This window comes from Luteimonas abyssi (assembly GCF_001482195.1).
GTDB classification, from domain to species: Bacteria; Pseudomonadota; Gammaproteobacteria; order Xanthomonadales; family Xanthomonadaceae; genus Luteimonas; species Luteimonas abyssi.
On the sequence record NZ_KQ759763.1, the window covers coordinates 2982868 to 3213553 of the forward strand.

Annotated in this window: 200 protein-coding genes, 2 tRNA genes and 2 pseudogenes (1 of these 204 cut by a window edge); 84 read left to right on the forward strand and 120 right to left on the reverse strand. The window is 70.3% G+C overall.

The window, feature by feature from the left end:
* Positions 1-537: 537 nt before the first annotated feature.
* The 6 genes from RG19_RS12930 to RG19_RS12940 all read right to left on the reverse strand — a co-directional run bounded on the left by RG19_RS12930 (position 538) and on the right by RG19_RS12940 (position 5689).
* Entirely contained in the window at positions 538-1239 is a 702-nt protein-coding gene (locus tag RG19_RS12930; RefSeq protein ID WP_157515260.1) for a hypothetical protein, read from the reverse strand.
* 76 nt (positions 1240-1315) lie between these two features.
* The gene (locus RG19_RS17655) at positions 1316-1759 is read right to left on the reverse strand and encodes a hypothetical protein (RefSeq protein ID WP_157515261.1); all 444 of its coding nucleotides are present in this window, start codon (positions 1757-1759) and stop codon (positions 1316-1318) included.
* A 57-nt stretch (positions 1760-1816) separates the two neighbouring features.
* Positions 1817-2992 carry a Shedu immune nuclease family protein gene (locus RG19_RS17305; protein WP_238376640.1) on the reverse strand — a complete coding sequence of 392 codons (1176 nt, stop codon included), beginning with the start codon at positions 2990-2992 and terminating at the stop codon, positions 1817-1819.
* A 118-nt stretch (positions 2993-3110) separates the two neighbouring features.
* Positions 3111-3677 (reverse strand): hypothetical protein, encoded by a 567-nt coding sequence (locus tag RG19_RS17310; RefSeq protein WP_082672662.1) that lies wholly within the window; start codon positions 3675-3677, stop codon positions 3111-3113.
* 65 nt (positions 3678-3742) lie between these two features.
* On the reverse strand, positions 3743-4624 hold the full coding sequence (locus RG19_RS17660; protein WP_157515262.1) for an LAPAL motif-containing putative phage structural protein: 882 nt from the start codon (positions 4622-4624) through the stop codon (positions 3743-3745).
* Between the two features lie 444 nt (positions 4625-5068).
* Positions 5069-5689 carry a hypothetical protein gene (locus RG19_RS12940; protein WP_058835626.1) on the reverse strand — a complete coding sequence of 207 codons (621 nt, stop codon included), beginning with the start codon at positions 5687-5689 and terminating at the stop codon, positions 5069-5071.
* A gap of 577 nt (positions 5690-6266) precedes the next feature.
* Between RG19_RS12940 and RG19_RS12945 the strand changes: the two genes are divergently transcribed.
* The 7 genes and pseudogenes from RG19_RS12945 (at position 6267) to RG19_RS12975 (ending at position 12835) form a co-directional block, all read left to right on the forward strand.
* Positions 6267-7703, forward strand: coding sequence for a Do family serine endopeptidase (locus tag RG19_RS12945; RefSeq protein WP_058835628.1), 1437 nt, complete (start codon positions 6267-6269; stop codon positions 7701-7703).
* A 53-nt stretch (positions 7704-7756) separates the two neighbouring features.
* Positions 7757-8110, forward strand: coding sequence for an ElaB/YgaM/YqjD family protein (locus RG19_RS12950; RefSeq protein ID WP_058835629.1), 354 nt, complete (start codon positions 7757-7759; stop codon positions 8108-8110).
* A 34-nt stretch (positions 8111-8144) separates the two neighbouring features.
* Positions 8145-8612, forward strand: a pseudogene (locus RG19_RS12955) (phage holin family protein); the annotation flags it as partial.
* Positions 8613-8743: 131 nt separating this feature from the next.
* A complete protein-coding gene (locus tag RG19_RS12960; RefSeq protein ID WP_058835630.1) occupies positions 8744-9367 on the forward strand; it encodes a hypothetical protein in 624 nt (207 codons plus the stop codon).
* A gap of 9 nt (positions 9368-9376) precedes the next feature.
* Positions 9377-10477 (forward strand): AI-2E family transporter, encoded by a 1101-nt coding sequence (locus RG19_RS12965; RefSeq protein WP_058835631.1) that lies wholly within the window; start codon positions 9377-9379, stop codon positions 10475-10477.
* A gap of 59 nt (positions 10478-10536) precedes the next feature.
* Positions 10537-11271, forward strand: a complete 735-nt coding sequence (locus tag RG19_RS12970; protein WP_058836607.1) for an HAD family hydrolase — start codon at positions 10537-10539, stop codon at positions 11269-11271.
* 175 nt (positions 11272-11446) lie between these two features.
* Entirely contained in the window at positions 11447-12835 is a 1389-nt protein-coding gene (locus RG19_RS12975; protein ID WP_082672663.1) for a leucyl aminopeptidase family protein, read from the forward strand.
* 114 nt (positions 12836-12949) lie between these two features.
* On the opposite strand, the gene RG19_RS12980 is transcribed toward RG19_RS12975, so the two are convergent.
* The 5 genes from RG19_RS12980 to RG19_RS13000 form a co-directional block, all read right to left on the reverse strand.
* Positions 12950-13825, reverse strand: a complete 876-nt coding sequence (locus RG19_RS12980; RefSeq protein ID WP_157515263.1) for a hypothetical protein — start codon at positions 13823-13825, stop codon at positions 12950-12952.
* Between the two features lie 120 nt (positions 13826-13945).
* Positions 13946-15250, reverse strand: coding sequence for a serine hydrolase domain-containing protein (locus RG19_RS12985; RefSeq protein ID WP_157515264.1), 1305 nt, complete (start codon positions 15248-15250; stop codon positions 13946-13948).
* 297 nt (positions 15251-15547) lie between these two features.
* Positions 15548-16258 (reverse strand): pirin family protein, encoded by a 711-nt coding sequence (locus RG19_RS12990; protein WP_058835633.1) that lies wholly within the window; start codon positions 16256-16258, stop codon positions 15548-15550.
* A 68-nt stretch (positions 16259-16326) separates the two neighbouring features.
* A complete protein-coding gene (locus RG19_RS12995; protein ID WP_058835634.1) occupies positions 16327-16920 on the reverse strand; it encodes a YceI family protein in 594 nt (197 codons plus the stop codon).
* Positions 16921-16987: 67 nt separating this feature from the next.
* Positions 16988-17572 (reverse strand): malonic semialdehyde reductase, encoded by a 585-nt coding sequence (locus RG19_RS13000; protein ID WP_058835635.1) that lies wholly within the window; start codon positions 17570-17572, stop codon positions 16988-16990.
* A gap of 92 nt (positions 17573-17664) precedes the next feature.
* Here RG19_RS13000 and RG19_RS13005 point away from each other — a divergent pair, with 92 nt between their 5' ends.
* A complete protein-coding gene (locus RG19_RS13005) occupies positions 17665-18639 on the forward strand; it encodes a mitochondrial fission ELM1 family protein (RefSeq protein ID WP_058835636.1) in 975 nt (324 codons plus the stop codon).
* A gap of 78 nt (positions 18640-18717) precedes the next feature.
* Here the strand turns inward: RG19_RS13005 and RG19_RS13010 are convergent, their stop codons facing one another.
* The 8 genes from RG19_RS13010 to RG19_RS13045 all read right to left on the reverse strand — a co-directional run bounded on the left by RG19_RS13010 (position 18718) and on the right by RG19_RS13045 (position 32316).
* Positions 18718-20169, reverse strand: a complete 1452-nt coding sequence (locus RG19_RS13010; RefSeq protein ID WP_058835637.1) for an amidohydrolase family protein — start codon at positions 20167-20169, stop codon at positions 18718-18720.
* Between the two features lie 52 nt (positions 20170-20221).
* Positions 20222-23083 carry a bifunctional [glutamate--ammonia ligase]-adenylyl-L-tyrosine phosphorylase/[glutamate--ammonia-ligase] adenylyltransferase gene (glnE, locus tag RG19_RS13015; protein WP_157515265.1) on the reverse strand — a complete coding sequence of 954 codons (2862 nt, stop codon included), beginning with the start codon at positions 23081-23083 and terminating at the stop codon, positions 20222-20224.
* 633 nt (positions 23084-23716) lie between these two features.
* Complete coding sequence (locus tag RG19_RS13020) at positions 23717-25339, reverse strand: phytoene desaturase family protein (RefSeq protein ID WP_058835638.1); 1623 nt, start codon at positions 25337-25339, stop codon at positions 23717-23719.
* The gene (locus tag RG19_RS13025) at positions 25336-26463 is read right to left on the reverse strand and encodes a UDP-N-acetylglucosamine--N-acetylmuramyl-(pentapeptide) pyrophosphoryl-undecaprenol N-acetylglucosamine transferase (protein ID WP_058835639.1); all 1128 of its coding nucleotides are present in this window, start codon (positions 26461-26463) and stop codon (positions 25336-25338) included. The genes RG19_RS13020 and RG19_RS13025 overlap by 4 nt, the downstream gene beginning before the upstream one ends.
* A gap of 102 nt (positions 26464-26565) precedes the next feature.
* Positions 26566-29169 carry a hypothetical protein gene (locus tag RG19_RS13030; protein ID WP_058835640.1) on the reverse strand — a complete coding sequence of 868 codons (2604 nt, stop codon included), beginning with the start codon at positions 29167-29169 and terminating at the stop codon, positions 26566-26568.
* Positions 29170-29507: 338 nt separating this feature from the next.
* A complete protein-coding gene (gene groL, locus RG19_RS13035) occupies positions 29508-31148 on the reverse strand; it encodes a chaperonin GroEL (protein ID WP_058835641.1) in 1641 nt (546 codons plus the stop codon).
* Positions 31149-31309: 161 nt separating this feature from the next.
* Positions 31310-31600, reverse strand: a complete 291-nt coding sequence (gene groES / locus RG19_RS13040; protein ID WP_058835642.1) for a co-chaperone GroES — start codon at positions 31598-31600, stop codon at positions 31310-31312.
* 227 nt (positions 31601-31827) lie between these two features.
* Entirely contained in the window at positions 31828-32316 is a 489-nt protein-coding gene (locus RG19_RS13045) for an acyloxyacyl hydrolase (RefSeq protein WP_162267076.1), read from the reverse strand.
* 84 nt (positions 32317-32400) lie between these two features.
* Between RG19_RS13045 and cutA the strand changes: the two genes are divergently transcribed.
* The 6 genes from cutA to accC all read left to right on the forward strand — a co-directional run bounded on the left by cutA (position 32401) and on the right by accC (position 38462).
* Complete coding sequence (gene cutA, locus RG19_RS13050) at positions 32401-32784, forward strand: divalent-cation tolerance protein CutA (protein ID WP_058835644.1); 384 nt, start codon at positions 32401-32403, stop codon at positions 32782-32784.
* Entirely contained in the window at positions 32784-35150 is a 2367-nt protein-coding gene (locus tag RG19_RS13055) for a protein-disulfide reductase DsbD family protein (RefSeq protein ID WP_058835645.1), read from the forward strand. Before cutA ends, RG19_RS13055 begins: the two co-directional genes overlap by 1 nt.
* Positions 35151-35208: 58 nt before the next feature.
* Positions 35209-35802, forward strand: coding sequence for a TlpA family protein disulfide reductase (locus RG19_RS13060; protein WP_082672668.1), 594 nt, complete (start codon positions 35209-35211; stop codon positions 35800-35802).
* Positions 35803-36082: 280 nt separating this feature from the next.
* Positions 36083-36526: a type II 3-dehydroquinate dehydratase gene (gene aroQ / locus RG19_RS13065; protein WP_058835646.1), complete on the forward strand. Its 444-nt coding sequence runs from the start codon at positions 36083-36085 to the stop codon at positions 36524-36526.
* A gap of 65 nt (positions 36527-36591) precedes the next feature.
* On the forward strand, positions 36592-37086 hold the full coding sequence (accB, locus tag RG19_RS13070) for an acetyl-CoA carboxylase biotin carboxyl carrier protein (RefSeq protein ID WP_058835647.1): 495 nt from the start codon (positions 36592-36594) through the stop codon (positions 37084-37086).
* An 8-nt stretch (positions 37087-37094) separates the two neighbouring features.
* Positions 37095-38462: an acetyl-CoA carboxylase biotin carboxylase subunit gene (gene accC, locus RG19_RS13075; protein WP_058835648.1), complete on the forward strand. Its 1368-nt coding sequence runs from the start codon at positions 37095-37097 to the stop codon at positions 38460-38462.
* Positions 38463-38555: 93 nt separating this feature from the next.
* On the opposite strand, the gene RG19_RS13080 is transcribed toward accC, so the two are convergent.
* Both RG19_RS13080 and RG19_RS13085 read right to left on the reverse strand, forming a co-directional pair.
* Positions 38556-39044: a hypothetical protein gene (locus RG19_RS13080; protein WP_338037919.1), complete on the reverse strand. Its 489-nt coding sequence runs from the start codon at positions 39042-39044 to the stop codon at positions 38556-38558.
* Positions 39044-40027: a hypothetical protein gene (locus RG19_RS13085; protein WP_238376642.1), complete on the reverse strand. Its 984-nt coding sequence runs from the start codon at positions 40025-40027 to the stop codon at positions 39044-39046. The genes RG19_RS13080 and RG19_RS13085 overlap by 1 nt, the downstream gene beginning before the upstream one ends.
* 243 nt (positions 40028-40270) lie before the next feature.
* On the opposite strand from RG19_RS13085, the gene prmA reads away from it, so the two are divergent.
* From prmA to RG19_RS13110, 5 genes are all read left to right on the forward strand, one after another.
* Positions 40271-41194: a 50S ribosomal protein L11 methyltransferase gene (prmA, locus tag RG19_RS13090; RefSeq protein WP_058835649.1), complete on the forward strand. Its 924-nt coding sequence runs from the start codon at positions 40271-40273 to the stop codon at positions 41192-41194.
* A 521-nt stretch (positions 41195-41715) separates the two neighbouring features.
* Positions 41716-42354: a DUF3426 domain-containing protein gene (locus tag RG19_RS17905; RefSeq protein WP_162267077.1), complete on the forward strand. Its 639-nt coding sequence runs from the start codon at positions 41716-41718 to the stop codon at positions 42352-42354.
* 129 nt (positions 42355-42483) lie between these two features.
* Entirely contained in the window at positions 42484-42765 is a 282-nt protein-coding gene (gene fis, locus RG19_RS13100) for a DNA-binding transcriptional regulator Fis (RefSeq protein WP_058836613.1), read from the forward strand.
* Positions 42766-42933: 168 nt separating this feature from the next.
* On the forward strand, positions 42934-44517 hold the full coding sequence (purH, locus tag RG19_RS13105; RefSeq protein WP_058835650.1) for a bifunctional phosphoribosylaminoimidazolecarboxamide formyltransferase/IMP cyclohydrolase: 1584 nt from the start codon (positions 42934-42936) through the stop codon (positions 44515-44517).
* 110 nt (positions 44518-44627) lie between these two features.
* On the forward strand, positions 44628-45140 hold the full coding sequence (locus RG19_RS13110) for a GNAT family N-acetyltransferase (RefSeq protein WP_058835651.1): 513 nt from the start codon (positions 44628-44630) through the stop codon (positions 45138-45140).
* A gap of 88 nt (positions 45141-45228) precedes the next feature.
* Here RG19_RS13110 and RG19_RS13115 read toward each other — a convergent pair whose 3' ends face one another.
* Positions 45229-46731 carry an alanine/glycine:cation symporter family protein gene (locus RG19_RS13115; protein ID WP_058835652.1) on the reverse strand — a complete coding sequence of 501 codons (1503 nt, stop codon included), beginning with the start codon at positions 46729-46731 and terminating at the stop codon, positions 45229-45231.
* 250 nt (positions 46732-46981) lie between these two features.
* Between RG19_RS13115 and purD the strand changes: the two genes are divergently transcribed.
* The 3 genes from purD (at position 46982) to RG19_RS13130 (ending at position 50102) form a co-directional block, all read left to right on the forward strand.
* Positions 46982-48283: a phosphoribosylamine--glycine ligase gene (gene purD, locus RG19_RS13120; protein ID WP_058835653.1), complete on the forward strand. Its 1302-nt coding sequence runs from the start codon at positions 46982-46984 to the stop codon at positions 48281-48283.
* Between the two features lie 30 nt (positions 48284-48313).
* The gene (locus RG19_RS13125) at positions 48314-48808 is read left to right on the forward strand and encodes an acyl-CoA thioesterase (RefSeq protein ID WP_058835654.1); all 495 of its coding nucleotides are present in this window, start codon (positions 48314-48316) and stop codon (positions 48806-48808) included.
* Positions 48809-49100: 292 nt separating this feature from the next.
* Positions 49101-50102, forward strand: a complete 1002-nt coding sequence (locus RG19_RS13130; protein ID WP_082672833.1) for a Kelch repeat-containing protein — start codon at positions 49101-49103, stop codon at positions 50100-50102.
* 31 nt (positions 50103-50133) lie between these two features.
* Here the strand turns inward: RG19_RS13130 and RG19_RS13135 are convergent, their stop codons facing one another.
* Positions 50134-51300: a glycerophosphodiester phosphodiesterase family protein gene (locus tag RG19_RS13135; RefSeq protein WP_082672670.1), complete on the reverse strand. Its 1167-nt coding sequence runs from the start codon at positions 51298-51300 to the stop codon at positions 50134-50136.
* A 173-nt stretch (positions 51301-51473) separates the two neighbouring features.
* Between RG19_RS13135 and RG19_RS13140 the strand changes: the two genes are divergently transcribed.
* Entirely contained in the window at positions 51474-53360 is a 1887-nt protein-coding gene (locus tag RG19_RS13140) for an MFS transporter (RefSeq protein ID WP_058835655.1), read from the forward strand.
* Positions 53361-53498: 138 nt separating this feature from the next.
* Here RG19_RS13140 and nudC read toward each other — a convergent pair whose 3' ends face one another.
* From nudC to RG19_RS13155, 3 genes are all read right to left on the reverse strand, one after another.
* Positions 53499-54419, reverse strand: coding sequence for an NAD(+) diphosphatase (gene nudC, locus RG19_RS13145; protein ID WP_058835656.1), 921 nt, complete (start codon positions 54417-54419; stop codon positions 53499-53501).
* A 205-nt stretch (positions 54420-54624) separates the two neighbouring features.
* Positions 54625-54999: an iron-sulfur cluster insertion protein ErpA gene (gene erpA, locus RG19_RS13150; protein ID WP_058835657.1), complete on the reverse strand. Its 375-nt coding sequence runs from the start codon at positions 54997-54999 to the stop codon at positions 54625-54627.
* A gap of 31 nt (positions 55000-55030) precedes the next feature.
* The gene (locus RG19_RS13155; RefSeq protein WP_238376643.1) at positions 55031-55840 is read right to left on the reverse strand and encodes a DUF6776 family protein; all 810 of its coding nucleotides are present in this window, start codon (positions 55838-55840) and stop codon (positions 55031-55033) included.
* 175 nt (positions 55841-56015) lie between these two features.
* Here RG19_RS13155 and RG19_RS13160 point away from each other — a divergent pair, with 175 nt between their 5' ends.
* The 3 genes from RG19_RS13160 to RG19_RS18290 all read left to right on the forward strand — a co-directional run bounded on the left by RG19_RS13160 (position 56016) and on the right by RG19_RS18290 (position 61561).
* Positions 56016-56591, forward strand: a complete 576-nt coding sequence (locus RG19_RS13160) for a DUF4126 domain-containing protein (protein ID WP_058835659.1) — start codon at positions 56016-56018, stop codon at positions 56589-56591.
* A 132-nt stretch (positions 56592-56723) separates the two neighbouring features.
* On the forward strand, positions 56724-58538 hold the full coding sequence (locus RG19_RS13165; RefSeq protein ID WP_058835660.1) for an EAL domain-containing protein: 1815 nt from the start codon (positions 56724-56726) through the stop codon (positions 58536-58538).
* Positions 58539-58540: 2 nt separating this feature from the next.
* Positions 58541-61561, forward strand: a complete 3021-nt coding sequence (locus RG19_RS18290) for an ATP-binding protein (RefSeq protein WP_058835661.1) — start codon at positions 58541-58543, stop codon at positions 61559-61561.
* 78 nt (positions 61562-61639) lie between these two features.
* Here RG19_RS18290 and bfr read toward each other — a convergent pair whose 3' ends face one another.
* The 3 genes from bfr to RG19_RS13185 form a co-directional block, all read right to left on the reverse strand.
* Positions 61640-62113, reverse strand: a complete 474-nt coding sequence (gene bfr / locus RG19_RS13175) for a bacterioferritin (RefSeq protein ID WP_058835662.1) — start codon at positions 62111-62113, stop codon at positions 61640-61642.
* 168 nt (positions 62114-62281) lie between these two features.
* Positions 62282-62491 carry a (2Fe-2S)-binding protein gene (locus tag RG19_RS13180; protein WP_058835663.1) on the reverse strand — a complete coding sequence of 70 codons (210 nt, stop codon included), beginning with the start codon at positions 62489-62491 and terminating at the stop codon, positions 62282-62284.
* A 101-nt stretch (positions 62492-62592) separates the two neighbouring features.
* On the reverse strand, positions 62593-63204 hold the full coding sequence (locus RG19_RS13185) for an RNA pyrophosphohydrolase (RefSeq protein ID WP_058835664.1): 612 nt from the start codon (positions 63202-63204) through the stop codon (positions 62593-62595).
* Positions 63205-63348: 144 nt separating this feature from the next.
* Between RG19_RS13185 and RG19_RS13190 the strand changes: the two genes are divergently transcribed.
* Positions 63349-63425, forward strand: a tRNA-Met gene (locus RG19_RS13190).
* 59 nt (positions 63426-63484) lie between these two features.
* Here the strand turns inward: RG19_RS13190 and RG19_RS13195 are convergent.
* The 6 genes from RG19_RS13195 to hutC all read right to left on the reverse strand — a co-directional run bounded on the left by RG19_RS13195 (position 63485) and on the right by hutC (position 70728).
* Positions 63485-64051 (reverse strand): DUF411 domain-containing protein, encoded by a 567-nt coding sequence (locus tag RG19_RS13195; protein ID WP_202905339.1) that lies wholly within the window; start codon positions 64049-64051, stop codon positions 63485-63487.
* Positions 64052-64080: 29 nt separating this feature from the next.
* Positions 64081-65907, reverse strand: coding sequence for a 2Fe-2S iron-sulfur cluster-binding protein (locus RG19_RS13200; RefSeq protein ID WP_058835665.1), 1827 nt, complete (start codon positions 65905-65907; stop codon positions 64081-64083).
* Positions 65904-66593, reverse strand: a complete 690-nt coding sequence (locus tag RG19_RS13205; RefSeq protein WP_058835666.1) for a PepSY domain-containing protein — start codon at positions 66591-66593, stop codon at positions 65904-65906. Before RG19_RS13205 ends, RG19_RS13200 begins: the two co-directional genes overlap by 4 nt.
* A gap of 67 nt (positions 66594-66660) precedes the next feature.
* Positions 66661-69357 (reverse strand): TonB-dependent receptor, encoded by a 2697-nt coding sequence (locus RG19_RS13210; RefSeq protein WP_058835667.1) that lies wholly within the window; start codon positions 69355-69357, stop codon positions 66661-66663.
* Positions 69358-69457: 100 nt separating this feature from the next.
* Positions 69458-69853 carry a CopL family metal-binding regulatory protein gene (locus RG19_RS13215; protein WP_058835668.1) on the reverse strand — a complete coding sequence of 132 codons (396 nt, stop codon included), beginning with the start codon at positions 69851-69853 and terminating at the stop codon, positions 69458-69460.
* 149 nt (positions 69854-70002) lie between these two features.
* A complete protein-coding gene (gene hutC, locus RG19_RS13220; RefSeq protein ID WP_058835669.1) occupies positions 70003-70728 on the reverse strand; it encodes a histidine utilization transcriptional repressor HutC in 726 nt (241 codons plus the stop codon).
* Between the two features lie 112 nt (positions 70729-70840).
* Between hutC and hutH the strand changes: the two genes are divergently transcribed.
* The 13 genes from hutH to RG19_RS13285 all read left to right on the forward strand — a co-directional run bounded on the left by hutH (position 70841) and on the right by RG19_RS13285 (position 83686).
* Positions 70841-72376 (forward strand): histidine ammonia-lyase, encoded by a 1536-nt coding sequence (hutH, locus tag RG19_RS13225; protein WP_058835670.1) that lies wholly within the window; start codon positions 70841-70843, stop codon positions 72374-72376.
* 97 nt (positions 72377-72473) lie between these two features.
* Complete coding sequence (hutU, locus tag RG19_RS13230) at positions 72474-74135, forward strand: urocanate hydratase (RefSeq protein WP_058835671.1); 1662 nt, start codon at positions 72474-72476, stop codon at positions 74133-74135.
* 73 nt (positions 74136-74208) lie between these two features.
* Positions 74209-74703 (forward strand): GNAT family N-acetyltransferase, encoded by a 495-nt coding sequence (locus tag RG19_RS13235; protein ID WP_058835672.1) that lies wholly within the window; start codon positions 74209-74211, stop codon positions 74701-74703.
* A gap of 144 nt (positions 74704-74847) precedes the next feature.
* A complete protein-coding gene (locus RG19_RS13240) occupies positions 74848-75435 on the forward strand; it encodes a GNAT family N-acetyltransferase (protein ID WP_058835673.1) in 588 nt (195 codons plus the stop codon).
* Positions 75432-76352, forward strand: coding sequence for an ATP-grasp domain-containing protein (locus RG19_RS13245; RefSeq protein ID WP_058835674.1), 921 nt, complete (start codon positions 75432-75434; stop codon positions 76350-76352). Before RG19_RS13240 ends, RG19_RS13245 begins: the two co-directional genes overlap by 4 nt.
* A 238-nt stretch (positions 76353-76590) precedes the next feature.
* Positions 76591-77055 carry a peptide-methionine (R)-S-oxide reductase MsrB gene (gene msrB, locus RG19_RS13250; protein WP_058835675.1) on the forward strand — a complete coding sequence of 155 codons (465 nt, stop codon included), beginning with the start codon at positions 76591-76593 and terminating at the stop codon, positions 77053-77055.
* A 300-nt stretch (positions 77056-77355) separates the two neighbouring features.
* Positions 77356-78732 (forward strand): MFS transporter, encoded by a 1377-nt coding sequence (locus RG19_RS13255; protein WP_058835676.1) that lies wholly within the window; start codon positions 77356-77358, stop codon positions 78730-78732.
* Positions 78733-78897: 165 nt separating this feature from the next.
* Positions 78898-79107, forward strand: coding sequence for a hypothetical protein (locus tag RG19_RS13260; protein ID WP_058835677.1), 210 nt, complete (start codon positions 78898-78900; stop codon positions 79105-79107).
* A gap of 37 nt (positions 79108-79144) precedes the next feature.
* A complete protein-coding gene (locus RG19_RS13265; RefSeq protein ID WP_058835678.1) occupies positions 79145-79429 on the forward strand; it encodes a hypothetical protein in 285 nt (94 codons plus the stop codon).
* Between the two features lie 130 nt (positions 79430-79559).
* Complete coding sequence (locus tag RG19_RS13270; RefSeq protein WP_162267078.1) at positions 79560-79988, forward strand: CopL family metal-binding regulatory protein; 429 nt, start codon at positions 79560-79562, stop codon at positions 79986-79988.
* 124 nt (positions 79989-80112) lie between these two features.
* Positions 80113-82008, forward strand: a complete 1896-nt coding sequence (locus tag RG19_RS13275; protein WP_058835680.1) for a copper resistance system multicopper oxidase — start codon at positions 80113-80115, stop codon at positions 82006-82008.
* Between the two features lie 395 nt (positions 82009-82403).
* A complete protein-coding gene (locus RG19_RS18300; protein WP_425599730.1) occupies positions 82404-83345 on the forward strand; it encodes a copper resistance protein B in 942 nt (313 codons plus the stop codon).
* Positions 83346-83377: 32 nt separating this feature from the next.
* Positions 83378-83686, forward strand: a complete 309-nt coding sequence (locus tag RG19_RS13285) for an EH domain-containing protein (protein WP_162267079.1) — start codon at positions 83378-83380, stop codon at positions 83684-83686.
* A 190-nt stretch (positions 83687-83876) separates the two neighbouring features.
* On the opposite strand, the gene prpF is transcribed toward RG19_RS13285, so the two are convergent.
* The 3 genes from prpF to acnD form a co-directional block, all read right to left on the reverse strand.
* Entirely contained in the window at positions 83877-85064 is a 1188-nt protein-coding gene (prpF, locus tag RG19_RS13290) for a 2-methylaconitate cis-trans isomerase PrpF (RefSeq protein WP_058835683.1), read from the reverse strand.
* A 97-nt stretch (positions 85065-85161) separates the two neighbouring features.
* On the reverse strand, positions 85162-85662 hold the full coding sequence (locus RG19_RS13295; RefSeq protein WP_058835684.1) for an SRPBCC family protein: 501 nt from the start codon (positions 85660-85662) through the stop codon (positions 85162-85164).
* A 43-nt stretch (positions 85663-85705) separates the two neighbouring features.
* The gene (gene acnD, locus RG19_RS13300; protein ID WP_058835685.1) at positions 85706-88315 is read right to left on the reverse strand and encodes a Fe/S-dependent 2-methylisocitrate dehydratase AcnD; all 2610 of its coding nucleotides are present in this window, start codon (positions 88313-88315) and stop codon (positions 85706-85708) included.
* Between the two features lie 228 nt (positions 88316-88543).
* On the opposite strand from acnD, the gene queD reads away from it, so the two are divergent.
* Together queD and RG19_RS13310 are read left to right on the forward strand one after the other, a co-directional pair.
* Positions 88544-88900: a 6-carboxytetrahydropterin synthase QueD gene (gene queD, locus RG19_RS13305; protein WP_058835686.1), complete on the forward strand. Its 357-nt coding sequence runs from the start codon at positions 88544-88546 to the stop codon at positions 88898-88900.
* A gap of 257 nt (positions 88901-89157) precedes the next feature.
* Positions 89158-89559, forward strand: a complete 402-nt coding sequence (locus RG19_RS13310; RefSeq protein WP_058835687.1) for a phasin family protein — start codon at positions 89158-89160, stop codon at positions 89557-89559.
* Between the two features lie 85 nt (positions 89560-89644).
* On the opposite strand, the gene RG19_RS13315 is transcribed toward RG19_RS13310, so the two are convergent.
* The 4 genes from RG19_RS13315 to bioD all read right to left on the reverse strand — a co-directional run bounded on the left by RG19_RS13315 (position 89645) and on the right by bioD (position 96377).
* A complete protein-coding gene (locus RG19_RS13315; protein ID WP_082672671.1) occupies positions 89645-90535 on the reverse strand; it encodes a DUF2306 domain-containing protein in 891 nt (296 codons plus the stop codon).
* Between the two features lie 367 nt (positions 90536-90902).
* Positions 90903-94085, reverse strand: coding sequence for a multidrug efflux RND transporter permease subunit (locus RG19_RS13320; protein WP_058835688.1), 3183 nt, complete (start codon positions 94083-94085; stop codon positions 90903-90905).
* Between the two features lie 6 nt (positions 94086-94091).
* On the reverse strand, positions 94092-95327 hold the full coding sequence (locus RG19_RS13325; protein ID WP_058835689.1) for an efflux RND transporter periplasmic adaptor subunit: 1236 nt from the start codon (positions 95325-95327) through the stop codon (positions 94092-94094).
* A gap of 336 nt (positions 95328-95663) precedes the next feature.
* Positions 95664-96377 carry a dethiobiotin synthase gene (gene bioD, locus RG19_RS13330; RefSeq protein ID WP_058835690.1) on the reverse strand — a complete coding sequence of 238 codons (714 nt, stop codon included), beginning with the start codon at positions 96375-96377 and terminating at the stop codon, positions 95664-95666.
* 73 nt (positions 96378-96450) lie between these two features.
* Here bioD and RG19_RS13335 point away from each other — a divergent pair, with 73 nt between their 5' ends.
* The gene (locus RG19_RS13335; protein ID WP_058836617.1) at positions 96451-96933 is read left to right on the forward strand and encodes a GAF domain-containing protein; all 483 of its coding nucleotides are present in this window, start codon (positions 96451-96453) and stop codon (positions 96931-96933) included.
* Positions 96930-97301: a TfoX/Sxy family protein gene (locus RG19_RS13340; RefSeq protein ID WP_058835691.1), complete on the forward strand. Its 372-nt coding sequence runs from the start codon at positions 96930-96932 to the stop codon at positions 97299-97301. Before RG19_RS13335 ends, RG19_RS13340 begins: the two co-directional genes overlap by 4 nt.
* Before the next feature lie 196 nt (positions 97302-97497).
* Here the strand turns inward: RG19_RS13340 and RG19_RS13345 are convergent, their stop codons facing one another.
* From RG19_RS13345 to RG19_RS13355, 3 genes are all read right to left on the reverse strand, one after another.
* Positions 97498-98877 (reverse strand): O-antigen ligase family protein, encoded by a 1380-nt coding sequence (locus RG19_RS13345; RefSeq protein ID WP_058835692.1) that lies wholly within the window; start codon positions 98875-98877, stop codon positions 97498-97500.
* Positions 98874-99989, reverse strand: a complete 1116-nt coding sequence (locus tag RG19_RS13350; protein WP_058835693.1) for a glycosyltransferase — start codon at positions 99987-99989, stop codon at positions 98874-98876. The genes RG19_RS13345 and RG19_RS13350 overlap by 4 nt, the downstream gene beginning before the upstream one ends.
* A gap of 87 nt (positions 99990-100076) precedes the next feature.
* Positions 100077-100277 (reverse strand): zinc-finger domain-containing protein, encoded by a 201-nt coding sequence (locus RG19_RS13355; protein ID WP_058835694.1) that lies wholly within the window; start codon positions 100275-100277, stop codon positions 100077-100079.
* Between the two features lie 285 nt (positions 100278-100562).
* Between RG19_RS13355 and hglS the strand changes: the two genes are divergently transcribed.
* Positions 100563-101945: a 2-oxoadipate dioxygenase/decarboxylase HglS gene (hglS, locus tag RG19_RS13360; protein ID WP_058835695.1), complete on the forward strand. Its 1383-nt coding sequence runs from the start codon at positions 100563-100565 to the stop codon at positions 101943-101945.
* A gap of 16 nt (positions 101946-101961) precedes the next feature.
* On the opposite strand, the gene RG19_RS13365 is transcribed toward hglS, so the two are convergent.
* The 4 genes from RG19_RS13365 to RG19_RS13380 are packed head-to-tail and all read right to left on the reverse strand — an operon-like array spanning position 101962 to position 105495.
* Positions 101962-102591: a response regulator transcription factor gene (locus RG19_RS13365; RefSeq protein WP_058835696.1), complete on the reverse strand. Its 630-nt coding sequence runs from the start codon at positions 102589-102591 to the stop codon at positions 101962-101964.
* 45 nt (positions 102592-102636) lie between these two features.
* Positions 102637-103869: a sensor histidine kinase gene (locus RG19_RS13370; protein WP_058835697.1), complete on the reverse strand. Its 1233-nt coding sequence runs from the start codon at positions 103867-103869 to the stop codon at positions 102637-102639.
* Between the two features lie 46 nt (positions 103870-103915).
* Positions 103916-104668, reverse strand: coding sequence for an ABC transporter permease (locus RG19_RS13375; protein ID WP_058835698.1), 753 nt, complete (start codon positions 104666-104668; stop codon positions 103916-103918).
* A complete protein-coding gene (locus RG19_RS13380; protein ID WP_238376644.1) occupies positions 104665-105495 on the reverse strand; it encodes an ABC transporter ATP-binding protein in 831 nt (276 codons plus the stop codon). Before RG19_RS13380 ends, RG19_RS13375 begins: the two co-directional genes overlap by 4 nt.
* A gap of 367 nt (positions 105496-105862) precedes the next feature.
* On the opposite strand from RG19_RS13380, the gene RG19_RS13385 reads away from it, so the two are divergent.
* The 5 genes from RG19_RS13385 to RG19_RS13405 all read left to right on the forward strand — a co-directional run bounded on the left by RG19_RS13385 (position 105863) and on the right by RG19_RS13405 (position 110914).
* Positions 105863-107092: an efflux RND transporter periplasmic adaptor subunit gene (locus RG19_RS13385; protein WP_058835700.1), complete on the forward strand. Its 1230-nt coding sequence runs from the start codon at positions 105863-105865 to the stop codon at positions 107090-107092.
* 148 nt (positions 107093-107240) lie between these two features.
* A complete protein-coding gene (locus tag RG19_RS13390; RefSeq protein ID WP_058835701.1) occupies positions 107241-107933 on the forward strand; it encodes an ABC transporter ATP-binding protein in 693 nt (230 codons plus the stop codon).
* A gap of 15 nt (positions 107934-107948) precedes the next feature.
* Positions 107949-109115, forward strand: a complete 1167-nt coding sequence (locus RG19_RS13395; RefSeq protein ID WP_058835702.1) for an ABC transporter permease — start codon at positions 107949-107951, stop codon at positions 109113-109115.
* Positions 109116-109274: 159 nt separating this feature from the next.
* Positions 109275-110594, forward strand: a complete 1320-nt coding sequence (locus RG19_RS13400; protein ID WP_058835703.1) for an ABC transporter permease — start codon at positions 109275-109277, stop codon at positions 110592-110594.
* Positions 110591-110914 carry a hypothetical protein gene (locus RG19_RS13405; protein WP_058835704.1) on the forward strand — a complete coding sequence of 108 codons (324 nt, stop codon included), beginning with the start codon at positions 110591-110593 and terminating at the stop codon, positions 110912-110914. Before RG19_RS13400 ends, RG19_RS13405 begins: the two co-directional genes overlap by 4 nt.
* Positions 110915-111057: 143 nt before the next feature.
* Here RG19_RS13405 and RG19_RS13410 read toward each other — a convergent pair whose 3' ends face one another.
* Both RG19_RS13410 and RG19_RS13415 read right to left on the reverse strand, forming a co-directional pair.
* Complete coding sequence (locus RG19_RS13410; protein ID WP_058835705.1) at positions 111058-111672, reverse strand: nucleotidyltransferase family protein; 615 nt, start codon at positions 111670-111672, stop codon at positions 111058-111060.
* On the reverse strand, positions 111662-112672 hold the full coding sequence (locus tag RG19_RS13415; RefSeq protein ID WP_082672672.1) for an XdhC family protein: 1011 nt from the start codon (positions 112670-112672) through the stop codon (positions 111662-111664). The genes RG19_RS13410 and RG19_RS13415 overlap by 11 nt, the downstream gene beginning before the upstream one ends.
* A gap of 76 nt (positions 112673-112748) precedes the next feature.
* On the opposite strand from RG19_RS13415, the gene RG19_RS13420 reads away from it, so the two are divergent.
* The 4 genes from RG19_RS13420 (at position 112749) to RG19_RS13435 (ending at position 117368) form a co-directional block, all read left to right on the forward strand.
* Positions 112749-113204: a (2Fe-2S)-binding protein gene (locus RG19_RS13420; RefSeq protein WP_058835706.1), complete on the forward strand. Its 456-nt coding sequence runs from the start codon at positions 112749-112751 to the stop codon at positions 113202-113204.
* 176 nt (positions 113205-113380) lie between these two features.
* Positions 113381-115579, forward strand: coding sequence for a xanthine dehydrogenase family protein molybdopterin-binding subunit (locus RG19_RS13425; RefSeq protein ID WP_058835707.1), 2199 nt, complete (start codon positions 113381-113383; stop codon positions 115577-115579).
* A gap of 10 nt (positions 115580-115589) precedes the next feature.
* Positions 115590-116168: a hypothetical protein gene (locus RG19_RS13430; protein WP_058835708.1), complete on the forward strand. Its 579-nt coding sequence runs from the start codon at positions 115590-115592 to the stop codon at positions 116166-116168.
* A gap of 129 nt (positions 116169-116297) precedes the next feature.
* Positions 116298-117368, forward strand: coding sequence for an alpha/beta hydrolase (locus RG19_RS13435; protein WP_058835709.1), 1071 nt, complete (start codon positions 116298-116300; stop codon positions 117366-117368).
* Positions 117369-117472: 104 nt separating this feature from the next.
* Here the strand turns inward: RG19_RS13435 and RG19_RS13440 are convergent, their stop codons facing one another.
* From RG19_RS13440 to RG19_RS13560, 24 genes and pseudogenes are all read right to left on the reverse strand, one after another.
* On the reverse strand, positions 117473-118042 hold the full coding sequence (locus RG19_RS13440; RefSeq protein WP_157515271.1) for a hypothetical protein: 570 nt from the start codon (positions 118040-118042) through the stop codon (positions 117473-117475).
* A gap of 178 nt (positions 118043-118220) precedes the next feature.
* Positions 118221-119129, reverse strand: a complete 909-nt coding sequence (gene rarD, locus RG19_RS13445; RefSeq protein ID WP_058835711.1) for an EamA family transporter RarD — start codon at positions 119127-119129, stop codon at positions 118221-118223.
* Positions 119126-120031, reverse strand: coding sequence for a drug/metabolite exporter YedA (gene yedA / locus RG19_RS13450; protein ID WP_058835712.1), 906 nt, complete (start codon positions 120029-120031; stop codon positions 119126-119128). The genes rarD and yedA overlap by 4 nt, the downstream gene beginning before the upstream one ends.
* Positions 120032-120485: 454 nt before the next feature.
* Complete coding sequence (locus RG19_RS13455) at positions 120486-122672, reverse strand: carboxy terminal-processing peptidase (protein ID WP_058835713.1); 2187 nt, start codon at positions 122670-122672, stop codon at positions 120486-120488.
* 414 nt (positions 122673-123086) lie between these two features.
* Positions 123087-124094 (reverse strand): lipoyl synthase, encoded by a 1008-nt coding sequence (gene lipA, locus RG19_RS13460; RefSeq protein ID WP_058835714.1) that lies wholly within the window; start codon positions 124092-124094, stop codon positions 123087-123089.
* 42 nt (positions 124095-124136) lie between these two features.
* Positions 124137-124829, reverse strand: coding sequence for a lipoyl(octanoyl) transferase LipB (gene lipB / locus RG19_RS13465; protein WP_058835715.1), 693 nt, complete (start codon positions 124827-124829; stop codon positions 124137-124139).
* Between the two features lie 157 nt (positions 124830-124986).
* Positions 124987-125553 carry a hypothetical protein gene (locus tag RG19_RS13470; RefSeq protein WP_157515272.1) on the reverse strand — a complete coding sequence of 189 codons (567 nt, stop codon included), beginning with the start codon at positions 125551-125553 and terminating at the stop codon, positions 124987-124989.
* Positions 125554-125821: 268 nt separating this feature from the next.
* Positions 125822-126100: a DUF493 family protein gene (locus RG19_RS13475; RefSeq protein WP_058835717.1), complete on the reverse strand. Its 279-nt coding sequence runs from the start codon at positions 126098-126100 to the stop codon at positions 125822-125824.
* A gap of 125 nt (positions 126101-126225) precedes the next feature.
* A complete protein-coding gene (locus RG19_RS13480; protein ID WP_058835718.1) occupies positions 126226-127146 on the reverse strand; it encodes a T6SS immunity protein Tli4 family protein in 921 nt (306 codons plus the stop codon).
* Between the two features lie 198 nt (positions 127147-127344).
* A complete protein-coding gene (locus RG19_RS13485) occupies positions 127345-128334 on the reverse strand; it encodes a T6SS immunity protein Tli4 family protein (RefSeq protein WP_162267080.1) in 990 nt (329 codons plus the stop codon).
* Between the two features lie 118 nt (positions 128335-128452).
* Positions 128453-129394: a T6SS immunity protein Tli4 family protein gene (locus RG19_RS17680; RefSeq protein ID WP_157515274.1), complete on the reverse strand. Its 942-nt coding sequence runs from the start codon at positions 129392-129394 to the stop codon at positions 128453-128455.
* A 101-nt stretch (positions 129395-129495) separates the two neighbouring features.
* A pseudogene (locus RG19_RS13500) lies at positions 129496-129929 on the reverse strand (phage baseplate assembly protein V); the annotation flags it as partial.
* Positions 129922-131331, reverse strand: coding sequence for a T6SS phospholipase effector Tle1-like catalytic domain-containing protein (locus RG19_RS13505; protein ID WP_058835723.1), 1410 nt, complete (start codon positions 131329-131331; stop codon positions 129922-129924). The pseudogene RG19_RS13500 and the gene RG19_RS13505, both read right to left, overlap by 8 nt.
* Positions 131328-131861, reverse strand: coding sequence for a hypothetical protein (locus tag RG19_RS17685; protein WP_162267081.1), 534 nt, complete (start codon positions 131859-131861; stop codon positions 131328-131330). Before RG19_RS17685 ends, RG19_RS13505 begins: the two co-directional genes overlap by 4 nt.
* Positions 131862-131920: 59 nt before the next feature.
* Positions 131921-132853, reverse strand: coding sequence for a DUF4123 domain-containing protein (locus tag RG19_RS13515; RefSeq protein ID WP_082672674.1), 933 nt, complete (start codon positions 132851-132853; stop codon positions 131921-131923).
* A 1-nt stretch (position 132854) separates the two neighbouring features.
* Positions 132855-135764 (reverse strand): type VI secretion system Vgr family protein, encoded by a 2910-nt coding sequence (locus RG19_RS13520; protein ID WP_058835725.1) that lies wholly within the window; start codon positions 135762-135764, stop codon positions 132855-132857.
* 214 nt (positions 135765-135978) lie between these two features.
* Positions 135979-137208, reverse strand: a complete 1230-nt coding sequence (locus tag RG19_RS13525) for a D-alanyl-D-alanine carboxypeptidase family protein (RefSeq protein WP_058835726.1) — start codon at positions 137206-137208, stop codon at positions 135979-135981.
* Between the two features lie 72 nt (positions 137209-137280).
* Complete coding sequence (locus RG19_RS13530; protein ID WP_058835727.1) at positions 137281-138657, reverse strand: septal ring lytic transglycosylase RlpA family protein; 1377 nt, start codon at positions 138655-138657, stop codon at positions 137281-137283.
* A gap of 26 nt (positions 138658-138683) precedes the next feature.
* Positions 138684-139838 carry a lytic murein transglycosylase B gene (gene mltB / locus RG19_RS13535; protein ID WP_058835728.1) on the reverse strand — a complete coding sequence of 385 codons (1155 nt, stop codon included), beginning with the start codon at positions 139836-139838 and terminating at the stop codon, positions 138684-138686.
* Positions 139839-139901: 63 nt separating this feature from the next.
* Positions 139902-141023, reverse strand: a complete 1122-nt coding sequence (gene rodA, locus RG19_RS13540; RefSeq protein ID WP_058835729.1) for a rod shape-determining protein RodA — start codon at positions 141021-141023, stop codon at positions 139902-139904.
* A 10-nt stretch (positions 141024-141033) separates the two neighbouring features.
* Positions 141034-143136, reverse strand: coding sequence for a penicillin-binding protein 2 (gene mrdA, locus RG19_RS13545; RefSeq protein ID WP_058836620.1), 2103 nt, complete (start codon positions 143134-143136; stop codon positions 141034-141036).
* A 4-nt stretch (positions 143137-143140) separates the two neighbouring features.
* A complete protein-coding gene (gene mreD, locus RG19_RS13550) occupies positions 143141-143626 on the reverse strand; it encodes a rod shape-determining protein MreD (RefSeq protein WP_058835730.1) in 486 nt (161 codons plus the stop codon).
* Complete coding sequence (gene mreC / locus RG19_RS13555; RefSeq protein WP_238376646.1) at positions 143623-144582, reverse strand: rod shape-determining protein MreC; 960 nt, start codon at positions 144580-144582, stop codon at positions 143623-143625. The genes mreD and mreC overlap by 4 nt, the downstream gene beginning before the upstream one ends.
* Before the next feature lie 273 nt (positions 144583-144855).
* Positions 144856-145899 carry a rod shape-determining protein gene (locus RG19_RS13560; protein ID WP_058835732.1) on the reverse strand — a complete coding sequence of 348 codons (1044 nt, stop codon included), beginning with the start codon at positions 145897-145899 and terminating at the stop codon, positions 144856-144858.
* A gap of 250 nt (positions 145900-146149) precedes the next feature.
* On the opposite strand from RG19_RS13560, the gene RG19_RS13565 reads away from it, so the two are divergent.
* Positions 146150-147085 carry a carbohydrate kinase family protein gene (locus RG19_RS13565; RefSeq protein ID WP_058835733.1) on the forward strand — a complete coding sequence of 312 codons (936 nt, stop codon included), beginning with the start codon at positions 146150-146152 and terminating at the stop codon, positions 147083-147085.
* 88 nt (positions 147086-147173) lie between these two features.
* Here RG19_RS13565 and RG19_RS13570 read toward each other — a convergent pair whose 3' ends face one another.
* The 4 genes from RG19_RS13570 to ubiE form a co-directional block, all read right to left on the reverse strand.
* Positions 147174-148139, reverse strand: a complete 966-nt coding sequence (locus tag RG19_RS13570; protein ID WP_058835734.1) for a peptidoglycan-binding protein — start codon at positions 148137-148139, stop codon at positions 147174-147176.
* Between the two features lie 133 nt (positions 148140-148272).
* Positions 148273-148995 carry a hypothetical protein gene (locus tag RG19_RS13575; protein WP_058835735.1) on the reverse strand — a complete coding sequence of 241 codons (723 nt, stop codon included), beginning with the start codon at positions 148993-148995 and terminating at the stop codon, positions 148273-148275.
* Positions 148996-149280: 285 nt separating this feature from the next.
* Positions 149281-151242 (reverse strand): M1 family metallopeptidase, encoded by a 1962-nt coding sequence (locus RG19_RS13580; protein WP_058835736.1) that lies wholly within the window; start codon positions 151240-151242, stop codon positions 149281-149283.
* A gap of 212 nt (positions 151243-151454) precedes the next feature.
* A complete protein-coding gene (gene ubiE / locus RG19_RS13585) occupies positions 151455-152213 on the reverse strand; it encodes a bifunctional demethylmenaquinone methyltransferase/2-methoxy-6-polyprenyl-1,4-benzoquinol methylase UbiE (protein ID WP_058835737.1) in 759 nt (252 codons plus the stop codon).
* A gap of 196 nt (positions 152214-152409) precedes the next feature.
* On the opposite strand from ubiE, the gene RG19_RS13590 reads away from it, so the two are divergent.
* Positions 152410-152892, forward strand: a complete 483-nt coding sequence (locus tag RG19_RS13590) for a nucleoside deaminase (RefSeq protein WP_058835738.1) — start codon at positions 152410-152412, stop codon at positions 152890-152892.
* A 61-nt stretch (positions 152893-152953) separates the two neighbouring features.
* On the opposite strand, the gene RG19_RS13595 is transcribed toward RG19_RS13590, so the two are convergent.
* The 15 genes from RG19_RS13595 to RG19_RS13665 form a co-directional block, all read right to left on the reverse strand.
* A complete protein-coding gene (locus tag RG19_RS13595; protein ID WP_157515276.1) occupies positions 152954-154297 on the reverse strand; it encodes an acyltransferase family protein in 1344 nt (447 codons plus the stop codon).
* Between the two features lie 69 nt (positions 154298-154366).
* Positions 154367-154873 carry a GNAT family N-acetyltransferase gene (locus RG19_RS13600; RefSeq protein WP_238376647.1) on the reverse strand — a complete coding sequence of 169 codons (507 nt, stop codon included), beginning with the start codon at positions 154871-154873 and terminating at the stop codon, positions 154367-154369.
* Positions 154870-156183, reverse strand: coding sequence for a Xaa-Pro dipeptidase (locus RG19_RS13605; protein WP_058835740.1), 1314 nt, complete (start codon positions 156181-156183; stop codon positions 154870-154872). Before RG19_RS13605 ends, RG19_RS13600 begins: the two co-directional genes overlap by 4 nt.
* A gap of 62 nt (positions 156184-156245) precedes the next feature.
* Positions 156246-157646: an ATP-dependent protease ATPase subunit HslU gene (gene hslU / locus RG19_RS13610; RefSeq protein ID WP_058835741.1), complete on the reverse strand. Its 1401-nt coding sequence runs from the start codon at positions 157644-157646 to the stop codon at positions 156246-156248.
* Positions 157647-157798: 152 nt separating this feature from the next.
* Positions 157799-158350 (reverse strand): ATP-dependent protease subunit HslV, encoded by a 552-nt coding sequence (hslV, locus tag RG19_RS13615; protein WP_058835742.1) that lies wholly within the window; start codon positions 158348-158350, stop codon positions 157799-157801.
* A 102-nt stretch (positions 158351-158452) separates the two neighbouring features.
* The gene (gene xerC / locus RG19_RS13620; protein WP_082672836.1) at positions 158453-159346 is read right to left on the reverse strand and encodes a tyrosine recombinase XerC; all 894 of its coding nucleotides are present in this window, start codon (positions 159344-159346) and stop codon (positions 158453-158455) included.
* Between the two features lie 49 nt (positions 159347-159395).
* Positions 159396-160070 carry a DUF484 family protein gene (locus tag RG19_RS13625; RefSeq protein ID WP_058835744.1) on the reverse strand — a complete coding sequence of 225 codons (675 nt, stop codon included), beginning with the start codon at positions 160068-160070 and terminating at the stop codon, positions 159396-159398.
* On the reverse strand, positions 160067-160903 hold the full coding sequence (gene dapF, locus RG19_RS13630; protein ID WP_058835745.1) for a diaminopimelate epimerase: 837 nt from the start codon (positions 160901-160903) through the stop codon (positions 160067-160069). Before dapF ends, RG19_RS13625 begins: the two co-directional genes overlap by 4 nt.
* 16 nt (positions 160904-160919) lie before the next feature.
* Complete coding sequence (gene lptM, locus RG19_RS18035) at positions 160920-161246, reverse strand: LPS translocon maturation chaperone LptM (protein WP_058835746.1); 327 nt, start codon at positions 161244-161246, stop codon at positions 160920-160922.
* 79 nt (positions 161247-161325) lie between these two features.
* Entirely contained in the window at positions 161326-161796 is a 471-nt protein-coding gene (locus RG19_RS13640; protein WP_082672675.1) for a YbaN family protein, read from the reverse strand.
* 626 nt (positions 161797-162422) lie between these two features.
* On the reverse strand, positions 162423-164588 hold the full coding sequence (locus tag RG19_RS13645; RefSeq protein WP_058835747.1) for a S9 family peptidase: 2166 nt from the start codon (positions 164586-164588) through the stop codon (positions 162423-162425).
* Positions 164589-164658: 70 nt separating this feature from the next.
* Positions 164659-166758: a prolyl oligopeptidase family serine peptidase gene (locus RG19_RS13650; protein ID WP_058835748.1), complete on the reverse strand. Its 2100-nt coding sequence runs from the start codon at positions 166756-166758 to the stop codon at positions 164659-164661.
* 342 nt (positions 166759-167100) lie between these two features.
* Positions 167101-167439: a hypothetical protein gene (locus RG19_RS13655; protein ID WP_058835749.1), complete on the reverse strand. Its 339-nt coding sequence runs from the start codon at positions 167437-167439 to the stop codon at positions 167101-167103.
* A gap of 137 nt (positions 167440-167576) precedes the next feature.
* The gene (locus RG19_RS13660; protein ID WP_058835750.1) at positions 167577-168545 is read right to left on the reverse strand and encodes a helix-turn-helix transcriptional regulator; all 969 of its coding nucleotides are present in this window, start codon (positions 168543-168545) and stop codon (positions 167577-167579) included.
* Positions 168546-168770: 225 nt separating this feature from the next.
* Complete coding sequence (locus tag RG19_RS13665) at positions 168771-170183, reverse strand: FAD/NAD(P)-binding protein (protein ID WP_162267082.1); 1413 nt, start codon at positions 170181-170183, stop codon at positions 168771-168773.
* A 137-nt stretch (positions 170184-170320) separates the two neighbouring features.
* Here RG19_RS13665 and RG19_RS13670 point away from each other — a divergent pair, with 137 nt between their 5' ends.
* The 5 genes from RG19_RS13670 (at position 170321) to RG19_RS13690 (ending at position 175621) form a co-directional block, all read left to right on the forward strand.
* Complete coding sequence (locus RG19_RS13670; RefSeq protein WP_058835752.1) at positions 170321-172093, forward strand: SLC13 family permease; 1773 nt, start codon at positions 170321-170323, stop codon at positions 172091-172093.
* Between the two features lie 230 nt (positions 172094-172323).
* Positions 172324-173157: a hypothetical protein gene (locus tag RG19_RS13675; protein WP_157515277.1), complete on the forward strand. Its 834-nt coding sequence runs from the start codon at positions 172324-172326 to the stop codon at positions 173155-173157.
* Between the two features lie 39 nt (positions 173158-173196).
* On the forward strand, positions 173197-173817 hold the full coding sequence (locus tag RG19_RS13680; protein ID WP_058835754.1) for a hypothetical protein: 621 nt from the start codon (positions 173197-173199) through the stop codon (positions 173815-173817).
* A 244-nt stretch (positions 173818-174061) separates the two neighbouring features.
* Positions 174062-174754: a DUF481 domain-containing protein gene (locus RG19_RS13685; RefSeq protein ID WP_058835755.1), complete on the forward strand. Its 693-nt coding sequence runs from the start codon at positions 174062-174064 to the stop codon at positions 174752-174754.
* Positions 174755-174841: 87 nt separating this feature from the next.
* Complete coding sequence (locus RG19_RS13690; RefSeq protein ID WP_058835756.1) at positions 174842-175621, forward strand: DUF481 domain-containing protein; 780 nt, start codon at positions 174842-174844, stop codon at positions 175619-175621.
* Here the strand turns inward: RG19_RS13690 and hemC are convergent.
* The 8 genes from hemC to RG19_RS13730 all read right to left on the reverse strand — a co-directional run bounded on the left by hemC (position 175606) and on the right by RG19_RS13730 (position 185828).
* Positions 175606-176520, reverse strand: a complete 915-nt coding sequence (gene hemC / locus RG19_RS13695; protein ID WP_058835757.1) for a hydroxymethylbilane synthase — start codon at positions 176518-176520, stop codon at positions 175606-175608. The two genes, RG19_RS13690 and hemC, sit on opposite strands and share 16 nt — an antisense overlap.
* Positions 176521-176564: 44 nt before the next feature.
* Positions 176565-177290 carry a LytR/AlgR family response regulator transcription factor gene (locus RG19_RS13700; protein WP_058835758.1) on the reverse strand — a complete coding sequence of 242 codons (726 nt, stop codon included), beginning with the start codon at positions 177288-177290 and terminating at the stop codon, positions 176565-176567.
* Positions 177291-177292: 2 nt separating this feature from the next.
* Positions 177293-178351: a sensor histidine kinase gene (locus RG19_RS13705; RefSeq protein ID WP_058836623.1), complete on the reverse strand. Its 1059-nt coding sequence runs from the start codon at positions 178349-178351 to the stop codon at positions 177293-177295.
* Positions 178352-178373: 22 nt separating this feature from the next.
* Positions 178374-179042, reverse strand: a complete 669-nt coding sequence (locus RG19_RS13710) for an alpha/beta hydrolase (protein WP_058835759.1) — start codon at positions 179040-179042, stop codon at positions 178374-178376.
* A gap of 265 nt (positions 179043-179307) precedes the next feature.
* Positions 179308-181239 (reverse strand): glucans biosynthesis glucosyltransferase MdoH, encoded by a 1932-nt coding sequence (mdoH, locus tag RG19_RS13715; RefSeq protein ID WP_058835760.1) that lies wholly within the window; start codon positions 181237-181239, stop codon positions 179308-179310.
* Positions 181240-181437: 198 nt separating this feature from the next.
* Entirely contained in the window at positions 181438-182175 is a 738-nt protein-coding gene (locus tag RG19_RS13720; RefSeq protein WP_425599704.1) for an EAL domain-containing protein, read from the reverse strand.
* Between the two features lie 78 nt (positions 182176-182253).
* The gene (locus RG19_RS17325) at positions 182254-183165 is read right to left on the reverse strand and encodes a ribonuclease H-like domain-containing protein (protein ID WP_238376648.1); all 912 of its coding nucleotides are present in this window, start codon (positions 183163-183165) and stop codon (positions 182254-182256) included.
* 275 nt (positions 183166-183440) lie between these two features.
* A complete protein-coding gene (locus RG19_RS13730) occupies positions 183441-185828 on the reverse strand; it encodes a DEAD/DEAH box helicase (protein ID WP_058836625.1) in 2388 nt (795 codons plus the stop codon).
* Between the two features lie 190 nt (positions 185829-186018).
* Here RG19_RS13730 and RG19_RS13735 point away from each other — a divergent pair, with 190 nt between their 5' ends.
* From RG19_RS13735 to RG19_RS13780, 10 genes are all read left to right on the forward strand, one after another.
* Positions 186019-186711: a sigma-70 family RNA polymerase sigma factor gene (locus RG19_RS13735; RefSeq protein ID WP_238376649.1), complete on the forward strand. Its 693-nt coding sequence runs from the start codon at positions 186019-186021 to the stop codon at positions 186709-186711.
* Positions 186708-187511, forward strand: a complete 804-nt coding sequence (locus RG19_RS13740; RefSeq protein WP_058835762.1) for an anti-sigma factor — start codon at positions 186708-186710, stop codon at positions 187509-187511. The genes RG19_RS13735 and RG19_RS13740 overlap by 4 nt, the downstream gene beginning before the upstream one ends.
* 131 nt (positions 187512-187642) lie before the next feature.
* Positions 187643-188629 (forward strand): acyl-CoA desaturase, encoded by a 987-nt coding sequence (locus tag RG19_RS13745; RefSeq protein WP_082672678.1) that lies wholly within the window; start codon positions 187643-187645, stop codon positions 188627-188629.
* Positions 188626-189924: an NAD(P)/FAD-dependent oxidoreductase gene (locus tag RG19_RS13750; RefSeq protein WP_238376704.1), complete on the forward strand. Its 1299-nt coding sequence runs from the start codon at positions 188626-188628 to the stop codon at positions 189922-189924. Before RG19_RS13745 ends, RG19_RS13750 begins: the two co-directional genes overlap by 4 nt.
* The gene (locus tag RG19_RS13755) at positions 189921-190703 is read left to right on the forward strand and encodes a DUF1365 domain-containing protein (protein WP_238376650.1); all 783 of its coding nucleotides are present in this window, start codon (positions 189921-189923) and stop codon (positions 190701-190703) included. The genes RG19_RS13750 and RG19_RS13755 overlap by 4 nt, the downstream gene beginning before the upstream one ends.
* 24 nt (positions 190704-190727) lie before the next feature.
* Positions 190728-191993, forward strand: coding sequence for an SAM-dependent methyltransferase (locus RG19_RS13760; RefSeq protein ID WP_058835764.1), 1266 nt, complete (start codon positions 190728-190730; stop codon positions 191991-191993).
* Positions 191990-192778 carry a DUF1295 domain-containing protein gene (locus RG19_RS13765; protein ID WP_058835765.1) on the forward strand — a complete coding sequence of 263 codons (789 nt, stop codon included), beginning with the start codon at positions 191990-191992 and terminating at the stop codon, positions 192776-192778. The genes RG19_RS13760 and RG19_RS13765 overlap by 4 nt, the downstream gene beginning before the upstream one ends.
* Positions 192775-193857 (forward strand): SAM-dependent methyltransferase, encoded by a 1083-nt coding sequence (locus RG19_RS13770; protein ID WP_058835766.1) that lies wholly within the window; start codon positions 192775-192777, stop codon positions 193855-193857. The genes RG19_RS13765 and RG19_RS13770 overlap by 4 nt, the downstream gene beginning before the upstream one ends.
* 78 nt (positions 193858-193935) lie before the next feature.
* Positions 193936-194499 (forward strand): lipocalin family protein, encoded by a 564-nt coding sequence (locus tag RG19_RS13775; RefSeq protein ID WP_058835767.1) that lies wholly within the window; start codon positions 193936-193938, stop codon positions 194497-194499.
* 416 nt (positions 194500-194915) lie between these two features.
* The gene (locus RG19_RS13780) at positions 194916-196277 is read left to right on the forward strand and encodes a DUF2891 domain-containing protein (RefSeq protein WP_202905341.1); all 1362 of its coding nucleotides are present in this window, start codon (positions 194916-194918) and stop codon (positions 196275-196277) included.
* Between the two features lie 48 nt (positions 196278-196325).
* On the opposite strand, the gene RG19_RS13785 is transcribed toward RG19_RS13780, so the two are convergent.
* From RG19_RS13785 to RG19_RS13810, 6 genes are all read right to left on the reverse strand, one after another.
* Positions 196326-196739 carry a hypothetical protein gene (locus RG19_RS13785; protein ID WP_157515278.1) on the reverse strand — a complete coding sequence of 138 codons (414 nt, stop codon included), beginning with the start codon at positions 196737-196739 and terminating at the stop codon, positions 196326-196328.
* An 89-nt stretch (positions 196740-196828) separates the two neighbouring features.
* Positions 196829-197518, reverse strand: coding sequence for a glycosyltransferase family 2 protein (locus RG19_RS13790; RefSeq protein WP_058835769.1), 690 nt, complete (start codon positions 197516-197518; stop codon positions 196829-196831).
* Positions 197515-198129, reverse strand: coding sequence for an SAM-dependent methyltransferase (locus RG19_RS13795; RefSeq protein ID WP_058835770.1), 615 nt, complete (start codon positions 198127-198129; stop codon positions 197515-197517). Before RG19_RS13795 ends, RG19_RS13790 begins: the two co-directional genes overlap by 4 nt.
* On the reverse strand, positions 198126-198923 hold the full coding sequence (locus RG19_RS13800; protein WP_058835771.1) for a PIG-L deacetylase family protein: 798 nt from the start codon (positions 198921-198923) through the stop codon (positions 198126-198128). Before RG19_RS13800 ends, RG19_RS13795 begins: the two co-directional genes overlap by 4 nt.
* On the reverse strand, positions 198911-199909 hold the full coding sequence (locus RG19_RS13805; protein ID WP_425599705.1) for an acyl-CoA dehydrogenase: 999 nt from the start codon (positions 199907-199909) through the stop codon (positions 198911-198913). The genes RG19_RS13800 and RG19_RS13805 overlap by 13 nt, the downstream gene beginning before the upstream one ends.
* 398 nt (positions 199910-200307) lie before the next feature.
* The gene (locus tag RG19_RS13810; protein ID WP_058835772.1) at positions 200308-201228 is read right to left on the reverse strand and encodes an AraC family transcriptional regulator; all 921 of its coding nucleotides are present in this window, start codon (positions 201226-201228) and stop codon (positions 200308-200310) included.
* Between the two features lie 78 nt (positions 201229-201306).
* On the opposite strand from RG19_RS13810, the gene RG19_RS13815 reads away from it, so the two are divergent.
* Complete coding sequence (locus RG19_RS13815) at positions 201307-202041, forward strand: SDR family oxidoreductase (RefSeq protein ID WP_058835773.1); 735 nt, start codon at positions 201307-201309, stop codon at positions 202039-202041.
* A gap of 99 nt (positions 202042-202140) precedes the next feature.
* On the opposite strand, the gene RG19_RS13820 is transcribed toward RG19_RS13815, so the two are convergent.
* A complete protein-coding gene (locus RG19_RS13820; protein WP_058835774.1) occupies positions 202141-203034 on the reverse strand; it encodes a LysR family transcriptional regulator in 894 nt (297 codons plus the stop codon).
* A gap of 204 nt (positions 203035-203238) precedes the next feature.
* Here RG19_RS13820 and RG19_RS13825 point away from each other — a divergent pair, with 204 nt between their 5' ends.
* The 7 genes from RG19_RS13825 (at position 203239) to RG19_RS13855 (ending at position 209142) form a co-directional block, all read left to right on the forward strand.
* Positions 203239-203883: a hydrolase gene (locus RG19_RS13825; protein WP_058835775.1), complete on the forward strand. Its 645-nt coding sequence runs from the start codon at positions 203239-203241 to the stop codon at positions 203881-203883.
* Positions 203884-203990: 107 nt separating this feature from the next.
* Positions 203991-204719: a nuclear transport factor 2 family protein gene (locus RG19_RS18040; protein WP_202905342.1), complete on the forward strand. Its 729-nt coding sequence runs from the start codon at positions 203991-203993 to the stop codon at positions 204717-204719.
* 43 nt (positions 204720-204762) lie between these two features.
* Positions 204763-205656, forward strand: coding sequence for a pirin family protein (locus RG19_RS13835; RefSeq protein WP_058835776.1), 894 nt, complete (start codon positions 204763-204765; stop codon positions 205654-205656).
* Positions 205657-205664: 8 nt separating this feature from the next.
* Positions 205665-206108 (forward strand): OsmC family protein, encoded by a 444-nt coding sequence (locus tag RG19_RS13840; protein ID WP_082672679.1) that lies wholly within the window; start codon positions 205665-205667, stop codon positions 206106-206108.
* A gap of 664 nt (positions 206109-206772) precedes the next feature.
* Positions 206773-207138 (forward strand): hypothetical protein, encoded by a 366-nt coding sequence (locus RG19_RS17695; protein WP_157515279.1) that lies wholly within the window; start codon positions 206773-206775, stop codon positions 207136-207138.
* Between the two features lie 223 nt (positions 207139-207361).
* The gene (locus RG19_RS13850) at positions 207362-208597 is read left to right on the forward strand and encodes an ATP-binding protein (RefSeq protein WP_082672680.1); all 1236 of its coding nucleotides are present in this window, start codon (positions 207362-207364) and stop codon (positions 208595-208597) included.
* The gene (locus tag RG19_RS13855) at positions 208594-209142 is read left to right on the forward strand and encodes a response regulator transcription factor (protein WP_058835779.1); all 549 of its coding nucleotides are present in this window, start codon (positions 208594-208596) and stop codon (positions 209140-209142) included. Before RG19_RS13850 ends, RG19_RS13855 begins: the two co-directional genes overlap by 4 nt.
* A 6-nt stretch (positions 209143-209148) precedes the next feature.
* Here RG19_RS13855 and RG19_RS13860 read toward each other — a convergent pair whose 3' ends face one another.
* Both RG19_RS13860 and RG19_RS13865 read right to left on the reverse strand, forming a co-directional pair.
* Complete coding sequence (locus RG19_RS13860) at positions 209149-209691, reverse strand: copper chaperone PCu(A)C (protein WP_058835780.1); 543 nt, start codon at positions 209689-209691, stop codon at positions 209149-209151.
* 76 nt (positions 209692-209767) lie between these two features.
* Positions 209768-211942: a TonB-dependent receptor gene (locus RG19_RS13865; RefSeq protein ID WP_058835781.1), complete on the reverse strand. Its 2175-nt coding sequence runs from the start codon at positions 211940-211942 to the stop codon at positions 209768-209770.
* A gap of 249 nt (positions 211943-212191) precedes the next feature.
* On the opposite strand from RG19_RS13865, the gene RG19_RS13870 reads away from it, so the two are divergent.
* Positions 212192-213538: a PepSY-associated TM helix domain-containing protein gene (locus tag RG19_RS13870; RefSeq protein ID WP_058835782.1), complete on the forward strand. Its 1347-nt coding sequence runs from the start codon at positions 212192-212194 to the stop codon at positions 213536-213538.
* A gap of 53 nt (positions 213539-213591) precedes the next feature.
* On the forward strand, positions 213592-215691 hold the full coding sequence (locus RG19_RS13875; protein ID WP_058835783.1) for a TonB-dependent siderophore receptor: 2100 nt from the start codon (positions 213592-213594) through the stop codon (positions 215689-215691).
* Between the two features lie 149 nt (positions 215692-215840).
* Here RG19_RS13875 and RG19_RS13880 read toward each other — a convergent pair whose 3' ends face one another.
* The 3 genes from RG19_RS13880 to RG19_RS13890 all read right to left on the reverse strand — a co-directional run bounded on the left by RG19_RS13880 (position 215841) and on the right by RG19_RS13890 (position 220265).
* The gene (locus RG19_RS13880; RefSeq protein ID WP_058835784.1) at positions 215841-216551 is read right to left on the reverse strand and encodes a superoxide dismutase; all 711 of its coding nucleotides are present in this window, start codon (positions 216549-216551) and stop codon (positions 215841-215843) included.
* Positions 216552-216666: 115 nt separating this feature from the next.
* Entirely contained in the window at positions 216667-218106 is a 1440-nt protein-coding gene (locus RG19_RS13885; protein WP_082672682.1) for a PepSY-associated TM helix domain-containing protein, read from the reverse strand.
* 2 nt (positions 218107-218108) lie between these two features.
* Positions 218109-220265: a TonB-dependent receptor gene (locus tag RG19_RS13890; protein ID WP_238376651.1), complete on the reverse strand. Its 2157-nt coding sequence runs from the start codon at positions 220263-220265 to the stop codon at positions 218109-218111.
* 315 nt (positions 220266-220580) lie between these two features.
* Here RG19_RS13890 and RG19_RS13895 point away from each other — a divergent pair, with 315 nt between their 5' ends.
* Positions 220581-221366 carry a cytochrome c oxidase assembly protein gene (locus tag RG19_RS13895; protein ID WP_082672683.1) on the forward strand — a complete coding sequence of 262 codons (786 nt, stop codon included), beginning with the start codon at positions 220581-220583 and terminating at the stop codon, positions 221364-221366.
* Between the two features lie 67 nt (positions 221367-221433).
* Here the strand turns inward: RG19_RS13895 and RG19_RS13900 are convergent.
* Both RG19_RS13900 and RG19_RS13905 read right to left on the reverse strand, forming a co-directional pair.
* Positions 221434-221509 (reverse strand) — tRNA-Ile (locus tag RG19_RS13900).
* 100 nt (positions 221510-221609) lie between these two features.
* Positions 221610-223949, reverse strand: coding sequence for a GH92 family glycosyl hydrolase (locus tag RG19_RS13905; protein ID WP_058835787.1), 2340 nt, complete (start codon positions 223947-223949; stop codon positions 221610-221612).
* Between the two features lie 194 nt (positions 223950-224143).
* Between RG19_RS13905 and RG19_RS13910 the strand changes: the two genes are divergently transcribed.
* Entirely contained in the window at positions 224144-225442 is a 1299-nt protein-coding gene (locus RG19_RS13910; protein ID WP_058835788.1) for a sugar MFS transporter, read from the forward strand.
* 189 nt (positions 225443-225631) lie between these two features.
* On the forward strand, positions 225632-226936 hold the full coding sequence (locus RG19_RS13915; RefSeq protein ID WP_058835789.1) for an AGE family epimerase/isomerase: 1305 nt from the start codon (positions 225632-225634) through the stop codon (positions 226934-226936).
* A 105-nt stretch (positions 226937-227041) separates the two neighbouring features.
* On the opposite strand, the gene RG19_RS13920 is transcribed toward RG19_RS13915, so the two are convergent.
* The 4 genes from RG19_RS13920 to RG19_RS13935 form a co-directional block, all read right to left on the reverse strand.
* Positions 227042-227944, reverse strand: a complete 903-nt coding sequence (locus RG19_RS13920) for a hypothetical protein (protein WP_058835790.1) — start codon at positions 227942-227944, stop codon at positions 227042-227044.
* Positions 227945-228005: 61 nt separating this feature from the next.
* Positions 228006-228872 (reverse strand): alpha/beta hydrolase, encoded by an 867-nt coding sequence (locus RG19_RS13925; protein ID WP_082672685.1) that lies wholly within the window; start codon positions 228870-228872, stop codon positions 228006-228008.
* 159 nt (positions 228873-229031) lie between these two features.
* Complete coding sequence (locus RG19_RS13930; RefSeq protein WP_058836634.1) at positions 229032-230627, reverse strand: serine hydrolase; 1596 nt, start codon at positions 230625-230627, stop codon at positions 229032-229034.
* Positions 230624-230686, reverse strand: partial view of a YkvI family membrane protein gene (locus tag RG19_RS13935; protein ID WP_157515384.1) — the 3' portion only. 1077 nt of this gene lie beyond the right edge of the window; the window shows 63 of its 1140 coding nt (coding positions 1078-1140); its start codon lies off the right edge, out of view; it ends in the stop codon at positions 230624-230626. The genes RG19_RS13930 and RG19_RS13935 overlap by 4 nt, the downstream gene beginning before the upstream one ends.

The window sequence follows — 230686 nt, forward strand, 5'->3', positions numbered from 1 at the left end:
ATGCAGCTTGCGCAACCGGAACTGGCCGTCCTCCGGCAGGAAATAGCCCAACTCGCCGCAATTCTTCGTATCGGACTTCGACATCGTCGTCTCCCTCATTCCATGAAGTGCCCGTCCACGGGTGTGGACGGGAAGTCGGGAGGTTAGAAACCGCAGACAGACGGCGGGCGTATTTCCCCGAAGGGTTTTGTATTAGCCGCCCTCCCGACGCAGGCATCGCGTCGGCTCATGCCTGCAAGCGTGCAGGCACAAAAAACCCACCGGTTTGACGGAGGTGGGGACCGCTGTCTGAGGAGTTTCTACGCTCCTTGGGATCGAGTCTGCTACGGAGTGCGCGGGAGCGTCAAGCGTGGAAATGGCGCATTTCGGACGACGACGCGTAGGACTTTTCTGAGATGTGGGTCAGACAGAAGACGTCGCTTTTTGAATCACCCTCGAACGTACGGGCCGACGCAACGAGAGCCGCATGCTGTGCGCTGCCTCCGCACCAACACCGTTCAACATCGCCCGGTAATTCCACGCACTCTCACTGCGCTCTCAGATCGAAGACGCTTCAGGCGCTTCATCGCCGCACGCCAGCGCGTCCGTCAGCACCACGGCGTACAACTCATGCGTCAGCCGCATGCGCACCGCCATGACGCCGATCCACCAAGTGATGACGAGGAACGGCGCGAGCACGCCCTGCCAGAGCGGCACATCGGCGAGCGACTCGACACCGAGGCCATCCACCTCGCGCAACAGAAAGAACACGGCGACCAGCACCGGCAGGATGCCCACGCGCTCGATACCGCCCATCAGCAACACCAGCTTCGAGCCGAGGCGGTCGTGGGCCAGCCGCGCGAAGTTGCGGTGTTCTTCCAGCTCGGCGCGCGGAAACGTCTGCAACCACGACCGCAGCGCACGGAACTGCGCCAGGTCGTGATCGCTCTGCTCCACGAGTTTGATGCGCCAGTGCCAGAACTCGCGGGCCATGACGACCAACGCCCGAAGGATCCCGGGCGCGTACAGCACGCCCGCACTCCACACGCCCACCTGCGCCAGCCGCACCATCCACCATTGCGGCGTCAGGAACTGCACCAGTAGGAAGGGCAACAACCCGACGACGATCGCGACGGAGCCGAAGATGTTGAGCCAGTAGAGCGGGCGAGGCGTATTGAGTATCGCGGCGGGGCCGTCCGGCATGCTTTTGATGCGTGCTTCCAGCGTAGCGAAGCTCAGAGCAGATGACCGGTCATCCATGCGAAAAAGAACCTCGCTGTTGCGGTCGGGCTAAGTGAACCTGACCCCGTGTACCGTGGACGCCGTTGGCGCGGGCCTAGGACAACGAGCGGATGATGGCATTAACCCGATTTCTTGCAAAGTACTCAAACTCCTTCTCCTCCACAAAACCCTTTCCGTGAGTGTTGCACCTCGGCACTTCGCCAAATATATCCCTGAAGCTAAGTAAAAGAGCACGCTCAAGTTTTATCCACATCTTTACTCGTTGTCGCGCTTTGCAGGTGATTACGCGAGCTTCAAACTCAGTGACGCCGTGAAGATTTAGAATTGATGATTCACGCGTGGCGACGCTCGATGCTATTCGAGAACCACCCTTTTTTGTTGTACCGATATAAGCAATTCGGGATTTGCCTGACGGATAATGAAGTGGTTTTGATGCAACAAGAAGGTAAACAATCTTTTCGTTATCAAGGATGACCCGGCGAGCCGTCAGCGCCGGATTGGCCTTTAAGGAAATGCTGGATCTCCGAATCATTTTCACCCTCGCCTACGCCTGAGCTAAGACGCGCCTCGAAGCGGCGTCGGCTTGAATTAATTGTTAGCTTTCACTGACGCCCACAATATGGCGAGCACGCTCATAGAGCTCATCAAAAGTGATGACCTCAGGCTGGTGTAGGTTTCGACGATAAATCTCAAACGACCTTAGCTGAGTATCATTTACCCCATTTTTTCCGGAAAATTGCCCGAGCGTGCCGACAACAACGAAGGATCTTGGGGAGAAGTTGAAAGCTTCTTCTGCTGTGGGAAAGCCTTGCTTATCCGTAAGTTGAAGTTTCCCGAAAATGGTCTCTCCCGCATACGATACGGTGCCTTGCACCTGAGCCACTGCGCCAGATAGATGCTCTGACGGAGCCCAACAGCCGGCCCGATACGCTGTGGAGGTAAGCAGGGGTGTCTTGTGGGTCTTGATCTCCACAAAGCACAGAGTCGAGGCTAGCGCTCTAGTCTTTAGAAGCGCATCGACACGCTTCCCAGACTGATCCAATTGGTAGCCGCGGACCACTTGTTCAAGCTTTCTGTCCTCGAGCCCCGAAGAGTAGATATAACTCAGCCCGTAACCGAATATCCACGAATTTGCTTCGAAGAACTGTTGCCACAACGCTTCATCCTTACACTGCTTCCTCTTTTTTAGATCATTAAAGTAGCTTTCGCTCTCTAGAAGTTTTCCAAAGACCTCAAGTTGCCTCTTGCGGTAGCCGAGCGCTACTACATCGCTCTTAGTCACGGAGTGCCGCAGAACCTCCGCGACGAGTTCTTCATTATCCTCCAACAATTCTTTTGCCTGCTGTGACGTGAGTGCAATCTTGCGCAACTCAGCATCTGAAATGTTGACTGAGCTACCGCCTTCCAGGCTCACGGACTGAATATTGGCGAGAAACTCGCAGAAGCGACCGATCTCTTCGCCCACAAATGAAAATCCGGTGCCGTAAGGCATGCCGGTATCTGCAGAAAACTTCTGGATGGTGAGAACGAAAACACCCTTAGTGTCTTCGATAAACTTTGCCTTGATGTAGGTAGCCGCATTTGGCTTCTGTCGCACTACAACTTCATCGCGCTCTTTGACGTACTCATATCCATCGGCAGAGGGTAGGACTTTCGACGCTATACGGACTCGACGGGTCTTGTCCCCGAAGGCCGGAAGCGCTGGACTTATGTACGTTTTACCGGGCTTAGGATTGTGGTAGTTGTCCATGATCACCGGAAGATTGGGCATGAAAGCTAACGATTGAATCAAGCCGTGGGTCTGCTTAAGGAGATGTCCATGAAGTCCCCTGTGACTTCTAACGCCTGATTAAGCCGCGCCGCGAAGCGATGTCAGCTTGAATTAATTATTAGGCCTCAATTGCGGCCACATGGTCGATCACTCTTAGCGCCCCTTGCAGCAACTCATCCTCGCGCTCAAGCACTCGAACCCAGGCCGCATCGTCGGCTTCTGCAGCCGCATGAAGATGCACGAAGTTCCTGACGGCATGCATAGCCTTCACTTGAGGCCATACATCTGCAACTTCGGGCTGTGGGGCTCCAGCTATCTCCCATGCCCGAATGACGTTGCCAAAGGTACGGCGCCGCAGGTCTTGATTGAGCGTGTAACCCCGCGTCTCAGCAATTGCTCGCAGTGCCGCCTCTGTGATCGAGGCGGCAACGAGTACAGCAGCTTTCACTGCTCCTGCTCTGACTGAGAGTCCAAGCTCACGTCTATATGGCGGGTCTGCGAGTTGGCCGGCGCGAGTGTGCCGAAGGTTTTTCAGCATGTATAAATGGAACTGCAGGTACTGCTCCTCGGCAGCAATCGCGTACTGCACCTCCGGATTGCCTAAGCGCTGCCATTTAAAAATAGCAACCGTGGTCAGTGGCTGGATCTCGAAAGTAGGGTCTTGAAAGAAGAAGTCGGCAGCCATGTTCTTTTGAGGCCCAGCACCTGAGTTAAACCACGCCACGAAGTGGCGTCGGCTTGAGTGAATAGTTAAAGAGACGCCTGCCGCATCCTTGGAATGTGATCGATGATCTCGATGACCTCGTAGCTATGGTTCTTGTAAATACCGGAATCTTTGTCTTGCCGTTGAACAATGCGCACTGCCGCCTTCAGGACGTCTCCAGGAGCAATCGTGACTTCGTGTGCGAAGAATTTATCGTAGAACCGATCATCAAGAACGGGGGCAGAAATTTTCACACCTCGCCAGTAAAACTCCCACTTTCGCCTTCCGCGCGCGAGGATCGCGCGCGAAATCTCAAGATTGGCGTACTCGACTACCACCCTGTCGCCTTCGTCGTCGAGAATTCGCGTGTCGAAGCGACAAAACATTTCGCGAGGCACCTTCGGCCCCGGCTGCCTACGGTCTGGAGGATCAATCCGCAGCCCTGTCACCGTTGAGTCTGATTCGGCTCCTCGGAAAACTTGTCCAATCGCGTTTTCGAAGCGCTTAGATTTCTCTACCTGTTGCTGTGCCTCGTAGACATTACGGGGGACAATCACTTTTGTATCGCCATACTCGACGATGACTGAGCTGTCAGTTACGACTATTGTCGGATCTGAGGGCGCCACCATTTTTGTGACTATGTAGCCCGCGATAACGCCGTAGATTATCGCTTTCGACGCTTCATGCGAAAACACACTGTGTGTCTTCTCGAAAATTGTTTTTACGACTGCTTCGAAGCTTCCTTCCTCAAGCGCCAAGACAACAACTTCTACAGCGTAGCCGGGATTGACTATCGAACTTGCTTCGCGAACCGCTTCCGCGAGCCCAGCAAGCGAAGTCGCCAAAGCGAAAGCATTGATTTGGTGCCTGTTCGTCTCGAAGTGAAGGACGAACCGGTCAGCTTCGCTCTGAATTTCGATGATAGCCATAGTCCCTAGTCCCGCTAATTACTATTAGCCCCTGTTGCGCCGGAGTATGCGCCGCCACTCTTCGCTTCGCTATCAGAGAAATCCTACAGAGATCAGCCTGTTGCGCAGGCATGCCCAGCTGCCCCGGTGCCTAGCGCTCGTGTGTTATCAGGCGAATGGCCGGGCCGGCGTTATTCGACACTTTCGGAGTGGTAACGCCGCTCAGGCGAGGGTCGCCGGGGAGAACCGGGGTCAGGTTCACTTCCAAGCCACTGCCCCGTTGCTGGTTCCACGTTGTTACGCACTACCTCACCCGCACTGGCTGTACCCACAGTGCAAAAGAGGACGTCCGGGCGCTCGATGCGACCGTGATGGGGCTCTCTTGGGGTGACGGTGCGGTGGATCGAACGGCCCTCACCCCAACCCCTCTCCCGCAGGCGGGAGAGGGGCTCGACGGCTGACGCGTCAGCGGGTCGCCTTGCGGGCGGCCTTCTTCGCGGTCTTCTTCGCCGGGGCCTTGCGAGCCGGCGCCTTCTTGGCGGCGGCCTTCTTTGCCGGAGCCTTCTTCGCCGGTGCCTTGCGGGCGACGGCCTTCTTCACTGCGGTCTTCTTGGCGGTCGCCTTCTTGGCGATCTTCTTGGTCGCCTTCTTCACCGCGCCCTTCTTGGCGGCGGCCTTCTTGGCGACCTTCTTGGTGGTGCGGGTGGCGGACTTCTTCACCGCCGCCTTCTTGGCGGTGGCCTTCTTCGCGACCTTCTTGGCGGTCTTCTTCGCCGCGCCCTTCTTGGCGGCCGCCTTCTTGGTGGCCTTCTTCGTCGCGGTCTTGGTGGCGGCCTTCTTGCCGGCGCCCTTGCGCTTGAGCGCCGCGGCTTCGGAGGTGGCGCTGGCCTTGGCGGCCGCCAGCTTCTTCTTGGCCTTGGTCACGCGCTTGCTCACCGTCTTGCTCGCCTTCTTGGCGGCCTTGCGCACGCGCGTGACCGCCTCTTTGGCGGTGGCGACCACGCTGCTGCCGACTTCCTGCGCCTTCTCGGCGATGGAATCGGCGGCATCGGCGATCGTCGCCGTCACTCCGTTACCGTTGCTCATCGGGGTTTTCCTCGTCTTGGAATTACGGGCACCGTGCCCGTGAAGCGGAATGTACGAAGTTTTCGCGCGGCGCGGAACAAAAAAATAACGCGGCGATTCGGCGCGCGGCGGCGCCGAGCGCCCTTCGGGTATGCGACGGATCGGCGGCGACCGCGCGTCCACGCACCTGTTCGATCGTCGCTGCGGCCATGCATGCCGGCGCATGGGTGCGGTCGTTCGCTCTTTAGCGACGCGAATCCGGCTGCCGCCGCGATGACGAAAACACCTTGTTTGCAGGTGTCGGCACTCGCATGGCCGGCGATCGCACGCGCGATGCACCCCCGACGGAGATCCCGTCGCCATCGTCGGTGGGGAGACGCCCGCAAGCGTCCGCACGCGGGCGGCCGCTGCGGAAACCGGCGCGGGCGGGCATCATGAACAGGCGCCGACCGCAGGCCCTCGCACATGACCGCAGGCCATGGAGACCGCATGCGCGGCGCGCTAGCTTCGATCCGTGCGCACCCGCGCCGCCTCGTCCCGCGCAGCCACACGCCTTTCACGTTGCTGCCACCCACACCAACGAAACAATCGACGTCCCATGCGTGCATTGCCCACCCTGCTTGCCCTCACCGCCGCGGCCGCTTTCGGAGGCTTTGCGGCCACGGTGCTGGTCGATATGAACCGGCCGCTCGCGGCCCAGTCCGCGCCCGTGGCGCAGGTGCCTGCGACCGTGACCGGCACCGGCGCCCTGCCGTCGGCAGTCGCCGGCCAGCCGATGCCGTCGCTGGCGCCGATGCTCGAGCGCGTGATTCCCGCCGTGGTCGGCGTGAACAACACCCGGCGCGTGCAGGTGAGTCCGTTCGGCAACGATCCGTTCTTCCGTCGCATGTTCCCGGACCTGAGCCAGGAGCGCCTGGCGCAGTCGATGGGCTCGGGTGTCATCGTCGACGCCGAGCGCGGCCTGATCCTGACCAACCACCATGTCATCGAGAACGCCGACGAAGTCTCGGTGACGCTCGGCGACGGCCGCACGCTGGAAGCCGAGTTCCTGGGCTCCGACCCCGAGACCGACATCGCGCTGATGCGGGTGGCAGCGGAGAACCTCACCGCGATCCCGCTGGCCGACAGCAGCACGCTGCGGGTCGGCGATTTCGTGGTCGCGGTGGGCAATCCCTTCGGTTTCAGCCAGACGGTGACCTCCGGCATCGTGTCCGCGGTCGGGCGCAGCAACGTGCCCGGCATCGGATTCCAGAACTTCATCCAGACCGACGCCTCGATCAACCCGGGCAACTCCGGCGGTCCGCTGGTCAACCTCAACGGCGAACTGGTCGGGGTGAACACCGCCAGTTTCAACCTGCGCGGCAGCGAGGCCGGCAACATCGGTATCGGGTTCGCGATTCCGTCGAACCTGGCCGGCAGCGTGATGCGTCAGCTGGAGAACACCGGCACCGTGCGCCGCGGCACCCTGGGGCTGGACCTGCAGACCGTCGATGCGCGACTGGCGCAGGCGATGGGCTTGTCCGAGCCGCGCGGCGCGGCGGTCACCCGCGTGCACGAGGGCGCGGCCGGCGCCCGCGCCGGGCTGCGCACCGGCGATGTGATCGTGTCGGCCAACGGCCAGCGCGTGGACAACGCCGAGGCCCTGCGCAACATCCAGGGCCTGCAGCCGGTGGATACGCCGATGAGCCTGCAGGTGCTGCGCGACGGCCGCTCGCTGGAACTCAGCGCGCGCCTGACCGAGCTGCCGCGTGACGGCGCGTCCTACGACGCACGCCTGGCCGGCGCCACCCTGTCCGACCTGCCGGAGGCCTTGCGCCGGCAGACCAACCGCGCCAGCGGCGTGCTGGTGGAGCGCGTCGAGCCCGACAGCCGCGCCGCCCGCAACGGCCTGCGCCCGAACGACCTGATCCTCGCCGCCACCGGCGGTCAGTTCCACGATCTGGCCGGCTTCCGCGCCGCCCTGGCCGACCAGCCCGATCAACTGTCGCTGCTGATCATGCGCGGCGGTCGCCGTTTCCAGGTCGATCTGCAGTAAGCCACACGCCGATCGGCATTCCCCCCGCCACACCCACCCGCAGGAGATCCGCCATGAGCCCCACCTCCACCGAAAACCTCAAGCACAACCTCAACGACGCCGGCAGCGCCCTGAAGCAGGCCGCGCACGACGCGGGCGATGCGCTCAAGGGCGCCAGCACGGCGGCGGGCGAAGAGCTCCGCCTGGGCCGCGCCAACGTCAAGGCCGACCTGGCCGACGGCGCCACGGCCGGGCTGTCCGCGCTGGAAGATCTGGGCGACGCCTCGCGCGAGCAGGTCGACGAGCTGATGGACAAGGGCCGCGACTTGGTCGACAGCGCCGCCGATCTGATCCGCGAGCGCCCGCTGGCCTCGTTCGGCGTCGCGTTCGCCGCGGGCTGGTTGATCGCCAAGATCGGCCGCCGCTGATCGCACCGTTGTTGCGTAGCCAGGGGAGAAGCCATTGAGCGCGACCGCCGAAGAGGCCCGCGACGACGACGCCTGCGGCGTGGACGATCCGAATCCCGGTCGCCCGCCGCACCTGGACGAGAGCGTCCGCCGCATCGGCAAGGCCGGCCGCGAGACGGTGGATGCGGCGCTGGGCACCGGCAAGGCGCTGCGGCGCCTGTTCTCGGCCGACTTCGCGCTGGCCCGCAGCGCCATCGGCCGCGTACTGGCCTGGGGCGCGATGGCGATCGTGTTCGGCGCGTCGTCGTGGTTGCTGTTGATGGGCGCATTCGTCGCCCTGGTGCAGCGCATCCCCGGCGTGAGCTGGATGCTGGCGATGGCCTTGGCCGCATTGGTGAGCCTGCTGGTGACCGCACTGGCGGCCTGGCGCGCGTCGGCGTTCTTCGATCTGGCCGGTCTGCACGCCACGCGCCGGCAACTGCATCGCCTGGGACTGTTCAACGAGGCCAGCGAGGAAGACGAGGACGAGGACGACGGCATGCCGCCTCCGTCCGAGCCGCCGCCGCCCGCGCCGCCCGCCCCCATCGGCAATCCCCCGCCACCGCCCGGCCGGCCGGTGCAACCGCCCGTCGCGCGCACACCGGAGGCAGGGCCGTGAACTTCGAACAGCTCAAGCGCCGGGTCGATCGCGCCGAACAGGTGGTCGAGGGTCGCATCCTGCAGACCACGGCCGCCCGCAACAGCCTGCAGGCGCGCTGGCGCGAGGCATGGACGCCGACGCGGATCGTGGTCGTGGGACTGCTGACCGGCTTCGTCAGCGGCAAGGCGCAGCCGGAGCGTGCCCTGCGCCACGTCGGCAAGTTCGCCAATCCGCGCATGATGCAATTGATCACGTCGCTGTCGGGCCTGGTGGCGTCGCTGCAGACCGCCTACGCGGCGGCCACTGCGAAGGACGCCGCCGACACCGCGGATGCCGCCGCCGACGATGCGGCCGGCACCCCCCGGCAGGCCGCCGCGACGGCATCGGGTGACTCGTCGGGCGGGCCTGCCGGTACGGGTGCCGGCGGCGGCGCGACCGCCGCACAGACGGCCGCCCAGGCGACGCGGGCACGGGCCGCCGCCGCGGGCGCCGCATCGGCCGAGACGGTCTCTGCGGCCCATGCCGACGACACCGCCGTCGCGCCGCCGCGCCCGCGCAGCGACCGCAGCCGGGTGGAGTCGACGCCGGAGCGGCAACCGGCACCGGCCGAAGCCGCCACCGATCTGTCCGAGCGCTGAGCCTCGCCGATGACGGCGTCGGCCGACACCATCGCGGGCGCGGACGCGTCGCCGCCTCCTGCGCCGCGCCCGCGCCCGCGGGCGCCGGTTTCGGTCGTCGTCCTGGCCACCCTGGCTGTGCTGGCCACGGCCTGGGTGGCGCAGGCGCTGATCCTGCCGATCCTGCTGGCGATGTTCTTCGCGATGATCGGCAACCCGATCCTGCGCGTGCTGCGGCGCCTGTACGTGCCGCGGTTCCTCGCCGCACTGCTGGTGCTGCTGGCCGGCCTGGCCGCCACCGCGATGCTGGTGTGGCAATTGGCCGGACCGGTCCAGGGCTGGGTGGAACAGGCGCCGGCGCAGCTGCGCGCACTGGCGCCGCGGCTGCAGCAGATGACCAAGCCGATGCATTCCGCCAGCGAGGCCGCGGCGTCGTTCGCCCGCGCCACCGACGGCACGCCGCAACGGCGCGCGCAGTTGGTGCAGATCCAGCAGGACGACGCCTGGCAGCGATTGACCGCGACCCCGCGCATGGCCGCGTCGGTGCTGGCGGTGGTGCTGCTCACGTTCTTCTTCATGGTCTACGGCGAGCGCCTGCAGCGGCACGCGATCGCCCTGCTGCCCGACCGTCAGCGCAAGAAGCTGACGGTGGAGATCATGACGTCCATCGAGCGCGAGATCTCGCGCTACATCCTCACCATCAGCATCATCAACACCCTGCTCGGGCTGGCCTTCGCCGCCAGCCTGTACGCACTCGGGATCGCGCTGCCGGAAGCGGCGATGTGGGGCACGATCGTGGCGCTGCTCAACTTCGCGCCGTACGTCGGTCCGTTCATCGGCGCGATCCTGATGCTGATGCTGGGCTTCGTCACCTACGACACGCTGGGCATGTCGCTGCTGCCGCTGGCGATCTACATGGGCCTGCACACGGTGGAGGGCCAGCTGATCACGCCCATCGTGCTCGGCCGGCGGATGGCGCTGTCGCCGTTGATCCTGATCCTGGGGCTGATGGTGTTCGGGTTCCTGTTCGGCATCGTCGGCCTGCTGCTGGCGGTGCCGCTGCTGGTCTGCGTGAAGATGATCCTGGTCCGTGTGGACGGCATGGAGCGCTGGGCGCGCCTGCTGGAATGAGCGACGCCGGACACGCATCCGCCGGGGCCGGCTGGCCGCGGTCTTCTACAATGGTCCGCATGCGTTTTCCCGTGCGTGCCATCACCCTCGATCTCGACGACACCGTGTGGCCGTTCGCGCCGATCGGCGAACGCGTGGAACGCGTGCTCGACGACTGGCTGCGCACCCACAGCCCCGCCACCGCCGAGCGCTATCCGGTGGACGCGATGCGCGCGTTGCGCGAACGGGTGTGGCGGCACAACCCGCAGTTGGCCCACGACCTGTCGACCTTGCGGCGGATGACGCTGGAGATCGCGTTGAAGGACAGCGGCGCGGACATGGCGCTGCTGGAGCCGGCCTACGAGGCGTTCTACGCCGCGCGCAACGAGGTCGAGCATTACCCCGACAGCCTCGACGCGCTGGCGCGCATCAGCGCGCGCGTGCCGATCGCCGCGCTGTCCAACGGCAATGCCGATCTCGCCCGCGTGGGCATCGCCGAGCATTTCGTGTTCCAGCTGGGTGCGCGCGAACACGGCAAGGCGAAGCCGTCGGCCTGCATCTTCCACGCCGCCTGCGACCGCCTCGGCTGCGCGCACGGCGAGGTGCTGCACGTCGGCGACCACATCGAGGCGGACGTGGCCGGCGCGCACCGCGCCGGGCTGCGCACCTGCTGGATCAACCGCGAGGGCCGGCGCTGGACCAACCGGCAACTGCGCCCCGACCTCGAGTTCGACACCCTCACCGGTCTGGCCGACTGGCTGGACACCCACGACATCCGCGCGCCCCGTGCCGATACGCCCGCGACGCGCGCCTGAGCGGATGCCGCGATCGCGCGCCGGCAGCCGCAGGACGACTCCGGCACCATGACCGCCTCGACGTCGTGACCCGACCCGGCCCGCCCCCGCCCGATCCGGCCCGCGACGCGGGCGCCCGCACCTGCACGCGCCGGACCCGGCCACATCCCCTTCCGCCTCTGTCCCTGGAGCCCGCATGACCGACTCGACCGCCCCCGCCCTCCCCGCCGGCCTGGTCCGCGCCGCCGACGCCGGTGCCGCCGACACGATCCGCACCCTGCACGTGATCGAACGCGACGGCCTGGCGGCGTGGCGCGCACAGCAGGACGCGCGCACCTGCGCCTGGCTCGACGCGCACGGCTTCACCAGCGGCGGCTGGATCGCCCTGCCCGGCGACGACGGCCTGGCCGGCGCGCTGCTGGTGGTGACCGACATGCGCGATCCCTACGCCTGGGCGCCGATGCCCGTCGCGCTGCCGCCCGGCGACTGGCGCGTGCACGGCGCCGACGCGGTGGCCGACGCGTGCGTGCTGGGCTGGGGCCTGGGCGCCTACCGGTTCACCCGTTACCGCGGCGCCGGACGCGCGCCGGCACGGCTGGTGCTGGATGCCCCGCACACGGCCACCCTCGATGTGCTGGCCGCGTGCAACCGCGTCCGCGACCTGGTCAACACGCCGACCGAGGACATGGGCCCGGACGAGCTCGAAGCCGTCGCCCGCGACATCGCGACCGCGCACGGCGCGACGTTCGATGCGGTGACCGGGGACGCCCTGCTCGCCGGCAACCTCCCGGCGATCCACGCCGTCGGCCGCGCCTCGCATCGCGCGCCGCGCCTGCTGCAACTGGACTGGGGCGATACCGCGCACCCGAAGCTGGTGCTGGTGGGCAAGGGCGTGTGCTTCGACACCGGCGGCCTGGACATCAAGCCGGCCGACGGCATGCGCAACATGAAGAAGGACATGGGCGGCGCCGCGCACGCGCTCGCGCTGGCCGAGCTGGTCATGGCGCGCAAGCTGCCGGTGCGGCTGACCCTGCTGATCCCCGCGGTGGAGAACGCCATCGGCCCGAACGCGCTGCGCCCGGGCGAGGTCATCGCGACCCGCAAGGGCATCGCGGTGGAGATCGACAACACCGATGCCGAAGGCCGGCTGGTGCTGGGCGACGCGCTGACCCTGGCCGGCGAGCAATCGCCCGACCTGATCCTGGATTTCGCCACCCTCACCGGCGCCGCGCGCATCGCGCTCGGGCCGGACCTGCCGGCGCTGTACAGCAACGACGACGGCGTGGCCGAGCGCTGGCTGCAGTGCGGTCTCGAGCAGCAGGACCCGGTCTGGCGCATGCCGTTGTGGCGGCCGTACCTGCGCTATCTCACCAGCCGCGTCGCCGACATGGCCAATGCCGGCTCGCGCATGGCCGGCTCGGTGACCGCGGCGCTGTACCTGGAGCGCTTCGTTCCCGAAGGCCAGGCCTGGGCCCACCTGGACGTCTATTCGTGGAACGACGCCGACCGCCCCGGCAAACCGGCCGGCGGCGAAGCCCAGGGCCTGCGCGCGGTATGGGCGATGCTGGACGCGCGCTACCGCTGAGCCGCGCTACTGCTCGACGCGCTCCCGCTGAGCGCGCCCCGGTCCGCGTCCCTGCCGTTGTCCGCGCCGAGCGTCGCGGCCGGCGGGACGGGGCGGGACGCTATCTGCGGGGATTCAATCGCCCGGGACCGGACAGCGTTCCGGGCGCTGTTGCGGCGCTGCGCCGGTGCGATACCAGCGCGCGCCGTCCGCGGCGGTCGGCAGGTCCATGCAGGCGCTCGCCTGGCTGCCGTCGGGCGCGGTGCGCACCCACCACTGGCGCGCGAGGCAGGTGTGCGCCTCGCATCCGGCCACGACCAGGTGTCCGCCCGAGCGGGCGATCGGCGAGACCACGCCGCCCTGCACCATCGCGCGCAGCGCAGCATCGGCCTGGAGGCCGTCCAGCGCGCGCTCGAACGCCGGGTGCGCATACAGCGTGAGACCGCCGACGGCCTCGTGCGGGTACCAGCCCAGATAGGCGCCGAGATCGATGGGCGCGGGGGTGGCGGGCGCGGCGGGCAGATCCATCGCCTCGGCGAAGATGGGGTCGACCGCGATCACGTCGCAGCGCGCGCTCGCACCCGTGCGCGCGAACAGGCGGGCCTGGTCGCCCTCGATCCGCAGGTTCGCCCGCCGGGCGACCGGTGCCGGCGGCCCCCGGCCCGCCTCGCAGGCGGCAGGATCGAAGCGGACCCGCACATCCACCCGTGGCGCGGTCCGGCAGTCGGGACCGCAGCCGCCGATGCGTTCGACCTGCAGCGGGCAGGTGAACGCCCGCCCCGAGGCCCGTCCGCGCAGGGTGGCGCTGCCGGGACCGTAGAGATCGAAGCGGACATAGTCGCCATCGCCGGCCTGCTGCACGCAACTGGCCAGCGGCGGGTCGGCCTGGGCGGGCAGTGCCGCACCCAGCAGCAACGCCGCCAGCAGGAACACGCCCAGACGCAGGCTCCGGCACGTCCGGCGATGCCGAATGTCCGATTCCGGCCGGTCCGCCACATCCATCGCTGCCATCGCTCCCGCACTGCGTTTCGAGGCCGCCACACTAACCGATGCGCGCCCCGGTGCGCACCGCCCGGACGCCGTCGATCCGGGCGGATTTCGCGATATCGCATGCCGTCCGCGTGGACGGCGCTATCGCGCCGGCACGGCAGGGACGGCGTCGTCTCCGCCGAGCGCCTGCGCGAGCGCGATGACGTCGCGGCTGAAGTCGGCGTAGCCGCTGTCGGGCGGATGCGTACCGTCCATCTCGCGGCTGCGGATCTGCCGCACCGCGACCAGCCGTTGTCCGGGCACGACCACGATGAACTGGCCCAGGTAGCCGTTGGCCTCGTAGGCGACCACGGGACCGGAACGCTCGTCGAACACATCGCTGCGGGTCAGGCCACGTGCGTTGATCTCGCGGCCATAGCGCTCGGCGAAATCGTCGCCGAGCGCCTCGCGCAGGGCGCCCGTGACGTCGTCGAACCGCCGGCCGGCCAGCGGCTGCAGCGCCTCGATGAACCCGGCGGAGACGCCTGCCGCGGCCAGGTGCCCGGCGGCATCGGCGCGCAGGCTGAACACCTGCCACGCCGGCCGGCGCCACCACAGCAGCCCGACCGCATCGCTGCGCGCGCCGGGCGCGAACAGGGCCTCGACGAACCCCTCCGGCAGCAGCCGCGTACCGTCGGGCGCGACGCCGTCGTCGAGCAGCAGCTGGCCCAGTTTCGCCGCATCGCGTGCGGTCAGCGGAAGGCCGGCCATGCCATGGGGATTGCCGGCATCGTCGCGGTACCACATTCCCGGCGACATCCCCAACGGCACGAACAGGCGGTCGCGCAGATACGCATCCATCGGCCTGCCCGACGCGCGCGCGATGACGCCGGCCAACAGGTTGGTCGCCTTGTTGTTGTAGCGCATGCGCTCGCCGGGCGCGCTGTCGAGCTCGGCGGCGAGCGCGAGCTGCACGACATCGGGCGCCGGATAGATCTCGGCGCCGGCATTGGGAATGTCCTGCAGGCCCGAGGTGTGGTCGAGCAGCATGCGCACGGTGATCTGCGCCTTGCGGCCCTGCCGCCATTCGGGGAACCAGGTGGACACCGGTGCGTCCAGCGCGTCGAGATGACCATCGGCCAGCAACAGGCCGATCCCCAGTGCGACCACCGATTTCGTCGCCGACATCAGCTCGATCGTGCCGGGCGGCCCGTCGCCGTCGTCCTCCAGCAGGACCGTGCCGTCGTGCATCACCAGCAGGGCGTCGCTGTGCTGCTCGGCGCCCTTGCGGGCGATGGTCTGCAGCGCCTCGCGCGCGGACGCGGGCATCGACGCCGCGCCGGCCGCCGCAGGCCCGGGCGCGGTTCGCGGTGGCGTGGTCTGGGCGGCAGCGCCCCCCAGGGCGAGCGCCGCCAGGAGGGCGACGACGAAGGACGGGATCGGGCTCGGCATCAAACGCGCTTCCATGAGGGACAGGATCCTGGATGCACGAGCGTGCGATCGCGTCGCAGCCGTCCGTTCCTCGCCCGGCGTGGGCTCGGCATCCCGATGCACGATCCTGTCCAGGCGCGGGCGAAGACGCCTGTGCCGGAGGGGCCCGTGACACCCGGCCGCGGCGAAGGACCACCCGACGGACGACCGCGCCGGACGCGAACCGGGCCGCGGCGCACCGGTACCCGAACGGACCCCGATCGCTGCACGCTTCGTGGCGGCGGTCGCGTGTCTCGCGTGTCTGCGGCGCGACCGGCGGCGTCGCGTCGACGGTCAGGCCGAAGGCACTTCCACCAGCAACAGATCCGCAGGCGTTCCCACGGCGCGGAGTTCGCCTTCGACCGGGGGCGATGCCCATTCCAGCGCATCGCCCGCGGCCAAGGTGCGCTCCCCGCAGCGGACCGTGCCGTGCAACACCTGCAGCCAGGCCCGTGCGCCGGCCGCCGCCGCGAGGTCGAGCGGCGCCTCCGGCAGGATGCGCGCGACGCGCACGCGCGCGCCGCCGCGCAACGGGAGGGCACCGGCGCCGTCGTCCGGACCCGCCAGGGTCTGCCAGCGGCCCTGCCGGTCGGCATCGTCGAACCAGGCCTCGACCCGGCGCGGCACGGCGTTGACCGTCTCCGGCTGCAGCCACAGCCGCACCAGCTCGACGGGGTGCTCGGCCGAGGGATTGCGCTCGGCCTGCTCGCTGCCGTGACCGGCATCGAGCAGTTGCACGCAACCGCCATGCAGCTCGCCGGAGACGCCGGCGCCATCGGACCAGGCCAGCACGCCGCAACGGACCCAGGTGAGGATCTGCATGTTGGCGCGCCGTTGCGGCGGCAACGTCACGCCCGGCGCGACGGACACGTCCGCCAGCACGCGCAGCGCGCCGAACCCCATCCGGTCGCGATCGACGTAGTCGCCCGACGAGAAGCTGTGCACGCTGTCGACGCCGTCGTGCTGCAGACGGCCACGGGTGGCGGCGGGACGGAATACGGGCATGGGACGGTTCTCCGCAAACGACGACGCCCCCGTGACCGGGGGCGTCGTCATGGTACCGCGCCGGCCGATTACTCGGCCTTGGCGCTGGCCTCGGTGGTGATGCGCAGCTGCACCTCGTCGCTGACGTTGGGCGCGTACAGGCCCAGGCCGAAATCGGTGCGCTTGATGGTGGCCGTGGCATCGAAGCCGATCGTGGGCGCCTGCGTCATCGGATGCGGGCCGACCTTGTTGAGGGTCACGTCGAGCACCACCGGATGGGTGTTGTCCTTGATGGTGAGGTCGCCGGTGACCTTCAGGCGACCCTCGCCCGCGGCTTCGACCGAGGTCGACTTGAACGTCGCCTGCGGGTAGTTGGCGACATCGAAGAAGTCGTCGTTCTTCAGGTGTTCGTCGAACGCCTGCACGTGCGAGTTCAGGCCCGACATCGGCAGGACCACCTCGACGCTGGACGCGGCGACGTTGTCGGCGTCGTAGACGATGCGGCCGTCGACCTCGCCGAAGTGGGCGATCGGGTTGGAGAAGCCGAAGTGGCTCCACTGCGCGATCACGTCGGTGTGGGTCGGATCGAGTTCGTAGGTGACCGGCGCGGCGAACGCGGCGCCGGCGGCGACGGCCAGCACGCTGGCGAGCACGGAACGCTTGATGAGCTGAAGGGGACGCATGGCGGAACTCCTTGTGGATGCGGTGGAACGTGGGCGGGGACGGCCGCCGGGCACGGCCGGCCGGGGGTCAGACGATGCGACAGGCCTCGTCGAAGGCCAGTCGCGGCGAGCGGTCGAAGATGCTGGCCGGGTCGCCCTTGCCGAGATTGACGATCACGTTGGTGCGGATGCTGGTGCCGGCGAAGAACGCGGCATCGACCTGGTCGGCGTCGAAGCCGGTCATCGGGCCGGTGTCCAGGCCCAGCGCGCGCGCGGCCAGGATCAGATACGCCACCTGCAGCGAGCCGTTGCGGAAGGCGTGATCGCGCCGGCCGTCCTGCGATCCCTCGAACCAGCTCTTGGCGTCGGTGTGCGGGAACAGGTAGGGCAGCTTCTCGTGGAAGTCGAGATCGTGACCGACGATGACCGCCACCGGCGCGGACAGGGTCTTCTCGCGGTTGCCCTCGGCCAGCGCGGGCGCGAGCTTCTGCTTGGCCGCGTCCGAACGCACGAACACGAACCGCGCCGGACTCTGGTTGGCGCTGGTCGGCCCCCACTTCAGCAGGTCGTACAGCTGGTGCAGGGTGGCATCGTCGATCTCGCCGGAAAAGCGGTTGTAGGTCCGCGCGGTGCGGAACAACTGGTCCAGGGCGGCGGCGTCGAGCACTGTCATCGAATCGGTGTCCTTGCGGCTTGGCGTGTGCCGCAGTGTAGAGTCCCGCCGACACGGCCGCACAATCGGCGCCGGAACGTAGGGTCATATCGTTGGAACGAAGTGCCGCCCCCGCCGACGTCGTCTGGGTCCTCAGCGACGGCCATGCCGGCAACGTGCGCCAGGCCACGGCCCTGGCCGCGGCGCTCGGCGGCGCCACGCGCGAATGGACGCTCGCCGCCCGCGCGCCCTGGCGCTGGCTGGCGCCGCGGGCGCTGCCCGGCGCCGGCGCCGCGTTCGGCGACGCCTTCGAACAGGCGCTGGCGACCGCGCCGCCACGCTTGGCGATCGGCTGCGGGCGGCAGGCCGCGCTGGCGACGCGCCTGGCGCGCGCGGCCGGGGCGCAGGCGGTGCAGATCCTCGATCCACGTCTGCACAGCCGCCACTGGGATCTGGTGGTCGCGCCCGAACATGACCACCTCTCCGGCCGCAACGTGATCCCGCTCCTGGGCAGCCTGCACCCGGTCGACGACGGCTGGCTGCAGCGCGGCCGCGACGCGTTTCCGGCGCTCGGCACCCTGCCCGGCCCGCGCACCGCGCTGCTGCTCGGCGGACCCAGCCGGCACCTGGCGTTCGACGCGGCCGCCTTCGCCCGCCTGATGGCCTGGCTGCGGCCGACCATCGAACGCGAAGCCGGCAGCCTGCTGGCGACGGTGTCGCGGCGCACACCGCCCGCCGTGGTCGATGCGCTGCGGGCGCAGACCGCACACCTGCCCGGCCTGCGCTGGACCGGACCGCAGGACGGCCCGAATCCCTACGCCGGCCTGCTCGGCTGGGCCGACCGCATTGTCTGCAGCGCCGACTCGGTCAACATGCTGTCCGAGGCCTGCGCGACCTGCGCGCCGGTGTTCGTCCACGAGCCCGAGCGCCTGTCCGGCCGTCCGCGTCGCTTCGTCGACGCGCTGCGCGCACGCGGCCGGGTCCAGCCGCTCGACGCCTCGCTGGCGCCGTTCGCGTTCGAGCCGCTGCGCGAGACCGCGCGCGTCGCCGAGGCGGTGCGGATGCGCCTGGCCGGCCGGACCGAATAACCCCCGCGGCAGCCGACACCGTCCGCCGCCTCGCCGGCAGCGCGCCCGGCGGATGCCGGGCGCTGCGGTTCCCGCCGATCAGCCCTCGGCGGCGCGCCGCGCTGCGATGGCGTCCAGGCGTTCCTGGATCTCGTCTTCCGGCAACCAGCGTCCGGCGACCATGACGCCGGCGCGTTCGCGCACGTTGTCGAGGTCGGCCAGCGGATCGGCGGTGAGCAGGATCAGATCCGCGCGCGCGCCGGGCACCACGGCACCGAATTCGCCGGGCGTATCGAAGTACCGCGCCGGGGCGACGGTGCCGGTCTCCAGCACCTGCCAGGGGGTGAGGCCGGCGGCGGCCATCATCCGCATCTCGTGGTGGATGGAGAAGCCGGGCACGTTGAAGAACTGCGGCGCATCCGAGCCCAGCGCGATCGGCGCACCGGCGGCATGCAGCGCCACCAGCAACTGCTGGCGCAGTTCGACCAGACGTGCGGTGGCCTCGGGCTGGAAATCCTCGCGCGCGGCGTACTCGTGTTTGGAGCGCACCCAGCCGTCGCGCACCTCGACCGGCATGTAGCGCATTTCCGGCCAGGCGATCATCGCCTCCGCCGACTCGGGCGAGGCGAGATGCTCGACCAGGCTCAGCGTGGGCACGTTCCAGGTGCCGGCGTCGAGCGTGCGCTGCACGGCCTCGGGAATGCGCGCGGCGTCGGCCAGACCGACCACGCCGCTGCCGAAGAAGCCCGGCTCGGGCGCACCGGCGCGCGCCTCCGGCGGCACCAGGAACTCGGTGTAGCGGTCGAAGTGGTCGATCGAGGTCTGCCGCGCCCGCAACGCCTCTTCCAACGGCACGCTGCCGGGGATGTGCCCGCCGAACGGCAGGTCCGCCGCATGCGCGGCCTCGGCGAGCGCCGCGTAGACGTCGGGCTCCAGGCTGCCGAGCTTGATCAGGTCGAACCCGTCGGCCTGCGCCTGCGCCACGGTGCGCCGCGCGGCGTCCGCATCGGGCACCCGCTGCGGAGACACCCACGGCGTGGCCACGGCCAGACGCGGGCCCAGCACGTCGCCGGCGGCGATGCGGTCGCGCAGGTCGGGATGGGTCGCGTCGCCGGCCATGTTGCGCACCGTGGTCACGCCGTTGGAGACGTACAGGAACAGCACGTCGTCCAGGTATTGCGCGTCGTCGGGACCGGGGATGTGGCCGTGCATCTCGGCCAGGCCCGGCATCAGCCAGTGCCCGTCGGCCTCGATGCGCTGCGCGTCGTCGGGCACTTCGACCGAACCGTCCGGCCCGACCGCGACGATCCGGCCGTCGCGGACCAGCACGGTGTGCGCATCGAGCACACCTTCGCGATCCATCGGCACGACGCGCGCGCCGACGAAGGCGATCGCATCGGAGGCCGCTTCGACCCGCGGCGTCTGCGCGACGGGTGGGTCCTGCTGGGCGCAGGCCGTGCCCAGGCCGGCGCAGGCGAGTGCGAGCGTGGCGAGCCCGCGCGCGGAGAAGACGCGCGGCATCGACGTGCGCCGCTCGGCGGATGTGGTCATGAAGTCCCTCCCTTCACGGTAGCCAGAACGAACAGATGTACACGGCGCGCCGTCAACGCGGCGGGAGCGCCGCCTTCGACGGCGACGGCCCGGCCACCGACGGTGCGTCCGGCGTATCGACATCGGCAGCGGCAGCGGGGCGATCGAGCCGTGCCGTCCGGCAGGCCGTGCGGATCGCGTCGCGCGCGTGGCGCAGGGCGTCGCTGTCGGCCACCAGGCGCGGCCGGCGGTCGAGCGTCTGCGCGAGCCCCAGTGCCAGCAGCGTGGCGTGCGCATCGCGCAGCCGGGCGGCGGTGTCGGCATCCAGCACGCCGTCCGCCGCCAATGCGTCCAGCAATGCCGGCGTGGCGCGAGGCGACAGCAGGGCGCGATGGGCGTCGGATGCGCGCAGCACCAGGTATTGCAGCAGGAACTCCAGATCGACGAGACCGCCCTCGCCCTGCTTGAGGTCGAAGGCGTCCGCGCGGCTGCGGTCGAGTTCGCTGCGCATGCGCTGGCGCATCGAGGCGACGTCGTCGCGCAACGCGTCGGCATCGCGCGGCCGCGCGAGCGCCTGCTCGCGGACCTGCTCGAAGGCCTGCAACAGGTCGGCATCGCCGGCGACGCCGCGCGCGCGCACCAGCGCCTGGTGCTCCCAGGTCCAGGCGCGGTCGCGCTGGTACTCGGCATAGCTGTGCAGCGACGAGACCAGCAGGCCGCTGGCGCCGTCGGGCCGCAACCGGATGTCCACTTCGTACAGCCGCCCCGCGCCGCTCACGGTGCCCAGCAACGCGACGATCTTCTGCGCCAGGCGCGCGTGCCAGCGGGTGGCGTCGAGCGGACGCGCACCGTTGGACTGCGCGTCCACCGGCGCGTCGTACAGGAACACCAGATCGAGATCGGACCCGACGCCCAGTTCCTCGCCGCCGAGGCTGCCGTATCCCAGCACCGCGAAGCGCGCCCCCGGGATCGCGCCGTGCGCGGCCTGCAACCCGCGCCGGGCCAGCGCCAGCACGGCGTCGACGACGCCGTCGGCCAGCCACGCGAGCTGGCGCGTGCTGTCCTGCGGCGACTGGCGGCCGTCGAGCGTGGCCAGGGCGATGCGGAAACTCAGCGTCTGCCGCACCTCGTTGAGCGCGAACAATGCGGCCTCGGTGTCCTCGCGCAGCAACGGCGCGCGACAGGCGGCGAGCAGTTGCCTGCGTCCGGGCAGCGGGCCCTCGACGCGCACGTCCAGCAACTCGTCGAGCAGGACCGGATGCGCGGCGACGCGTTCGGCCAGGAACGCGCTGCGGGTGACCAGGTCGACCAGACGCGAGAGCGCGGCGGGGCGCTCGTCGAGCAACGCCAGATAGCTGGCCCGGCGCAGGATGTTCTGCACCACCGCGATCAGCCGGCGGACCGCCTGCAGCGGACGATCCGCGGGCGCGCTGGCCTGCAGCAGCACCGGCATCACCCGGTCCAGGCGCGCCCGGCTGACGCCGGAGAGGTCGCGCACGGCCGGGGCGCGGGCGAAGTCGCGCAAGGCGCCGTCCACCGCCTGCGCATCGCCGAACCCGGCCTGGGCCAGCGAGGCCGCATCGCCGGCATCGGGCAGCGCGCACCAGTAGCCGGCGAGATCGCAATCGTCGGCCTGCTGCACGGTGTCCCGGCGCAGCAGCGCCTCGAACACCGACGCCACCGCATCGCGATGCGCGGCCAGGGTCTCGACGAGCTCGGGCCAGGTCAGGCCGAGTCCGGAGGCGATGCGCGCACGATCGGACGCGTTCACCGGCAGGGCGTGCACCTGCGCGTCGCGCAGCATCTGCAGGCGGTTCTCCAGCCGACGCAGCCATCGGTAGGCGCCGAGCAGGCGCGCCGCCACGTCTTCAGGCACATGGCGTGCGATCACCAGCGCCTGCAGCGCGGGTTGCAGGCGCCGGCCGCGCACCATCGGCTCGCGGCCGCCATGGATGAGCTGCAGGGCCTGGACGAAGAACTCGATTTCGCGGATCCCGCCCGGACCGCGCTTGATGTCGTCGGCCATGTCCTTGCGCGCCACCTCGGCGCTGATGGCCGCCTTCATCGCGCGCAGGCCGTCGAGCGCGCCGTAGTCCAGATAGCGGCGGTAGACGAACGGGCGCAGGGTGGCGAGGAAGGCGTCGCCGGCTTCCAGGTCGCCGGCCACCGGCCGCGCCTTCTGCCAGGCGTAACGCTCCCAGTCGCGGCCCTCGCGCTGGAAGTACTGCTCCATCGCGTCGAAGCTCAGCGCCAGTCGCCCGGCGCTGCCGAACGGGCGCAGCCGCAGGTCGACGCGGTGACAGAAGCCGTCGACGGTGATCTCGTCGAGCAGTTTCGCCAGCGCCTGGCCCAGCCGTACGCACCAGCTTTCGGCATCGAGCGGACGCGGGCCGTCGCTGTCTGCGGACGCGGCGTAGCCGTAGACGATGTCGACATCGGAACTGAAGTTGAGCTCCCGGCCGCCCAGCTTGCCCAGCGCGAACACCACCAGGCGCACGGGCCGCCCGTCCGTGTCGCGCAACACCCCGTGCCGGGCCACGATCTGCGTTTCCAGGGCGTCGTGCGCGAGTTGCAGGCAGCGTTCGGCCAGGTGGGTGGTCGCGGCCAGGGTGGCGTCGACATCGTCGAACCCGAGGACGTCGCGCCAGACCAGGCGGGTGGATTCGGCCGTGCGCCAGCGACGCAGGTCGCGCGCCCAGGTGTCGCGATCGCCCGTCGACAGGTCGGGCTCGGGGCGCGCCGACGCGCCGTCGTCGGCGATCAGCGCGGCGAGCAGATCGGGCTGCCGCTGCAGGGTCTCGATGGCGAAGTCGCTGGCGACGGCCACGCGCGCCAGTTTCGCTCGGGTGGGGTCGTCGAACGGCTCCGGCGGATGAAGGCGCTCGAGCTGGCGGGCGACGTGCGCGTCGGGCGCCTGGGAGTCGACATCGGTCATGGCCGGATTGTGGCATCCGGCCATCGGGGTCGCTCGGGGATGCGCTGCTGATCCCGGTCCGTCATCGCGGCTCCGCGAGGAACACGAGGCCTGATGGCCGGCAACAACGCTGCGGGGAGGGCTTCGCCCCGTACCTCAGCGAGCTGACGGGCCCCGACGGAACCGGCGGCCTCCTCGCGCGAATGTCCCCCGAACGCCGCCGTGCGGCAGCGCCCTCCTCCTTGATTTCGCCGAGCAGGCCGCCGGTCCCGACGGGGCTTCGGCTTGCGGAACGTGCGAACGGCACCAGCGGGCGCCCGACAACCGGCGGCCAGCAAAAAGTAAAAAAAAAGCCCGCGACCGGAAACCGGTTGCGGGCTTTGCTCCCTCCCCCACGTCGGGTGCGGAGCCATCGTGAATTAACCGTTATGGACATTGCACGCTGCACTGCAAAACAGAACTTGCGGGTACAAAATCGAGAGGAAACAGTCACCTGCGTATGGTTGGCGTCCCGCCGCGGTTGTAATCGTTTCAGCTGCAACTTTCCCGGGATGTCGCGGCGACGGCCCGGGCAGGACAGCGCATGACCCGAGGGCTGTCCGGACCGACCGAATGCGCGAAATCCGGGGCGTCCGCGCCATTGCCGCCCACCTGTCAGCGTGGCCGGGGCCGCCGCCGCAGGTCGCGCAGCAGCTCGCGCGCCGCGTTGCGCCCCGGCAGGCCGGTCACGCCACCGCCGGGATGGGTGCCGGCGCCGCACAGGTACAGGCCGGGGATCGCCCCCCGGTAATCCGCCTGCCCCAGCAACGGGCGTGCCGAGAACAGCTGATCCAGACCGAGCGCGCCATGGAAGATGTCGCCACCGACCAGGCCGAAGGTGCGCTCCAGGTCCAGCGGCGACAGCGCGCCGTAACCCAGCACGCTGCGGCGGAAGTTGGGCGCCGCCCGGTCCACGGTGTCGATCATCAACGCGGCCACGGTGTCGCGGTGCGCATCCCAGCCGCCGTCGACCTCGGGATGGACGTGCTGGCAGAACAGGCTGGCCACGTGTTGTCCGGCCGGCGCGAGGCTGTCGTCGAGCGTGGACGAGATCACCAGCTCCACCACCGGCTCGCGCGCCCAGCCGGGGTTGTGCGCCTTCGAGCGCGCGTCGAAGTAGGCGCGCTCGAAGTAGCCCAGCGACGGCCCGATCAGGATGCCGCTCTGGTGGTGCGGCTGCAACGCGGTCCCCGGCGCGCAGGCGAAATCGGGCAATTCCGACAGCGCCACGTTCATCCGGAACGTGCCCGAGCCGCAGCGATAGGCGTCGATGCGCTGGGCGGTGTCGGCATCGAGTGCGCTGCGCGGGACCAGGCGCTGGTACAGCAGTTTCGGATTGACGTTGGCGACCACCGCGCGGCGGGCGTGCAGCACGCGGCCGTCGGCGAGGGTCACGCCCCGTGCGCGGCCGTCGGCGACCTGCACCTCGGCGACCTCGGCGTCGACGTCGATGCGCACGCCGCGCGCTTCGCATTCGCGCGCCATCGCCTGGGTGATCGCGCCCATGCCGCCGATCGCGTGGCCCCAGGCACCGGGCGTGCCGTTGACCTCGCCGAACACGTGATGCAGCAGCACGTAGGCCGAGCCCGGCGTGTACGGGCTGGCGAAGTTGCCGACGATCGAGTCCCAGCCCAGTGCCGCCTTCAGCGGCTCGCCCTCGAACCAGCTGTCGAGCAGGTCGCCGGCGGACTTGGTGAACAGCGCGAGCAGGTCGCGCCGGGTCGCGAGGTCGAGTCCGCGCAACTGCCGCGCGATCTCCCACGACGCCAGCCAGTCGGCCACCGACAGGCCCTCGCCCAGGTTGGGCGGGGTACGGCGCATCAACTGGCGCAGCACCACGACCACGCGATCGAGCATGGCCGTGTAGGCCTGCAGGCGCTCGACATCGCGCGGAGCGAAGCGTGCGACCTCGGCGGCGGTGTGCGCGCCGCCGAGCCGGAACGCGTCGCCGTCGGGCAGCGGCAGGAAGTTGGCGAACGGGCGCTCCACCACGCGCAGGCCGTGATGGGCCAGCCGCAGGTCGGCGATCACCCCCGGATCCAGCAGGCTGACGGTGTAGCTGCAGGTGGAATTGCGGAATCCCGGGTGGAACGCTTCGGTGACGGCGGCGCCGCCGACGATCCCCCGCCGCTCCAGCACGCGCACGTCGAGCCCGGTCGCGGCCAGATACGCCGCGCAGACCAGGCCGTTGTGGCCGCCGCCGACGATCAGCACATCGTGGACGGCGTCCGCCTTCATGCGCGCGGACGCCCGTGTTCGATCAACTGCAACACCGCGTCGGCCAGCCGCGCGGCGGCGTCGGGCCGGCCGGCCGCGGCGGCACGGGCCGCGGCGGCCGGCAGCGCATCCGGCGAGGCGAACAGCGCGTGCAGCCGCGCGGCGAGCGTACCGGCGTCGAGCTCGGCCTCCGGCATGCACCAGCCCGCGCCCAGCGCTTCCAGCGTGCGCGCATTGCGCAGTTGCTCGTCGGCGGAGCCGCCCTGCGGGATCGGCACGAACAGCGCAGGGCGGCCGATCGCCAGCAGATCGGCGATGGTGGTGGCGCCGGCCCGGGTGATCACCAGATGCGCGGTCTGCAGACGTGCGCCCATGTCCTCGAAGAACGGCTGCACATCGGCGCGGATGCCGTCGGCGGCGAGCGTGGCGGCGATGGCGCCGGCGTCGTCGCCGCGCACCTGCAGCGACACCCGCAGGCGCGCACGCAACGCGGCCGGCAGTTCACGCAGCGCCGCCGGCACGACCCGACCGAACACCGCCGCGCTCTGGCTGCCGCCGACCACCAGCAGGTGCAGGGGTGCGGCGTCGCCGGCATCGGCGCCGCCTGCGGCGAAGTCCGGATACGGCGCACGCGCATCGAGAATGGCGCGGCGCACCGGATTGCCGGTCTCGACCACGCGGTCGGCGGACAGGCCCGCCACACCGCCGGTGTCGGCGAACGACGTGGCCACGCCCGCGGCGAAGCGCAGCAACTGGCGGTTGGCCAGCGACAGCCGCGCGCCCTGTTCGTGCAGCAACAACGGCAGGCCGCAGGCGCGCGCACCCAGGGCCGGAGCGAAACTCGGATAGCCGCCGAAGCCCACCATCGCCCGCGCGCCACGCTGGCGTAGATCGCCCCGCGCACGCCAGGCCGAGCGCAGGATGGTGCCCGCCGCGGCCAGCTTGCCCCCCACGCCACCGGCCAGGCTGCGCGCCGGGAGCACGACGTACGGCAAGCCTTCGAGCGCATGCGCGTAACGCGCGCCGCGGTCGTCGGTGTAGATGACGGCGGCATGGCCGCGTGCGACCAGCTCGCGCGCGAGCGCTTCGGCCGGGAACAGGTGTCCGCCGGTCCCACCGGCGGCCAGGGCGATGACGTGATTCAAGGGCGGCTGTCGCGTGTTGCGGGGGATCGGCGACTATAAGCGTGATCGTCCTGCGACTGCCCACCGTACGGCGCCACGCAGGGGCCGTTACACGTCTATCCGTCAGCGCGGCGACAGCAGCGGCGGGCGCGATTCGTACCAGTCGCGGGCGCCGATCAGGTGCAGGTCGCGCTCGTTGTCGCGCAGTTCCGCGCCGACGCCCAGCACGCCCCAGCGCGCGTAGAGATCCCCGCGCGGCTGCCCGCCGGCGACCTTCAGCCGCGCGTGCAGGTCCACGCGATCGTTGCTGGCCTGCAGCCCGTCGACGATGAAGGTCTCGCCCTCCACACGGGTCCGCGCCGTCGCGTCCACTTCGCCCGAGTCGACGATGCGACCGATCCAGCGCGGGAATGCCGTGCGCTCGGCGAACAGCGACAGCAGCAGGCTGGCGTCCTTCATCCGCAGGCGGACATCGCTGTCGACCACGAACGGCTCCCGCCAGGTCAGGCGCGCGCCGCCCAGATCCATGTGCGCCCACCACGGCGCGTCGTTGGCGCCGGCCAGGCGCACGTCGCGCAGCTGCAGTTGCAGCGGCTCGACCAGGTAGTCGCGCTGGCCGCCGCGCACCCGCCGGATCGCCCCGTTGACCGACAGATCGCCCTGCAGTTCGGACACGCCGACGCGGATCCCCGCACCCTGGCCGGACAGTTGCAGGTCGCCTTCGACCACCTCGCCCTGCGGATCGATGCGCAGGTCGCCACCGAGCGTGCCCGACCCGCCGAGCAGGCGCAGGCTGTCTCCCGGCAGATAGCGGTTGTAGACGCGCAGATCGGGAATGCGCGCATCGGAGAACAGCAGATGCGCCTGCAGGGTGTCGCGGAACTCGGCGAGCGCTCCTTCGGCCTCCAGGTCGAGGCGCAGGTCGCGGCCCTGCACGTACGACGCATCCGGATCGTCCTGGGCGGCGACCTCGAACCGCTCGGCGACGATGCGCGCGTGCGTGCGACGCACGTCGCCGTCCTGGTCGACCCGGGCCTCGACGTGCGCCTCGCCCGAGAACACGCTGTCGAACACATCGGCGAACAGCCTGGCCTCGCGGATCGCCGCCGTGCTGCCGGGCGCGAGCTCGCCGGCCTCGACGGTCAGGTCCGCAGTCACGTCGGCCTCGCCCTCCAGGCGCAACCAGCCCTGTGCCGGCAGCAACGGATTGATCCAGCGCAGGCTGCCGAATCGCCAGGCGAAGGCGACCCGCCCGGTCAGCGTGTCCAGCCAGCGCCGCGCTTCGTCGCCGTCCAGGTGGCGATGCGCGGTGCGCAGGTCGGCATCGAGAAAGGCGGGATGTCCGCTCGTCTGCGGCAAGCGCGCACGCGCGTGGACACCGTTCTCCTCGACGTCGACATCCAGACGCAGCGGCAGGCGATCGGGGGCGGCGGCGTCGCCGACCGTCTCGATCCGGGTCTGCAGGCGCACGTGCCCGTCGGGCTGCAGCTCGCCGCGGACCACGGCGAGATCGACATCGAGCCGACCCGGCGTCGCGCCCGGCTGCCAGTCGATGCGGCCGTCGGCGTGCTCGACCAGTTGCAGGCCCGGCACCTCGCCACCCACCTGCAGGCGGGCGTCGGTGATGCCGACCTTGTGCCGGCCCCGCACCTCCCGCGGCAGATGCGGCGGCAAGGCGAGAGTGAACTGGATCCGGCCGTTCTCGAACACGTCCAGATCGCCGTGGCGGACATGCGCCAGCGGCATGTCCAGCCGCGACGGGAAGATCTCGAGCGTGCCGCCGGCGAACGTCTTGGAGAACCCGAACTCGGCGCTGCCGCCCCCCTCGAAGCGCCAGTCGTCGAACTGCAGCAGCGCGAGCGTGCCGGTGTGGATGCGGTCCATCCGCAGGCTCCACGGACTGCGCGTGCGGGGACGGTCCTGTCCGTCGTCGCCCCTGGACCGCGACGCCTCGTCGGACCCTTCGGCCTCGCGTCGGTCGTGCCGATCGTCGGTGTCGGCATCCGCGTTCCCGCCCGCGGCGGCGGCCGCGTCGTCGTCGCCCGCGGTCGCGGGGGCGGCGCGCCCGGGCTGCGCGTCCTGCGCGCGACCGTCGTCGTCACCCGCCGCCTGCCGCTCGGCGACCAGCGCGATCAGATCCTGCCCGGGTTGCGGACGGCCCGCACCGGCCGATGCGGCGGTGCCGGGAGAGCGGTCGGTGCCGTCGCCGCCGTCTTCATCGCGCGCGCGTTCGGCATCGCGATCCGCACCGGGACCGGCCTGCCCGTCGTCGGCCCCGGCGCCCGGCCGCCCGGCTTCGAGGGCATCGGCCTCGTCGTCGTCCAACCGACGCGAGCGGTCGGTGATCAGCGAGACGTTCTCGCCCCAGGTGCTGGCGATGCGCACCTCCTTGCGCAGCAGTGGCAGCACCTGGATCCGTCCCGCCGCCCGGCTGGCCGACGCCTCCCAGGCGGTCGCCCGGGTGCGACCGCCCATGCGCACCTCGCGCACGTGGATGAAACCGGGCCACACGCTCACCGCCCAGCGCCATTCGGCATTGAAGCGCTCCGGGCGCTGGTTGATCACGCGTTCGCCGATGGCGGTGTTGAGAAAGACGTTGGCGGCGATCAGGTACAGCAGCCAGACCGCCAGCGCGACCGCGCCGGCGATGCGCAGCCTGCGCCGGTGGCGATGCATCCACGCACGCGCGTCGGCAGCCGGCGCGCGCGGATCCGGACGCCCGGGCATCAGCCCACGGCCCCGCGCAGCCCGTCCCACAGGACGACACCGCGACGTGCGCCACGGGTGGATGCGAGCGATGCGGTCATGGCGGAGAGCGGCCCGGACGAAGAATGCCTGCGTACGCTAGCCGCCGCCGCGGACACCGGCGTGAAGGCACGCGCCCGCCGGCTCGGCACCGGGAGAGATCGCGTGGACGTCGCGGCGCGGCCCGTCGGGGGGCACCGAAAGAATCGAAGCCACACCGATGCACGTCGCCGTCGGCCCTGCAGCCGGACGCGCGGGCAAAAAAGAACCCCGCCTCGCGGCGGGGTTCTTCGTGGAGCGGAACAGCGGATGGAGCGGGATCAGAAGCCCATGCCGCCCATGCCGCCCATGTCGCCGCCCGGCGGCATCGCCGGCTCTTCCTTCTTCGGCAGCTCGGCGACCATCGCTTCGGTCGTGATCATCAGGCCGGCGATCGAGGCCGCGTTCTGCAGCGCCGAACGGGTGACCTTGGTCGGGTCCAGGATGCCGAACGCGATCATGTCGCCGTACTCGCCGGTCGCGGCGTTGTAGCCGTAGTTGCCCGAACCGTCCTTGACGGCGTTGAGCACCACGCTCGGCTCCTCGCCGCAGTTGGTGACGATCTCGCGCAGCGGGGCTTCCATCGCGCGCAGGGCGATCTGGATGCCGTGGTTCTGGTCTTCGTTGGCGCCCTTCAGGCCGTTGATCGTCTGCAGCGCGCGCACCAGGGCCACGCCGCCGCCCGGGACCACGCCTTCTTCCACCGCAGCGCGCGTGGCGTGCAGGGCGTCTTCGACGCGGGCCTTCTTCTCCTTCATCTCGATCTCGGTCGACGCACCGACCTTGATCACCGCCACGCCGCCGGCCAGCTTGGCCACGCGCTCCTGCAGCTTCTCGCGGTCGTAGTCGGAGGAGGTCTCCTCGATCTGCGCCTTGATCTGCTTGATGCGCGACTCGATGCCCGCGGTGTCGCCGGCGCCGTCGATGATGGTGGTGTTCTCCTTGGAGACCTGCACCTTCTTCGCGCGGCCGAGATCGTTGATGGTGGCCTTCTCCAGCGACAGGCCCACTTCCTCGGAGATCACGGTGCCGCCGGTCAGCACGGCCATGTCTTCCAGCATCGCCTTGCGACGGTCGCCGAAGCCCGGGGCCTTGACGGCCACGACCTTGACGATGCCACGGATGGTGTTGACGACCAGGGTCGCCAGGGCCTCGCCCTCGACTTCCTCGGCGACGATCAGCAGCGGCTTGCCGGCCTTGGCCACGCCCTCGAGGACGGGCAGCAGGTCGCGCACGTTGGAGATCTTCTTGTCGTGCAGCAGGATGAAGGGATCATCCAGGTCGGCGGTCTGCGACTGCTGGTTGTTGATGAAGTACGGCGACAGGTAGCCGCGGTCGAACTGCATGCCCTCGACGACGTCGAGCTCGTTGTCCAGGCCCGAGCCTTCCTCGACGGTGATCACGCCTTCCTTGCCGACCTTCTTCATCGCGTCGGCGATGATCGTGCCGATCGACTCGTCGCTGTTGGCCGAGATCGTGCCGACCTGGGCGATCGCCTTGTCGTCGGCGGTGGGCTTGGAGAGCTTCTTCAGCTCTTCGACGGCGGCCTTGACGGCCTGGTCGATGCCGCGCTTGAGGTCCATCGGGTTCATGCCGGCGGCGACCGCCTTCGAACCTTCGCGGATGAACGCCTGGGCCAGCACGGTCGCGGTGGTGGTGCCGTCACCGGCGTTGTCGGAGGTCTTGGACGCGACTTCCTTCACCATCTGCGCGCCCATGTTCTCGAACTTGTCGGCCAGCTCGATCTCCTTGGCGACGGACACGCCGTCCTTGGTGATCGTCGGCGCGCCGAAGCTCTTCTCGAGCACGACGTTGCGGCCCTTCGGGCCGAGGGTGGCCTTGACGGCATTGGCGAGCGTGTTGACGCCGCGGACCATCTTGGTGCGCGCGTCTTCGCCGAAACGGATTTCTTTGGCAGCCATGGAAAAACTCCGGAAATGGGTTGGAAGCAGAGATTCGGGAATTCAGGGATTCGGGAATGCGGAACGACAGCGGCGTCGGGCGGAGGCGGGACGGGGAGCGCGGAGCGCCCTCACCTGGTCCGGTCTCCGGCGGCCGGCGCCGGCCGCGGCATCGGGCTGGATCAGCCGATCACCGCGAAGATGTCGTCTTCCTTCACCACCAGGTAGTCGGTACCGTCGAACTTGACCTCGGTCCCGCTGTACTTGCCGAACAGCACCTGGTCGCCGACCTTGACCTTCGGCGCGCGCACGCTGCCGTTGTCGAGCGCCTTGCCCTCGCCCACGGCCACGATCTCGCCCTTGATCGGCTTCTCGGTGGCGGAGTCCGGGATCACGATGCCACCGGCGGAGACCTTCTCTTCCTCGGTGCGCTTGATGACCACGCGGTCGTACAGCGGCTTGATATTGCTCATGAGAACCCTCTTAAGTAATTGATTGGGTTGAAAATGTGGGGCGATCTTAGCACTCGCCTATCGAGAGTGCCAAGGCGCGGGCGGCAAAAACCCCGTCACCGGGGATGTCGATCAGATGGGCGCGCCCACGGCGCTTTCAAGGGCTGCAACGGTGCCCCGGCGCGAAAAAGTTCTTCGACCGGTGCAGCGGTGCGCGGCGTCGACGCGACGCCGCGCCGCCGGGTCGATCAGAAGCGCCAGGCGGCGACGAGCATGGTCTCGCCGTCGTTGGGCTGGTGGATGCTGGCGTTGGAGATGTGGCGCGCGAGCAACGAGAACCGGTCCCAGCGCCAGCCGGCGGTGCTGATGAACTGCGGATCGCCCGACAGCGCGTCGGTATGGCCGCTCTGCGCGCCGACGCCGAAGCCGAGGGTCAGGCCGTTGTCGGTGCGCTCGTAGCGCATGCCCACGTGGCCCACGGTGACGTCGTCGGCAAGGTCGTAGCGGGTGTCGTCGCGACCACGTACGTGGAGCACGCCAATCTCCCAGCGCAGCGTGGCGTTGGTGATCGGGCGGAAGGTGGGCATCCAGGCGGCGGCGATCACCGCGGTGCTCTCGTTGTCGCGGGTCCACGAGGGGCCGGCACTGAGTTCGAACTGCGACTGCGCGACGGCAGGCAGGCTGAAACCGGCGGCGAACAGGGCGGCCGCCATGGCCAGGGAACGGGAGGGGGACATGGTCTCGGGCATTTAATGAACTGTGGGGTGCAGATTGTAGGGCTAGACCGCCCCCAACGGGCGTGGGCGGCGCTTCAGCCCCGGATGAACGCGCTGAGCTACCCTAGGCGGCCCCGTCGTCCGCCACCGGGTCCGCCGTTGTCCACGCTCCTGTGCCTGTGCACCAGCCCTGACCGCGCAAGCGCCGAACGCATCGCCGATGCGCTGGTCGACGAGCGCCTCGCCGCCTGCGTCAGCCTGCTGCCCGGCGCGACGTCGGTCTATCGCTGGGAGGGCCGCGTCGAACGGGCCGAGGAACAGCAGTTGCTGATCAAGACCACCCACGCGCGCCTGCCCGCGCTGCGGCTGCGGGTGGTCGAACTGCATCCCTACGAGGTGCCGGAGTTGATCGCGATCGACATCGTCGACGGGCTGCCGGCGTATCTCGACTGGGTCGTGCGCGAGACCGCGCCGGGACCGGCGCCCTGATGCGCGCGCGGGGATGGCGGCGGCGACTGGCGGTCGCGGCGGTCGCATTGGCCGCAGGCGTCCTTGCGCAGATCGGTGCCACGCACGCCGCGATCGGCCCCGAGGATCTGCTGCCGGTCGACGACGCGTTCGCGCTGGAGGTCCGTGCGACCGCGCGCGATCGCATCGCGCTGGACTGGACGATCGCCGACGGCTACTACCTCTATCGTCACCGGACCGGCGCCGAAGCGCCCGGCTTTCCCGCCGACGGCCTGCGCCTGCCCGACGGCAAGCGCCATGTCGACGAGTTCTTCGGCGAGGTCGAGACCTACCGCGGCCGGCTGCAGGCCGAGCTGCCTGGCACCGCGCCGGCCGGCGACCGGGTCACCTTGCGCGTGCGCTTCCAGGGCTGTGCCGATCTGGGGATCTGCTACCCGCCGCAGACGCGCGAGATCGAGGTCGTCCTGCCTTCGGCCCGCGACGGCCTGGCCGCGCTCGGCCGCAGGCTCACCGGCGGTGCGGCGACGGGGGGCGGCCTGGTCGACGGGCTGGGCGACCGGAACCGTCCGCTGCCGCCCGAGCGCGCCTTCGGGTTCGAGGCGATCGCGGACGGTGGCGACCGCCTGTTGCTGCGTTTCAGCCCGGCACCGGGGTACTACCTGTATCGCGACAACACCCGCCTGCAGATCGCCGGCGATGCGTTCGCCGCCGGCACGCCGGACTGGCCTGCCGGCCAGGATCACGACGACGAGTACTTCGGCCGCTCGGTGGTGTTCTTCGAGCCCATCGACGTGCCCGTCCCGCTGCTGCGCACGCACGGCGAGGCCGCCACGCTGACCCTGAGCGCCAGCTTCCAGGGCTGCCAGACCGACGGCATCTGCTACCCGCCGATGACGCGCACCGTCGAGATCGCGGTGCCCGCCGGCACGCCGCCGAGCGTGCAGGACGCAGCCGCTGCACGGGTCGCGGCCGAGACCGCGCCGGCCCCGCTCCCCGAGCCCAATGCGGAGTCGCCCCCTCCGCTCTCGGCAGACGGCGGGGAAATGGGGCCGGCGTCGCTTTCCCCTTCGGTTGCGGCAGGCGGTGGCATTTCGTCGGGGGGAGATGACGCTGACCCCATATCAGATGCCTCCGCCGACAACGCCGGCCGCAGCCTGCCGCCGGGCGCCCGCGAAGGATCCCTGATCGGCGCCCTGCTGCTGGCCCTGATCGGCGGCCTGCTGTTGAACCTGATGCCGTGCGTGCTGCCGATCCTGTCGCTGAAGGTGGTCGGCCTGGCCGCCAGTGGCGGCGATCGCACCAGCGCGCGCCGGCATGCGCTCTGGTACACCACGGGCGTGCTGGTGGCGTTCGCCGCCATCGGCCTGCTCGCCGTGGGCCTGCGTGCCACCGGCCAGGCGCTGGGCTGGGGGTTCCAACTGCAGCAGCCGTGGTTCGTCGCCGCACTGGCCTATCTGGTGTTCGCGGTGGGCCTGGCGCTGTCGGGCGTGTACACGCTGGGCGGCGCGATCGGCGGCGGGCTGGCCCGGTCGCTCGGCACCCGCACCGGGCCGGCCGGCGATTTCTTCACCGGCGTGCTGGCCTGCGTGGTGGCGAGTCCGTGCATCGCCCCCTTCATGGGCGGCGCGCTGGCGTTCGCGTTCGCCAGCTCCGCGCCCGCCGCGCTCGGTGTGTTCCTGGCCCTGGGCCTCGGGCTGGCGCTGCCGTTCCTGCTGATCGGGTTCGTGCCTGCGCTGGCGGATCGCCTGCCGCGGCCCGGCCCCTGGATGGACACGCTCAAGCAGGTCATGGCGTTCCCGATGTATCTCACCGCGGTCTGGCTGGTCTGGGTGCTCGGGCGCCAGCGCGGCGTGGACGCGATGGCGCTGGTCACCGCCGGCCTCGCGGTGCTGGCCCTGGCACTGTGGTGGTTCGAGCGCGGCCGCTGGCGCGGCGGTCGCCTGGGACCGGCGCTGGCGGCGGTGCTGGCGCTCGCCGCACTGTGGCCGGTGATCGGCGTGGAGCGTCTTCCGCCCCCGGCCGCAGGCGCTGCGCCGGCCGCGGGCACCGTGGCGTATTCGGCGGACACGCTGGCGCAGTTGCGCGCGGACGGCAGCCCGGTCTTCGTCAACATGACCGCCGACTGGTGCGTGACCTGCAAGGCCAACGAACGGCGAGTGCTGGCCGGCGCACGCTTTCGCGAAGCGCTCGATGCGGCCGGCGCGACCTACATGGTCGGCGACTGGACCCACACCGATCCCGAGATCACCGCCTTCCTGGAGGCGCATCGCGCCGTCGGCGTGCCGTTGTACGTGGTCTTCCCGCCCGGCGACGGGCCGGGCGAGGTGCTGCCGACGCTGCTCACCGATGCCGTGGTGACCGACGCGCTAGGCAGGGCCGCGCCATGAGCGCGCACGCGACCGCGCAGATGCGACACCCGCGGACGACACCGCCGGGGACCGCTCGATGAGGATCGGGGTGATCCTCGGCGTGGCGGTGGCCGCCGGCCTGCTGGGCGTGGGCGCCAGCCTGCTGACCCAGGGACCGGGCCCCCTGCTGCGCACCGAGGCCGGGCAACGGCTGGCCCAGAGCGCGATGCAGGCCAATGCGCCCGCCGTGCCCGAAGGCGTGGCGATGGCGCGCCGGGGCGAGCTCGTCCCGGCCTTCTCGGTGCCGGGCCTGGACGGCGGCGAGGTCGCGCTGCCCGACGACTTCGCCGGCCAGCCGGTCCTGGTCAACCTGTGGGCCAGCTGGTGCGCGCCGTGCATCGAGGAGATGCCCGAGCTCGACCGCTTCGCCCGCGCCCAGGGCACCGACGGCACCCGCGTGCTCGGCATCGCCCTGGACGACGCCGAGGCGGTGCGCGACTTCCTGCAGAAGATCCCGGTCGACTACGCCCAGGCCATCGACGTCCCCGGCAACGCCGATGCCGGCGTGCGCCTGGGCAACCCGCGCGGTGTCCTGCCGTACTCGGTGCTGATCTCCGCCGACGGCCGCCTGCTCAAGACCCGCATCGGCCCCTTCGACCACGGCGAGATCGACGGCTGGGCGCGGCACTGAGCGTTCCACGTCGGCGCCCGCGCGGCGCCGGCCACCCGCTCCGCCACGAAGTCGCCGCACGCGACGGTCCGCTCGGCCTCCTCGCCCGTCCATGCAACCCCGACCCGGCTGCCGACCCGTCGCCGTCCCGCGGGCAAGGCACCCCCGCCCCACTCGGCGACCATACGCCAGCGACTGGTCGAAACGGCCAACCATCGTTCAACGTCGCCCAAGTTCGGCGAACTGGACACCATCCCCCGCATGGAGCAGACTGCGCGCCTCGACGTCCACGGCGCGCTGCATGGCGACCCTGCTGCTCCTCAACGGCCCCAATCTCAACCTGCTCGGCACCCGCGAGCCCGAGGTCTACGGCCGGACCACGCTGGCGGAGATCGACGCGGACCTGCGCCAGCGCGCCGCCGACGCGGGCCACGGACTGGACAGCCTGCAATCCAACGCCGAGCACGTGCTGGTCGACCGGGTGCAGGCCGCGCGCGACGACGGCACCGCCTTCGTCCTGATCAATCCGGCCGCGCTCACCCACACCTCCGTCGCCTTGCGCGATGCGCTGGCCGCGGTCGACCTGCCCTACATCGAGATCCACCTGTCCAACCCGCACGCCCGCGAACCGTTCCGCCGGCACAGCTACTTCAGCGACCGCGCGCTCGGCGTGGTCTGCGGGTTCGGTGCCGACAGTTACCGCTACGCCCTCGACGCCGCCGTGCGCCACCTGGCGTCGCGCTGACGCTCCCTTTTCCCCTTGCCCGCCCGGCCCCGCCGGGCCCGCCATTCACGAGAACGAGGCCTCTCATGGACCTGCGCAAAATCAAGAAGCTCATCGACCTGCTCGAAGAGTCCAACCTCGCCGAGATCGAGATCAAGGAAGGCGAAGAGTCCGTCCGCCTGTCGCGCAACCCGGTGGGCGGTGCGGTCGCCTATTCCGCACCGCCGGCCGCCTATCCGGCCGCACGCGCGCCCGACCCGGTGATGCCGATGGCCTCGCCGGTCGACGCGGCCACTGGTGGCCGCGGCCTGGGCGATTCGGCGGCATCCGGCGCCGACATCCCCGACGGCCACACCGTGCTGTCGCCGATGGTGGGCACGTTCTACACCTCGCCGGCACCGGACAAGCCGGCGTTCGTCAGCGTCGGCCAGACGGTCAAGGTCGGCGAGACGCTGGGCATCATCGAGGCGATGAAGATGTTCAACCCGATCGAGGCCGACGCCTCCGGCACCGTGCTCGCCGTCCTGTGCGAGAGCGGCCAGCCGGTCGAGTTCGACCAGCCCCTGTTCGTGATCGGCTGAGGCATCCCATGCTGGATAAAGTCGTCATCGCCAACCGCGGCGAGATCGCGCTGCGCATCCTGCGCGCATGCCACTCGCTGGGCATCCGCACGGTCGCGGTGCACTCCACCGTGGACCGCAACCTCAAGCACGTCGCCATGGCCGACGAGTCGGTGTGCATCGGCCCGCCACCGTCCGGCCAGAGCTACCTCGACATGCCGGCGATCATCGCCGCGGCCGAGGTCACCGATGCGCAGGCCATCCATCCCGGCTACGGCTTCCTGTCCGAAAACGCCGACTTCGCCGAGCGCGTGGAGCAATCGGGCTTCATCTTCATCGGACCGAAGGCCGAGACCATCCGCCTGATGGGCGACAAGGTCGAAGCGATCCGCGCGATGAAGGACGCCGGCGTCCCCTGCGTGCCCGGCTCCGGCGGCCCGCTCGGCGACGACGCGGCCACCAACATCAAGATCGCCCGCGAGATCGGCTATCCGGTGATCGTCAAGGCCGCCGGCGGCGGCGGCGGCCGTGGCATGCGCGTGGTCCACACCGAGGCCGCGCTGTCCAACGCCATCGCGACCACCAAGCAGGAGGCCAAGGCCGCGTTCGGCAACGACATGGTCTACATGGAGAAGTTCCTGGAGAACCCGCGTCACGTGGAGATCCAGGTGCTCGCCGACGGCCAGGGCAGCGCGATCCACCTGGGCGAGCGCGATTGCTCGATGCAGCGCCGCCACCAGAAGGTGGTCGAGGAAGCGCCGGCCCCGGGGATCACCCCCGAGCTGCGCGCCGAGATCGGCCAGGTCTGCGTCGAGGCCTGCCTGCGCATCGGCTACCGCGGCGCGGGCACGTTCGAGTTCCTGTTCGAGGACGGGCGGTTCTACTTCATCGAGATGAACACCCGCATCCAGGTCGAGCATCCGGTCACCGAACTGGTCACCGGCATCGATCTGATCCGCGAGCAGTTGCTGATCGCCGCCGGCGAGAAACTGTCGATCCGGCAGGAGGACGTGGTGTTGCGCGGCCACGCCATCGAGTGCCGCATCAACGCCGAGGATCCGGACACCTTCATGCCCTCGCCGGGCCTGATCCAGCACTTCCATGCGCCGGGCGGCCCGGGCGTGCGCGTGGATTCGCACGTGTACGAAGGCTACCGGGTGCCGTCGAACTACGACTCGATGATCGGCAAGCTGATCGTGCACGGCCCCGACCGCGAGACCGCGATCTGCCGGATGCGCGTGGCGCTGTCGGAGATGGTGATCGACGGCATCAAGACCAACATCCCGCTGCAGGCGCGGATCATGCGCGACCGCGGCTTCCAGGACGGCGGCCAGAACATCCATTACCTGGAGAAGCGGCTGGCGGAGCGCCGCGAGAAGTCGCTGACGATCGGCTGACCGCAGCACACGCGCCATGCCACAACGCGAAACGCCCGGGCATGCCCGGGCGTCTCGCTGTCTGTCCGCGGTGCGCGCGCCGAAGGCGCCGCGTCACCGGGACCGCCGCTCCGATGCGGTGTCGTCGCGCTGCGCCTCGCGCGCCTGGCCCGAGCTCACCGGCAGCAACTGCAACTGCCCCGATCCCGCCACGTCCTCGGGTGCCGGGCGCTGGGTGCCGGGAATCGGCCGGATGCCGGTGCTCGCGGCCTGGCTGACCACCATGACGTACTCGCTCGACCCGTCCGGCCAGACCACCTTGAAGGTGCTGCCGGGCGGCAACGTGGCGAACGGCGCCCCGCTCTGCGCGCGGTAGACCGCCGCGATCTGTGCCGCACCCAGGCTGCGCGTCTCGTCCGACGAGGAAATCGTGGTGGCGGCCACCTGCGACAGGTCGCGGTAGTTGTCGGCGATCGCGTCGATCATCACGCCCGCGGCGGTCACCGAGTACGCGGCGAACACGCCCACCCACACCAGCCGACGCGCCTTGCGCGGCATGCGGCGTCCGGAAGGCCGGGAGGCCTGATCGGTCTTGTCCTTCATCACATCGTCCTCTGAACGTTCTGGCGCGAGACGCTCTGGATCAGCGTATCGACCATGGCATCGACGTGTTCCGCCCCCTGTCGCGGAATCGCTGCGTCGTAAACGAAACTCTGGAAATCCTGCCCCGGATCACGGGAACACACACCGCCGTTGGCGCAGTACTGCGTCATCAACGTCGACTCCGGTCCGCACGGCAGTCCCTGTCGGCACGCCGCGATCTGCCAGGCGAACTCGGCGAACTGCGAACCGGCGACCTGGTCGGACATGCCCTGCCGACCGCTGGCGGCGATCCCCATGCCCGTCGACAGCGCCGAGTACGCATCGGGATCCCCGGAGCTGCGCACCCGCTCCACCAGATCGCGCTCGTATTCGGGCGTGTCCTCCAGCGGCACGCCCATGCCGGCCAGACTGGCCTCGGCGGCCAGGTGCCCGGCTTCGGCGGCGACCTGGCGCTGTTGCAGGATCGTGGCGACGGTGATGCCGTCGTCGGGCGAGAACCGTCCGCATCGCTGGGCGACCCGCGCACGCGCGCGGCTCATCGCATTCGCTCCCGGCAGGCCGAGCTGGTCGAGCAGCGCGGTGTCCTGCGCGTACCCGGCCGGCGACGCGGCGAAGCCGGCGCAGTAGTCCTGGATCCGGCTGTCGACCCACAGCGCCTCGGGCTCGCCCCGGGCCACCGCCGGCGCCAGCCGGCTCGACAGGTCGTAGAGGTCGGGCGTGCGCTCGAACGCCTCCCGCAGCGCCGCGGCGTCGGTGGCGATCGGCAACGGCGCCGCCGAGACGCGCGACGGCGGCGGCTCCGCCGGCATTTCGGGCACATGCGACGGCACGGGACCGGTGCGCACCGGCACGGCCTCCGGCGACAGGCCTACGGACGACGCGACATGCTCGACGACCGGCAGCGGCACGGACGTGCCCTCGTACGCGCGCAGCCAGACCGCGCCGGCCACCAGCGCCAACGTCGCCAAGATTGCGATCCGCATCGTGCCTGTCATGCCTGCATCGGGGGCCTGGCCGCGACTGAACGCATGCACGTCCATCAATCCGGCCTGCTGCCGTGTCCCATCCTCGTGTCTCCCGGGCGCCGCCAAGGCGGACTCCGCCCATACTCCGGAAATGTTACGCGATTCCACCGCCCCCTGCCCGGCCTTTACCGGCCGTGCTCCTCCGGCCCATGATGCCGCCCCACGCGCCGCTCCGCCGCGACCTGCCCCTGCGATCCCGCCATGCCGTACCTCGAAATCGCCCTGACCTGCACCGAAGCCGAGCAGCCGCGTTACGAGCGCGCACTGGAAGATGTGGGCGCGTTGGCGGTCACCCTGCTCGATGCCGACGCCGACACCAGCCAGGAACGCGCGATCCTCGAACCCGGCGTCGGCGAGACGCCACTGTGGCGCTCGCTCTCGCTGACCGCGCTGTTCCCGCACAGCCTCGATCCGCTCGCCTTGCTGGCGGCGCTCGATGCGTTCGATCCGGCCCTGGACTGGAGCCGTGCGGGATTCCGCAACGTCGAGGACCAGGACTGGGAGCGCGCCTGGATGGACCAGTACGCCCCGCTCCGCTTCGGGGCACGCACCTGGATCGTGCCGTGGAACGCCGATCTGCCGGACGAGGCCGCGAACGACGCCGCCGCCGTGGTCCGCCTCGATCCCGGCCTGGCCTTCGGCTCCGGCACCCACCCCACCACGTCGCTGTGCCTGCAGTGGCTGGACGGCCTGGCGGAAGCGGGCGAGCTGCAGGAACGCGAGGTCCTCGACTACGGCTGCGGCAGCGGCATCCTCGCCCTCGCCGCGCTCAAGCTGGGCGCGTCGCGCGCGACCGGCATCGACAACGACCCGCAGGCGCTGGTCGCCAGCCGCGACAACGCCGAACGCAACGCGGTCGGCGACCGGCTCCAGGTCGCAGCGCCCGGCGATGCCCCGCAGGCCACCTATCCGGTGGTGGTGGCGAACATTCTCGCCGCCGCGCTCGATGCGCTGGCCGAGGCCATTGCCGAGCGCGTCGCGCCCGGCGGGCGCCTGGCGCTGTCGGGCATCCTCGACGGCCAACAGGAAGAATTGCTGCGGCGCTACCGGCCGTGGTTCGAATCGCTGGCCGTGGCCCACGAGGGTGACTGGGTTCGCATCGAGGGTGTGCGCCGGCGTGATTGAATAGGCGCTCGGCCGCGACCGTGCCCGCGATGTTCATCAACTGCCCCGACTGCAATGCCCTGGTAGCCACCGATCTGGTCACCGACCAGCCGCCGGAGCGATGCCCGCGATGCGGACACGCGCTGCGCGACGCGGTGGCGGCACCCGCGGCGACCGTGCCTGCCGGCGCCGGCACGCCGGCATCGGACCCACGCCCACGCTTCGTCCCGCTGCGCGCACGCACGGATCCTGCGGCCGACCCTCCGGGTCAGGGGCATGGCCTCGTGGCCTTCCCGCCGCATCCGCCGGCCACGCCACCGCCCGTCGACCGACCCGGTGCGCGGCATGCGATGCCGGCGCCCGGCCCGATGCCCGCGTCCACCGCGCCGACGCGCCTCGAGGATCGCGCGCGCGAGGCGCCGACGCCCCCCTCATCGGCATCGCGCTCGCCGCATGCCGGCGACGGACCGCCGCCGACGAACGCGAAAGGATCGGCAACAACGACGGCGGCAACGGACACGGACACCGACACGGCGGCGACCGTGCCGCCCGACGGCACGACACCATCCGACACCGCCCTCCCTCCCGCGGAGGGCGGTCCGCACGTCACCCCGGACCCTGCAGCGCCCCCTGCACGCTCGGCGTCGAACGCGACAGCGGACGTCGCACCGCGCTTCCTGCGACCGTCCGCGACGCCCGCCATCGGCCCACCGTCCTCGCGCGAACGACGACTCCTGTGGATCGCGCTGCCGGCGCTCACCCTGCTGTTCGGCCTGCAGCTGTTGCTCGCCGACCGGGCCCGGTTGGCGGCCGATCCCGTCTGGCGTCCGTGGGCGGCGGCGGCCTGCACGCTGGCACGCTGCACGCTACCGCCCTGGCACGAACCGTCCGCGATCGCATTGCTGCAGCGCGACGTGCGCCCGCACCCCGAACATGCCGGTGTCCTGCTGGTCGATGCGACCCTCCGCAACGACGCCCGGTATCCGCAGGCGTGGCCGCTGCTCGCCTTGACCCTGTCCGATGCGGATGGCCGCGCACTGGGAGCACGCTGGTTCGCGCCCGACGAGTATCGACCCGCCGATGCGCCTGTCCATCTCGCACCCGGCGCGCAGGCGACATTCCGCCTCGAGATCGTCGAACCCTCGCCGCATACGGTCGCATTCAACTTCGACTTCGGTTGAAATCCCGGCGATCCACGCTTGGACGACGCGGAGGGTCGCGCTAGACTCGCTCCCCCCGTCGCGGGTCCTTCACCATCGGGGATGGCCGGATCCGGCCGACGGTGCCGATACGCTGTCGCGGAAACCGCATTGAACGCTGCCGAACGCCAGGAAACCGCAAGCCGTCCCGGGCCGCGCACGCCCCTGCGCGATCACGTGGCCAACTCCGTTCGTCGCTACATCGGCGATCTGAACGGCAGCGGCGCGAGCAACCTGTATGAAGTCGCCCTGCGCGAGCTCGAAATCCCGCTGTTCGTCGAAGTGCTCAATCACTGCGAAGGCAACCAGAGCCGCGCCGCGGCGATGCTCGGGATCCACCGAGCCACCCTGCGCAAGAAGCTGCGCGATTACGGCCTGACCGTTTCGGACTGACGGGGCGCACGGCGCTCCGCAACGACACGCCACTGCGCGCAGGGCCTGCCTGCGTCCAACGCAACGGACGGAACGTGGCGACGCCACCGACCGCCCCCGCACCCCTGTGCCGGCAGCAGTGCGCGCGCCGTTACAATGGCGCCCCGCTCGCCGACCCCACTTTCCGCGATGTCTCTCGATTTTCTGCCCGTGCGCCGGGCCCTGTTGTCCGTTTCCGACAAGACCGGCCTGATCGAACTCGCCCGCGCGCTCGCTGCACGCGACGTCGAACTGCTGTCCACCGGCGGCACCGCCAAGGCGATCCGCGACGCCGGCCTGGCGGTGCAGGACGTCTCGGACGTCACCGGGTTCCCGGAAATGATGGATGGCCGCGTCAAGACCCTGCATCCGGTCGTTCACGGCGGCCTGCTCGGCCGCGCCGGCACCGACGATGCGGTGATGGCCGAACACGGCATCGCACCGATCGATCTGCTGGTACTGAACCTGTACCCGTTCGAATCCGTCACCGCACGGGCCGGCTGCACCCTGGCCGATGCGGTGGAGAACATCGACATCGGCGGCCCGGCGATGCTGCGTTCGGCGGCGAAGAACTTCGCCCGCGTCGCGGTGGCGACCTCGCCTTCGCAGTACGCCGACCTGCTGTCCGAACTCGATGCGCACGACGGACGCCTGTCGGCCGCCAAGCGCTTCGCGCTGTCGGTCGCCGCGTTCGACCGTGTCGCCCAGTACGACGCGGCGATCAGCAACTACCTGTCGTCGGTGGCCGATACCGGTACCGCCGTACCGCAGCGCAACGAGTTCCCGGCGCAGATGAATTCGACCTTCGTGAAGGTCATGGACCTGCGCTACGGCGAGAACCCGCACCAGTCCGGCGCGTTCTACCGCGACCTGTATCCGGTGCCGGGCACGCTGGCGACGTTCGAGCAGTTGCAGGGCAAGGCGCTGAGCTTCAACAACCTGGCCGATGCCGATGCGGCGTGGGAGTGCGTGCGCCAGTTCGACGCGCCGGCGTGCGTGATCGTCAAGCACGCCAATCCCTGCGGCGTGGCCGTGGGCGTGGCCTGCGGCGATGCCTACGAACTCGCCTACGCGACCGATCCGACCAGCGCATTCGGCGGCATCATCGCCTTCAACCGCACGCTCGACGCGGCCACCGCGGCGGCGATCCTGGAGCGGCAGTTCGTCGAAGTGTTGATCGCGCCGGACTACGAGGCCGGCGTGATCGACATCGCGAAGAAGAAGGCCAACGTGCGGGTGCTGAAGATCCCGCACGGCGAGGGCCTCAACAACTACGACAGCAAGCGGATCGGTTCCGGCCTGCTGCTGCAGGCGTCCGACAACCGCGGCATGCGGGCCGACGAACTGAAGGTCGTCACCCGGCTGGCGCCGACCGATGCCCAGCAGCGCGACCTGTTGTTCGCCTGGCGGGTGGCGAAGTTCGTGAAGTCCAATGCCATCGTCTACGCCAAGGATCAGCGCACGATCGGCGTGGGCGCCGGGCAGATGAGCCGGGTGTATTCGGCACGCATCGCCGGCATCAAGGCCGCCGACGCGCACCTGGTGGTGGACGGTTCGGTGATGGCCAGCGATGCGTTCTTCCCGTTCCGCGACGGCATCGACGCCGCCGCCGAGGCCGGCATCAAGGCGGTGATCCAGCCCGGCGGCTCGATGCGCGACGCCGAGACGATCGCCGCCGCAGACGAGCACGGCATCGCCATGGTGTTCACCGGCGTGCGCCACTTCCGCCACTGACCCCCGGGAACTCCGCGACAGGGAATCCCGCAGCCGAACGGCGCCCGCAGCGCCGGGCGTGGCGCTGCGCTAGGCTGGCGGCATCGACCGACCAGCCGGAGACGCGCGCCATGTGGATCAGGGAAGAGACGGGCGACGATCTCGATGCGATCCGCGACGTCGTGCGCCGCGCGTTCGTCGATGCGCCGGGCGAAGGGCGCCTGGAAACCCGGATCGTCGACGCGCTGCGCGCCGACGGTGCGCTGTCCGTGTCGCTGGTGGCGGCCATCGACGGCCGCATCGCCGGGCATGCCGGGTTCTCGCCGGCGCATCCGGCCCGGGCCGCGGGCGACTGGTACGTCCTCGCGCCCGTCGCGGTGGCCCCTGCCGACCAAGGCCATGGCGTCGGCACCGCGCTGGTGTCCGCCGGCCTGCGGATGCTGCGCGAACGCGGCGCGCGTGGCTGCGTGGTCCTGGGCGATCCCGCCTACTACGCGCGCTTCGGTTTCCGCGCCACGCCCGGATTCACCCTCGCGGGCGCGCCCGACGGTGCCTTCCAGGCGCTCCCGTTCGATGCCTCCGCCGACGAAGGCGGCGAGGTCGTGCTGCACCCCGTGTTCGGACCGCAGCCGGACCCGGACTGAGCCCAGCGCCCGTCGACCCGGGCGGGTCATCGGCGGATCGCGCGCGCACCTCGAGCCGTTTCGCGCCTGCGAGCGGCGCGCGCCGGGGCTAGCGACGAAGTGCGTCCGCGGCCACGCCGTCACCCTCGCGGCCGGTCGCCTCGCCGGGGGCCGCGGTCCAGATCGACCGGTCGATACCCTCGCCCAGCTCCGGGAACGCCGCGGCATCGAAGCGCGGCGAGGCATTCCCCGCGCGCAGTTGCGCGTCGTAGTCGCGGGTCAGGCGGATCGCCACGCCGGACAGCATCAGCACCGCGAACAGGTTGAACATCGCCATCAACCCCATCGCCGCGTCGGCCGTGTTCCAGACGATGTCGAGTTGCGCGAACGCGCCCCAGGCCACCATCGCCAGGCTGCCGATGCGCAGCAGCAGGATCGCGCGCGTGCGTCCGCCGAGGTAGACCATCGCACTTTCGGCATACGCGTAGTTGCCGAGGATGGAGGTGCCGGCGAAAAAGAACAGCGCCACCGCGATGAACGTCGGGCCCCAGTCACCGAAATGGATCGCCATCGCCTGCTGGGTCAGCGCGGCGCCGTCGCCGGCCTCGGTCCCGAGCACGCCGGAGAACAGGATCATCAACGCGGTCGCGGTGCAGATCAGCAACGTATCGACGAACACGCCGAAGGCCTGTACCAGCCCCTGGCTGGCGGGATGGTGGGGACTCGGCGTGGCCGAGGCGGCGATGTTCGGCGCCGAGCCCATTCCGGCCTCGTTGGAAAACAGGCCGCGCTTGACGCCGTTGAGCAGCGCCACCGCGAGGCCACCGAGCATGCCGCCGGCCGCCTGTTCCAGACCGAACGCGCTGCGCAGGATCAGACCGATCGCTGCCGGCACCTCCGTGATATGGCTCACCACGACCCACAGCGCGAGGGCCAGATAGACCAGCGCCATGGCGGGAATGATCAGCTCCGCAGCGCGCGCCACCCGGCGCAGGCCACCAAAAATAACGGGGGCCGCAAACGCCACGAGCGCGATGGCCGTCCAGCCTGGCGGCACCCCCCACGCCACCGTCACCGCCTCGGTCAGCGAATTGGCCTGCACGGCGCTGAACACGAAGCCGAACGCCAGGATCAGGCAGATCGAGAACGCCGCGGCGAGCCATCGCCGCCCCAGGCCATGCGCCATGTAGAGCGCCGGACCGCCCCGATAGTGACCATGGACGTCACGGCGCTTGTACAGCTGCGCCAGCGTGGATTCCACGTACGCCGTGGACATGCCGAAGAACGCCGCCACCCACATCCAGAAGATCGCGCCCGGTCCGCCGACGCCCAGCGCCAGCGCCACGCCGACCAGATTGCCGGTGCCCACGCGCGAGGCCAGGCTGGTGGCCAGCGACTGCAGCGGCGAGATCCCGGCGTTGTCGCCGCCGGTGCCGCGCACCAGACCGCGGATCATGTTCGGGAAACGACGCACCTGGATGAAGCCCAGGCGCAGGCTGAACCACACGCCCACCAGCGGCAGCACCGCGACCAGCACGTAGTTCCAGAGCACGCCGTTGATCGCATCGACGATGGGCGACAGGAGGGTTTCGGTCCACTGCACCACATCCATCGGCAGGCGTTCTCCGCGATCCTGGAAAGCCGCGAGGGTAGCACCGCCCCCGGACGCCGCCGCTCACGGCGGCATCGCAGGCGCCACCGACGGCACGCCCGCGACTGCCGGAGATCGCGGGCAGGCGCCTGCCCGCCGCTGGCGTCGCGCGGGCACACCCGATCGCGCCCCGTACCCCCGCGGCACGCGCCGGTCGTGCGGCGGTCGCGCGCTAGAATGGTCGGCCATTCCCCGTGTTCGGATGCAAGCAATGGCGAAGGTCCTGGTCATCGGTTCGGGCGGGCGCGAACACGCGCTGGCGTGGAAGCTCGCGCAGTCCGCCCGTGTGGACGAAGTGCTGGTCGCACCGGGCAATGCCGGCACCGCCGGCGAGGACAAGTGCCGCAACGTCGATGTCGCGGCCACCGACCTCGACGCCCTGCTGGCGCTGGCGCGCGACGAAGCGGTGGCCTTCACCGTGGTCGGCCCCGAGGCGCCCCTGGTCGCCGGCGTGGTCGACCGGTTCCGTGCCGCCGGACTGCGTGTGTTCGGTCCTTCGGCCGCCGCTGCCCAACTGGAGGGCAGCAAGGCCTACGCCAAGGACTTCCTGCAGCGCCACGGCATCCCCACCGCGCACTACGCGGTCCACACCCAGCTCGAGAATGCGCTCGAGTACGTGCGCGAACACGGCGCACCGATCGTGATCAAGGCCGACGGCCTGGCGGCGGGCAAGGGCGTGATCGTGGCGATGTCGCTGGCCGAGGCCGAGGCCGCGCTGACCGACATGCTCGGCGGTTACGCGTTCGGCGCGGCCGGCGCACGCGTGGTGATCGAGGAATTCCTGGACGGCGAGGAGGCCAGCTTCATCTCCATGGTCGACGGCCGCACCGCGCTGCCGATGGCCACGAGCCAGGACCACAAGCGCGTGGGCGACGGCGACACCGGCCCGAACACCGGCGGCATGGGTGCCTACTCGCCCGCGCCCGTGGTCACGCCCGAAGTGCATGCGCGGATCATGCGCGAGGTCGTCGAGCCGACGGTCGCCGGCATGGCCGCCGACAACGTGCCGTTCACCGGCTTCCTCTACGCCGGCCTGATGATCGACGGCGACGGCGCACCGAAGGTGATCGAATTCAACGTGCGCTTCGGCGACCCCGAGACCCAGCCGGTGATGCTGCGCCTGCAGTCTGACTTCGCCGACCTGATCGAGGCGGCCATCGACGGTGCGCTGGACGGCGTCGAAGCGCAGTGGGATCCGCGCCCCTCGCTGGGCGTGGTGATGGCGGCCGAGCACTATCCCGCCAAGCCGCGCCTGGGGGACGTCATCAACACCTGGGACGTGCCCGAGCCCGAGCACACGAAGGTGTTCCATGCCGGCACCGCGCTCGAGGACGGCCACGTCGTGACCTCGGGCGGCCGCGTGCTGTGCGTGTGTGCGCTGGGCGACACCGTCGCCGACGCCCAGCAACGCGCCTATGCCGGCGTCAGCGGCATTTCCTGGCATGGCGAGTTCCATCGCCACGACATCGGCTGGCGCGCGATCGAGCGCGAGCGGGCATCCGCACAGGGGTAACATCGGGCGCGGTCCCGTCGAGGTTTTCCGATGACGCCTGGCAACGCCCACCTGAGCATGTCCGTGCTGATGACGCCGGACCTGGCCAACTTCTCCGGCAATGTACACGGCGGCGCGTTGCTCAAGCTGCTCGACGAGGTCGCCTACGCCTGTGCCAGCCGCTACGCCGGGCGCTACGTGGTGACGCTGTCGGTGGACCAGGTGACGTTCCGCGAGCCGATCCACGTCGGCGAGCTGGTCACCTTCCTCGCCGCGGTGAACTACACCGGGCGCACGTCGATGGAAGTCGGCATCAAGGTGATCACCGAGAACATCCGCGAACGCTCGGTGCGCCACACCAACAGCTGTTTCTTCACCATGGTCGCGCTCGACGACGACGGCACCCCGGTGCCGGTGCCGCCGCGCGAACCCGTGACCGGAGAGGACTGCCGGCGTTTCCGGCAGGGTCGCCAGCGCCGCGAGATCCGCCAGGAGCTGGAGCACCGTTACCAGGCGATGCGCGACATGCCCGACGCCGAATCCTGAGGCGGCCTGCGCCGTTCGCATGCCGCCACGGGCGATCCGGCATCCTGCCGTGACCGACCGCATATCGCACACCTGGAGCTCGGACACGCGCGTCGCGCCGGCCTCCCCCACCGGGAATCCCGACATGCACGACAGGCTCTTGAGACCCCGCACTGCCGCCCCCCGGCGCGTTAGCCCGCGCGGTATCGCCACGGCCGCCGCGCTCCTCGCGCTCGCCCTGACGGCCTGCGGCGATACGACACCTGCCGCGGCGGACACGCCTCCGCCCGACGACGCGCCGGCGGAAGCGGCGATGCCGAATGCCCCCACGGATGCCGGGATACACGGCACCTGGCGCGTCCTGCCGTCATCTCCCGGTTCGAACGACGCGACGACCGAGCGTGCCGGCCGCGACGGGGCGGCGACGACGCCGACCGCCCGCCACGAAAACGCCTTCGTCGCGCTCGACGGCCGCCTGTACCTGCTCGGCGGACGCGGCGACCGGCCGTTGGAGATCTTCGATCCCGCGACCGGAACCTGGACGCGTGGCGCGACGCCGCCGCTGGAACTCCACCATGTCCAGGCGATCGCCCACGATGGGCGGTTGTGGCTGCTGGGCGCCCTGACCGGCGCATTCCCGGCCGAACCGCCCGTGCCCGCCGTGTGGACCTACGACCCCGCCGCCGACGCCTGGGCCGAAGGTGCATCGATTCCGGAACACCGTCGTCGTGGCGCCAGCGGCGTCGCCGTGCACGATGGGGTGTTCTACCTGGTCGGTGGCCTGACCGGTGGCCACAACGGCGGCTACGTGGCCTGGCTGGATGCGTTCGATCCCGCCAGCGGCCAATGGCGCGAACTCGCCGATGCCCCGCGCCCGCGCGACCATTTCCACGCCGCCGTGCTGGACGGCCGGCTCTACGCCGCCGGCGGGCGCACCAGCTCGCACGCCACCGGCGAAGGCATGAGCCTGACGGTGACCGCGGTCGACGTCTACGACATCGCCGCGGGCACGTGGTCGACGCTCGACGATCCGCTGCCCACCGCACGCTCGGGCAATGCCACGGTCGCCTACGACGGCAGAATTTTCGTGCTCGGCGGCGAAAGCGAGGCACAGACCCCCGCGCACGACGAAGTCGAGGCCTGGAACCCGGCCCTGGCGCGCTGGGAGCATCTGCCGTCCTTGCCCACCGGGCGTCACGGCACCCAGGCCACGCTGCACGCGGACGCCCTGCACATTGCCGCCGGCAGTGGCGACCGCGGCGGCGGGCCGGAGCTCGACGATCATCTCGTGTTCGCGACCGAAGACGTGCCGTAGCGCGCGGTATCGCGACCGGCCACGCGTCCGCTCAGCGCGCGTCGAGCGCCCGGCGCAGCTGACCCGGGTCGTCGCCGAACAACGCATCCACACCGGCCTCGGCGAAGGCGCGCGCCTCGGTCCCGGCGCCTTCATCGCAGCGCGCGTCCTGCGCACCGCACCGCAGCGCCGGCGGCAGGAACGGATTCTCCGGCCGCAGCGTCCACACATGCACCGCCAGGCCGGCGGCATGCGCGGCCGGCACCAGCGGCGTGGGCGCGCCCAACGCGCCGTCCTCGTCGAGCGGCAGCACGGCGCGCAGATGCGGTGCCAGCACATCGGCGTAGGCGGCGATGTCGGCCAGCCCTTCGGCCGTGCTCACCATGCGCAGGTACGACACCGGCGCGCCTGCCTGTTCGAGATCGAACGGCGACGCCTCCGGCGCGCCGACCAGCTGCACCAGAAACACGTTGCGCAGGCCGGCGGCATCGAGCAGCGTCCGCAGCCGGCGCAGGTTGCCGACCTCGAACGACTGCACGCCCACCGGCGCGGTGCGGGTGTAGTCGTGCGCCTGCAGCGCGGCCATCAACGCGGCTTCCGGATCCAGGCCGCGACCGTGGAAGTGGGTCGAGTGCTTGAGTTCCGGGACGATGCCGATCGTGCGCCCGGCCGCAGCCGAGGCCTGCGCCACCGCATCGACGATCTCGGCGAACGTGGGCACACCCTCGCGTCCGTCGTGGGCGGTGCCGCGCAATGCCGGCAGGCGTTCGCGCGCGCGCAGGGTGCGCAGCTCTGCGAGGGTGAAATCCTCGACGAACCATCCATCCACCGACTGGCCGTCGACCTCGCGCACCGTGCGGCGCCCGGCGAACGCCGGGTGTCCGGCCACATCGGTGGTCTCGCCGATCTCGTTCTCGTGGCGCGCCACCAGCACGCCGTCCCGGGTCATCACCAGGTCCGGCTCGATGAAGTCCGCACCGTCCTCGATGGCCTTCGCGTAGGCGGCCAGCGTGTGCTCCGGGCGCAGGGCGCTGGCGCCGCGATGGGCGATCACCGCGGGTCGGCCGTCGGTGGCGCGGATCGCGGCATGCACGTCGGGCGCCAGATCACGCGCCGACACCGGCCACGCCAGGGCGGACAGGATGCCGGCACCCACGGTCACGGCGAAGGCACGGCACGCGAAGGCACCTCCGGCTTGATGTCCCGATCCTGGACGCATCGCATCGCTCTCCTATCGCCGATGCCGGGGTCGGACGCTGGCGGAACCGGCATGGTGGGTCGCCCAGTGTCGCCGGCGTCGAAGGCGACACCATGACAGTCTCGGCGCCGCCATGTCAGGTAGTGGGTCCGGGACGGCCCTGCTAGGCTCCGCGCATCCGCGAAGGACTCCGAATGGCCCACTCCCAGTTCGACCTGCTGCGCCAGCGCCGCTTCCTGCCCTACTTCACCGTGCAGGCGCTGGGGGCGTTCAACGACAACGTGTACCGGCAGGCGATCATCGGCCTGCTGTTCTTCCTCGGCATCGACAGCGACCAGCGCACGCTCTACACCAACCTCGCGCCGGCGCTGTTCATCCTGCCGTACTTCCTGTTCTCCGGCCTGGCCGGACAGATCGCCGAGAAGATCGAGAAGCAGCGGTTGATCGTGGTCACCACGGCGATGGAGATCGGCATCATGCTGATCGCCGCGGTCGGTTTCCTGATGGGCCACCTGCCGGTGTTGCTGGTGGCGCTGTTCGCGATGGGCGTGCAGGCGACGCTGTTCGGGCCGGTGAAGTACTCGATCCTGCCCTCGGTGCTCAAGCCCGAAGAGCTCACCGGCGGCAACGGCCTGGTCGAGATGGGCACATCGATCTCGATCCTGGTCGGCATGATCTACGGCGGCCTGATCTTCCAGATCGCCGGCGCCTGGGGCGCGGAAGCCGCGGCGCTGTCGGTGGTGACGCTGGCGGTGGCCGGCAACGTGGTCGCGCGGCTGATCCCCAAGGTGGACGCCGGCGCGCCGGACCTGAAGATCAACTGGAACCCGGTGCCCGAGTCGGTCGCCGTGCTGCGGCTGGCGCGCAAGCAGGTGGCGGTGCGCAACGCGATCCTCGGCGTGTCGTGGTTCTGGTTCGTCGGCACCATCCTCACCGCGCAGCTGCCGACCTACGCCGAGCTCCAGCTGGGCGGATCGCAGCCGCTGTACATCTTCGCGCTCGCGCTGTTCTCCGTCGGCGTGGGCGTGGGCTCGCTGCTGTGCGAAAAGCTGTCCGGGCGCACGGTGGAGATCGGCCTGGTGCCGTTCGGCGCGTTCGGCATCAGCGCGTTCCTGCTCGATCTGTATTTCGCCCGTCCCGGCGACGCGATGGTGACGGGCCTGGGCGTGTGGGACTTCGTGCGCCAGCCCGGCAGCCTGCGGATCATGATCGACCTGACCGGCATCGGCCTGTTCGCCGGCTTCTTCGTGGTGCCGCTGTTCGCGCTGATCCAGAGCCGCACGCCGAAGTACGAACTGGCCCGGGTGATCGCGGGCCTGAACATCCAGAACTCGGTCTTCATCGTCACCGCGGCGATGGTGGGCATCGCCACCCAGCGCCTTCTCGGCTGGAACGTGCCCGAGCTCTTCCTGGCGCTGGCGATCGCCAACGCGCTGGTGGCGATCTGGATCTTCAGCATCGTGCCCGAGTTCCTGATGCGCTTTCTCAGCTGGCTGATGGTGCGCGTGCTGTACCGTCTGCGCCTGCACGGTGTGGAGGCGCATGTGCCCGAAGAAGGTCCGGCGCTGCTGGTGTGCAACCACGTCAGCTACATGGACGCACTGATCCTGTCGGCGTCGGTGCCGCGGCCGATCCGCTTCGTGATGTACCACCGCATCTTCCGGATTCCGCTGCTGAGCTGGATCTTCCGCACCGCCAAGGCGATCCCGATCGCGCCGGAGAAGGAGGATCCCGAACTCATGCAGCGCGCGTTCGATGCCATCGACGCCGCCCTGGCCGAGGGCGAGCTGGTGCTGGTGTTCCCCGAGGGCCGGCTGACCGCCGACGGCGGCATCGCGCCGTTCCGCGGTGGTGTCGAGCGCATCCTCGCGCGGCGCCCGGTGCCGGTGGTGCCGATGGCCCTGCGCAACATGTGGAGCAGCATGTGGAGCCGGCACGACTCGCGGCTGCGACGCATGCGCCTGCCGCGGCGCGTACGCGCCCCGATCGACGTGATGGCCGGACCGCCGCTCGACGGCACGACAGCCACCGCGGCCACGCTGGAAGCGCAGGTACGCGCATTGCGGGGCGATGCCGCCTGACGCATCCGCCGCAGGCGATCGGAGACTGCACGCGGACGCCGGACACCGCCCCGGGCGCTACGGTGCGCTTCACGATGCCCCGCCGTCCGGCGGACCGCGACGGCGACCGCCGCGGATCCCGTCGGCATCCGCGCGTCGTCAGTCGTGCAGGGCGCCGTGGCGGTGCCAGTGCGCGATCAGCCAGCGCGAGATCGACAGCCGCGGCGACAGCTGGATGCCGGCCTCGCCGCCGCTGCCGTCGAGCGCCGCCCCGATCTCGTCGCGACCGAACCAGCGCGCGTCCTCCAGTTCGTCGTCGTTGGCCTGCGGCGTATCGGGTTCGGCCAGCGCTTCGAACCCCAGCATCAGCGACGACGGAAACGGCCAGGGCTGCGAGCCGAGATAGCGCGCGCGCCGCACGCGCACGCCGGATTCCTCCCAGACCTCCCGCGCGATGGTCTGCTCCAGGGTCTCGCCCGGCTCGACGAAGCCCGCCAGCACCGACCACCGCCGCGGCGCCCAGCTCGCCTGCCGGCCGAGCAGCAGGCGCTCGCCATCCGACACGGCCACGATCACCGCGGGATCGGTCCGCGGGTAGTGCTCCAGGCCGCAGCCCGGGCACAGGCCCAGCCAGCCCGCGCGGCGGTACTCGAGGGCATGGCCACACGCACCGCAGTAGCGATGGCGGCGACGCCAGTGCAGCACCGCACGCGCCTGCGCGAACGCGGTCGCCTCCGCGGCCGGCCACTCGGCGGCGGCGGTGCGCAGGTCCACGCCGGATCGCGCGGTCGCACCCGGCACCGCGTCCGCGTCGCGCGCGAACCAGCCGCGCCCGTCCGCGGCGATGCCGAGAAAGATCGCGTCGCGCCAGCCCTCGCGAGTCGCCGATGCGTCCGTCGGCGGCAACCACAGGCCGCCCTCGGCGGTCGCAGGCGCGCGCCCATCGGCATCCACGGCGACCAGCGCCGCGTCGCGCCACAACCGCGTCAGCGTCTCCGGCTGCAGACGCGCGTATTCGGCCCGGTCCAGTGGGCCGGTCACGAAGGCGTAGGGCATGGCGGCGAGCGGTTCGGCGGTCATCGGGTCCGGACAGGGTCATGCGGATACGCGGGCCTGCGAGTGTAGGCCCGGTGCCGGACATCGCACGTGACGCGGACAGGGCGATGCCCACACCGGCGGCGCACGGCCACTGAGGTCATCGCAATCGAACCGGCGCGGGTCCCGGATACATGAACGCGAACGCGCCGGGGCCGCTGCCGCGAGCGCCGCACCGGTGCCGAACGGGTCAGACGGTGAAGCTGCTGCCGCAGCCGCAGGTGCTCTTGGCGTTGGGATTGCGGATGGTGAACTGCGAACCGTGCAGGCTCTCGACGTAGTCGACCGTGGCGCCCATCAGGTACTGCAGGCTCAACGGATCGACCAGCAGCACCACGCCGTCGGTGTCGATCGCCAGATCGTCCTCGGCCTGGGCCTCGTCGAATTCGAATCCGTACTGGAACCCGGAGCAGCCGCCACCTTGGATGTAGACGCGCAGTTTCAGTCCGGGATTCCCCTCGCCGGCGATCAACTCGCGCACCTTGCCCGCCGCTGAGGACGTGAAATCGAGCGGGCGCGACAGGGACTGGTAGCCGGGGGCTTGCGGGAGCGGCATCGGTTGCATGGCGACAGGATGGGGGTCGTGCTCGGCGCGTTCAAGCATCCGGCGCGACATCCGTCGAAGATCGCGGCTGGGCGACCGCGTCCGCCCAGCTGAACGACTGCTCGACCGCGGCGCCGCCCTTCGGTGCCAACCGCACGGTCACCCGCGTCGGCGCGAAGCCCTCGGGCAGCACGATGTCGCCCTCGACCTGCTGGAAGTACTTGAACGAGTACGCCAGCGCCGGCGCCTCGTCCTGTTGCCGCAGCGCGGCCCAGTCCAGCGTCTGCAGGCGACCGTCGCGGCTGCCCTCGATCACCAGGCGCAGTTCGCCCTCGCTCGCCGCGTCCCGGTTCAGGTTCTGGGTCAGGGTGGCGGCGTAATGCCACACGCCCTCCCCGGCCGGGGTCAACCGCAGTTCGTGGACGCTGAGTCCGCGCCGCTGTGCGGTCGAACCGACGAACCGCTCGTAGAACGCCAGATCGGCGCGCAACGCGGCGATCTCCTCGTCGCGTTCGGCCAGCGAGCTCTGCAGCTTCAGGTTGGCCTCGCGACTGATCTGGTCCGAACGCGTCAGCGTCGTCACTTCCTGTTGGAGCTGGACGATGCGCAGGCCGGGATCGTCCGATGCGGCGGACGCGGCACGGATCACCGTCCAGAGCCCCCAGAGACCGAACAGCAGGCACAGCGCCAGTACCGCGATCAACACCAGCGACCAAGGGGTCGGCTCGGGGCCCGGCCCCGCAGGAGACGGCGTGGACGGCGCGGGGGCGGGCGCGGGGGCGGATTGGGGTTCGGATTCGCTCGGCGTGGCCGGCGCAGACGGGATGAGGTTCTGCGGTGGAACGGGTGGCGGCTCGTTCATCGCACTGGATATAACGAGCTCCCGTGCCAGGGTCAAGAAACCGCCGGCGACCGGGTGAGGCCGTGTTCAAGCCGCTGAACCCCGCCCGGACCGGATCGCCGCGCCGCCGTCCGCAGCGCCTACACTCGCGCGACGCGCCGTCCGGCCGCCGCCCGGCCACATGGAGTGCCCCCGAATGTCGGAAGCCCATCTGTTCGCGACCGGCCTGCTGCTCGCCTGGCTGGCCGGCATCCGGGTCTATCTCACCGTGTTCGGCGTCGGGCTCGCGGGCGCGCTGGGCTGGCTCGACCTGCCGCCGGCCCTGCAGGTCACGGAATCGCCGTGGGTGCTCGGTGCCGCGGGCGGCCTGGCGGTGGTCGAGTTCCTGACCGACAAGATCCCCGGCGTCGATTCGCTCTGGGACCTGCTGCAGACCCTGGCCCGGGTGCCCGCCGGCGCCTTCCTCGCCGCGGCGGCGCTGTCGCCCGACGGCGACCTCGGCGCCGGCATGCTCGCCACCGGTGCGGGGGTCGCGTTGACCAGCCACGTCCTCAAGAGCGGCACCCGCGCCCTGCTCAACACCTCGCCGGAGCCGGTCAGCAACTGGACCGCCTCGGCCGGCGAGGATGCCGTCGTGATCGGCGCGCTTGCGCTCGCCTTCGCGCATCCCTGGCTCGCGCTGGCGGTGGTGATCGCGCTGACGGTGCTGGCCGCGGCCGTGGTGTGGTGGCTGTGGCGCAGGCTGTTCGGACGACGACGCGGCGCGGCGTGAACCGTGCCCGGGTGCGCGAGTGGGCGGTCGCGCACGTTCGCCGGATGGGGATCAGGGCATAATCCAGCGTCCGGACCGCCGGCCCTGGCCGCGGTTGCCGGACTCGGGGATCGATCGCTGCAGGAACGCAGGATGGGGAACGCAGACCACACTCGACGCGCCGAATGTCCACCGGCGCATTTTTGGCGCCGCTGGACCACGGACGCGCCGCCGCCGCAGTGGCCGACCGACGACGACAGCGAAGCCGCGCGGACGCAGGCCGAGATCGCCGCCGCGTCCTCACGGCCCGGCGCCCCGGCAGCCACCGAGGCGCCCTACCGGGTGATGATCGTCGAGGACGATCCGAGTCAGGCCCTGTTCGCGGAAAGCATCCTCAACGGCGCAGGCATGCAGGCGCAGGTGGTGCCCGATCCGGATCTGGCGATCGCCACGCTCGAGGTTTTCCGGCCCGACCTGGTGCTGATGGACCTGCACATGCCGGCGCTCGACGGCACCGAACTCACCCACATGATCCGCGGCCATGGCGCGTTCGCGCAGACCCCGATCGTGTTCCTCACCGGCGATGCCGATCCGGAGCGCCAGGTCGAGGCGCTGGAGCTCGGTGCCGACGATTTCCTCGTCAAACCGGTCCGGCCGCGCCATCTGATCGCAGCGGTGCAGAACCGCATCCGTCGCACCCGCCAGGCCCATGCGGCGCGTCCGGACGAACGCCACCCGGTCACCGGCCTGCTCACGCGCTCGCGCATGCTGCAGCACCTGGCCACCGCGATACCCGGCACCGGCGCGCTCTTCCTGCTGGAGCTCGAAGGCACCAGCGCCTTGCGCGACCGCATCGGATACGCCGCGCAGGAAGCCGTCCTGGTCGATGCCGCACGTGAAATCGCCGCGCGGGCGCAAGGGCAGGCCAGCGCGCGCCTCAGCGACAACATGTTTCTGATCCACATGGATGCGGCACCGGCCGACGTGGCCGCGCATGCGCGGGACCTGCGCGAAAGCCTGGCGCGCCACGGGTTCCGCAGCGGCGACGACATCGTGCGGCTGCGTGCCCGCATCGGCGCGCTGGTGTTGACGCCGGCGCACCAGGACGCCGGTGGCGCGCTGACCGCCGCCGAGCAGGCGCTGCGGCAGGCCAGACAGGATGCCGACGGGGTCTCGGTCCACGTCGAGGCGCCCCCCGTCCCGACGGCGGACGACGGTATGCGCGCGCTGGCGCGACGTGCCGTCGACGACCGGCTGCTGGAGCTGGCGTTCCAGCCCATCGTCGCGGTGGCCGGCGGCGACGAACCCCAGTTCCAGAGCCTGGTCCGCCTGCGCGCGCCCGACGGCCGACTGCACACTGCAGCCGAGTTCCTGCCGGCAGCCGAGGCGGACGGCTGCCTGGAGGCCATCGACCGCCACGTGCTGGACCTGGCCCTGGACACCCTGCAGCGCCAGCGCGAGCAGGGCCGTCGCCTGCGCCTGTTCGTGTCGCAGTCCCCTCGCAGCCTGGGACACGACGGCTACGCCGCCTGGTTGCTGATGGAGCTCGGTGCACGCGAACTCGACGGCAGCCAACTGGTCGTCGATGTCCGCGTGGACGACGCCCTGGTGCATGCCCTGTCGCTGCAGACTTTCGCCAGCGCGGCACAGACCGTGGGCGTGCAGATGTGCCTGTCGGGCTATCGCAGCGACGCCGAAGCCGATGCGCTGCTCGCACAGTTGCCGCTCAGCCACGTGCGGCTGTCCTCGCACTACTCCGCCCGCCTCGGCGAACAGGACGTGCGCGACGACATGCGTACGGCCATCGATCGTGCCCATCGTCGCGGCCTGCTGGTGATCGGGCAGCAGGTGGAGAATCCGCAGGTCGCCGCGACCCTGTGGATGAGCGGGATCGACTTCATCCAGGGCAACCTGGTCCACGAAGCCGACCGCGACGTCGACTTCGACTTCCAGCACGCGGTGCTGTGAGCATGGTCAGCCGCGCGCGCCCCTCGCTGCTGATGTTGCGCTGGCTGGCCCTGGGCGCCGCCTGCGGCGCGGTGGCGATGCTGTTGCTGGACGTGGCCGGGCTCGCCGGCCCCTGGCAGGGTATCGCCCTGGTGCTGGCGCTGCTGTGCGCGTTCGCCACCGCTGCGGTGATCTATTCGATGCGCCAGCGCGAACGCGAACTCGACGAAGCCGAGACGCTCGCCGCGCGCCATGCCGCCGAACGGGCTGAATTGCAGGCCCAGCTCGACCGCCACACCCAGCTCGAGAGCGAGCTGCGTCAGGCCAAGCAGGCGGCGGACTCGGCGGTCATGGCCAAGGGCGAGTTCCTGGCCACCATGAGCCACGAGATCCGCACGCCGCTCAACGGCATCGTGCCGATGCTCGACCTGCTGATGCATGCCGACCTCGCGCCCGAACATGCCGACCTGGTCCGCACCGCGTACACGTCGTCGCAGCAGATGCTGCGCATCGTCGACGACATCCTCGACTATTCCAAGCTCGAGGCCGCCAAGCTCGAACTCGAAATCACCAGCTTCAACCTGCGCGAACTGCTCGAAAGCGTGATCCACACGCTGGAGCGTCCGGCGCAGGGCAAGGGCCTGCGCCTGCACCTGCAGATCGAGCCGGGCGTGCGCCTGCCGGTGCGCGGCGACCCGGTGCGCCTGCGCCAGGTGCTGGGCAACCTGGTCAGCAATGCGGTGAAGTTCACCGAACGCGGCATGGTGACGGTGAGCCTGCGCAGGACCGGCGAGACCAGCGCCCAGCACCAGTTGCGCTTCGAGGTCCGCGATACCGGCATCGGCATCTCGCAGACCGCGCAGGCGCGACTGTTCCAGGCCTTCAGCCAGGCCGACGCCTCCACCACCCGCTTGTATGGCGGCACCGGCCTGGGACTGGCCATTTCCAAGCGCATCGTCGAACTGATGGAGGGCCAGATCGGGGTCAACAGCACGCCGGGCCAGGGCGCGACGTTCTGGTTCGAGCTGCCGCTGCTGAAGGTGCCCGGCGACTTGCCGGCGCAGGAGCGCATCGCCGACGGCAAGCGCCTGCTGCTGCTCAGCGCCGATCCCCGGCTGCGCCTGCGCCTGTCGATGTTGCTGCCCAACTGGGGCCTGCGGGTGACTTCGGTCGAAACCACCCAGGAAGCGCTCAACCGCCTGCGCGCCGGCGCCTCGCAGGGCGGCCCGTGGGCCTATTCGGTGGTCCTGGCCGACCTCGCGGGCATGCGCCACACCGCGCTGGCGCTGGTGCGCAACGTCAACCGCCAGGCGATCTACGGCGATCTCCAGCTCGTCTGCCTGCACGGCGACGACCCGGTCCCGGGTGAGATGCAGGCGCGCGCCACCCTGCTCAGTCGCCAGGCGCCCGATGCCGATCTCCGCGCCGCGCTGGTCGGCCAGGGCGCGCCGCCACTGCACGAAGCACTGACCTTCGACACCGCCGTCGCGGAGACCACCACGACGGCGGCCGCGGCCCCCGTCGATGCCGGATCGCCCGAGGACACGACCAGCCCGCCACCTGCCGCGGCAGCGGCAACGGCAACGGCCAGCGCTGCGACGGAGCCGGCGACGAGACCTGCACGGACACCCACCATCGAAGCCCCGCGCCTGCCGCGCGTGCTGCTGGTGGAGGACAACCCGGTCAACCTGATGGTGGGCCAACGCCTGCTCGGCATGCTCGGCATCGTCTGCGACACCGCAGGCAATGGCGAAGCCGCCCTGCAGCGCATGACCGAATCGCGTTACGACGTGGTGCTGATGGACTGCCAGATGCCGGTGCTCGACGGCTACAGCGCGACCCGTCGCTGGCGCGAGCGCGAGGCCGAGGCCGGCGACGGCAGCCATCTGCCGATCATCGCGATGACGGCCAACGCGATGGCCGGAGACCGCCAGCGCTGTCTCGACGCCGGCATGGACGACTATCTGCCCAAGCCGGTCACCCGCAGCGAACTGGAGCGCTGCCTGTACCAGTGGTGGTGCCCGGAGCAGGAGGACACGGAGATCGATCCGGCAGCGGGCCTGGGCGAATTCTTCGTCGCGCCGGAGACCGGGCCGGCCGGCACAGGCACCCCGACCGAGCACGACGAACCGGCCACGACCGGCATCGACACTGCGGGCCCAGGCGCGGAGCTCGCCACGAATCCGCCGACGGAGGCCGCCATCCCGGCATCGGAGGACGCCGAGATCACCGATGTGCCGCCTGCCGCCGCGCCGGATCATGCCGACCCCGCCACGTCGTCCGGGGCGTCGGCCACGGAGCACGCCGGGGCGACCGCCGATGGGCTGGACGCAGCGGACGACAAGCGCGCGGCGCAGGCCGGCGACGCGGAGCCGGCCGTGCACCCCGACGCGTTCGAAACGCCGGCTCCGACGGCGATGTCGACGGCGACGACCGAAGACGCGGGCGACGCAGAGACAGGCGCGTCGTCCGTCCCGGAGGTCGCCGATGCGCCCGAGGAGCGCTCGGCCACCGGAGGGGGCGTTCCCGCGGCGCCGACATCGATCCCGCGCGGCGCGGAGGACAGCCCGCCGGCGCCATCGCACGGCACTGATGTCTCGGCGGAAGAGGCACCCTCACCCGCCCCGGATGCGGAACAGCCCCCACCGCCCATCGCCACTTCACGAGCGCCCGCCATGTCCGCACCCGCCGTATCGCCGCCTCCGATCATCGACGCGGAGGTGCTGGACGAACTGCGGGCGATGCTGGGCGACGAAGTCGAGCATCTGGTCGATGTCTTCCTCGAAGACACACCGCGCCTGATCGCCCGGCTGGAGGCCGCGGCGCAGGGGCCGGACTACGACGCCTTGCGCGACACGGCGCATTCGCTCAAGTCGTCCAGCGCCAACCTGGGGGCGATGCGGCTGTCGGAAGTGGCCCGGCGCATCGAAGCGGCCGCACGGCAGGAGCAACTGGAACGCCCCGCGGTGGCGGTGGCGATGGTCGCCAACGAATTCGCGCGCGCACGCGCGCGGCTGACCTCGGGGCGGGTCACGCCCGCCTGAGCGGCTTCGCCCTGACGGGGCTCGCGTCGATCGGGCTGCGCGGAGACGGTCTGCGCGGAAAAGCGCGCGGACGCGGACTCAATCCGCGTCCATCTGCTCCTGCAGATAGTTCGGCAGGCCGACACGCCCGATCAGGTCGAGCTGGGTCTCCAGCCAATCGACGTGCTCTTCCTCGTTTTCGAGGATCGAGACCAGCAGTTCGCGGCTGACGTAATCCTGCACCTGCTCGCAGTGCTCGATCGCCTCGCGCAGCAGCGGGATGCCCTCCATTTCCAGCGCGAGGTCGCACTCCAGCATTTCCTGCACGTTCTCGCCCACGCGCAGCTTGCCCAGGTGCTGGAAGTTCGGCAGGCCCTCGAGGAACAGGATGCGCTCGGACAGCTTGTCCGCGTGCTTCATCTCCTCGATCGATTCCTTGTACTCGTGCTTGGACAGCCCGTGCAGCCCCCAGTGCCGAAGCATCTTGGCGTGCAGGAAGTACTGGTTGATCGCGGTCAGCTCGTTGTAGAGCGCCTTGTTGAGGAACTGGATGACCTTGGGATCGCCTTTCACGACCGGCTCCGGAAATGCAGGGGTACGCCTACTCTAGCGGCGCGAACCGGCGACTGACGGAACGCGAATCGTGCGCATTCCAGCGCGCCGCGGACGAGGCGGCGGACGGATCGCAGCAGTGGTCGACGGCGTGCGGGAACCGAGGGAACGCGCGCCGTGCGGGCGCGCTCAGGCCGCGCGGGCGATGGCGTCGAGGGGAATGATGTCGGACACGCCGCGGCGGGCCTCGGCGAGCAGATCGCCGGCCATGTCCATGCAGCTGCCACACGTCGCGCCGCAACCGGTCCGCATGGTGAGCTCGTGAACGCTGGTGCAGCCGGACGCGGCGGCAGCCGCGATATCGCGGTCGGTGACTCCGTTGCAGATGCAGACGTACACGGGCGTTGGCGCTCGGCAGGGTGCGAGGCGCCATTCCGCCATGAACGAGAATGATTGTCAATTGTTCAGCGAGAACGACCCGCATTCACACTTGACTCGCTTCAGCTGCGCGGGCCGTCGTTGCCCCGCCCGCCGCGCTGGCCGGGCACCGCGGACCCCGAGCGGTTGCGCGGCCGGTGGCCATTGCGCCGCTGCGGGAATCGCATCGCCTGCATTTGGGGAATCGCGTTCGCCCCGGCGACCTGGCGCGCGAATGGCGCGAGGTGCCGCAGCGCACTGTCGTAGACCCCGCGCTTGAACACCACCACGTGTTCGAGCGGGTACCAGAAATCCACCCAGCGCCAGTGATCGAACTCGGGCTTGTCGCTGGCGTCCAGACAGAGATCGTTGTCGCAGCCGGTGAACTGCAGCAGGAACCACACCTGCTTCTGGCCGATGCACACGAGCTTGTCGTTGCGGCGGACGGCACGATGCGGCAATCGATAGCGCAGCCAGCCCGGCGTGGCACCCAGCACGGCCACATGCTCCGGCCGCAGGCCGGTTTCCTCGTGCAGCTCGCGGTACATGGCCTCGAGCGGCGTCTCGTCGGTGTTCATCCCGCCCTGCGGAAATTGCCACCCGTCACGGCGTACGCGCCGGGCCCAGAAGACCCGGCCGTCGGGATGCATCAGCACGATGCCGACGTTCGGTCGATAACCGTCCGGATCGATCACGATGCGGACTCCGAAAGTTCACTGTCATCGACTCTGCCACGCCCTGCGCGGGTCGACAAGCACGGCACCTGGCGATTGACGTTGCCCCCGGCGACATGGACAATTGTCCGTTCCCCGCGCCGCCTCGGCCGCGAGGAACCGCATGGCTATGTAGCTCAGCCGGTTAGAGCACAGCACTCATAATGCTGGGGTCGGTGGTTCGAGTCCACCCATAGCCACCATGCGACACCCGCGAAAACCCCCGCCGCAGCGGGGGTTTTTCGTTTCCGGCCCGAACGGATCAGCGATTGCCCGGGTGGTGCTGGAACGGTTGCGCGCTCCCGTCGGCATCGACCAGCTCGACGGTGAAGGCATCGCGGCGACCGTCGGGCATCTCCATGCCCGGCGAGCCCAACGGCATGCCCGGCAGCACCAGCCCACGCGCCGCCGGTGCCTCCGCCAGCAGGCGGGCGATGTCGGAGGCGGGCACGTGCCCCTCCACCAGATAGCCGCCGACCTCGGCCGTATGGCACGAGCCCTTGGCGTACGGGACGCCCAGGCGCTGCTTCACCGGGCCGAGGTCGTCGACATCGACCACGTCCACCTCGAACCCGGCTTCGCGCACGTGCTCGACCCAGACCGTGCAGCACCCGCAGGTCGGCGTCTTGTGCACGGTCATGCGCGGCCAGGCGCCCTCGGCCTGCGGAACCGGCGAAGCCTGCGGCGCCGGACGGCCGGATGCGATCGCCTCCGAAGCAACCGGCGCATCGGCGCCGGACGACGCGGCAGGCGCCTGCTCGGCAGCGCAGGCGGCAAAGGCCAGCGGCATCAGGCCGGCGAGCAGCAGCGACGAGGCGGAACGGTGCATGTGGAACCTCCTGCGCGGCGGGACCGCGGTCATATCTTGAAGTCGTCGAACGCGACGCGCGCCTCCGGCACGCCCAGGCGCGCCAGCATCTGTCGCGTGGCCGCGAGCATCGCCGGCGGCCCGCACACGTAGAACTCGCACTCGGCCAGCGTCGGATGGGTGTCCAGCAACCCCGCCCGCACCGCGTCGTGAACGAAGCCGGTCGGCCACACCCCCGCCTCGTCCGGCGTGGGTTCGGACAGTATCAGATGCCAGCTGAAACCCGGATGCGCCGTCGCCAGGGCGGCCATCTCATCGGCATAGGGCGTCTCGCGCAGGGTGCGCGCGCCGTACCAGAAATGCAGCCGCTCGCCGTCGCCGGCGGCCAGGCGCGCACGCACCATGGCCCGCAGCGGCGCCATCCCCGCGCCCCCGCCGATGAACACCTTCTCGCGCGTGGGCGAGCCCAGTGCGAAGTCGCCGAACGGCCCGCTGTAGGCGACGCGGTCACCGGAGCGCAAGGTGTACAGCCAGCTCGACCCCCGCCCGGGCGGATGCCGCTTGCCGCCGCCGGGATTGAACCGCACCAACAACCGCAGCCGGCCATCGGATGCCTCCGGCGCGAGCGCCAGCGAATACGCCCGCCGTACCGGCTCGCGGCAACTCAGGCGCGCCGGCAGCGCCAGCGCCTGCCAATCGCCTGCGTGGGCGTCGGGCCGCACGATGGCGTCGCGGGGGACGCCGTACACCGGTACGTGCAGCTGCACGTAGGCGCCGGGCTGATAATCCGGACCCGGTGGGACATCGGGCCTGAGCACGATCTCGCGCAGGAACGGCGTGACCGCGATCGCCTCCTCCACCGTCGCATGGGAGACCGTCCACAGGCTGGCACCGCCGGTCACCTCGACGGCGGCATCACCGTGCAGCGCCAGTCCGCAAGCCAGGCGATAACCCATCCGCAATCGACTTTCGGAGAGATGCGCGCGATCGGCCGGCCCCGGCGGCGGCGCCTTGCCGCGCACCCGCACTTCGCACAGGCCGCAGCTCTGCCCGCCACCGCAGTTGGACGGCAGTTGCAGCCCGTGCCGGGCCAGGGTGACGTAGGCGGTGTCGCCGGCCACGGCCGGTACGCTGCGCAGGCGTTCGCCATCGGGCGCGAAGACCGCCAACGCGCCCTTGGAGCGCCAACGCCGCGGCACGAAATCGCTCGGGCGGAAGCTCGCGAACAACAGCCACACGCCGGTCAGCGCCATCCACAGGCCGCCGATGCCCGCCATCACCACCAGCGGATTGTTGAAGTCCGCCCGGCCGGTGTAATCCATGATGTGCAACATCCAGAAGATGTCGAACAGCCGCCAGGTGCGATTGCGATGCACCACGACATCGCCGGTGTCGGCGGCGAGATAGACCGTGGTGGCCTCGGCATCGTCGAAGTCCACGCGCCAGACGTCGCCGCCGTGCATCCGCGTCTCCAGCGAGGGGCCCATGCGCTGCGGCGTGCCCGCTTCGCCCGGGCCGGTGTACGACGCCTGCGCAAGCCGCAGCGCCCAGCCCGGATCGAGCTCGACCGTCTCGCCCGAGCGGGCGTCGGCCAGCCGCGTGCCGTCGTGGTCGGTGATCCGGTACACGGGCATCCCGGCCAGCCATCCCGACACGATGCCCTGCACCGGCGCCGACGCGGCATCGACCACCGCCTCGGCGGTCAGCACGTCGTCCGGCCACGGTGGCGGCGGCTCCGCGTGCGCACGCCACGTGTGCCCCTGCACCCGGTCGTGATCGAGCACGCTCATCATCAGGCCGCTGGCCATCCACAGCACGAACTGGATCGCGATCAGCAGCCCCACCCACTTGTGCAGTCTCCGCAGCCAGGGCGTCATGTCGGCTGCCTCCGGCGGAAGCTGTAGAACAGCAGCCACACGCCGCTGAGTGCGAACAGCAGACCGAGCGCCGACGCCACGCGCAGCAGCGTGTTGTTGACGTCGGTGCGGGTGTCGTAATCCATGATGTGGAACATCCACAGGAAGTCGAACCAGCGCCACAGACTGTGCCGGCGTGCCAGCAGCTCGCCGGTGTCGGGCGACAGGTACAGCGTGGTCGCGCCACGGTCGGCGAAATGCACCGCCCACATCGGCACCGGTCGCCGCGCCTCCTGCGGCGCGACCGTGACCCACTCGACGCGGTCCACCGCCGCCTCGCCCTGATACAGCCCCAGCGCCAGGCGCAACGCGTCGGCCTCGGGCAACGGCGACAACCGCTCGCCGCTGTGGGCGTCGGCCAGCACCACCCCGGCGGCGGTGTGCACCTCGTACACGTCGCGGTCGAGCAGGCGCTTGAGGCCGACGCCGGTCGCGTCCGGATACAGGTCCAGCAACGCGGACTGGGGCAGGTAGGGCGCACTGCGCGCCAACGGCTCGCGGTGCGCGTGGGCGAGATGATCGCCATGGATGATGTCGAGCGAGATCACGGTCATGTAGACGCCGCTCACCGTCCACAGCAGGGCCTGGACGCCGACGACCAGCCCGATCCACTTGTGGGCGCGGCGCGCCCAGAACGCAGGTTTCATGCGATTCCCCGAAACGAAGTCTTCAGCCCTCGCGCGGGAGCCGGCAGCCCGCCGGCTCCCGCGTGCGTCACCAGCGGTAGGTCAGGCGCGCGTTCCAGCGCCTGCCGAGCAGGTCGTAGGTCATCGTGTCGGTGTTGGCGTCGGTGTAGCTCTGGATGAACGGCGCCCGCTTGTCGAAGACGTTGTCCACGCCCAGCGCCAGATCCAGCGATGGCGTCGCGGCGAACGTCGCCTGCAGATGGTGGTAGGTGAGACTGCCGGCACGCGCACCGATATCGCCGGGCGAGGCGTTGATGTCGTCCGCACCGCCGATGTACTGCGCACTCCAAGAGCCCGACCAGTCGCCACGCGCCAGCAGGAAACTGCCGAACGCGCGCCAGTGCGCGTAGCTGCCACGCCCGCCGGTGATCCGCCCGGCGTACTCGATGGTCTCGCCGCCCGGGAACGGGGTCAGGTCGTAGCGGTCGAGCCAGGACACGTCGAGGTCGACACTGGCGTCGAACCCGGCGAAGCCGAACTCGTACAGCAGGCCGAGATCGAAACCGGAGATGCGCTCGCTGGCCGCGTTGACCGGTTGCGCCGACAGGAAGTCGATCTCGCCGGTCACCGGGTTGCGGGTGAACTGGCTGTCGGCGCAGAACGGATGCGACAGCCCGTCGCTGTTGTAGCAGAGCGCGAGCTTGGTCGAACCGGCCACGCTCTGGATCGCGTTGTCGATGCGGATGTCGAACCAGTCGGCGGTGAGGGTGAGCCCGCGCGCGAAGTCCGGAGTCCACACCGCGCCGACGGTGAAGGTCTTCGCGTCTTCCGGCTGCAGCTCGATGTTGCCGCCGGTGCGGGTGAGCACGCTGTTGCCGAGCTGGGTGTAGCCGGCCGGCACGCCATCGGCCTGGCAGTTGCGGGCGAGGTTCGACGAGGGATCGAGCGCGCTCCAGCCGCTGCAGGGATCGGTGGTGGTGAGATTGCCCTCGCTGACGCCGCCGAACAGTTCCGGGATGTTCGGGATGCGGAACGCGGTGGCGTAGGTGGCGCGCATCTTGAACGATGGTGTGGCCTGCCAGTCCAGGCCCAGCTTGTAGTTGGTGTCGCCGCCGAACAGATCGTAATCGGAATAGCGCACTGCGCCGTTGAAGGTGAGGCTGTCGGCCCAGGCACGCCCTTCGAACAGGGGCACCGAGACCTCGGCGAACACTTCGCGCACGTCGTACTCGCCGTCGATGCGCTGGGCGGCGTTGCTGTTGGCGATGCCCTGCTGGATCAGGATGTCCGGATCGCGCCAGCCGCGGTCGGTACGCGCCTCCACGCCGGCGGCGAACCCGACGAAGCCTGCCGGAACCTCGAACAGTTCGCCGTCGATGTTGGCGGTGAAGCTGCGCTGCGAATTGCCGCCGGTGTCGCGGGTGGTGAACATGATGTAGTCCAGCACCTCCGGCGTCAGGTCGCCGAAGCCGAGATAGTCGCCGCAGGGGATCGCCGCGCCGGCGGCGGCGCTGCACACGCTCCGGTCGAGAGTCCGGTCGACACGGTCGAGGTTGGCCACGTTGGTGGAACCGTCGACCCCGGTGTTGCGTCCGTAGTTGAACGCCGCGCTCCAGTTCCAGCGCTCGCCCAGCCGCCCGTCGAGGCCGGCGACCACGCGCCAGGTGTCGACATCCTGATAGAACTCGCGGGCGCCGGCCTCTTCCAGCCGGCGCCGGACCAGGGTCAGGTCCTGGCCGGTGGGGTTGGTCGGGTGGTCGGCGGCGAGCCGCACCGGCCGGTACTGGCCGATGGCGCCGGGCGAGGCCAACTGATTCGACTGCCGGTTGGTGAACATCAGCTCGGCGAACAGGCCGACCCGGTCGTTGAGCTCCAGGTCGCCGAACACCGTGAAACTGGTGCGCTTGATCGGATTGGCCGCATTGAGCGTGGGATAGGCGTTGTAGTTGTCGGCACTGGTGTACGGCGCGAAGGCGTCGCCGTCGCCGCCCGGCACTTGGTTGAAGTTCACCATGCGACCGTCGGCCAGCAGCGCGCGGCCGCCGATGGTGGCCGAGCTGCCGACGCATTCGAGCCGGCCGTTGACCTCGCCCAGGCCGCAGGGCTGGCGACTCGCCATGTTCACCGCCCGGCTCTCGGAATGGCTGATCGACGCCGTCAGCGCGCCGCGCTCGCCGGTCGTGCCCCAGACCAGGCTGGCGGACTGGTCCGCGCCGTCGCCCTCGAAGGTCTCGCCGTACCGCAACGAGAGCTCGGCACCGTCGATGCCGCGCTTGGTGATGATGTTGACCACGCCCGCGACCGCGTCGGCACCGTAGATCGCGGACGCACCGTCCTTGAGTACTTCGATGCGCTCGATGATCGCCACCGGCACGACATTCAGATCGACCGAGCTGTTGGCGCCGGTCCCGCCGTTGACGATGCGGCGCCCGTTGAGCAGCACCAGGGTGCGGTTCACGCCGATGCCGCGCAGATTCACCTGGGTGGTGCCGTAGCCGCCACCGGTCCAGTAGGCGTTGGTCTGGTTGCCGGCGAAACCCGCCGACGCCGGCAGGCGTTGCAACAGGGTTTCGATGGTGGTGGCGCCGGAGCGCTCGATGGCGGCGGCGTCGACGACGGTCACCGGACCGACGCCGCTGAGTTGCGCGCCCTTGATGTGGGAGCCGGTGACAGTGACCGAGTCGAGGGTGGTGGCGGGCGGCGCGTCGGGCGACTGCGCAGCGGCGGAACCGGCGGCCAGCAGGGCGCTGACCGCCACGGCGAGCGGATGGCGGAAGCAGGACATTGAAACTTCTCCGAAAGTCGGCTGGAATCGATCTGGCGAGGCACGGCTCGGCGCGTACGGACACGGGTCCGCAGGGGCGACGGCCGGGAAGCGACGCGGATCAGCCGATCGGAGGTCGGAAAATGCTGCCGGTGCCCCGGAGCGGGGCGTGGATCTCGACGTACGCCGCAGTTGCGGCCGGCCGGGCATGCTGTGCGGCGAACGGCACCGACATCACCGCGAATCCCGCGGGATAGGCGCAGCTGCAGGCGCAACTGGCGATCATGCCGGCGCCGCAATCACAGTCGTTGCCGACATGACGATGCGGGTCGGCGCCGGTGTCGTCGGCACCGGCAGGCGCGTGGTCGGCGTGCGCGTCGACAGCGGCTTCGTCGCCGGCGACGCTCATGTGCGAAGGATCGAGCGCCATCCCCGTCGAGGCCCACAGTGCGGTGCCGCCGTTGAGGCAGAGCAACATGCTCAGGAGGATCCGCAGCAGGAGGGACGTCTTGGACATCGGTCTCGTCAGGGCGCCGGTGGTTTTGTATATACCAACGTGAACAAGAGTTAACACGCACTGGCGGCGGTGTCAACGCAATGTGAGCGACGTCATGAAAAATCGGGCCCTCAAATCGGCGCCGGGACGATGCCGGACCCCTCGGGCGTTCAGCCCGGCCCGGCGCCGGCGACCAGCTCGTAGCGACCGCCGAGGAACCACTGCCGTACGAAGGTGATGCAGGCACTCCCGCGCCAGGTCTGCCGCTCGATGGTCAGGCACGCCGCACCCGGCGCCACGTCCAGGTGTCCAGCCTGCTCGTCGTCGGCCACCACGGCACCGATGCGGTGCTGCGCGCGCGTCCAGGGCACAGAGTGCAGAAGCCAGCTGCCCGGCGCGGTGACCGAGAAGTCCATGGTGGCTGCGTCGGGCACCACATCCGGATTCAGCAGACGGATCTCGAGCGCGAACGGCCGTTCGTCGGCCAGGTGCACGCCGCGCAGTTCCAGCACGCGACCGCCGGTATCCGCCAGTTCCATCTCGTGGACCACCCGTCGCCGCGCCACGCGCCGGCGGCGCGACAGCAGGTGGAACCGGTAGGCGTGCCCGCGCTGCGCGACCTCGAGCGGGATGTCCGGGATCTGCAGCGCCACCGACTCGATCTGCGGATCCGGCGCGCGCACGAAGCTGCCGGACTTGCGCCGGCGCACGACCAGCCCGGCCTCGGCCAGCGAGGTCAGCGCACGGTTGACGGTCATCCGCGAACAGCCGTACTCGATCATCAGCTCGTGCTCGGGCGGGACCCGATGGCCGGGTGGCCAGGCGCCGCTGCGGATGCGCCGCTCGATGTCGGCACGGATGCGCTGGTTGAGAGGAAGGGCCGGGGCGGTATCCATGCGCGTGCGATCTCCGGGCCGCGGCCGGTGGACACCGGCCGTCGGGGGCTCTGGACGATGACAGGTTACGGCAATATTGTATAGACATATCCCATCCGCCTCGGGGCACGACTTGGACGCATCCACCACCCTCCGCCCCGGCCGAGTGCCGCTGGCCCAATGGCGCGCCATCCTGGCCGGCGTCACCGTCTCGCTCGACCCGGCCACGGCCGAGGCGGTACGCCGCAGCGCGGAGACGGTGGACGCCATCGTCGCGCGCGGCGCACCCGTCTACGGCATCAACACCGGGTTCGGCAAACTCGCCAGCGTGCGGATCGAGGCGGTGGATCTGGCCAGGCTCCAGCGCAACATCGTGCTGTCGCACGCGGCCGGCGTCGGCGAGCCCCTGCCCCTGCCCATCGTGCGGTTGATGCTCGCGCTGAAGCTCGCCAGCCTGGCCCAGGGCGCCTCCGGCGTGCGACCGGGCACGCTGGCGCTGCTGGAGGCGATGCTCCAGCGCGATGTGTTGCCGGTCGTCCCGGAACAGGGTTCGGTGGGCGCATCGGGCGACCTGGCGCCGCTGTCGCACATGGCCGCGACGATGATCGGCGTGGGCGATGCGTTTCACGCCGGCACCCGCATGACCGCCGCCGAAGCGCTGCGCGCAGCAGGACTGGCACCGCTCGAACTCGCCGCCAAGGAAGGCCTGGCCCTGCTCAACGGCACCCAGTTCTCCACCGCGTGCGCACTGGCCGGGCTGTTCGCGATCGAGGACGTGTTCCGCGCCGCGCTGGTCACCGGGGCGCTGTCCACCGAGGCGGCGCGCGGCGCCGACACCCCCTTCGACCCACGCATCCACGCACTGCGCCGCCATCGCGGCCAGCAGGAAGTCGCCGCGGCACTGCGCACGCTGATGCAGGGGTCGTCGATCCGCGCCTCGCATCTGGAACACGACGAGCGGGTGCAGGATCCCTACTGCCTGCGCTGCCAGCCGCAGGTGATGGGCGCTGCGCTCGATCTGATGCGCCAGGCGGCCGACACCTTGCACGACGAAGCCAATGGCGTCTCCGACAACCCCCTGGTGTTCACCGACACCGGCGAGGCGCTGTCGGGCGGCAACTTCCACGCCGAGCCGGTCGCCTTCGCCGCCGACATGCTGGCGATGGCCGTGTGCGAGATCGGTTCGCTGTCCGAGCGCCGCACCGCGATGCTGGTCGATCCCGCCTTGTCCGGGCTGCCGGCATTCCTGGTGCCGACACCCGGCCTCAACTCCGGCTTCATGATTCCGCAGGTGACCGCCGCGGCGCTGGTGTCGGAGAACAAGCAGCGCGCGTATCCGGCCAGCGTGGATTCCATCCCGACCTCGGCCAACCAGGAGGACCATGTGTCGATGGCCGCGCACGGTGCGCGTCGCCTGCAGCGCATGGCCGACAACGCCGCCCACGTGATCGGCATCGAACTGCTGGCGGCGGCGCAGGGCTGCGACTTCCACACGCCGTTGCAGTCCAGCCCGGGGCTCGAAGCCGCACGCGCGCGGCTGCGCCAGGACGTACCGACCATGGACGAGGACCGTTACATCCATCCGGACCTGCAGGCCGCGACCGCCTTGGTCACCGGCGGTGGACTGGTCGCCGCCGCCGGTCTCGCCCTGCCCGGCCTCGACGACTGACACGCGACCGGGCATGCGCCCGCCGGCACGCCGGGGCGTGCCGGCCGCGTCCGGTGATGCAGCCGCACGCTCTTTCCGAACTCCCAAGGACATTCCGATGACCCGACACGACCCCAGCCGCCGCATCCGCGCGCCCCGCGGCACCGATCTCGCCTGCCGCTCGTGGCTGACCGAGGCGCCCTACCGCATGCTGCAGAACAACCTCGACCCCGAGGTGGCCGAGCGTCCGGAGGACCTGGTGGTCTACGGCGGCATCGGCCGCGCCGCACGCGACTGGGCCTGCTACGACGCGATCCTCGAGACCCTGAAGACCCTCGGCGACGACGAGACCCTGCTGGTGCAGTCCGGCAAGCCGGTCGGCGTGTTCCCCTCGCACCCCGACGCCCCGCGCGTCCTGATCGCCAACTCCAACCTGGTGCCGCACTGGGCCACCTGGGAACACTTCAACGAGCTCGATCGCAAGGGCCTGATGATGTACGGGCAGATGACCGCCGGCTCGTGGATCTACATCGGCAGCCAGGGCATCGTCCAGGGCACGTACGAGACCTTCGTCGAGATGGGCCGCCAGCACTACGGCGGCGACCTCACCGGCAAGTGGATCCTCACCGCGGGCCTGGGCGGCATGGGCGGCGCGCAGCCGCTGGCCGCGAGCCTGGCCGGCGCGTGCTCGCTGACCGTCGAATGCCAGCAGAGCCGCATCGACTTCCGCATCAAGACCCGCTACGTCGACGAGCAGGCCACCGATCTCGACGACGCCCTGGCGCGCATCGAACGCTACACCGCGGCCGGCGAAGCGAAGTCCATCGCGTTGCTCGGCAACGCCGCCGAGGTGCTGCCGGCACTGGTGAAGCGCGGCGTGCGCCCGGACTGCGTCACCGACCAGACCAGCGCCCACGACCCCGTGCACGGCTATCTGCCGATCGGCTGGAGCGTCGAACGGTGGCTGGAGGCGCAGCAGGCGGACCCCGACGCGGTACGCGATGCGGCCAAGCGGTCGATGCGCGTGCACGTCGAGGCGATGCTGGCCTTCCACGCGCAGGGCATCCCCACCGTGGACTACGGCAACAACATCCGCCAGATGGCCCAGGACGAGGGGCTGGCGAACGCCTTCGACTTCCCCGGCTTCGTGCCCGCCTACGTGCGCCCGCTGTTCTGCCGCGGCATCGGCCCGTTCCGCTGGGTGGCGCTGTCCGGCGACCCGGAGGACATCGCGAAGACCGACGCCAAGGTCAAGGAACTGATCCCCGACGACCCGCACCTGCACCGCTGGCTCGACATGGCCGCCGAGCGCATCGCGTTCCAGGGCCTGCCGGCGCGCATCTGCTGGGTCGGCCTCGGCCTGCGCCACAAGCTCGGCCTCGCCTTCAACGAGATGGTGCGCACCGGCGAGCTGAAGGCGCCGGTCGTGATCGGGCGCGATCACCTCGACTCCGGTTCGGTCGCCTCGCCCAACCGCGAGACCGAGGCCATGGCCGACGGCTCGGACGCGGTCAGCGACTGGCCGCTGCTCAACGCCATGCTCAACGTCGCCGGCGGCGCCACCTGGGTGTCGCTGCACCATGGCGGCGGCGTCGGCATGGGCTACTCGCAGCATTCCGGCGTGGTGATCGTGTGCGACGGCAGCGAAGACGCCGACCGCCGTATCGCCCGCGTGCTGTGGAACGACCCGGCCACCGGCGTGATGCGGCACGCCGATGCCGGTTACGACATCGCCAGGGACTGCGCGCGCGAGCAGGGACTGAAGCTGCCGATGGCGTGAGCGGACGCGCGCGGCGACAATGCGGCGGTGCCGGCGGCACGGTGCCGCACGCCGCAGTCCCGACGAGGCCCCCATGAAGAACGTCACCCTTCGAGATGCCGACGCGCAGGATTTCGCCGCGATCGTCGCGCTCAATGCGTCCGAAGTGCGGCACACCAGCACGATGGACGAGGCGCGGCTGCATCAGCTCGATGCGCTCGCCTGCCATCACAAGGTCGCTGTCGTCGACGGCGAGGTGGCCGCTTTCCTGCTGGCGATGCGGCACGGCTGCGGCTACGTCAACCCGAACTTCGACTGGTTCGCCAGCCGCCTGGCGCAGTTCCTGTATGTCGACAGGATCGTCGTCGGCGCCGCCCACCAAGGGTTGCGTCTGGGCACGCGGCTGTACGAGGACCTGTTCGACCGGGCCCGGTCGCAGGGCATACCGGTGGTGGCCTGCGAGTACAACGTGGTGCCGCCGAACGAGCCGTCGCGGCGGTTCCACGACCGTTTCGGCTTTCGTGAAATCGGCAGCCAGTGGCTGGACGACGGCGCGAAGTGCGTCTCGCTGCAGGTGGCGACGACCTGACGGTGCGGCCAGACGGGGCGACCGACGGGAGGCATCGTCTCCAGCAATCGCGAAGGGCACCTGTCCGCTCCAGAATGGCGCATCACTGCACCGCTGACCGACCGTGAACGCATCGGCCCGGCACGCACGATGGAGCATCGAGACATGACGGACGGGCACCACATCCGGATCAAACGCTGCACCGCTGGCGACGAAGACGCCTTGTCCCTCGTGGGTCAGGCGACGTTCCTGGAAACGTTCGCCGGCATCCTCGGCGGCCGCGACCTCGTGACCCATTGCATGCAGGCACACGCGGCGCCTCTCTACCGTCGCTGGCTCGACGATCCCGACTACGGCGTGTGGCTCGTGGGGCAGCAACCCGATGACGCACCCGTCGGCTTCATGGTGGCAGGACCGGCGCAGTTACCGGTGCCCCTGCTCGAAGGCGACCTCGAACTCAAACGCATCTATCTGCTCGGAAAATGCCAGGGCGGCGGACTCGGCCAGCGCCTGCTCGCCATCGCACGGCAGCATGCCATCGACGCGGGCGCGCGGCGCCTGCTGCTCGGCGTCTATGCACACAACCAGACGGCCATCGGCTTCTACGCGCGCCACGGCTTCGTCCCGCTGGGGACCCGGACATTCGATGTCGGCGGCACGGGCTACGACGACATCGTCATGGGGCTGGCACTCGCGGATGAAGGCACGACCGGTCAGTCCACCCCACGTCATGCCGGGGCGATCGACGCATGACCCGCGTCGCCATCCTGACCCCGGATCCGAACGCCGAAGGCGACCACGCGACCTGGCGCGCGGCGCTGGCGCGCCTGCAGGCCATCCTGTCGGCCGAGGGCATCGATGCCGTGCCGACGCCGTGGACGGCACACGAGCGCGATGCCGACGGCCTGCGCGCGTTCGCCTGCGTGTTGCCGCTGCTGTCGTGGGCCTACCACCTGGACCATGCCCGCTGGCTGCGCGCCTGCCGCACGTGGCGACGCGCCGGACTGTCCGTCTACAACCCGGCCGACACCCTCGCGTGGAACTCCGACAAGCGCTATCTCGGCGAACTCGCGGCGCGCGGCGTGGCGATACCGCACAGCACGTGGACCCGGCAGGTCACACGCGCGCAATTGGAGCGCGTGCTCGCCGACACCGGCGCGGACGAACTGATCGTCAAACCCTCGGTCTCCGGTGGCGCATGGAACACACGCCGGCTCGCGCGCGCCGATCTGGCCCGGATGAGCCCGGAACCGGTGCAGGAGGACGACGGCGAGGTCCTCATCCAGCCCTACCTGCCGACGATCACCAGTCACGGCGAAACCTCGTTGCTGTTCTTCGATGGCGTCCTCAGCCACGCGGTCAACAAGCGGCCGGCTCCGGGCGATTTCCGCGTCCAGGACGACCATGGCGGGCGATACACGCTCCTGGATGCGCCCCCCGCGGGCGCCATGGCCCTGGCACAGGCGACCCTGGCGGCCATCGATGCCCCACTGCTGTACGCCCGTATCGATGTCGTTCCGGACCGCCACGGGCGCTGGCTGCTGATGGAGGCGGAGCTGATCGAGCCCGACCTCTATCTCGGCATCGACCCGCGCCGCGGCGCCGGGTTCGCGGCCGCTGTCCGCCGACGACTCGCCGGTGCGGCTGGACGCGCGTCGCCGGCGAGGTAGCTCATCGTCGAGCCCCCGGACGCCCGGCGCGGCCCCGACGCAGACGGTCTGGACCCGACTTCGGCGCCGATGGGCAGCGAAGGCCCCAATGCGATTGCCCCCCATGCGCGCGACGCCGGGCAGCCTGCGCGGGAACAGGCGCCCCGCGCGCACTGCCGCAACCCTTGCGGGGACAGGCAGCTGCCGCCATGTAACGGGAAGCCTGCCCTCAACCGTGGAGCCCGCCATGTCCCCCGCCATGCCTCGATTCGATCTCAGCCCGCCGAGCCCCGAGCAACGCGACGCCCTGGTGGCGGACCTGACCCCCGACGAACGCCGCGTGCTGCTGCAGCACGGCACCGAGGCCCCCTTCTGCGGGGTGTTCCTCGACAACAAGCGCGAGGGCACGTACTGCTGCCGGCTGTGCGGGCTGCCGCTGTTCCGTTCGAGCACCAAGTTCGATTCCGGCACCGGCTGGCCGAGCTTCTTCGCCCCGTACGAAGCCGCCCACATCGAACTGATCCGCGACACCAGCCACGGCATGATCCGGGTCGAGGAAGTGTGCGCGCGCTGCGGCAGCCACCTGGGCCACGTGTTCCCCGACGGCCCGCCGCCGACCCACGAGCGGCATTGCCTCAACTCGGTCGCGCTGTCGTTCGTCGACGAAGGCGAACCGCTGCCCGACCCGCTTCAGCGCGGCGGTGCGGAGGCCGGGCCGGCCTGACGGCCCGGCCGACGCAGCCCGACCCTGCAAACATGAGGCTCTTCGCCCACGTGAGGGGATAGTCGGAACGAAAGAGGGTGAGTGTGGGCTTCGGCGGGCGCGTCGCCGCATCCGGTCCGGCCTTCCGCCCGTCTCCGCACACTCCGCGCATTGCAGGCAGGGGCGCGACTTCCGGCGCTCCCCCGCACGCCGACGGCCGACGGTGCGGGACCGGTCACACCTGGGCGGTGCCGGCCACGACGCGCGCCCGGGGCGGACCTATACTCGCCGTCCACCACCCCACGAAGGCCGCTCCCCCACATGAGTGCTTCGACCCCCACCGCTCCCGCCGCGCCCAGCGCGGCGCGGCCGGCCAGCCTGCGCCGGTCGGTCTCCAACACCCTGAAAGGCTCGGCCGGCAACCTGGTCGAGTGGTACGACGTCTACGTCTACTCGGTGTTCGCCGTCTACTTCGAATCCCAGTTCTTCTCGCCCGACGACAAGAACGCCACGATGTACGTGTGGGCGATCTTCGCGATGACCTTCCTGATGCGGCCGATCGGCGCGTGGTACTTCGGCCGCTTCGCCGACCGCTACGGGCGCCGGCTGGCGCTGACGATCTCGGTGTCGCTGATGGCGGCGTGCTCGTTCGTCATCGCGATCACCCCGACCGTGTCCACGATCGGCATCGCCGCGCCGATCATCCTGCTGCTGGCGCGACTGCTGCAGGGCTTCGCCACCGGTGGCGAATACGGCACCAGCGCGACCTACATGTCGGAGGCCGCGATTCCCGGCCGGCGCGGGTTCCTGTCGTCGTTCCACTACGTGACCCTGGTCGGCGGCCACGTGCTGGCGCAGGCCACGCTGCTGGTGATGCTGCTGACCATCGACGCCACGCAGATCTCGGACTGGGGCTGGCGCGTCGCCTTCGGCATCGGCGGCATCGGCGCGATCGTGGTGTTCTGGCTGCGCCGCACGATGGACGAATCGCTGGAATCCGACGCCATCGCCGAGGCCAAGAAGGGCGGCGCGCGCTCGACCGGCTCGCTGTACGAGCTGTTCGTGCACCAGTGGAAGCCGCTGCTGCTGTGCTTCCTGGTGACCGCCGGCGGCACCGTCGCGTTCTACACGTACTCGGTCAACGGGCCGAAGATGATCCAGACCGCGTTCGCCGCCAACGACGTGATGGCGGGCACCATCATCAATCTGGCCGCGCTGACCCTGCTGATGCTGATGCAGCCGGTCGGCGGCTGGCTGTCGGACATCGTCGGGCGCAAGACCCTGCTGGTGTTCTTCGGCATCGGCGGCGTGCTGTACACCTGGTTCCTGGTGCTGTGGCTGCCGCAGCAGACCCACTGGCTGCCGGCGTTCGCGATCCTCACCATCGGCTTCGTGATCCTCACCGGCTACACCTCGATCAACGCGGTGGTGAAGGCGGAGCTGTTCCCCACCCACATCCGCGCGCTCGGCGTGGGCCTGGGCTACGCGCTCGCCAACTCCGCCTTCGGCGGCACCGCGCCGCTGTTCTACCAGGCCGCGCTGGGCGCGGACCAGGTGGTGACGTTCGTGGTCTACGCGACGGTGATGATCGGTATCTCCCTGGTGGTCTATGCGTTCTTCCTGACCAACAAGGGCGCGAACTGGCTCGACGACGAGGCCGCGATGCGCGAGCGCAAGAACGCCAGGCGCAGCGGTTGATCGCCGCCGTCGCGGGCGCACCGGCGCCCGCGACGGCACTGCGCGACCGCGGCCCGGACGGCAGGCGTCCGGCCGCGCGCGTATTCTGCATCGCAAGGGCCTCGGCCCCACGACTGCGCGACCGGACGACGACCCTTGGCGAAACCACCTCGACACGTGAACCGGATGGGGCTGCTGATCGGCCTGCTGCTGGCGATGGCCGGCGCCGGCATGCTCTTCAAGCCCAGCGCGATGACCGTGCACCACAGCGGCGGGCCGAAGAGCCGCAGCACACAGGAGCAGGTATCGATCCCCCGCGCGCGCGCCTATGCCGGGGGCCTGCTGGCACTCGGCATCGCGGTCGTCGCGATCTCGGTGGTGCGCCTGGACCGCTGACCGCTGCACGTAGGCACTCTCACCAGGGAGGATCAAGATGGCCAGGCACGACGAGAACGATCGCAAGCGCTGGGCCGACATGCAGCGCATGGGCCGCACCCGGTTCATCCTGGTGCGCGGCGTCCTGGCCTGGGGCCTGACGACGGCGGTGCTCTACACGCTGCTGATGACACTGTTCAACGATGCGGCGCCGCTGCCGACCCTGCTCCTCTCACTGGTGCTGTTCCCGCTGGGCGGCATCGGCTGGGGCGCGCTGATGTGGCGGGTCTTCCACCGCCGCTACGGCGCATCTTCGGTCGGCGCGGCCCGCGTCGGCCGCTGAAGCCGACGGCCACGCGCCTCCCCCCACCGGGACGTGGGCGCCAGCCGCTGAACCGGCTCAGCCCCCGGGTCCGACGTGCCGGCGCCTTTGGCGTATGCTTCGGCTTCCGCTCCGACCCGGCTTTCACTTCGTGCGACCGCTGCTGCCCCGTCTGTTGCTGTGCGCCATCCTGCTGCTCAACGGCATCGGGTCGGCCGTGGCATCGACGCATGTGGCACTGGCGGCCTGGGCCGGCGGCGTGCCGGTGACGGCCACGCATCGCACCGGTCCGGCCTCCGACACGCCCGCCGCCGACTGCCCGCACACGGCCGGCCAGACCGCGGCGGCCGACGCGCCCGCCGCCGCCCACGCGGCCCATGCCGCGGAGGGTGCGGCCGGCACCGGCGACGCCGAGTGTCTGAAGCTCTGCCTCGAGATCTGCCTGCAGCAATGCCAGGCCATGCTGGCGACCGGTCTAGCCGGCCCGCCCCCCGTGCCGCGGACCGTACTGCCGGTCGACCGGGCCGCCGCGCCCGCCGCCGACGCCGCCTATCCGCCGTTGCGGCCTCCTATCGCCTGACGCCCCCGGCCGCGCACGCGGCCGCTTCACGCCTGCGCGCGGCGCACGCCGACCGCAGTCCGAATCTCGACGACGCGATACGACCGTCGTGGCCACGCGCCCGTGACGGCGTCAGGAGTTCACCATGCACGACCATTCCCCGCCCCCCTTCCCGGAGGCGCCCGCGACGCTGTCGCGCCGCCGCTTCGTCCAGGGGCTGGCCCTGGGCGGCCTCGCCCTCGGTACCGCCGGCTGGCGCCTGCCGGCCCATGCCGCCTCGGCCGATGCACGCACCGGCCCGCAGGTGCTGAGCGGCACCGAGTTCGACCTCGCCATCGGCACCTCGCCGGTCAACTTCACCGGCCGCACCCGCCCGGCGATCACCGTCAACGGCAGCCTGCCGGCACCGATCCTGCGCTGGCGCCAGGGCGACACCGTCACCCTGCGCGTGTCCAACCACCTGCCCGATGCGATGACCTCGATCCACTGGCACGGCATCATCCTGCCGGCCAACATGGACGGCGTGCCGGGCCTGAGTTTCGACGGCATCCACCCGGGCGAGAGCTATCTCTACCGCTTCCGGCTGGGCCAGTCCGGCAGCTACTGGTATCACAGCCATTCGCTGTTCCAGGAGCAGGCCGGGCTGTACGGCGCGATCATCGTCGATCCGGCCGAACCGCTGCCCTATCGCTGGGATCGAGAGCATGTCGTGCTGCTGTCGGACTGGACCGACATGGATCCGGACCGGCTGTTCCGTCGCCTCAAGAAGTACGCCGAGTACGACAATTACTACAAGCCGACCGTGGGCGATTTCATCCGCGACGTGCGTACGCAGGGCTGGGCCGCCACCGTCGCCGACCGCCGCGCCTGGGGACAGATGCGGATGACGCCCACCGACCTGTCGGACGTCAATGCGCACACCTATACCTACCTGATGAACGGCACCACGCCCGCGGCGAACTGGACCGGCCTGTTCCGCTCCGGCGAGAAGGTGCTGCTGCGTTTCATCAACGCCGGCGCGATGACCTACTTCGACGTGCGTATTCCCGGTCTGAAGATGACCGTGGTCGCCGCCGACGGCCTGCCGGTGCATCCGGTGACCGTCGACGAATTCCGCATCGGCGCCGCGGAAACCTACGACGTGATCGTCGAGCCCTCGGGCCAGGACGCCTACACCATCTTCGCCCAGGACATGGGCCGCACAGGGTACGCGCGCGGCACTCTCGCCGTGCAGGGCGGTCTGGAAGCATCGATCCCGGCGGTCGACCCGCGCCCGCTGCTGACCATGGACGACATGGGGCACGGCGGGCACGGCGCCCATGGCGATCACGCGATGCACGGCAGCGGTCACGACGCGCACGCAGGACATCGCGCTTCAGCGGCATCGACCGGTGACCATGCGTCGCATGCCTCGAACGATACGGGTGACGCACACACCGGTCATTCCGGCCATGCCATGGCGGGTGGCGAGCACGACCACGCCGCAATGTCGGGCCACGGCGCCGAGTCGGGCGGCATGCAGGCACACCCGGCCAGCGAGACTCGCAATCCACTCGTCGACATGCAGACGATGACGCCCACGCCGCGTCTGGACGACCCGGGCATCGGCCTGCGCGACAACGGCCGCCGCGTGCTGACCTACGCCGACCTCGCCAGCATCGCCCCCGACGAGGACGGCCGCGATCCCGGCCGCACGGTGGAGCTGCACCTCACCGGCCACATGGAGAAATTCGCCTGGTCGTTCGATGGCATTCCCTTCGCCAGTGCGGAGCCGCTCCGGCTCAACTACGGCGAGCGCATGCGCATCGTGCTGGTCAACGACACGATGATGACCCACCCGATCCACCTGCACGGCGTATGGAGCGACCTGGAGGATGCCGACGGCAACTTCATGGTCCGCAAGCACACCGTCGACGTGGCCCCCGGCAGCCGCCGCAGCTTCCGTGTGCGCGCCGACGCGCTCGGGCGCTGGGCGTTCCACTGCCACCTGCTGTATCACATGGAAGCGGGCATGATGCGCGAAGTGAGGATCGACGCATGAACATGCCCACGATCAGCACCCGCACGTCGCGCTTGCGCACCCGCGCCCCGCTCGCCCTGGCGCTGTCCGCGCTCCTGCCGATGTCGGTCTGGGCGCAGCAGGCAGGCCACGAACACGCCGGCCATGCACCGGCGCGCACGACGCCGCCCGCACCGACGGCCGCGCATGCGCACGGACCCGGACACGCCGCACCGCATGCCCACGAACACGACGACGCGCGGCCAAAGCCGGACGCTCACGCGGCGCATGCCGATTCCGTCCCGAACACACGGCACCAGGCGCACGATGCCCACGGCGAGCACGGACAGCACGGACAGCACGGACAGGCTCGCGGAGCGGACGGGCATACGGACCATGCAGGGCACGCACGCCATGCCGACCACCAGGGGCAGGCCTTGGGGGGCCGCGACAGCGGGCAGCCCGGCCAGGACCCGCACGACGGGCACGGCGGGCACGCCCACCCGACGACACACGCCGAGCCGAGCGGCCACCACGACCATGACGGTCATGCTGGCCACGCGGAGCACGGACGGCAGACGGAGCATGCCGGCCATGCGCCCTCGTCCGCGCACCAGGGGCATGCGGGACGTGGCGCCCACGGCCGCCACGGGGCCGCATCGGATCAGCCGCTCACGCCGATCCCGGCCTTGACCGAGGCCGACCACGCCGCGGCCTTCCCCGAACTCGCCCATCACGCGATGGAACACGCCTCACCCATCACCACCATGGTGCTGTTCGACCGCCTGGAAGCCTGGGATGCCGACCACGGCACCGGACAGGCCTGGGAAGCCACGGCCTGGATCGGCGGCGACATCCATCGGCTCTGGTTGCGCAGCGAAGGCGAGCGCAGCGGCGGCCGCACCGAATCCTCCGACCTGGAAGTGCTCTACGGCCGCAGCGTGACCGCCTGGTGGGACCTGGTCGGCGGCGTCCGCCAGGATTTCCGGCCGCGCGGCCGCACCTGGGGCGCCTTCGGTGTCCAGGGGTTGGCGCCGCACATGTTCGAGGTGTCCGCCACGGCCTATGTCGGCAGCGGCGGCCAGGTGCAACTCAAGGCGGAAGCGGAGTACGACATCCGCTTCACCAACAGGCTGATCCTGCAGCCGCTGGTGGAGGCGACCGTGTCGCTGGAGGACGAGCCGCAGGAAGGCATCGGCTCCGGCCTGGGCAAGCTCGAAGCCGGGCTGCGCCTGCGCTACGAGTTCAGCCGTCGCTTCGCGCCTTACGTGGGTCTGGTCCACGAACGCAATTTCGGCCGTACGGCCGATTACGCCGAGACCGCCGGCGGTCACACACGCGATACCCGCGTGGTGGCCGGCGTGCGGGTCTGGTTCTGATGTACTCCCGATCGACTACTGGAGATTCGACAATGCGCAAGACAATGTTCGCCACCGCCCTGCTCGCCCTCGCCATCGCACCGGCGCTCGCCCAGCAGCACGACCATGCCAACCACGGCGCGCACGCCGGCCACGGTCAGCACGCCGGCCATGCGCACGATCACGGCACCGCCACCGCCGAACTCGACTTCGACCGCCTCGACACCAATGGCGACGGCGCCATCGCGCGCGACGAGCTGCCGGCGGACCATCCGCTGCTGCCGCACTTCGAGATGTCGGATGCGGATGGCGATGGCCGGCTGGACCGCGACGAGTTCGAAGTCGCGAAATCGATGCTTTAAGGGAGGATGTGCCGGCCCTCCCGCATGCGGGAGGGCCCGGAGTGAGGGTCGGGGGGGCATCGCTCGAAGCGCGGCCCTCATCCGCCCCTGCGGGGCCCCTTCTCCCGTAGACGGGAGGAGGGAGAAGTGCAGCCTTGATCCGCTCTGCGAGGCACCTTCTCCCACTCATGGAGGAAGGTCGACCGAGCGGTCAGAACGCGTCGCCCGGCACGCGCACCGCGCCCTCCATCAGGATGCGCGCGCTGCGGCTCATGACCGCCTTGGTCACCTGCCAGCGCCCGTCGGCCTGCACGGCCTCCGCGCCGACCTGCAAGGTGCCGGACGGATGCCCGAACCGCACCGCATTGCGTGCGCCCCCACCGGCGGCCTGGTTCACCAGCGTGCCCGGCACCGAGGCCGCCGTCGCGATGGCGACCGCCGCGGTGCCCATCATCGCGTGGTGCAGCTTGCCCATGGACAGCGCGCGCACGCGCAGGTCGATGGCCTCGGCCGCCACCAGTCGGCCGCTCGATGCCACATAAGTCTCGGCCGGTGCCACGAACGCCACCTTCGGCGTGTGCTGGCGGGTGGCCGCGTCCGCGACGTCGGCGATCAGCCCCATGCGTACGGCACCGTGCGCACGGATCGCCTCGAAGCGGGCCAGGGCCTGCGCATCGCCGTTGATGGCCTCCTGCAATTCGCTGCCGGTGTAGCCGATGGCCGCCGCATCGACGAACACCGTGGGAATGCCGGCATTGATCATCGTCGCCTGCAGGCGGCCGACGCCCGACACGTCCAGGGTGTCGACGACGTTGCCGGTCGGGAACAAGGCACCGCCGTCCTCGCCCTCGTCGGCGGGGTCGAGGAACTCCAGCACGATCTCCGCTGCCGGGAACGTCACCCCGTCGAGCTCGAAATCGCCGGTCTCCTGCACCTGGCCGTCGGCGATGGGCACGTGCACGACGATGGTCTTGCCGATATTGGCCTGCCACACCCGCACCGGGAACACGCCGTCGCGCGGCAGCCTTGCCGGATCGATCAGTCCCGCCGCGATCGCGAACGGCCCCACCGCCGTGCTGAGGTTGCCGCAGTTGCCGCTCCAGTCGACGAAGGCGGTGTCGATCGACACCTGGCCGTAGAGGTAGTCGACATCGTGGTCCGGCACCGACGCCGGCGACACGATCACGCACTTGCTGGTCGACGAGGTCGCCCCACCCATGCCGTCGGTGTGCTTTCCGTACGGGTCCGGCGAGCCGATCACCCGCATCAACAAAGCATCGCGCGCAGGCCCCGCCACGCGTGCGCGCTCGGGCAGATCGTCGCGCCGGAAGAACACGCCTTTCGACGTGCCGCCGCGCATGTAGGTGGCGGGGATGCGGATCTGCGGAGAATGGCTCATTGGCACCACTGACAGGTTGAAGGGAAAAGAGCGGACGTCGGATCAACGATGCCTGCCCGTGGGGTGACGCGTGCCGTGCGGGCGATGAAGACGACCCTCAGGCGCCGTCGGGAATCTCCGGCTCCACCAGCTGCGCCAGCAGCGCCAACGAGTCCTGCCAGCCCTGATAGCAGAAGTCGATCGGGATGGCCTCGGGAATGCCGGCCTGCTCGATGCGCAGTTCGGTGCCGGCGACGCTCGCGGCGAACGTGACCGTCACCCGCATCTCGCCCGGCAGCCCGGCGCTGTCGAAGGCGTCGGTGTGGACGATGCGTTCGTCCGGCACCAGCTCCAGGTAGGTGACCCGGAACGAATGGCCGCCCCCGGTGCCCAGATTGGTGAACGACATCCGGTAGCCGCCGCCGACCCGGGCATCGAATTCGTGCATCGTGCCGGTGAAGCCGTGCGGCGGCAGCCACTTCACCAGGGCGGCCGCGTCGGTGAAGGCACGGTAGACCCGCGATGGCGGCGCGCGCAGCACACGGTGCAGGTGGACGGTGCCGGTACCGGGCGGGGTACCGGTCACGGCGGCGGTGTCGGGGGCGTCGGTCCGGGCCATCGTGAAACTCCTGATCGGTGGATGTGCCTCTGCGACGAACGACTCAGGCCGCTTTCGACGACGCGAGGAAATCCTGCGCGAACCGTTGCAGCACGCCGCCGGCCTCGTAGATCGACACTTCCTCGGCGGTGTCCAGCCGACAGATCACCGGCACCTCGGCCGTCGTCCCGTCCCGGCGGCGCACCACCAGGGTCAGCGTGGCGCGCGGGGTGCGCGCGCCGACCACGTCGTAGGTCTCGGTGCCGTCCAGCCCCAGGGTCAGGCGGGTGGTGCCGGCTTCGAACTCCAGCGGCAGCACGCCCATGCCGATCAGGTTGGTGCGGTGGATGCGCTCGAAGCCCTCGGCCACGATCGCCTCCACGCCCGCCAGGCGCACGCCCTTGGCGGCCCAGTCGCGCGAGCTGCCCTGGCCGTAGTCGGCGCCGGCCACGATGATCAGCGGCTGCTTGCGGGTCATGTAGGTCTCGATGACCTCCCACATGCGCATCACTTCGCCTTCCGGTTCCAGGCGCGCCAGCGAGCCCTGCTTCACCGTACCGTCGACCACGGCCATCTCGTTGATCAGCTTCGGGTTGGCGAAGGTGGCGCGCTGTGCGGTCAGGTGGTCGCCACGGTGGGTGGCGTAGGAGTTGAAGTCCTCCTCCGGCACGTCCATCGAGGCCAGGTACTCACCGGCCGCGCTGTCGGCCATGATCGCGTTGGACGGCGACAGATGGTCGGTGGTGATGTTGTCGCCCAGCACCGCCAGCGGCCGCATGCCGGTCAGCGTGCGCGCACCGGCCAGCGCGCCTTCCCAGTACGGCGGGCGGCGGATGTAGGTGCTCTTCGGACGCCAGTCGTACAACGGCTCGACGGTCGGCCCGCTGTCGACCTGCAGCTCGAACATCGGCCCGTAGACCTGGCGGAAATGCTCGGGCTTGACGCTCGCCTTGACCACCGCGTCGATCTCGGCGTCGTCGGGCCAGATGTCCTTCAGGGTCACCGGCCGGCCGTCGGCATCGGTCCCCAGCACGTCCTTCTCGATGTCGAAGCGCACGGTGCCGGCGATCGCGTAGGCGATCACCAGCGGCGGCGAGGCCAGGAACGCCTGCTTGGCGTAGGGATGGATGCGGCCGTCGAAGTTGCGGTTGCCCGACAGCACCGCGGTCGCGTACAGGTCGCGGTCGACGATCTCCTGCTGGATCTTCGGATCCAGCGCGCCGCTCATGCCGTTGCAGGTGGTGCAGGCGAACGCCACCACGCCGAAGCCCAGCTGCTCCAGTTCCGGCAGCAGGCCGCTCTCGCGCAGGTACAGCTCGACCGCCTTCGAGCCGGGCGCCAGCGAGGACTTCACCCACGGCTTGCGCAGCAGGCCACGCGCATTGGCGTTGCGCGCCAGCAGGCCGGCGGCGATGACGTTGCGCGGGTTGGAGGTGTTGGTGCAGCTGGTGATCGCGGCGATGACCACCGCGCCGTCGGGCATGCGGCCGTCGGCTTCCTCGGCACGGGCGTGGTCGAGATTGCCGGCGATGCCGCGCTCGGCCAGCGCCGAGGTCGGCAGGCGACGGTGCGGGTTGGACGGGCCGGCCATGTTGCGCACCACGCTCGACAGGTCGAAGGTGAGCACGCGCTCGTAGTGCGCGCCGGCGAGATCGTCCGCCCACAGTCCGGCCGCCTTGGCGTATGTCTCCACCAGCGCGACCTGGGCGTCCTCGCGGCCGGTCAGGCGCAGGTAGTCCAGGGTCTGGTCGTCGATGTAGAACATCGCCGCGGTCGCGCCGTACTCCGGGCACATGTTGGAAATGGTGGCGCGGTCGCCGATCGTCAGCGCCGCCGCGCCCTCGCCGTAGAACTCGAGATAGGCGCCGACCACGCGCTCGGCGCGCAGAAACTCGGTGAGCGCCAGCACCACGTCGGTGGCGGTGATGCCCGGCGCGGGACGGCCGGTGAGTTCCACGCCGACGATGTCGGGCAGGCGCATCCACGAGGCCCGGCCGAGCATGACGTTCTCGGCCTCGAGCCCGCCGACGCCGATCGCGATCACGCCCAGCGCATCCACGTGCGGGGTGTGGCTGTCGGTGCCGACGCAGGTATCGGGGAAGGCGACGCCGTCGCGCACGTACACCACCGGCGACATCTTCTCCAGGTTGATCTGGTGCATGATCCCGTTGCCCGGCGGGATGACTTCCACGTTGCGGAACGCATGCCGGGTCCATTCGATGAAGTCGAAGCGGTCGGCGTTGCGGCGGTCCTCGATGGCACGGTTCTTCTCGAACGCCTGCGGGTCGTAGCCGCCGCACTCCACCGCCAGCGAGTGGTCGACGATCAGCTGGACCGGCACCACCGGATTCACCTGCGCCGGGTCGCCGCCCTGGTCGGCGATCGCATCGCGCAGGCCGGCCAGGTCCACCAGCGCGGTCTGGCCGAGGATGTCGTGACAGACCACGCGCACCGGCCACCACGGAAAGTCGAGGTCGCGCCGACGTTCGACGAACTGGGCCAGGTAATCGGCGAGGCGCGACGGATCGGCGCAGCGCACGAGGTTCTCGGCATGCACGCGTGCGGTGTACGGCAGCGAGTCCCAGGCGCCGGGACGGATCGCCTCGACGGCCTCGCGCGCATCGTAGTAGTGGAGGTCGGTGCCGGGCAGCGGCTTGCGATGGTCGGTGTTCATGGGCTGGCGACGGACTCCGTTGGCGGGCCTGGTGCGCGACCGCGGCCCGCGGGCCGCAGACACCGCATCGGTGTGTGCCGGCGCGGCCGATCGCGCATTCGTGAAGCGTCCGATTTTAACGCCGGCACCGCCGCGCTGCCGGAATCCTCGACAACGCACGACCTTGTACGCGCGGGAACCGCCCGCTGCGCTGCGGTATCCTTGCCGCCCCGCGTCCGGCACGGCCCCATGGACATCTTCAAGGTCTTCACCCTCGAGGCGGCACACCGCCTGCCCAACGTTCCCGAAGGCCACAAGTGCGCGCGCCTGCATGGGCACTCCTTCCGGATCGAAGTGCATGTGAGCGGCGAACCCGGTGCCGACACCGGCTGGGTGATGGACTTCGGCGATATCAAGGCGGCGTTCAAGCCGCTCTACGAGCGTCTCGACCACCACTATCTCAACGAGATCGAAGGGCTCGAGAACCCCACAAGCGAGCGTCTCGCGGTCTGGATCTGGGAGCGTCTCAAGCCACGCCTGCCGCAACTGAGCGAAATCGTGGTGCACGAGACCTGCACCTCGGGCTGCCGCTATCGCGGTGGCTGAGCGCGTTCCGAGCACGGACCGCGCTGGGCAGCGACCCCGCTTTCGCGGCTGCGCAGAGGGTCTACGAGGGGCCGGATCGCACTGAATTCTCCGCGATCAGGCCACCTGTTCAGGAAGGCGTCCCGGCAACCCGTTGATTCGAAAGGTGAGTCCCTCCTGCATCGCATGGCCAGCCAATGTTGCAACGCAACAATGGAGCGCTTATGCTGCACCGCACAAACCCGGCAATCCCTGCCGGCCAACCGCAGGATTTCGCCATGTACAACTTCAACGAGCAGTTCACCGCCACGACCCGGCAGTTCGCGGATACGGCGGCGCAGGTCAACCAGCTGGCGCTGAACAATTTCGAGACGATCTTCGGCCTCAATCTGAGCACGCTGGAGAAGAACGCCAGCGCCACCTTCGCCTACTTCTCCGAACTGGCCGAAGCCCGCGACCCGGAAGCCTTCAAGACGCTGCTGCCCAAGGGCGTGCAGATCGCGCGCGAGAACGCCGAGCGCACCATCGGTGCCGGCCAGGAAGCCTTCGCCCGCACGGTCAAGACCCACGAGGCCATCGGCCAGCTGACCAAGGGCCAGCTCGAGTCGGCCACCGCGCAGGCGCAGGCGGCTGCCGAGACGACCGTGAAGCAGGCCAGCAAGGCCGCCAAGGCCGCCTGACCGCGTCGGACCTTGGAAGGCGGGCGAACGCCCGTCTCCACCGCGTCACCGAACCCGGCCGCCCAGCGGCCGGGTTTTTTATTGCCTACCGCAGGGCCTCGAGCATTCCACTGAACATCCGCGGCCCCCAATTGGCCGCGCTGAAATTCCACGTCACCAGGATCACCAGCGCACTCGCGATCGCCAGCAGCCCCGCGGTTCCCAGGCGCAGCGCAGCGCCCCCCGCCTGGCCGCGCGCCCGGATGAACAGCTCCGCGAGCACGAGGTTGGGGACGTAGAAGAAGAACGCCATCACCGCATCGAACACGCCGCTGAACCCCGCACCGACGCCCAGCCCACCGGTGAGCATGAACCACGTGCCGTACTCCATCCGGTAGAGCCATGAGCCGATCGTCAGCGCGAACAGCCGGATCGCCCAGGCCCGGTGCAGCACGTAGCGGCGGGCCCGCGCATGCCGATAGGCCATCGCCGCGCACAGCACCATCAGCACACCGTACAGCCCGAATCCGACGTCCATGACCCAGCCGCCGATCGTGCCGCTGCCCGCGATGAACACCAGGCCGCCCAGACCCGCCAGGCCGGCCGACAGGACGTAGGTCCGTCCCAGCCCGCGATGCAGTCCGGGGACGGTCTGGCGGACACGGGTGATCAGCTGGACCGGACCGAGCAGGAGCAGCACGCCGCCGGCGGCGAAGTGCGCGCCGATGGCCAGCGTCGCCAACGGCGCGGCCATGTCGTAAAGGCCGGGCAACGATTCGTTCCAGCGTTCGCCAGCTCCCCCCAGTGCCGCGCCACCGAAGAATCCGATGATGTAGAGGGCGAAAATGGCCCCGCTGATCCAGCTCACGCCCACCAGCACGCGCGCGCTCCAGCGCAGCGCCTTATCGGGCAGCCCCCCGGCAGACGGCGGGGCATGAAGCCTCGGGTCGAGGGATGACGTACTGCCGGTCGGGGCGGCGTGCTTCGCGATACGCATGGCGATGGGCTCCAGGGAAAGGGCGCGCGGACACCGCGTTCGCGGGGCGGCGCGCTGCCGAAGAGCCGCCGAGCATGGGGGCGACGGATGCGACGGCATAGTTCCGATCCGACATAAAACCTGCCCGATGCTGCAACCCGCGTGGCATCCGATCGGCCGCGACCGAGACATGTCGTTCGCCCGGTCTCGGGAACCGCGGTGAACAGTGACGCGCATCGATGTCGCGCGTCGCGCCCTTGCGTCTCGACGGACGGACCCTGGCGTGGACGACAGACCCTCGCAGCGAAGATCCCGTCGCAGTCGACGATCCAGGTAAAAAAAAACGCCCCCGTCACCGGGGGCGTTTTCGATCATTTCCGGATGGCGATCAGCTTTCCTGCGGCTGGCCATTCTGCGCGTGGTGCTGCGCCTGCACGGCCTGCGACGGCTCGTCCAGTTTGTCGCCCAGCACCCGACGCACGATGATGAAGAACACCGGGATCATCAACAGGCCGAGGAACGTCGCCGCGAGCATGCCGCCGATCACGCCGGTCGCCAGCGCATGACGGGCATTGGCGCCGGCACCCGACGACAGCGCCATCGGGGTCACGCCCATGATGAACGCGAACGAGGTCATCAGGATCGGGCGGAAGCGCAGCCGCGCCGCCTCGATGACCGCCTCGGCGAGCTTCTTGCCCTCGACCAGCTGCTGCACCGCGAACTCCACGATCAGGATCGCGTTCTTCGCCGCCAGGCCCATGACCGTGACCATGCCGATCTTGAAGAAGATGTCGTTGGACAGGCCGCCGCGCAACATCGTGAACAACACCGCGCCCAGGATGCCCAGCGGCACGATCAGCAGGACCGCGACCGGGATCGACCAGCTCTCGTAGAGTGCCGCCAACGCCAGGAACACCACCACAACCGACAGCACCAGCAACAATGTCGCCGTGTTGCCCGCGATGATCTCCTGGTAGGACAGGCCTGCCCAGTCGTAACCGAAGCTGTCGGGCAGCTCGTTGTCGACGATGTCCTCCATCGCCTGCATCGCCTCGCCGGAACTGCGACCGGGCGCGGCGTTGCCGACGATGTTCACTGCGGCATAGCCGTTGTAGCGGGTCAGCGACGGCGAACTGGTGATCCACTCCGACCGCACCACGTTCGACAACGGAATCATCCCGCGCGAACCGTCCTCGGTCGGCTGCGACGACGGGGTGTAGATCCGGTCGAGCGAGCCGGCATCGGTCCGGTAGGCCGCATCGGCACGCATGTTGACCCGCTTCACGCGGCCGTCGGAGAAGTAGTCGTTGACGTACACCGGCGCCAGCATCAACTGGATCGCGCTGTAGATGTCCTGCACCGACAACCCCATCGACTGCGCCTGCACGCGATCGAGCGACAGCTTCAACTGCGGCGCGTCTTCGACCGTATTGGGGCGCACGCCCTGCAGCACGTCACCCTGCTGCGCCGCCAGGCCCAGCAACTGGTTGCGTGCCTCCTGCAAGGCCTCGCGGCCAGCGCCGCCACGGTCCTGCAGATACATGTCGAAGCCGCCGAACTGGCCCAGGCCCTGGATGGTCGGCAGATTCACCACGAAGATCTGCGCATCGGGGACGCCCATGTACAGCGCCCCATTGGCCTGCTGCACGAAGTCGTCCACGGTGCCCTCGCGATCGCCCCAGTCCTTGAGGCGGATGAAGCCCATACCGACGTTCTCGCCCTGGCCGATGAAGCTGAAACCGGCCACCTGCAACAGGCCTTCGAAGCCCTCGACCTGTTCGAGCGTGCCGCGAACCTGCTCGAACACCGCCTGCGTCCGCTGCAACGTCGAACCCGGCGGCAGCTGCACGATCGCCATCGCGTAGCCCTGGTCCTCGTCGGGCACGAAGCTCGACGGCAGACGCGTGTACAGCACGCCGGTGATCACCACCACCACGGCGAACACCGCCATCCAGCGTGGCGCGTGACGCACCGCGCCGCCGATGTGGCCGACGTACACGTCGCTGACCTTGTCGTAGTACTTGTTGAAGGTCCGGTAGACGACGTTCTGCTTCTTCTCACCGGCCGGCGCGTGCGGCTTGAGGAAGGTCGCGCACAGCGCCGGCGTGAAGCCCAGCGCGAGGAACGCCGAGAACGCCATCGAGATCGCGATGGTCAGCGCGAACTGGCTGTAGATCTCGCCCGAGGCGCCGCCCTGCAGTGCGCTGGGAATGAACACCGCCGCGAGCACCACGGTGATCGCCACCACCGCGCCGGTGATCTGCTCCATCGCCTTGATCGTGGCCGCATGCGGCGACAGATGCTCCTCGGCCATGATGCGCTCGACGTTCTCGATCACGATGATCGCGTCGTCGACCACGATGCCGATCGACAGCACCATCGCGAACAGGGTGAGCTGGTTGACCGTATAGCCGATCAGCGACAGGCCCAGGAACGTGCCCAGCAGCGCGATCGGAATCACCAGGGTCGGAATGATCGTGGCGCGGAAGTTCTGCAGGAACAGCAGCATCACCAGGAACACGAGGCCGACCGCCTCGAGCAGGGTCACGACGACTTCCTGGATCGCGATGGTCACGAAGGTGGTGCTGTCGTACGGCGTGAACCACTCGACCCCTTCGGGGAAGCTGGCCGAAAGCTCGTCCATGCGCGCGCCGACCGCCTGCGCCACGCTGAGCGCGTTGGCACCCGGCAGCAGCTGCACCGCGAACGCACCCATCGGCACGCCGTTGTACTGGGTGTCGAACCCGTAGCCGACCGGGCCTTCGTCGATGCGGGCCACGTCGCGCAGGCGCACGGTGGAGCCGTCGTTGTCGGCACGCAGGATGATCCCACCGAACTCCTCGGGCGAGCTGAAGCGGCCTTCGGCCGACACCGTCGCCGTGAACCCCAGGCCGTCGGGCGCGGGATCGCTGCCGATCGCGCCGGCCGCGGCCTGCACGTTCTGGCTGCGCACCGCGGCGATCACCTCGGAGGCGGACAACTCGTAGCCCTGCAGGCGCTCCGGGTTGAGCCAGATGTTCATGGCGTACTCGGAACCGAACTGCTGGGTACTGCCGACGCCGGGGACGCGCGCGACCTGCTCGATGATCCGCGAGCCGACCAGGTTGTTGAGCGCGTTGCGATCGAAGTCGGGATTCTCGGAGCGCAGCGCGACCACCATCAGGAAGCCCGCATTCGCCTTGGCCACCACGACGCCCTGCTGGGTCACCTCGGTGGGCAGGCGCGGCTGCGCCAGCGAGACGGCGTTCTGCACCTGCACCTGCGCGATGTCGGCGTCGGTGCCGGTTTCGAACGTCAGCGTGATGGTGCTGCCGCCGTTGGCATTGGATTCGGAGCTGAAGTAGAGCAGGTTATCCAGGCCGGTCATCTGCTGCTCGATGACCTGGGTGACCGCCTGCTCCGTCGTCTGTGCATCGGCGCCCGGATAGGTCGCCGACACCGTGACCTGCGGCGGCGCGACGTTCGGGTACGACTCCACGCCCATGTTGAGCATGGCGATCAGGCCCGCCAACGAGATCAGGATGGAGACGACCCAGGCGAAGACCGGGTGGTTGATGAAAAACTTGGGCATGACCGGTCAGTCCTGCGAGTCGGCGGGGGTCGCCTGGGGGGAAGCATCCGGTGCGGCGTCCTGCGCGGCGTCCTCGGCCGGAGCGGCCTGCGGCGCAGCGGCGCCGTCGGCCTGCCCGGCCTGACCCGCGGCCTGCGGCGGCTGCCACGGCACCGGAACCGCCGGAGCATCCGGCTGCACGCGCTGCAGGCCGGACACGATCACCCGCTCGCCCGGCGAGAGGCCTTCGCTGACCACCCACTGGCCGCCCTGCGCGCGGGCGGTCACGATGTTGCGGCGCGCGACCACGTCGCCATCGGCCACCACCATCACGTAGGCGCCCGAATGGTCGCGCTGCACCGCTGCCTGCGGCACCAGATACAGGCCGCGCTGGGCACCGAGCGTCGCCTTCAGGGTCACGTAGGCACCCGGCAGCAGACGCCGGTCCGGGTTGGGCAGAGTGGCGCGCAACGAAACCGCGCCGGTGGACGGATCGACCACGTCGCCGGAGAAGTCGATTTCGCCCGGCTGGTCGTAGACCGTGCCGTCGCCCAGCAACACCTCGACGCTGGCCGGCCCGCTCTGCTCGAGCTGGGCGCCACGGATTTCCTGCAGCTCGCCCACGCTCATGGAGAAGTTCACGTAGAGCGGGTCGATCTGGTCGACGGTGGTCAGCAACGTCGGCGTGCCTTGTCCCACCAGTGCGCCTTCGGTGACCTGCTGCTGGCTCGCGCGTCCGGAGATCGGCGCGCGGACCGTGGCGTAGCCGAGATTGATCTGCGACGACTGCAGCGCGGCCCGGGCGGACTCCACCGAAGCGGTGGCGCTGCGCTCGGCGGCGAGAGCGTTGTCGAGATCGGCGCGCGAGATGAAGTTCTGCGGTGCGAGGCTACGCGCGCGTTCGGCGGCCGCACGGGCATTGGCCGCGTTGGCCTGCGCCTGCGACAGCGACGCCTGCGCAGCGCTCAGATCGGCCTGATACGGCGCCGGGTCGATCCGGAACAGCACGTCGCCCTCGTTCACGTCGCTGCCTTCCTGGTACAGGCGCTCCTGCAACACGCCCGGAACCCGCGCGCGCACGTCGGCGCTACGGTATGCGCCCAGGCGCCCGACGAGATCCTTGGTCAGCGGCACGGTGGCCGGCTGCACGGTGATCACCCCCACTTCCGGGGGCGGCGGGGCCTGCTGCTCCTGTTCGCCACCGCAGGCGGACAGCACAAGGGCAACAGCGGCAAGCGCAAGCAGGCGCGGACGCATCGACATGGGGAACGGCTCCGTGGACGGGGGAAGGCGGCGCACATCGGTGCCGCCAATTGCTATACCAATGAGTACAGGATTGAAATTCTAGCAGTCGCGTGCCGGAAGTCACCAGCGTTTTCGGGAAACCGACGACGATGACCCCCGCCTGGGCGCGCACATCGCCCTGGATGCCGTTTTCCGCCTCCGGGCAGCCCTGCGGCGTGACCGGCTTCCCGATTCCAGACGCCGGCAATGCCGCCACCACCTCCCGCCTGGCGTCGCCGTGGTGGCGGCACCGGGCTCGGACGGCACGGCCGCGGCCGGTGGCCCACAGCGCCTACGCCGTCAAAGTGTTTCGGCCTATCCGCGCAGACGCCGCCAGTCCGCCGGCAACCGCACGTGGCCGGCCGCCTCCGAGGCCAGCGGTTCCGGCCGGTGGGGAAGAACGCCGAGGCAGGGCGCCGGCAGGGCATCGCGGACCAGTTCGACGTAGCCGGGCTGATCCGCGAACGCCGGGTCCAGCGTGCTGCCGATCCAGCCGGCCAGCCGCATGCCGTCGGCGGCGATCGCGCGCGCGCTCAGGCGCGCATGATTGAGGCAGCCGAGGCGAAGACCGACCACCAGCACGACGGCATCCACGTCCAGCGCACGGGCGAGGTCGGCGTGTTCGAGACCGTCGGCCAGCGGCGCCAGCCACCCGCCGGCGCCCTCGATCACGACCACGTCGCAGCGCGATCGGAGCTGGCCATGCGCGGCCAGCAGCGCCTCCCGCGCGACCGTCACCCCGGCCGCGCGTGCCGCCAGCTGCGGCGCGGTGGGCTCGGGCAAGGCGTAGGGATTGATGTCCGAATAGGAAAGACCCGGCTCGCCGGCGGCCAGAAGCGCCAGCGCATCGTCGTTGCGCCAGCCGTCGTGCGTGTGCACGGCACCGCTGGCCACCGGCTTCATCCCGCCGGCGCGCAGGCCCGCGGCACGCAGCGCATGCAGCAGGGCACAGGACGCCAGGGTCTTGCCGACCCCGGTGTCGGTGCCGGTCACCATCAGGGTGCCGGGGATGGCGGAATCCGACGACATGGATGCATTCATCGGCGCATTGTCGGCCAAACCCGGCGCGGGCCGCACGGGAAGGCGTTGCTACACTGCACGCATGTTCACATCCCAGCCCCTGTCAGGCGACAAGCCCGATCAGTACGCACAGCTCGCGGCGCAGGCGCGGGCCCTGGTGCACGGCGAGCGCGACCGCGTCGCCAATGCCGCCAACCTGTCCGCGCTGGTCGCCCACGCGCTGCCCGACCTCAACTGGGTCGGCTTCTATTTCTACGACGGCCGGGAACTGGTGGTCGGCCCGTTCCAGGGCCTGCCCGCCTGCGTGCGCATCCCACTCGAGCGCGGCGTGTGCGGCGCGGCAGCGCATACCCGCACCACCCAGCGCGTGGACGATGTGCATGCGTTTCCCGGACATATCGCCTGCGATGCCGCCTCGCGCTCGGAACTGGTCGTCCCGCTCGTCGTCGGCGACACGCTGATCGGCGTCTTCGATCTCGACAGCCCCCGCCCCGCCCGCTTCGACGCCGACGACCAGGCCGGCCTGGAAGCGATCGCGCGGATCTTCGAGGATGCGCTGCGATGAGTGCCGCGAAACTGCGCAACGTGGGCCCCAAATCGGCCGCGTGGCTGCGCCAGGTCGGCCTGCGTACCCGTGCCGACCTGGAGGCTGCCGGCCCGGTGGAGGCCTACATGCGCGTGCGCCGCGCCGGCTTCCGACCCAGCCTGAATCTGCTCTACGCCCTGGAAGGCGCCTTGCTGGACTGCCACTGGCAGGAGGTGCCCGACGCCCGGCGGCAACAACTGGTCGCCGAGGCCGAAGCGGCCGTGGCCGAACTGCCCGATCCGCGCCGTCCGCCCGCGGCCCCGGTGGTCACCCGGCACATGGACGGCGGCGGCGAGGCAACCCGCGACGCCGGCGACACCGCGGACGACACCCCGGAGCCCGACTGACCCCGGGACCCGGGGGAAACGACACCCGCGCGGAAGGCGCACGCTCGAGGGGCAGGGCCTCGAAGATCACGTCGTCGAAGACCACGTCGTCGAAGATCAGACCTTCGAAGGCCGCGCACTCGACGGTCACGGCGCCGCCCGACCTCGGACGGGATCGACGATTCGCTCCTCCGCGGCGCCGATCGCCCTGCGACGCTCACCGCGGCTCGGCGGCCGCCTGTCGCGGTCGCGGCACCTCGCCCCCATCGAGCTCGCCCGCGCCGCCATCACGCCCCGGACGGCCGAGCAGACTGCCGGCGTAGAGCGCGGCCAGCAGCAGGGTCAGGCCGCCCCAGAACGTCGAATAGAACGCCAGGTGCGTGTTGAACGGGAACACCGTCACCACCAGTGCGAGCATCGCCGGTCGCGCGCGCTCGCGCGCCGTGGCATCGGCGAAACGCCAGGCCCGCCATGCCATCGCCACGCCGGCCAGCCACAGCAGCACGCCCGCGATCCCGGTCTCGGCCGCAACCTCCAACACGATCTGATGCGCGTGCAATGCCGGACCATCGCCCCACACCGGTGGCTGGTCCGGATACGGATCGCAGTCCTCGAACGCGGCCCGGAAGCCACGCGCGCCCACTCCGTTGATCGGCGAGTCGCCGACCATGCACAGCGCCGACTGCCAGATGCGCGCCCGGCCCGACAACGCCATGTCGACGCCGGACTCGTCGGCGGTCAGCAGGTGCGCTGTGCGGTTCACCCGCTCGCGCACCTGCGGCGAGCCGGCGGTGAGTGCGACCAGAATCGCCGCGCCGACCGCGAACACCACCAGCAGACGCTTCCAGCCCAGCAACCGCCAGCCCGAGAACAACAGCACCAGCGCGTAGGTCAGCCACGCCGCGCGCGCGCCTGCGAGCAGGATCACGATGCCGACCGCCGCGGCGGACGCGACCCAGCCCCACATGCCGTAGCGGCGACCGGCGACATAGAGCAGGAACGGCGAAAGACTGGCCAGCACCACACCGATCTTCAGATTGCACGGCCCGAGGATGCCGCTGAGGCGATCCACGTTGGCCACGTCCTCGGCACTGCACATGGGGCTGCTGCTGATCAGCTGCTTGCCCGCATCCAGGCCCCAGAACAGCGGGCTGACGGTCCCGAACACGCCTTCGACCAACGCATCGACGGTCCAGATCGCCGTGATCACGGCCATGCCGACCAGGGTGATGCGCAAGCCGCGCCGGTCGGCGACCGCCGCCGCCACCAGCCACAGGAACGGCAGGTAGCGGACATCGACCACGGCCTCCTTCACCGTCCGGGCGGGATCCACGGCCCCCACCACGGAGATCACCTCCGGCACCCAGTAGGCGCAGAACAGCACCGTCGTCAGCGCCCAGGCCTGGGCGCTCAGCAAGGCCTTGCCACCGCGGAAGCGCGCCTGCAGCAGGCGCACGATCGCGATCAACGCACCGAGCACCATCACCCCTTCCGCGTAACCGGGCATCGGCCACAGCGCGACGAAGGCGAGCACCCAGTGCGGCGCCCAGCGCCATCCGGGCGTGTCGGGCGTGGAAAGATCAGACGACGGCTTCATGCACGGAGTTCCGCATAGACAGCGAGCGTGGCGGCCTGCATGGCCGCGAGGGTGTCGGGCATCGTAGCAATTGCAGGGGGATCGCCCGGATCGAGCAGCGCGCGCGCGCCGGTGGCGAGCGCATCGGCGTCGAATGGCGTCACCGCACCGGCGGGCAGCCAATGCGTCAGCAACTCGCCGACGCCGCCGTGCGCCCAGCCGAGCACCGGCCGGCCGGCCGACAGCGCCTCGAGCACGGTCCGGCCGAACGCCTCGGGCTTGCGCGACAGCTGCAGCACCAGATCGGACGCCGCGTAGGCCTGGGCGATCGCGTCGGTCGGCGCGGTCAGCACCAGAGCCTCGGCGACGCCGGCCGACGCCGCCTCGCGTTCGAGTTCCTCGATGTAGCGCTCCCGACCGGCCTCGCGCGCGCCCGGCATCCACAGACGCGCATCGGTCCCGTCCGCGCGCAGGCGCGCCAGCAGCGCGATGCCGTCGGCGTGCCCCTTGAGACGGGTGCCGCGCCCCGGCAACAGCAGCAGCGGACCGTCGCCGGCGAGGGCCGGATGCAGACCCGCCACCGCGGCACGCGCCTCGGGGTCCGGATGCGGCCGGCGCGGGAACGCCGCCGGCGCGATGCCCCGTGGGATCACTCGCAGGCGCGACGGATCGGTGGCGGGATAGTGTTCGAGCACGTAGGCGCGCACTGTGTCGGACACGCAGATCACCCGCTCGCCGCGGGTCATGATCGCGCTGTAGCGCGACGGCGAGTTCAGCCCGTGCACCGTGGTCACGAAGGCCGGCCGGGTCTGCGCAGGCATGCCCTGCAGCGCGCGCCAGCCCAGCCAGGCCGGCAGACGCGACCGCGCATGCACGATGTCGGGCGCCAGTTCGGTGAACAACCTGCGCAGGCCGCGGGCGTGGCGCAGGGTCAGCAGCGACTTGCGGCCGATGTCGAGGGCGACATGTTCCGCACCCGCGGCCTCGAGGCGGGCGACCAGACGCCCGCCCGCCGAAACGACCACCGCACGATGGCCGGCGACGACCAGCGCCTGCGCGATCTCCAGCGTCGACCGTTCGACCCCGCCCGACTGCAGCGCGGGCAACAGCTGCACGACGGTCAGGCGGCGCACGGCACCTCCCGGCAGCGCACCGGGTGCCTCGACGCCACCGATGCACGCACAGGCACCCCCTCCGGGCCGCGCGACCTGCGCACCGGCTCAGTCGACCAGGACGAAGTGCGCTCCGCAGTACGGACAGTCCGCCTCGCCGCCCTCGGCCTCGATCGGCAGGTACACGCGCGGATGCGAGTTCCACAGCGCCATCGACGGCAACGGGCAGCTCAGCGGCAGATCGCCGCGGCGGACTTCGTAGCGCTGCTGGGCGTTGGCTTGTTCGGGACGGGCTTCGGCGGCGGACATGGCGGCGGCATCGAACGGCGGACAGGCGCCTAGTCTACCGCGGACGTGGCGTGCCGATCGGGCTTCCGGCCCCGTATTCGCCGGATCGCGCGCCCGGGTGACCCGGCGCCACACCCGCCGTCCGCCGTGCCCGCCTTGCGCGGCGTCCACACAGCCCGGCGCTCCGCGACGCGTATTCCCTCCAGCCGGACCGACTACCGGCCACCCCCACCCCGGGTACTCCACCGGCACCGGAAACGCGGCATCGGCGAGAATGTGCGGCTCCCCGCTGCGCATCTCCTGCCCATGACCACTCCCGCCCCCGGCCACGTTTCGCCCGATGCCATCCGCACGCTGTTCGCACAGGCGATGTCGACGATGTACCGGACCGAAGTCCCGCTGTACGGCACCCTGATGACGCTGGTGACGGAGACGAACGCCGAGGCGCTCGCCGCCGACCCCGCCCTGGCCGGGCGTCTGCAGCGCAGCGACGCGCTCGACCGCCTGGACGCCGAGCGCCACGGCGCGATCCGCGTGGGCAGCGCCCGCGAGCTGGGCATCCTGCGGCGCATGTTCGCGGTGATGGGCATGCGGCCGGTGGGGTATTACGACCTGTCCGTCGCCGGCGTGCCGGTGCATTCGACCGCGTTCCGGCCGGTGGAAGCGCAGGCGCTGGCTCGCAACCCGTTCCGCGTGTTCACCTCGCTGCTGCGGCTGGAGCTGGTCGAGGATCCGGACCTGCGCCGGCGCGCGGCGGACGTCCTGGACCGGCGCGAGATCTTCACCCCCGCCGCGCTCGACCTGATCGCACAGGCCGAACGCGACGGCGGGCTGGGTGAGGCCGACGCGCGGCGTTTCGTCGCCGAGGCGCTGGAAACCTTCCGCTGGCACGGCGAGGCGACGGTATCGCAGGCCGAATACCGCGCCCTGCACGACGCCCATCGGCTGATCGCCGACGTCGTGTGCTTTCCCGGTCCGCACATCAACCACCTCACCCCGCGCACGCTCGACATCGACGCCGCACAGGCGGCGATGCGTGCCCACGGCATCGCCGCCAAGGCCGTCATCGAAGGCCCGCCGCGTCGGCACTGTCCGATCCTGCTGCGCCAGACCAGCTTCAAGGCACTGGAGGAAGCCGTGCGCTTCCCGGCCGCGGACGGCCGCAGCCACGACGACGATTCCGGCACCCACACCGCGCGCTTCGGCGAGATCGAACAACGCGGCCTCGCGCTGACGCCGAAGGGCCGCGCCCTGTACGACCGCCTGCTCACCGAGGCCCGCGATGCGGGCGGTGCGGGCAGCACCGGCGACGATTACGCCACGCGCCTGCAGGCCGCATTCGCCGCATTCCCAGACGACGACGACACCCTGCGCCGCGAAGGCCTGGGCTACTACCGCTACGCGCTGACCGATGCCGGCCACGCGGACCCGACGGCCGTCGCCGGACGATCGCCCGACGCGGCCATCGCCGCCGGCCTGGTCACCGCCGACCCGATCGTCTACGAGGACTTCCTGCCGGTCAGCGCAGCCGGCATCTTCCAGTCCAACCTCGGCGGCGGCGAGCAACGCGCCTATGCCGCGCAGGCCAACCGCGACGCCTTCGAAGAGGCGCTCGGAACAGCGGTGCACGACGAGTTCGCGATCTACGCCGGTCTCGAGCGCGACTCGCTGGCCGCACTGGGATTCTGATCGTCGCCTCCTCGCGTCACAGCCAGCCTTTCTGGCGCGCGAGCCGGTAGGCCTCGATGCGATTGCCCACGCCAAGCTTGCCGATCGCATCGGACAGGTAATTGCGTACCGTGCCGTGCGACAGCTTCAGGCGGGCCGCGATGTCCGCCGCACTCATGCCCTCGCCAGCCAATCGCAGTGCCTGACGCTCGCGCTCGCTGAGCGGGTCGGGCTCGCTCCAGGCATCCAGGGCGAGCTGTGGGTCGATCGCGCGCCCACCGGCATGCACCCGGCGCACCGCATCGGCCAGTTGTTCGGCCGGCGCATCCTTGAGCAGGTAGCCGCCGACCCCGGCCTCCAGCGCCCGACGCAGGAAACCGGCGCGGGCGAAGGTCGTCACGATGACCACGCGCACCGGCAACGCCTGCCGCTGGATGCGCTGGGCGAGTTCGAGTCCAGTGAGGCCCGGCATCTCGATGTCGGTGACCAGCACGTCGGGGTGCTGCCGCTGCAGTGCGCGCCACGCGCTCTCGCCATCGGCGGCACTGCCGACCACCTTGAGGTCCGGCTCCAGATCGAGCAGCGCCGCGAGCGCGCCGCGCAGCATCGCCTGATCCTCGGCGATGAGGATGCGCAACGGTGCATCGGCGGTCGGCAGGCAGGACATGCCCGGGACCTTAGCAGGCAAGACGCACGCGCGGCCCGCCCCGCATCACCGCGCCGCCTCCCTCGTCGCCGGCACGTGTCGGGTCGCGTCCAGCGGCACCCACACCTCCAGGCAGGTGCCCGCCGCGCCGCTGTCGATGCGCACCCGGCCTCCCAGCGCCTCGAAGCGCTCGCGCATGCCGGTCAGGCCATGCCCGGGTGCGATTGCGCCGCCCCGTCCGTCGTCGCGCAGCCGCATGCGCAATACGGCCGCCTCGCCGTCGCCCCCGGGACGATCCCCCGCCGGTTCGCCGGTGATGTCCACGCGCACCCGGTGCGCCCGCGCGTGCCGCTGCACGTTGGTCACACCCTCGCGCAGCGCGAGCGCCAGCGCGGTTTCCACCGCCTGCGGCAGGCGGGCGTGCGACGCCGCGGCGTCGAGGGCATAGTCGAATGCGACGCCATCGGTTTCGAGCAGCAGACGCGCGGCCGCCAGTTCGCCGGCGAGACCGGCAGCGCGAATACCACTGACCGCCTCCCGCACCTGCGACAGCGCATCGCGCGCGATGCTGCCGACCTCGACGATCTCACGCTGGGCACCGTCCCGATCCCGTGCCATCAGCTTCGCCGCGAGATCCGCCTTGAGCGCCACCATCGACAGCGTGTGCCCGAGCAGGTCGTGCAGATCGCGCCCGATGCGCTCGCGCTCCGCCACCGCGGCCAGTCGTCGGACCTCGTCGTGCGACAGCCGCAGCGCCGCGTCCTGGACATGGCGCAAGCGCTCCACGTGCACCAGCAGGCCGATCACCATCGTGGTCATCGGCATCCAGACCAGCACCGGCCATGGATAGCCGAGCACCCGCGCCCACCCCATCAGCAGTGCATTGAGCACGGCCAGCATGAGCACGTACCGCCACAGCGACGCCCGCGCCAGCACTCCCAGGAACACGCATCCGAACACGAAGTAACTCAGCCCCGAGACGTACCACGGCAGCAGGACCAGACACAGCAGGATCATCGCCAGGGCGCACCACGGCGCGCGCCGGGCGGGCAATACGAGTGCACCGGCAAACAGCGCCAGGAACAGTGGATAGGATGCCAGCGTCAGCATCAGCCAGCGCAGGTCGTAGCCGGCCGGGGTGAAAAGCGGCACCACGAACACCCACATCGACCACAGCGCATGCAGGCCTTCGCCCCACGCCGGACGGCCCTGCCGGCGCGCGATGCCGAGCACCGAGTCCGGGGCCGCGGGCAGGCGCGGCCGCCACGAGGCGCGCGCGCTGCTGGATTGCGCTGTCATCCCAACTCCCCTTTGTCCATGCCATCCCGCCGTACGCCAGCCGCGCTCACCCCGCCCGTCGCAGCCCGCGCTGCGCCAGCACGGCGCACGCACCGCCCACCAGCAGCAGCGCGGCCACATGCAGCCACAACGGCTGCCCCGCCTCCAGACCGACCACGCGCAACCCGATCTGGGCCAGATGATAGGCCGGCCATGCCGGCGCCAGTTCCGCCAGCGGCCCGGGCAGCATCTCCAGTGGCAGCCACAGCCCGGACAGGAACGCCATAGGCAGAAACAGCACGTTCACGACCGCGGGGGCAGCGTTGGCGCTGGTGACACACCCGATCAGCAGACCGATCGCACAGAACGGCACTGCGCCGAGCAGGTTGACCGCCCACAGCATCACCCATGCGCCCGGGGCCATCGACACGCCCCCTGCCAGCATCGCCAGCGCCGCCAGCTGCAACGAGATCAACAGCGAAAACAACATCGCGATCGCCAGCCGCGCGGTCAGCCAGCCGGTCGGCGGCGCCGGCAGCGCGCGCCGCAGGGCCATGAAGCCGCGCTCGCGGTCGATGGACACGGTGACGGCGACGCCGAACAACGCAGCGCCCAGCGTGCCGAAGACCCCGTAGGTCACCAGCAGATAACGCGCGGCATCGCCGCCGTCTCGCCCACCGATCAGCAGGCCGAACATGACGTAGAACAGGGCCGGAAACAGCAACGTCGGCAGCACGTACATGGGCTCGCGCAGCAATCGCACCAGCTCGCAGCGCAGTTCCTGCAGGTGACCTCGCCAGGCCGACGCGCGGGCGCTCATACGGCCTCCCGAATGTCGGCGCCATCGATCAACTCCAACGCGTCGGCAAGCCCCGCCTGCCGGACCTCGAGATTCGCGCACCCCGGATCCGCGGCGAACAGGCGCCTTACCACGGCATCGGCATCGATCGCCACGATCCGCAGGCGGCCAGCGGTGCGCGTCGCGTCGACGACACCGGGCCACGCCGCCACCACATCCGCCTCCAGAGCACTGTCGCAAGCGACATGCCGCCGGTCCACTCGGGCACGCACCTCGGCCACCGACCCGGTGGTGCGGACCCGGCCGCGGTCGAGCACCACCACGCGGTCCGCCAGCGCTTCGGCCTCGGCCATGTCGTGGGTCGTCAACAGGACCCCCGTGCCTGCCTGCACCAGGTCACGCACCGCGCGCCACAGCTGATGCCGGGCACCGATGTCCAGGCCGGTGGTAGGTTCATCGAGGATCAGCAGCCGCGGCCTCCCGCACATTGCCAGTGCGAACTGCACCCGACGCTGCTGGCCGCCCGACAGCCGGCCGTAGCGCCGATCGAGCAGTCCGTCCAGACCGGCCAGGGCAATGCAGTCCGCGACGCTGCGAGGTGCGGCATACCAGCTGCGCACGAGCGCCAGCAATTCGCACACCCTCAGCCGTTCGGGTAGCTGCATCTGCTGCAGCATCGCCCCCACATCACCCCGAACGTCGGCGGCGCCCGGCGGCCGATCAAACATGACGACATGCCCTGTATCGACCGGCTGCAGCCCCAACAGCACCTCGATGGCCGTCGACTTGCCCGCGCCATTGACGCCCAGCAACGCAGTGACCGCCCCACCCGGCAGATCGAAGCTCACTCCATTCAGTGCCTGGATTCCACCGCGACGCCGACCCACACGATCGAGACGCGCCAGGCACGGCGGGGGCGCGGGCAAGAGCCCGGCAGACGTGGAGGTATTTACCAACGGCGTGGACGACATGGTTGCGACCTGCACAGCGGCGACTGCGTGACTATCGGCGACGGCGGCAGGCGGCGACAGTCGCGTGCGTCAGTTCGCCGGCATGACATCCGTCAGGTGACCCGGATCGGCAAGCGCGGCACACTGGCCGCCATCGTGGACCCGGCAGGGGGTCGGGTCCGTCGGGCGCATCAGGTGACTTCCGGCTCCTCACGGCAACGCGTACGCCGGTCACACTGCGCCCTCGGTTCACGTCCGGGGCGTCATGAACAGCAAAGCCGACCTTCTCAAGGAACTGCGTATCGACCGCAAGCCCGAGCCGCCGCCGTCGCGGCGAGGGCTGTGGATCGGCCTGGGTATCGCCGCCGCCGTGGTGCTGCTGGCCGCACTCGTCTGGCTGTGGCTCGGGGCATCGCGCCCGATCCCCGTACGCACCGCACCGGTGGCCGCCAGCGGTGGTGCGGGCGCGGCCCCGGCTTCGGTGCTCGACGCCAGCGGCTACGTCGTCGCCCGTCGCATCGCCACCGTGTCGGCCAAGATCACCGGGCGCGTTCGCGAGGTGATGATCGAGGAGGGCATGGCCGTGGAGGACAACCAGATCCTCGCCACCCTCGATCCCATCGACGCGGATGCCGAGCGCGAACTCGCCGCCTCGCGGGTCTCGGCCGCACGCAGCCAGGTCTCGGGTGTGCAGGCCCGGCTCGAGCAGGCCCAGTCCGAAGCGCGCCGGCTCGAAACGCTGGTGGGACAGCAACTGGTCTCGCGCTCGCAATACGACCAGGCGGTCGCCCAGCGCGACGCGCTGCGCTCCGAACTCGAGACCGCGCGCCGCAATGCCCAGGTCGCCGGCGACCAGCTGTCGCTTGCCGACATCGGGGTCGACAACACCGTAGTGCGCGCGCCGTTCGCCGGGGTGATCACCGCCAAGGCCGCGCAGCCGGGCGAGATCGTCTCACCGCTGTCGGCCGGCGGTGGCTTCACCCGCACCGGCATCGGCACCATCGTCGACATGGATTCGCTGGAAATCGAGGTCGACGTCGGCGAGGCCTACATCGGCCGCGTACAGCCGCGCATGCCGGTGCAGGCCACGCTCAACGCCTACCCGGACTGGAAGATCCCGGCCGAAGTCATCGCGATCGTGCCGACCGCCGACCGCGGCAAGGCCACGGTCAAGGTCCGCATCGCCCTCAAGGTCAAGGATCCGCGCATCGTGCCGGACATGGGCGTGTCGGTGAGCTTCCTGGAGCAGGCAACCGAAGCCGAAGCCGCCGAGGACGCTCCGCGCATCCTGCGCGTGCCTGCTGCAGCACTGGTGCAGCGCGATGGCCGGACGGTTGCCTTCGCGGTGGCCGGCGATCGCGTGGAACAGCGTGTGGTGCAAGCCGCCGGCAGCGGCGATCCGCGCGAAGTCCGCTCCGGCCTGGCCGCCGGCGAGGACGTGGTGCTCGACCCGCCCGACGCACTGTCCGACGGCAGCGCCATCGTGCGCGAGTGAAACACCGCGCACGGGGCGCCGTGCGCGGGTGAGGACGCGCACGCCCCTCGTGCGCGGTTGGATTCGGCAGGTCGCGGCGACGCGGCCGCCCCCGGCGCGAAGCGCCAACTCCCGGTCCCGTACGGGCCGCGACAGCGAGGCGAACGACATGGATTCCCAGGTTTCGATCCGCAATCTCACCAAGACCTACCAACGGGGCGCGGAAAAAGTCGAAGTGCTGCACGGCATCGACCTCGACATCGCGCGTGGCGATTTCGTGGCACTGATGGGACCGTCGGGCTCGGGCAAGACCACCCTGCTCAACCTGATCGGCGGACTGGATACGCCCTCCTCGGGCGAGATCGTCGTCGACGGCGAGCGCATCGACCGCATGGGCGGCGGCCAGCTGTCGACCTGGCGCAGCCGCCACGTCGGCTACGTGTTCCAGTTCTACAACCTGATGCCGGCGCTCACCGCGCAGAAGAATGTCGAGCTGCCGCTGCTGCTGACCAGACTCTCGGGCGCGCAACGCAAGCGCAACGCCGAGATCGCCCTGACCCTGGTCGGGCTGGAGGACCGCGGCAAGCACAAGCCCAACGAGCTGTCCGGCGGCCAGCAGCAGCGCGTGGCGATCGCCCGCGCGATCGTGTCCGATCCGGACCTGCTGATCTGCGACGAGCCCACCGGCGACCTCGACCGCCAGTCGGCCGAGGACATCCTCGGCCTGCTGCAGGAACTCAACCGCGAACACGGCAAGACCATCGTCATGGTCACCCACGACCCCAAGGCCGCCGAATACGCCTCGCACACGCTGCACCTGGACAAGGGCTCGCTGGTCGAGCGCCCCGCCCACGCGGCCTGACGGAGGGATGCCGGCATGAAGTACCTGCACCTGATCTGGGCGGCGCTGTTCCGGCGCAAGACCCGCACTTTCCTCACGCTCGCCTCGATCATGGCCGCGTTCCTGCTGTTCGGCCTGCTCGACGGCATTCGCGCCAGCTTCTCCCAACTCGGGCAGAACGCCGACGGTGCGCAGCGGCTGCAGACCAGCTCGCGGCTGTCGTTCATCGAGACCCTGCCGCTGGCGCTGCGCGCGCGCATCGAGACGGTCGACAACATCGAGGCGGTCACCTATGCGAACTGGTTCGGCGGCGCCTACCAGGATCCGAAGAACCAGATCTTCAGCTTCGCGGTCGCTGAAAACTATCTGGATCTGTATCCGGAGATCGACGTCGATGCCGACGCCCGCGAGGCCTTCGCGCGCACCCGCACGGGATTGTTGGTCGGGCAGACGCTGGCCACCCGCTACGGTTGGTCGGTGGGCGACCGTATCCCGCTGCAGTCGATGATCTTTCCCAACACCGACGGCAGCCTGAACTGGGAGTTCGACGTGGTCGGCATCATGCGCGGCCGCGACGGGGCGGAGTCGGGACTGACCGACAGCCTCGCGCTGCTGCGCTACGATTATTTCGAGGAGTCCACGCCCTATGTCGACTCCGAGGTGGGCTGGTACGTCTCGCGCGTGACCGACGTGCGCCAGGCGGATGCCGCCGCCAAGGCGATCGACGCGCTGTCGGCCAATTCGCCCGACGAGACCCGCACCATGACCGAGCAGGCCGCGTTCGCGCAGCAGCTCAAGCAGATGGCGGATGTCGGCCTGATCGTCGGATCGATCATGGGCGCGGTCTTCTTCACCCTGCTGTTGCTGACCGGCAACACCATGGCGCAGGCGGTGCGCGAGCGCACCTCCGAGCTGGCCGTGCTGAAGACGATCGGGTTCTCCAGCACCAGCGTGCTGGTGATGGTGCTGGCCGAATCCGTGCTGCTGGTGGTGATCGGCGGCGTGCTGGGGCTTGCGCTGGCCGCGGTGCTCGGGCCGGCCGTGGGCCAGGGCAGTGGCGGCATGATCAATCTGCCCCCGGTGGGGCTGGAAAGCTGGCTGCTGGGCCTGGGGCTGATGGTCGCCATCGGCCTGCTGGTGGGCGCGTTGCCGGCGGTGCGCGGCATGCGGTTGAACATCGTCGATGCGCTGGCGGGGCGCTGACGTGGGGCGCGCCCTCGGCCGCGCCTCCGGGGCGCCTTCTCGCGCGGATTCCGGTGGGGCCTCGGTGGCGGCTGGGCTGCGGCCCTCATCCGCCCTGCGGGCCCCTTCTCCCGCGAGCGGGAGAAGGGTGTCGGTCACGGCATATTGGGAGAAATCGTGATGAAGCTGAAATCGTTGTTGGGAGGTGCGCTGCTCGGCCTCGCCGTGCTGGTGGGGCTGGTCGCCTGGATCGCGCTGCCCTGGCCGGCGCTGCTGGCCCTGGCGGTACTGGCCGCGGGCTGGATGCTCGCCACCCGCAGCGGCCGCCAGGCCGGATCGGTGACGCATGTGGGCATCAGCACGTTGCCGCAGCGCCTGGGTGCGTCGTCAGTGGTGGTGATCGGCATCGCCGGCGTGGTCGCGGTCCTGGTCGCGCTGCTGGCGATGGCCGAAGGCTACCGGCAGACGGTGTCGGCCACGGGCAACGACGAGACCGCCATCGTGCTGCGCGGCGGTTCGGCGGCGGAGGTGATGTCGGTCATCGAGCGCGATGCGATCGTCGCCATCGCGCAGGCGCCGGAGGTCGCGCGCGATGCCGACAACCGTCCGCTGGCATCGCCGGAGCTGGTCGTGGCCGCGAACCTGCCACGGCGCGGCACCGCCGACGAGGACGGCAGCGTGCAGCTGCGCGGCGTCGATCCGGTGGCCTGGGCGATCCGGCCACAGATGCGCATCGTCGAGGGACGCGACCTCGAACCCGGGCGGCGCGAGCTGGTCGTGGGCAAAGGCGCACGGGCGCAGTTCGCCGGCCTCGAGCCGGGCAGCGAGATCCGCCTGGGCAGCGACACGTGGTCGGTCGTCGGCGTATTCGAATCCGGCGACGCGATGGAATCCGAGATCTGGGGCGACGCCGGCATCGTCGCCACCACCTATCGGCGTGGCAGCAGCCGCAATTCGATCACCGCCCGCCTGAGCTCGCCCGCGGCGTTCAGTGCGTTCAAGGCGACGCTCACCGACGACCCGCGCCTGCAGGTGGAGGCCGACACCACCGCCGAGTACTTCGCGCGCCAGTCGGAGACCATGACCAAGATGCTGCGCATCATCGGCATCGTGGTCGGGTCGATCATGGCGATCGGCGCGGTGTTCGGCGCGCTCAACACGATGTTCGCCACCGTCGCCGCGCGGGCACGCGAGATCGCCACGCTGCGCGCGATCGGCTTCCGCGGCCTGCCGGTGGTGGTCGCGGTGCTGCTGGAGACGATGTTGCTGGCGGCCGCCGGCGGCGTGCTCGGCGGTCTGATCGCATGGCTGGTGTTCAACGACTACTCCGCCTCGACCCTGGCCGGTGGCGTGGGCCAGCTGACCTTCGATTTCAAGGTCACCCCGCACCTGCTGTGGAACGGGCTGAAATGGGCACTGGCGATCGGTTTCGTCGGCGGCCTGTTTCCGGCCGTCCGCGCGGCGCAGCTGCCGGTCACCACTGCGTTGCGCGCGGCATGACGCATCCGCCGCCGCTCGACGATGCCGCACTTCGCCGCCTGGACGGCGCCGGTCTGGAACAGCGCTACGAAGATCTGCGACAGCGGATCTTCGCGCGCTACGAAGATGTCGAGCGCGCGGTCGAGCGCGGCGAGGCGACGCAGGCGGCCGCCACCGAGGCCGCACTGGTCGATGTCGAGCCGCTCATCGCGCAGGCGCGTCGACTGCACGACGAACGCGTGCGCCGCCTGCGCGCACGCGCGCGGCGCTGGTGGATCGCCACGGCCTCGGTCGCGCTCGCCGGAAGCGCACTGGTGCTCTGGTTGCTCGCGCGCAGCTGAGCGGCATCGCGTCGCATGCCGACCGGCAACGCGCCGTCGTCGGGCACCGAACGCGGGCGACGCGCGTCAGGCAATGCGCAGCGTCCGCGCGTGACGCGCGCCAGGACCGTACGCCTGCATCCGCCGCGGGAGCGACCCGGACGTCAGGCCGGGCCGCTGGGGGCGTCCACCCACTGGTGTTCGATCGCGTGCGCGAGATCGGCGGGCGTGTCGATGTCGAACTTCAGCGCGGGTCGGTGATACAGGCCCACGCCGGCCGTCGCGCGCAGGCGCGCGCGCAGTCCCGCGTCCGCTTCGCCCGCGTCGGGCCCTGCCCGCAACCATCGCATGGGAACCACCGCAGGAATGCCGCCGCGGCTCGCGCCGTGATCCAGCGCCGCTGCGTGTACGGGGCTGTTCCCGGCCATGGCCAGCAGGGCCCGTACATCGTCGGCGTCGAACTGCGGCTGGTCGCAGCCCGCGATCACGCACACGCCTGCGTCCGTCCATCCCTGCGAGCCCTCGCGCAGGCTCGATGCCATCCCGTCCCGCCATGCCGGGTTGTGCACCGGCACGACGTCCAGGCCCGCCAATGCGGCCTCGATCCGCGCGGCATCCGCGCCGAGCACGACGCGCACTTCCCGCGGCCCCGTGCTCAACAGCGCGCGGACCGCACGCCGCACCAGCGGTTCGCCGTCGCGCGCGAGCAGTTGCTTCGACGTCCCGAGGCGCGTGCTGCCGCCGGCTGCGAGCAGCAACGCGCGATGCTCAGCCGCCATGTCGCCATTGCTGCAGTTGCGCGACGATGCTCAACGCGATCGCGTCGGCGCCGCGGCCACCGAGTGCCAGCCCGATCGGCGACCGCAGCACCGGTAGCAGGGCATCGCGACGCGATGCGGGCAGCAGGCGCATCAGGTCTTCGCGGCGCCGCACCGGACCCAGCAGGCCGACGAACCCGCAACCGCTGTCGGCCAGCGCATCGAGCGCATCGAGATCCGATTCGAACCCGTGGTGCATCACCAGCGCTGCATCGCAGTGCGGCAGTGCCGCCAGCGCATCGCGCGGCGAGAGCGCCAGATGCGTGTCGGCCAGCCCGGTCAGTGCCTGCCAGCGCTCGCGACGCTCGACCAGCGTGCAACGCCAGCCGAGCCGACGCAGATGCGGCAGCAGCGCCTCGGTCTCGGGACCGGCGCCGAACGCCACCAGTTCCGGCAGGCGCGCGAAGCGCAACGACCACACCGTCTCGGCATCCGCCCATGCCGGCGCATCGGCCGGCAGGCGATGCCGGGCGACAATGGCATCCGACGCGATTTCGATATATCCATTCGTAGCGATCGAGACCTGCAATGCGTGGCCGCCGTCGAGCCAGCCATGCGCGGCATCCGCATACCCCGACCATCCCGCGAGGGGCACCAATGCCAGTCGCAGTCGCCCCCGGCATCCGGTGGCCGAGCCGGCGAACAACGCATCGTCGTCGCGGGTGTCGATCTCCATGAATTCGATGCGGGCATCGTGCGCAGCGGTTTCCGCGCGCCGCGCGATCTCGGGCTCGAGGCAGCCACCGCTCAACCACCCGGACTGTCCCGAAGCGGAAAACAATGCCAGACCACCGACACCGGCATACGTCGATCCTTCCGTCTCCAGCACCAGCGCGAGCACCGCCGCCGACGCTTCGGATTGCGCATCGATCCCGCACGATTCGGCAAGGACGGCACGCACCGCGGTGGTATCGTCGACGGTGCCGCTGCGGATCCGGGTCGACGCATCGGTGGACGTCATTGAATGGGTTTCGACTCGTGCGGACATGCGCCGAGTGTATGCCGCCCATCCCCAGCCGCCGCAAGGGAGAATGCCGATGAAGCTCGAAATCAACGGTCGTGCGCACGATGTCGATGCGCCGCCCGACATGCCGCTGCTGTGGGTGCTGCGCGATCTGCTCGGCATGACCGGCACCAAGTTCGGTTGCGGCATCGCCCAATGCGGCGCGTGCACGGTGCATGCCGACGGCGCCCCGCTACGTAGCTGCGTGACGCCGGTGTCGGCCGTGGAAGGCAAGGCGCTGGTCACCATCGAAGGCTTGTCCTCCGATGGCTCGCACCCGGTGCAGCGCGCCTGGGCCGAACTCGACGTCGTGCAGTGCGGCTACTGCCAGTCCGGCCAGATCATGTCCGCCGCCGCCCTGCTGGCGCAGGTGCCGGCGCCGACCGATACCGATATCGACCAGGCGCTGTCGGGCAACATCTGCCGCTGCGGCACCTACCCGCGCATCCGCGCAGCGGTGCATCGGGCGGCCGAGCTCGGCAAGGCCTGAAGAAGACGCGCGTCGTCGGCGATGTGCCGTCGGCCGCGGATGCAGCGTCGTACCGCCTGCCTTCGCGCGCCACCCCCGCCGATCCGCGCCCCGGGGAGGACGGTACCGCCGCCCCGACCACCTGCTGAAACCGTCCGGCGAACCGCCGGCCCCACGCAACCGCTACGGAGATCGTCGTGAGCGCAACCCAGCTGACCCGACGTGGTTTCCTCAAAGCCTCCGCCTTGGCCGGCGGCGGCCTCGTGCTCGCCTTCACCGTGCCCGGCATGCGCCGCTTCGCGCACGCGCAGGACGCCACCGCGGCGGCCGCTGCGACCGAGTTCGCCCCGAGCGCATTCCTGCGCATCGCCGCGGACGACACCATCACCGTCCTGCTCTCCCATGCGGAAATGGGCCAGGGCATCTGGACCGCGTTGCCGATGCTGCTGGCCGAGGAACTCGACGCCGACTGGACCCGGATCCGCGTCGAACACGGTCCGGCCGATCGCGCCTACGACAGCCCGGTGTTCGGCATGCAGGGCACCGGCGGATCGACCAGCACGTGGTCCGAGTTCGATCGCTACCGGCAGGCCGGCGCCGCCGCGCGCACGATGCTGGTTCAGGCGGCGGCGAACCGCCTGGGCGTCGCGCCGGATGCGTTGCGTACCGAGAACGGCGTCGTCATCGCCGACGACACGCGCCTGCGCTACGGCGAGCTGGCCGACGACGCCGGTCGGCTGGATGCCCCGCCGTTCGATTCGCTGACCCTGCGCGACCCGGCCGACTGGCGGATCATCGGCAAGGACACCCTGCGCCTGGATACGCCGGAGAAAATCACCGGGCAGGCGACGTTCGGCATGGACATCCGGTTCGACGGTTTGCTCACCGCGCTCGTCGCACGGCCGCCCGTCTTCGGCGCCACCGTGGCGTCGTTCGACGCCAGCGCGGCCGAAGCAGTGCCCGGCGTGCGCAGCGTGGTCCAGGTGCCCAGCGGCGTGGCCGTGGTGGCCGATCACTACTGGGCGGCGAAACTCGGCCGGGATGCCTTGCGCGTCGAATGGGACGAAGGCGATCACGCCGACCTCGACAGCGACGCGCTGCACGCGGAGTACGCCCGTCTGGCCGCGACCGAAGGCCCGACCGCCGTACGTGCCGGCGACGTCGACGCCGCGCTGGCCCGCGCGGCGCAGACCGTGGAGGCCGACTACACGGTGCCCTATCTGGCCCACGCTGCGATGGAACCGCTGAACTGCACGGTCCGCATCGACGGCGACCGCTGCGAGATCTGGTGCGGCACCCAGTTTCCCGGCCTCGACAAGACCAACACGGCGCGCATTCTCGGCATTCCCGAGGAACACGTGCTCGTGCACACGCCGTTCCTCGGCGGCGGCTTCGGCCGGCGTGCGACGCCCAATTCCGACACGGTCGTCGAGGCCGTTGAGATCGCCCGCGCCGCCGGCGCACCGGTCAAGACGGTCTGGACCCGCGAAGACGACACGCGCGGCGGCTTCTACCGGCCCGCCTTCCTCGAACGCCTGCGCGTCGGCCTGGGCGAAGACGGTTTCCCGGTCGCCTGGCACCAGGTGATGGTGAGCCAGTCGATCATGGCCGGCACCTTCATGGAAGCGTTCACCGTGCAGAACGGCGTGGACACCACCACGACCGAAGGCGTAGCGGATTCGCCGTACGTGGTCGACACCCCCGCACACCGGGTCGACCTGCACGCGCCACGCAGCGCGATCCCGGTGTTGTGGTGGCGCTCGGTCGGCCACAGCGCGAACGGCTTCGTGATGGAGAGCTTCGTCGACGAACTCGCCCACGCCGCCGGGCAGGATCCGGTCGCCTACCGACGCCATCTGCTGCGTGAGCACCCCCGCCACCTCGCCGCACTGGACCTCGCCGCCGAACGTTTCGGCTGGGGCTCGGCGGCGGCCGAGGGGCACGGTCATGGCATCGCGGTGCACGAGTCGTTCGGCAGCTTCGTCGCACAGGCGGTCGATGTCTCGATCGAGAACGGCCGGATCCGCGTGCACCGGGTGGTCTGCGCGATCGACTGCGGTCCCGTGGTCAATCCCGTCAACGTGGTCGCACAGATGGAATCCGGCATCGCCTTCGGCCTCGGCGCCGCGCTGCACTCCAACCTCACCCTGCGCGGCGGGCGCGTGCAGGAGTCGAACTTTCACGACTATCGCGTACTGCGCATGGACGAGATGCCGCAGGTCGAGGTGCACATCGTGCCGAGTGCCGAACGCATGGGCGGTGTCGGCGAACCCGGCACGCCGCCGATCGCACCCGCCGTCGCCAACGCCGTGTTCGCACTGACCGGGCAACGGCTGCGCTCGATGCCGTTCCGGTTGGCCGACGAGGCCGCCCCCACCGCACCCGCTGCCGCCTGAGGAGACGACGATGCCCTTCCGCCACCTCGCCGCGATCGCCGCACTCGCCGTGCTGCTGGCCGGCTGCCAGCAGCGTCCCTCTCCGGAACAGGAGGCCGCCGCGCTCGACGCGTTCGCGGTGGTGGAAGAAGTCTTCCAGCACCCGCGCTGCAGCAACTGCCATATTCCCGGCGATCAACCGCTGCAGTTCGACGCCCAGACCCCGCACGCCATGCACGTTGTGCGCGGACCGGAAGGCAAAGGCGCCCCGGGCCTGCCCTGCAGCGCCTGCCATGGCGAGGCCAACTCGCCCGCCAGCTACGGCGCGCACGCGCCGCCGGGCGCGCCGCATTGGCAGTTGCCGCCGCCGGACCAGAAGATGGACTGGATCGGCGTTCCCGCCTCGGAGCTGTGCGCGATGATCAAGGACCCGTCGCGCACCGGCGGCAAGGACCTCGCCGCCATGCACACCCATGTGGCCGAAGACGCCCTCGTGCTCTGGGGCTGGGAACCTGGTGGCGAGCGGGTGCCGGTGCCGGTGCCCCACGACACCTTCGTCGCCGCGTTCAAGACCTGGATGGATGCCGGCGCGCCCTGCCCGGCCGGCTGACATGCGTCGCCATGGCGGGCGTTCCCCGATGAACGCCCGCCATCCTGTCATCGTGCTGTCATCGATGTGCGATAGCGACCGCGCATGGCGGCTGGCTAGTCTGCGCGGCCCGGTTCACCGCCTCCGCCGATGTCGCGTCTCGCCGTCCCGTTCGCTGCCTGCCTCTGCCTGCTCGCCGCCGGCTTCAGTTCCTGGCCGGGCGTGGTCGCGTCGCTGTCGTCGCATTTGGTCGCGCCGTCCGGCAGCTCGCCACTGCTGCCCCGTGAGCGCATCGAGGACGCTCATGCCCGGCTGACCGGGCGCAGCGGCTTCGTCGAGACGCGCGGCGGCGTCGCCGTGTTCTGGCGGGCCCTGGACCCCGGCGACTACGGGCTGCGCTACGACTGGAACGCCACCAACACGGCAGGTGTCACGGACACCCTGGACTTCGCGCTGGATTTCTCGTCGCCCGCGACGACGGCGGGGCGCCCGCGCGGCACCGTCGTCCTGCTGCACGGCTGGATGATGGATGGCGGCTCGCTGCTGCCGTGGTCGCTGCAGCTGGCCGAAGCCGGTTACCGCACGATCGCCATCGACCTGCGCAACCACGGCCGCTCGGGCACGGCGCCGGCCGGCTACGGCACCCGTGAGGCGGACGATCTCGTCGACGTCGTTGCCCGACTGCGGAGCGACGGTGAGATCGTCGGCCCGCTGCACCTGTTCGGCGTGTCCTACGGCGCGGCCACCGCACTGTTCGCGGCCGCCGATCCGGCGCTGGGCGTCGACCGCGTGGTCGCGCTGGAATCGTTCGACAACGCCGGCGAGGCGATCCGCGACATGGTGCCGCACATGCTCGAACACGAGCCGGGCGGCTGGCACGACCGTCTCGTACAGCGTTGGCTGCGCTGGCGGGTGGATGCTGCCGTCATCGATGCCGCGGTGGCACGGGCCGGCGAAACCCTGCACCTGTCGCTCGACACGGTGACCGTGGCCGACGCGCTCGCGCGCACAGACGCCTGCGTGCTGTTGGTACACGGCGATGCCGACCGGCACGTGCCGGTCGCGCACGGCCGCGCCTTGGCGGCGGCCGCGCCGCAGGCGCGCTATCTCGAGCTGGCCAGCGAGAATCACCTCAGCCTGCCGATGCGCCTGGATCGCCTGGGCCCGACGGTCGTCGACTGGTTCGGCGCCGCGGACTGCCCGGCGGCTGGTTCAGCGTGAACGCATCAGCCTCCCTGGCCGGGGCCCTCACCGGACGCCGAACCTCACCCTCGCATCGCGCGAGGCCGACATCCGTCGGCCTCGCGCGTCACCGCTTGCGGCTGTCAGGGGCAGATGATCGGCATTTCCGGAAGGAACACGCCACCATCGTGGCCGCCACCCGGTTCACCTCCGCAGCCACCGCCGCCCGCCGAACCCCACGAGGACGATGCCGAGCCGTAGACATAGCCGTCGTAGATGGCTTCGACAGCCAGCGACGCGACACCGGCATCGGTATCGATCGTCGTGACGTCGTCGAGCACGACCTCGTAGCCATCGGCGCCGGGATGACCGGCCAGCCAGTAGTTGACGGCCCCCGGATCGGAGACCAGCGCCATGCCGTCGATGACGTTGTAGCCGAATTGCCCGACGCCGATCGTCTGTCCGCCCTGCAACAGGGTGACGGTGACCGTGCCATTCCCGTCGACGACGACCGCGTTCGTCGCGCTGAGATCGATCGCGAGCATCGACGCGTCGATCGCACTCTTCCACGAGATGGTCATCTCCACGTAGACCCGGCTCGAACTGACACCGTTACTTGAGGTCGTACGCTCCGTCCCCACCTTTCCGGATCCTTCACATCCGGTCATCAACGCACACGCCAGTACAGCTGATGCGATCGCAGTGATTTTCATCAGGCTATCCTTGCTTAATGTCGAGTGAACCCCCTGCGAGGCGCAGCATACGCGGCTTTAGCCCTCCCGCATCGGCGAAGGCACGGATCGAGGTTCGACTCGCCCATTTCGCGACTCATGTCACATCAGGCGCGCCTCCATGGGCACATCGGACGCCTCTCACCGGCAAAAGATGGATTCACGCCTGCTGCGCGACCACCCGCCGACGTGTCCGCAGATAGCCGTCGGCGGCGAACACCACCAGGCCGACCCAGATGAAGATGAAGCCGACGGCGCGGTCCACACCGAACGCCTCGCCGAAGAAGAACACGCCCAACAGCAACTGCAACGTCGGCCCGATGTACTGCAGCAGGCCGACCACCGACAGCGGCACCCGCCGCACCGCGTAGGCGAAGCAGATCAGCGGAATCGCGGTCAACGCACCGCCCATGACCAGCAGCACATCGGTCCACCCGCCCCAGCGCAGCGAGAAGAACCCGCCGCCGCCCTGCCACTCGATCCAGACCAGCGCCAACACCGCCGGTCCGAACACGAACAGGTTCTCCACCCCGAGCCCCTGCACCGCCTCGACCGCGGCGAACTTGCGGATCACGCCGTAGATCGCGAACGAAGCGGCCAGACACAGCGCGATCCACGGGAAGCTGCCGTAATTGAACGTCAGCCACAGCACACCGACAGCGGCGAGCGCGACGGACACCCATTGCGGCCACGACAGGCGTTCGCGCAGGAACAGCACGCCGATGACCACGTTGAGCAAGGGATTGATGAAGTAGCCGAGGCTGGCCTCGACCACGTGTCCGCTGTTGACCGCCCAGACGTAGAGGCTCCAGTTGCCGGCGATCAACACCCCCGAGACACCGAGCATGCCGGCCAGCCGCGGCTGCGCGACCACTTCGCGCAGCCAGCCGCGACCGCGGCGCAGGGTCAGCCACGCCGCCACCAGAATCGCGCACCAGACCGCACGATGCAGCACGATCTGCATCGCCGGCACATGCCGCAGCAGGTACCAGTAAAGCGGCATCAGCCCCCAGATCGTGAAGGCCGCGATCGCGATCCACAGCGCGCGCCGGTCGGGGATGCCGCTCATGCCGGCTTCGCCGGACGGGCGCGCGCCAGGGTGATCGCGACCACGCCGACCAGAATCACCGCCATCGCGCCCAGGTCGTGCGCACTGAAGCGTTCCGACGCCAGGCCCGCGCCGAGCATGACCGCGATCACCGGGTTGACGTAGGCATAGCTGCCCGCCAAGGTCGGTCGCACGTGGTGCAACAACCAGATGTAGGCGGTGAACGCGACGATCGAACCGAAGCTCGACAGGTACGCGACCGAGAGCGTGCCGTGCAGGCTGGGCAGACCGTCGAAGCGTTCACCGAGCACGCCTCCGGCCAGCAGCATCGCGCCGCCCCCGCACAGCATCTGCGCTGCGGCGGTCATGAACGGCGACGGCAGGTCGCGGCCGCGGCTCCACACCGATCCGAACGCCCACGCCAGCGGTGCGACCAGCAGCGCCACCAGCCCGGTCGGCGTCGCGGTCAGCGAACTGCCGGCATTGAGCCAGAGCACACCGACGAAGCCGATGCCCAGCCCGACCCATTCCAGCCGGTGCGGCCGTTGTCCGCGCATCGCCGAGAACAAGCCGATCCACAACGGCGCCGACGCGACCGCGACGGCGGCCAGCCCCGAGGACACCGACTGCTCGGCGATGCACACCAGTCCATTGCCGAACCCGAGCAGCAATACCCCCATGAACGCCACGTTCCTCCATTGCACCGACGTGGGCGCCGGCACGCCGCGCCAGCGCAGGACCGCGTAAAGCAGGCTGCCGGCGATCGTGAACCGGATCCCCGCCATCAGCAAAGGCGGATAGCCGCCCTCGAGCGCGAACTTGATCCCGAGATAGGTGGAACCCCAGATCACATAGACCAGGGCCAGGGCGAACAGCACGGCGAGCGGGGAAACCTCGCGCGGCACGAGCGGCGGGGCACTCATGGACGGCATCCGGAAGGGGGGACGAAGCGATCGCGGCGGGTGGGGCCACCGCCGCGATATGGTACGCCGTGAGCATGCCTGCGCGCGTGCGGCGCCGGCATGTCCCGGAGATCACAACGTCCTTGCCGGCACAGGACGCATGGCCCGCGCGACCCGCGCGCCGTCGAGGTCGAGACGGCCATCCCGTCGTGGAAACAGCGACGCCCGCATCCGCGCCATCGGACTACGAACGCGAGACCGCGCTCGAGACGGGACGATTCCGGAGGACATCGGCTTGGTATGGCGGCGGCATCGGAAGCCACCCCGCGGGCCTCGGCGCGGACGCAGCGGCCCACCGCATCGGCGCACGGCCCGGAACGTTCCGACCACCGTCACCCCACGGAGCAAGGCCGAAACGCATGCCGCCGCCTTGCGGCGGCGGCGTCCAGCGCGGAGGCGACCGGGTCGCGCCCGGTCAGCGCGCCCAGCTATTGGGCCGCGTCGACTGCGGCAACACCTGGGCGTTGAGCTGATCGTCCTCGCCCAGCAGGCGCATCGCGTCGCCGAGGATCGCCGCGGATTCGCGCAGCAGCGGGTCGGGACGCTCTTCGGCCGCCTTCTCGCGCGCGGTATCCAACGCGATGTCGCGCTCGCTGGCCTGCAGGCCGTCGTCGTTGTCCTCGGCCAACGGGTCGAGCGGCAGTCCGAGCGCCCTGCGCTGGTCCTGTCGATCGCGACGCTTCTGCTCCTGGCGCTCGCGCTCGGCACGGCGCTCGGCCTCGTTGAGCACGACGTACTTCTTCTCGCGCTCGGCACGGAACTCCTCGACATCCTCCACCCACCAGCGGAACTCGGGATCCTGCTGGATGCGGGTTTCGTGCAGCGCGTCGAGGCGCGGCAACAGCGACGAGAAATCACCGTACTGGGTGTGCGGGACCGCGGCGATGCGGGTCCACGGCAGGGCATTGTCGTTGGTGCTTTCGCCGAATTCGCTGGCATCCACCGTCACCGGGAACTTGATGTCCGGCACCACGCCGCGGTTCTGGGTGCTGCTGCCACCGGGCAGGAAGAACTGCGCCACCGTCAGCTTCACCGAGCCGAAGCGCTTCTGCTCGTTGCCCGGCCAGCGGTCGAGATCGACCAGGTTCTGCACGGTGCCCTTGCCGAAGGTGGTCTCGCCGATCACCAGGCCGCGGCCATAGTCCTGGATGGCACCGGCGACGATCTCCGATGCCGAAGCCGAACCGCGGTTGATCAGCACGGCCAGTGGGCCGTCCCAGGCCACGCCCGGATTGCGGTCGGCTTCCACGCTGACGCGGCCACCCGATTCGCGCACCTGCACGACCGGACCGGAATCGATGAACAGACCGGTCAGCTCGACCGCCTCGTTGAGCGAGCCGCCACCGTTGTTGCGCAGGTCCAGCACCACGCCGTCGACGTTCTCGCCCTTGAAGCCCTCGAGCAGACGGGCGACATCGCGGGTCGCGGAGGTGTAATCCCCGTTCCGGCTGCGACGCCCCTGGAAGTCCTGATAGAAGGCCGGCAGCTTGATCACACCGATGCGATGGTCGACATCGCCATCGACGCCGGGAATGTCGATCACCTCGGACTTGGCCGCCTGCTCTTCCAGACGCACGCGCGCGCGGGTGATCACGATCTGCACCGGTTCGCTGTCGAGCCCGGCCTCGGCAGGCACGACTTCGAGGCGGACCTGGCTATCGGCCGGGCCCTTGATCTTCTCGACCACATCGTCGATGCGCCAGCCGACCACATCCTCGATCTCGCCATCGGTCCCCTGGCCGACGCCGACGATGCGGTCGCCCACCCGGAACTTGCCGCTGATCGCTGCGGGGCCGCCCGCGATCAGCTCGCGGATCACCACCACGTCGTCCTGCCGCTGCAGCTGCGCGCCGATACCTTCCAGCGACAGCGACATGCTCTGGTTGAACAGTTGCGTGCTGCGCGGGTTGAAGTAACTGGTATGCGGGTCGATGGACGCGGCGTAGGCATTGAGGAAGGTCTGGAACGCGTCCTCGCCGTTGAGCTGGGCGATGTTGGTGCCCAGATTGCGATAGCGCCGATCCAGGGTCTCGCGGATCTGCCCGGGTTCGCGACCGGCCAGCTGCAGACGCAACCAATCGTTGCGGACCGACTGCTGCCAGACCGAATCCAGCTCGGCCGCGTCCGCCGCCCAGACCGCCTTCTTGCGGTCGTACTCCCAGCGGTCGTCGCCGGTGAAATCGAAGATGTCCTGTGTGAGCAGACTGCGCGCATAGGCGGCGCGTTCCTCGACACGTTCCTTGTAGAGCGCGAACATCGCGAAGGCGGGCTCCATCTGGCCCTGTCGCACCGCGTTGCCCAGTGCCTTGGTGTTGGGCTCGAAACGCGCCACATCCTCGGCGGTGAAGAACATCTTGCTGCCGTCCAGCGCCTCCAGATAGCGCCGCAGCATGTCCTGCTCCATCGCGCCGTCCAGCGCGCGCGGCCGGTACGCATAGCGACTGTCCGAAAGCAGGCCGTGCACCAGCTGCGCGGTACGCACCTGGTCGGTATTGGGACCGGCCGGGATGGCGGTATCGGTATCGGCCCGCGCCATCAGCGCGAGTGGCACCGACAGCGCGACGGCGATCACGGTGGCGGACAGCAGACGGTTTGCTTTCATGCGGGGGCTCGTTCCTGGTCACGCGCGCCGGTTCGTCCGATACGATCCGGATTGCCAATGTGTGGACAACGATAGACGCATTCCAGTGCCGAAAGTTGCATGGCAGCGCCGGAAACGCGCGAATTCCACTCTAACCGCGCAGGGTTCGGACGAGGTGAACGCGACTTGGCCCGACGCGGACCGCGTTCGGGTGGCACTCAGGCTGGAAGCGGGCTCGGCGCCACGACGCGTCGACCGCCGACGCGTGGTCTACGGCCACGTTTCAGGCTGCCCGAAGAAACCTCGGCGACGCGTGCATCACGGTCGAGGCCGCCCGCGCCGGCTGCCCGCATCGCCTGCCGACCCCGGCGGACCCGCGCCGGCGAGCGACGCGGCTGGGACGCCGGATATCGGGGATACCGGCCCTTTCGACCCTCAGGCCGCGACGCCGGCCTCCATCGCCTGGCGGTCGGCGTGATACGAGGAGCGCACCAGCGGACCGGAGGCGACATGGCTGAAACCGAGTTCCATGCCAAACACTTCCAGCGCCTTGAACTCCTCGGGCGTCCAGTAACGCAGCACCGGGTGGTGATGCGCGGACGGCTGCAGGTACTGGCCGATGGTGACCATGTCGACGTCGTGCGCGCGCAGGTCGCGCAGGGTGCCCTGCACCTGCTCCAGGGTCTCGCCCAGGCCGAGCATGATGCCGGACTTGGTGGAGACGTTCGGGTGTTGCGCCTTGAACTTCTGCAGCAAGGTCAGCGACCACTGGTAATCGGCACCCGGCCGCACGTTGCGGTACAGCTCCGGGACGGTTTCGACGTTGTGGTTGAACACGTCCGGCGGATTCTGCGCCAGGATCTCCAGCGCCCGCTCCATGCGGCCCTTGCCGCGGAAGTCGGGCGTGAGGATCTCGATGCGGGTCGACGGCGTGCGGGCGCGGATCGCGGCGATGCAGTCGACGAAATGCTGGGCGCCACCGTCGCGCAGGTCGTCGCGGTCGACGCTGGTCACCACCACGTACTTCAGGCCCATGTCGGCCACCGTGGTGGCGAGGCTGAAGGGCTCGCTCGGGTCCGGCGGCTTCGGTCGGCCATGGGCGACGTCGCAGAACGAGCAGCGCCGGGTGCAGACCTCGCCCAGGATCATGAAGGTGGCGGTGCCGTGGCCGAAGCACTCGTGGATGTTCGGGCAGCTGGCTTCCTCGCACACGGTGACCAGGCGGTTCTCGCGCAGCTTCGACTTCAGCGCGGCGACGGCACCGTTGGACGGAATGCGCACCCGGATCCACGACGGCTTGCGCAGCACCGGCGCATCGGCGAACTGCACCGGCGAGCGGGCGATCTTGTCGCCGGCGAGCTGCTTGTTGCCGGGCTGCAGGCCGGCGTCGCCGGTCGGCGACAGGACCTGCAACGGAATGGAGCGGTCGGCGGATTGAGTCATTTCCGTGGCATCGCGAAATGGGGGGAGGGGAGCGTGGGCAGGTCAGGCGGCCTGCGAAAGATCCGGCAGCGCGGCATCGGGCTGCAACCGGAGGCCGAACTCGGCGGCCAACGCATCCAGCAGCACCGGTTTGACGGCCTCCATGCCGGACGGACCACCCAAGTCTAGCACCGAGGTCACCTGCAGCCCCTGGTAGCCGCAGGGGTTGATGCGGCCAAACGGCGCCAGATCCATCGCCACGTTGAACGCCAGGCCGTGGAACGTACAGCCTCGGCGCACCCGGATGCCCAGCGCCGCGACCTTGGCCCCGGCGACGTAGACACCGGGCGCGCCGGCGCGCCGCTCGGCGCCGATGTTCCACTCGGCCAAGGTGTCGATCACCGCCTGCTCGATGCGCTCGACGTAATCGCGCACCCCGATCTTCAGCCGGCGCAGGTCCAGCAGCGGATAGACCACGATCTGGCCCGGGCCGTGATACGTCACCTGCCCGCCCCGATCCACCTGCAGGACCGGAATCTCGCCCGGCATCAGCACGTGCTCCGCCTTGCCGGCCTGGCCCAGGGTGAACACCGGATCGTGCTCGACCACCCACACTTCGTCCGGCGTGTCCGCCGTGCGCGTGTCGGTGAAGCGCTGCATCGCGCGCCAGACCGGTTCGTAGGACTGGCGGCCGAGATCGCGGAGGCGGGCGTCGAGAGTGGGCAACGGCGGAGACTTGGCGGCAGAGGCCGCCATTATCTCCCCCAGCCCTCGGCCAGGGGGAGCCCACGGCCGCAACAGCGTATTCCGCGCACTTGCCCGCGATCTCGCGCTGCCCGCGTGGAACGTCTCATCGCCCACACGACGCGGCGATCGAACGCGGCGATCGCCATGGCGCTCCGTGAGGACGCGATCAGCCCCCTTCGGCCACGCTCACGAGTACCCCGTCGCGGAACGACAAGCGCAGCGATGACGTCCCCGGCACCCCCGTGGCGGCTTCCTCGCCGAGCCCCGCACGATCGGCCAGGCGCTCCGCGCCGGACACCCGCTGGTTGGCGCGGCTGACACCGAAGGCCGCCGAGGTGCGTTGCTGGGTGATCCGATTGCCTGCCTCGCCCCCGACGGCCGCTCCCACATCGCTGGCCACTCCGAGCGCACTGCTGGCCGCCTGCCGCAGGCCGCCCAGCATGCTGCGCCGCGCGGGCGCGGCGCTGGCTGCCGCCGAGTAATACCAACTCTCGTAGTGAATCGGCCGGTTGTCGGCCGACAGTTCGGAGCTGCGCTCGACCCGCCGTTGCTCGGCCCCCAGCAACGCTTCGGCATCGACCGATGTCGTCACCCCGACCTGGAGCCTGTCGCCCCAGCAGGCCGCGTTCTGCCAGCACACCCCACTCTGCGCGAACGCTGCCACCGGCACCAACGCCAGACCCAGCGCCATCGCACGCACCGCTCCCCGTGAAGACACGAACGTCCCGTTCATCCCCTGATCCCTTCTGGTGGTTTCCGTCGACGAGCCTCCCCAGGCCGTCGCTCCTCGCACAGAGTGCCCCTTCGGGGCGGCAAGTCAAGCGCGCGGAGCGCACGTCTCTTACGCGCCGATGATGCCGCCCCTCGATCGGCGCACCGCGACCCGGCCGCCGGTGACGGCGTCCCCACGCATGGCGGCCATCGCGCAATCAACGGCCCCGTCTGCCTCGAGGCCCGCTGTTTCCAGGCGTACGACCGCCCGGACCACGTGACCGCTCAGATCACAGGGTCCACTTGATCTCGGGGTGCTCGCGCAGCGCGGCGTGCGCGGTCTCGTACTCCTCGCGCGAGTTCGCGCGGAAGCTCAGGCGCACGGACACGTACCGGCCGCCGGTGGATTCGCGCCAGCTGATGGTTTCCTCCAGCACCGTCAGGCCGGCGGCCTGCAGCAGCTTCGGGATCTCCGCCTCCAGACCGGCGTTGGCCGGCCCCATCGCGGTGATCTCGAACGCGCCGGGAAACTGGAAGCCGTGGTCGGGGTTGTCTGATTTGATTTCCATCGGCCGATTGTGGGTCCGGCGGAGGCGGTTTCCAAGATGTCCCGGTATCCCTGCAACCCGTGCACCTCGGCATCGGGACGACCGGTTGCCGGCCTGCACGGAAGATCGACGGCCGCCTGCACCGGCTAGCGCTTGCGGAGCGTCGGCAGGATCTGGTCCCACAGCGCGACCGCTGTGCCATCGTCCATCGCGCCGCTCTCGCCCACCGAAAGGCTCACCAGAAGCTTCGGGTGCACTGATGTCGGTGTCTTGGTCGTGGTCTCGGCGTAGAAGGCCTGTATCCGCGTGCCGTCCTCGACGAAGGCGCCGAGCCATTCTTCGCCGTCGTCGCCCGCGAGCGGCCGCGCACCGGCCCTGAGCCGTTGCGGGCGGACGCCCAGCCCTTCCAGGTTCGCCTCGCCGCGCACGAGGAGCGAAGGTTCCTCGGCGGCTTCGGCGAACGTGTTGATGTCCATCCGCAACGCCGCCGACGCGTCCAGCGTGCGCCCGGCATAGCCGATCTCGGCCTCTTCGTAATCGCTGGCGAGATCGAAGGCCACGCGGCCGATGCAGAAGACGGATGCCGGCGCGGTGCCGGGGTCGATCTCGCGCACCGACGCCAGGGCGGCCAGAAGCCGCGCCCGCACGGCGTCCCGGGCGTCCGGCGCGTACGCGGTCTGCGACAGCACCACCGACGAGGTGGGCAGCGCGCCGTGCACCTCCATGCGGATCGCATCGGTGGTGTCGACGCTGGCGTACGACTGGATCAGCGCCATGCCGTCGCCGACCGTCTCGCGCGACACGAACATCGAGCCGTCGTGTGCGAAATGCTCGCGCGCCTTCAGCTCGCCCTCGCGCTGCAGGACGCCGGCCTCGAAGGCGCTTCGCTCCCTGTCGTCCACCACGACCGCGTCGATCTTCACGAAGTTCTCGTCGCGCCCGAAATAGAACGTGGCGTCGCCGCCGGCATCGAGCGACTTCTGCTGGCGCGTCCAGCCGACGGGCACGTCGAGCGTGTACGGCCCGACACAGACGCTGCGCTTCTCGATCTCCAGGCCGTCGGCCATCGCGTGTTCTCTGCCGCCTTTCCCATCGGCACAGCCCATCAACAGCAGTCCCGCGCAGAGGGCCAAGATGCAGGATCGAATCGCAGCCACACTACACACCCGAACTCGGTACAGCGGCCGCACCGGATGCCGTGACGGCGACGCGGATCCGCCAAGAGCCATCCCGATCCTGGTGCACTGAATCAGGCGGCATCGACTTCAGCGAGCCTTGATGGACTGCACCATCTCGTCCCAAAGGGCGATCGCCTGATCGTCACTCAGCGACGACGCCATGCGCGCCTGGCCTGTCGTCGGCGGCATGGTGGGGCGCCGGTAGGGGGGCAAACCTGCATCGGGCTGTGAGGAAGGAACACCACCGGTCCTCAGTTCGACCTGCAAGGCGGGACTCCGCAATCCCGGCGAAGCCGGATACGACTCGGCCACGAAGAGATGCTCGACCTGCCCGTCGACCTGCTCCCGGCCCAACCACTGCTCGGCGGGCGCGCCGCCGAACTCAAAAGCCCCCTTTCGCAGGACAACCGGGCGCAGTCCGAGCCCGGAGAAATTGCCGTCCAGACGTTGCACGACGCGGGCAGCCGCCTCATCACGCTTGAACGTTTCCGATTCGATGGCGAGCACCACATCGCGATGCGCGAGGTTTCCGGCCCGATACGAAAACTTGGCCGACTCGTAGTCGTCTACCGGGTCGAGCACTAGTCCCCCCAGACAAAAATCTCCCCCGATAGGACCCGCAGCAGGCGAGATGGCCCGCGCGCCCGCTGCCAGCTGCTTCAGCCTGGCCTCGACCGACGCCCACTCCCCCTTGAACGAATCTGCTTTCAGGAAAAGATGCTTGCCTGAAACGAGTCGATGGACTTCATGCACGTGCGACCGATCGGACACATCGCTTCTGTGATAACGGAGCAGAAGCGTGTTCGATTCGATCTCCTCCTGCGCCAGCAACATCGAACCGCCGGTCTTTTCGTTCGATTCGGCGGAAATGTCTGCGGCTCTGGATGCGACACTGGCGACGAATCGCTCGTACGCCGCATCACTGTCGACGACTTGAGCCTCGACCGTCTCGAAGTCTGTGTCGTGCCTGTAATAGAAGGTGACCGATGAACCGGAGTGCCGAAAGCGGAAGCTCTCCGGCATCGAGATCTCGTGTCGCCCGAAGCATTCGGTGCGCATGGGTTCGATAGGCGCCATGGGTAATTCACGGCTCCTTTCGCCGCATGCGGCAGTTGCCAACGTGAACACGAGCAGCGACGCGCTGCAACATCCTCTTATCACGATGTCCGTGCTCCAGCCGCGATCAACCTGCGCCTCAGTAGGCGCCAGGCCGTTCCTTGATCGAGGCCAACAGCGCATCCCAAAGGGCGGTCAACTGCTCTTCATCGGGAGGTGGAGTGTAGTCGTCGACGTGCTCGTCGGCCCCAGCTTCAAGAGACGCCGACAACGCCATCGGGAAACGACCGTCCGGCCTGGACTGCGACGTCCAGACAAAGCCGTATTTCACCTTCCCGTCCGAGGTTTCCACGCGATAGGCCCCCTCCTCCCCGGAAAGCCCCATCACACTCTTTTGCTCACGCCTCAGCACCTTGAAATCGCGGATCGAATCCTCCCCGGAACTCCGCATGCGCTCGCGATACTGCTGTTCCTGCTCGGAAAGCGAGGCGAATGCTCCTTCTGCAGCAGAGCTTTCCGGATTGGAGGCGTGATTCTCAACAACCCCCAAAGAAAGTGAAACTCCGCGCAAGGCGAACGATTCGATACTCAGCCCGGCCATGATGCGCCCACCTCGGGGATCGGCCACAGCGTGATCGATGCAGAATCCTGGACCTTCCGCAGACTCTCCATCGTCGACCCGCCTAAGCTCGGGGAGACTCGCGACAAGTGTCGTTGCGACATCTTCGAACGCTTCGCGCTCGTATTTGAGTGTTTCGATCTCGTATGCATTGCCACCTTTCCAGGCATAGCCGGCCACTTTGTGCCCGACGCCATCCAGGTGGTTCCGGCGAACAAACAGGACATGCCACCCTTCAGCGGGACGCTGAACATTGGAAAGTAGAGTGCCTTCGGTCTTGTGGGGCAACTGTCGGTAGCGAGCTTCCTCCCGACTGACATAGGCATCGTACGCTGCACGTTCTTCGATATCGAGCCTGCGGAATCTGACATCCGTCTCTTGAGTCCAACGTAATCTCGCTGGCGCGGGCGCATCCACAAGAAGGCGTCCGATGCAAAGCGTCTGGGTCGGCACGGGACTCATGAGCTGCTTCTCTGGTTCTCCGGCATCATTGCATGCCGTTATGGCCAACATAACTATCAGGCCGAGTATCGAACGCGATTTCATTCAACGCACGACAGCGACAGGTTTAATTCGACCTCGGCGGTCTGGCCGCCGGGTGTGGCCGGCACGCCGGCACGCCGTCCTCGCCGCGGTCGTTGTACAGCGCGCCGACCACGAACGGCCGGTCGATATCGCCGTCCAGGAACGCCACCAGCACCTCCTGCCCGATCCGCGACAGGAATTGGAATTGGCTGCCCACCCCCGGCCCGGCGTAGCGCTGGGCCACACGCAGCCAGCAACTCGCCTTCGCGGTGTCGCCGGCGCCGTCCATGAAATGAAACTTCATCCGGATCCGGCCCAGCCGGTCGCAGTGGACCTCGCCGCGGCCGGTCGCGGTGGTGCCGCCGGCCACGTCGACGAAGATCGCGCTTTGGGCGCCTGGCGCGGTCGGACGCGGGTTCAAACGTGCGCCGGTGTCGTCGGCCATCGGAACACCCAAGCCAGCCTCATGCACGAGGCGCATGCATCTCTCGCAGTTCGTAGTAGTCCGCAACGGTCACATCCGCCTGCAACGTGCCACCGGTCATCGAGAAGTGTTCGAATGAGTCATGGACATAGGTCTCGAAGAAATCCTCCACGGCCGCAGGTACGACGTCGCGCACGGGCGGGGCATTCCTTGCGCCGCGTCCGGCAGGCGTACGGGCCAGCGAGCGATACAGGTGCGCCATAGTTCGGAACTGGCCGCTTCCGGCCGCGGGACGGTTCCGGCGACCTCCTGGCAATGCTTCGCGCTTGGCGTTGGCGTCCTCCAGCGCGAGTCCCGCGTCAATCCATGCCCAGTACAGCGTCATGTGGGCTTCGAGGACCGCACGAAGCAGACCCGCCTGCGTGATGACGTGCGTCATGTAAGCGCTCAGAGCTTGCCTGACAGCAGCGGGCACATCGAAGGAAAGAGAGAAGATACGGGACCAATCCGGCGACTGTCGCATTTCATTCACAGATAGCATCTTCAACCCCGCACCCCGGGCGTGGTCCAGCATCTGTAGCAGCGCCACCCGTGCGAGCTGGTTGCTCCGGCCCTGAACACCATCCGCATAGCCGCCCCCTGTATCGGCGTGCGCCCCGGGATAGACGACCTGGGTGTAACGGTCGGTGCCCAACACGGTGACCGGAAACGCCCGCCGCAGCTCATGCGCCGCCACGATGTGCAGGCAACGCTGGACGTAAGTCGGCACGCTGGTCTTGACCAGGTGCGGCTGCCTGTTCGTTCCGGCGCCGCCCATCGACTCCACCGTGTCGAACAGCCCCAAGAATTTCACGTTCAACGGAATCCCGTCGTAGCGCAGCATACTGCCCTCGCGTGTCACCTTGCTGTGCTGCGCCAGCCAGTTAACGAATGCGCGTGCCGATGTCGCGCCGCGGGAGAATCCGAATGCTGCGATGTTGATCTCGTCCACACGGGTGAGACCCTTCTGACGCTCAACGGCCATCTGGAACTCGAAGATCGCCTTTTCCAACCGGATGTCGAGCCCTGTCCCGAAACCCTGACGAACAGTACTTTCGCCCTCGCGGTACCCGTTACGTTCCTGAAGTCCGACACGGGGCACAAACACTTTCTCGTGGCGATCTTCAAACTCGAATGTAGTACCAACACCCTCGTAATAGAAGCGAATGACCCCTGCTTCAGGCGCGTCGAGGTGGGCGTCGAACAGAGCGGCAACATTGCTGTGATCACGCGGAAAATCGCGCCCCCGATGGTTGTTGGTGCCATCGAAGAAGAAGCTCAGCCACAAGGGCACCCGACAATTGATGCAAGCCGGACCTCCCGAGGACGATTGCGTTTTTTCCCGCGCACGCGCCACCATGTTCTCCACCGCGCGCACACGCGGCCCGATCACGTTGTCGTCCCCACTCATTCCGGCACCTCCATGTACTCCGTGTAGGTATTTCTAGCAAAGTTGAAGACCCAGTCGGGAGTATCCACCTCCTTTTCAATCCCCAATTCCTCCAGACGCGCGTCCATCAGGTCTTTGCGCGGTGCATTCTCCGCACCAAGCGTCGTCTCGATCACAACCTTACGCCCAGGCAGTACGTGAACGATCACCGTGCTGGCCCCTTTCGGCCACGGCTGTTCGACGCTTGCCTTCAACATGTAAGCATCACCTTCCGGCGGCGTGATCTCAACTGGCAGTATTTCTGCGTAGGCATTGAGCTCTACGCAACATGTGCGCCCGCCGCCTGAAACGCCGCCGGGCTCTACTGCTTTGAGTCCCGAACCCACTAGCCCCCCGTCAACACGAACGAATGTCAGGTGATCTTCGGAGTAGTTGTACGTGATCGCCGTCAGCCCACCGACCTCACGTTCCGGCGGTCCCGCACCTCCGGAGCACCCGGATGCCACAAAAATCGAGGCGCTCACCAGCAGAGCCTTGCTCCATGAACTCATGGGCTTTGTTCTTTTCCTGGAGTGACTGATCACCGCACCTTCCATTACGTCGTCCCGGCTCAATGCGCCCCGGCATCCGGCGCATCCACATCGAGCAGTTCATCCATTTCCCGCCAGCGCTCGACGGGCACGTCATCGATGGCATCACCGAACCCGATGCCGCGCGTTCGCGCCTCGTGCAACGCGTCGGCGACCGGCCCACTCCGGTCGAAGCCTGCGGGCAACTGCAGGCTGAGTACACAGTACAACGCGATATCGTCCTCCCGCCTCAGGCCACGTTCCCGCGCCTGCAGCATGCGTACCCGGATCAGATGGACTTGCTCGCATTTGGTCATGCCCGACAACAGCGTGCTGTCGGTTTCGTTGGCCTGATGGATGATCGTCAGCGGGACGAGCGCTTCGCCCAAGGCATCGATCTGCGACTGGTCCAGACGCAGCGCGGGAGTCAACGACCTGAATGCGTCTGCATCCGGCGCATCCAAGCGGGTCGCGTGGCCACACAGGTCCACCAATAGCCAGCGATGCAGCGGCCCCAGCAACGCGCGTTGCTGGGCAGCGGACAACAGCGGTGCCAGCGTGCTGAGCACCACCACATCCTGAAACCGGAACAATAGATTGCCGCCGCCGGGCTGCGGCATGCGGATCAGCCCGGCGAGATGTTCCTCTGGACTCCTGCCATCAGGGGTAAAGACGAGAAAGCTCGCCGCCTGCCGTTCCAGCACCTCGCCGAGCAACTGGCCCCAGGCCGGATCGTCCGGATGCCCTGCCCAGAGTCGTGGGCCAAGCTCGCGGATGGACTTGGCGTACTTCGCGTAGAGGTTCGGAAGCGCATCGAACGCTTCTTGCGTCAGACCCAAGGCTTGCGCGCAGGCGTCGGGGCTCGAGTAGCGCGATGGATCAACGAGTGCGATGCATCGTGAGGATGCATCGCATGCTTCGTCGAGCCATGCCCGGAGCGATTCGGCATCGTTCAGCGCGTCGTGGTTCGACATCTCAATCGACCCGGATAAAAGCGCTGTTGGTGCTTGCGGCTGATTGCATACAGGGCGCATTGAGGCTGCTTTGCGGCCAAGCCACGAAGCTCCTGTTCAACGTGGTCGGCCCGATGAAACTCTTCTTCGCGGCATGGACCTTGATCGTGCCCGGACACGCCAAGGTGATGTTGCCGCCCTCGATGGTCAGGCTGGCCCCGCCCGCGGTGGCGAGGTGGATGGTCCTGCCGGCCGCGAGGTCCACCTCCGCGTTCGCGCTGACCACCTTCAGCGCGTCCTTGCTGCGAATTCTTATCTCGTGGTTCTGCGCCTGCAGGTCCAGCTCGCCTTCGCCGGCCACCACGCTCAGGGCGTTGTCTTCGGTCTGACCTTCCACCGCCGCGGCCAGCAGGCCGATCGCCTGGCCGGCATGCACGCGGAGGTCGCCGGCCACGCCCAGGTGGCTGGCCGCGCCGCTGGCCAGGGTCAGGGTCTCGCCCGTGCTCCAGGTCAGCGATTGGCCGGCGATCAGGCCGATGCCGGCCGGCGCCGCCAGGCCCAGCAGCGCGTCGCCGGTGTGCGGCACCCGACCCTCGCCGGCCGCCGGGCTGCGCTCGGCCGCGGCGCCTTGCGCCTCGTCCCAGGTCGCGCCCGGCACCGTCGTCTTCGCGCTGGTGCGCAGGGCCGCCAGCGGCGCTTCTTCGCCGATGAGGTTGGATTGGCGGGGCTCGGTGGCCCCTTCGTGGCCGGCCAGCTTCACCGTCTGGTGGGTGCCGGCCGCCTGCGAGAAGGTCTCGCCGAGCTTGGCCAGCTGGTCGAGCAAGGCCGTCGGGGCGACGGCGTCGCCGGCCGGCGTGCTGCCGTCGCGGCCGTAGGCGGACAGCCACAGGCCGCGCTCGGCGCGCACCGCGCCCCAGGCGTCGGTGCGCAGTTCGAAGCCTTCGCCGCGGAAGCTGCCGCGGTAGTTGTCGGCCTGGTGGATCAGGTGACCCAGGTTGAGCTGGCTCGCGGCCTGGGTGGTCGCCAGCTGCAGGCGCAACTGGCCGTCCGAGTCGTCGAACACCAGCCGGGTGTGGCCGCTGCCGCCCCACTCCTTGGATTGCACGCCCCACAGGGCGGCGGCGTTGCGGTGGGCGTCGTCGCCGGCACCGGCGCCGTGCCACGGCGGGGCATGGCCACCGGCCAGGTTGGCCTGCGCGCTCGGGCGGTGGTCGCCGGCCTGGCCGTAGGCGCTGGTGTCGGCCTCCGCGCTCTGCCCGCCCGGCGTGGCCGGCACGCCGGCTTCGCCGCGGCCGTTGTACAGCGCACCGACCACCACCGGCCGGTCGATGTCGCCGTCCAGGAACGCCACCAGCACTTCCTGACCGATCCGCGGCAGGAACTGGCTGCCCACGCCGGGGCCGGCGTAGCGCTGGGCCACGCGCAACCAGCACGACGCCTTCGCGGTGTCGCCACCGGCGCCGTCCATGAAATGGAACTTCACCCGGATCCGGCCCAGGCGGTCGCAATGGACCTCCCCACGGCCGTTGGGCGAGGTGCCGCCGTCGCCATCGACCACGAGCGCGCTCTGGTAGCCGGGGGCGGTCGGGCGCGGGTTGAAGCGCACGCCGGTGTCGTCGGCCAGCACCGGCCGCCACGGGCGGGCGCGGCTCACGGCTTCGAAGCGGGCGGCGTAGCCCACGGATTCGGCGCGCTGTTGCAGGGCTTCGGACAGGGCCGCCTCCGTGGGGCCTGTGCCCGATCCGTCGGTCCAGACGCTGCCGGTGGCGTGATCGAGGCCTGATGCCGGGCCGTCGTCCGGCAGGCCGCCGTCGAGCAGGTCGGCGGCCGGGCCGAGGTGCTCGTCGATCTGTGCGCGCAGGTCGGTGGGCAGGTTGTTCACCCCCAACTGGCGGACGCGGGTGATCAGCAGTGCCTCCGGCGCGCCGTCGGCCGGGCCCGGGGCCTGGGTCAGCCGGAACCAGGTGCCGGCGCGCAGGGTGCGCGCGGTCGCTTCGCCCTGCCAGCCGTCGCGGCGGGCTTCCTCGGCCTGCGCCATCAACCCGGCGTAGCGCTCGGCCTCGGCGGCATCGGCGAAGGCGTAGGCACCCACCGGATCGTAGGCGGCCAGGGACACGTCGTGCTCCGCGCCTTCCAGCGGCAGGTCCACGCCCAGGGCCTGGGCGCGCTTGTAGTCGTGGCTGAGCAGGGTCAGGCGGTCGCTGCCCAACTGGCGGCGGCGGCCGATCGACAACACGCTGTCTTCCGATTCGGTGGCGTCGCTGCGGTGGAAGCGGATCCCGCCGTGGGCGCTCGAGGCCGGGTCCTCCGGCGCCTGCGCGCTGTCGGCGAACAGCACCAGCGCATGGCCGCCCGCGGCGTCCTCGTCCTCTTCCAGCCGCCAGCCCAGGCCTTCTTCGGCCAGCAGCCGGGCCACGAAATCGGCGTCGCTCTCGCGGTACTGCACGCAATAGCTGCGCGGCCGGGTCTCGCTGACGAAGCCGGCGACCTCGTCGCCCAGCCGCCACTGCGCCAACGGCGCGTAGCCGGCGAACACCGCCTCGACGATCTCGATCACCGTCTTGTCCTGGAACACCCGGCTGTGCCGGCCCTGGCCCAGCAGCCAGCTCCACGGCACCACGGTCAGGCGGTAGCGCGCCAGGCCGCCGTCGGCCCCGAGCAGCACCGCTTCGCGGACCACGCCGCTGCGGCGGACGTCGCCGCCGTCGGCCCGGCGCGTGCGCAACGTCGCCGGCTGGCCCAGCCAGTCCGCCAGCGGCAGGCCGGCGTCGGTCGAGAGCACGTCGATGCGCCATTCGAAGCCCGACGACAGCCCCTCCTCCCCCGCCCAGCGCTCCACCAGCAACGGCGTGGCCGCGGGCAGCTCCAGGCGGTGCAGCCGGGTCGCATCGTCGATGCGGGCGAGGCTGGCGAGTGTGCGGATGGCGTCCATGCAGTGGGGTCCCGAGGGCGGGCGTCCTGCCCTCTCAGCCAGGCATCATGCCACCAGCCGGGGCCGGATCAAAGCGAGGCGCCCCGCAAGCGGAGCCCCCCGCGATCGGCAGATCATCGATCGAGGCCGGGAAGACGTTGTCGGCAGCCGAGCGGCGCACGGCGGTCGCGCCGATCGGCCGGTCGAGAGCGCCGCGCCTCGGCCGGAACGTGCCTCAGTCGGCGTTCCACCACATCAGCAGTTCGTGCCACAGGCGCTTGAAGAACCCGGCCTGCTCGATCGCGTCCAGCGCGACCAGCGGCCGTTCGGCGATGACCTCACCGTCCAGGGTCACCTTGACCACGCCGATCGCCTCGCCCTGCTCGACCGGCGCCACCAGCGTGGTCGGGACATCCATGGTCGGGGTGAGCTGTTCGTAGCGGCCACGCGGCACGGTGACGCGCAGCGGTTCGGCCAGACCCAGGCGCAGCTCGTTCTCGCGGCCCTTCCAGATGCGCTGGGTCGTGATCGGCTGGTTGGCTTCGTACAGGGTGTGGCCTTCGAAGAAACGGAAGCCCCAATTGAGCAACGCCAGCGAATCGGTGGCGCGCTGCTCTTCGCCGGTCGAGCCCATGACCACGGCGATCAGGCGCTGGTCGCCGCGCTTGGCCGAGGACATCAGGCAGTAACCGGCACCGGAGTGGTGCCCGGTCTTGATGCCGTCCACGCTGTCGTCGCGCCACAACAGCCGGTTGCGGTTGCGCTGCGTGATGTTGTTGACGGTCATCTCGCGGATGCTGTTGTGCGCGTACTCCTCCGGGTAGTCGCGGATCATCGCGCGCCCGAGCAGCGCGAGATCGCGCGCGGTGGAGTGGTGGTTCGGCTCCGACAGGCCGTGCGAATTGACGAAGTGGCTGTTGCTCATGCCGATGCGCTCGGCGTAGGCGTTCATCAGCGCCGAGAACGAATCCTCGCTGCCGGCCACATGCTCGGCCAGCGCGATCGCGGCATCGTTGCCCGACTGCACCGCCATGCCCTTTTCCATGTCCAGCAGCGAGGCGGTCTGGTTGACCGGGAAACCGCTGTAGCTGCCGTCGGTGCGGGCCCCGCCCTTGCGCCAGGCGTTCTCGGTCATCATCACCTGGTCGTCGACCGAGACCTTGCCGGCGGCGAGTTCGGCGGCCACCACGTAGCTGGTCATGACCTTGGTGATGCTGGCGGGCTCGACCTGCTGGTCGACGTTTTCACCGGCGAGGATCTGCCCGGTGTCGTAATCCATCAGCAACCAGGCGGTGCCGACGATCGACGGCGGCGGCGGTGTCGGCGCGGCCTCTGCAGGCGCAGCGGGTGCCGGCGCGGGCGCGGGCGTCTGCGCGATGGCCAGCCCCAGGGCGGACACGGCGAACGCAGCGGCGAACACGACGGACAGACGGAAACGGGGCGTGCGGGGCGAAATCGACTTCATGGACGGCACAAACTCCTGGCGGGCGGCCGCACGGGCCGCTCAGGACGAAACGGAAGGGCGAAGGCGGGAAGTCTAATCGCGAACGATCTGCGGCTGCCCGAATCCCAGACCCGCGACACGGGCCCCGAGTTCCGCGGCACGCTCCTGGGCCACTGGCCCGACCCGCAATCGCCAGACCGGCTTGCCGGCGGACTGGCCTTCGACCACCTGCGCTTCCGACACCCCTGCGCCCTGCAGCCGCGACAGTGCGCGCTGCGCGTTGTCGCGGGTCCCGAATGCCGCCACCTGCAGCGTCACGCCGGCGGCGACGGGGGCTGCAGCGGGTGCGGGCGCGGGTGCCGCAACAGGCGCCAGCGGCTCGGAGGTCACCGGCCCCGTGGACGACGGTGCGCCCACCGTGGCCGGCGCAGGGCCGGTGTCCTGCTGCGCGGCCGGGGCCGTGCGCACCGGCGCGGGCGCGGCGACGGAGGCGCCGTCCTCCACCCGGATCTGGCGCGCACGCGTCCAGGCCTCGAATTCGGCCGCGCTCATCGTCTGGCCTTCACGGCTGCCGTCGAACCGCCAGTCGCCCGCCGCAGGCGGATCGCCGGTCGTCGCAGCGGCCTCGGCGGTCGGCGGCGGCCGGTCGCCGGCGTGGGCCGCTCCGATCGGCAGTGCCGAGACCACACGGTCCATCGGGCTCGGTGTCGCGGGCGCCGAGACGGGTGCGGCCGTCGGCGTACTCGCCACCGCCGCCACGACGGGCGCGGTGGCGGGCGTCGAGCGGCCCGAGCGTCGGGCGTAACGGCCGCCTTGATGGTGGGCGTTCTCGCCGGGGCTGAGCGCGTCGACCTGGACCTGCGCGGTCCCGGCGTTGTGCATGTCGAGCTTCACCGCCGCCGCCCAGCTCAGGTCGACCACACGCCCTTCGTGGAACGGGCCGCGGTCGTTGACCCGCACCACCACCGAGCGGCCGTTCTCCAGGTTGGTCACCCGGGCGAAGCTCGGCAGCGGCAGCGACTTGTGCGCGGCGGTGAAGGCGTACATGTCGTACACCTCCAGGTTGGACGTGCGCCGCCCGTGGAACTTGTTGCCGTAGAACGACGCACGGCCCTGCTCGCTGAAATCGGTGTGGTCGTCGAGCACGTGATAGCTCTTGCCGAGCACCTGGTAGGGCGAGCGGTTGCCGTAGGCCGAGCGCGGCTCGTCGACGACTTCCGGCTCCGGAATCGCATCCACGTCGGGGATGTAGTCCGGCGCGCTGTCCTGGATGTGTGGCGCGTACAGTCCACCGGCCACATAGTCGCCGCGTTTGCTGAGGTCTTCCTGCGCCGCGGCGTACGGCGAGCGCCGCGACTGCGACGCACGAGCGCCCCCGTGCGCACTCGCGGGCGGGGCGCGATGCCCGGCGGTGTGGCCGGGCGGACCGGCGTCGCGCTTGGGTGCGCCGCTGCAGGCCGCCAGCAGCATCACGGCACCTGTCGCGGCGACCCACCTCACGGCGAGCCGACCCCGGCGCGGATCGCCTGTGCGAGCTGGTGCACGGCGAGCGAATACATCGGCGAGCGGTTGTAGCGGGTGATTACGTAGAAGTTACGGTAACCGAGCCAGTACTCCTGGCCCGCATCGCCGTCGAAGGTGAGCAGGGTCGCACCCTCGGCGACCGGCTCGCCGGCGCGCGGCGTGTAGCCACGCGCGGCCAGCTGCGCCTGCGGATGGACCGGCTCCATGTTCTCCGGGCGGAACTCGTCCGCACCCGGCGCCCGGTCGGCGCGGGCCACCACCGGCGCGCCGCGCTCCCAGCCGTGGACGACGAAGTAGTTGGCGATCGAGGCGAACACGTCGGGCGTATGGGTGAGCAGGTCGCGGCGTCCGTCGCCGTCGCCGTCCTTCGCCCACAGGCGATAGCTGGACGGCATGAACTGGCCCATGCCCATCGCGCCGGCATAGCTGCCCTTGAGCGCCATCACGTCCAGCTGCGGCTCTTCCTCGATCAGCGCGAACAGCTGCGCCAGCTCGCCGGCGAAGAACGGTGCGCGTCGCGGGAAATCGAAGGCCAGCGTGTACAGCGCATCGACCACACGGAAGTTGCCGGTGATGCGGCCGTAGCTGGTCTCCACGCCGATGATCGACACGATGTACTCGGCCGGCACACCGGTCTCGGCGGCCACGCGCTCCAGCGCATCGCGATGCTCGCGATAGAACCGCACGCCGCCGGAAATGCGCTGGTCGTTGACGAAGATCGGACGGTAATCGCGCCAGGGACGCACGGCCTCGGCGGGACGCGAGATCGCGTCGATGATGTTCTGCTTGTACTCGGCGCGCGCCAGGGTGTCGCGGATGCGCTGCGGCGACACACCGTACGTCTGCACGGTGTAGTCGACGAAGTTGGCGATGCGCTGCTCGCGGGGAATCGCAGGATCGGTGACCGACTCGGGCGCGACCGGCCGTTCGGGCGGCTGCGGGACCGGCGGCAGCAGGCCATCGGCGGCGGCTGTCGGCGCAGGCGCGCTCGTCTCCGCGACCGACGGCGGGGCGGCGGCTTCGACGGTGGGGGGATTGGCCTGGGTCGCACAGGCGACCAAAGCGAGCGGGAGCAGGCAGGCGGCAAGACGGCCGGTGCGTGCGGAATCGTAGGCGCGACGGGTCATCGGCGCGAGGTTAGCACGCGGTTCACGCGCCCCGAACCCCCGCGACATGCGACGTTCAGGCTCTCACGACGCCCGCGGCCGCCGCGCGGTGCCGTGCGCGCGCACCGACATCACCACGCCCATGCCGGCCAGCAGCGACACCGCCGCGGTCCCGCCGTACGACAGCAGCGGCATCGGAACGCCGACCACCGGCAACAGGCCGGAGATCATGCCGCCGTTGACCAGCACGTAGACGAACAGCGACAACCCGAGCGCACCGGCGGCCAGGCGACCGAACCCGTCGCGCGCCTGGGCCGCGATCCACAGGCAACGGCCGATCACGAACAGGTACAGCGACAGCGTGATCATCACCCCGACCCAGCCGAATTCCTCGGCCAGTACGGTGAAGATGAAATCGGTGGTGTGCTCCGGCACGAAGTTCAGATGCGACTGCGTGCCCTGCCCCCAGCCCATGCCCTGCAGGCCGCCCGCGCCGATGGCGATCTTGGACTGGATGATGTTCCAGCCGGCGCCCAGCGGATCCTGCTCCGGATCGAGGAACATCAGCAGGCGGTCCTTCTGGTAGGGCATCAGGAACCAGAACCACGCGACCGGCGCCGCCGCCGCCGCGCCGCCCAGTGCCGCGGCGAACCACCACCACGACAGCCCGGCGAGATACAACACGAAGACGCCGCTGGCGGCCACGAGCACGGCGGTGCCGAGATCCGGCTGCAGCATGATGAGCCCGGTCGGCAATGCGACGATGGCCAGCGTCGCCAGCAGGTTGAGCGGACGCGGCGGCAACGAGCCGAGGTTGAGATACCAGGCCGCCATCATCGGCAGGCTCAGCTTCATCAGCTCCGCGGGTTGCAGGGAGAACACGCCGAGGTTGATCCAGTGCTGGCCGTGCCGGCCGGTGCCGATGAACAGAACGGCGATCAGGGGCACCAGCGAGATCAGGTAGATCAGCGGGGTCAGGCCGCGCAGGGTGATGGTGGGAATGCGCGACAGCACCCACAGTCCCCCGAGGCCCACGCCGTAGCGCAGGGCCTGGGCTTTCATCATGACCTCGCTGTGCCCGCCGGCGCTGTAGAGCACGGCCAGGCCGATGCCCATCAGCGCGCACAGGGCCGCGAGCAGCGGCCAATCGAGCGTGCGGGTCGCACGCTGCAGCAGATCGAGCAGCCAGCGCAGCAGGATTTTCATGGCGCGCCCCTCATGGCACATCCTCCGGCGACGGTGCATCGGGCGATACCGAACTGCGGCGCGGCGGGGGGCCAGCCGCGGGAACAGCGGCGTCCGGTGCGGGCGATCGGGCCGCCGGAGACTCGGATGGCGGCGTGGCGGAAGGCGACGTGCGATCGACCGGCAGCAGCGCAGGCGCGCCGTCGCCGTTGCCCACCGGTGCGAGCTGGTCGGCCGGCGCCGCCGACGCGCCCGCGGCGACCACCGCCTCGCGCGCATCCGCTTCGAGCTCTGGCATCTTGCCGGTCACCCACGCATCGAAGATCTTGCGGGCGATCGGCGCGGCGGTGGTGCCGCCGTAGCCGCCGTGTTCGACCACCACCGCCAGCGCGATGGTCGGGTTCTCGGCCGGCGCGTAGCCGACGAACAGCGCCTGATGGCGCAAGTGATACGGCAAGGTGCGCGGATCGAGGCTGACGTTGCCGCGGCGACTGATGCGCTGCGCGGTGCCGGTCTTGCCCGCCATCCGGTACTCGGCGCCGCGGGCCATGGCGGTCGCGGTGCCGCGGCCGTGAATGGTCGTCTCCATGCCCTCCTGCACCGCGCGTATGTTGTCCGGGTTTTCGGTGATCCGCGGCGCCGGCGCCGGCGGCAGCATGCGCCAGGGCTGGTCGTAACCGTCCTTGCGTTCGGCGACCACCCGCAACGGATGCAGGTCGCCGCCGTTGGCGACGGCGGCGGTCGCCCGCGCCAGCTGCAGCGCGGTGGCGATCCAGTAGCCCTGGCCGATACCGGCGATCACGGTCTCGCCCGCATACCAGGGCTCGCGGCTGCGGCTGGCCTTGAACGCCGGCGACGGCACCACGCCGGCGTTCTCGCCGACGAGGTCGATTCCGGTCGGCTGGCCGAATCCGTATCGCGTCATGTAATCGGCGAAACGCTCGATGCCCATGTCGTAGGCGAGCTTGTAGTAGTAGAAGTTGATCGAGCGCGCGATGGAATCGCGCAAATCGGTCCAGCCGGCGCCGGGCGCGGCGTCGCGGTAGCCGCGGCGCTGCCCGGGGATGAAGAATTCGCCGGTGGAGAACACCCCGTCCGACGGACGCCGCATGCCGCTGTCGACACCGGCCAGGGCGATGAACGGTTTCACCGTCGAACCCGGCGGGCCGCCGCCCAGCACGTTTCGGTTGAACAGCGGACGCGCGGGGTCGTCCATCAACGCGCGGTAGTCGATGTGCGAGATGCCGTTGACGAACAGGTTGGGATCGAAGCTCGGCAGGCTGACCATGCCCAGGATCTGTCCCGTGTCCGGATCGACCGCCACCGCCGAACCCTGCAGCTCGCCGAAGGCCCGCACCATCGCCTGTTGCAGATCCAGATCCACGCTCAGGCGCAGGTCGGCGCCGGCCACCGCCGGCACCCGGCCCAACGTCGCCAGCGCGCGGCCTTCGACGTTGGTCTCCACCTGCTCGTAGCCGAGCACGCCGCGAAGGCCTTCCTCGTAGGACCGCTCGATGCCGGTGCGTCCGGTGTGCGGGAACAGCACGTGGTTGGCGCCGTAGCGCTCGACGTCGCTCTCGTCGGTGCGCCCCACGTAGCCGATGACGTGGGCGAACAGCGGGCCGTAGGGATAGCGCCGGTTGAGATACGGCACGACCTCGACGCCGGGAAAGCGCCAGCGGTCGACCGCGAACTGCGCCGCCTCGTCCTCGGTGACGCGCAACTTGAGCGTCAGCGCGCGAAAGCCGCGATTGACCCGACGCTCCTCCCGGAACCGCGCCACATCGACGGGATCGAGATCGAAGATCCCGCCGAGCCCGGCCAGCAGGCGATCAATGTCGCCGGCATCCTCGGGCGTCACCTCGAGGCGATAGGCGGGCACGTTGTCGGCCAGGATGCGGCCGTGCCGGTCGTAGATCAGGCCGCGTCCCGGCACCACCGGCCGCGGCTTGATGCGGTTGGCCTCGGAACGGCGCATGTAATCGCCGTGCTCGATGACCTGCAGTTTGAAGTACCAGCCCGCCAGCCCGCCCAGCGCCAGCAGCACGCCGGCGAAGCCGACCAACGCGCGGCGGCGAAACTGGTCCGCCTCCGCGGCCGGATTGCGGACCCGGCGCTGGCGGCGCGCGGCCATCATCTCAGCTGCCCTTCCTGCGGTTGAGCCGCAGCGAATCCATCAGCACGAACAGCGGCGGCCACAGCAGCATGCCGATCAACGGCGCGAGCCAATAGGTCCAGGGCAGTTGCGGCACGCCCAGCGCCAGATGCAGCGCCGCGTTGACCACGCGATCGTTGAGCAGCAGGCCGCCGATGGCCAGGGCCTGCTGCGGCACGGGGAAGAAGCGCATCTGGGTCCGGAAGCGCTGCAGGATGAAGGCGAGGATGGTCAGCCGCAGCGCCTGCTCGCCCAGCAGGCTGCCGAACGCGAGGTCGGCCACCAGGCCGACGCCGAACGCGAAGCCGAGACCGAGCCGGTCGTCGCCCTCCATCACCCAGTAGGCCACGACCAGCGCCAGCCAGTACGGACGCAACGGCTGCAGCGTCTCGGGCAGCGGGAGCAAGCCCAACAGCAGCCCCAGCAACACGCTGACCGGCAGCACCCAGTTGTTGCGGGTGCGCCTCATGTTGCGGGCTCCGCGGGCGCAGCGGGCGGGTCAGCGGGCGCCGGCACCGCGAGCGCGGCGGCGGCGGCCTCGACCGCGTCGGCGGGGCGGCCGCGTTCCATGCGGGTGCCGATGGCGGTCTCGCCCGCGTCGGTCGCGCGGGCCACGCGCGGCAATGCCGCCCGTGCCTCACGCAGCAGCAGCACGTCGCGACCGCGATCGATCTGCGCGGCCGGCACCACGTCGCCGAGCAGGAATGCGCGGCTGTCGTCGGGGGCCAGCGCGGCGATCGTGCCGACCGGGAATCCAGGCGGGAAGCGACCACCCAGGCCGGACGTCACCAGCGCATCGCCCTCTTCCACGTCGCTCGACAACGGCACGTTGGGCAGGCGCAACAGGTCGCCGCGTCCCTGGCCGTACACGACCAGGCGGACACCGGTGCGTGCGACCTCGACCGGGATGGCATGGTCCGGATCGGTCAACAGCAGCACGGTCGAGGTGGTCTGCGTGGCGGCGATGATCTGACCGAGCACGCCCCCCGCATCGATCGCACTCTGGCCGATGCGCACCCCGTCGCGGGTGCCCGCGCGCAGGGTGAGGCGCTGGCGGCTGGGGTCGAGATCGATGTCGAGGATCGGCGCCAGCTGCACATCCATGCGGCCGCCGTCGGTGGCCTCGAGCATCGCGCGCAGGCGCTGGTTCTCGGCCGCCGCCGCCTGCAGCCGCGCCATCCGCGCATTGACCACCAGCAACTCGTTGCGCAGACGATGGTTGTCTTCGGCCAGCAGGCTGCGGGTCACCGCATCCTCGCGCACGCTGCGTCCCAGCCGCGACGGCAACCCCGCCAGCCACCACAGCGGCTGCATCGCGATGCTGGCCTGGGCGCGCACCTGCGCCAGCCATTCTCCGCGGTGGTCGGCGACCACCAGGCTCAGGGAAATCGCGAGGTACGCCAGCAACCGGAGCGTGCCGGCCACATCGCCTTTTCGCGCTGCGGAATTGCTGGCGTAGGACACCCCAGGATTACCCGAATTCACCGAAGAAATAGAAACCAACCATCACCACGACGGTGCCCGAAGCGACACCCGCATGGTACCCACGCCCCTCCCCTGCATGCGGGGGAGGGGTTGGGGTGGGGGGCACGACGCGCGGCAACGCATTCCCTCACCCCGCCCCTCTTTCCGGCAACGCGCGGAAGAGCAGCTCGACCACCGTCCGGCACGCCAAAGCAGCGGCCCGGACCGCTCGACTCACTCCGCGGTGAAGAACTCGTTGCCGTGCATGTCCAACAGCTCCAGCGCACGCCCGCCGCCCCGCGCCACGCAGGTCAGCGGGTCCTCCGCGACCTGCACGTGCAGGCCGGTCTCCTCGCTGATCAGGCGGTCGAGGTCGCGCAGCAGTGCGCCGCCTCCGGTGAGCACGATGCCACGCTCGGCCACGTCGGCGCACAGTTCGGGCGGGGTCTGCTCCAGCGCCTGCTTGATCGCCTCGACGATGCCCGACAGCGGCTCGCGCAGCGCGTCGAGCACCTCGGTGGAGGTGATCTTGACCATCTTCGGCACGCCTTCGGCCAGGTGGCGACCGGAGACTTCCATCTCGATGGTGCGCTCCTGCGGATAGGCATTGCCGATCTCGAGCTTGATCCGCTCTGCGGTGGACTCGCCGATCAGCATGCCGTGGTTTCGGCGCACGTAGTTGATCACCGACTCGTCGAAGCGGTCGCCGCCGATGCGCACCGACTGCGAGTAGACGATGCCGTTGAGCGCGATCACCGCGACCTCGGTGGTGCCACCGCCGATGTCGACCACCATCGAGCCGCGCGCCTCGGTGACCGGCATGCCGGCGCCGATGGCGGCGGCCATGGGCTCTTCGATCAGCGAGACGTCGCGGGCGCCGGCCTCCAGCGCGGAGTCCTTGATCGCGCGCTTCTCGACCTGGGTCGAACCGCAGGGCACGCAGATCAGCACGCGCGGGCTCGGGCGCAGGAAGCGCGACTTGTGCACCTTCTTGATGAAGTGCTTGAGCATCTCCTCGGTGTAGGTGAAGTCGGCGATGACGCCGTCCTTCATCGGGCGATGCGTGGTGATGTTGCCGGGGGTGCGGCCGAGCATCTGCTTGGCCTCGCTGCCGACGGCGGCGACGGCCTTCTGGCCACCGGCGCGGTCCTGGCGCACGGCGACCACGGACGGCTCGTTGAGCACGATGCCCTGGCCGCGGACGAAGATGAGGGTGTTGGCGGTGCCCAGGTCGATGGACAGGTCGTTGGAGAACAGACCGCGGAACTTTTTGAACATCTGGGAAGGGAATCCGGTCGGGAGGGCGCGACGGGCGCACGACGGGGGAATCGCGCGCGTCAACGGAACGTCAAGATTAGCAAAAAGCGCAGCCGCCAGTGCGGTCCGGATACGGAAAAACCGCACCGTTGCCGGGTTTTTTCCGAATCGGGCGGTTGGACGGGCAGCCCTGGTCCGGCACGGGCGCGGGCCGGACCGCTTCGCGGCCGGTGTACCCTATGCGGCTCTCCGCCTGCACGAGCGCCGACCGATGTCCGTCCTGATCTGTGGATCCCTGGCCTACGACACCATCATGGTGTTCCCCGACCAGTTCAAGAACCACATCCTGCCGGACAAGGTCCACATCCTGAACGTCTCGTTCCTGGTGCCGCGGATGCGCCGTGAATTCGGCGGCTGCGCCGGCAACATCGCCTACAACCTCAAGCTGCTCGGCGGTGAGCCGGTGCCGATGGCGACCGTGGGCCAGGACTTCGCGCCCTACCGCGAATGGTTCGAGGAGATGGACATCCGCCTCGACCAGGTGAAGGTGATCGACGAGTTGTTCACCCCGCAGGCCTTCATCACCACCGACCACGACAACAACCAGATCACCGCGTTCCACCCGGGCGCGATGATGCGCAGCTACGAGAACCACGTGAAGGACGTGAAGGGCGTGACCTTCGGCATCGTCAGCCCGGACGGCCGCGAGGGCATGCTGCAGAACGCGGCGGAATTCGCCGAGGCCGGCATCCCCTTCATCTTCGATCCGGGCCAGGCCATGCCGCTGTTCAACGGCGAGGAGCTGCGCAATTTCATCGATCTGGCCGACTACGTCACGGTCAACGATTACGAATCCAACCTGCTGCAGGAACGCACCGGCTGGAACGAGGCGGAGATCGTCCAGCGGGTCAAGGCGTACATCACCACGCGTGGCCCGAAGGGATCGGATATCCACACGCCCGAGCAGACCTTCCACATCCCGCAGGCGCAGGAGCGCCGGGTGACCGACCCCACCGGCTGCGGCGACGCCTTCCGCGCCGGCCTGATCTTCGGACTGCAGAAGGGCTACGACTGGCAGACCATCGGCCGCATCGGCAATCTGATGGGTGCGCTGAAGGTGGAGCACCCGGGCACGCAGAATCAGCGCTTCGACTACGACGAGTTCGCCGAGCAGTTCCGGCAGCAGTTCGGCTACGTGCTGCGCTGAAACTCGCCTTATCCGCCCCTTCGGGGCATCTTCTCCCGCGCGCGCGGGAGAAGGGATCAGGCACGGCCCGGCCAGGGTGCGAAAACGGTCAACGCACGTTGACGAAACCGTCCTGCGTCTGCCCGCCATTGAGCCGCTGCTGCAACTGCGTGGTGCTCAGGCCGAAGTCCATCTGGAAGTGGGGACGGTCGACGGGGCGGGTCCAGGTGCCGCCCCATTCCAGCCCGAGGTCCTGGCCGATCCGGCCGACCGCGTTCCAGTCCAGATCCCAGCTCACGCCCCCGTTGGGCAACAACTGGACCACGTCGAACGCCAGTCCGTAGTTGTGGTAACTCTGGCCACCGCGCGCATGCGTGACCACCGGGCCCGGCGCGGTGCGCCCCTGGGTGTACAGGGTGTCCTGCTCGGCGAACGTGCGGAAACCGTCGCTGACGCGCAAGGTGATGCCGAGCTCCTGCTCGACCCGGTTGACGAAGGCGGCCGCCGTGGCGCGCACCTCCGGGTGCAGGCCCTGGATGCGCTGTGCGGTGAGCGGATCGGTGACATCGGCGGGTTCGCCGGTGACCGGGGCCACCGGACCCGGTGACGCGGTGGCGACGCGCCCCAGTTCGCCCCAGGTCTTCGGCCCCACGATGCCATCCACCTCCAGACCGCGATCGCCCTGGAACGCCCGCACCGCGGCATCGGTCTGGCTGCCGAAGATGCCGTCGATCACGCCCGGCGCATAGCCACCCCGTTCCAGCCCCTGCTGCAGATCCGCCACCACCGGACCGCGCGCATCGAGCGACAGCCGCGGCGTCGGTCCTTCGGGGTCCACCAGCGCGGGCGCCCGCGACACCGCGCCCTCGGGCAGCGCGATGCGCTGATCCGGATAGACCACGTCGGGGTTGAGGATGTCCGGATTCGCATCGCGCATCGCCTGCAGGCTCACCGCGTAATCGCGGGCGATGGTGGACAGCGTTTCGCCCTGCCGGACCGTATGCGTGGGCAGGTCGGCGGGCGTCGGGTCGCTTTGCGCGCGCGACGGGTCGTTCGAAACGGCGTCGAGGGTCATGGCATCGGTTCCGGCAGCGGAGTCGGGGCCGGGTACCGGCCCGGCCCCTCCCGAGTTTCGGCGGCGGCCCGCCTGCCGGCAGCTGGGGACAACCCTAAGCCGCCGCGACGCCGATCACAGTTCCGGGTGCCGCTCAGTCCCAGCCCGGCATCCGCGCGCGGTCCAGGCCGCCGACCTCGAACACCGCGGTGCGGTTGCCGCCGGCGCTGACCGGGAACTCGATGCTCAGGGTCTTCGCGTCGCGGATGGCCGCCCACAGCGCGGCCTCGTCGTTGACGAACATCGCGATGGCCTCGTCGGTCCTGGGCCGGTTGGCCGCCATCCGGCGCGCGTCGCCGTCCACGGTCACGTTCACCCGGCACTGCCCGTAGCAGTCGAAGTCGCCGGCCTGCAGCACCAGATAGCTGCTGCGGCCCCAGGACGGATGATCGCGGAAGATCAGCTGGACCCGGCGTGCGCCGCTGCCGTCGACATCCACCCGCTCGCGCGCGTCGATCGCCGCCGAGCGCTGCTGGCCGCCCTCCACGGCGATCGCCTGGTAGCTCCACAACGCGGCGGTGCGCGTACTCTCGCGCTCGTCGTCGGCCTTGGCGGTGATGTCGTCGAAGCGCGCGCGCACGCGGTCGGCGGCGTCGGTATCCGGCCAGCGCATGAACAGGACCTCCCCCTGCGCCTTGGCCAGCGCCCAGTTCTCGTCCGCCACCGCCTTGTCGAAGCCGGCCTCGGCCTCGGAGGCCTGCCGCTCGGCGGCCTCCGCGCGCGCTGCCGCCTGCGCCGCCGCCTCGGCCTCCCGATCACTGCAGCCGGTGAGCGCGAATGCGAGCGCCAATGCGATCAGGGGCAGTTGTACGGGCATGGCTCGGATCCGAAGGACAGGCCCCCGAGCTTAGCCGTTCGGTCCCGGACCCGTCACGGGCGGACGCGGCGCTGTCGCGTCGGACTCGACGGCCGACGACGTCCCGTGGCGATGCGCGGGCCCCCGGCATCGCCGGCACAGGACGGTCGGCGACCCGGCGGACCGGATCACGAGGCCGTCGTTCGCGCCCGCGAGGCACATCCACGAGCGCCATCGTTCACCTACTGCACCGACTTTCAACGCGCGCCACCACCTCGCCCACCGCGCGGCGGCGCTGCCGCGCGCTCAGCCCGCGTCGGCGGGCGGCTCCGCGGCCGGCGACGTCTCCGGCCTGGCCTGGTCGATGATCCGCTGCACCGCGGCCGCGGTGATCGGATGGTAGGTCGGCCGCGCCTGCGCGAACACCTCGCGCGCCAGCGCCAGGCCCTCCGGGGTCTGCGCCAGGGCCGTGTAGACCGGCATGACCAGCTTCATCCGGCCCACGCTGCGCAGGAATTCGGTCATCGGCTCGAACGCGAGCATGTACGCGCTGCGCACCGCCAGCGGATACCAGCGCATCGCCAGTTCGCCGTTGGGGGTGCCGGTGAACTGGTAGGCGGTGTCGAGCTGCGCCATCTGCTCCAGCGACAGCGTCTCGGGCATGCCCTCCAGGAAATGGATCCACTCCTGCGTGGTCCACTCGCCGGTCAGCTGCTGCGGCGGCAGCTGGGCGCTGCCCAGCCACGCCAGGCGCGCGGAGTCCACCAGCCCCAGCCGCGGCGACAGCACCCGCGGCGCGGACTCCGGAATGCCCGTGCCGTAGATCCAGGCGTCCAGCTCCTCGTCGGTCACGGTGCCCGGATTCGGCGCCAGCAAGTGCTCGCGCGCGTAGTCCACGAACTGCTCGGTGGTGATCGACTGGAACGCGAAGTGGTCGAAGTAACCGCGCAGGAACGGGTCGAACGTCTCGCGGCCGAAGCGCTCCTCGAGGAAGTGCAGGAACCACGCGCCCTTGTCGTAGACCACGCCGCTGAGCGGATCGTCAGGACCGATCTCGGTACCCGGACGCAGCGCCAGCGCCTGCTCGGCATCGGACATGCCGTCGATCTCGCCCTCGAGCGCGTCGCGGGCGATGACGTACTCCATGTCGCTGAATTCCTTGCCGAACAGCGCCTCGACGATGCGGTTCTCGACGTAGCTGGTGACGCCTTCGTTGAGCCAGCCGTGCTTGGGGCTGGCGAAGGTGACCAGGTTGCCCGACCAGCTGTGGGCGAGCTCATGAGCGATCAGCGACACCAGCGACTTGTCGCCCACGATCACGGTCGGGGTGATGAACGACAGGCGCGGATTCTCCATGCCGCCGTACGGGAACGACGGCGGCAGGATCAGCAGGTCATAGCGCTCCCAGCGATACGGGCCGTAGAGCTGCTCGGTGGTTTCGATCATGCGCTCGGTGTCGTCGAACTCGGCCACCGCGCGCTCGATCATCGTCGGCTCGGCCCACACGCCGGCGCGGTCGGAAATCGCCTCGAACACCAGGTCGCCGGCCGCGATCGCCATCAGGTACGAGGGAATGCGCTGCGGCATGGTGAACGTGTACGTGCCGTCGCGCTGGGCGTCGGGCGCGTTGTCGGCACTCATGAGCACCATCACGTCCGGGCGCGTGCGCACCGTGGCGGTGTAGGTGTAACGCACTGCGGGGGTGTCCTGCAGCGGCACCCAGCTGCGCGCGTGGATCTGCTGCGACTGGCTGAACATGAAGGGCAGAATGCCGCCTTCGGTCATCTCCGGAGTCAGCCATTGCAGGCCGGACGCCTGGGGCGAGGTGCGGTAGGTCACGCGCACCCGGGTGTCGCGCTCGGGTGTCTGGACGACGAGCCGGCTGCCGAGGGTGGCGTGGGCGTCGTCGAGTGCGAATGCCAGTGCGTGCCACTGGCCGTCGCGCTCGCCCTCGACACGCTCGATGGTCAGGTCGCGGGTATCCAGGACCAGGGTGTCGGCGCTGTCGTCGCGCCAGGCGAGCGTGTAGGTCGCGGTTCCGGCCAGGGTGCGGGTGTCGAAGTCCAGATCGAGATCCAGCGCGAGATCGTCGATGACGACCTTGTCCGGCTCGGCATAGGAGTGCTCGTCACGGTCTGCGGTCACGGGCGTGTCCTGGGTCGGCGCCGGGCCCGGCGCAGTGGGGTCGGGGCTGGGCTGGCGATTGCAGGCGGCCAGGGTCAGGGCGGCCAGGGCCAGCACACAGGCGACGGTCCGGAACGAGCGCATCGGGCGACATCCGTACAAGGGGAAGCGGCCATTCTAGCGCCGCATGGCCCGACCTCCAGCCATCGGCAGGCGGGATCACACGCCACGCGGGCGTATCGCCGGAAGCGGCAAGGTGCGCGGCGGGACGGACGCGCGCGCCGTCGGCGAGGGGCGCCACGACAGGCCGCCGCCTGCACGACGCACGCGGGTGCGGGCGCGAAGGCCCGCGACCGTCAGGCCCTGTAGCCGTCGTGGATGGCGACGATGCCACCGGAGAGGTTGCGGTAGCGCGGACGGTCGAAGCCGGCCTCGGCCATCATCGCCTTGAGCGCGTCCTGCGGCGGGTGCTTGCGGATCGATTCCGAGAGGTAGCGATAACTGTCGGCATCGTTGGCGAACAACCTGCCCAGCCGCGGCATCACCTGGAAGGAATGGAAGTCGTACAAGGGGCGGAACCATTCCGGCTTCACTTCGGAGAACTCCAGCACCCGCGCCTGCCCGCCGACCTTCAGCACCCGGCGCATCTCCCGCAGCGCGGCGTCCTTGTCGGTCACGTTGCGCAGGCCGAACGCGATGGTGACCAGATCGAAGCTGGCGTCCGGAAACGGCAGTGCCTCGGCGTTGCACTGCACGTAGTCCAGTCCGCGGACCACCCCGCGGTCGGTCATGCGGTCGCGACCGACGCGCAGCATCTCGCCGTTGATGTCGCCGAGCACGATGTCGCCGGTCTCGCCCACCCGCGGCTTGAGCAGCGCGGCGATGTCGCCGGTGCCGCCGGCCAGATCCAGTACGCGATCGCCGCGTTTGACCTGCGCGGTGGCGGCGAAATAGCGCTTCCAGACCCGATGGATGCCGAGGCTCATCAGGTCGTTCATCAGGTCGTAGTTGCGCGCGACCGACGAGAACACCTCGCCGACCAGCTTCTGCTTTTCGCCGGTGGGCACGTCGCGGTAGCCGAAATGCGTGGTGCCGGACTTGTCGGATTCGTTCATGCGCCGATTATCGCACCCGTGGCGTGCGCCTGCCGTGGCGGTTGCCGCGCCCTCGCCGGCCACGGACGGGGCCGCCCCACCGGCGACACGGGTCCGCCGCCTTGCGGCGGCTGGACCGCGGCATCGCGATGGCTGCTCCGGCGCCCGATGCCGGGACCATGCAACACTGCGCGTGCCGTCCAATGCTGGATCACCCATGCCCTCCGGTTCCGATCACGTGCCCGCCATCGCCACTCCCGACTACCGCGCCATGCTCGAGGTCGCCGTCGCCGAAGCGCGCCTGGGCCTGGCCGAGGGCGGCATCCCGATCGGCGCGGCCCTGTTCCACCGCGACGGCACCCTGCTCGGCCGTGGCCGCAACCGCCGCGTACAGGAAGGCGACCCGTCCGTGCACGGCGAGACCGACGCCTTCCGCAAGGCCGGCCGTCAGCGCAGCTACCGCGACACGATCATGGTCACCACGCTGTCGCCGTGCTGGTACTGCAGCGGCCTGGTCAGGCAGTTCGGGATCGGCACCGTGGTCATGGGCGAGGCGGACAACTTCCAGGGCGGCCACACCTGGCTGCGCGAGCACGGCGTCGAGGTGATCGACCTGCAGGACGCCGAATGCATCGCGATGCTGGGCGACTGGATCGCCGCCCATCCCGAGGTCTGGCACGAGGATATCGGCGAGGATTGAGCCCCTCGCGGGCGCGGCCTCCGCCCCCCCCCCTGCTCTCACGGCCCGCGGCGCGCGGGCGTCAGCGCGCGCCGGCCCGTGTCGCCGGCGGCTGCGGATGCGCACGCAGCAGCCAGGAGGCCGCCGCCACGCAGACCAGGGCGACGAACGCGCCCGGCGCCGCACCCAGCAACAGGGCGACGGCAAGGCCCGCGAACAACGCCACGCCCCCGCCGACGATGGCGGCCGTCGTCGTCGCTGCCGCCAGGTCGCGCCGACGACGCAGTTCGAAACGCACCGCCGCCCACATCACCGGCGCGAGCGCCACCGCACACAGCAGCAGCCAGCACGCACGCCCCAGCCAGAAGCCGGGCGTCCCCGGATCGCCGGCATCGATCGGCAGTCCGAGCCGCTCCCCCAGCCACGCCGCCGGCAATTCGGCCAGTTTGTGCCACAGGTACAGCGGCATGCCGAGCGCGGCGAGGACGCCGATGATCCGCGGTGCCGGATGCCGGGCGAGGAAGCGCCGGGCGGGCGCTTCGGCCAGCAACACCGCACCGACCTGCAGCCAGACCACCCCGACCAGCGCCAGCGTCGGCGGCAGCATGTTGTTGCCGGCCAGCGCCACGCCCACCATCGCCACCGGATAGCCGCTGGCCATTGCCGCCGCCAGCCACGTCACGCCGAGCGCGAGCAGCACCGCGCCCCCCCGCGCGCCGCCCAGTCGGCCGTTGCGCCAGGCGATACCCAGTTGCTGCGGCAGCAACCACACCGCGAGCAGGTTGATCCAGCCGATCCCGCCGGGGCCGGCCTCCACCCGCGCACCCAGCATCAGCACGTCGCCAGGCGTCCGCACCCCGGCACGCAGCAGGTCGGCCAGTGCCGCGACCACGAGCAGGGCCAGCACCGCCTTCAGGCCGAAGCGTCGGTCCGCCCGCACGCACAGCGGCAGCAGGGCCTGCACCGCCAGCAGCATCACCAGGAACCAGAGATGGATGGTCAGCGAGGTGTTGAACGCATCGAGCAGGCGCCCGCCGGCCACGAGCGCGACCAGGGCCACGCCGGCGAGCACGGCGAGATAGGTGACCGTCGGCCGTGCCAGCGCGAGCGCGCGTGCCACCCACCACTGCCGCTGCGATGTCCGCTCGCCCAAGCGGCGCGCGACGCCATCGGCGCTCACCGCCGCCGAGACGAACACGAACAGCGGCACCACCTGCACCACCCAGGTCAGCGCGCCGGCCAGTTCCCAGGTCCGCAGCAGGTGGTCGGTATCGACCAGGCGCCCGGCCTCCAGACGCGGCAGGGTCGCCATCCAGTGCCCGAACACCACCACCAGCAACGCGATCGCGCGCAGGGCATCGGGATAGAGATCGCGCGCGGGCGCGGCGGGCGCCCGCGCTCGCGCCGGCCCGGTCGCCTCACACATGCCGAACACCCCCGCCGATGCGGCGGCATCGGCCGGACGGCGTGGCGGACGCGCACGTCGATGCCGCGGTCATGCCGGCACCAGCGTCCGGGTCATGAAGACGCTGTTGGGATCCTCGCGATAGGCCGCGAACGGCGGGCACGGCACGAACCCGGCGCGGGCGTACAGCCGGCGCGCGGGCTCGAAGTAGGCCATCGAGCCGGTTTCCAGGCTGACGCGGACCGCACCTGCCTCCCGGGCCCGGATCAGCAGGTGATCCAGAATGTGCCGCGCCACGCCGCGACGCAGGTGCGCCCGGGCGGTCCGCATGGACTTGATCTCCGCGTGCGCGGGGTCGAGCGTCTTCAGCGCGCCGCAACCCAGCAGGGCCTCGTCTTCCCACAGGGTCCAGAACGCGATGTCGGGCCGGCGCAGGCCGTCGAGATCCAGCGCGTGGCGGCTTTCGGCAGGCGCGGTCGGCGCGAGCTCACGCAGATGCGCCTCCAGCAACGCGATCACCCGCGGATCCTCGATCGGATCGCGCTGCAGTCGCCAGGCATCGCCCCACCCCGTGCCCGACATCGGATCGTCGCTCATCGCACGGTCTCGTCGCGATGCACATGCCCGGCCTTCATCACGAAGCGCACGTCCTCAAGCCGCGACACGTCGTCCAGCGGGTCGCCCTGGATGGCGATGAGATCGGCGACGAAGCCCTCCCGCAGCACGCCGGTGTCGTGCTCGATGCCGAACAGCCGTGCGGTGTGCAGGGTCGCGGCCTGGATCGCCTGCAGCGGCGTCATTCCGAATTCCACCATGCGTGCGAACTGGCGGGCGTTGCGCCCATGCGGATAGACGCCGGCATCGCTGCCGAACGCCATCGGCACCCCGGCGCGCAGCGCGCGGGTGAAGTTCTCGCGCTGGACATGGCCGGTACGGCGCTCCTTCTCCAGCGACTCGGGCAGGATCCCGGCCGTGGCGCCTTCGCCCAGGATGTATTCGGTGGTGTAGATGTCCATCACCAGCACGGCGCCGTTGCGGCGTGCGAGCGCGATCCCCGCGTCGTCGATGAAACTGGCGTGCTCGATGGAATCGACGCCTGCGTCCAGCGCGTTGCGGATCCCGGTCGCCCCGTGCGCGTGCGAGGCCACCTTGCGGCCGTGGCTGTGCGCCTCGTCGACCACCGCCCGCAGCTCCTCCAGGGTGAACTGCGGCGCACCGACCTCGGTGCCGCGTGACATCACCCCGCCGGTCGAGCAGACCTTGATCACGTCGGCACCGAACTTGACGTTCTGGCGGACCTTGCGCCGCGCCTCCCACGGACCGTCGGCGACACCGTCGCCGCGCGCGCCGTCCTCGTAGGGCAACAGGTTGTTGTCGGCGCAGTGGCCGCCGGTGATGCCGATGCCCAGACCGGCGGCCAGCACCCGGGGCCCCGGCACCACGCCGGCGGCGATCGCGTCGCGCAGCGCGACATCGGCGTAGCCCGGCGCACCGAGGTTGCGCACCGTGGTGAAGCCGGCATCGAGCGTGGTGCGGGCATTGCGCGCGCCGTGCAACGTGGCCGCCGGCAGCGACTCGCCCAGCCCGGCGTAGCCGTGCAGGCTGGCATCGCCGACGAGATGCACATGCGCGTCCATCAGGCCCGGCAGGACGGTGTAACCGGAAAGGTCGCGGATGTCGGCGCCTGGCGGTGGCGGCAGCGTGACCGCGGGCCCGATGGATGCGATGCGCCCGTCGCGCACCAGCACGGCGTGATCGCTCAGCAGGCGGCCGCGCTCGACATCGAGCAGTTGCCCGGCGCGTACGTAGACGACCTCGGCCGCCTGCAACGGCAGCGACAACACCAGGCACAGCAACCACCAGGGCGCGCCTGCCAGCGGCAGGCGCGCGGGAGAGCGGATTCGCATGACTCGGGTCCGGCGTGGGATCCGCCGACTCTAGAGCATTTCGCCCGCGCCGGGCCCTGCCCTCAGAGGATGTAGCGGCTCAGGTCCTGGTCCTTGACCAGTTCGCCGAGGTGCGCATCGACGTAAGCGCGGTCGATCGCGACGCTGCCGCCCTTGTCCGGCGCCTCGAAGCTCAGGGTGTCGAGCAGCCGCTCGAGCACGGTGTGCAGGCGACGCGCACCGATGTTCTCCTGGGTCTCGTTGACCTGCGCGGCGATCTCGGCCAGACGATCGACCGCGTCGTCGGCGAAGCTCAGCTCGACGCCCTCGGTCTTGAGCAGTTCGACGTACTGGCGCGTCAGCGCCGCGCGCGGCTCGGTGAGGATGCGCACGAAATCCGGCTTGGTCAGCGCGGTGAGCTCGACCCGGATCGGGAAGCGGCCCTGCAGCTCGGGCACCAGGTCGCTGGGCTTGGCCACATGGAACGCGCCCGAGGCGATGAACAGGATGTGGTCGGTCTTGATCGAGCCGTACTTGGTGCTGACCGTGGAGCCTTCCACCAGCGGCAGCAGGTCGCGCTGTACGCCTTCGCGGCTGACGTCGCCGCCGCCGACCGACTCGCTGCGCTTGGCGACTTTGTCGATCTCGTCGATGAAGACGATGCCGTGCTGTTCGCAGGCCTCGATGGCCGCCTCGCGCACATCGTCCTCGTTGACCAGCTTGCCGGCCTCCTCCTCGATCAGCAGCGGGCGCGCGGCCTTGATCGTCAACGTGCGCTTGTGGGTCTTGCCGCCACCGAGGTTGGCGAACATCTGCCGCAACTGCTGGCCCATTTCCTCCATGCCCGGCGGGGTCATGATGTCCACGCCGCTGCCGCCGGCGGCGAGATCGAGCTCGATCTCGCGCTCGTCGAGGTCGCTGGCGCGCAGCTGGCGACGCAGCTTCTGGCGGGTTTCCGACTCTTTCGCGGAGGGCTCCGCGCCGATGTCGACACTGGTCTGCTGCGCGTTCGCGCCGAAGCCGAATGCCTGGCCCGGCGCATCGCGGCGCGGCAGCAGGGCGTCGAGGATGCGATCCTCGGCACGCTCTTCGGCCTGCGTGCGCACGCGCTGCTTGGCCTGCTCGCGATAGAGCTTGACCGCGGTATCGGCGAGATCGCGGATGATCTGCTCGACATCCTTGCCCACGTAGCCGACTTCGGTGAACCGGGTCGCTTCCACCTTCACGAACGGCGCATTGGCCAGCGTGGCCAGACGCCGCGCGATCTCGGTCTTGCCGACACCGGTGGGACCGATCATCAGGATGTTCTTGGGCATGACCTCGTTGCGCAACTCGTCGGGGAGCTGCGCGCGACGCCAGCGGTTGCGCAGCGCGATGGCGACCGCGCGCTTGGCCGCGCTCTGACCGACGATGTGGCGGTCGAGCTCCTGCACGATCTCGCGCGGAGTCATGGTGGACGAACTGTGGGAGGTGTTGTTCGGCATCGGGAACGGACCTTGCATTGGGACCTTGCGTTGGCCCTTCTCCCGCGTGCGGGAGAAGGTGGCGCGAAGCGTCGGATGAGGGTGGCCTGGCGCGGCATGCCGTCGCCAGGCCCCGTGGCGCCATCGCGGGCGGCGCGGCGCGGGGTGGACCGTCAGAGCTCTTCGACGACCACGTTGCGGTTGGTGTAGATGCAGATGTCGCCGGCGATGTTGAGCGCCTCCGTGGCCACCGCGCGCGCGTCGAGCTCGGTATGGGCCAGCAACGCGCGCGCGGCCGACAGGGCGTACGAGCCGCCGGAGCCGATGGCGACGATGCCGTCGTCGGGCTCGATGATGTCGCCGTTGCCGCTGATGATCAGCGAGGTTTCCTTGTCGGCCACCGCCAGCAGCGCTTCGAGCTTTCCGTAGCGGCGGTCGGTACGCCAGTCCTTCACCAGCTCGACCGCCGCGCGCACCAGTTGGCCGCCGTGCTGCTGCAGCTTGGTTTCGAACAGCTCGAACAGGGTGAATGCATCCGCTGCGGCGCCGGCGAAACCGGCCAGCACCTGGCCGTCGCCGAGACGACGCACTTTGCGCGCATGGCCCTTCATCACGGTGTGGCCGAGGGTGACCTGGCCGTCGCCGGCGACGACCACCTTGCCGTTGCGCCGGATCGACACGATGGTGGTGGCGTGGAAGACGTGGGGATTCTGGCTGGGGTCCATGCGGGCCTCCGGGGAACGAATCCCCTGAGTGGGGATCGCCGGGCGCGCACGCAAGGGCGTGGGTGGGCCCGGGCACGCGGCCGCGATTCAGCGGCCGTCGTGTCAGGACGCGGTGTCGTCGCCGTCGTCGCGGCGCCGCCGCGCGCGCGGGTGGGCCGCGTCGTACACCTTCGCCAGGTGCTGGTAGTCGAGATGGGTGTAGATCTGGGTGGTGGCGATGTCGGCGTGGCCGAGCAGCTCCTGCACGCCGCGCAGGTCGCCGGAGGACTCCAGGACATGGCTGGCGAAGGAGTGCCGCAGCAGATGGGGATGCACCCGCTTGAACAGACCCTGCCGCTGCGCCAGCTGGCGCATGCGCAACTGCACGGCGCGCGACGTGATCGGGCCTCCGGCACGGCCCGGGAAGACCGGCGCTTCGGATGCCGCGCCGCCGTCGGCCGCCCAGTCGGCCAGCGCGCGCCGCGCATGCGAGCCCACCGGCACCACGCGCTGGCGGTTGCCCTTGCCGAGCACCGCGACCAGGCCTTCGGCCAGATCCAGGTCGCGCCAGCGCAACGCACACAGTTCCGACACGCGCAGCCCCGACGAGTAGAACAGCTCCAGCATCGCCCGGTCGCGCAGGCCCAGGGGCGCATCGGTCGCCACTTCGACCAGGGCCTTGGCTTCGTCGGGGTCGAGCACCTCCGGCAGCTTGCGCTGGGCCTTGGGTGCGCGCACGCCGGCGCAGGGATCGGCCACGATGCGCCCGTGCCGCAGCAACCAGCGATAGAAACTGCGGCAGGCCGACAGCCGCCGCTGCACGCTCTTGGGCGACAAGCCGCGCCGGTGTTCGGCGGCGACGAAGGCGCGCACCTGCGTGCTGTCCAGGCTGACGCACTCCGCGTCGGCCCGGGCGTCCACCCAGGCGGACAGGGCGGCCAGATCGCGCCGATAGGCGTCGAGGGTGTGCACGGACATCCGCTTCTCGACCTGCAGATGCTCGAGGAAATCGAGCATCGCCTGCGGCAACGTCGCTTCGCGCTCGACCGCCGCGACGGACACGATGTCAGTCCGCGTCGCGCCGCATCGCCGCGACGAACGCCTCGCCCATCATGCGCAGGAACAACGTGCCCATGCCGGGATAGAAGCGGTTGGCATCGTGGCTGCCGACGGCGACCAGGCCCACGCCCTCCAGGGGCAGGAGCGCGGTGGACTGGACCTCACCGACGCGCGCGCCATACAGCAGTGCCTGCTTGTCGGGGTGCAGGCGCCCGCACAGCGGCTCGCCCGCGGCGAGCGCATCGGCGAACGGGCGCAGCGCCGCATCGTCGCGCGAGACGATCCGCAACCAGTCGTCGGCCTCCAGGCCCGGCACCGGCGAAAACAGCACCACCCGGACCAGATCGCCGTTGAAATCCTCGGCAAGCGTGGCCGCCATCGCGCGCACCACGCCCGCGGTATCGCGCTCGCGCATCAGCGCGAGGGTGAGCTGGTGGGTCCGCACCGCCAGCCGTTCGTTCTCCTGCGACACCGCGACCAGTTCCTGCAACCGCCGCGACAGTTCGCGGTTCTTGTCACGCAGGACATCGAGCTGATAGCCCGCCAGCGACGCGGTCGGCCCGTCCTCGCGCGGCACGACCAGGGTCATGGCGAGGTCGGGGAACTGCTGCAGGAACTTCGGGTGGCGACGTAGCCAGGCGGCCACCTCGTGGGCACCCAGTTTTTCGATGGTCTCGCTCATGCGATCCATTCTCCTTCGAACACGAATGCGGCCGGTCCGGCCATGGTCAGCTCGGCGGCGGCGTCGGGCCAGTCGATGCGCAGGGTCCCGCCGGGCAGCGCGACATCCACCGCACGTTCGACGCGCCCCAGGCGCATCAGCACGGCGGCGGCGGCGCTGGCGCCGCTGCCGCAGGCCAGGGTCTCGCCGACACCGCGCTCGTAGACCCGCAACCGGACGTTGCCGCGGTCGACGACCTGTGCGAAACCGACATTGACCGAATCCGGAAACGCCGCGTGCCGCTGCAGACCGGGGCCGAGCGTCGCGACCGGCGCGGCGTCGACGTCGTCGACCTCGATCACGGCATGCGGATTGCCCATCGACACGGCGCCGAAGCGCACCGGGTGGGCCTCGACCGCCAAGGTGTAGTGATCGCTTTCGGCGTCGAACCCGGCCAGCGGCACCGACGGCGGCGCGAAATCGGGCACGCCCAGCGCCACGCGCAGGCGGCCGTCGTCGAGCACCTCGACGGCGTGCCGGCCCGACGGGCTGTCGAGGACGAAGCCGCTCCCCGCGGCCGTGCCGTCGCGACGCAGCCAGGCGGCCACGCAGCGCGCACCGTTGCCGCACTGGCGCGACGCGGAGCCGTCGCTGTTCCAGATCCCGTAACTGGCCACCGCACCGGCACTGCGCGGCGCTTCGACAGTGAGGATCTGGTCGCAGCCCACGCCGGTGTGGCGGTCGGCCAGCGCCCGGCACAGGGCGGGCGACGGCGGCGGCCGGCCAGCGCGCAGGTCGAGCACGACGAAGTCGTTGCCCGCGCCGTGCATCTTGCTGAAACGCAACCCGCTCATGGGTGGACGCGAGGGCTCATGGGCCCTCTTCGCCGCCCTCGCCTTCGGTCCCGTCCCGGGGCGGCAGGGGCAGCGGCATCACCGGCGACTCGGTCGCCGGCAGCGCCTCGTCTTCGCCGGTGTCGCTGCGGATCTCGATGGCCGGATCGAGGATCGGATCGGTGACCGGATCCGGCGGCGGCGGCCGGGCGTCGTCCGCGTCCTGAGCGGCCCCGGGCGCGGGCGGGTCGACATCGTCGACCACCGTCGGCTCGGGCGGCGGCATGAACAGGTCGCCCTTGTTGCCGCAGGCGGCCAGCAGCAGGCACAGGGCCAGGGGAAGGGCCGCGGACAGCGGCGACATGCGATCTCGATTCATGGCGGCAGTGTAGCCGTCCGCGCGATGGCGAGGAACGTCGATTCCCGATATCAGCCAGCCGATATCAGCCGGTCGATGGCGCCGGCGGTTCGGGCCGCGTCCACAACCAGACGGCGACGCAGGTCATGCAGACGATGGGCAACGCGGTCATCCACCAGCGATGGGCGGGGAACAGCGGCATCACCAGCAGCAGGACCAGGGCACAAACCGTCATCGCGACGGTCGCCATCCGCTTGCCACGGCGGCTGACCGCGCCATGACGTTCCCAGTCGCGGATCGCAGGGCCGAAACGGCGGTGGGCGAGCAACCGGCGCCGCAGGCGCGCCGAGCCCCGCGCCGCCGCCCAGGCGGCGATCAGCACGAAGACCGTGGTCGGCAGACCCGGCACGAACACGCCGACCAGGCCGAGACCGAGGCTGGTGTAGGCCAGCAGCCACCAGGCCCAGCGGAAGCGGACGGGGCGCTCCGGGTCCCGCTCCGCATCGTGCTCGGAGCCGGGGCGGCGCTCTGGATCGACGGGCTCAGTCGGCGCCATGCACACCCCGGGGCGTCGTGCGGGCAACGGAAACGGGGACGGAACTCATGCGGGCCGGCAGCGGGACCAGGGCGACGACGCGCCATCATGGCACAGGGGTGACCGGGTCCTGCCGGAGAGTTTCGGGGACCGCCGGGGGCGCATCGGGCGCACGGCAGCGCTGCGTGACGCGGCGACCTGGAGACCCCTCGGCCATGCCAATCGCCTTGGCGCCTTCGTCACCTGGGCCAGTCACACAAAAAAGATGCTTCGCCGATTCGCGTGACTCGAAGGGCGGCCGCTTGCGTCGGCTTCGTCATGACGCCGCGCCCCGGCGGCCGGGGTATGCGGAGAGCAGGCCATGGGTGAGAGCCGACGGCTTGCGCGGCACTGCCGCGCGTCGGCTCGAACGCCCCGAGCCTGCGAGGGGCCGGACCGCGGAGCGGGCCTGCGGCGGCGCGTCAGACAGGGATGTCTGACCGAGCCGAGGCGCATGCCCCGGCTGCGGCGACGCTCCCACCGGAGCCCACCCTCTCATCTGCTCTCGCCCAAAGCGGGCCGCGCTGCATGCACGACCCGCCTTGCGTCACCTCGAGGTCGGGAGAGAGGCGCGTGCCCGGAGGAACGCGGTTCCGACTCGCCTCCCGTCAGCGGGCCGCGGCCGGCGCGTCCAGCTGGTCGATCAGGAACGCGTACATTTCGGCCAGCTCGCGGTAGCGGCGGAACCGCCCGGACTTGCCGCCGTGACCGGCGTCCATGTTGGTGCGGAACACGATCGGGCCCTCGCCGGTGTCGAGATCGCGCAGCCGGGCGACATACTTCGCCGGCTCCCAGTACTGCACCTGCGAATCCCACAGGCCGGTGCCGACGAACATCGCCGGATAGGCCTGCGCGCTCAGGTTGTCGTATGGCGAATACGAGAGCATGTAGTCGTAGTAGTCCTTCTGCTCCGGGTTGCCCCACTCGTCGTACTCGTTGGTGGTCAGCGGGATGCTGCGGTCGAGCATCGTGGTGACCACGTCGACGAACGGCACCTGCGACAGGATCACGCGGTAATCCTGCGGCGCCATGTTCGCCACCGCGCCCATCAGCAGGCCGCCGGCGCTGCCGCCATAGCCGGCAACCCGATCCTTGGCCGCATAGCCGCGCGCGACCAGGTCGCGGGTGACGTCGATGAAGTCGGTGAAGGTATTGATCTTGTTGAACAGCTTGCCGTCGTCGTACCACGCGCGGCCCATCTCCTGGCCGCCACGGATGTGGGCGATGGCGTAGACCATGCCGCGGTCGAGCAGGCTGATCACCGGCAGGTTGAAGCCCGGGTCCATCGACGCGCCGTAGCTGCCGTAGGCGTACTGCAGCAGTGCCGCGGTGCCGTCCTTCTCGAAGCCCTTGCGGTAGACCAGCGACACCGGAATACGGGTGCCGTCGCGGGCTTCGCTCCACACCCGCTCGGTCACGTACTGCGACGGGTCGTAGCCGATCACCGGCTGCTGCTTGAGCTCGCGGCGTTCGCCGGTGACCACGTTGACCTCGTACGTCGTGGCCGGCGTGGTCAGCGAGGTGTAGCTGTAGCGCAGCCAGTCGGTGTCGGCCTCGGCATTCACCGACAGGCCCATCGAGTAGGCCGGCTCGTCGGCGGCCACGTGCTGCTCGCTGCCGTCGGCCTTGAGCACGCGCACGCGCTCCAGCGCGTCCGAACGCTCGCCGATCGCCGTGAAGCCGTCGAACAGCTCGAAGCCCTCGACGAAGACGTCCTCGCGGTGCGGCACCCAGTCCTGCCACTGGCTGCGGGCGGTGGCGCCGTCGGGCGCGGTGACCAGTTTGAAGTTCGCGGCGCCGTCCGCGTTGGTGCGGATCACCCAGCGGCCGCCGTGGTGGTCGGCGCTGTACTCGACGTCGCGTTCGCGCGGTGCCAGCACGGTGAACGTTTCGGGGTTGTCGGCCGGCGCGTAGCGCAACTCGTCGGAGACCGTGCTGCTCACGCCGATGACGATGTAGCGGTCGTCGCGGGTGCGGTCGATGCCCATGTAGAAGCTGTCGTCGTGCTCTTCGTAGACCAACACGTCGTCGGCGACGGGCGTGCCCAGCACATGCTTCTTCACCCGCACGGTGAGCAGGGTCTCGGGATCGTTCTCGACGTAGAACAGCGTGCGATCGTCGTCGGCCCAGATCAGGTTGGCCGACACCCCGGTGATGACGTCCGGATAGTCCTCGCCGGTCTCGAGATTGCGGAACCGCACCGTGTACTGGCGGCGGCCGTTGGTGTCTTCGGCATAGGCCAGCAGGCGGTTGTCCTGGCTGACCGCGTAGGTGCCGACGTTGTAGTAGTCCTTGCCCTCCGCCAACGCGTTGACGTCGAGCAGCACCTGCTCGCCGTCGAGACGCGCGGCGTCGTTGTCGGCCAGCAGGCCGGCGGCGTCCACGCCGTCGGCGTCGGCGCGGCGCGCGTAGATCGGGTAGTCCTTGCCGGTCTCGAAGCGCGAGTAGTACCAGAAGCCGCGCTCGCGGTAGGGCACCGAGCTGTCGTCCTGCTTGATGCGGCCGACGATCTCGTCGTACAGCGTGCCCTGCAGCGCCTGCAGCGGTGCCATCACCGCGTCGGCGTAGCTGTTCTCCGCATTGAGGTAGTCGATCACGGGAGCGGCTTCGCGCGCGTCGTCGCGCAACCAGTAGTACGGGTCGTTGCGCACCGCGCCATGCGGCGCACGGACCTCGTGCGGATGCTGCTCCGCGTCGGGCGGCGGCGGGAGGTCGGCGGCGTGGATGGATGCGGTCATGAGCAGTGCGGCGGTCAGCAGGGAGAGACGTTTCATGGATGGGGTTCCGGACGCGGATTGCAACGCCGGCCGCCCCTTCGGGCGGCCGGGGCCGATGGCAGCGCGGTTACTTCAACTGCTGCCAGAGGAAGGTGTAGTACAGCGCATCCATGTGGGCGGCCTGACGGTTGTTGGCCGCACCGCCGTGGCCGCCCTCGATGTTCTCGTAATAGCGCACGTCCTTGCCGGCCTCCGACATCAGCGCGTGCATCTTGCGTGCATGACCGGGGTGGACGCGGTCGTCGCGGGTCGAGGTGAGGATCAGCGTGGGCGGGTAGTCCTTCGCCGGGTCGAACAGGTGGTACGGCGAGAAGGTCTGGATGTAGGCCCACTCTTCCGGACGATCGGGATTGCCGTACTCGGCCATCCAAGAAGCCCCGGCCAGCAGCTTGTGGTAGCGCTGCATGTCCAGCAGCGGCACCTGGATCACCACCGCGCCGAACAGATCCGGGTACTGGGTGAGCATGTTGCCGGTCAGCAGGCCGCCGTTGCTGCCGCCGCGGATGCCCAGGTGCTGCGGCGAGGTGATCCTGCGGTCGATCATGTCCTGCGCGACCGCGGCGAAGTCCTCGTAGGCGCGATGGCGGTTCTCCTTGAGCGCGGCCTGGTGCCAGCGCGGGCCGTACTCGCCGCCGCCGCGGATGTTGGCGACGGCATACACGCCACCCTGCTCGAGCCAGCCCTTGCCGACGCCGCCGGAGTATCCCGGCGTCAACGAGATCTCGAACCCGCCGTAGCCGTACAGCAGGGTCGGGTTGCTGCCGTCGAGCGCCATGTCCTTCGGCCGCACCAGGAAGTACGGCACGCGCGTGCCGTCCTTCGAGGTCGCGAAGTGCTGCTCGATCTCGTGCGTGGACGCATCGAAGAACGCCGGCATCGTCTTCAGCGTTTCCGGCGTCTGGCCGATCTCGGCCAGCGACAGGGTGCTCGGGGTGAGGTAATCGGTGACCGTCATCCACACGGCATCGGACGCGTCGCTGTCCACCGCGCTCACCGCCACGGTGCCGAACTCCGGTGCGCCCGCGAACGCGCCGCTGGCCCAGCCGTCGCGACCCGGGGTGAGCACGCTCAGGCGGTTCTTGACGTCGTCGAGCACGTTGAGCACGACATGGCTGCGGGTGAAGGTGATGCCGGCCAATGACGTGGTGTCGGTGGGCTCGAACAGCACCTCGAAGTTCCGCGCGCCCGCCATGTAGTCGTCGAACTTCGCCGCCAGCAGCGAACCGGCCGGATAGGTACGGCCCTCGACGGCCAGCGGCTCGCGCAGCTCCAGCGTCAGCCATTCGCGATGGACGTTCTTGTTGGCCGAGTTCGGCGCGTCGACCTTCGCCAGCGTGCCGTCGGCACCACGCACGTAGAGCTCGTCGTTGTAGAACGCGAGGGTGCGGCTGACGAAGTCGCGCTCGAAGCCCGGCGTATGATCGCGCATCGCGGCGATGTACATGTCGTCCGGCTGGCCTTCGTAGACCACCGTCGCCTGCTCCATCGACGTGCCGCGCGTCCACTGCTTGACCACGCGCGGATAGCCGGAGCTGGTCAGCGAGCCGTCGCCGAAGTCGGTGTAGACGTAGACGTTGTCGCGGTCGATCCACTGCAGGCCGCCCTTGGCCTCGGGACGGAAGAAGCCGTCCTCGACCCATTGCCGGGTCGACAGATCGAACTCGCGGGTGACGTTGGCATCGGCGCCGCCGCGCGAAAGCGCGATCAGGCAGCGCGCGTAGTCCGGACGCAGGCAGTCGGCACCGTGCCAGACCCAGTTCTCGCCCTCGGCGGCGTTGAGCGCATCGAGGTCGAGCAGCACCTCCCACTGCGGCTGCGGCTTGCGGTACTCCTCCAGCGTGGTCCGCCGCCAGATGCCGCGCTCATGGTTCCGGTCGCGCCAGAAGTTGTAGTAGTACTCGCCCTGCTTGGACACCACCGGGATGCGATCGTCGGAGTCGTAGATGGCCAGCAGGTCGGCCTCCAGCCGCTGGAACGCCGGCGTGGCCGCCAGTTCGGCTTCGGCGGCCGCGTTCTGCTCGCGTACCCACGCCAGCGACCGCTCGCCCTCGACGTCTTCCAGCCACTGGTGGGGATCGTCGTTCACGGCCTGCTCCTGTGCATGGGCACCTCCGGCCAATCCCAGCGCCAGGCCTGCGGCCAGGCACAGCTGCGAAAACTTCGCCATCGCGTCGCTCCCCTGTCGGTGCGGTTTCAGAAACCGCGAACGCTAGCACAGGGCCGGGCGGATGGAGTTCCCTTCATCGCCCGGCCGCGACGACGCCGGACCTCTCGCCTCTCCCGCGCTCGCATCGCCCGGAGAAGCGGGCGGGAGACCCGGAGCTGCGCTGCATGCGGCACACGGACCGGGCCCGCACCCGTGCAGGCGCGCCACCCGGTACCGGCATGCAGGAGAGCACCGCCCGGCCGCCGGAGGCGGGGTGCTCCTCGTCGGTCCACCGGCCGACCCGGCGCAGGCGCGTCAGCCGCCGGAAGGCCGCGTCGAAACGTGTACGCCGGAACGCGACCATCAGGCCGCGTGCGGCAGCCCGCGGCGGCGAGGTCGGCTCGCCGCGCGACGGCGGGCCTGCACCGGTGCTGCCCGCCGCCGCGACCCCGTGGACGAAGACGAGGACGAAGACACGGAGTCGCGGGACGGCGGCAGCAGGCGGTCGCGCAGCACGAGCGCGGCCAGGCTCGCCAATGGCATGCCCAGCAGCCAGAACGGCAGCGGGCCCAGCGGCGAGACGGCGCTCCTCGCACCGGGCAGGGACAGCAGGGCGATCGCGCCCAGAAACAATGCACCCAGCAGCATGAGCCGCAGCGGGGCGACGGGAGATTCGAAACTCGAGACGGCGGGGATGGACATGGCGGCTCCGGCAGCAGGCAGGGTCGATGCCTGCATGCTCTCCGCCCGGGGTCGCAGAAGCTGCGACCCCACGCATCGGCGGCGACGATCCAGCGTTGGCGGATCTTCGCTCACCCCCGGGCGCGCGGGGGCGCGCCTCAGTGGGTGTAGTTGGTGAGCGCCAACTCGAGCAGGCTGCGCGCCTGCTCGCGCAGCGAGGCGGGCTCGACGATGGTGGCGTCCGCACCGTAGTGCAACACGTCCATCAGCAACTCGCGCGATGAACTGTAGGGCACCCGGAGTTCGTAGCCGCCATCGGGCAAATGCTTGCCCTGCTGCTGCGAATGCCAGTGCTCGTCGGCCACCCAGCGCGCGGCGCGCGCGTTGAAGCGGATCGTCGCCCAGTGCTTGGGCTCGCCGGAGAAGATGCCGTAGCTGCCGGCGAGGTGGCGGTCCAGCTCGGTATCGTCGATGTCGCGCGCGGGCGCGTCCAGGACACGGGCGCTGCCGATCCGATCGACGGAGAAGCTGCGCAGCGCTTCCCGGCCCTGGTCCCAGGCGTCCAGGTACCAGTTGCCGCGGTAGTGGGTGACCCGTTGCGGCGACACGGTGCGCCGGGTCTTCTCGTCGGTGGAACGCGCGCGGTACTCGAAGCTGAGCTGGCGTCGTTCGAGCACCGCCGAGCAGACGAAGCGGAACGCCTGTTCGTCCATGCGCCGCGAGTGATGGGGAATCACCCGCACCCGGTTGACCGGCCACTCGCGCCCCGAGGCGTGCTCGTCGAGAAGCTTCTCGATACGCTGCTGCAGCGGCGCCAGCGCGTTCGACAGGACCCCGCCGCCGCTGCGTGCGAGCAACTGCTGCGCAGCCAGCAGGGCGTGCAGCTCGTCCGAGCTCAGCCACAAGCCGGGCAGTTCGAAGCGATCGCCCTCGTCGGCGTCGTAACGGAAGCCGGCTTCGCCGTCGCCCACGATCGGGGCCATCAATGCGTCGCGCAGGAACGCCAGATCACGGTAGACGGTCGCACGCGAACAACCGAGTTCGTCCTGCAGGCGTGCCACGGTGACCGGATAGCGCGAGGTCTTGAGGGTGCGGTGCAGGGAAAGGATGCGTTCGTATCGGTCCATGCCGGGATTATGCGGCCTTCGCCCGACAACCGTGTCGACATGCCGGGAGCGCGCCATCCTGCCGGCGTCCGGAATCGATGGGCCGTCGGCGACCTAGGACGCAGGAAGCGCCGACGACGGCCTCGACGTCCATACCGAACGGGATGGCGCCGCCGGCCGGAATGCAGGGGGTTCCGGCCCAGGCAGCCGCGTCGCGACGATGACGCCCTGCGCCCTCCGCGACGCCTATGCCCGGCCGTCGGCCAGCTGCCGCCGCACGGCGGTGGCCACCTGGTGCGCCTGGCCGCGCAGCTCCGGCATCGCGACGCTTTCCCACAGCGACCCCACCCGCAACACGCCGAGCGCCCACATGCCGGGGACCGGGCAGCCCTCGCGATCGCGGACCGCACCGTCGTGACGGGTATCGATCCCGATATCGTGTGGCCCCGGCCGGGCGAGGCCCTGGGCGAGCAGGCTGCGCAGCACCGGATTGGCCGTGCGTACGATGCGTTTCTCCATGCCGGTGGCGTTGATCACCACATCCGCCTCGATCCGGCCCGGAGCGCCGTCGCGGCCGAGGTAATCGATGCGCACGCGATCGTCGACCCGCAGCGCCTTCGCACGCCCGGCCAGCAACGCGAAGCCGCCTCCGGCGCGCAGCACCTCCAGCATCGACGCCACCTCCGGCGCGATGCGATGGCGATGGATATCCCACTGGCGTGCGGCATGCCGGAGAAAGCGCCGCTGCTCGGACACCGGCAACGATGCCCACATCGCCTGCACGTACGGCCGCACGGCGGCCATGACGCCCTGCCACGGCCGACCGGCTGCCTGCTCGTGCGCGGCCCAGGCACGCAGCGCGCGCATCCGCGTCCGCACCCCACCGGCGAGGACGGCCTCCAGGGCCGCCTCCGCATACGCACCGGAAGCCGGCGCGGCAGCGGCGACATGCGGCAGCGGCATCAGACCATTGCGCGACAGCGCGACGATGCGCCCGCGATGCGCGTTGGCGCGGAGCGTCAGCACTGCGTCCACCATGCTCAGACCGGCCCCCACGATGCACACGTCGGCATCCGGGTCGATCGCGGCGACACGGGGGTAATCCCAGGCCTCGCGCAACTGCGCGGACGAGAGCGCGTCCGCGCCCGGGATGGGCAGACGCGCGGACGCGTTGCCGATCGCCAGCACCACCGTCCTGGCGTGGAACGCGTCGCCACTGGTCAGGGTCAACCGGAATCCGCCGTCCGCGACCGGCGAGACCGTGTCGACCTCGCCGTGCATCCGCTTCAGCGGGGCGTCCGCGGGGAGGCCGTCGAGAATCGTCTGCAGGTACCGGCCGTACAGCATGCGCGGGGCGAACCGGCCCCGGATCGCGTCCGGCGCCTCGCCCGCCCATGGCCCGGCGCGCAGGAAATCGACGAAATCGTCCGGTCGCGCATCGAACGCGCTCATGCCGGAGGCCACTACATTGAGCAGATGTTCCGGACGCGGCGTCGAATAGGCCGCGCCGAGCGCGAGACGGTCGCCGGCCTCGATCAAGGCGACCCGGGGCCCATCGGCGCCGACGCCTGCAAGATGCGTGGCGACCAGCGCGCCGCTGGCGCCGCCACCGACGATCGCCACGTCGACCTGCGGGAACACACTGTGGGACACCGACACACCTGCTCGATCCGGAGAGTCGGCTAGTATCCCATCCGGCGCCGCCGGCCCGCCTTCTGCGCGCTGCGACGCCCAGGGGGCGCCCACCGCCGGCGGGCCCCGCTTCCGCACGTTTCCCCTCCTTGCCCCGCGACCCGATGACGCTCAGCCCCGAACTCTGGATCACCCTGGCGGTCATGGCGGTGGCCATCTACCTCTTCATCACCGAGAAGCTTCGGGTGGACGTGGTGGCCTTGCTGGTACTCACCGCATTGCTGGTGTTGGGCGTGGTGACGCTGCCGGAGGCGCTGTCGGGCTTCAGCAACCAGGCCACGGTGATGGTGGCGGCGATGTTCGTGCTCAGCGGCGCCCTGCAGCGCAACGGCGCGCTGGTCGCGGCCGGCGAGCTGATCTCGCGCATCCGCAACCGCTGGCTGTTCCTGCTGGTGATGATGGCGTCGGTGGTGTCGGTGGCCGCCTTCATCAACAACACCGCCACCGTCGCGGTGTTCCTGCCGCTGGTCATCGCCGCCACCACCGCCAACCGCTGGGCGCCCTCCAAGTATCTGATCCCGCTGTCGTACATGTCGCAGACCGCGGGCGTGTGCACGCTGATCGGTACCTCGACCAACCTGCTGGTCGATTCGATGGCGCGAGAAAGCGCCGGCGTCGGCTTCACCCTGTTCGAATTCGCACCGCTGGGGGTGATCTTCGTCGGCATCGCCTCGGTGTACCTGCTGACCCTGGGCTGGTGGCTGCTGCCCGACCGCAACGCGCCCGGCGATGCGGAGGAAGCCCAGCATGTCGGCCGCTACGTCGCCGAGGTCGTGGTGCCCGAGGAAGCGGACGTCGTCGGCAAACGTCCCCATCTGGCGCTGCCCGACGGCATCGAGGATGTCGAACTCATCGAAGTCCTGCATCACGGCGTGGCGATGCACGATCGCGACCGGCCGATCCAGGCCGGCGACCGGCTGCTGTTGCGCGGCGAGTGGAAGGACATCGAGGCCGCACGCAAGGCGATGAAACTGCGCTTCGAACGCGCCCCCGGCGTGTCGGCCGACAGCAGCGAGAAGCGACTGCTGGTCGAGGCCATGATCTCGCCGGGCTCGCACTTCATCGGCCACAGCCTGGCGGCGATGCGCTTCGCCCACACCTATCGGATGCGCGTCCGCGCCGTCCACCGGCGACGTCTCGCCATCCGTCAGCCGCTCGAACAGATGCAATTGTCGGTAGGCGACGTGCTGCTGCTGGACGCACCGCAGGCCACCGTCGGCGAGTTGCGCGCGGACCGCGGCATGATCGTGCTCGACGAGCGCGAGCAACCCAAGGTCGACGTCAAGCGCGCGGTGGCCTCGGTGGCGATCATGGCCGCCGCGATCGGCATCGCCGCGATCGGCTGGCTGCCGATCGTCGCCTCCGCCTTGCTGGGCTGCGTGGCGCTGGTGGCCTTGCGGCTGCTCGACCCGGACGAGGCCTACGCCGCCATCGACTGGCGGGTGATCCTGCTGCTGGCGGGCATCATTCCGCTCGGCATCGCCCTGCAGAAGAGCGGCGGCGCGGCGATGGCCGCCGACGGCATCCTGCACGTTCTCGGGCCTTACGGCCCCGTGGCCACCCTGGCGGCGATCTACCTGATGACCTCGGCGCTGACCGAAGTGATGAGCAACAACGCCTCGGCGGTACTGGTGGTGCCGATCGCCCTGGCCACCGCGGAGTCGATGGGCATCGATCCGAAACCACTGCTGATCGCCGTCGCCTTCGCCGCCTCGACCAGCTTCGCCACCCCGATCCGCTACCAGACCAACACCATGGTCTACTCCGCCGGCGGGTACCGGTTCGGGGATTTCGTCAAGGTCGGCATGCCGCTCAACATCATTTTCTGGATCTCGGCGATCCTGCTGATTCCACGGTTCTTCCCGTTCCATCCCTGAGCCGGCGATGCGCCGGCGATCTGCCGGTCGTCGGGCGACCGCCCGGTGTGGCGGCCCGGGCATGATCGCGCCGCTGCCTCCAACTGTGACGTACGCGTTGGGCAAGCGAGCCGCCAGCGGGTATCGTCGCCAACGGCCGCGAGGGGGCGTCACGGGGTAAGCGGCCGACCCGTATGGCCCTGCGCCGCCTGTCGCGGTGCGCCATCGCGCCGCCGGCACCGGCCATCACCATGCATCCAGCGCTGCCCGCGACCATCGCTTCGATCCTGTCGTCGGCAGGCCTCGGCCTGCTGGCCTGGTTGGGCATGTCGATCGTCCTGCTGCACGCCCGCGCCGATCTGGCATCCGCACTGCACCCCTTGCAGATGTGCGCGCTGCTGATCGGCACCGTACTCGCTGCAGCGCTGCTCGCCCCGGTGCCGGGCCACCACGGGCGTTCCGCGCTCTCGAGCTGGCGCACGGGCTGGTCCCCGCGGGCAAAGCTGCTCGGCCTGGCCACGCTGGCGATCGCCACGACCCTGCTGATCGTCCTGGGCCAGATCGCCCCCAGCGGCGGGCGCGCCATGGCGCTCGGCGCGCTCGGCCTCCTGCTCGCGCTGTCGGCGCTGTCGGCCGTCGCCGCCATCGCGATGGCCCACACGGTCGACGGCCCCGCACCGGGTCGTTCGCTGGTCCTGCCGATGCACCTGCTCTTCGCGCTGGCCCTGGGTCTGGGTCTGCTGTTCTTGCTGATGGCCTGGCTGCTGCCGTTCGGCGCCGGCGACAGCGGCATGCTGATCACCCTGACGGTCCTCGGCGCCCTGCTCGCGGCCTGCCTGCTGCTGTACTGGCGCGACGTTCGCCGGAGCCGGTCCGGCGATGGCCGGGACCGGCACGACGGCGGCGACCGTCCGCTGCGTTACGGCAGCCTGGCGCTGCTGGTCGCGGTGCCGCTGGCGTGCGCCCTGCTCGCGCGGGCACCGTCGCTGGCGGCGATGCCCTGGCTCGCGCTCACCGTCGGCTCGCTGCTGTGCGGCGCGATGCTCGAGCGCTGGCGGTTCTTCTCGCAGCCACGCACCCGCTGAGGCTGTACTCTGCGCCCATCATCCTCGGAGCTTCCGGACATGCACGTCCCCGCACGCACCTCCCTCCCGCACCGCATCCGCCGCCCCCTGCTCGCCGCCTGCGTGGCCACGGTCCTGGCCGCCTGCAGCACCACGGTGCCGCTGCCGGACACCGGCAACATGACGCCGGTCGAGACGCTGCGCGTCAGCGCGACGGGCGCCATCACGGCGGTCGATGCCGCACGGCGGGTGATCACCGTGCAACGCGACAACGGCGAGACGCTGCAGCTGCAGCTCGATCCGGCGATCCAGAACGTCGACCGGCTCGAGGTCGGCGACAACGTGTCGCTGGACTACATGCTGGCCGTTGCCGCCGACATCCAGCCGGCCGGCAGCCTGCGCCCGGGTGCGTATCTGCAGGAAGACCAGGGCCCGGCGACCGGACCCGGTGGGCGCCCCGAGCGCCATGCGGCCGAGCGCGTGACCCTGGTCGCGCCGATCCTGGCCGTGGACACCGGCGCGAACACGCTGACCGTCGAAGCGCCGAACAAGCGTCCGGTGACGCTGTCGGTGCCCGATCCCGCGCACCAGGCCGCCCTGCCGGACCTGCGCGTGGGCGACCTGCTGCGCGTCACCTTCACCGAAGCGGTGGCGATCGAGGTCCGACCCTCCGGCGGCTGATCCCTATCGTCCTGGGGACGCGGTCGATCCGCTTCGACCGCCCGCCCCGTCGAGCCCGCTCCGCCCCGTCGCTCCGCGCCCGACGGGGCCGCGTCCGTGCGCCGCGAACGGCGTGGGCGCACGGCGCACCAGGGCCTCGCCACCGGGATCTCGGATCGCCGTGGAACGGCCGCCCGGCTTGCCACGGGATGCGGCAGCGCGTCATAATCCCACGGCCTGTAAACGCTTCCATCGAGGAATTGCCATGTTCCCGGGTTGGTGGCTCGCTCTGGTCGGGCTCCCCGTGTTCACCCAGCCGCTTCCCGAAGCGCCGGTCATGCCGGCGCCGATCGCGCTCGTCGGCGGCCAGGTGCCATTGCGCTCCCCTTGCTTCAGCCTGGTCTGCCGCGATGCGGAGTGGACTGGCCAGCGACCACGCGCCGTGGCCCTCCCGCCTCCTCCCGGCACCCCCGCACGCCTGAAGCGGCAACAGGTGGCCGCGCAACGGCTGCGCGACAAGCGCCTGATCGCCCTGTACGCCCCCTCGGCGGCGCGCGACCGGATGATCGGTTACGCACGCAACTGGCGTGTCGACACCACGTATCGACTCGACGCGATCCGCGAGGAAGCGACCAGCCTGCAGGTCGAGGTGGGCACCGGATACCGCATCGAGCCCTATACCGACTTCGGCACCGCCGTCCCCGGCATGGTCGCGCGCGGTGGTTTCCGTCTGAACCAGCGCTTCGGCGATTTCGCCCAATGGAGCCAGCGCGTGCTGTTCGAGACCGGCCGCGAGAACACGTACGTACGGCAGACGATCGGCCTGGATCTGTTCCTGCTCGAGCACTGGACGCTGACGTCCAACCTAGAGGTCTGGCACGACACCGCCGGCAACGGCGGCGACGGTCAGACCGAGCAGCAGCACTCGTTCGACCTGCGCTACACCCGCCGCTTCTGACGGGCCATCTGCGCGCAGCGGCTGCACGGCAGGCGCGACCCTGAGATCATTACGTCTTCCTTTCCGACGCCTGGAGCGCCTGCCGTCATGTCGTTGTTGCTGTCCGCCCTGTTGCTCGCCCCCGCCCAACCCATGGCACCGTCGAGTTTCCGCGAGATCGATGCCGTGGTCGAAGACACCGGCTGGACCGCCACCGGCGAGCTGGGCTTCGCGATGGCCCGCGGCAACAGCCGCTCCGAAAGCCTCAACACCAAACTGGCACTCACACGCGAGAACGAACACCGCCTGCATCGCCTGCGCGGCGCGGCGCTGCGCACCCGCAGCGACGTGACCGGCGACTTCGACGGCGACGGCACCCCCGAGAGCCGCTACGAGATCACCGCCAACCGGTTCGACCTCGGCGCGTCGACCGCGTGGAAGTTCAACGAACGCAACTACATCGTCGGCGCCGGTCGTTACGAGAACGACGATTTCTCGCCCTACGAGTACCAGGGCACCGCCTCGATCGGTTACGGCCATTACTTCCTGCGCAACGAGCGGACCACGCTGCTGACCGAGATCGGCCCCGGTTACCGCCGCGCGCGCGAGTTCGACACCGGCGAGGTCCAGAGCGGCGCCCTGCTGCGCGGCCTTGTGGATTACAGGATCCGTCTGACCGACACCACGTCGCTGGTCAACACGCTGCTGGTCGAGGCCGGCGACGAGAACACCTACGCGCAGAACGATTTCGGGATCTCGGTGGCGATGACCGAAGTGCTCGCGCTCAAGGCCGGACTGGAAGTCCGCCACAATACCGACGTGCCGGATGCGACCACCCGCAACACCGACACGCTGACCACGATCAACCTGGTCTACACCTTCAGGTAATCGGCCGCGCCGGCATCGAGCAGCGCGCCGGCCACCGTCCTGCCCAGCGCCTGCGGCGCGTCGCGCGTCCCCATGGCTTCGGCACGCACCGCACGGCCGTCGTCGGCATTGCCGACGAGGCCGCGCAGGTGCAGGCGCTGGCCGTCGAGTTGCGCGTAGGCGGCCACCGGCACATGGCAGCTGCCGTGCAGGGTGCGGTTCATCGCCCGCTCCGCCTCCACGCAGATACGGGTGTCGGTATCGTCCAGCGCGGCGGTCAGCGCGACCGTGCGCGCATCGTCGACCAGGCATTCCACCGCGATCGCGCCCTGCGCGGGCGCCGGCAGCCACTCCGGCGCCAGCAGCCGGTGCCGGGCGCGCCGGCCGAGGCCCAGCCGGTCCAGCCCGGCGCAGGCGAGCACGATGGCGTCGTACGCACCGGCGTCGAGTTTGGCCAGGCGCGTATTGACGTTGCCGCGCAGGTCGCTCAGCTGCAGGTCCGGCCGCAGCGCGCGCAACTGCGCCTGTCGCCGCAGCGACGATGTGCCCACCCGTGCGCCATGCGGCAGCGCCCCCAACGTTTCGTAACGCGGACTGATGAAGGCGTCGGCGTAGTCGGCACGCGCCAGCACGGCAGGCAGTGCGAAGCCCGGCTCCAGTTCCATCGGCACATCCTTGAGCGAGTGCACGGCGCAGTCCGCCTCGCCGCGCTGCATGGCGACCTCGAGTTCCTTCAGGAACAGACCCTTGCCGCCGATCGCCGCCAGCGAACGGTCGAGCACTTCGTCGCCACGCGTGGACATCGGCACCAGCACCACGTCCAGGTCGGGATGCGCCGCGCGCAGGCAGGCGGCGACGTGTTCGCTCTGCCAGAGCGCGAGCGGGCTTTTGCGGGTGGCGATGCGCAGCGTGTGAGTCATCAGGGCATTATCGCAGGCGCGCGCACGTCCGCGCCGGGGCGGCCTCAGAGCAGGCGGATCGCGTCCCTGACCTGGGCCACGCAGCGCCGGCTGACCTCCAGCGGCTGCGCCACGTGGCGCAGCATCGCGTGCACCTGGCCATCGTGCCCGCGGCGGACCTCCACCAGCTCGTGACGCGACACCAGGCAATTGCGGTGGATGCGCATGAACCGCTGGCCGAACTCCTGCTCCAGCGATTTCAGCGACTCCTCGATCAGATCTTCGCCGCGGGCGTGATGCACCACCACGTACTTCTCTTCGGCCTGGAGATAGTGGATCTCCTCGACCGGGATCAGTCGCAGGCTGCCGCGCAGGCGCGCGCACAGGTGTGTGCGTGTGCGCACCTCGCCGCCGGTCCGGCCATCGCGGCCGAGGGTGAAGGTGCGCGCCCGTTCCAGCGCCGCATGCAGCCGCTCGGGGCGCACCGGCTTGACCAGATAGTCGACGGCGGCGGCATCGAACGCGGACAGCGCGTGCGCATCGTAGGCGGTACAGAACACCACCGCCGGACGTGGTTCGAACGTCGACAGGTGGCGTGCGGCCTCGAGTCCGTCGATGCCCGGCATCGCGATATCGAGCAGGACCAGATCCGCATCGTGCTGTGCGCACGCGTGCAGCGCGGCCTGGCCGTCGCCGACCTCGGCCACCAGCTCGATCCCTGCTTCGTGTGCGAGCAGGCCGCGCAGGCGCTCGCGCGCCAGCGGCTCGTCGTCGGCGATCACCACCTTCATCGTCATGACCGCATCCCCTCAGTCCCCAGCGGCAGTTCAAGCCTACAGGCATAGACGCCGTCCGCCCAGCCGGCGCGCATCGTCGCGCCCCCCCCGAACCGCCAGCGCAACCGATGGCCGATATTGCGCTGGGCGTGGCCGGTGCCGGCGGTCGGCTGCTGCGACGGCGGCAACGCCGGATTGCGGATCTCGATGTACAGCGCGCGCGCATCCGCACGCAGTGCGATGTCCACCGTGCCGCCGGCCGGCAGGCGCGACACGCCGTGCAGCACGGCGTTCTCCAGCAGCGGCTGCAGCACCAGTCGCGGCATCGGCAAGGCCCAGGGCAGCGGCTCTTCGCGCGCCCAGACCACCTGCAGGCGCTCGCCCAGCCGCAGTTGCTCGATGGCGAGATAGCGCTCGGCCAGTTCCACTTCCTCGGCCAGCGTGGCATGGCCGTCGCCCGCCACCAGCGCGGCCCGGAACAGATCGGACAGATCGAGCACCGCGCGCTCGGCGATCTGCGGATCGCGCTGCAGCAGGGTGGCGATCATGTTCATGCTGTTGAACAGGAAGTGCGGGCGGATTCGCGCCTGTAGCGCATCGGCCTCGGCGCGCGCGTTGGCGCTCACCTGCGCCTGCCAGCCGTCGATGACGTAGAAGTAGCGCAACGCCAGCGCGGCGATCAACGCGGTCACCGCCGCCGAGCCGCCGGTGAACCGCCAGAAGCCGGGCCAGCCGCTCGCGCCCACACTGGCATACAGGCCGTGCACGATCGCTGCCGCGCCCCAGGCCACCGCAGCGGCGAGCCCGACCGCCGCCACCGCGCCCGCACGACGCGGCAGCCGCGACACCGTGCGCCGCGAGACGCACAGCAACACCGACACCGCCAGTGCCAGCCACAGCGCGTAGCCGCTGATGCTCAGGAACTGGGACAGCCCCCAGTCGTGATCGCCGCCGGGCACCAGCGCCACGACCACGATGACCAACTGCGCCAGGCCGAGCATGGCGCCGAGCCGGCGCAACCGGCACAGGTCCGGCAACCAGGGTTCGCCCGCGGGCGGTGGGTCCGATGGCGACATCCCCATGCGCCCGGCTCCGGTATCAGGCCGCGGCGAAGCGCGCCGACAGCCACGCGCCGAGCGCCACGATCTCCTCCATGGCGACCGAGTGCGGCATCGGGTAGGTCGACCAGTCGACATCGAAACCGAGCGACCGCAACAGCGCGGCGCTCTGCTCGCCGGCCTGGACCGGCACCACCGGATCCTGGGTGCCGTGCGCCATGAACACCGGCTGCGCCTGGGCGCCGGCGACCAGCGCCGCCTGCGCCGTGTGTGCGGCGGGCAGATACGTGGACAGCCCGACCAGACCCGCCAGCGGCACGCGGCGACGCAGCCCTGCCGCCAGGGTGATCGCACCGCCCTGGGAGAAACCGGCCAGCACGAGCCGCGCCGGCGGAATGCCGCGCTCGCCCTCGCGCGCGATCAACGCATCGACCGCCTGCACGGATTCCAGAACCCCGGCCTCGTCGGCACGATTGGCCAGATCCATCTCGCGGATGTCGTACCAGGCGCGCATCGGCACTCCGTTGTTGATCGTGACCGGCCGCACCGGCGCATGCGGAAACACGAAACGCACCGCCGGCCAGTCCTCGCGTACCAGCTCCGGCACGATCGGCGCGAAGTCGTGGCCGTCGGCGCCGAGGCCGTGCAGCCAGAGGATCGTCCAGGTCGGATCGGGGGCGGTTTCGTGTTCGACGGTGTCGAGGGGCATTGGGCGGTTCCGGACGGGATGCGATCCGGAAGGGTAATGATTCCTGCTCCTCCAGGGCAGCCCGGCGAGCGGTCATCGCGGCGCGGCGTGCCCGAAAGCGGACCGGCCGCACGCTCGCCCACATACGCGTTCGCCCCGCGTGGCCGCGCCGGCGCCCGGCCGCCACGGCACCCCGGCGGCCGTCCCGGTCGTCGACGCCGATGCGGTCGATCCGCGTGCCGTCGACCCCGTGCCGTCGATCCGCGTGTCGTCGATCCGCGTGCCGTCAGGCCGACGCGCGAGGCTTCGTGGACAGCGCTTCCGACGGATGCGGTTCGGCGCGCAGCTCGCTGGCGCGCACCAGCACCTGCGGCGGCGTCAGTTCCTCGGGGGTGGCGAAGATCCGTCGACGCTTGAGCCACTGCCCCGCACTGCGCGACGAGGTGAACATCACGATCGGCACCGAGGCCACCAGGCCGATGATCACCGGCGACATCCACGCCGCCAGGCCCGGCGAGATGCCCAGCGCCATCACCAGCGCCACCAGGCCGAGGAAGGTCGCACCCGCATAGGTGCGCACCAAAGACGACACCGGCACGCTGCCGTCGTCGCGACGCTGCGAGTCCCAGCCCGAATCCTTGCCGGCCAGCACCTGCGCCACGCCGCGGCACTGTACGTACATGGTCACCGGCGCCATCAGCGCCGCCAGCAGGGTTTCCAGCAGCATGCTGACGAACGCGCGCCAGGCGCCGCCGCAGCCGCGACGGCGCTCGGGATCGAGCAGCGTGGCGAAGTAGCCGAACACCTTCGGCGCCAGCAGCATCGACATCGTCAACGCGAACACGTACAGGAAGCGGTTCGCGTCCTGCTGCATCCAGTAGCGACCCGCCGAGTAGCCTTCGCCCGGCTCCATCGCCAGCAGCGGCAATGCCAGGCCGATCAGCATCAGCAACGCCCACAGCGGCGCGGTGAGGTAATGGCCGATGCCGATGAGCATGTGCCAGCGGCTCACCCAGTGCAGTCCCTTGGTGGGCAGGACGCCACCGTGCTGCAGGTTGCCCTGGCACCAGCGGCGATCGCGCACCAGCATGTCGGTCAGCGACGGCGGGCCTTCCTCGTAGCTGCCGCCCAGGCCGGGCACCATGTGCAGTGCCCAGCCGCCGCGGCGCATCAGCGCGGCCTCGACGAAATCATGGCTGAGTACGTGGCCGTTGAACGGCGTCGGCCCGTTGAGCGCCGGCAGGCCGCAGTGATCGGCGAACGCCTGCGTGCGGATCATCGCGTTGTGGCCCCAGTAATTGCTCTCCGCGCCGTGCCACCAGGCCACGCCGTAGGCGATCACCGGGCCGTACACGCTGCCGGCGAACTGCTGCATGCGCGCGAACACGGTGTGGCCGTTGACGATCACCGGCAGGGTCTGGATCAGGGCGACGTCGTCGTGGCGCTCCATCGCGTCGGCCAGCCGCACCAGGGTGCCGCCGTCCATCAGGCTGTCGGCGTCGAGGATCAGGAACTTCGGCCAGTCCGCGCCCCAGCCGCGCACCCACTCGGCGACGTTGCCGGCCTTGCGCTCGCTGTTGTCGTCGCGCAACCGGTACCACAGCCGCAGGCGGTCGCCGAGGCGCTCGCGCAGCGCTTCGAACTCGATCGCCTCGGCACGCTGGATGTCCGGATCACGGGTGTCGCTGAGCACGAACACATCGAACAGTCCGGCATGGCCGGTGGCGATGAGCGATTCGCAGGTCGCCTGCAGACCGCTCATCAGGCGGGTGGGATCCTCGTTGTAGGTCGGCATCAGCAACGCCGTGCGCGCGCGCGGCGCCGGCAGCGGCGCACGCGGGTCCAGACCCAGCCGCGCCGGGCGCTTCTGCAACAGCACCAGGAAGCCGGCCAGCGTGCTCGCGAACGACTGCACGATCCAGGCGAACAATGCGACGAAGATCACCAGCAACGCGCCTTCGGCCACGGTGATGCCGCCGGCGCGCAGCAACCACCAGATCTGGTAGGTGGCGATCAGGGTGATCACCGCGGCCGTCCCGATGACCGCACCGCGCCGCCAGGCCATGCCCGCAGGCGTCGTCGGCAGCCGACCGCGCGGCGCACGGCCCTCGCGCAACGACTGCACCGGCATAGCGACCGGCGCTTCGGGCGGCATGGGGGACGACAGGGCGGCCACGTCGGGGCCAGGCGCGGGAGGCGTCGGAGCAGTGGGGGTCATGGGCACATCGGGAAGGGGGAGGAATCGAGCGAAAGACCGCGAGCGCCGCGATCCGGGCCGCGCTGCGACCGCCACCCCGGCGACCGCGGGCACGGACGGTGGATGCAATGATGAACACGCGAATGTTCAGTTTCTGTCATCCGATCGCGGAGGGCGCGGATGGAAGCGTTTCCATCCCGTCCGCATCGCGCCGGACGTTCACAATCGCACTGCGGGCGCGAACTCCAGTGCCGGACGCGCGAACACGAAGCCCTGCTGCAGATCGATCCCCAGATCGCGCAGCGCGCGCGACTCGTCGAGCGTCTCCACGCCCTCGGCGACGACGGAGATGCCGAGCTCGGCGCACATGCGCGCGGCGTGGGCGACGATGGTGCGGCGTGCCGTGTCGCGATCGATCCCGCGCACCAGCCCCATGTCGAACTTGACCAGGTCCGGCTGGAACTCCGCCAGCAGGTTGAGTCCGGCGAAGCCCGCGCCGAAATCGTCGATGGCGGTGCGGAAGCCCATCCCGCGATAGGCATCGAGGATGTCGATCAGGTGCCGCGGCCGGTCCACGTGTTCGCTTTCGCCGACCTCGAACACGATGCGCTCCAGCGGCCAGCGGCAACGCCGGGCGGCCGCCAGCGTGCGGCGGATGCAGGTCTCGGCGCGGTAGACGGCGCCCGGCAGGAAGTTGATCGAGACCGGACACGGCAGGTCGAGCGCCGCGGCATGCTCGATCGCCGCCACCCGGCAGGCCTGGTCGAACGCGTACTGCCCCCCCGGCTCGATCGCGGCCAGCACCTCGGCGGCCGATGCCCCGTCTTGGCCGCGCACCAGCGCCTCGTAGGCGAAGACGGTGCGCGTATCGAGATCGACGATGGGCTGCAGGGCCATGCGGATCGCCGGCGCGGACGCGCCCTCGCGGCAGGCGCCGCAGTGCTCTGGAGCGGTCACGGGCATGCGCCGGTGGGGAATCGGGCGCGGAGTATGCGCGCCGATGCACACCGGTCGCGTGAACCGCGCCGTTACGCCTCACCCTCCCGTCGTGTGCTGCACGGGATCCGCCGGTGGATCGGCCATGCGCTCCAGCAGGCCGCACAGGCTGCGCAGATCCTGCGCGTTGTGATGGCCCACTCGCCGCAGGGTGGCCGCGCTGCCGCCGCGCAGGTACTGCAGCCACGCTGCCGGCGCTTCCGACCCCGGCAGGTCGTCCTCGCGCAGCACGCCCAGCAATTCGCGCTCGGCGGTGGCGAGCCGACAGTTCGGCCACACCTGGCGGTAACGCCGGCGCATCGGATGCAACAGGTCGATGTGGCCGCAGGCGGGCAGCGGATCGGCCAGCCGCGCCAGCCGGTAGCGCGTGCTCAGCAGAGGACGGTCGTAGCTCTTGCCGTTGTAGCTGAGCAGGACGGTGCCGTCCGGCAGCCAGTCGGCGAACGTCTCGAGCATCGCGCGCTCGGCGGCTAGGGTGGCGATGAGCAACTGGCGCAGGCGCAATTGACCGTCGCGCCAGTCCGCCGCGCCGATCATGAAGGCGCGGGTGCCGGTGCCCCCGGCCAGGCCGGTGGTTTCGGTGTCGAACGCCAGAATGCGCGCCCGTTCGACGTCGTCCTGGCGGATGCCCGCCAGCACGAAATCGGCCGTCTGGGGCCAGGGTGTACGGGTCTCGCTGTAGAACAGGCCGGGCGCGATCTCCTCGCCGGGCAACGCCCGGTCCGCCACGGGCAGCGTCCGCAGCGGTGCCTGCGGGCGCAGGTTGAGCAGGCGGCGCAACTGCGCGGCGGTGTCGGCACGCGGACCGTGCGCCGGCGACGCCGATGCGCGCCGGCCGGAAGCCCCCGACGCATGTCCGAACGGGGCGAAGCCCGCGCGGCCCGTCTCCGGATCGGGCGCTCGTGACGGCGAGCCCGCCGGTGCATCCGCCGTCGGCGCGCCGTCGAGCACCGGCGTCGGCCTCGCGCCGGCCGCAGGAGCACGCCATTCATGGCCCGCGCCCGCGCCCGCGCCATCCCGACCCGGGCGATCAGGCAGCCCGTTCCCAGGGGACACGGGACCGCAGGCCGTATCAGCCGTGGAGTCGCCGCGCACCGACGACTCCACGGCGGCCCGCATCGTGCCGCCGTGCGCTGCCCCTCGCGCCATCGGCGGGCGCGCTGCGCCATCGGCCGGCGCGGCACCTGCCTGGCGCCGCAGCCCGGCGAGCTTGTTCGCCAATGCGCTCACGCCGCCGCCCCGAGCAGGGCCAGCACGCGTGCGGCCAGGCGCTTCGGCGACGTGTCGCCCTCGCCCTCCTGGGCTTCCAGCACCGGCCCCACACAGGCCGGGCAGCCGCCGCGACAGGCACAGTCGCGCACCAGTTCCACCGCCCGCGCATGCAGCTCCGCGCGGCGCTCGAACAGCGGCAGCGACAGGCCGACGCCACCGGGGTAGTTGTCGTAGAGGTACAACGTCGGGGTGAACCCGCGCGCCTCGTCCGGCGAACCCGGTTGGCCTTCGGCATTGCGCCACTGCCCGCGTCCGGCGGCGTCGGCGCTGGCGAACCAGGCGCCATCGCCGCTGCCCACCGCCTTCTGCAGGTCCTGCGCCTCCGCCATCACCAGCAGCTGCGCCACCAGATGCAGCGCATGCGCGGCACCGAGGAAGCCGTCGAGCGCGTGCTGGCGGCTGTCGAAGGCCGCGTCCAGCACCGCCTGCGGCAGTTGCCACCACGCCGCGGTGGTGTGCAGCTCCTGGTCGGGCAGGTTGACCGGGCCGTAGCCGATGTTCTCGTGCGTATGGAAGCGGATCTTCTTGTAGCCCGAGACGCGCCGCACCACATGCACTTCGCCGTGCCGGGCCAGACCGGCGCCGGCCGGCGCACTCTCGGCCTCGTCGAGCACCTTGAGCTTGGTGTAGTCGATGGCGTCGGTGTAGTAGTCCACGTGCGTGCGCCGCACGTAGGCCTTGCGCCCGTCCCAGTCCAGCCGTTCCACCTGGAACGGTTCGGACTGGATCATGTGGATCGCGCCCTCGTAGAGGGTGAGCGCGGCGGCGGAGTAGTCGACCTCGGCGACGATGGTCTGGCGGCCGTCGGTGCGGTCGACCACGACGAAGTTGCCGTCGGCCACCGAGCGCAGGTTCACCGCCTGCGCCGGATAGCTGTCGGCGATCCATTCCCAGCGCGTGGCCTCGTGGTGCAGCACGCCGGATTCGGCCAGCACCTCCAGCCACGGCGCCGGCTCCACCGGGCCGAAGTAGTCGCCGTCGACGAACGGCAACTCGAACGCCGCACAGCGGATGTGGTCCATCAGGATCAGCGGCTGGTCGGGCGCGATCCGCGCCTGTTCCGGGTTGGCGCCCATGAAGAACTCCGGGTGCCGGACGATGTACTGGTCCATCGGCTGCGAGCTCGCCACCAGCACGCCCAGCGACGGCTGCTGGCGGCGCCCGGCGCGGCCGAAGCGCTGCCAGGTCGCCGAGACGCTGCCCGGGTAGCCGTTGAGCACGACCACGTCGAGGCTGCCGATGTCCACGCCCAGCTCCAGCGCCGAGGTGCTGACGATGCCGTCGATGTCGCCGGCGCGCATCGCCCGCTCCACCTCCCGCCGCTCGGTCGGCAGGTAGCCGCCGCGGTAGGCGCGGATGCGCCGCGGCTTGCGCGGGTCGTGGTCGAAGACTTCCTTCAGGTACTTGGTCAGCACCTCCACCATCAGCCGGGTCTGGCAGAACACCAGGGTCTTCAGCCCGGCCTTGATCGCCACCCGCGCGATGCGGTTGGACTGCGAGCGCGCCGAGGCACGCAGGCCGAGGTCCGGGTTGACCACCGGTGGGTTCCACAGCAGCACGTGCTTGTCGCCGCGGGGCGCGCCGGAGTCGAGGATCGCGGTCACCTCGTCCTCGATCAGCGCGCGGCCGTGGTCGGCGGCGTTGCCGATGGTGGCCGAGCACAGGATGAACTGCGGGCGCACCCCGTAGAACGCGCACACCCGCTTGAGCCGGCGGATCACGTTGGCCACGTGCGAACCGAACACGCCGCGGTAGGTGTGGACCTCGTCGATGACCACGTAGCGCAGGTTCTCGAAGAACTGCGCCCACTTGGTGTGGTGCGGCAGGATCGCCTGGTGGAGCATGTCCGGGTTGCTGACCACGATGTCGCCGTTGAGGCGGATCGCCTGGCGCGCGTCGCCCGGGGTGTCGCCGTCGAAGGTGGCCGCGCGCAGGCCTAGGCCGCCGGCGCGGTTGAGCTCCAGCAGGTCGGCCACCTGGTCCTGCGCCAGCGCCTTGGTGGGGAACAGGTACAGCGCCTTCTTGCCCTCGGCCAGCGCCGTGCCGATCACCGGCAGCGTGTAGCACAGCGACTTGCCCGACGCGGTCGGCGTGGCGACCACCAGGTGCCGGCCGCCGCGCGCCGCGGTCCACGCCTGCGCCTGGTGCGCGTACAGCTGCTCGACTCCGCGCGCGCGCAGGGCGGCGGCCAGGGCGTCGGGAAGGTCGTCGGGGAACGGGACGAGGCGGCCGTCCTGGCCTGGCACCACGAAATGCCCGGTGATGCGGTCGGCGTAACGGCGCGACAGGCGCTCGGCCAGGCCACGGCCACCGGCTGGCGCGAGGGCCCGGTCGGACGACACGGCGGCGGGATGATCGGCGGCGCGGAGGATGGCGTTCAAGCGACGGAGTCCGGGACACGGGAGGCGTGCCGTTCTACCCGGCCGCCGTCTCGCAGGATGAGTCTCGGCGGGGCCCGAGCCGCGGCCCGGGCGGCACGAGATCCCACGCGCGGCCGCGGACGTGGACGCACACATGGGAGACATGGGGGCCATGGGCATGGGCACGGCACCGCGCGGCGGAGGCGCGATCGATGCGCGCGATGTTGCGGCCATGGTTGCCCTGCCGCCCGTCGGCACCCAAGATGGCTGCTGCATCCGGAATCGCCCTTCGACCGTCATGCCCCCTGAGCAGTCTGGACATCCATCGGATCCGAGCCTCGACACCTTGCTGCGGCAGACCGCGCAAGGCGACCGGGCCGCCTTCGAGTCGCTGTACCACGCCAGCGCACCCCGCCTGATGGCGATCGCGCTGCGCGTGCTCCGCGACCGGCACGACGCCGAGGACCTGCTGCAGGAGGTCTACGTGACGATCTGGAACAAGGCGGGGCAGTTCGATGCGCAGCGCGCGAGCGCGCAGGCGTGGCTGTCGACCATCGCCCGCAATCGCGCCATCGACCGGCTGCGCGGCCAGGCCGGTCAGCGCACCGTGGACGGGACCGATCTCGAGCAATGGCCCGACGAAGGCACCGGCCCGCAGGATCTGGCCGCGCGTTCCGCAGAACGCGCCCGGCTCGATCTCTGCCTCGACGGCCTGGAGCCCAAGCGCCGCCGCCTGATCCGGTCCGCGTTCCTGGACGGCTTCACCTACGACGAACTGGCGCGCGCGATCGGCGCTCCGCTCGGTTCGGTGAAAAGCTGGATCCGGCGCGGCCTTCAGCAACTCAAGACCTGTCTCGAAGCATGAGCACGATCGATCCGCAGCCCCCCGGCGACGAGCCGCCGACCGACGCGGTGCTGGCCGGCGAGTACGTTCTCGGCGTGCTGGACGCGAATGTCCGTGCGCAGGTGAAGGCGCGCATCGAACGCGAGCCCGCGTTCACGGCGCTCGTGCAGGCCTGGGCCACCCATCTCGCGCCGTTGCTCGAAGAGCTGGAGACCGCGCCGGTGCCGGCGCACGTCTGGGCACGGATCGAAGCCGAACTCGATGCGGCGCGACGCGGTACCGCGACCGCCACGTCGACGCCCGTGCCCTGGTGGCGCCAGGTGTGGCTGTGGCAGGCCACGACGGCGGCGGCGGTCGCGGCCCTGGCCGTGGTCTGGATCACCCGTCCGCTCCCGGTGGCCGAACCGCCGGCGCCGGCACCGGTGGTGGTCGCGCCGGAACCCGACCCGACGCCCGCACCGGCACCGGCGCCAGATCCGGTCGCGCGTCCGGTCACCCTGCTGGCGCAGGACGACGGCGCGCCGGCATGGCTGGCGACGGTGGATGCCGATCACGGCGTCGTGCAGCTCACCCCCGTGCCCGCGCGCGACATCGCGTCCGATCGCGTGCCCGAGCTCTGGCTGATCCCGGACGGCGAGGCACCACGTTCGCTCGGCGTGGTCTCGGGCGACCGCGCGCACAGCGTGGAGGTGCCGGCCGCGCTGCGGCACGACCTGGTCACCGGGGCGACGCTTGCCATCTCGCTGGAACCGCAGGGCGGCTCGCCGGAGCCAGGTCCGACCGGGCCGGTCATCGCGCACGGTGCGATCGCGGCGCTGTAGTTTTCGGTCGCCTTCCCGACGACGGGCCATCGGCTGCGGCTGCGCTCACGCGCCGCAGCGCTTGGTGCGCGGCACTGCATCCGGACTTCACGCGATCACGTATCGCGTGTGTCTAACGTCCGGAATTTCTCATGTCGGCCGCTACCCCTTCCCCGCCTCCCTCCGCCCGACCGCTGTCGCGTCGGGCGCGGCTGCGCGCCAGCCTGCGGCGCTGGTTCGACACCGACATGCCGGGCGACGACGATGCCGGCGGCGCATCCAGCGCCGGGGCCGATCGCATCGACTGGCTGCGCGCGATCCCGTTCATCGGCATGCACCTGGCCTGCCTGGCGGTGTTCTGGGTCGGCATCTCGCCGGTGGCCGTGGCCGTGGCCGTGGCGCTGTACGCGATCCGCATGTTCGCGATCACCGCGTTCTACCACCGCTATTTCTCGCACCGCACGTTCCGCGCCTCGCGGCCGGTGCAGTTCGTGTTCGCAGCCATCGGCGCGTCCAGCGTGCAGCGCGGGCCACTGTGGTGGGCCGCGCACCACCGCAACCATCATCGGCATGCCGATCTCGAAGGCGATCCGCATTCGCCGGTGGTGCACGGGTTCTGGCGCAGCCATGTCGGCTGGTTCCTGACACGGGACGGATTCCGCACCGACTGGACGCGCATCCCCGATCTGGCCCGTTTTCCCGAACTGCGCTGGCTCGATCGCTACGACATCGTGGTGCCGGTGCTGCTGGCCGCCGCTTTGTTCGGGGTCGGCGCACTTCTCGAACGCGTGGCGCCCGGCCTGGGCACCTCGGGTCCGCAACTGCTGGTGTGGGGGTTCTTCGTGTCCACCGTGGTGCTGTTCCATGCCACGGTCACGATCAATTCGCTGGCGCACCGGTTCGGCCGCCGCCGCTTCGACACCCGTGACGACAGCCGCAACAATCTGTGGCTGGCGCTGCTGACCTTCGGCGAGGGCTGGCACAACAACCATCATTTCTTCCCCGGCACCGTGCGTCAGGGCTTCCGCTGGTGGGAGATCGACCTGACCTGGTACGGCCTGCGGTTGCTGGCGGCATTCGGACTGGTCCGCGATCTCAAGCCGATCCCGGACTGGGTGCTGGCCAAGGCCAGGGGCTGACGCGGATGCGCATCGCGGTGGTGGGCAGCGGCATCTCGGGACTGGCATCGGCCTGGTGGCTGTCGCGCGGCCACGAGGTCGTGCTGTTCGAGAGCGAAGCGCGCCTCGGCGGGCATACCCATACCCATACCGTGCACGACGACGCCGGGGCGCTGGCGGTGGACACCGGCTTCATCGTGTTCAACCCGACCCACTATCCGCTGCTGACGGCGCTGTTCGACGAACTCGGCGTGGCCTCGCGCGAGACCACGATGAGCTTCTCGGTGCATCGCGACGCCGATGGGCTGGAGTACAACGCCGGCAGCCTCTCCGGCCTGTTCTGCCAGCCGCGCAACCTCGCCTCGCCCGCCTTCTGGGGCATGCTGCGCGATCTGGTGCGCTTCTACCGGCAGGCTCCCGCCCTGCTCGATCTCGACGGCCCCGGCCCCACCCTGGGCGAGTATCTGCGGACGCATCGCTACGGGGCCACGTTCCGCGATGCGCATCTGGTCCCGATGGCCTGCGCGCTGTGGTCGTCGCCGTCGAGCCAGGTCCTCGATTTCCCCGCACAGTATCTGGTGCGCTTCATGGCCAACCACCGGATGCTCGACCTCGGGCGGCGCGCGCCGTGGCGCACTGTGGTCGGCGGATCGTCGGCCTACGTCGACGCGATGCGGCGGCGCTGGCGGGTGGACGCGCGCACCGCCTGCCCGGTGTTCGGGGTTCGGCGCGATGCCGATGCGGTCGAAGTGGTCAGCGCACGCGGGGTCGAGCATTTCGACCATGTGGTGCTCGCCTGCCACAGCGACCAGGCGCTGGCGCTGCTGCAGGATCCCGGCGATCAGGAACGTGCGCTGCTGTCGTCGATCCGTTACCAGGCCAACGACGTCGCCCTGCACACGGATACCTCCGTGCTGCCGCGCCGTCGCGCCGCCTGGGCGGCATGGAACGCGCACATTCCCGAGCACGACGACGCGGCCTGCACGGTGAGCTACTGCATGAACCTGCTGCAGGGGCTGCAGGCGCGCGAGACCTACGTGGTCACGCTCAACCGCACCGCCGCGATCGCGCCCGACCGGCTGATCGCGCGGATGCGCTACGCCCATCCCGTCTACGACCACGCCATGGTCGCCGCCCAGCGCGCGCGCGACCGCATCCAGGGCCATCGGCGGACCTGGTTCGCCGGCGCCTACTGGGGCTGGGGGTTCCACGAGGACGGAATCCGCAGCGCGCGCGACGTGGTCGCCGCGCTCGATCCCGCAACCCTGTCGCCGCCCGCGCCGCTCGCGGGCGCGCCCGCGGCAGCTACCGCGTGAACGCGTCGGCGCCGTTGCACAGCGCGGTCTACGAAGGCTGGGTGCGGCATCGCCGGCACGCGCCGGTGGCGCACGCGTTCCGCTACCGCATGGCCCAGCTCTACCTGGACCTGTCGGAACTCGACCGGGTGTTCGCGCGCCGCTGGCTGTGGTCGCGCGAGCGCGCCAATCTCGCCAGCTTCCGTCGCGACGACTTCCTGCGCCCGACCGCCATCGACCTGGACACCGCCGTGCGCGAACGGGTCGCGGAGACGACCGGCCGCGCCCCGGACGGCCCGATCCGCCTGCTCGCCCACTTGCGCTATGCGGGGATGCAGTTCAATCCGGTGAGCTTCTACTACTGCTACCGCGCCGACGGCCGCACCCTGGACGCCGTCGTCGCCGACATCACCAATACGCCCTGGCGCGAACGCCACGCCTACGTGCTCGACATCGCCGCCGGCGAACGCCGCGGGCGCGCCTGGGGCTGGCGGTTCGACAAGCGCTTCCACGTCTCGCCGTTCATGCCGATGGACTGCGGCTATCACTGGCGCTTCACCGCACCCGGGGAGGATCTCCGTGTCCACATGGATGTCGAGCGAGACGGCGTACGGACATTCGATGCCACCCTGTCGCTGCAACGTCGACCGCTCGACGCGTCCGGGTTGGCGCGCGTGCTGTGGCGCTACCCGCTGATGACCGCCCAGGTCGTCGGCACCATCCACTGGCAGGCGCTGCGGCTTTGGTTCAAGCGCGCACCTGTCCACGATCACCCGCGCAAGACCGCGCCCCTGCCATGAATCCCCTGCCATGAGTCACCTGCCATGACCGAGCTCGCCGACGCCACATCCCGCAGCCACCCGTCCGGTCTCGACGGCTGGTTGCGCCAGCGCCTGCTCGCCCAGTTGGCGACCCTCGCCCACGGCGAGCTGCATCTGGTGGATGCCTGGGGCGAAAGGCGCCTGGGGGCGCCCGCCGCCGACGGCTTGGCCGTCCGCGTACAGGTCGACGACCCGGCCTTCTACCGTGCGGTCGCCGCGCAGGGCAGCGTCGGCGCCGGAGAGGCCTACATCGAAGGCCACTGGCGCTGCGACGACCTGGTCGCGCTGGTGCGCCTTCTGCTGCGCAACCGCGATCTGCTCGACGGCATGGAGAACGGCCTCGCGCGCCTGGGCGGCCTCGCGCTGCGCGGCTGGGCGGCCCTGCGCCGCAACACCCGGGCCGGCGCGCGCCGCAACATCGCCGCGCACTACGATCTCGGCAACGATTTCTTCGGCCTGTTCCTGTCGCCGGACCTGATGTACTCGTCGGCGCTGTTCGAGCAGCCGGACGACACCCTCGAGATCGCCTCCACCCGCAAGCTCGACCGCATCTGCCGGCGCCTGGATCTGCGACCCGGCATGCGGGTGGTGGAGATCGGCTCCGGCTGGGGCGGGTTCGCGGTGCACGCAGCCACCCATTACGGCTGCCACGTCACCACCACCACGATCTCGCGCGAACAACATGCGCTGGCGCGTGCGCGCATCGACGCCGCAGGCGTCGGCGACCTGGTCGATCTGCGCCTGGACGACTACCGCGACCTCGACGGCCGCTACGACCGGCTGGTGTCGATCGAGATGATCGAGGCGATCGGCGCGCGTTACCTGGACACCTATTTCGCCAAGCTGTGCACCCTGCTCGAACCCGACGGCCTCGCCCTGCTGCAGGCCATCACCATCGAGGACCATCGCTACGCGCAGGCGCGCGACAGCGTGGACTACATCAAGCGCTTCGTGTTTCCCGGCAGCTTCATTCCGTCGCTTGCGGCGATGCTCGACGCCAAGACCCGCACCGGCGATCTGCAGCTGATCGGCCAGGACGATTTCGGCCTTTCCTACGCCCGTACCCTGCAGCTGTGGCGCGAGCGCTTCCTGGCGCGGCTGCCCGACGTCCATGCGCAAGGCTTCGACGAGGCGTTCGTGCGCATGTGGACGTTCTACCTCGCCTACTGCGAAGGCGGCTTCCGGGAGCGCTCCATCGGCGTGTCGCATCTGCTGATGGCGCGGCCGGGCTACCGGCCGGCGTCGGGCTCCGCGGTGCCGGCAGCGTGAGCACGACCACGCTCCTGCTGGCGATCTGGATCGGCGCCACGCTCGCGCAGACCGCCGCCTGGGCCTGGCAGCGGCGCGCCGCGAACGCCAACATCGTCGATGCCGTGTGGTCGAGCACGGTGGCCGCGTCGGCGCTGCTGGCCGCCGCCGTGGGCGACGGCGCGGTGCAGGCGCGAATCGCCCTGGCCGTGCTCGGCGGCGCCTGGGGCCTGCGCCTGGCCCGTCACCTGTGGGCGCGCGTGGGCGAGGCCGAGGACGGCCGCTACCGCTATCTGCGTGATCACTGGCAGGGCCACCAGGGCAAGTTCTTCGTCTTCTTCCAGGCGCAGGCGCTGCTGGCGCCGCTGTTCGCACTGCCGTTCGTGGTCGCGGCGGATAGCCCGCAGACCACCCTGTGGCCATGGATCGCGCTGGCCGTCGCGATCTGGGCGATCGCGGTGGCCGGCGAAACCGTCGCCGACCGCCAGCTCACGCGCTTCCGCGCCGATCCCGGGAATCGCGGCGGGGTGTGCCGCGACGGGCTGTGGCGGTATTCGCGCCATCCCAACTACTTCTTCGAATGGCTGCACTGGTTCGCCTACGTGGCGCTCGCGGTCGGCGCGCCGCTGTGGTGGCTGACGTGGGCCGGCCCGGTGGTGATGTACGTGTTCCTGCGCTACCTCAGCGGCGTGCCGTGGACCGAGCGGCAATCCCTGCGCAGCCGCGGCGAGGCCTATCGCGACTACCAGCGCACCACCTCGATGTTCTTTCCCTGGCCCCCGCGCCGCAAGGAGTCCGCCCGATGAACGCCGCCACCGACGACGACACCCTGCACCACGACACCCCGGCGCCCGGCCTGATCGGCCTGGCCGAGCGTGGGCTGGTGCCCGACGCGGCGCTGCGCATCGGCATCCGCCGCCTGTGCGCGCAGCGCCTGGCCGAAGAATCCGAAGGCGGGCTGGAAGCGCAGTCGGCCCGGTTCGAGCGCCGGCTGCAGGAACTGCGCGGCAGTGCGGTGGCCCTGCACACCGATGCCGCCAACCGCCAGCACTACGAACTGCCCGCCGACTTCTTCCGCCACGCCCTCGGCCTGCGCTTGAAGTACAGCAGCTGTTACTACCCGACCGGCCGCGAAACCCTGGACCAGGCCGAGGATGCGATGCTCGAGCTCTACGGCCAGCGCGCTGAACTCGCCGACGGCCAGGACATCCTGGAGCTGGGCTGCGGCTGGGGCTCGCTGACGCTGTGGATGGCCGAGCGCTACCCCGACGCGCGGATCACCGCGGTGTCCAACTCCAACGGCCAGCGCGAACACATCGAAGCGCGCTGTCGCGAACGCGGCATCGACAACGTCCGTGTGATCACCTGCGACGTCAACGCGCTCGCACTGGACCCGGCGCAGTTCGACCGCTGCGTGTCGGTGGAGATGTTCGAACACGTGCGCAACTACGCGGTGCTGCTGGAGCGCATCGCCGGCTGGTTGCGCCCGGGCGGCAAGCTGTTCGTCCACATCTTCGCCCACCGCCACCTCATGTACCCGTACGAGACCGCCGGCGAAGACAACTGGATGGGCCGGCATTTCTTCACCGGCGGCCTGATGCCGGCCGCCGACACGCTGCTGCACTTCCCCGAACACGTCCGCCTCGAGCAACGCTGGCTGCTCGACGGCACCCACTATGCGCGCACCGCCAACCACTGGCTCGAACGCCAGGACCAGCAGCGCGAACCGATCATGGCGCTGATGCGGCAGACCTACGGCGACGCCGGCGCGGCGCTGTGGTTCCAGCGCTGGCGCATTTTCTGGATGGCCTGCGCCGAGCTGTTCGGCTACGCCGACGGACAGGAATGGCTGGTCGCCCATTACCGCTTCGCGCGCCGCGACTGAAGGCCGTCGAGCGATGTCCGAGCCGCATACCACAGGCGCCGCCCACGTAGCCGCCGCCACGCACCCCGGAGAACCGCCATGCGTCCCTACCGCTTCATCGCGCGCGCCCTGTTCGTCGGGGCGCTGGCCATGACCGCCGCCTGCAGCGGCAACGACACCCGGCAGATCCCGCCGGCCGCCCACGTCGACGTGCCGCGCTTCATGGGCGATTGGTACGTGATCGCGCAGATTCCCACCTACATCGAGCGCGAGGCCTACGACTCGGTGGAGACCTACGCGCTGCGCGACGACGGCCGCATCCAGACCACGTTCCGCTACCGCAAGGGCGGCCACGACGAACGCGTGCGCACCATGCATCCGGTCGGCACCGTGCGCGAGGAAGGCAACGGCGCGATCTGGGGCATGCAGTTCGTGTGGCCGATCAAGGCGGAGTACGTGATCGTCTACGTCGACGACGACTACCAGCAGACCATCGTCGGCCGCAGCAAGCGCGACTACGTCTGGCTGATGGCGCGCACGCCCAGCATTTCCGAAGCGGATTACCAGGCCCGCATCGCCTTCATCGCCGGACTGGGATACGACACCTCGCAGATCCGCCGGGTGCCGCAGCAGGCGGCGGCCCAGGCCGCCAGCGCGGACTGACGCAGCGGCCGACCGCATCCACGAACCGGCGCACTAGCGGGTCCTCCGGAAGCCTGTCGAGATACGGGAGGTCGATGGCGAAGCCGGGCGGCCGGGCGGACGGTTCCACGATCGCGACGCCTGCGGGCGGCGACCCCCTGCGGGTGGCCGCCGATGAGCGCGTCGAACTCACGCGCCTCCAGCTTCGCCAGGGCTGCACCCGGATCGGCCCGCGGCCGCACGACGAGATCGCCGTCATCGGTGACCGCACGCCGCAACGCCTCCGCCGCCGGAGTCGCGGGACTCACGCGCGATCCGGTCGCGCCCGGTGCACGGCTCGTGCTGTCGGTCGGCGGCGCCGGGGGAACCGCCCTGCTGCTGCGGCGCTGCTTTGGTGCGAGACTTGCGCGCTCGCTACCCGTGGCCTCGATGCGACGGTGCTGACGGCGCCGATCTTCTTCGCACCGGCCGCGATGTCCGGCGTCCGCGCGCAGATCGAAGCGGCGCCGTCGCTCGCATCGGCCTGTATCGGCCTGACGTTCGCGTGCAAGCTCGGCCTGCAGGTCCTGGATGCGCTCGCGTTTCCGGGCACGACGGCGGAGCGGTCGGGCGCCGGCCTCGTGCCGGGCAACCGCAACGTCGGTCTGGTGTGGTCCGCACTGGGCACCGCCGGTTCGCCGCGGCCGGCGCCTTACTTCGCCGCCACCCAGTTTCCGATCTACATCACACCGCGGTTGACCGAGATCTTCGCCCGCCGCGCCGAAAAAGGAGTCGTTACCGCGATGACCACCGCCTTCCCCGTCCTGACCGACACGCTCGCCGCCCGTTTCGCGCACATCGCCCTCGGCCATGTCCGGCGCGAGTATCCCAACAAGCCCGGCCACGTCCTGGCGGGGCCGGAGGACGCGCGGACGCCGAGCGCACTGCATCCGCTGTTCTACGGGAGTTTCGACTGGCACTCGTGCGTACACGGTTACTGGATGCTGGCGCGCCTGCTGCGCCGCCATCCCGACGGCGAGGCCGCCGCGGACATCCGAGCCCTGTTCGACGCGCAATTCGTGGAGGACAAGGTCGCAGCGGAATGCCGCTATCTCGAGGCGCCGACGTCGCGCGGCTTCGAGCGTCCCTACGGCTGGGGCTGGCTGTTGAAACTGTCGGCGGAACTCTCGCTGCTGGACGGAACGCCCTGGCACGCGCGGCTGGCGCCGCTGGCCGCGGTCTTCGTGCAGCGTTTCCGCGATTTCCTGCCGCTCTCGGCGTATCCGGTCCGGGTGGGCACGCACTTCAACACCGCGTTCGGCCTGCGCATGGCCGCCGACCATGCGGTCGCGACACAGGACGCCGCATTCGCCTCGCTGCTGCGCGAAACCGCCCTGCGCTGGTATGGCGAGGATGCGGATTGCCCGGCCTGGGGCGAGCCGGGTGGCGACGACTTCCAGTCGTCCGCGCTGATCGAGGCCGAATGCATGCGCCGGCTGCTGGCGCCCGCCGACTTCCTGCCCTGGTTCGACCGCTTCCTGCCCCGGCTTGCGGACCGGGCACCGGCCACGCTGTTCTCGCCGGTCGCGGTCAGCGATCGCACCGACGGCAAGATCGCGCATCTCGACGGGCTCAACCTCAGCCGTGCCTGGTGCTGGCGGGCGCTCGCGCAGGCGGTCCCCGGGGACGACGTACGACGCGCGATCCTGCTCGACGCCGCGCACCGCCACCTCGACGCCGGCCTCCCCCATGTCGCCGGCGATTACATGGGCGAGCACTGGCTGGCGAGCTTCGCGGTCCTGGCCATCGACGAGGCCTGACCGCATCGATCCGGCCGGCGCGCGGCGGAGACTCCCGAACGGTCCGTGTCAGCGTTGGGTGTCGTCGTCGGCACCGGACGCGGCCGCGTCGCGCTGCGCGCGGACCGCGTCGGTCCGCGTGGCCGGATCGAAGACGCGCTCGCCGTCGAACTCGATCCACGCGACGTCCCCTTCCAGGCTGAACTGGCATTGCACGGTGGTGGCGTCGCGCGGCGGCCCGTGCGCGCCCGTCTCGGCAATGCGGACCTGATGCCAGGTCACCAGGTATCCATCGCCCCCCGGAGCGGCGGCGACGACGGGCTCCGGCAACGACAGGTCGCCGCCCCCCGCTTCATCCAGCACTTCGCCCACCATCCGCTCGCAGCGCGTCTGCGCATCGCGCTCGGACCAGCGTTCGGCCGAGCATCCCGCGAGTCCGATCGCGGCGACCATCGTGCAGATCCACATCGTATTCGTCGTCATCGAAGCTCTCCCGTGTGCGAGATGCACGTTAGCGCGGGGCATGTCGCCGGGCCGTGGCGATCCGTGCGGACCGGACGCGCGCCGGTGGATCAGGACGCCACGGCGACCGGCGGACCGAGCAGGCCGGCGACCTCCTCGAGCGCGGACAGGTAATCGGCGAATCCGCCCCGCGCACGCCCATCGCGACGGGAGCTGGTGATCACCCTCGGCTGTGGCAGCCGCGCGATCGTCATGCCCATGCGCTCCAGCGCGTCGACCAGGGCGACATCCTCGCCGCTCGCCAGCGGAGCGAATCCGCCGCAGCGCCGGTAGGCATCGGCGGAGAGACCCAGGTTGGCGCCGTGGACGTGACGATGTCCGGTCAGCGCAGGATGCCGGCACTGGAAGGCCTCCACGACGGCGGCCGGGCGATCCAGCCAGTCGTCCACCGCCACCATGCCGCAGAAGGCGTCCGCGCCGATGGCGACCTGGGCGACCAGCCAGTCCGCCGGCACCCGGGTATCCCCATCCGTATTGGCCAACCAACGCGCGCCCAGCGCGATCGCGCATTCGGCGGCGGCGCCGCGTGCTGCGCCGACCGCGCCCGCGCGCAGTGTCACGACGTGCGCACCGTGCGCCCGGGCGATCTCGCCGGAGGCGTCGGTACACCGGTCCAGCGCGACCACGATCTCGACCCGCTCACCCTGCAACGCCGCGATCGCTGCGGACGTGCGGATCGATGCCAGACATGCATCGAGCAGACCCGCCTCGTTGTGGACCGGCACCAGCACCGCGATCATGCCGAGGCCTCCGCCGGCACCGGCACCAGACCTTCCGCCTGCGCGACCGACCGCCCGGGGCCCCAGGCGTCGAGCGCGATGTCGGCGTCGCGGTACGACAGCAGCGACGGCAGACCGATCCGCGCGAAGGCGGCATGGATGCGGTCGGTTTCAAGGCGGCGGTCGTCGAACGGCCAGCGCCAGTGGCAGGCCACGAGCGTGCCGCCCTCCCGCAACATGCCCGGCAGGCCGTCCACGAACCGGTCCAGCGCGCCGGCATCCAGGTAATAGGCCAGCTCGCTGACCACGATCAGGTCGAACGTGCCATCGGGCCATACGTCGGGCAGCGCCTGGCGCTCGACGCGCACGTGCCCGAATGCCGACAGGCGCTGGCTCGCGCGCTCGACGGCCGCGGCAGCGGCGTCGGTGGCGACCACCGCCTCGCAGCGCTCGGCCAGCGCGGCGGTCAACGCGCCCACCGAGCACCCCGCCTCCCAGCAGCGCGAGAACCGCGCCTGCGGCAGGCTCGCCATCAGCAGGGCGCGCTTGCGCTGTTCGTACCAGCGGCGGGTGACGCCCCACGGATCGGGCTGCGCATGCAGCATTTCGAAATGGGCGCTCTGCACGCTCATCGTACGAAGACTTCGAAGGAGCGACGGAAACGCGCCAGCACGCGATCCGGCAGGATCGGCGCATCGACGTCGATGCCGCGGCCGGTCTGGCTGCGGAACGCGCGCATGGCCCACAGTTTCCGTGCCAGCAATCCGCGATCGAGATCCAGCCGGCCCATGCGCTCGCGCGGCATGTCGCGGCCGTCGGCGTGCGACCAGTGCCAACCCCAGACGGGGAACTCAAGGCGGCGGCAGCCCGTGCAGGTCGTCGCTTCGGCCACCGCCGCAGCCGCGGCCTCGTGGTCGGGATGGCCGTCGCGCGCCCAGGTGGTCGCGATGAGGTCGTGCGGCTGCAGCAAGCGATGGATGCGGCCGACCAACGCGGCGCCCTCGTGCCGCAGCATGCCGTCGGGCAGGCGGAAATGCTCGACACCGCCGCTCTGCACCCCCAGCCGGTTCAGGGCGACATCGAGTTCCGCGCGGCGCATGCGCGCCAGCATGGCCGGTGGCAATGATGGTGCGTCGGGATAGCAGGCCTCGCCGTCGGTCAACGCCAGGATCCACACCGGCAATCCGAGCGCCGCGGCCGCGGCGATCAGGCCGCCGGCACCCAGCACTTCATCGTCGGGATGCGGCGCCACGACCACCAGCCGGCGGGCGTCGCCCAGCAACGTACGGATGTTCCAGCGCGGCAGCGCGTCCAGCCAACCGGCCGCGCGCCATTCGGCCTCGGACGTGCCGTGCCCGGCGATCCGGGGCGGGGGAGCCACGGGGTCCGCCGGCGTGGCGCGTGCCGTCGCGGTCACAGCTGCCATGCGGACGCCTCCCCGGCGATCGCCTCGCCGATGGCCTGGAGATCGCGCTCGGCGTGGGTCTGGCGGACGAACACCGTCAGGTCCGCGCAACGTTGCGCGTGTTCGCGATCCAGGCACAGCGGCCCAGCGCCCAGCGCACGGCCGACGCGCTCCAGCGTGGTCGTGCAGGCCGCCTCCGCCGCCGCACGCACCTGCATCACCTCATGCCGATGCGGATGCTCCGGCCGCGCGTCGACCGCGGCCGCGAGGGCGCGCAGTGCCTGCATGGCGGTCGACAGCGCGACATCGATCGCGCCCAGATGCGCGGCGGCATGCGCGTCGCGCGCGACGGCGGCATGCCGGCGCAGCCGCTCCGCCACGGCACCGGCCGCACCGAGCCAGCATGCGGCGATCCCGGCGCCACCGTGCCAGAAGCCTGGCCGTTCGAGATAGTCGCCAGGGCCACCGACCAGACGCGCAGGCGCAGCCTCGAACACCACTTCGCCGGAGCGGACGGCGCCCATGCCGATCGCCTGCCAGGCGCTGTCCTGACGCGAGATGCCGGAGACCGAAAGATCCACCGCTGCGAGACCGCGCCGGCCGTCCTCGAGCACGACGGTCAGCAGTGCGTGACTGACCAGATCCGCACCCGAGCACCAGGCTTTCCGACCGCGCAGCACGCCGTCGGTATGGTGGACCTGCGCATGTGGCGGCTCCGCCGCCCAGACCGCCCACAGTTCGCCGGGCCGCGGGCCGTCCGCATCCAGCTCCGCACAGATCGCCTGGGCGTCGTAATGCGCTTCCAGCACCTTGACGAGCGAAAGATCCCGGGCGGCGATCTGCGCCAGGGCGCGCCAGCGCTCCAGGGTCCGGCCGCCACCGGGACGCGGCAGCGTGGGCTGGGTGTGCAGCACGTCGCGCGCGTCGCGTGCCAGCGACGGCGCGAAGGGAGACGCGTCGTCGGCCCGGCGATCAGCGGACGGGGAGAGAGCGGACACGACCGGCATCGACGGACTCGACAGGCACCAAGGAAGGCGACCACACTAGGTAGCGCCGGGTGAGTGCTGCGAAAAAGAGCCTCCGGGCACGGACCCGCGCCATCCGCGCGCGTGCGCGGATCCCGCTCGATATCTCTCCGCAGGTGGCCCGCCGACCGCGCCACGACGCGGTGATCGCCCACGTCGCACGCGCCCGTCCGGACACGGGATCGGTGCTTAACCGTTCATGCTTCGCATCGAGGACGTGCGGTGCGGCCGTGCACGCCTGGGACCCGCGCGACGGTTCATCCGTCAGTCCGCCCCCGCGCGTCGGCATTCGCCCTGGGTGTCGAAGCGGCCCGGACGGGCCACGAGCGATCAGCGAACCGACCCGACGCGTCCGGCGAGGAGCACGGCGACGGGCGCCGTCACGATCGGGCGCTCGCGCCCGGGGACACCCCGAAGGTGCGCCGGAACGCATGGGCGAAGGCGCTCTGCGAGGCGTAGCCGACCGTATCGGCCACGCGTTCGACGGTGGTGTCGCCGCGCATCAGCGCGGCGCGGGCCACGGTCAGCCGCCAGGTCCGCACGTAGGCCAGCGGCGACTGCCCCACACGCGCGGCGAAGGCTGCGGCGAAGGCCGCGCGCGACATGCCGGCCACGTCGGCCAGCGTCGCGACGGTCCAGGGGCGTGCGATGTCGCGGTGGATCGCATGCAGCGCGCGGCCCATCCGCGGGTCGGCCAGCGCGCCGAGCCACCCGGTCCCGTCCCGTGCCGCACCCGCGGCGTAGATCCGGATCGCCTCGACCAGCAGCACGTCGGCGAGCCGGTGGCCGACAACGTCGCCGCCCAGGGTCTCGCCGTCGCCCTCGCGCGCCATCAGCGCCAGCACCGCGGCGATCGCGCCCGACGCCGGTGCCGATCCGGACACGAGCATGAAATCCGGCAGCATCGCCAGCAGAAACGATGCGTTCGCACCGGAGAACGTCACCGAGCCCCCGACCCCCACCGTCTCCGAGCCGCCGACGCACACCGTGTCGCGGCCGGATGCCGCGAACATCGCGGCGCCGTCGGCGGGCGCCAGGCCCGGGTCGCTGGCCACGGTGTATGGCGTGCACCCGAGCACGCACACGTCGCCGGCGACCATCCGCTGCGGCGCACGCCCCGGCAGCAGCATCCACTGCGCGCCTTGCAGCAGCGCGACGAACTTCAGCCTGTCGACCGCGGGGAACGCGAACGCCCACGCGCCGCCGGCTTCCAGACGGGTCCGCCGCGTCACCCGCGCGCCGAGCACGTCGAGCACATCCGACAACGGGTCGGGACCTGGCGAAGACGATCGCGACGACATCGTAGACCTGCGCGCATGGAGGGCCCCGCACTTGTCCCATATTTTTTCCGCGGACGAAACCACACCCGAGGAAACCACATGGGCATCGAAGGCAGCACCATCGTCATCACCGGCGCGAGCAGCGGCATCGGCCGCGCCACCGCCGAACTGCTCGCCGCGCACGGCGCGTTCGTCGTGCTCGGCGCGCGACGCGAGGACGCGCTGCACGCCGTGGTCGCCGGCATCGTCGCCGCCGGCGGCCGCGCCGCCTGCAAGGCCACCGACGTGCGTCGCCGCGACGAGGTGGAAGCGCTGGTGGCCTTCGCCGTCGCCGAGGGCGGCCGCCTCGACGCGATCATCAACAACGCCGGCATCGGCCCGATCTCGCGCTTCGACGCGCTGCAGGTCGACGACTGGGACGCGATGATCGACGTCAACCTGCGCGGCACGCTGTACGGCATCGCCGCGGCGTTGCCGGTGTTCGCACGGCAGGCGCGTGGCCACGTGGTCAACGTCGTCTCCACCGCCGGCCTGCAGAACGTGCCGACCATGGGCGTATACGCCGCGACCAAGAACGCCGTGCGCACCGCCACCGAGATCCTGCGCCAGGAGGCCGGGCCGCACCTGCGCGTGACCGAGGTGTCGCCGGGCATGACCGCCACCCGTTTCGTCGACACCATCAGCGACGCATCGGCCAAGGCCATGATCGAGGATCAACTGGGCGACATCGCGATGCCGCCCGACGCGATCGCGCGCGGCATCCTCTACGCGCTGATGCAGCCGCCGGAGGTCGACGTCGGCAGCATCGTCATCCGGCCGACCGCGCAAGGCTGACCGGCGCACTCTCGCAGCAGGATCGATCGGGGCGGCCGGCGCAGCATCGTCGTCGGCATCGGTACCGCCACGGCGTGGCCACAAGACGGACTGCGGCCTTCAGCGCGGCCCGTGCGAGAAGTTCTCGGACGCCTCGAAGCAGGCGATCAGCACTTCGGTCAGCACGCGCACCTTCTGCGAGGGGTGCTGGCCCGGTGGGCGGACCACGTACACGCCCGCTTCCGGTGGCGGGTAGCGGGTCATCACCGGCACCAGCGCGCCCGAGGCCACGTGCTCGTGGGTCAGGCCATCGGGTACCGCCGCGATGCCAAGGCCGGCCACCGCCGCGGCGACCAGCGCGGTGCCGTTGTCGGCCTTGAACCGGCCCTGCGGATGCACGGTGAGAATCTGGTCGCCGTCCATCAGCCGCCACGACTCGGTGCCCTGCATGAGGGCCTCGTGGCCCAACAGTTCCTCCGGCGTTTCCGGCGCGCCGTGGATACGGATGTACTCCGGACTGGCGACGAGGGAGCCGCGGATCGGGCCGACGCGCCGGGCCAGCAGATTGGAATCGCGCAGGGTGCCGACCCGGATCCCGCAATCGAAACCGTCGGCGATCAGGTCGACGAAGCGGTCGCTGTAGACGGTGTGGATGTGCAGCCTCGGGTGCGCGCGCGCCATCTCCGCCAGCACCGGCGCGAAGTGGGTCGGACCGAACGACAGCGGCACCGCGATGCGCAGACGGCCGCGCAGCTCGCCGCTGGGCAGGATGGCGTCGATGGCCGCGTCGATCTCGGCGCAGGCGCGCGCGGCGTGCTCGCGGAAGGTGACCCCCGCCTCGGTGAGCGCAGCGCCGCGTGTATTGCGCGCGAGCAATTGCACACCCAGTGCCGCTTCCAGCCGGGCCAGGCGCCGGCTCACGATCGACTTGGAGATCCCGAGCCTGCGTGCGGCGGGCGACACGCCCCCGGCATCGGCCACCTCCACGAATGTCCGCAGTTCTTCGATGTCCATGCCGGCGTTCCCCTTCGCGCATCACAGCATCGCACATCCCGCAGGCGGCTCCGCGTTCCCGTTCCTGCGACACAGCTGGGCCCATGACGGCGCTACCGCGCCCCGTGGAGGAGTGACAAGGTTTCGTCCGGCAACGCGGCGCCTCCCGGCGTCCGCGCTTCGCTCCCCCACTTCCACCCATCACCTCCTACAAAGGACGGATTCATGACCTTCCGTAACGGCCTCGACTCGCTGCTTCGCCCCGAGGACTCCGTGCTCGTGCTGATCGACCACCAGCCCTACCAGCTGGCCAACCTCAACAGCCACGACCCGCAGATGGTGATCAACAACACCACCGCACTCGCCAAGGCGGCCAAGGCGTTCAACGTGCCGACGATCCTGACCAGCGTGCTCGAGGCCCGCGGCGGCAAGCTGTTCCCGACGATCACCGATGTGTTCCCGGGCCAGCAGGTGATCGACCGCACCCTGATCAACACCTGGGAAGACACGCCGACCGTCGATGCCGTCAAGGCGACCGGCCGCAAGCAGCTGATCATCGCCGGACTGTGGACCGAGGTCTGCGTCGCCATGCCGGCGATCCAGGCGGCTGGCGAAGGCTGGGACGTGACCGTCGTCACCGACGCCTCGGGCGGCACCTCGCTCGAGGCGCATCAAGTCGCCATCCAGCGCATGATCGCCGCCGGCTGCAACCCCATGACCTGGCTGGCCGTGGCCGCCGAATGGCAGCGCGACTGGGCGCGCGACACCGCCGAAGCGCTCAACGATGCCATCGGGCCGCACACGGCCAGCGGCATCGCCTACTTCTGGGAGCAGCAACTGCTCAACACGCCGGTGCCCGCGAAGGGCTGACCCGTCGATCCGGGCGGGGCCGGCGCCGCGCCGTCGCCCCGCGCCGGGATCGGATCGCCGGCCCGTTCTCCGCGAACGGGCCGCCCTGCACCAGACGAGGTACTCGAATGACGTTGTCGCATTTCCCCGTGGGTCAGGAGATGGATGTCACCTATCCGGACTTCCAGGTCGGTCTGACCTTGCTGTCGACGCGGCAGCTGACCTTCGAAATCAAGGACGGCCCCTTCGCCCGCACCGAGACCGTGGACATCCAGGTCGTGCCGCTCGGCAACGGCCTGTTCGCCATCAGCTGGCAGGAACGCGATGGCGCGACGGTCACCAACGTCCAGGACTACGATCGCGGCGTGGTGCATTCGTTCGCGACCCTGCCGGACGGGCAGTTCCTGCGGATGCTCGGGACGATCGCCGTCACCCGGCCCGCCGAACGCCGCATCGACGACCTCCCCCGACGCAACAGGGCACTGGTGCTCGACGCGATGACCTCGCTGTTTCAGCGCCGCGACGCCTCGGCGGTCGAGCGCCTGTACGCGCCGGGCTACATCCAGCACAACCCGGACATTCCCCAGGGTCGCGATGCATTGCGCGCGCTGGTCGCGGACCTGCCCGAGACGGTTCATTACGAGCCCGGACTGATCGTCGCTGAGGGCGCGTTCGTCGCCATCCACGGCCGCATCCGCGGCTGGGCGGAGACGCCTCAAGTGGTGGTCGATATGTTTCGGGTCGAGGATGGCCGGCTCGCCGAGCACTGGGACGTGCTGCAGAACGAAGTGCCGGTCACCGCAGCCAAGGCGGGCATCGCGATGTTCGATCCCGACGAGGGCGTTCGCGCCCCTTGATCCCGACCCCGCATCGATGGATGCGGCATGGAGCACACCCACCATGATCGAACAGGTCATCAGACAGCGGCGCCGGAACCTCGGCGGCGGCATGGACGTCGGCCGCGTACTGCCCACCTCCGAACGCCGCATGATCGGCCCGTACATCCTCTTCGACCATATCGGCCCCGTGGACATTCCGGCCGGCGTGGACCGCAGCGCCGATGTGCGTCCGCACCCGCATATCGGCCTGTCCACCGTCACCTATCTGTTCTCCGGCGAAATCATGCATCGCGACAGCCTCGGCTACGCGCAGGCGATCCGTCCGCGGGAGGTCAACTGGATGACCGCCGGTCGCGGCATCACCCACAGCGAGCGGTTCGAACGCGCTCGCGCGCATGGCGACCGCCTGCACGGCATCCAGGCCTGGGTGGCGCTGCCGCGGGAGTACGAGGACACGGCGCCCGCCTTCTCGCACCACGGCGCTGCCGATCTGCCGCAGTGGAGCGACGGCGGCACGCACGGGCAGCTCATCGCCGGCAGCGCCTACGGTCTCACCGCAGGCGTCGTCACCCACTCCCCGCAGTTCTACGTGCACCTCGACCTGGAGCGCGGCGCGACGGCGGAAATTCCCGCCGGCTACGCGGAGCGCGCCGTCTACATCGCGACCGGTGCGGTGGAGATCGGCGGCGTCACCTACGGCCCCGGCAGGCTGCTGGTGCTGGACGAGGCGCCGTCCTGGCTGTGGGCCCTGGAACGCTCGACGGTGATGCTGCTCGGGGGCGATCCGGTGGGCGAGCGCTTTCTGTACTGGAACTTCGTGTCCTCGTCGAAGGACCGGCTGGCACAGGCCGCAGCGGACTGGAAGGCCGGCCGCATGAAGCTGCCCGATGCCGACGACGCCGAATGCATTCCGCTGCCCGACGCGCCCGCACCGCCCGTGCCGGCCCTGTCGTGAGCCCTGCGATGACCGACGACGCCACGCCGCGCAGCGCAGCGCTCACCCTGGGCCGGGCCACGGCCCATCTCGGCGACGAGAACTATGCCGTCGCCATGAACATCGGCGGACACACGGTGGTGGCCGACGAGCCCGCGGCGCTGGGCGGACGGAACACGGGGCCCCGCCCCTTCGGCCTGCTGCTCGGCGTCCTCGGCGCCTGCACGCTGATGACATTGCGGATGTACGCCGAACGCAAGCAGTGGCCGCTGGTCGCACTCGACGTGTCGCTGCGCTACCTCAGGCCGGCGGAAGGCGGTGCGGATCGCATCGAGCGCGTGCTGGTGATCGGCGGGCTGGACGACGCGCAGCGCGCGAAGCTCGCCGACATCGCCGAGCGCACGCCGGTGACCCTGGCGATCAAGGGCGGGGTGTCGATCGACACGCGGCTGACCACCGGCGAGACGACGTGATCCGGGCGCGCCTCCGCGCCAGCGATGATCTGGCTGCGCGCGCATCGAGGTCGGCGGTGGGTCGCGATCGCGCCAGGCCAGCCACGCCACCAGGCTCAGCGAAGCGAGTGACGTCCTTCGGGTACTCGGCGACGAACCGGGTTTGCTGGGGGTGAGCGCCGATGTACTCATTGCAACCGGACCTCGGGTAGCACCGCCGGGAGCGTGCTGCACCGCACCTTGGACCTCCCGGAGCACTGACGTAGCGTGGATGTGCCCATTGGGGCGACCAAGGAGATCACTGTGAAAAGGAAGATACGGAGTGTCGTTTCGCTTGCATTCGCTGCCTTGCTGCTCGGCTCGTCCATGGGTGCAGCCGCCCAGCACTGCCCGGCGCCGCACTGCGAGTACCTGTTGAACGAGTGCCTGCAAGGTGGCGGTTGGGACTTCTGCCTGGTCCAGTACGAGTATTGCCTCCGGGACTCCTGCGTCTGACGGAGTCCACGCAGGGCGGGAGACCTCTCGCCCTGCGCTCCAGGCTCGGCAGGGCCAGCACGAATAGGCCAGCGGGGACCTCGCGCATGGTTGGTCGCCACGCGGCCTCTGCAGCTAGCTGGTCACCACCGGCACCAGGACCACCGCGACCAGGACCAGCGCCAGCAGCGTCCAGTCACGGACCTGCGCCTTGATCGTCGCCGGCAGTGCGGCGAACGCGATCAGCGAGCCGCTCGCCGACCGGCAACTGGTCGACCTGCCGATGTGGGTCGTCGCGCTGCCGGCATACAAGGCCGTCGCGCTGTCGCGTGTGGTCCAGCTGCTGCAGCGCGCACGGCCGCTGAAGGCGCCGGACGTCCCTGCGGGTCAGCTTGCCGCGGCGGCACCCGGTTCCGTGACGCCGGAACCGTCCTCGAAACGGACTGATCGGATCATCCGAACGAGCCACCATGTGGCACGCGAGAACAGTAAGTGCCGGCCGATCCGCCCGATCAAGGTCGCAGGACCAGTTGCCCAGATGGTGGCCCACCATCGAAATATCATCATAAACAACTGAATTCAAAAAATATTTTTCTAGCCTTGGTGGTGCGCTGACACACAATACGACTCACATTACTCCGGGCTGTCGCAAGGGCACGAAGTTCGTCTGCTCACTCGTACGTCAATGACCGCTCGCCGGAACAGCGGACATCGGATCGGCGCCCTTGATGCGCCAAGGGGCGGCACCTGCGACCAAACGTCGCAGTTGACCGATCGCCCGACTCTTTAAGATGCCAGCCATGCCAGACGCCGCCACCTCACTCGTCCGCAGCCTGCACACCCTGCGCTGGATCGCGGCGGCGTGCCTGGTCCTGGCGATGCTGTTCGGCGTCCACCACCTGCATCTGCATCTGCCCGGTGCGCCGCTGTGGGGGGCGATCGTGCTGCTGACGTCGTTCAACGTCGGTGTGGGCCTGCGGCTCCGCCGGCGCACCGAGGCGACCGCGGCGGAGGCCTTCGCCCACGTGCTGGTCGATACCGCGGTGCTCGCCTGGGTGGTGGCGTGGAGCGGCGGCATCGCGAATCCGTTCGCGTCGCTGTTCCTGCTGCCGGTGGCGCTGGCGGCGCTGGCGCTGCCGGCGCCGTGGGCGGTCGCATCCGGCGTGGCGAGCGTGTCGGGCTACCTGTTCGCGGTGACCCTGGCCCGGCCATTGCCGCACATGCACGGCGACGGCCTCGACCTGCACCTGTCTGGCATGGCGATCAACTTCCTGCTGTCGGTGGTGCTGGTGGTCTACTTCTTGGTGCGTCTGGCCTCCGCACGCGACGCCCGCGAGCGCGAGTTGGCGATGCTGCGCGAGCGCTTCGCCCGTGACGAAGGCATCGTCGCCCTGGCCACGCATGCGGCCTCGGTCGCGCACGAACTCAACACCCCGCTGGCCACGATGGGACTGCTGCTGGAGGAACTCGAGGCTGGCGAGCTGTCCCCGGAGGCCGCCGCCGATGTCGCGACGCTGCGACAACTGGTCGAGACCAGCGGCCGGCGCGTGCGTGCACTCGCGGACCCGGCCGACCCCGCGCATCAGGCGCCGGTCGCGCTGGAGCGCCTGCTCCAGCATTGGACCCTGATCCGGCCCACGGTCGACTTCGTCCAGACCGGCCGCCTTCCAGCCGGGCTCGGCGTGGACCGTGCGCTCGGCCACCTGCTGCTGGTGCTGCTGAACAACGCCGCCGACGCATCCGATGCCGCCGGCATGCCCCGTGTCGAGCTCGCGCTCGCCTTCGAGGCGGGCACGCTCAACGGCACGGTACGCGATCATGGCCCGGGCTTCGACACGCAGGCGCCGTTTCTGCCGATCCAGTTCCGCACGACCAAGGCCAACGGCATGGGCGTGGGCCTGGCACTGTCGCATGCCACCCTGGAGCGTCTTGGCGGCACGTTGTCGGTGGAGGACGCGCCGGGTGGCGGCACCATCGTGCGCTTCTGCCTGCCGCTCGGCGATGGGGCGCAGGCGCCCAACGGGGCCGCACGATGAACGGCCTGCTGGTCGACGACGACACGGTCTATCTGCAGGCGCTGGCCCGCGCGCTCGGGCGACGCGGCCTCGCCTGCACGACCGCCACCACGCCGGACGACGCGCTGACGCGCGCCCGGGCGCAACCCCCGGATTTCGCCCTGCTCGACCTCAAGCTCGCCGACCGCAGCGGCCTGGAGCTGATCCAGCCGCTGCGTGCGCTGCGCACGGACATGCGCATCCTGCTGGTCACCGGCTACGCCAGCGTGGCGACCGCGGTGGAGGCGATGAAGCGCGGCGCGGACGACTACATCCCCAAGCCGGTCTCGGCGGACCTGCTGCTGCAGGCGCTGCGCGGTGCGCCGGCATCGGCCCCCGTCGCGGTCCCGGCCGAGCCGGCGATGATTCCCCTGCGCCGGCTGGAGTGGGAACACATCCAGCAGGCGTTGATCGAGACCGACGGCAACATCTCGGCCACCGCCCGCCTGCTTGGCATGCACCGCCGCACCCTGCAACGCAAGCTGGGCAAGCGCCCCGGCAACGAGCGCGGCGCGCCCGACGATTGAATGCGGTCAGTGAACGTGCTCGTGCGCATCGGCCGGCTGGCCGGTGGCCGAGCGGACCTCGAAGACCGCCGGCACCCGGCCGGCACGCTCGAACACCAGCGTCGCGTCGAGCCGCGCGCCCGGTGCCAGCCCGGCGTCGGGTGCGATCAGCATCAGGTGATACCCACCCGGCGCCAGCGCCACCCGGGCACCGGCGGACAGCGGCAGGCCGTCGGTCAGTTCCCGCATCTGCATGACGCCGTCGGTCTCGCGCATCTCGTGGATCTCCACCCGCTCGGCGGCCGCGGTCTCGACGGCGATCAGGTGATCGTCCCGGTCGCCGCCTACCAGGGTCATGTACCCCGCCGCCACCGCGGCCGGTGGCGGCGGCAACCGGACCCATGGCTGCTCGACCGACACCCCGGCCGCCGGCATCGCCTCGGAGGCGCCCGGCGGCGCGTTCGCCGATGCCGGCGCATCGTGGCCGTCATGGGCCTCGTGCGAGGCCTGTCCGCATGCCGACAGCAGCAGCGCGGCGAGCAACGCGGACGACAGGGTTCGCAATGTCATGGTGATGCTCCTGTTCTTCTCGTTCGTCGATGATGGCACCGCCGGGCGACGGATCGGGCACGGCCGCGGATGGCCCTCAGAACGACGCGCGCACTTCCACGTCCACGCCCCGGGGTTCGCCCAGATAGACCATCTGCGTGCCGATGGCATGCAGCACGTAGCGCCGGTCGGCGAGGTTGCGCCCGCGCACGGTGACGCTGACCTCGGGCGTGGCCTGCCAGCGCGCGTACGCGCCCCAAAGTGCGTAGCCGGCGGTGCGCAGCGTGTTGGCGCTGTCGGCGTGGCGGGAGGCCACCGCACGCAGGTCGGTGCCGATCGACCAGTGCGGGGCGACGGCGAGATCCAGCCACAGGTTGCCCACGCGCGCCGGGGTGTTGGCCGGCCGGTTGCCGGCACGCGACACCGGCACGCCGCCCACGTTCTCGAAGAACTCGTCCAGCCGTGCATCCACCCAGCCCAGGTTGGCCTGCACGCGCAGCGCCTCGACGGGACGCACGTCCAGGGTGGCCTCCAGGCCGCGCGCCGACTGCTGTCCCACCGGCAACGTCTGGCCGGGGGTGTCGGGATCGGCGATGGCCAGGTTCTCGCGCACGATGCGGTACGCCGCCAGCGTGGCGCTGCCGCGGCCGTCGGCGAAGTCGGTCTTGGCCCCCGCCTCGACCTGCCGGCCGCGGCTGAGATCGAAATCGCGCAGCGCGGAGAAGCCCGCGGTGGACAGGATGCCGGCCGGCGGATCGGCCGCGGTGCTGACCTGCACGTAGACGTTGCTGCGGTCCGACACCTCCGCGCTCAGGCCGATGCGGCCGGTGGTCGAGGCGTAGTCGCGCGACCAGCGCGCGGGGTTGGTCGCGGTGGGCGCCCTGTGGTTGACCACGTCCAGATCGATGCGCTCGTGCCGCAGGCCGGTCATCAGGCCGAAGCGGTCGCCGAAGCGGGTCAGGTTCTCCATCGACACCGCGACGGTGTCCACCCGGTTGGTGGCGCCGGGCACGTGCCCCGGCGCGGTGCCGGGAATGTCGAAGAACCCGCCCGGCACGCGGGACTCCACCGGCACCACGTCGACCTCGCCGCCGATCGACTGCGGGAACCGGGTCTGCCGGTTGTGGCTGACCTCGAGGCCGGCCGTCCACTGCGTCGGCAGGCCGGCCAGCCGGCCGTCGCGCCGCCAGTCGGTGCGGTTGCCGGTCACCTGCTGATCGTGGCGCTGCTGCAGCACGCCCGAGCGCACCACGCCCGCGCGGGCCGCGTCCCAGCGGTAGCTCTCGACGTTGCGGTAGTCGCGCAGGGCATCGTAGTGGTACAGCGTGTTGACGATGCGGCCCAGCGCGCCGACATCCCATTCCAGCAGCGAGCGACCCCACCACACCTCCTGGCCGTAGAAGCCGTCGGCGACGTTGTAGTTGCGGCCGGCCGCGCCGGGAAGCACCTCCAGCCGGCCGCTGTCGCCGACGATCGCTGGCGAGCCCCAGTAGACCCGGCGGTTGTCCTCGTTCTGGTACTCCAGCGCCAGGGTGTGGACCAGCGTGGGCGAGAGCCGCGACGCCAGCGAGCCCGCCACCGTCCAGCCCTCGCGCCGCTCGGCGTCCACCCAGCCGTCGCGGGTGCTGCGCGCGGCATCCAGGCGCAGCGCGTGGGTGGCGGCATCGCCACCGAAGCGGTGGTTGACGCCCCCGGCCAGCACGCTGGCGCCGTGCGAGCCGGCACGGGCCAGGCCACCCGCGCTGTCGGCCCGGAAGTCGGCCATGCGGGTGACGTAGTTGATCGAGCCGCCCACCGCACCGGCACCGTACAGAAAGCTCGACGGCCCGCCGATCGCCTCGATGCGCTCGTAGATCCAGGCATCGACCGGACGCGCGGCGATCGAGGCGTACTTGACGTCGATGCCGTTGAACAGCTGGGTGACCTGGCTGCCGGAGAAGCCGCGCCAGGTCACCGCGTTGCCGTGTCCCGGCGGCGAGGCCACCACCAGGCCCGGAATCGCGAACAGCGCCTCCTGGGTGGTCCGCACGCCGCGCGCCTCCAGCGTGTCGCGATCGACCTGGAACACCGATGCCGGCGTCTCGCGGACGCTGGCGTCCAGGCGTGTGGCGCCAGCCGCGTCGCGGTCGAGCCCAACGCGCTGGCCGCGCACCTCGATGCCGTCGAGCGTGGTCGCACCGTCGCCTTGCGACTGTGCATGCACCTGGGCCGCATGCGCGGAAAACAGCACGAGCGTGATGGACAGGACGAGCGTACAGCGACTGCGAGGCATGGGGTCCGGATGGGGCGACGGCGACGGACCGGTAGCGTAGGCAGTCGCCCACGGCCTGCCCATGCGACCAAATGTCGCATCCGTCGGCGGACACGGCTTGCTAGCCTCTTCGCCCGGCGGCCCGAGCGCCTCGCGCGCGCCGGGCCGCTTCAGGCATGGACCGGACGACCGCCGTCCCGGCGCCGGGGCACGCGCCCCGATGGGAGCCGCGCCGCCGCTCCTTCCACGCGATGCACACAACACCCTGACATGACGCCTCCCGCGCACGCCGGCTCCGGCCACCGCCCGCCCCACGCCGCACCGCTGCGCCAGCGCGCATGGCGGTGGCACTTCATGGCCGCCCTGCTGGTGATCCCGTTCGTCCTCTGGCAATCGGTCACAGGCACCGTGTACCTGTGGTCGGAATCCTGGGTGGATCACCGACACCCGGACCTGCGCTTCGTCGCTCCCGGCGATGCCCAGGTGCCATTGGACCACCGCGTGGATGCCGCCCGGCTCGCGGTGGACGCAGCGGTCGCGAGCGTCATCGTGCCCGGCGATCCCACGCGCAGCACCCAGGTGATGTTCAACGACCCATCCGGCCTGCCGCGCGCGGTCTTCGTCGATCCCTACGACGGCCGCGTGCTGGGTGGGCTGGCCGGGCGCGCGTGGCCGGTGGGATGGAGCCGCAGCCTGCACGGTGGCTGGCCACTCGGCGACGCCGGCAGCTGGCTGCTGGAGATCGGCGCCGGCTGGACCATCGTGATGGTGCTCACCGGCCTGTATCTCTGGTGGCCGCGCGATGGCCGCGGCGCGCGTGCGCTGCTGCCGCGGCTGCACGCAGGACCGCGGATCTTCTGGCGCGACCTGCACGCCTGCGTCGCGGTCTGGTTCGCCTTGCTGATCGTGGCGTTCCTGCTCACCGCGCTGCCCTGGACGAGCTTCTGGGGCGGGCGTGTGCTCGCCCCGGTCCAGCAGGCGCTCGGCCAGCAGGCGCCGCCCGCGGCCGGTTTCGCGCCGGTGTTCGCCCCGCCGCCCGACACGCAGGGCGACGCATCGGCCGCCGCCGAAGACCCTGCCAACAGAGGCCGTCTGCAGGCGATGCTCGCCCGGGCCCGGGCGCACGGGCTGCGCGGCGATCTCGTGTTCCTGATGGTCGACGGCCCGCCGGGTGCCGGCGTTTTCGTGCGCAGTGCCACCCATGCGCAACCCGAGCACGCGCAGTATCTGCTGCTCGACCGCAGCGACGCGCGGGTGCTGGACACGGCGGACTGGTCGGATTTCCCGCCAGTGGCACGCGCGGTGGCCACCGGCGTACAGATCCATGAAGCCCGTTACTTCGGTCGGTTCGGCCCATGGGTCAACACCACCTTCGCGCTGGCACTCACCTGGCTGTGCGTGACCGGCGCCATGGCCTGGTGGCGGCGCCGACCTGCCCGGGGCCTGGGTGTTCCGCCCCGGCCGACGGGCCGCTGGCCCGGTTGGTTGCGCCTCGCCGCGGCAGGTCTGTTCATCGTCCTGCCGTTGCTGGCGCTGTCGTCGCTGTTGCTGTGGCTGCTGGATGGCGCCTGGCAACGGCTCACTGCGCGCCCGCCGACCGACCCGGGCATGGCATGACGCGTTCCGGCGTCCGACGACGCGCGGCCGCCACCACACGGGGGAGATCCACCTTGAACACCACACTGGCCGCATCCATCGCCCTGGCGCTCGGCGCGTCGCCATCGCTTGCAGGCGCGCAAGCCGTCGACACGGCCACAACACTCGACGGCGTGGTCGTCACCGGGACCCGGGTCGATGCCTTCGGCGTGAAGTCCGGCATCGCGCTCGAACGCATGCCGCAGAGCATCCAGGTGATCGGCGACGCCACGCTGGAGGATGTCGGCACCCGCAGCATCGAGGATGCGCTGCGTGTGGTGCCCTCGGCGACGATCGCCGGCAGCCGGATCGGCACGTCCACCAGTGCCACCCTGCGCGTGCGCGGGTTCGCCGCCCAGGTGATGCGCAACGGCATCCGCCAGCGGTTCTACGAGGGCGTGGACGCGTCGGCGCTGTCCAACATCCAGCGCATCGAGGTCCTCAAGGGCCCGTCCGGCGTGCTGTATGGGCAGTCCGGGGTCGGCGGCCTGGTGTCGGTGATCACCAAGCAACCGACCACCACCTTCTCGGGCGAAACCGCGCTCTCGCTGGGCAGCCACGATCGGCGCGCGCTCAGCCTCGACGTGGGCGGTCCGCTGGGCGAGAGCGTCGGCGTGCGTGTGACCGGCGAGATCGAGCGCTCCGGCACGTTCGTCGACGCCATGGACCTGGACCGCGAGAACGCCGGCCTGGCCCTGGCCTGGCGCCCGGACGCACGCGTGTCCGGGCACCTGGTCGCCGAATATCTGCGACGCCGGACACGCAACAATCCAGGCCTGCCCACGGTGGGCACGGTGCTCTCCAACGGCGTGGCGACCGTCGGGCGCGACACCTTCCTCGGCGAGCCCGGCTATTCGCTGCAGGAAAACCACGCGCCGCTCGTCCAGGGCTGGCTGGACATCCGGCTCGCCGAGACGTGGACCTTGACGCCCCGCGTGCAGTATTCCGAATTCAACAACACCAGCCGCTCGACCACGCTGCTGCCGCCTGTGGAGGGCGAGCCCACGAGAATCCAGCGCGTGGGCCGAAACGCAGGCGAAGAGGACGACTTCCGCATCGCCCAGCTCGACCTGTCGGGGCGTGCCCGCCTGCTGGGTGTCGAGCACGAGCTTCTGATGGGCGTGGAATACAGCACCGAACGGGTGAACTTCCGCATGCACGACAGCGTGCCCTGCGGCGTCGGGCCCATCGACGCCCTCGTGCCCGTGTACGGATGCGGGGCGCCCACCGCCGCGTTCGGCTTCCTGTCCGAGGCACATCTGGACGGTTTCGCGGTGTATGCCCAGGACCAGGTCGCCTTGAGTGATCGCTGGCAGGTGATCGGCGGACTGCGCCATTCCCAATTCGACAACGACAACACGTTCACCACGGCGTTCTCCAGCACCGCCGAGTCGGCCCGACTCCGCAACACGACCTGGCAGTTGGGCACCACGTTCGAGCTGGGCGGCGGGGTGTCGGCGTTCGCGGGCTACAACACCGGCTACGACCTGGAATGGGTGATCGGCGCACGCAACCGCGACGGCCGGCCGTTCCAGCCGGAAACGTCGGACCAGGCCGAGGTCGGCCTGCGCTGGTCGGGCGAACGGATGCAGGCCAGCGCATCGCTGTTCCGCATCCGCCGCGACGACGTGGCCGTACCCGATCCGGCCGACCTGGGATTCCAGGTCCAGGACGGCCGCTTCGAAGTGCGTGGGGTTGAACTTGAGGGCCACTGGCAGCCACGTCCGGCTCTGTCGCTGCAGGCCGGCTACGCCTACATGGATGCGCAGATTGCGCGTTCGAGCGATCCGGCGATGATCGGCGCGCGACTGGCGGAGACGCCGCGCCACGGCGCCACGGCGACCGCACGCTGGACGCTCGACCGCGTCGATCTGCACGCCGCCGGCCGCCACGTGGGCGAGCGGCACATGATCAACGGCGGCACGGTGGTGCTGCCGGGCTACACCGTCTTCGACATCGGCGTGGGCGCCGACTTCGGCGCGTGGCGGGGGGACGCGGCGTTGACCAATCTGTTCGACCGGGTCTACTACTACAGCGACAACCTGTTCGTGTACTCCATCGGCACCGAGGACCGTGTACTCCCGGGCGACCCACGCACCCTCGGTGTACGGCTGCGGTATCGCTTCGGCGGTTGAGCCGGAGCAAGCGGCCTGCTCAGTCGAGCAGGCCCGCCGCAGGTGGCGGATGGCGATCGCGCCGGGCCAGCCACGTCACCAGGGTCAGCGACGCGAGCAGCCACAGGCAGACCAGCGGGACGAACAGGACCATGCGGGCGGGCCGGCGCTCAGCCGCCGCCGGTCGCACGCGCGAAGCGCGCGTTGACCTCGCGCCAGTTCACCACGTCCCACCAGGCCTGCGCGTAGTCGCCGCGCCGGTTCTGGTAGTCGAGGTAATAGGCGTGTTCCCACACGTCCAGGGCCAGCAACGGCGTGCCGCGGGTCTCGACGACATCCATCAGCGGGTTGTCCTGGTTCGGCGTCGCGGTGACGGCGAGGCGACCGTCGGCACCGACGATCAGCCATGCCCAGCCGGACCCGAACTGTCCCGTCGCCGCGGCGGCGAAGGCCTCGCGGAAGGCGGCATCGGACCCGAAGTCCTCGGCGATGCGCGCGGCCAATGCCTCGGACGGCGCACCGCCCTCGCCCGGCGCGGCCATGACCTGCCAGAACAGACTGTGGTTGTAGTGGCCGCCGCCGTTGTTGCGCACGGCGGCGTCGTAACCGGACACGTTGGCCATGACCGCCTCGATGGACGTGTCCGCCAGCGCCGGGAACTCGGCGACCTTGGCGTTGAGATTGTCCACGTAGGCCTTGTGGTGCCGCCCGTGGTGGAGGGTCATCGTGCGTGCGTCGATCGCCGGTGCCAGCGCGTCCACCGCATAGGGAAGTTCCGGCAGGGCGAAAGGCGCGGCCGCGCGATCCTCGGCACCGGCGTGGACGGAAACGAGCGCGAGCGCGGCCGCGCAGGCGGCACCCAGCAGGACGACAGGACGCATGAGGACTCTCCCGGATCGGGCCCGGCCGGACATCGGCCTGGCGATGCCTGCCGAGGCTACCCGCCCCCGCGCGTCCCGGGGTGCGACATGGTGTCGCACCCGGGGGCCGGACCGGTTATCGCAACCACGCCAGCGCCGGCCACCGCGCGAGCGCGAGCCGGTCGAACAGCAGCACGACCAGCAGCGACGCCGCCAGCATGGGCAACACCACCGCCGCCGCGGCAATCAGCGCCAGCAGGCCTGCCGTCGGTGCAGGACGGTGGCCCCGCGGCGCACCCAGCCGGCCGGTCGGGCGACGCCGCCACCACATGACCGTGCCGGTCACGCTCAGCACCACCACGCCGATGCAGGCCGACAGCATCAACGCCTGGTTGGCGCGGCCGAAATAACGCCCCATGTGCAGCTGCACGCCGAGCTCGATGCCCTGCGCCATCAGGCCGTAGTCCTGGAACGTGACCTGCAGCAGCGGCGCGCCTTGCGCGTCGAAGTGGAAGGTCACCTGATCCTGCGGCCGGCCGGGATAGTTGTAGGCGGTGACCGGTGCGCCGGCGCCGGACGGCAGGAACACACGCAGGTCGCCGGCCAGGCCGTGTGCCCGCGCGTGGTCCACCGCGCGCTGCAGGCCCGCAGGGCCCCAGCCGCGCGATGCCCCGTCCACCGCCGCTGCCGCGGACGGCGGCGCGTGGTGCGCATGACCGGCGTCCCCCGCGGCGGGCGGCAGGGGCGCGTTCTGCAGCGTCCACGGCACGTCCACGAAATCGTCGCCCAGCACCGGGGCGTCCTCGGCGACGTAGCGCCGGTAGGCCGCCGGATAGCCGGCGCCCATCGCCTCGGCGCCGCTGCGCACCCACCCGCCCCAGAATGCCGACCACGGCAGCCCGGTGAAGATCAGGAAGAGCACCAGGCCCGCCACCCACCAGCCGACCGCCGCGTGCAGGCTGCGCCACGCCCCGCGCCCGCCGCCGCGCAGACGCGGCCACAACGCCCGTCGCCAGGCCGCCAGCCCGCCGCGCGGCCAGGCCAGGTAGAGCCCGGTGAGCACCAGCAGCACCGCCCACGAGGCCACCAGCTCGATGAGGTAGCTGCCGGTCTTGCCGATCAAGAGCGTCCCGTGCAGGCGATCGGCCAGCCCCACCAGGGTGCGCTCGTAGACCTGGGTGCCGGCGACGCGGCCATCGCCCGGGTCGACGAAGGCGATCCGGCGCCCCTCGCCCGGCACCGCCAGGTGCACCCGTGCGGTGCGGGTGCGGTCGTCGGGCACGTCGATCCGCGTGGCGGTCGCACCCGGCACCGCGGCCTCGGCCGCCAGGACCATGGCGCCCGCCGGCACCTGTGCGGTCCACGGGGTCGCGGCGAAGCGCAGCTCGGGATGCAACGCATCGCCGATGTCGCGTTCGAACAGATACACCGCACCGCTGACCGCCAGCAGCACCAGCACCGGCAGCACGAACAGCCCGGCGTAGAAATGCCAACGCCAGAACAGGCGGTAGCGGCCGCTGTCGCGTGCGGGCGCGCCCACCGCCACCGGGGCCGCGCTGGATGACGGAGCGGCCATGCTCAGAACCGGGTACGCAGGGTCATCTCGACGCTGCGAGGCGCGCCGAGGTAGACGTGGGTGGACGGATAGCCGGAATACTCGCCGTAGAGCGCATCGGCGAGATTGCGCACCCGCAGCGCCACCGATGCCCGGTTCCAGTCGTACTGGGCCCAGGCATCGAACGTGGTGCGGCCGCGCACATAGATACTGTTGGCGTTGTCGGTGTAGAAGCCGCCGACGTGCCGGCCGCTGGCGCCGACCGACAGCGGCAGGCGGTCGAAGCGGTAGCTCGCCGCCAGCGAGGCGGTGCCGTTGGGGACATTGCTCGGCCGGTGGCCGCGCCTGTCGGCACCGCCGGCCTCGACGAGTTCGTCGAAGCGCGCGCGGCCCCAGGTGGCGGCCGCGTCCACGCGCAGGCCGCGGCTGGCCTGCAGCTCGGCGGCCAGCTCGAGGCCCTGCGACGACTGCCGACCGCCCTGCACGCTGATGGACGGATTGGCGGGATCGCGGGTGATGATGTCGTCGCGCTCGATGCGGTACGCCGCCGCCGTCATCGACAGCCGCCGGTCCCAGGCATCGGCCTTCAGGCCGACCTCCACGGACCGCGCGTCGGTGAGGTCGAAGATGCCCGACGCGGTCTGGAGGGTCAGCAGGCTCGACACCGGACTGGCGGCGGTGGCGAACTGCCCGTAGAGCTGCACGTGCGCGTGCAGATCGAACACCGTGCCCAGCCGCCAGGAGAACGGCGTGTAGCGTGGCGCGAAGGCGCCGGTGAGGCGGTTGTCGATGGTCCGGTCGAGATCGATCGCCTCGTAGCGCAGCCCACCGACCAGCAGCCAGCGCGGGGTGAGGTTGTAGGCGTTCTCCACGAACACCGCGCGGGTACGCAGGCCGGTGCGGAACATCTGGTGGCTGGTGTAGACCGGGGCGTCGCCGTCCGGGAACGTCCCGACTTCGGGCGCCTGCGGCGACACCGGGGCGATGGCACCGCTCTGGCGCGGATTGGCGAAATCGGTGTCGTTGATCTCGACGCCGGCGGTGAACCGGTTGCGCCGCCCGGCCAGCGGGCCGTCGTAGGACAGGGCGGCACGCTGGTTCCAGAACCGGTGATCGTGGAATACGCGCTGCGCGCTGCGCGCGTACAGGCCGGTCTCGCGGTCGTAGAGCCAGTCGTCGGAATAGACGAAGTCGCGGTCGGCCTGGAACCAGGCCAGGTCGTTGCGCAGCGTCCACCGCGGCGACAGATCCCATGCCACGTTCCAGCGCAACAGGTCGCTGCGCGCGCCGGTGTGGGCCCCGACCGGGTTGTAGTTCACGTGCCGGGTGGCCTCGTCCACCACCAGGCCGTTGCGCGCGCGCACCACCCGCGACGGCGCGATGGCCGCCTCGGCCGGCACCATCGGCGAACCCTGGTAGGTGCCGCGGCTGTCGTCCTCGGCGTGCTGCCACGACAGCAGCATCGACAAGGCGTCGCTGGGCTGCCACGCCAGCCCGGCCTGCAGGGTGGACATCTCGGTGTCGTTGCGCTCGATGTCGTACAGACTGTCCGAACGCAGGCCGCTGGCGTCGATGCGCACCGCCAGCGTGTCGGACAGCGGGCGGTTGACACCGATGCCGGCACGGTAGGTGTTGAAACTGCCGACGCCGATCATCGCGTCGACCGCCTGCGCGCCGGTGTCGGGCCGGCGCGTGACCAGGTTGACCGCCCCGCCCATCGCGCCCTCGCCGTAGAGCACCGACGCCGGTCCGCGCAGGACCTCCACCCGCTCCAGGCCCCAGGTGTCGACATCGCGGGTGACGAACGTGGACGCGCCCAGGCGCACGCCGTCGTGCAGGACCGAGATCGTGTTGCCGCTGAAGCCCCGCAGGGTCATCACCGCCGGGTTGCCCGGCACGTTGCCGACCATCGCACCGTTGGCCAGCTCGAACGCCTCGCGCGTGCTGCGCGCGCCCTGGCGGGCGATAGCCTCGCGGTCGATCACCTGCAGCGATGCCGGCGTCTCGCGCTGGCTCAGACCGAGGCGGCTGCCGACGGTGGCGGGCGCATCGAGCGGACGGATGCGGCGGCCCTGCACCTCGAGGGTGTCGAGCGTGGTGGCGTCGGGCCCGCGCGGCGTGCCGGGGGCGGCGACATCCTGTGCGTCGGCATGCGCCGATGCCGTCGCGAGGCATGCCACGGCAAGAGCGGACAAGCGCCGCCGGGCGGCCGGCGACGGCGACGGCGAAGGGCGATCAGGCGGCGACGGGCAGGCGCGGGCCGACGCGGCAGGCGGGAAGAACACGAAGGACATCCGGGAAGACACTCCTGCGCCCGCCGTGCCGGCGGGCGATCTGCATGCGGCGCGGCGGCCGGGCTTGGCGCGGCGGCGCCGGCCCGCGCACTCTAGGCAGGCGCCGCGGACGCGAACAGCGACCGAATGTCGCACCCGCCGACGCCGCACTCATCGCCCGCGTGCTGCACTGCCCCTTCCGTCATCGCCCGCCGTCCGCGCATGCTGGATCGCATCGACACCTCCAACGCCTACTGCGGCCTGCCACCGCTGCCGGCCGACCTGCTGCGCGCCTGGAACCCCGACCCGTGGCTGCTGGCGGCGCTGCTGGTGTTCGCGGTGCTGGGCTGGCGGCTAGGCGCATCCGATCGCCGGCGCCGCTCGCAGCTGACCGCCGCGAACGTGCTGCTGGCGGTCCTGTTCGTGTCACCGCTGTGCGCCCTCACCGTGGCGCTGTTCTCGGCGCGCGCCCTGCACCATATGGTGCTGATCGCCGCCGTCGCGCCGCTGCTGGCGGCGGCCCTGCCGCCGCCAGCGCGGTGGCGATGGTCGCTGGCGTGGCGGGTCGCCCTGCAGGCCGGCGTGTTGTGGCTGTGGCATGCTCCGCTGCCGTACGCGCTCGCGTTGAGCGGCCCCACGGCCTACTGGCTGATGCAACTGACGTTGCTGGCGAGCGCCTGGCTCCTGTGGGATGCGCTGCTGTCGCCACGGGTGCCGGCCGGCCGCGCGGTGCTCGCCGCACTGGCGACCTCCATGCAGATGGGCCTGTTGGGCGCGTTGCTGGTGTTCGCCGATCGCCCCCTCTATGCCCATCACCTGCTGACCACCGCGCCGTACGGGCTGCCCGCGCTGTCGGACCAGCAACTGGGCGGGCTGTTGATGTGGGTGGTCGCGCTGCCGCCCTACATCGCGGTGGCGCTGCTGCGGACGCGCCGGTTGCTCGAGGAAGCCGGCACCGATGGCGCGCGCTTGGCGGGTCGTTCGTCGATCGAGGCACCGGGGCGCTGACGCCGGTGCATGGCGCGGTCGCCGGTTGCCTCGAAAGCCGCTCGGCGCGTGGGCGTGACCGGCTCGATGGTGGGCCCACCAGGATTCGAACCTGGAACCAAAGGATTATGAGTCCTCTGCTCTAACCGTTGAGCTATAGGCCCCCGACCGGGCCGGCGCACGTAGCGCGGCCGGAGGCGCATCTTAGCAGTCGGGTTGCGGGGCGACGCGCGGCGCGGCTAGCCGCTCCGACCCGATGGAGGCTTACTGAGTCGACAGCGAGTACGGCGCCTCCGCACCTTCGCCCGGCCAGGCGCGGTTCGGCTCGGCCTGCATGACGAAACGCAGCTCGCCGCCGGCCACAATCTCGTCGTGGCGCAGGAAGGTGCGGTTGAGCGGCTGGCCGTTGAGGGTGGCCGAGGCGATGTAGCCGTGGCCCTGGTCGAGGCCTTCGGCGACGATGGTGAAGGTCTCGCCGTTGGGCAGGTGCAGGCTGGCGCGCGGCAGGAACGGGCGGCCGATGACGTACTCGCCGCTGCCCGGCGCCACCGGGTAGAAACCGAGCGCGGTGAACAGGTACCAGGCCGACATCTGGCCGAGGTCGTCGTTGCCGGCGAGCCCGTCCGGGCGGTCGGCGTACTGGGTGTCCATGATGGTCTTCAGCCGCGACTGGGTGCGCCAGGGCTGGCCGGCATGCGCGTACAGATAGGCGACGTGGTGGCTGGGTTCGTTGCCGTGCGCGTACCAGCCGATCAGGCCGACGATGTCCTCCATGTGGTCGAAGATGGATTCGTCCACGTCGGCTTCGAACACCTCGTCCAGCTTCGCCAGCAGGGCGTCGGCACCGCCGTGGGCGTCGACGAGGCCGGCGATGTCGTGCGGCACGTACCACGAGTACTGCCAGGCGTTGCCCTCGGTGTAGTCGGTGCCGTATCCGCTGGCGGTGGGATCGAACGGCTCGCGGAAGCTGCCGTCGCGGTTCTTCGCGCGCATGAAACCGGTCCGGGGATCGAACGCGTTGCGCCAGAACGCGGCGCGCCGGTCGAAATCACGAGCGACCTCGGTGCGGCCCATGCCTTCTGCCATGCGGGCGAGCGTCCAGTCGCCGTAGGCGTACTCGAGCGTCTTGGAGGCCGCCTCGACTTCCTCATCGATCGGCACCCAGCCCAGTTCCATGTACTGCTCGAGACCGTCGTACTCGGGATAGGTGGCGCTGGCGATCATCGCGTCGAGCGCGGCGTCGGCATCGAAACCGCGCAGGCCCTTGAGCCAGGCGTCGGCGATCACCGGCACCGCGTGATAACCGATCATCGTCCACGTCTCCAGGCCGTGGAACGACCACACCGGCAGGATGCCGTAGGGGCTGTGGCGCTGGTGGGCGACGAGCGAGTTGATGAAGTCGGCGTTGCGCGCCTCGGGCTGCACCAGGGTCAGCAGCGGATGCAGCGCGCGGTAGGTGTCCCACAGCGAGAACGTGGAATAGTGGTTGAAGCCTTCGGCCTGGTGCACGGCGTTGTCGGGCCCGCGGTAGCGGCCGTCGGCGTCCATGAACAGCGTCGGCCCGAGCAGGGTGTGGTAGAGCGCGGTGTAGGCGCTGCGGCGGTCGGACTCGGGCGCGTCGATGTCGAGCACAGACAGCGCCTCGATCCACTCCTGTTTGGCCGCGGTGCGCACGCGATCGAAATCGAAGTCCGCCACTTCCGCATCGAGGTTGGCGATGGCGCCGGCCTCGCTGACCGGGGAGATGGCGACGGTGACGATCAGCGGCGCGTCGAGCACGCCGAAGTCGAACGTGCCCACCAACTGCCGGCCCTCGATCTGCGCGCGGCGGGTCGGAGTGTCGTGCGCGGGCGTGGTGAACCCGCGGTAGAGGATGTCGGTCTCGGTGTTGTGGAAGGCGTGCCCCTGGATCGGGCGCGAGAAGCGCATCGCGAAGTAGAGCTGCCGGCCCGGCGCCCAGCCGCGGGTCTCGCGGAAGCCGGTGACGGTGCCGTCGGCACGCTGGCGCAGCCGCGACCAGAGGATCTTGCCGGGGTAGTCGTACATGCTGGTGCGCAGGTCGAGCAGGACGCGCGCTTCCTCGCCGGCGGGGAACGCATAGCGGTGCACACCGGTCCGTGCGCTGGTGGTGAGCTCCGCACGCACGCGGTAGTCGTCGAGGGTGACGGCGTAGTAGCCCGGTTCGGCGTGCTCGGTGTCGTGGTCGTAGCGCGAGGTGTAGCCGCTGCGCGGCACGTCCGGGTCGCCGCGCTCGATGCCCGGATCGCCGGTGAACGGCATCACCAGGAAGTCGCCGAGGTCGGAGTGCCCGGTGCCGGAGAAGTGGGTATGGGAGAAGCCGACGATGGTTTCGTCCTCATAGCGGTAGCCGGCGGCCCAGTCGTAGCCGTTCTCGCGCGGCTGGATGCGCGTGTCCGGACTGAGCTGGACCATCCCGAACGGCACCGTCGCGCCCGGGTAGGTGTGACCCTCGCCGCCGGTGCCGATGAAGGGATCGACCGCGTCGAACGCACGCTCGCCCACCGCCGATGGCCCGGCCAGCACGACGCCTGCTCCCAGCAACGCGCCCACCAGCGTCGCCACCGCCACACCCCGCTTGATCATCGCTTTTCCCCGTAATTGAATCGGTTTAAACACCGCGACCCTAGCATCGATCGCATCGTGTTTGCTTGTTGCGCTGCAGGATGCGGGAATGGGGCGCACACAGCAGAATATTTCAGATTGAATCGATACAATCCGATGCCGGCACGAACGCGGCCTCGCCCAGGAGCCACTGCGTGACCACAGCCCATCGCCCCATGTCCAATTCCGCCGCGCTCGCGGTGGTGAGTCTGATCTTCTTCACCTGGGGCGGGCTGACCAGCCTCAACGACGTACTGATCCCGCATCTGAAAGCCGTGTTCTCGATGAGCTACGCGCAGACGATGCTGATCCAGTTCACGTTCTTCGGCGCGTACTTCCTGATGTCGTTGCCCTCGGGCGCGATCGTGGCGCGGATCGGCTACAAGGCCAGCATCGTGACCGGCCTGGTCGTGGCCGCGATCGGCGCGGCGATGTTCTATCCCGCCGCGCGGCTGCCTTCGTACGGCATGTTCCTGAGCGCGCTGTTCGTGCTCGCCAGCGGCATCACCCTGCTGCAGGTGGCGGCCAACCCGTACATCAGTCTGCTGGGCCGGCCCGAGACCTCGCACAGCCGGCTCAACCTCGCGCAGGCGCTGAACTCCCTGGGCACCACGCTGTTCCCGCTGCTGATCGGCCCGTTGATCCTGATCGGCGCAGTGCTCGGCGCCGACGAGATCGCCGCCATGGGCGCGGCGGAGCAGGCCGCCTACCGTGCGGCGGAAGCGCGTTCGGTCGAGATTCCCTACCTGATGCTGTCGGCCGGCCTGTTGTTGATGGCGGTGTTCGTGCTGACGATGCGCATCCCGCCGTTGCGCGAAGCCACCGAGGCCGGCGACGACGCCCACCACACGTACGCCGAAGCGCTGGGCCACAGGCACGTGCGCTGGGGCGTGATCGGCATCTTCCTGTACGTGGGCGCGGAAGTGTCCATCGGCAGCTTCCTGATCAACTACATGGCCGAACCCGAGATCGGCGGCCTGAGCGAAGCGGCGGCGTCGCGCTTCCTGGCGTTCTACTGGGGCGGCGCGATGGTCGGACGCTTCATCGGCGCGGCGCTGATGACGCGTTTCGATGCACGCCGCCTGCTGGCGTTCGCAGCGATCATGTCGGCGCTCCTGCTGGTGACGACCATGAGCACCACCGGTGCCCTTGCGATGTGGAGCGCGCTGGCGGTGGGCCTGTTCAACTCGATCATGTTCCCGACCATCTTCACCACCGCGATCGAGCGCCTCGGCACGCTGACCAGCAAGGCGTCGAGCCTGCTGGTGATGGCGATCGTCGGCGGCGCGATCATTCCGCTGATCCAGGGCGCGCTGGCCGACGTGATCGGCATCCAGCTCGCCTTCGCCGTACCGGCCGTGTGCTACGTGTACATCGTCTGGTACGCGCTGCGTGGCTCGCGCCTGAGCGCGGCCGAGTACGCCGACGCGCCGGTCGCGCCCGGAACCGGTCCCCGTCCACCCGCGATGCATTGACGCCGGGCATCGCGGCCAGAGCACACGCGTCCCGCGTTCGCGGCGGCGACCGCACCCCGCGCCCGGATGCAACGATTCGCCCCGGACGACGCGCGGCCCGGGCCACCGTACGGCCACGACGCGCAGCGAGGAGCCTGCGCACGACATCGGTTCCGCCGCACCGGCCGCACCCATCCAACGAGTAACCGAATGCCTCTCCCCGCCACGCCCCTGCCCGAATTCACCCTGCCCCGGACCCTCCGCGCGCACATCGCCGACACGCTGGCCTTCTACCATCCGCGCGCGCTCGACCCGGCCGGCGGCTTCTTCCATTACTTCCGCGACGACGGCAGCGTCTACGACCGCGGGCACCGGCATCTGGTCAGCAGCACGCGTTTCGTCTACGTCTATGCGATGGCGGCCCTCGAATACGCGGACACACCCGCGGCGACCGGCTATCGCGAGGCCGCCGTCCACGGCCTGCGTTACCTGCGCGATGCGCACCACGACCCCGTGCACGGCGGCTACACCTGGACGCTACGCGACGGCGCGCCCGAAGACCGCACCAACCACAGCTATGGCCTGGCATTCGTGATGCTGGCCTACGCCACCGCACGCAAGGCCGGCCTCGACACCACCGCCTGGATGGACGACACCTGGGCGCTGCTGGAGACCCGGGCATGGGATGCGGAGGCCGGCCTCTATCGCGACGAGGCCGATGCCGACTGGCAATGGTCGGACTACCGCGGCCAGAACGCCAACATGCACTTGTGCGAAGCGCTCATCGCCGCGCACGAGGCCGATCCCACGCAATCGCGCTATCTCGACCGCGCACTGCTGCTGGCCGACCACATGACCCGCCGGCAGGCCGCGCGCTCCGGCGGCCTGGTCTGGGAGCATTGGCATGCGGACTGGTCGGTGGACTGGGATTACCACCGCGACGACCCGAAGCACCTGTTCCGCCCGTGGGGCTTCCAGCCCGGCCACCAGATCGAGTGGGCCAAGCTGCTGCTCACCCTGCGCACGCATCTGGGCGCGGACGCCCCGGACTGGCTGCTGCCCACCGCACGCCACCTCTACGATGCCGCGCTCGCGCACGGTTGGGACGATGCGCACGGCGGCATCGTCTACGGATTCGCCCCCGAGGCGCTGCGCGACGCTTCCCCCGCACCCGGCACCGCCCCCCCCGACGCGGCCACCGCACCGATGTACGTGTGCGACGACGACAAGTACTTCTGGGTCCAGGCCGAAGCCATTGCCGCCGCCTGGCGCCTGTACGCCGCAACCGGCGACGCCCGGTATCGCGACGATTACCTGCGCCTGTGGGCGTACAGCTGGCGGCATTTCGTCGACCACGAGCACGGTGCCTGGTACCGCATCCTCGACCGCACCAACGTCCGTTACGACGACCTCAAGAGCCCCGCCGGCAAGACCGACTACCACACCACGGGTGCCTGCCACGATGTGCTGGCGGTGATGCGCGGTCGCGGCACCGACCCGGCCGTCGACGCCTGACGGGGCGCCGCGCCGCAGTCGCGCATGCCGGCGGATCCGTGTCGGTGCAGGACGGCATCGGTGCGGGCCGCGCCTCCGTCCGCGGCGCGCGTGCGGCCGGCGCGATCACTCCACGCACTGCGCCACCAGCGGCACCTGCAGGGCGGCGTCGATGTCCGCGGCCGTGGCCGGCCCGCGTGCCGAGACCGGGAAGCGGATCTCCACATCGGGCGCACGGCCGCGCGCGTCCGGAACGTCGCTCGGCCCCCGATAGCGCGACAACTGGCGGCCGGCCCGGTCGTAGTCGACCTCGATTCGCGGTGCGAGGCCGCCGTACCATGCCGCCAGCGACAATCTGAAACGGCGGATGTCGCCGGTATCGGTGGCCTGTGCCCGGAACGGCAGCGCCGACAGCCGGCCCGGCGCGAGAAACGCGGTCTCGATGCGTTCGCCGGGTTCGGGCCAGGCCTCGCGCAGCCACGCATCGAAGCCTGCATCGATCACCGGCCAGGGCCGCGCGAGCATCGCGGTACGCTCGGCGGCACCGGCGCGCTCGCGCACGAAGACCTCGCGGCCGCCGGCGACATCGCGAACACCCTGGCGTCGACCGCTGCGGGCGTCTTCGAACAGCACCCGGGGGCTCGAAGGCGCCGCCTCCGGCCACAACTGCTTGCGTGCGAATGCCTGACCATCCGCACACCGGTAGAGCACGACATGCCGCTCGCCGCCACGCAGATGCATCTCGCGATACAGCAGACGCCCGTCGCCGGCCGCATGCGCCTCGCCCTCGAACCGCACGACAGCGGGCGCGGCCTCTACAGGACCGTGCAGAGCGGAAAGCGCGAAGGCCGCCAGCATCCAGGCCACGGTCGTGGCCGATGCGGGGCGTGCCGGCGTTTCCGCGCTGCCGCCACCGGCGCCCCTGCCACACGGACGTCGCATGGACGTGGCGAGCGCACGCATCCGCTTCGAAATGGCGTCGACCTGCCACGGCAGGCGATGGTCGGTGGTGGTTCGCGTCGGGCTCATGCGCTCGGATACGTAGACCGCGACATCGAGGATGCACGGCGTGGCCGTCGCCCGGGCGTGCTCAGTCCGCGCCGGAGGCGTCCGGCAGGCGCAGGAACCGCAGGATCGCGGGCATGACCTCGGGCGCACGGCGTCGGTCCAGGACACCGGCCAGTGGGGCGATGTGGCCACCGTCGATCAGGACCAGCGTCGCCTCGCCGCCGGTCGCGCGCACCCGTTCGGCGAGGTCCACGCTGTCGCGCGTCTCGACCACGCGGTCCTCGCGGCCGTGCACCAGCAGGAACGGCGGCTCGTCGCCATCGACGAACGCCAGCGCCTGCGCGCGCGGCCACAGCGCGGGATCGCCGAACACCGGTGCGAGACTGCGGTCGATGACGAAATCGTACGGTCCGGCCAGCCCGATCGCACCGGCCAGATCCCGCGGGGCGAGCCCTTCGGCCTTCAGATAGCGGCCATCGGTGGCCAGCAGACCCGCGATCTGAGCCCCCGCCGAATGACCCAGTACGTATACCCGCGCGGGATCGCCGCCGTACGACCTCGCGTGGTCGCGGGCCCAGCGCACCGCACTCGCCGCATCGGCCATGAAACCCGGAAAGGTCGGCAGCGGCGCCTTGCGGTAGTCGGCCACCACCACCAGCGCACCGGCATCCGCCAGGCGGCGGCCGACGAAGCGGTAGTCCTCGGGACGCCCGGTCCGCCAGCTGCCGCCATGGAAGAACACCACCACCGGTGCCGGGGAGACATCAGAGGCGGCCGGGCGATAGACGTCCAGGCGAAGTTGCGGCGCGGACACGAACACCGCCTGCGCATCCGGCGGCGCCATGCCGCGGTTGGCGTAGGCGAACAGCGTGCGCTGGCAGCCGCTCGCCGCCAGGGCGACGAACGCTGCCAGCAGCAAAGCGCTGCGGCGAAGAATGGACGCGGGCATCGGCGACCTTCACGACATGGGTTGTCCGACTCTACGCACCGGCGCGTCATCCGGATGCGGCGTGCCCGCCCCGCCCCACCGTGCCCGGCGGGCTGGTCCCGCCGCGACGTGCGCCTCGGCACGTGCGGCGCTATCCGTCGCGGCACTCCGGCGCGCGCCTCAATCGTCGGCCACCGGCTCGAACAACAGATCGTGATAGTCGTAACTGAAGTCGGCCACCGGCGACACCGCCTGCATCCGGATCTGCGCGACCTGGCCGTCCGCGTCCAGCGCGAAACTGACGTAGGCCGGTTCGATCGAGGCGTCGTCCCAGTCGGCGCGGAAGGTGTCGTACTGCCAGTGGGTCAGGGTCCCGGCCATGTTCGGGGTCTGCAGGAAGTCGATGCGCAACCGCCCGCTCTGCGCGGCGATGGCGATCGGGCCGTACCACGCATCGGCGTAGCGACCCGCATAGCCGGCCGGCGGCAGCGAGGGCCGCGAGGGCCGTCGTGCGGGCCCGCCTGCGGCCTCGAGCGCGGCCAGGCCGTCGTCCAGGCGCTGCCGGTTCCAGGTGGCGAAGGCCGCCACCCAGTCGCGCGGCGGCAGGTCGAGGTAGTGGTCGAGCAGTTCGTAGCCCAGGCCGCGCATGACGTCGACGTCCTCGGAATTGATCTGCAGCGAGATGCCGATGCCGCGCTCGGGCACCAGCATCACGAACGCGAGCACGCCGAACACCGCGCCGCCGTGCTGGACCACCCTGACCCCGCGATAGTCCTGCACGCTCCACCCCAGTCCGTAGCCGGAGAACTGCGGGGTGATGGCGGCGATCGGTTCCGGGAACGGCCGGATCGGCACCGTCACCTGCGGCGTCCACATCTCGCGCGCCGACGCTTCGCTGTACAGCCGTGCACCCGCCCCGTCCGGCACCGCGCCGAGCGCGAGTTGCACTTGCAGCCAGCGCGCGAAGTCGTGGGCGCTCCACGACAATCCACCGGCCGGCGCGCCCACCTGGCCGAGCCCCTCGCGCTCGGGCAACACCTGCTGCGCGCCGAGGCCGCGCACGCGCGGATCCAGCCGCGCGTGCGGCTGCACGCGGTTGGGGTTGGCGAAGCGCTCGTCCTCGTGGCTGGCCGCGGTGCGCATGCCCAGCGGGGCGAAGATGCGTGCACGCACGAACTGTTCCCAACTCTGCCCGCTCGCCGCGGCGACCACCTCGCCGGCCACGATGTAGAGGATGTTGTCGTACGCGTAGCCGCTGCGGAAGCTCGTCGCCGGCGGGAGATGCCGCAGGGCGCGCACGATGTCCGCACGGCTGCGCGAGGTGCGCGGGATGAACAACAGGTCGCCGGCCCCCAGGCCCAGACCGCTGCGGTGCAGCAGCAGGTCGCGCACGGTCATCTCGCGCGTGACCCAGGCGTCGTACATGCGGAAGTCGGGCAGGTGGTCGATGACCCGGTCGTCCCAGTCGAGCACGCCGTCGTCGACGAGGATCGCCAGCGCCGCCGCGGTGACCGCCTTGCCGGTGGAACCGGTGGGGAAGACGGTGTCGGCATCCACGGTCTCGGGCGCGCCCAGCCGACGCACGCCGTAGCCCTGCGCATGCGTGATCCGGCCGTCCTCGACGATGGCGATGGCCATCCCGGGGACGCCGTGCGCGTGCATGACGTCGCGCACGCGCGCATCGAAATCCGGCGGTGGCGCGGCCAGCGCCGTGGTCGCCGCGCACCACAGCATCAGGGCGGTCGCGGCCCCCGGCAGGCGCGTCACGATGGTCATGAAGGTCTCCTCGTAGGCGAAGGGGCCGGCGTGGGGTGTGCGGTGGCGGCGGCGCGGTG

Coding starts and splice junctions, on each gene's coding strand:
- RG19_RS12930 (WP_157515260.1), bottom strand. CDS start 1,239: ATGGATGACCGGTCATCTGCTCTGAGCTTCGCTACGCTGGAAGCACGC.
- RG19_RS17305 (WP_238376640.1), bottom strand. CDS start 2,992: ATGCCCAATCTTCCGGTGATCATGGACAACTACCACAATCCTAAGCCC.
- RG19_RS17310 (WP_082672662.1), bottom strand. CDS start 3,677: ATGGCTGCCGACTTCTTCTTTCAAGACCCTACTTTCGAGATCCAGCCA.
- RG19_RS17660 (WP_157515262.1), bottom strand. CDS start 4,624: ATGGCTATCATCGAAATTCAGAGCGAAGCTGACCGGTTCGTCCTTCAC.
- RG19_RS12940 (WP_058835626.1), bottom strand. CDS start 5,689: ATGAGCAACGGTAACGGAGTGACGGCGACGATCGCCGATGCCGCCGAT.
- RG19_RS12945 (WP_058835628.1), top strand. CDS start 6,267: ATGCGTGCATTGCCCACCCTGCTTGCCCTCACCGCCGCGGCCGCTTTC.
- RG19_RS12950 (WP_058835629.1), top strand. CDS start 7,757: ATGAGCCCCACCTCCACCGAAAACCTCAAGCACAACCTCAACGACGCC.
- RG19_RS12965 (WP_058835631.1), top strand. CDS start 9,377: ATGACGGCGTCGGCCGACACCATCGCGGGCGCGGACGCGTCGCCGCCT.
- RG19_RS12970 (WP_058836607.1), top strand. CDS start 10,537: ATGCGTTTTCCCGTGCGTGCCATCACCCTCGATCTCGACGACACCGTG.
- RG19_RS12975 (WP_082672663.1), top strand. CDS start 11,447: ATGACCGACTCGACCGCCCCCGCCCTCCCCGCCGGCCTGGTCCGCGCC.
- RG19_RS12980 (WP_157515263.1), bottom strand. CDS start 13,825: ATGGCAGCGATGGATGTGGCGGACCGGCCGGAATCGGACATTCGGCAT.
- RG19_RS12985 (WP_157515264.1), bottom strand. CDS start 15,250: ATGGAAGCGCGTTTGATGCCGAGCCCGATCCCGTCCTTCGTCGTCGCC.
- RG19_RS12990 (WP_058835633.1), bottom strand. CDS start 16,258: ATGCCCGTATTCCGTCCCGCCGCCACCCGTGGCCGTCTGCAGCACGAC.
- RG19_RS12995 (WP_058835634.1), bottom strand. CDS start 16,920: ATGCGTCCCCTTCAGCTCATCAAGCGTTCCGTGCTCGCCAGCGTGCTG.
- RG19_RS13000 (WP_058835635.1), bottom strand. CDS start 17,572: ATGACAGTGCTCGACGCCGCCGCCCTGGACCAGTTGTTCCGCACCGCG.
- RG19_RS13010 (WP_058835637.1), bottom strand. CDS start 20,169: ATGACCACATCCGCCGAGCGGCGCACGTCGATGCCGCGCGTCTTCTCC.
- glnE (WP_157515265.1), bottom strand. CDS start 23,083: ATGACCGATGTCGACTCCCAGGCGCCCGACGCGCACGTCGCCCGCCAG.
- RG19_RS13020 (WP_058835638.1), bottom strand. CDS start 25,339: ATGAAGGCGGACGCCGTCCACGATGTGCTGATCGTCGGCGGCGGCCAC.
- RG19_RS13030 (WP_058835640.1), bottom strand. CDS start 29,169: ATGCCCGGGCGTCCGGATCCGCGCGCGCCGGCTGCCGACGCGCGTGCG.
- groL (WP_058835641.1), bottom strand. CDS start 31,148: ATGGCTGCCAAAGAAATCCGTTTCGGCGAAGACGCGCGCACCAAGATG.
- groES (WP_058835642.1), bottom strand. CDS start 31,600: ATGAGCAATATCAAGCCGCTGTACGACCGCGTGGTCATCAAGCGCACC.
- RG19_RS13045 (WP_162267076.1), bottom strand. CDS start 32,316: ATGTCCCCCTCCCGTTCCCTGGCCATGGCGGCCGCCCTGTTCGCCGCC.
- cutA (WP_058835644.1), top strand. CDS start 32,401: ATGAACGCGCTGAGCTACCCTAGGCGGCCCCGTCGTCCGCCACCGGGT.
- RG19_RS13055 (WP_058835645.1), top strand. CDS start 32,784: ATGCGCGCGCGGGGATGGCGGCGGCGACTGGCGGTCGCGGCGGTCGCA.
- RG19_RS13060 (WP_082672668.1), top strand. CDS start 35,209: ATGAGGATCGGGGTGATCCTCGGCGTGGCGGTGGCCGCCGGCCTGCTG.
- aroQ (WP_058835646.1), top strand. CDS start 36,083: ATGGCGACCCTGCTGCTCCTCAACGGCCCCAATCTCAACCTGCTCGGC.
- accB (WP_058835647.1), top strand. CDS start 36,592: ATGGACCTGCGCAAAATCAAGAAGCTCATCGACCTGCTCGAAGAGTCC.
- accC (WP_058835648.1), top strand. CDS start 37,095: ATGCTGGATAAAGTCGTCATCGCCAACCGCGGCGAGATCGCGCTGCGC.
- RG19_RS13080 (WP_338037919.1), bottom strand. CDS start 39,044: ATGAAGGACAAGACCGATCAGGCCTCCCGGCCTTCCGGACGCCGCATG.
- RG19_RS13085 (WP_238376642.1), bottom strand. CDS start 40,027: ATGCGGATCGCAATCTTGGCGACGTTGGCGCTGGTGGCCGGCGCGGTC.
- prmA (WP_058835649.1), top strand. CDS start 40,271: ATGCCGTACCTCGAAATCGCCCTGACCTGCACCGAAGCCGAGCAGCCG.
- purH (WP_058835650.1), top strand. CDS start 42,934: ATGTCTCTCGATTTTCTGCCCGTGCGCCGGGCCCTGTTGTCCGTTTCC.
- RG19_RS13110 (WP_058835651.1), top strand. CDS start 44,628: ATGTGGATCAGGGAAGAGACGGGCGACGATCTCGATGCGATCCGCGAC.
- RG19_RS13115 (WP_058835652.1), bottom strand. CDS start 46,731: ATGGATGTGGTGCAGTGGACCGAAACCCTCCTGTCGCCCATCGTCGAT.
- purD (WP_058835653.1), top strand. CDS start 46,982: ATGGCGAAGGTCCTGGTCATCGGTTCGGGCGGGCGCGAACACGCGCTG.
- RG19_RS13125 (WP_058835654.1), top strand. CDS start 48,314: ATGACGCCTGGCAACGCCCACCTGAGCATGTCCGTGCTGATGACGCCG.
- RG19_RS13130 (WP_082672833.1), top strand. CDS start 49,101: ATGCCGAATGCCCCCACGGATGCCGGGATACACGGCACCTGGCGCGTC.
- RG19_RS13135 (WP_082672670.1), bottom strand. CDS start 51,300: ATGCGTCCAGGATCGGGACATCAAGCCGGAGGTGCCTTCGCGTGCCGT.
- RG19_RS13140 (WP_058835655.1), top strand. CDS start 51,474: ATGGCCCACTCCCAGTTCGACCTGCTGCGCCAGCGCCGCTTCCTGCCC.
- nudC (WP_058835656.1), bottom strand. CDS start 54,419: ATGACCGCCGAACCGCTCGCCGCCATGCCCTACGCCTTCGTGACCGGC.
- erpA (WP_058835657.1), bottom strand. CDS start 54,999: ATGCAACCGATGCCGCTCCCGCAAGCCCCCGGCTACCAGTCCCTGTCG.
- RG19_RS13155 (WP_238376643.1), bottom strand. CDS start 55,840: ATGAACGAGCCGCCACCCGTTCCACCGCAGAACCTCATCCCGTCTGCG.
- RG19_RS13160 (WP_058835659.1), top strand. CDS start 56,016: ATGTCGGAAGCCCATCTGTTCGCGACCGGCCTGCTGCTCGCCTGGCTG.
- RG19_RS13165 (WP_058835660.1), top strand. CDS start 56,724: ATGGGGAACGCAGACCACACTCGACGCGCCGAATGTCCACCGGCGCAT.
- RG19_RS18290 (WP_058835661.1), top strand. CDS start 58,541: ATGGTCAGCCGCGCGCGCCCCTCGCTGCTGATGTTGCGCTGGCTGGCC.
- RG19_RS13195 (WP_202905339.1), bottom strand. CDS start 64,051: ATGCACCGTTCCGCCTCGTCGCTGCTGCTCGCCGGCCTGATGCCGCTG.
- RG19_RS13200 (WP_058835665.1), bottom strand. CDS start 65,907: ATGACGCCCTGGCTGCGGAGACTGCACAAGTGGGTGGGGCTGCTGATC.
- RG19_RS13205 (WP_058835666.1), bottom strand. CDS start 66,593: ATGAAACCTGCGTTCTGGGCGCGCCGCGCCCACAAGTGGATCGGGCTG.
- RG19_RS13210 (WP_058835667.1), bottom strand. CDS start 69,357: ATGTCCTGCTTCCGCCATCCGCTCGCCGTGGCGGTCAGCGCCCTGCTG.
- RG19_RS13215 (WP_058835668.1), bottom strand. CDS start 69,853: ATGTCCAAGACGTCCCTCCTGCTGCGGATCCTCCTGAGCATGTTGCTC.
- hutC (WP_058835669.1), bottom strand. CDS start 70,728: ATGGATACCGCCCCGGCCCTTCCTCTCAACCAGCGCATCCGTGCCGAC.
- hutU (WP_058835671.1), top strand. CDS start 72,474: ATGACCCGACACGACCCCAGCCGCCGCATCCGCGCGCCCCGCGGCACC.
- RG19_RS13235 (WP_058835672.1), top strand. CDS start 74,209: ATGAAGAACGTCACCCTTCGAGATGCCGACGCGCAGGATTTCGCCGCG.
- RG19_RS13240 (WP_058835673.1), top strand. CDS start 74,848: ATGACGGACGGGCACCACATCCGGATCAAACGCTGCACCGCTGGCGAC.
- RG19_RS13245 (WP_058835674.1), top strand. CDS start 75,432: ATGACCCGCGTCGCCATCCTGACCCCGGATCCGAACGCCGAAGGCGAC.
- msrB (WP_058835675.1), top strand. CDS start 76,591: ATGCCTCGATTCGATCTCAGCCCGCCGAGCCCCGAGCAACGCGACGCC.
- RG19_RS13255 (WP_058835676.1), top strand. CDS start 77,356: ATGAGTGCTTCGACCCCCACCGCTCCCGCCGCGCCCAGCGCGGCGCGG.
- RG19_RS13260 (WP_058835677.1), top strand. CDS start 78,898: ATGGGGCTGCTGATCGGCCTGCTGCTGGCGATGGCCGGCGCCGGCATG.
- RG19_RS13265 (WP_058835678.1), top strand. CDS start 79,145: ATGGCCAGGCACGACGAGAACGATCGCAAGCGCTGGGCCGACATGCAG.
- RG19_RS13275 (WP_058835680.1), top strand. CDS start 80,113: ATGCACGACCATTCCCCGCCCCCCTTCCCGGAGGCGCCCGCGACGCTG.
- RG19_RS13285 (WP_162267079.1), top strand. CDS start 83,378: ATGCGCAAGACAATGTTCGCCACCGCCCTGCTCGCCCTCGCCATCGCA.
- prpF (WP_058835683.1), bottom strand. CDS start 85,064: ATGAGCCATTCTCCGCAGATCCGCATCCCCGCCACCTACATGCGCGGC.
- RG19_RS13295 (WP_058835684.1), bottom strand. CDS start 85,662: ATGGCCCGGACCGACGCCCCCGACACCGCCGCCGTGACCGGTACCCCG.
- acnD (WP_058835685.1), bottom strand. CDS start 88,315: ATGAACACCGACCATCGCAAGCCGCTGCCCGGCACCGACCTCCACTAC.
- queD (WP_058835686.1), top strand. CDS start 88,544: ATGGACATCTTCAAGGTCTTCACCCTCGAGGCGGCACACCGCCTGCCC.
- RG19_RS13310 (WP_058835687.1), top strand. CDS start 89,158: ATGTACAACTTCAACGAGCAGTTCACCGCCACGACCCGGCAGTTCGCG.
- RG19_RS13315 (WP_082672671.1), bottom strand. CDS start 90,535: ATGCGTATCGCGAAGCACGCCGCCCCGACCGGCAGTACGTCATCCCTC.
- RG19_RS13320 (WP_058835688.1), bottom strand. CDS start 94,085: ATGCCCAAGTTTTTCATCAACCACCCGGTCTTCGCCTGGGTCGTCTCC.
- RG19_RS13325 (WP_058835689.1), bottom strand. CDS start 95,327: ATGTCGATGCGTCCGCGCCTGCTTGCGCTTGCCGCTGTTGCCCTTGTG.
- bioD (WP_058835690.1), bottom strand. CDS start 96,377: ATGTCGTCGGATTCCGCCATCCCCGGCACCCTGATGGTGACCGGCACC.
- RG19_RS13335 (WP_058836617.1), top strand. CDS start 96,451: ATGTTCACATCCCAGCCCCTGTCAGGCGACAAGCCCGATCAGTACGCA.
- RG19_RS13340 (WP_058835691.1), top strand. CDS start 96,930: ATGAGTGCCGCGAAACTGCGCAACGTGGGCCCCAAATCGGCCGCGTGG.
- RG19_RS13345 (WP_058835692.1), bottom strand. CDS start 98,877: ATGAAGCCGTCGTCTGATCTTTCCACGCCCGACACGCCCGGATGGCGC.
- RG19_RS13355 (WP_058835694.1), bottom strand. CDS start 100,277: ATGTCCGCCGCCGAAGCCCGTCCCGAACAAGCCAACGCCCAGCAGCGC.
- hglS (WP_058835695.1), top strand. CDS start 100,563: ATGACCACTCCCGCCCCCGGCCACGTTTCGCCCGATGCCATCCGCACG.
- RG19_RS13365 (WP_058835696.1), bottom strand. CDS start 102,591: ATGTCCTGCCTGCCGACCGCCGATGCACCGTTGCGCATCCTCATCGCC.
- RG19_RS13370 (WP_058835697.1), bottom strand. CDS start 103,869: ATGACAGCGCAATCCAGCAGCGCGCGCGCCTCGTGGCGGCCGCGCCTG.
- RG19_RS13375 (WP_058835698.1), bottom strand. CDS start 104,668: ATGAGCGCCCGCGCGTCGGCCTGGCGAGGTCACCTGCAGGAACTGCGC.
- RG19_RS13385 (WP_058835700.1), top strand. CDS start 105,863: ATGAACAGCAAAGCCGACCTTCTCAAGGAACTGCGTATCGACCGCAAG.
- RG19_RS13390 (WP_058835701.1), top strand. CDS start 107,241: ATGGATTCCCAGGTTTCGATCCGCAATCTCACCAAGACCTACCAACGG.
- RG19_RS13395 (WP_058835702.1), top strand. CDS start 107,949: ATGAAGTACCTGCACCTGATCTGGGCGGCGCTGTTCCGGCGCAAGACC.
- RG19_RS13400 (WP_058835703.1), top strand. CDS start 109,275: ATGAAGCTGAAATCGTTGTTGGGAGGTGCGCTGCTCGGCCTCGCCGTG.
- RG19_RS13405 (WP_058835704.1), top strand. CDS start 110,591: ATGACGCATCCGCCGCCGCTCGACGATGCCGCACTTCGCCGCCTGGAC.
- RG19_RS13410 (WP_058835705.1), bottom strand. CDS start 111,672: ATGGCGGCTGAGCATCGCGCGTTGCTGCTCGCAGCCGGCGGCAGCACG.
- RG19_RS13415 (WP_082672672.1), bottom strand. CDS start 112,672: ATGACGTCCACCGATGCGTCGACCCGGATCCGCAGCGGCACCGTCGAC.
- RG19_RS13420 (WP_058835706.1), top strand. CDS start 112,749: ATGAAGCTCGAAATCAACGGTCGTGCGCACGATGTCGATGCGCCGCCC.
- RG19_RS13430 (WP_058835708.1), top strand. CDS start 115,590: ATGCCCTTCCGCCACCTCGCCGCGATCGCCGCACTCGCCGTGCTGCTG.
- RG19_RS13435 (WP_058835709.1), top strand. CDS start 116,298: ATGTCGCGTCTCGCCGTCCCGTTCGCTGCCTGCCTCTGCCTGCTCGCC.
- RG19_RS13440 (WP_157515271.1), bottom strand. CDS start 118,042: ATGAAAATCACTGCGATCGCATCAGCTGTACTGGCGTGTGCGTTGATG.
- rarD (WP_058835711.1), bottom strand. CDS start 119,129: ATGAGCGGCATCCCCGACCGGCGCGCGCTGTGGATCGCGATCGCGGCC.
- yedA (WP_058835712.1), bottom strand. CDS start 120,031: ATGAGTGCCCCGCCGCTCGTGCCGCGCGAGGTTTCCCCGCTCGCCGTG.
- RG19_RS13455 (WP_058835713.1), bottom strand. CDS start 122,672: ATGAAAGCAAACCGTCTGCTGTCCGCCACCGTGATCGCCGTCGCGCTG.
- lipA (WP_058835714.1), bottom strand. CDS start 124,094: ATGACTCAATCCGCCGACCGCTCCATTCCGTTGCAGGTCCTGTCGCCG.
- lipB (WP_058835715.1), bottom strand. CDS start 124,829: ATGGCGGCCTCTGCCGCCAAGTCTCCGCCGTTGCCCACTCTCGACGCC.
- RG19_RS13470 (WP_157515272.1), bottom strand. CDS start 125,553: ATGAACGGGACGTTCGTGTCTTCACGGGGAGCGGTGCGTGCGATGGCG.
- RG19_RS13475 (WP_058835717.1), bottom strand. CDS start 126,100: ATGGAAATCAAATCAGACAACCCCGACCACGGCTTCCAGTTTCCCGGC.
- RG19_RS13480 (WP_058835718.1), bottom strand. CDS start 127,146: ATGGCCGACGGCCTGGAGATCGAGAAGCGCAGCGTCTGTGTCGGGCCG.
- RG19_RS13485 (WP_162267080.1), bottom strand. CDS start 128,334: ATGGCGCCTATCGAACCCATGCGCACCGAATGCTTCGGGCGACACGAG.
- RG19_RS17680 (WP_157515274.1), bottom strand. CDS start 129,394: ATGAGTCCCGTGCCGACCCAGACGCTTTGCATCGGACGCCTTCTTGTG.
- RG19_RS13505 (WP_058835723.1), bottom strand. CDS start 131,331: ATGAGTGGGGACGACAACGTGATCGGGCCGCGTGTGCGCGCGGTGGAG.
- RG19_RS17685 (WP_162267081.1), bottom strand. CDS start 131,861: ATGAGTTCATGGAGCAAGGCTCTGCTGGTGAGCGCCTCGATTTTTGTG.
- RG19_RS13515 (WP_082672674.1), bottom strand. CDS start 132,853: ATGTCGAACCACGACGCGCTGAACGATGCCGAATCGCTCCGGGCATGG.
- RG19_RS13520 (WP_058835725.1), bottom strand. CDS start 135,764: ATGGACGCCATCCGCACACTCGCCAGCCTCGCCCGCATCGACGATGCG.
- RG19_RS13525 (WP_058835726.1), bottom strand. CDS start 137,208: ATGAAGTCGATTTCGCCCCGCACGCCCCGTTTCCGTCTGTCCGTCGTG.
- RG19_RS13530 (WP_058835727.1), bottom strand. CDS start 138,657: ATGCTGCTGGCGGCCTGCAGCGGCGCACCCAAGCGCGACGCCGGTCCG.
- mltB (WP_058835728.1), bottom strand. CDS start 139,838: ATGACCCGTCGCGCCTACGATTCCGCACGCACCGGCCGTCTTGCCGCC.
- rodA (WP_058835729.1), bottom strand. CDS start 141,023: ATGAAAATCCTGCTGCGCTGGCTGCTCGATCTGCTGCAGCGTGCGACC.
- mrdA (WP_058836620.1), bottom strand. CDS start 143,136: ATGGCCGCGCGCCGCCAGCGCCGGGTCCGCAATCCGGCCGCGGAGGCG.
- mreD (WP_058835730.1), bottom strand. CDS start 143,626: ATGAGGCGCACCCGCAACAACTGGGTGCTGCCGGTCAGCGTGTTGCTG.
- RG19_RS13560 (WP_058835732.1), bottom strand. CDS start 145,899: ATGTTCAAAAAGTTCCGCGGTCTGTTCTCCAACGACCTGTCCATCGAC.
- RG19_RS13565 (WP_058835733.1), top strand. CDS start 146,150: ATGTCCGTCCTGATCTGTGGATCCCTGGCCTACGACACCATCATGGTG.
- RG19_RS13570 (WP_058835734.1), bottom strand. CDS start 148,139: ATGACCCTCGACGCCGTTTCGAACGACCCGTCGCGCGCGCAAAGCGAC.
- RG19_RS13575 (WP_058835735.1), bottom strand. CDS start 148,995: ATGCCCGTACAACTGCCCCTGATCGCATTGGCGCTCGCATTCGCGCTC.
- RG19_RS13580 (WP_058835736.1), bottom strand. CDS start 151,242: ATGCGCTCGTTCCGGACCGTCGCCTGTGTGCTGGCCCTGGCCGCCCTG.
- ubiE (WP_058835737.1), bottom strand. CDS start 152,213: ATGAACGAATCCGACAAGTCCGGCACCACGCATTTCGGCTACCGCGAC.
- RG19_RS13590 (WP_058835738.1), top strand. CDS start 152,410: ATGCCCTCCGGTTCCGATCACGTGCCCGCCATCGCCACTCCCGACTAC.
- RG19_RS13595 (WP_157515276.1), bottom strand. CDS start 154,297: ATGTGTGAGGCGACCGGGCCGGCGCGAGCGCGGGCGCCCGCCGCGCCC.
- RG19_RS13600 (WP_238376647.1), bottom strand. CDS start 154,873: ATGAGCGACGATCCGATGTCGGGCACGGGGTGGGGCGATGCCTGGCGA.
- RG19_RS13605 (WP_058835740.1), bottom strand. CDS start 156,183: ATGCGAATCCGCTCTCCCGCGCGCCTGCCGCTGGCAGGCGCGCCCTGG.
- hslU (WP_058835741.1), bottom strand. CDS start 157,646: ATGCCGAACAACACCTCCCACAGTTCGTCCACCATGACTCCGCGCGAG.
- hslV (WP_058835742.1), bottom strand. CDS start 158,350: ATGGACCCCAGCCAGAATCCCCACGTCTTCCACGCCACCACCATCGTG.
- xerC (WP_082672836.1), bottom strand. CDS start 159,346: ATGCTCGATTTCCTCGAGCATCTGCAGGTCGAGAAGCGGATGTCCGTG.
- RG19_RS13625 (WP_058835744.1), bottom strand. CDS start 160,070: ATGAGCGAGACCATCGAAAAACTGGGTGCCCACGAGGTGGCCGCCTGG.
- dapF (WP_058835745.1), bottom strand. CDS start 160,903: ATGAGCGGGTTGCGTTTCAGCAAGATGCACGGCGCGGGCAACGACTTC.
- lptM (WP_058835746.1), bottom strand. CDS start 161,246: ATGTCGCCGCTGTCCGCGGCCCTTCCCCTGGCCCTGTGCCTGCTGCTG.
- RG19_RS13640 (WP_082672675.1), bottom strand. CDS start 161,796: ATGGCGCCGACTGAGCCCGTCGATCCAGAGCGCCGCCCCGGCTCCGAG.
- RG19_RS13645 (WP_058835747.1), bottom strand. CDS start 164,588: ATGAAACGTCTCTCCCTGCTGACCGCCGCACTGCTCATGACCGCATCC.
- RG19_RS13650 (WP_058835748.1), bottom strand. CDS start 166,758: ATGGCGAAGTTTTCGCAGCTGTGCCTGGCCGCAGGCCTGGCGCTGGGA.
- RG19_RS13655 (WP_058835749.1), bottom strand. CDS start 167,439: ATGTCCATCCCCGCCGTCTCGAGTTTCGAATCTCCCGTCGCCCCGCTG.
- RG19_RS13660 (WP_058835750.1), bottom strand. CDS start 168,545: ATGGACCGATACGAACGCATCCTTTCCCTGCACCGCACCCTCAAGACC.
- RG19_RS13670 (WP_058835752.1), top strand. CDS start 170,321: ATGACGCTCAGCCCCGAACTCTGGATCACCCTGGCGGTCATGGCGGTG.
- RG19_RS13675 (WP_157515277.1), top strand. CDS start 172,324: ATGCATCCAGCGCTGCCCGCGACCATCGCTTCGATCCTGTCGTCGGCA.
- RG19_RS13680 (WP_058835754.1), top strand. CDS start 173,197: ATGCACGTCCCCGCACGCACCTCCCTCCCGCACCGCATCCGCCGCCCC.
- RG19_RS13685 (WP_058835755.1), top strand. CDS start 174,062: ATGTTCCCGGGTTGGTGGCTCGCTCTGGTCGGGCTCCCCGTGTTCACC.
- RG19_RS13690 (WP_058835756.1), top strand. CDS start 174,842: ATGTCGTTGTTGCTGTCCGCCCTGTTGCTCGCCCCCGCCCAACCCATG.
- hemC (WP_058835757.1), bottom strand. CDS start 176,520: ATGACTCACACGCTGCGCATCGCCACCCGCAAAAGCCCGCTCGCGCTC.
- RG19_RS13700 (WP_058835758.1), bottom strand. CDS start 177,290: ATGAAGGTGGTGATCGCCGACGACGAGCCGCTGGCGCGCGAGCGCCTG.
- RG19_RS13705 (WP_058836623.1), bottom strand. CDS start 178,351: ATGTCGCCATCGGACCCACCGCCCGCGGGCGAACCCTGGTTGCCGGAC.
- RG19_RS13710 (WP_058835759.1), bottom strand. CDS start 179,042: ATGCCCCTCGACACCGTCGAACACGAAACCGCCCCCGATCCGACCTGG.
- mdoH (WP_058835760.1), bottom strand. CDS start 181,239: ATGACCCCCACTGCTCCGACGCCTCCCGCGCCTGGCCCCGACGTGGCC.
- RG19_RS13735 (WP_238376649.1), top strand. CDS start 186,019: ATGGGCATGGGCACGGCACCGCGCGGCGGAGGCGCGATCGATGCGCGC.
- RG19_RS13740 (WP_058835762.1), top strand. CDS start 186,708: ATGAGCACGATCGATCCGCAGCCCCCCGGCGACGAGCCGCCGACCGAC.
- RG19_RS13745 (WP_082672678.1), top strand. CDS start 187,643: ATGTCGGCCGCTACCCCTTCCCCGCCTCCCTCCGCCCGACCGCTGTCG.
- RG19_RS13760 (WP_058835764.1), top strand. CDS start 190,728: ATGACCGAGCTCGCCGACGCCACATCCCGCAGCCACCCGTCCGGTCTC.
- RG19_RS13770 (WP_058835766.1), top strand. CDS start 192,775: ATGAACGCCGCCACCGACGACGACACCCTGCACCACGACACCCCGGCG.
- RG19_RS13775 (WP_058835767.1), top strand. CDS start 193,936: ATGCGTCCCTACCGCTTCATCGCGCGCGCCCTGTTCGTCGGGGCGCTG.
- RG19_RS13785 (WP_157515278.1), bottom strand. CDS start 196,739: ATGACGACGAATACGATGTGGATCTGCACGATGGTCGCCGCGATCGGA.
- RG19_RS13790 (WP_058835769.1), bottom strand. CDS start 197,518: ATGATCGCGGTGCTGGTGCCGGTCCACAACGAGGCGGGTCTGCTCGAT.
- RG19_RS13795 (WP_058835770.1), bottom strand. CDS start 198,129: ATGAGCGTGCAGAGCGCCCATTTCGAAATGCTGCATGCGCAGCCCGAT.
- RG19_RS13800 (WP_058835771.1), bottom strand. CDS start 198,923: ATGGCAGCTGTGACCGCGACGGCACGCGCCACGCCGGCGGACCCCGTG.
- RG19_RS13805 (WP_425599705.1), bottom strand. CDS start 199,909: ATGCCGGTCGTGTCCGCTCTCTCCCCGTCCGCTGATCGCCGGGCCGAC.
- RG19_RS13810 (WP_058835772.1), bottom strand. CDS start 201,228: ATGTCGTCGCGATCGTCTTCGCCAGGTCCCGACCCGTTGTCGGATGTG.
- RG19_RS13815 (WP_058835773.1), top strand. CDS start 201,307: ATGGGCATCGAAGGCAGCACCATCGTCATCACCGGCGCGAGCAGCGGC.
- RG19_RS13820 (WP_058835774.1), bottom strand. CDS start 203,034: ATGGACATCGAAGAACTGCGGACATTCGTGGAGGTGGCCGATGCCGGG.
- RG19_RS13825 (WP_058835775.1), top strand. CDS start 203,239: ATGACCTTCCGTAACGGCCTCGACTCGCTGCTTCGCCCCGAGGACTCC.
- RG19_RS18040 (WP_202905342.1), top strand. CDS start 203,991: ATGACGTTGTCGCATTTCCCCGTGGGTCAGGAGATGGATGTCACCTAT.
- RG19_RS13835 (WP_058835776.1), top strand. CDS start 204,763: ATGATCGAACAGGTCATCAGACAGCGGCGCCGGAACCTCGGCGGCGGC.
- RG19_RS13840 (WP_082672679.1), top strand. CDS start 205,665: ATGACCGACGACGCCACGCCGCGCAGCGCAGCGCTCACCCTGGGCCGG.
- RG19_RS13850 (WP_082672680.1), top strand. CDS start 207,362: ATGCCAGACGCCGCCACCTCACTCGTCCGCAGCCTGCACACCCTGCGC.
- RG19_RS13855 (WP_058835779.1), top strand. CDS start 208,594: ATGAACGGCCTGCTGGTCGACGACGACACGGTCTATCTGCAGGCGCTG.
- RG19_RS13860 (WP_058835780.1), bottom strand. CDS start 209,691: ATGACATTGCGAACCCTGTCGTCCGCGTTGCTCGCCGCGCTGCTGCTG.
- RG19_RS13865 (WP_058835781.1), bottom strand. CDS start 211,942: ATGCCTCGCAGTCGCTGTACGCTCGTCCTGTCCATCACGCTCGTGCTG.
- RG19_RS13870 (WP_058835782.1), top strand. CDS start 212,192: ATGACGCCTCCCGCGCACGCCGGCTCCGGCCACCGCCCGCCCCACGCC.
- RG19_RS13880 (WP_058835784.1), bottom strand. CDS start 216,551: ATGCGTCCTGTCGTCCTGCTGGGTGCCGCCTGCGCGGCCGCGCTCGCG.
- RG19_RS13885 (WP_082672682.1), bottom strand. CDS start 218,106: ATGGCCGCTCCGTCATCCAGCGCGGCCCCGGTGGCGGTGGGCGCGCCC.
- RG19_RS13895 (WP_082672683.1), top strand. CDS start 220,581: ATGCTGGATCGCATCGACACCTCCAACGCCTACTGCGGCCTGCCACCG.
- RG19_RS13905 (WP_058835787.1), bottom strand. CDS start 223,949: ATGATCAAGCGGGGTGTGGCGGTGGCGACGCTGGTGGGCGCGTTGCTG.
- RG19_RS13910 (WP_058835788.1), top strand. CDS start 224,144: ATGTCCAATTCCGCCGCGCTCGCGGTGGTGAGTCTGATCTTCTTCACC.
- RG19_RS13915 (WP_058835789.1), top strand. CDS start 225,632: ATGCCTCTCCCCGCCACGCCCCTGCCCGAATTCACCCTGCCCCGGACC.
- RG19_RS13920 (WP_058835790.1), bottom strand. CDS start 227,944: ATGAGCCCGACGCGAACCACCACCGACCATCGCCTGCCGTGGCAGGTC.
- RG19_RS13925 (WP_082672685.1), bottom strand. CDS start 228,872: ATGCCCGCGTCCATTCTTCGCCGCAGCGCTTTGCTGCTGGCAGCGTTC.
- RG19_RS13930 (WP_058836634.1), bottom strand. CDS start 230,627: ATGACCATCGTGACGCGCCTGCCGGGGGCCGCGACCGCCCTGATGCTG.